225 protein-coding genes, 5 tRNA genes and 4 pseudogenes (1 of these 234 running past the window's edge) are annotated in these 222,813 nt (G+C 63.3%); 145 read left to right on the top strand and 89 right to left on the bottom strand.

The window, feature by feature from the left end; all coding sequences use genetic code 11:
• Together K1X15_RS09870 and K1X15_RS09865 are read left to right on the top strand one after the other, a co-directional pair.
• Positions 1–1,186, top strand: partial view of a PepSY domain-containing protein gene (locus K1X15_RS09870; RefSeq protein WP_220307267.1) — the 3' portion only. It extends 1,007 nt beyond the left edge of the window; only the last 1,186 of its 2,193 coding nucleotides appear in the window; its start codon lies off the left edge, out of view; the stop codon is at positions 1,184–1,186.
• On the top strand, positions 1,176–2,117 hold the full coding sequence (locus tag K1X15_RS09865; RefSeq protein WP_220307266.1) for an FAD:protein FMN transferase: 942 nt from the start codon (positions 1,176–1,178) through the stop codon (positions 2,115–2,117). Before K1X15_RS09870 ends, K1X15_RS09865 begins: the two co-directional genes overlap by 11 nt.
• 71 nt (positions 2,118–2,188) lie before the next feature.
• Here the strand turns inward: K1X15_RS09865 and K1X15_RS09860 are convergent, their stop codons facing one another.
• The 3 genes from K1X15_RS09860 to K1X15_RS09850 all read right to left on the bottom strand — a co-directional run bounded on the left by K1X15_RS09860 (position 2,189) and on the right by K1X15_RS09850 (position 4,229).
• Positions 2,189–2,575: a DUF302 domain-containing protein gene (locus K1X15_RS09860; RefSeq protein ID WP_220307265.1), complete on the bottom strand. Its 387-nt coding sequence runs from the start codon at positions 2,573–2,575 to the stop codon at positions 2,189–2,191.
• A 25-nt stretch (positions 2,576–2,600) separates the two neighbouring features.
• Positions 2,601–3,299 (bottom strand): VIT1/CCC1 transporter family protein, encoded by a 699-nt coding sequence (locus tag K1X15_RS09855; RefSeq protein ID WP_220307264.1) that lies wholly within the window; start codon positions 3,297–3,299, stop codon positions 2,601–2,603.
• A 90-nt stretch (positions 3,300–3,389) separates the two neighbouring features.
• On the bottom strand, positions 3,390–4,229 hold the full coding sequence (locus K1X15_RS09850) for a MurR/RpiR family transcriptional regulator (RefSeq protein WP_220307263.1): 840 nt from the start codon (positions 4,227–4,229) through the stop codon (positions 3,390–3,392).
• A gap of 81 nt (positions 4,230–4,310) precedes the next feature.
• Between K1X15_RS09850 and K1X15_RS09845 the strand changes: the two genes are divergently transcribed.
• The 7 genes from K1X15_RS09845 to K1X15_RS09815 all read left to right on the top strand — a co-directional run bounded on the left by K1X15_RS09845 (position 4,311) and on the right by K1X15_RS09815 (position 12,137).
• Complete coding sequence (locus K1X15_RS09845) at positions 4,311–5,078, top strand: N-formylglutamate amidohydrolase (protein WP_220307262.1); 768 nt, start codon at positions 4,311–4,313, stop codon at positions 5,076–5,078.
• A gap of 33 nt (positions 5,079–5,111) precedes the next feature.
• Positions 5,112–5,624, top strand: coding sequence for a TRAP transporter small permease subunit (locus K1X15_RS09840; RefSeq protein ID WP_220307261.1), 513 nt, complete (start codon positions 5,112–5,114; stop codon positions 5,622–5,624).
• Positions 5,621–6,946, top strand: a complete 1,326-nt coding sequence (locus tag K1X15_RS09835) for a TRAP transporter large permease (protein WP_220307260.1) — start codon at positions 5,621–5,623, stop codon at positions 6,944–6,946. The genes K1X15_RS09840 and K1X15_RS09835 overlap by 4 nt, the downstream gene beginning before the upstream one ends.
• 115 nt (positions 6,947–7,061) lie before the next feature.
• Positions 7,062–8,126 (top strand): TRAP transporter substrate-binding protein, encoded by a 1,065-nt coding sequence (locus tag K1X15_RS09830; protein ID WP_220307259.1) that lies wholly within the window; start codon positions 7,062–7,064, stop codon positions 8,124–8,126.
• A gap of 65 nt (positions 8,127–8,191) precedes the next feature.
• Entirely contained in the window at positions 8,192–9,550 is a 1,359-nt protein-coding gene (locus tag K1X15_RS09825; protein ID WP_220307258.1) for a glutamine synthetase family protein, read from the top strand.
• A gap of 39 nt (positions 9,551–9,589) precedes the next feature.
• Positions 9,590–10,972 carry an aldehyde dehydrogenase family protein gene (locus K1X15_RS09820; protein WP_220307257.1) on the top strand — a complete coding sequence of 461 codons (1,383 nt, stop codon included), beginning with the start codon at positions 9,590–9,592 and terminating at the stop codon, positions 10,970–10,972.
• A 7-nt stretch (positions 10,973–10,979) separates the two neighbouring features.
• A complete protein-coding gene (locus tag K1X15_RS09815) occupies positions 10,980–12,137 on the top strand; it encodes an iron-containing alcohol dehydrogenase (RefSeq protein ID WP_420828369.1) in 1,158 nt (385 codons plus the stop codon).
• A gap of 30 nt (positions 12,138–12,167) precedes the next feature.
• On the opposite strand, the gene K1X15_RS09810 is transcribed toward K1X15_RS09815, so the two are convergent.
• The 8 genes from K1X15_RS09810 to K1X15_RS09775 all read right to left on the bottom strand — a co-directional run bounded on the left by K1X15_RS09810 (position 12,168) and on the right by K1X15_RS09775 (position 21,751).
• A complete protein-coding gene (locus K1X15_RS09810; RefSeq protein ID WP_220307256.1) occupies positions 12,168–13,421 on the bottom strand; it encodes an MFS transporter in 1,254 nt (417 codons plus the stop codon).
• A 74-nt stretch (positions 13,422–13,495) separates the two neighbouring features.
• Positions 13,496–14,257: a cysteine hydrolase family protein gene (locus K1X15_RS09805; RefSeq protein ID WP_220307255.1), complete on the bottom strand. Its 762-nt coding sequence runs from the start codon at positions 14,255–14,257 to the stop codon at positions 13,496–13,498.
• 1 nt (position 14,258) lies between these two features.
• Positions 14,259–15,521: an MFS transporter gene (locus tag K1X15_RS09800; protein WP_220307254.1), complete on the bottom strand. Its 1,263-nt coding sequence runs from the start codon at positions 15,519–15,521 to the stop codon at positions 14,259–14,261.
• The gene (locus K1X15_RS09795) at positions 15,511–17,505 is read right to left on the bottom strand and encodes an ABC transporter ATP-binding protein (RefSeq protein WP_220307253.1); all 1,995 of its coding nucleotides are present in this window, start codon (positions 17,503–17,505) and stop codon (positions 15,511–15,513) included. Before K1X15_RS09795 ends, K1X15_RS09800 begins: the two co-directional genes overlap by 11 nt.
• Before the next feature lie 29 nt (positions 17,506–17,534).
• Complete coding sequence (locus K1X15_RS09790) at positions 17,535–18,425, bottom strand: ABC transporter permease (protein WP_220307252.1); 891 nt, start codon at positions 18,423–18,425, stop codon at positions 17,535–17,537.
• Between the two features lie 14 nt (positions 18,426–18,439).
• On the bottom strand, positions 18,440–19,387 hold the full coding sequence (locus tag K1X15_RS09785) for an ABC transporter permease (protein ID WP_220307251.1): 948 nt from the start codon (positions 19,385–19,387) through the stop codon (positions 18,440–18,442).
• 21 nt (positions 19,388–19,408) lie between these two features.
• Positions 19,409–20,950 (bottom strand): ABC transporter substrate-binding protein, encoded by a 1,542-nt coding sequence (locus K1X15_RS09780; RefSeq protein WP_220307250.1) that lies wholly within the window; start codon positions 20,948–20,950, stop codon positions 19,409–19,411.
• A 96-nt stretch (positions 20,951–21,046) separates the two neighbouring features.
• Positions 21,047–21,751 (bottom strand): isochorismatase family protein, encoded by a 705-nt coding sequence (locus K1X15_RS09775; RefSeq protein ID WP_220307249.1) that lies wholly within the window; start codon positions 21,749–21,751, stop codon positions 21,047–21,049.
• 191 nt (positions 21,752–21,942) lie between these two features.
• On the opposite strand from K1X15_RS09775, the gene K1X15_RS09770 reads away from it, so the two are divergent.
• Positions 21,943–22,863: a LysR substrate-binding domain-containing protein gene (locus tag K1X15_RS09770; RefSeq protein ID WP_220307248.1), complete on the top strand. Its 921-nt coding sequence runs from the start codon at positions 21,943–21,945 to the stop codon at positions 22,861–22,863.
• A gap of 7 nt (positions 22,864–22,870) precedes the next feature.
• Here the strand turns inward: K1X15_RS09770 and K1X15_RS09765 are convergent, their stop codons facing one another.
• Entirely contained in the window at positions 22,871–23,527 is a 657-nt protein-coding gene (locus tag K1X15_RS09765; RefSeq protein WP_220307247.1) for a GntR family transcriptional regulator, read from the bottom strand.
• A 138-nt stretch (positions 23,528–23,665) separates the two neighbouring features.
• Between K1X15_RS09765 and K1X15_RS09760 the strand changes: the two genes are divergently transcribed.
• From K1X15_RS09760 to K1X15_RS09725, 8 genes are read left to right on the top strand one after another with little or no spacing between them, the layout of a single operon-like run.
• Positions 23,666–25,030: an acyclic terpene utilization AtuA family protein gene (locus K1X15_RS09760; RefSeq protein WP_220307246.1), complete on the top strand. Its 1,365-nt coding sequence runs from the start codon at positions 23,666–23,668 to the stop codon at positions 25,028–25,030.
• Positions 25,027–25,407, top strand: coding sequence for an AtuA-related protein (locus K1X15_RS09755; protein ID WP_220307245.1), 381 nt, complete (start codon positions 25,027–25,029; stop codon positions 25,405–25,407). The genes K1X15_RS09760 and K1X15_RS09755 overlap by 4 nt, the downstream gene beginning before the upstream one ends.
• Positions 25,408–25,428: 21 nt before the next feature.
• The gene (locus K1X15_RS09750; RefSeq protein ID WP_220307244.1) at positions 25,429–26,994 is read left to right on the top strand and encodes an ABC transporter substrate-binding protein; all 1,566 of its coding nucleotides are present in this window, start codon (positions 25,429–25,431) and stop codon (positions 26,992–26,994) included.
• A 2-nt stretch (positions 26,995–26,996) separates the two neighbouring features.
• Positions 26,997–27,899, top strand: coding sequence for an ABC transporter permease (locus K1X15_RS09745; RefSeq protein ID WP_220307243.1), 903 nt, complete (start codon positions 26,997–26,999; stop codon positions 27,897–27,899).
• Position 27,900: 1 nt separating this feature from the next.
• Entirely contained in the window at positions 27,901–28,845 is a 945-nt protein-coding gene (locus tag K1X15_RS09740) for an ABC transporter permease (protein ID WP_220307242.1), read from the top strand.
• Positions 28,842–29,861 carry an ABC transporter ATP-binding protein gene (locus K1X15_RS09735; protein WP_240549706.1) on the top strand — a complete coding sequence of 340 codons (1,020 nt, stop codon included), beginning with the start codon at positions 28,842–28,844 and terminating at the stop codon, positions 29,859–29,861. Before K1X15_RS09740 ends, K1X15_RS09735 begins: the two co-directional genes overlap by 4 nt.
• The gene (locus tag K1X15_RS09730; protein WP_220307241.1) at positions 29,858–30,802 is read left to right on the top strand and encodes an ABC transporter ATP-binding protein; all 945 of its coding nucleotides are present in this window, start codon (positions 29,858–29,860) and stop codon (positions 30,800–30,802) included. Before K1X15_RS09735 ends, K1X15_RS09730 begins: the two co-directional genes overlap by 4 nt.
• Entirely contained in the window at positions 30,799–32,235 is a 1,437-nt protein-coding gene (locus tag K1X15_RS09725) for a carboxylesterase/lipase family protein (protein WP_220307240.1), read from the top strand. Before K1X15_RS09730 ends, K1X15_RS09725 begins: the two co-directional genes overlap by 4 nt.
• A gap of 27 nt (positions 32,236–32,262) precedes the next feature.
• Here the strand turns inward: K1X15_RS09725 and K1X15_RS09720 are convergent, their stop codons facing one another.
• The 15 genes from K1X15_RS09720 to ytfQ form a co-directional block, all read right to left on the bottom strand.
• A complete protein-coding gene (locus K1X15_RS09720) occupies positions 32,263–33,495 on the bottom strand; it encodes a GGDEF domain-containing protein (protein ID WP_240549705.1) in 1,233 nt (410 codons plus the stop codon).
• 166 nt (positions 33,496–33,661) lie between these two features.
• Positions 33,662–33,877, bottom strand: a complete 216-nt coding sequence (locus K1X15_RS09715; protein WP_220307239.1) for a hypothetical protein — start codon at positions 33,875–33,877, stop codon at positions 33,662–33,664.
• A gap of 53 nt (positions 33,878–33,930) precedes the next feature.
• Positions 33,931–34,287 carry a hypothetical protein gene (locus K1X15_RS21240; protein WP_240549704.1) on the bottom strand — a complete coding sequence of 119 codons (357 nt, stop codon included), beginning with the start codon at positions 34,285–34,287 and terminating at the stop codon, positions 33,931–33,933.
• A 133-nt stretch (positions 34,288–34,420) separates the two neighbouring features.
• A complete protein-coding gene (locus tag K1X15_RS09705; protein WP_220307238.1) occupies positions 34,421–35,116 on the bottom strand; it encodes a PIG-L deacetylase family protein in 696 nt (231 codons plus the stop codon).
• Positions 35,113–36,393: an amylo-alpha-1,6-glucosidase gene (locus tag K1X15_RS09700; protein WP_220307237.1), complete on the bottom strand. Its 1,281-nt coding sequence runs from the start codon at positions 36,391–36,393 to the stop codon at positions 35,113–35,115. Before K1X15_RS09700 ends, K1X15_RS09705 begins: the two co-directional genes overlap by 4 nt.
• A gap of 28 nt (positions 36,394–36,421) precedes the next feature.
• A complete protein-coding gene (locus K1X15_RS09695; RefSeq protein ID WP_220307236.1) occupies positions 36,422–37,459 on the bottom strand; it encodes an ABC transporter ATP-binding protein in 1,038 nt (345 codons plus the stop codon).
• 10 nt (positions 37,460–37,469) lie between these two features.
• A complete protein-coding gene (locus K1X15_RS09690) occupies positions 37,470–38,315 on the bottom strand; it encodes a carbohydrate ABC transporter permease (protein ID WP_220307235.1) in 846 nt (281 codons plus the stop codon).
• On the bottom strand, positions 38,312–39,157 hold the full coding sequence (locus K1X15_RS09685; RefSeq protein WP_220307234.1) for a carbohydrate ABC transporter permease: 846 nt from the start codon (positions 39,155–39,157) through the stop codon (positions 38,312–38,314). The genes K1X15_RS09690 and K1X15_RS09685 overlap by 4 nt, the downstream gene beginning before the upstream one ends.
• Before the next feature lie 72 nt (positions 39,158–39,229).
• Entirely contained in the window at positions 39,230–40,498 is a 1,269-nt protein-coding gene (locus K1X15_RS09680) for an ABC transporter substrate-binding protein (RefSeq protein ID WP_220307233.1), read from the bottom strand.
• 17 nt (positions 40,499–40,515) lie between these two features.
• A complete protein-coding gene (locus K1X15_RS09675; protein WP_220307232.1) occupies positions 40,516–41,571 on the bottom strand; it encodes a LacI family DNA-binding transcriptional regulator in 1,056 nt (351 codons plus the stop codon).
• A gap of 275 nt (positions 41,572–41,846) precedes the next feature.
• The gene (locus tag K1X15_RS09670) at positions 41,847–42,575 is read right to left on the bottom strand and encodes a FadR/GntR family transcriptional regulator (RefSeq protein WP_220307231.1); all 729 of its coding nucleotides are present in this window, start codon (positions 42,573–42,575) and stop codon (positions 41,847–41,849) included.
• Between the two features lie 65 nt (positions 42,576–42,640).
• A complete protein-coding gene (gene yjfF / locus K1X15_RS09665; RefSeq protein ID WP_220307230.1) occupies positions 42,641–43,609 on the bottom strand; it encodes a galactofuranose ABC transporter, permease protein YjfF in 969 nt (322 codons plus the stop codon).
• On the bottom strand, positions 43,606–44,604 hold the full coding sequence (locus K1X15_RS09660; RefSeq protein ID WP_420828368.1) for an ABC transporter permease: 999 nt from the start codon (positions 44,602–44,604) through the stop codon (positions 43,606–43,608). The genes yjfF and K1X15_RS09660 overlap by 4 nt, the downstream gene beginning before the upstream one ends.
• Entirely contained in the window at positions 44,601–46,118 is a 1,518-nt protein-coding gene (locus K1X15_RS09655) for a sugar ABC transporter ATP-binding protein (protein WP_220307229.1), read from the bottom strand. Before K1X15_RS09655 ends, K1X15_RS09660 begins: the two co-directional genes overlap by 4 nt.
• A 110-nt stretch (positions 46,119–46,228) precedes the next feature.
• Positions 46,229–47,200, bottom strand: coding sequence for a galactofuranose ABC transporter, galactofuranose-binding protein YtfQ (gene ytfQ, locus K1X15_RS09650; RefSeq protein ID WP_276315318.1), 972 nt, complete (start codon positions 47,198–47,200; stop codon positions 46,229–46,231).
• 389 nt (positions 47,201–47,589) lie between these two features.
• On the opposite strand from ytfQ, the gene K1X15_RS09645 reads away from it, so the two are divergent.
• Positions 47,590–47,665, top strand: a tRNA-Trp gene (locus K1X15_RS09645).
• Positions 47,666–48,143: 478 nt separating this feature from the next.
• Here K1X15_RS09645 and K1X15_RS09640 read toward each other — a convergent pair.
• Positions 48,144–48,410 carry a hypothetical protein gene (locus K1X15_RS09640; protein WP_220307228.1) on the bottom strand — a complete coding sequence of 89 codons (267 nt, stop codon included), beginning with the start codon at positions 48,408–48,410 and terminating at the stop codon, positions 48,144–48,146.
• Between the two features lie 258 nt (positions 48,411–48,668).
• Between K1X15_RS09640 and secE the strand changes: the two genes are divergently transcribed.
• The 40 genes from secE (at position 48,669) to K1X15_RS09440 (ending at position 80,855) form a co-directional block, all read left to right on the top strand.
• Complete coding sequence (gene secE / locus K1X15_RS09635) at positions 48,669–48,863, top strand: preprotein translocase subunit SecE (protein WP_220307227.1); 195 nt, start codon at positions 48,669–48,671, stop codon at positions 48,861–48,863.
• Between the two features lie 40 nt (positions 48,864–48,903).
• Complete coding sequence (gene nusG, locus K1X15_RS09630) at positions 48,904–49,434, top strand: transcription termination/antitermination protein NusG (protein WP_220307226.1); 531 nt, start codon at positions 48,904–48,906, stop codon at positions 49,432–49,434.
• A gap of 115 nt (positions 49,435–49,549) precedes the next feature.
• On the top strand, positions 49,550–49,978 hold the full coding sequence (rplK, locus tag K1X15_RS09625; RefSeq protein ID WP_220307225.1) for a 50S ribosomal protein L11: 429 nt from the start codon (positions 49,550–49,552) through the stop codon (positions 49,976–49,978).
• Positions 49,979–49,984: 6 nt separating this feature from the next.
• Positions 49,985–50,677 (top strand): 50S ribosomal protein L1, encoded by a 693-nt coding sequence (gene rplA / locus K1X15_RS09620; protein ID WP_220307224.1) that lies wholly within the window; start codon positions 49,985–49,987, stop codon positions 50,675–50,677.
• 307 nt (positions 50,678–50,984) lie between these two features.
• Positions 50,985–51,503 carry a 50S ribosomal protein L10 gene (gene rplJ, locus K1X15_RS09615; RefSeq protein ID WP_220307223.1) on the top strand — a complete coding sequence of 173 codons (519 nt, stop codon included), beginning with the start codon at positions 50,985–50,987 and terminating at the stop codon, positions 51,501–51,503.
• A gap of 57 nt (positions 51,504–51,560) precedes the next feature.
• The gene (gene rplL, locus K1X15_RS09610; protein ID WP_220307222.1) at positions 51,561–51,938 is read left to right on the top strand and encodes a 50S ribosomal protein L7/L12; all 378 of its coding nucleotides are present in this window, start codon (positions 51,561–51,563) and stop codon (positions 51,936–51,938) included.
• Positions 51,939–52,348: 410 nt separating this feature from the next.
• Positions 52,349–56,488: a DNA-directed RNA polymerase subunit beta gene (gene rpoB, locus K1X15_RS09605; protein ID WP_220307221.1), complete on the top strand. Its 4,140-nt coding sequence runs from the start codon at positions 52,349–52,351 to the stop codon at positions 56,486–56,488.
• A gap of 75 nt (positions 56,489–56,563) precedes the next feature.
• The gene (rpoC, locus tag K1X15_RS09600; protein WP_220307220.1) at positions 56,564–60,748 is read left to right on the top strand and encodes a DNA-directed RNA polymerase subunit beta'; all 4,185 of its coding nucleotides are present in this window, start codon (positions 56,564–56,566) and stop codon (positions 60,746–60,748) included.
• 586 nt (positions 60,749–61,334) lie between these two features.
• On the top strand, positions 61,335–61,706 hold the full coding sequence (gene rpsL / locus K1X15_RS09595; RefSeq protein ID WP_035080811.1) for a 30S ribosomal protein S12: 372 nt from the start codon (positions 61,335–61,337) through the stop codon (positions 61,704–61,706).
• A 14-nt stretch (positions 61,707–61,720) separates the two neighbouring features.
• Complete coding sequence (gene rpsG / locus K1X15_RS09590; protein WP_220307219.1) at positions 61,721–62,191, top strand: 30S ribosomal protein S7; 471 nt, start codon at positions 61,721–61,723, stop codon at positions 62,189–62,191.
• 12 nt (positions 62,192–62,203) lie between these two features.
• Positions 62,204–64,294, top strand: a complete 2,091-nt coding sequence (gene fusA, locus K1X15_RS09585) for an elongation factor G (RefSeq protein ID WP_220307218.1) — start codon at positions 62,204–62,206, stop codon at positions 64,292–64,294.
• Between the two features lie 67 nt (positions 64,295–64,361).
• Complete coding sequence (tuf, locus tag K1X15_RS09580) at positions 64,362–65,552, top strand: elongation factor Tu (RefSeq protein ID WP_220307217.1); 1,191 nt, start codon at positions 64,362–64,364, stop codon at positions 65,550–65,552.
• A gap of 68 nt (positions 65,553–65,620) precedes the next feature.
• Positions 65,621–65,929 carry a 30S ribosomal protein S10 gene (rpsJ, locus tag K1X15_RS09575; protein ID WP_035080820.1) on the top strand — a complete coding sequence of 103 codons (309 nt, stop codon included), beginning with the start codon at positions 65,621–65,623 and terminating at the stop codon, positions 65,927–65,929.
• 83 nt (positions 65,930–66,012) lie between these two features.
• The gene (rplC, locus tag K1X15_RS09570; protein ID WP_220307216.1) at positions 66,013–66,708 is read left to right on the top strand and encodes a 50S ribosomal protein L3; all 696 of its coding nucleotides are present in this window, start codon (positions 66,013–66,015) and stop codon (positions 66,706–66,708) included.
• Entirely contained in the window at positions 66,709–67,329 is a 621-nt protein-coding gene (rplD, locus tag K1X15_RS09565) for a 50S ribosomal protein L4 (RefSeq protein ID WP_220307215.1), read from the top strand.
• Complete coding sequence (locus tag K1X15_RS09560; protein WP_220307214.1) at positions 67,326–67,619, top strand: 50S ribosomal protein L23; 294 nt, start codon at positions 67,326–67,328, stop codon at positions 67,617–67,619. The genes rplD and K1X15_RS09560 overlap by 4 nt, the downstream gene beginning before the upstream one ends.
• Before the next feature lie 18 nt (positions 67,620–67,637).
• Positions 67,638–68,477, top strand: a complete 840-nt coding sequence (gene rplB, locus K1X15_RS09555; protein ID WP_220307213.1) for a 50S ribosomal protein L2 — start codon at positions 67,638–67,640, stop codon at positions 68,475–68,477.
• 3 nt (positions 68,478–68,480) lie between these two features.
• The gene (rpsS, locus tag K1X15_RS09550) at positions 68,481–68,759 is read left to right on the top strand and encodes a 30S ribosomal protein S19 (RefSeq protein ID WP_086469614.1); all 279 of its coding nucleotides are present in this window, start codon (positions 68,481–68,483) and stop codon (positions 68,757–68,759) included.
• Between the two features lie 3 nt (positions 68,760–68,762).
• Positions 68,763–69,143, top strand: a complete 381-nt coding sequence (gene rplV / locus K1X15_RS09545; protein ID WP_220307212.1) for a 50S ribosomal protein L22 — start codon at positions 68,763–68,765, stop codon at positions 69,141–69,143.
• Complete coding sequence (gene rpsC, locus K1X15_RS09540) at positions 69,143–69,880, top strand: 30S ribosomal protein S3 (RefSeq protein WP_220307211.1); 738 nt, start codon at positions 69,143–69,145, stop codon at positions 69,878–69,880. Before rplV ends, rpsC begins: the two co-directional genes overlap by 1 nt.
• A gap of 15 nt (positions 69,881–69,895) precedes the next feature.
• A complete protein-coding gene (rplP, locus tag K1X15_RS09535) occupies positions 69,896–70,309 on the top strand; it encodes a 50S ribosomal protein L16 (RefSeq protein WP_046104453.1) in 414 nt (137 codons plus the stop codon).
• Positions 70,310–70,320: 11 nt separating this feature from the next.
• Positions 70,321–70,515, top strand: coding sequence for a 50S ribosomal protein L29 (rpmC, locus tag K1X15_RS09530; protein WP_220307210.1), 195 nt, complete (start codon positions 70,321–70,323; stop codon positions 70,513–70,515).
• Between the two features lie 12 nt (positions 70,516–70,527).
• A complete protein-coding gene (gene rpsQ, locus K1X15_RS09525) occupies positions 70,528–70,761 on the top strand; it encodes a 30S ribosomal protein S17 (RefSeq protein WP_220307209.1) in 234 nt (77 codons plus the stop codon).
• Between the two features lie 64 nt (positions 70,762–70,825).
• Positions 70,826–71,194: a 50S ribosomal protein L14 gene (gene rplN, locus K1X15_RS09520; protein ID WP_220307208.1), complete on the top strand. Its 369-nt coding sequence runs from the start codon at positions 70,826–70,828 to the stop codon at positions 71,192–71,194.
• A complete protein-coding gene (rplX, locus tag K1X15_RS09515) occupies positions 71,194–71,505 on the top strand; it encodes a 50S ribosomal protein L24 (RefSeq protein WP_198875318.1) in 312 nt (103 codons plus the stop codon). Before rplN ends, rplX begins: the two co-directional genes overlap by 1 nt.
• Positions 71,498–72,055 carry a 50S ribosomal protein L5 gene (gene rplE / locus K1X15_RS09510; RefSeq protein ID WP_220307207.1) on the top strand — a complete coding sequence of 186 codons (558 nt, stop codon included), beginning with the start codon at positions 71,498–71,500 and terminating at the stop codon, positions 72,053–72,055. The genes rplX and rplE overlap by 8 nt, the downstream gene beginning before the upstream one ends.
• A 31-nt stretch (positions 72,056–72,086) precedes the next feature.
• Positions 72,087–72,392, top strand: a complete 306-nt coding sequence (gene rpsN, locus K1X15_RS09505; RefSeq protein ID WP_198875320.1) for a 30S ribosomal protein S14 — start codon at positions 72,087–72,089, stop codon at positions 72,390–72,392.
• A gap of 13 nt (positions 72,393–72,405) precedes the next feature.
• Positions 72,406–72,804, top strand: coding sequence for a 30S ribosomal protein S8 (rpsH, locus tag K1X15_RS09500; protein WP_198875321.1), 399 nt, complete (start codon positions 72,406–72,408; stop codon positions 72,802–72,804).
• A gap of 47 nt (positions 72,805–72,851) precedes the next feature.
• Complete coding sequence (gene rplF, locus K1X15_RS09495; RefSeq protein ID WP_220307206.1) at positions 72,852–73,385, top strand: 50S ribosomal protein L6; 534 nt, start codon at positions 72,852–72,854, stop codon at positions 73,383–73,385.
• Positions 73,386–73,397: 12 nt separating this feature from the next.
• Entirely contained in the window at positions 73,398–73,760 is a 363-nt protein-coding gene (gene rplR, locus K1X15_RS09490) for a 50S ribosomal protein L18 (RefSeq protein WP_220307205.1), read from the top strand.
• A 20-nt stretch (positions 73,761–73,780) separates the two neighbouring features.
• Positions 73,781–74,314 (top strand): 30S ribosomal protein S5, encoded by a 534-nt coding sequence (gene rpsE, locus K1X15_RS09485; protein WP_086469603.1) that lies wholly within the window; start codon positions 73,781–73,783, stop codon positions 74,312–74,314.
• Between the two features lie 21 nt (positions 74,315–74,335).
• Complete coding sequence (gene rpmD / locus K1X15_RS09480) at positions 74,336–74,524, top strand: 50S ribosomal protein L30 (RefSeq protein ID WP_067453366.1); 189 nt, start codon at positions 74,336–74,338, stop codon at positions 74,522–74,524.
• A 15-nt stretch (positions 74,525–74,539) separates the two neighbouring features.
• A complete protein-coding gene (gene rplO / locus K1X15_RS09475; protein WP_220307204.1) occupies positions 74,540–75,040 on the top strand; it encodes a 50S ribosomal protein L15 in 501 nt (166 codons plus the stop codon).
• Between the two features lie 134 nt (positions 75,041–75,174).
• A complete protein-coding gene (gene secY / locus K1X15_RS09470; RefSeq protein ID WP_220307203.1) occupies positions 75,175–76,515 on the top strand; it encodes a preprotein translocase subunit SecY in 1,341 nt (446 codons plus the stop codon).
• Complete coding sequence (locus tag K1X15_RS09465; RefSeq protein WP_220307202.1) at positions 76,512–77,081, top strand: adenylate kinase; 570 nt, start codon at positions 76,512–76,514, stop codon at positions 77,079–77,081. The genes secY and K1X15_RS09465 overlap by 4 nt, the downstream gene beginning before the upstream one ends.
• 173 nt (positions 77,082–77,254) lie before the next feature.
• The gene (gene rpsM / locus K1X15_RS09460) at positions 77,255–77,623 is read left to right on the top strand and encodes a 30S ribosomal protein S13 (RefSeq protein ID WP_191772565.1); all 369 of its coding nucleotides are present in this window, start codon (positions 77,255–77,257) and stop codon (positions 77,621–77,623) included.
• A 154-nt stretch (positions 77,624–77,777) separates the two neighbouring features.
• Complete coding sequence (gene rpsK / locus K1X15_RS09455; RefSeq protein ID WP_046104437.1) at positions 77,778–78,170, top strand: 30S ribosomal protein S11; 393 nt, start codon at positions 77,778–77,780, stop codon at positions 78,168–78,170.
• 102 nt (positions 78,171–78,272) lie between these two features.
• Entirely contained in the window at positions 78,273–79,292 is a 1,020-nt protein-coding gene (locus K1X15_RS09450) for a DNA-directed RNA polymerase subunit alpha (RefSeq protein ID WP_220307201.1), read from the top strand.
• 32 nt (positions 79,293–79,324) lie between these two features.
• Positions 79,325–79,747 (top strand): 50S ribosomal protein L17, encoded by a 423-nt coding sequence (gene rplQ / locus K1X15_RS09445; RefSeq protein ID WP_220307200.1) that lies wholly within the window; start codon positions 79,325–79,327, stop codon positions 79,745–79,747.
• Positions 79,748–79,823: 76 nt separating this feature from the next.
• A complete protein-coding gene (locus K1X15_RS09440; RefSeq protein WP_220307199.1) occupies positions 79,824–80,855 on the top strand; it encodes an NAD-dependent epimerase/dehydratase family protein in 1,032 nt (343 codons plus the stop codon).
• On the opposite strand, the gene K1X15_RS09435 is transcribed toward K1X15_RS09440, so the two are convergent.
• Together K1X15_RS09435 and K1X15_RS09430 are read right to left on the bottom strand one after the other, a co-directional pair.
• Positions 80,842–81,384: a P-loop NTPase family protein gene (locus K1X15_RS09435; RefSeq protein WP_220307198.1), complete on the bottom strand. Its 543-nt coding sequence runs from the start codon at positions 81,382–81,384 to the stop codon at positions 80,842–80,844. The two genes, K1X15_RS09440 and K1X15_RS09435, sit on opposite strands and share 14 nt — an antisense overlap.
• A 147-nt stretch (positions 81,385–81,531) precedes the next feature.
• The gene (locus K1X15_RS09430; protein WP_220307197.1) at positions 81,532–82,713 is read right to left on the bottom strand and encodes a type III PLP-dependent enzyme domain-containing protein; all 1,182 of its coding nucleotides are present in this window, start codon (positions 82,711–82,713) and stop codon (positions 81,532–81,534) included.
• A gap of 201 nt (positions 82,714–82,914) precedes the next feature.
• On the opposite strand from K1X15_RS09430, the gene K1X15_RS09425 reads away from it, so the two are divergent.
• Genes K1X15_RS09425 through K1X15_RS09400 form a run of 6 tightly spaced genes read left to right on the top strand, consistent with a single transcriptional unit; the run spans position 82,915 to position 88,554 of the window.
• Complete coding sequence (locus tag K1X15_RS09425) at positions 82,915–84,384, top strand: Do family serine endopeptidase (RefSeq protein WP_220307196.1); 1,470 nt, start codon at positions 82,915–82,917, stop codon at positions 84,382–84,384.
• Positions 84,385–84,418: 34 nt separating this feature from the next.
• Complete coding sequence (locus K1X15_RS09420) at positions 84,419–85,741, top strand: replication-associated recombination protein A (protein WP_220307195.1); 1,323 nt, start codon at positions 84,419–84,421, stop codon at positions 85,739–85,741.
• Positions 85,742–85,744: 3 nt separating this feature from the next.
• A complete protein-coding gene (crcB, locus tag K1X15_RS09415) occupies positions 85,745–86,128 on the top strand; it encodes a fluoride efflux transporter CrcB (protein ID WP_220307194.1) in 384 nt (127 codons plus the stop codon).
• Positions 86,125–87,114: an RluA family pseudouridine synthase gene (locus K1X15_RS09410; RefSeq protein ID WP_220307193.1), complete on the top strand. Its 990-nt coding sequence runs from the start codon at positions 86,125–86,127 to the stop codon at positions 87,112–87,114. The genes crcB and K1X15_RS09410 overlap by 4 nt, the downstream gene beginning before the upstream one ends.
• Positions 87,111–87,776, top strand: a complete 666-nt coding sequence (locus K1X15_RS09405) for an HAD family hydrolase (RefSeq protein ID WP_220307192.1) — start codon at positions 87,111–87,113, stop codon at positions 87,774–87,776. The genes K1X15_RS09410 and K1X15_RS09405 overlap by 4 nt, the downstream gene beginning before the upstream one ends.
• Before the next feature lies 1 nt (position 87,777).
• The gene (locus K1X15_RS09400) at positions 87,778–88,554 is read left to right on the top strand and encodes an ATP12 family chaperone protein (RefSeq protein WP_220307191.1); all 777 of its coding nucleotides are present in this window, start codon (positions 87,778–87,780) and stop codon (positions 88,552–88,554) included.
• A 119-nt stretch (positions 88,555–88,673) separates the two neighbouring features.
• Here the strand turns inward: K1X15_RS09400 and folK are convergent, their stop codons facing one another.
• The 8 genes from folK to K1X15_RS09360 form a co-directional block, all read right to left on the bottom strand.
• Entirely contained in the window at positions 88,674–89,108 is a 435-nt protein-coding gene (gene folK / locus K1X15_RS09395; protein ID WP_220307190.1) for a 2-amino-4-hydroxy-6-hydroxymethyldihydropteridine diphosphokinase, read from the bottom strand.
• Positions 89,108–89,491 (bottom strand): dihydroneopterin aldolase, encoded by a 384-nt coding sequence (gene folB / locus K1X15_RS09390; RefSeq protein ID WP_220307189.1) that lies wholly within the window; start codon positions 89,489–89,491, stop codon positions 89,108–89,110. Before folB ends, folK begins: the two co-directional genes overlap by 1 nt.
• Positions 89,492–89,564: 73 nt before the next feature.
• A complete protein-coding gene (gene folP / locus K1X15_RS09385; protein ID WP_220307188.1) occupies positions 89,565–90,419 on the bottom strand; it encodes a dihydropteroate synthase in 855 nt (284 codons plus the stop codon).
• A gap of 79 nt (positions 90,420–90,498) precedes the next feature.
• Positions 90,499–91,302 (bottom strand): sulfate ABC transporter permease subunit CysW, encoded by an 804-nt coding sequence (cysW, locus tag K1X15_RS09380; protein WP_220307187.1) that lies wholly within the window; start codon positions 91,300–91,302, stop codon positions 90,499–90,501.
• The gene (cysT, locus tag K1X15_RS09375; protein ID WP_220307186.1) at positions 91,302–92,138 is read right to left on the bottom strand and encodes a sulfate ABC transporter permease subunit CysT; all 837 of its coding nucleotides are present in this window, start codon (positions 92,136–92,138) and stop codon (positions 91,302–91,304) included. Before cysT ends, cysW begins: the two co-directional genes overlap by 1 nt.
• A gap of 122 nt (positions 92,139–92,260) precedes the next feature.
• On the bottom strand, positions 92,261–93,259 hold the full coding sequence (locus K1X15_RS09370) for a sulfate ABC transporter substrate-binding protein (RefSeq protein ID WP_220307185.1): 999 nt from the start codon (positions 93,257–93,259) through the stop codon (positions 92,261–92,263).
• 199 nt (positions 93,260–93,458) lie between these two features.
• Entirely contained in the window at positions 93,459–93,710 is a 252-nt protein-coding gene (locus K1X15_RS09365) for a GlsB/YeaQ/YmgE family stress response membrane protein (RefSeq protein WP_220307184.1), read from the bottom strand.
• 343 nt (positions 93,711–94,053) lie between these two features.
• Positions 94,054–95,823: an SLC13 family permease gene (locus K1X15_RS09360; RefSeq protein WP_220307183.1), complete on the bottom strand. Its 1,770-nt coding sequence runs from the start codon at positions 95,821–95,823 to the stop codon at positions 94,054–94,056.
• 133 nt (positions 95,824–95,956) lie between these two features.
• Here K1X15_RS09360 and K1X15_RS09355 point away from each other — a divergent pair, with 133 nt between their 5' ends.
• On the top strand, positions 95,957–96,871 hold the full coding sequence (locus tag K1X15_RS09355; protein WP_220307182.1) for a phosphotriesterase family protein: 915 nt from the start codon (positions 95,957–95,959) through the stop codon (positions 96,869–96,871).
• 172 nt (positions 96,872–97,043) lie between these two features.
• Here the strand turns inward: K1X15_RS09355 and rimO are convergent, their stop codons facing one another.
• Entirely contained in the window at positions 97,044–98,369 is a 1,326-nt protein-coding gene (rimO, locus tag K1X15_RS09350; protein ID WP_220307181.1) for a 30S ribosomal protein S12 methylthiotransferase RimO, read from the bottom strand.
• Positions 98,370–98,610: 241 nt separating this feature from the next.
• Between rimO and K1X15_RS09345 the strand changes: the two genes are divergently transcribed.
• A complete protein-coding gene (locus K1X15_RS09345; RefSeq protein WP_220307180.1) occupies positions 98,611–98,988 on the top strand; it encodes a DoxX family protein in 378 nt (125 codons plus the stop codon).
• A 101-nt stretch (positions 98,989–99,089) separates the two neighbouring features.
• On the opposite strand, the gene K1X15_RS09340 is transcribed toward K1X15_RS09345, so the two are convergent.
• Together K1X15_RS09340 and lipB are read right to left on the bottom strand one after the other, a co-directional pair.
• Entirely contained in the window at positions 99,090–99,617 is a 528-nt protein-coding gene (locus K1X15_RS09340) for a DUF4282 domain-containing protein (protein ID WP_220307179.1), read from the bottom strand.
• Positions 99,618–99,634: 17 nt separating this feature from the next.
• On the bottom strand, positions 99,635–100,384 hold the full coding sequence (gene lipB, locus K1X15_RS09335; RefSeq protein WP_220307178.1) for a lipoyl(octanoyl) transferase LipB: 750 nt from the start codon (positions 100,382–100,384) through the stop codon (positions 99,635–99,637).
• A 75-nt stretch (positions 100,385–100,459) separates the two neighbouring features.
• On the opposite strand from lipB, the gene K1X15_RS09330 reads away from it, so the two are divergent.
• Together K1X15_RS09330 and K1X15_RS09325 are read left to right on the top strand one after the other, a co-directional pair.
• Positions 100,460–100,693, top strand: coding sequence for a FliM/FliN family flagellar motor switch protein (locus K1X15_RS09330; protein ID WP_220307177.1), 234 nt, complete (start codon positions 100,460–100,462; stop codon positions 100,691–100,693).
• Positions 100,694–100,838: 145 nt separating this feature from the next.
• Positions 100,839–100,923, top strand: a tRNA-Leu gene (locus tag K1X15_RS09325).
• 61 nt (positions 100,924–100,984) lie between these two features.
• Here K1X15_RS09325 and K1X15_RS09320 read toward each other — a convergent pair.
• Positions 100,985–101,320, bottom strand: coding sequence for a DUF4440 domain-containing protein (locus K1X15_RS09320; protein ID WP_220307176.1), 336 nt, complete (start codon positions 101,318–101,320; stop codon positions 100,985–100,987).
• A gap of 54 nt (positions 101,321–101,374) precedes the next feature.
• Positions 101,375–101,911 (bottom strand): GFA family protein, encoded by a 537-nt coding sequence (locus tag K1X15_RS09315; protein ID WP_220307175.1) that lies wholly within the window; start codon positions 101,909–101,911, stop codon positions 101,375–101,377.
• A gap of 361 nt (positions 101,912–102,272) precedes the next feature.
• On the opposite strand from K1X15_RS09315, the gene ugpB reads away from it, so the two are divergent.
• From ugpB to ugpC, 4 genes are all read left to right on the top strand, one after another.
• Positions 102,273–103,592 carry a sn-glycerol-3-phosphate ABC transporter substrate-binding protein UgpB gene (gene ugpB, locus K1X15_RS09310; protein WP_220307174.1) on the top strand — a complete coding sequence of 440 codons (1,320 nt, stop codon included), beginning with the start codon at positions 102,273–102,275 and terminating at the stop codon, positions 103,590–103,592.
• 88 nt (positions 103,593–103,680) lie between these two features.
• Entirely contained in the window at positions 103,681–104,565 is an 885-nt protein-coding gene (gene ugpA / locus K1X15_RS09305) for a sn-glycerol-3-phosphate ABC transporter permease UgpA (RefSeq protein ID WP_220307173.1), read from the top strand.
• A 13-nt stretch (positions 104,566–104,578) separates the two neighbouring features.
• The gene (ugpE, locus tag K1X15_RS09300; protein ID WP_220307172.1) at positions 104,579–105,421 is read left to right on the top strand and encodes a sn-glycerol-3-phosphate ABC transporter permease UgpE; all 843 of its coding nucleotides are present in this window, start codon (positions 104,579–104,581) and stop codon (positions 105,419–105,421) included.
• Positions 105,422–105,426: 5 nt separating this feature from the next.
• Positions 105,427–106,476 carry a sn-glycerol-3-phosphate ABC transporter ATP-binding protein UgpC gene (gene ugpC / locus K1X15_RS09295; protein WP_220307171.1) on the top strand — a complete coding sequence of 350 codons (1,050 nt, stop codon included), beginning with the start codon at positions 105,427–105,429 and terminating at the stop codon, positions 106,474–106,476.
• Here ugpC and K1X15_RS09290 read toward each other — a convergent pair.
• Positions 106,473–106,829, bottom strand: coding sequence for a hypothetical protein (locus K1X15_RS09290; protein ID WP_220307170.1), 357 nt, complete (start codon positions 106,827–106,829; stop codon positions 106,473–106,475). The two genes, ugpC and K1X15_RS09290, sit on opposite strands and share 4 nt — an antisense overlap.
• 114 nt (positions 106,830–106,943) lie before the next feature.
• On the opposite strand from K1X15_RS09290, the gene mgtE reads away from it, so the two are divergent.
• The 3 genes from mgtE to K1X15_RS09275 all read left to right on the top strand — a co-directional run bounded on the left by mgtE (position 106,944) and on the right by K1X15_RS09275 (position 109,814).
• Positions 106,944–108,359: a magnesium transporter gene (gene mgtE, locus K1X15_RS09285; protein ID WP_240549703.1), complete on the top strand. Its 1,416-nt coding sequence runs from the start codon at positions 106,944–106,946 to the stop codon at positions 108,357–108,359.
• A gap of 355 nt (positions 108,360–108,714) precedes the next feature.
• Positions 108,715–109,392, top strand: a complete 678-nt coding sequence (locus K1X15_RS09280) for a glutathione S-transferase family protein (RefSeq protein WP_338033496.1) — start codon at positions 108,715–108,717, stop codon at positions 109,390–109,392.
• Complete coding sequence (locus K1X15_RS09275; protein ID WP_240549702.1) at positions 109,389–109,814, top strand: DUF1489 family protein; 426 nt, start codon at positions 109,389–109,391, stop codon at positions 109,812–109,814. The genes K1X15_RS09280 and K1X15_RS09275 overlap by 4 nt, the downstream gene beginning before the upstream one ends.
• A gap of 577 nt (positions 109,815–110,391) precedes the next feature.
• Here the strand turns inward: K1X15_RS09275 and uvrA are convergent.
• Positions 110,392–113,283: an excinuclease ABC subunit UvrA gene (gene uvrA / locus K1X15_RS09270; protein WP_220307168.1), complete on the bottom strand. Its 2,892-nt coding sequence runs from the start codon at positions 113,281–113,283 to the stop codon at positions 110,392–110,394.
• A gap of 192 nt (positions 113,284–113,475) precedes the next feature.
• Positions 113,476–114,120, bottom strand: a complete 645-nt coding sequence (locus K1X15_RS09265; protein WP_220307167.1) for a LysE family translocator — start codon at positions 114,118–114,120, stop codon at positions 113,476–113,478.
• 278 nt (positions 114,121–114,398) lie between these two features.
• On the opposite strand from K1X15_RS09265, the gene ssb reads away from it, so the two are divergent.
• The gene (ssb, locus tag K1X15_RS09260; RefSeq protein WP_220307166.1) at positions 114,399–114,905 is read left to right on the top strand and encodes a single-stranded DNA-binding protein; all 507 of its coding nucleotides are present in this window, start codon (positions 114,399–114,401) and stop codon (positions 114,903–114,905) included.
• A gap of 59 nt (positions 114,906–114,964) precedes the next feature.
• Here the strand turns inward: ssb and K1X15_RS09255 are convergent, their stop codons facing one another.
• The 5 genes from K1X15_RS09255 to K1X15_RS09235 form a co-directional block, all read right to left on the bottom strand.
• Positions 114,965–115,462, bottom strand: a complete 498-nt coding sequence (locus tag K1X15_RS09255) for a cytochrome b (protein WP_220307165.1) — start codon at positions 115,460–115,462, stop codon at positions 114,965–114,967.
• 105 nt (positions 115,463–115,567) lie between these two features.
• Positions 115,568–116,842, bottom strand: a complete 1,275-nt coding sequence (locus K1X15_RS09250) for a diguanylate cyclase domain-containing protein (protein ID WP_220307164.1) — start codon at positions 116,840–116,842, stop codon at positions 115,568–115,570.
• Between the two features lie 111 nt (positions 116,843–116,953).
• Positions 116,954–117,481 (bottom strand): hypothetical protein, encoded by a 528-nt coding sequence (locus tag K1X15_RS09245; protein WP_220307163.1) that lies wholly within the window; start codon positions 117,479–117,481, stop codon positions 116,954–116,956.
• A gap of 177 nt (positions 117,482–117,658) precedes the next feature.
• A complete protein-coding gene (locus K1X15_RS09240; RefSeq protein ID WP_220307162.1) occupies positions 117,659–120,037 on the bottom strand; it encodes an efflux RND transporter permease subunit in 2,379 nt (792 codons plus the stop codon).
• Between the two features lie 138 nt (positions 120,038–120,175).
• Positions 120,176–121,057, bottom strand: a complete 882-nt coding sequence (locus K1X15_RS09235; RefSeq protein WP_240549701.1) for an NAD(P)H-binding protein — start codon at positions 121,055–121,057, stop codon at positions 120,176–120,178.
• A gap of 158 nt (positions 121,058–121,215) precedes the next feature.
• Between K1X15_RS09235 and K1X15_RS09230 the strand changes: the two genes are divergently transcribed.
• From K1X15_RS09230 to map, 17 genes are all read left to right on the top strand, one after another.
• Positions 121,216–121,629 carry a winged helix-turn-helix transcriptional regulator gene (locus tag K1X15_RS09230; RefSeq protein WP_220307161.1) on the top strand — a complete coding sequence of 138 codons (414 nt, stop codon included), beginning with the start codon at positions 121,216–121,218 and terminating at the stop codon, positions 121,627–121,629.
• 51 nt (positions 121,630–121,680) lie between these two features.
• A complete protein-coding gene (locus K1X15_RS09225) occupies positions 121,681–122,862 on the top strand; it encodes a lipase family protein (protein ID WP_220307160.1) in 1,182 nt (393 codons plus the stop codon).
• A 97-nt stretch (positions 122,863–122,959) separates the two neighbouring features.
• Positions 122,960–123,559 (top strand): ArsR/SmtB family transcription factor, encoded by a 600-nt coding sequence (locus K1X15_RS09220; RefSeq protein ID WP_220307159.1) that lies wholly within the window; start codon positions 122,960–122,962, stop codon positions 123,557–123,559.
• Positions 123,556–124,791, top strand: a complete 1,236-nt coding sequence (locus K1X15_RS09215; protein ID WP_220307158.1) for an MFS transporter — start codon at positions 123,556–123,558, stop codon at positions 124,789–124,791. The genes K1X15_RS09220 and K1X15_RS09215 overlap by 4 nt, the downstream gene beginning before the upstream one ends.
• 88 nt (positions 124,792–124,879) lie before the next feature.
• A complete protein-coding gene (gene gyrA, locus K1X15_RS09210; protein ID WP_220307157.1) occupies positions 124,880–127,663 on the top strand; it encodes a DNA gyrase subunit A in 2,784 nt (927 codons plus the stop codon).
• Between the two features lie 299 nt (positions 127,664–127,962).
• Positions 127,963–128,583, top strand: a complete 621-nt coding sequence (locus K1X15_RS09205) for a LysE family translocator (RefSeq protein WP_220307156.1) — start codon at positions 127,963–127,965, stop codon at positions 128,581–128,583.
• Positions 128,584–129,084: 501 nt separating this feature from the next.
• A complete protein-coding gene (gene coaD, locus K1X15_RS09200) occupies positions 129,085–129,579 on the top strand; it encodes a pantetheine-phosphate adenylyltransferase (RefSeq protein ID WP_220307155.1) in 495 nt (164 codons plus the stop codon).
• Complete coding sequence (locus tag K1X15_RS09195) at positions 129,576–130,160, top strand: peptidylprolyl isomerase (RefSeq protein WP_220307154.1); 585 nt, start codon at positions 129,576–129,578, stop codon at positions 130,158–130,160. The genes coaD and K1X15_RS09195 overlap by 4 nt, the downstream gene beginning before the upstream one ends.
• Before the next feature lie 125 nt (positions 130,161–130,285).
• Complete coding sequence (locus K1X15_RS09190; RefSeq protein WP_220307153.1) at positions 130,286–130,798, top strand: peptidylprolyl isomerase; 513 nt, start codon at positions 130,286–130,288, stop codon at positions 130,796–130,798.
• Between the two features lie 61 nt (positions 130,799–130,859).
• Positions 130,860–131,186 carry a hypothetical protein gene (locus K1X15_RS09185; RefSeq protein WP_220307152.1) on the top strand — a complete coding sequence of 109 codons (327 nt, stop codon included), beginning with the start codon at positions 130,860–130,862 and terminating at the stop codon, positions 131,184–131,186.
• Positions 131,176–131,607 carry a hypothetical protein gene (locus K1X15_RS09180; RefSeq protein WP_220307151.1) on the top strand — a complete coding sequence of 144 codons (432 nt, stop codon included), beginning with the start codon at positions 131,176–131,178 and terminating at the stop codon, positions 131,605–131,607. The genes K1X15_RS09185 and K1X15_RS09180 overlap by 11 nt, the downstream gene beginning before the upstream one ends.
• 64 nt (positions 131,608–131,671) lie before the next feature.
• On the top strand, positions 131,672–132,751 hold the full coding sequence (gene queA, locus K1X15_RS09175) for a tRNA preQ1(34) S-adenosylmethionine ribosyltransferase-isomerase QueA (protein ID WP_220307150.1): 1,080 nt from the start codon (positions 131,672–131,674) through the stop codon (positions 132,749–132,751).
• Entirely contained in the window at positions 132,748–133,374 is a 627-nt protein-coding gene (locus tag K1X15_RS09170) for an exopolysaccharide biosynthesis protein (protein ID WP_220307149.1), read from the top strand. The genes queA and K1X15_RS09170 overlap by 4 nt, the downstream gene beginning before the upstream one ends.
• Before the next feature lie 77 nt (positions 133,375–133,451).
• Positions 133,452–134,315, top strand: coding sequence for a DUF4365 domain-containing protein (locus K1X15_RS09165; protein WP_220307148.1), 864 nt, complete (start codon positions 133,452–133,454; stop codon positions 134,313–134,315).
• 53 nt (positions 134,316–134,368) lie between these two features.
• Positions 134,369–135,496, top strand: coding sequence for a tRNA guanosine(34) transglycosylase Tgt (gene tgt / locus K1X15_RS09160; RefSeq protein ID WP_220307147.1), 1,128 nt, complete (start codon positions 134,369–134,371; stop codon positions 135,494–135,496).
• An 11-nt stretch (positions 135,497–135,507) separates the two neighbouring features.
• Complete coding sequence (gene pgi / locus K1X15_RS09155) at positions 135,508–137,139, top strand: glucose-6-phosphate isomerase (RefSeq protein WP_220307146.1); 1,632 nt, start codon at positions 135,508–135,510, stop codon at positions 137,137–137,139.
• Positions 137,140–137,142: 3 nt separating this feature from the next.
• Positions 137,143–137,898 carry a type I methionyl aminopeptidase gene (map, locus tag K1X15_RS09150; RefSeq protein ID WP_220307145.1) on the top strand — a complete coding sequence of 252 codons (756 nt, stop codon included), beginning with the start codon at positions 137,143–137,145 and terminating at the stop codon, positions 137,896–137,898.
• An 8-nt stretch (positions 137,899–137,906) separates the two neighbouring features.
• Here the strand turns inward: map and K1X15_RS09145 are convergent, their stop codons facing one another.
• The 4 genes from K1X15_RS09145 to K1X15_RS09130 all read right to left on the bottom strand — a co-directional run bounded on the left by K1X15_RS09145 (position 137,907) and on the right by K1X15_RS09130 (position 139,795).
• On the bottom strand, positions 137,907–138,434 hold the full coding sequence (locus K1X15_RS09145) for a hypothetical protein (RefSeq protein WP_220307144.1): 528 nt from the start codon (positions 138,432–138,434) through the stop codon (positions 137,907–137,909).
• 55 nt (positions 138,435–138,489) lie between these two features.
• Complete coding sequence (locus K1X15_RS09140; protein WP_220307143.1) at positions 138,490–138,663, bottom strand: hypothetical protein; 174 nt, start codon at positions 138,661–138,663, stop codon at positions 138,490–138,492.
• Between the two features lie 89 nt (positions 138,664–138,752).
• Positions 138,753–138,827 (bottom strand) — tRNA-Lys (locus K1X15_RS09135).
• A 170-nt stretch (positions 138,828–138,997) separates the two neighbouring features.
• Positions 138,998–139,795, bottom strand: coding sequence for a coiled-coil domain-containing protein (locus tag K1X15_RS09130; RefSeq protein ID WP_220307142.1), 798 nt, complete (start codon positions 139,793–139,795; stop codon positions 138,998–139,000).
• Positions 139,796–139,931: 136 nt separating this feature from the next.
• Between K1X15_RS09130 and glmU the strand changes: the two genes are divergently transcribed.
• Entirely contained in the window at positions 139,932–141,284 is a 1,353-nt protein-coding gene (gene glmU / locus K1X15_RS09125; RefSeq protein WP_220307141.1) for a bifunctional UDP-N-acetylglucosamine diphosphorylase/glucosamine-1-phosphate N-acetyltransferase GlmU, read from the top strand.
• Between the two features lies 1 nt (position 141,285).
• Entirely contained in the window at positions 141,286–143,112 is a 1,827-nt protein-coding gene (glmS, locus tag K1X15_RS09120; protein WP_220307140.1) for a glutamine--fructose-6-phosphate transaminase (isomerizing), read from the top strand.
• Positions 143,113–143,115: 3 nt separating this feature from the next.
• On the opposite strand, the gene recG is transcribed toward glmS, so the two are convergent.
• Positions 143,116–145,224 (bottom strand): ATP-dependent DNA helicase RecG, encoded by a 2,109-nt coding sequence (gene recG, locus K1X15_RS09115; RefSeq protein WP_220307139.1) that lies wholly within the window; start codon positions 145,222–145,224, stop codon positions 143,116–143,118.
• A gap of 147 nt (positions 145,225–145,371) precedes the next feature.
• Here recG and K1X15_RS09110 point away from each other — a divergent pair, with 147 nt between their 5' ends.
• The 4 genes from K1X15_RS09110 (at position 145,372) to K1X15_RS09095 (ending at position 150,260) form a co-directional block, all read left to right on the top strand.
• Positions 145,372–145,530 (top strand): hypothetical protein, encoded by a 159-nt coding sequence (locus K1X15_RS09110; RefSeq protein WP_220307138.1) that lies wholly within the window; start codon positions 145,372–145,374, stop codon positions 145,528–145,530.
• A gap of 80 nt (positions 145,531–145,610) precedes the next feature.
• Positions 145,611–145,901 carry an FAD assembly factor SdhE gene (locus K1X15_RS09105; protein ID WP_220307137.1) on the top strand — a complete coding sequence of 97 codons (291 nt, stop codon included), beginning with the start codon at positions 145,611–145,613 and terminating at the stop codon, positions 145,899–145,901.
• Positions 145,898–149,386 (top strand): transcription-repair coupling factor, encoded by a 3,489-nt coding sequence (gene mfd / locus K1X15_RS09100; RefSeq protein WP_220307136.1) that lies wholly within the window; start codon positions 145,898–145,900, stop codon positions 149,384–149,386. Before K1X15_RS09105 ends, mfd begins: the two co-directional genes overlap by 4 nt.
• A gap of 145 nt (positions 149,387–149,531) precedes the next feature.
• A complete protein-coding gene (locus K1X15_RS09095) occupies positions 149,532–150,260 on the top strand; it encodes an invasion associated locus B family protein (RefSeq protein WP_220307135.1) in 729 nt (242 codons plus the stop codon).
• A gap of 60 nt (positions 150,261–150,320) precedes the next feature.
• On the opposite strand, the gene K1X15_RS09090 is transcribed toward K1X15_RS09095, so the two are convergent.
• Genes K1X15_RS09090 through K1X15_RS09080 form a run of 3 tightly spaced genes read right to left on the bottom strand, consistent with a single transcriptional unit; the run spans position 150,321 to position 152,403 of the window.
• Complete coding sequence (locus K1X15_RS09090; protein WP_220307134.1) at positions 150,321–151,481, bottom strand: FAD-dependent monooxygenase; 1,161 nt, start codon at positions 151,479–151,481, stop codon at positions 150,321–150,323.
• Entirely contained in the window at positions 151,478–151,951 is a 474-nt protein-coding gene (locus tag K1X15_RS09085; RefSeq protein ID WP_220307133.1) for a DUF6691 family protein, read from the bottom strand. The genes K1X15_RS09090 and K1X15_RS09085 overlap by 4 nt, the downstream gene beginning before the upstream one ends.
• Complete coding sequence (locus tag K1X15_RS09080; RefSeq protein ID WP_220307132.1) at positions 151,951–152,403, bottom strand: YeeE/YedE family protein; 453 nt, start codon at positions 152,401–152,403, stop codon at positions 151,951–151,953. The genes K1X15_RS09085 and K1X15_RS09080 overlap by 1 nt, the downstream gene beginning before the upstream one ends.
• 188 nt (positions 152,404–152,591) lie before the next feature.
• Here K1X15_RS09080 and K1X15_RS09075 point away from each other — a divergent pair.
• The 8 genes and pseudogenes from K1X15_RS09075 to K1X15_RS09040 all read left to right on the top strand — a co-directional run.
• Positions 152,592–153,311: pseudogene (locus K1X15_RS09075) on the top strand (TerC family protein); the annotation flags it as partial.
• Positions 153,312–153,526: 215 nt separating this feature from the next.
• Positions 153,527–154,504, top strand: a complete 978-nt coding sequence (locus tag K1X15_RS09070) for a quinone oxidoreductase family protein (protein ID WP_220307130.1) — start codon at positions 153,527–153,529, stop codon at positions 154,502–154,504.
• Between the two features lie 76 nt (positions 154,505–154,580).
• Positions 154,581–154,670 (top strand) — tRNA-Ser (locus K1X15_RS09065).
• A gap of 19 nt (positions 154,671–154,689) precedes the next feature.
• Entirely contained in the window at positions 154,690–154,926 is a 237-nt protein-coding gene (locus K1X15_RS09060; protein ID WP_220307129.1) for a hypothetical protein, read from the top strand.
• A 200-nt stretch (positions 154,927–155,126) separates the two neighbouring features.
• Positions 155,127–155,303, top strand: a complete 177-nt coding sequence (locus K1X15_RS09055) for a hypothetical protein (protein ID WP_170926370.1) — start codon at positions 155,127–155,129, stop codon at positions 155,301–155,303.
• 137 nt (positions 155,304–155,440) lie between these two features.
• Entirely contained in the window at positions 155,441–156,103 is a 663-nt protein-coding gene (locus tag K1X15_RS09050; RefSeq protein WP_220307128.1) for a 5-oxoprolinase subunit B family protein, read from the top strand.
• A 59-nt stretch (positions 156,104–156,162) separates the two neighbouring features.
• A complete protein-coding gene (locus K1X15_RS09045) occupies positions 156,163–157,002 on the top strand; it encodes a 5-oxoprolinase subunit C family protein (RefSeq protein ID WP_220307127.1) in 840 nt (279 codons plus the stop codon).
• Positions 156,999–157,769 carry a LamB/YcsF family protein gene (locus K1X15_RS09040; protein WP_220307126.1) on the top strand — a complete coding sequence of 257 codons (771 nt, stop codon included), beginning with the start codon at positions 156,999–157,001 and terminating at the stop codon, positions 157,767–157,769. Before K1X15_RS09045 ends, K1X15_RS09040 begins: the two co-directional genes overlap by 4 nt.
• A gap of 279 nt (positions 157,770–158,048) precedes the next feature.
• On the opposite strand, the gene K1X15_RS09035 is transcribed toward K1X15_RS09040, so the two are convergent.
• The 5 genes from K1X15_RS09035 to K1X15_RS09015 form a co-directional block, all read right to left on the bottom strand.
• Positions 158,049–158,804, bottom strand: a complete 756-nt coding sequence (locus tag K1X15_RS09035) for an ABC transporter ATP-binding protein (RefSeq protein ID WP_240549754.1) — start codon at positions 158,802–158,804, stop codon at positions 158,049–158,051.
• Positions 158,805–158,818: 14 nt separating this feature from the next.
• Positions 158,819–159,583, bottom strand: a complete 765-nt coding sequence (locus tag K1X15_RS09030; protein WP_220307124.1) for an ABC transporter ATP-binding protein — start codon at positions 159,581–159,583, stop codon at positions 158,819–158,821.
• An 11-nt stretch (positions 159,584–159,594) separates the two neighbouring features.
• Positions 159,595–160,734, bottom strand: a complete 1,140-nt coding sequence (locus K1X15_RS09025; RefSeq protein ID WP_220307123.1) for a branched-chain amino acid ABC transporter permease — start codon at positions 160,732–160,734, stop codon at positions 159,595–159,597.
• A 1-nt stretch (position 160,735) separates the two neighbouring features.
• Positions 160,736–161,767 (bottom strand): branched-chain amino acid ABC transporter permease, encoded by a 1,032-nt coding sequence (locus K1X15_RS09020; RefSeq protein WP_220307122.1) that lies wholly within the window; start codon positions 161,765–161,767, stop codon positions 160,736–160,738.
• A gap of 162 nt (positions 161,768–161,929) precedes the next feature.
• A complete protein-coding gene (locus K1X15_RS09015; protein WP_220307121.1) occupies positions 161,930–163,288 on the bottom strand; it encodes a substrate-binding protein in 1,359 nt (452 codons plus the stop codon).
• A gap of 190 nt (positions 163,289–163,478) precedes the next feature.
• On the opposite strand from K1X15_RS09015, the gene K1X15_RS09010 reads away from it, so the two are divergent.
• From K1X15_RS09010 to K1X15_RS08995, 4 genes are read left to right on the top strand one after another with little or no spacing between them, the layout of a single operon-like run.
• Positions 163,479–165,107 (top strand): helix-turn-helix transcriptional regulator, encoded by a 1,629-nt coding sequence (locus K1X15_RS09010; RefSeq protein WP_220307120.1) that lies wholly within the window; start codon positions 163,479–163,481, stop codon positions 165,105–165,107.
• 58 nt (positions 165,108–165,165) lie between these two features.
• Positions 165,166–165,549, top strand: coding sequence for a response regulator transcription factor (locus K1X15_RS09005; protein ID WP_220307119.1), 384 nt, complete (start codon positions 165,166–165,168; stop codon positions 165,547–165,549).
• Positions 165,533–165,766 carry a hypothetical protein gene (locus K1X15_RS09000; RefSeq protein ID WP_220307118.1) on the top strand — a complete coding sequence of 78 codons (234 nt, stop codon included), beginning with the start codon at positions 165,533–165,535 and terminating at the stop codon, positions 165,764–165,766. The genes K1X15_RS09005 and K1X15_RS09000 overlap by 17 nt, the downstream gene beginning before the upstream one ends.
• On the top strand, positions 165,766–168,480 hold the full coding sequence (locus K1X15_RS08995) for a sensor histidine kinase (RefSeq protein ID WP_220307117.1): 2,715 nt from the start codon (positions 165,766–165,768) through the stop codon (positions 168,478–168,480). Before K1X15_RS09000 ends, K1X15_RS08995 begins: the two co-directional genes overlap by 1 nt.
• A gap of 5 nt (positions 168,481–168,485) precedes the next feature.
• On the opposite strand, the gene K1X15_RS08990 is transcribed toward K1X15_RS08995, so the two are convergent.
• Together K1X15_RS08990 and K1X15_RS08985 are read right to left on the bottom strand one after the other, a co-directional pair.
• On the bottom strand, positions 168,486–169,301 hold the full coding sequence (locus K1X15_RS08990; RefSeq protein WP_220307116.1) for an ion channel: 816 nt from the start codon (positions 169,299–169,301) through the stop codon (positions 168,486–168,488).
• 91 nt (positions 169,302–169,392) lie between these two features.
• Positions 169,393–170,133: a FecR family protein gene (locus K1X15_RS08985; RefSeq protein WP_220307115.1), complete on the bottom strand. Its 741-nt coding sequence runs from the start codon at positions 170,131–170,133 to the stop codon at positions 169,393–169,395.
• Between the two features lie 205 nt (positions 170,134–170,338).
• On the opposite strand from K1X15_RS08985, the gene K1X15_RS08980 reads away from it, so the two are divergent.
• From K1X15_RS08980 to K1X15_RS08970, 3 genes are all read left to right on the top strand, one after another.
• Positions 170,339–171,082: a glycosyltransferase family 2 protein gene (locus K1X15_RS08980; RefSeq protein WP_220307114.1), complete on the top strand. Its 744-nt coding sequence runs from the start codon at positions 170,339–170,341 to the stop codon at positions 171,080–171,082.
• 837 nt (positions 171,083–171,919) lie between these two features.
• A complete protein-coding gene (gene fliK / locus K1X15_RS08975) occupies positions 171,920–173,137 on the top strand; it encodes a flagellar hook-length control protein FliK (RefSeq protein WP_220307113.1) in 1,218 nt (405 codons plus the stop codon).
• On the top strand, positions 173,134–173,406 hold the full coding sequence (locus tag K1X15_RS08970) for an EscU/YscU/HrcU family type III secretion system export apparatus switch protein (protein ID WP_220307112.1): 273 nt from the start codon (positions 173,134–173,136) through the stop codon (positions 173,404–173,406). Before fliK ends, K1X15_RS08970 begins: the two co-directional genes overlap by 4 nt.
• A 17-nt stretch (positions 173,407–173,423) precedes the next feature.
• On the opposite strand, the pseudogene K1X15_RS08965 reads toward K1X15_RS08970, so the two are convergent.
• Positions 173,424–173,888 (bottom strand): annotated as a pseudogene (locus K1X15_RS08965) (cell wall hydrolase); the annotation flags it as partial.
• Between the two features lie 92 nt (positions 173,889–173,980).
• Positions 173,981–174,301: a hypothetical protein gene (locus K1X15_RS08960; RefSeq protein ID WP_220307111.1), complete on the bottom strand. Its 321-nt coding sequence runs from the start codon at positions 174,299–174,301 to the stop codon at positions 173,981–173,983.
• Between the two features lie 102 nt (positions 174,302–174,403).
• On the opposite strand from K1X15_RS08960, the gene K1X15_RS08955 reads away from it, so the two are divergent.
• Positions 174,404–174,727, top strand: coding sequence for a hypothetical protein (locus K1X15_RS08955; RefSeq protein WP_220307110.1), 324 nt, complete (start codon positions 174,404–174,406; stop codon positions 174,725–174,727).
• 1 nt (position 174,728) lies between these two features.
• Here the strand turns inward: K1X15_RS08955 and K1X15_RS08950 are convergent, their stop codons facing one another.
• Complete coding sequence (locus K1X15_RS08950) at positions 174,729–175,322, bottom strand: 5'-methylthioadenosine/S-adenosylhomocysteine nucleosidase (protein WP_220307109.1); 594 nt, start codon at positions 175,320–175,322, stop codon at positions 174,729–174,731.
• Positions 175,323–175,426: 104 nt separating this feature from the next.
• On the opposite strand from K1X15_RS08950, the gene K1X15_RS08945 reads away from it, so the two are divergent.
• Positions 175,427–175,729, top strand: a complete 303-nt coding sequence (locus tag K1X15_RS08945) for a hypothetical protein (RefSeq protein ID WP_220307108.1) — start codon at positions 175,427–175,429, stop codon at positions 175,727–175,729.
• Between the two features lie 33 nt (positions 175,730–175,762).
• Here the strand turns inward: K1X15_RS08945 and K1X15_RS08940 are convergent, their stop codons facing one another.
• A complete protein-coding gene (locus K1X15_RS08940) occupies positions 175,763–175,933 on the bottom strand; it encodes a DUF2934 domain-containing protein (protein ID WP_220307107.1) in 171 nt (56 codons plus the stop codon).
• 244 nt (positions 175,934–176,177) lie between these two features.
• Here K1X15_RS08940 and K1X15_RS08935 point away from each other — a divergent pair, with 244 nt between their 5' ends.
• Together K1X15_RS08935 and K1X15_RS08930 are read left to right on the top strand one after the other, a co-directional pair.
• Entirely contained in the window at positions 176,178–176,492 is a 315-nt protein-coding gene (locus K1X15_RS08935) for a hypothetical protein (protein WP_220307106.1), read from the top strand.
• A gap of 18 nt (positions 176,493–176,510) precedes the next feature.
• A complete protein-coding gene (locus K1X15_RS08930; protein ID WP_240549753.1) occupies positions 176,511–177,527 on the top strand; it encodes an MFS transporter in 1,017 nt (338 codons plus the stop codon).
• Positions 177,528–177,542: 15 nt separating this feature from the next.
• On the opposite strand, the gene K1X15_RS08925 is transcribed toward K1X15_RS08930, so the two are convergent.
• Entirely contained in the window at positions 177,543–178,766 is a 1,224-nt protein-coding gene (locus tag K1X15_RS08925; RefSeq protein WP_220307104.1) for an MFS transporter, read from the bottom strand.
• A gap of 135 nt (positions 178,767–178,901) precedes the next feature.
• On the opposite strand from K1X15_RS08925, the gene K1X15_RS08920 reads away from it, so the two are divergent.
• Positions 178,902–179,621, top strand: a complete 720-nt coding sequence (locus K1X15_RS08920; RefSeq protein ID WP_220307103.1) for a VWA domain-containing protein — start codon at positions 178,902–178,904, stop codon at positions 179,619–179,621.
• 11 nt (positions 179,622–179,632) lie between these two features.
• Positions 179,633–180,319: a DnaJ domain-containing protein gene (locus tag K1X15_RS08915; RefSeq protein WP_220307102.1), complete on the top strand. Its 687-nt coding sequence runs from the start codon at positions 179,633–179,635 to the stop codon at positions 180,317–180,319.
• Between the two features lie 54 nt (positions 180,320–180,373).
• On the opposite strand, the gene K1X15_RS08910 is transcribed toward K1X15_RS08915, so the two are convergent.
• Positions 180,374–180,676, bottom strand: a complete 303-nt coding sequence (locus tag K1X15_RS08910; RefSeq protein WP_220307101.1) for an ArsR/SmtB family transcription factor — start codon at positions 180,674–180,676, stop codon at positions 180,374–180,376.
• 76 nt (positions 180,677–180,752) lie between these two features.
• Here K1X15_RS08910 and K1X15_RS08905 point away from each other — a divergent pair, with 76 nt between their 5' ends.
• The 7 genes from K1X15_RS08905 (at position 180,753) to K1X15_RS08875 (ending at position 185,499) form a co-directional block, all read left to right on the top strand.
• On the top strand, positions 180,753–180,971 hold the full coding sequence (locus tag K1X15_RS08905; protein ID WP_220307100.1) for a YgaP family membrane protein: 219 nt from the start codon (positions 180,753–180,755) through the stop codon (positions 180,969–180,971).
• Positions 180,971–181,399 carry a YeeE/YedE family protein gene (locus tag K1X15_RS08900; RefSeq protein WP_220307099.1) on the top strand — a complete coding sequence of 143 codons (429 nt, stop codon included), beginning with the start codon at positions 180,971–180,973 and terminating at the stop codon, positions 181,397–181,399. Before K1X15_RS08905 ends, K1X15_RS08900 begins: the two co-directional genes overlap by 1 nt.
• Complete coding sequence (locus tag K1X15_RS08895) at positions 181,399–181,839, top strand: DUF6691 family protein (protein ID WP_220307098.1); 441 nt, start codon at positions 181,399–181,401, stop codon at positions 181,837–181,839. Before K1X15_RS08900 ends, K1X15_RS08895 begins: the two co-directional genes overlap by 1 nt.
• A 22-nt stretch (positions 181,840–181,861) precedes the next feature.
• On the top strand, positions 181,862–182,755 hold the full coding sequence (locus tag K1X15_RS08890) for an MBL fold metallo-hydrolase (protein ID WP_220307097.1): 894 nt from the start codon (positions 181,862–181,864) through the stop codon (positions 182,753–182,755).
• A gap of 108 nt (positions 182,756–182,863) precedes the next feature.
• Positions 182,864–183,190, top strand: a complete 327-nt coding sequence (locus tag K1X15_RS08885) for a protein tyrosine phosphatase family protein (RefSeq protein ID WP_220307096.1) — start codon at positions 182,864–182,866, stop codon at positions 183,188–183,190.
• Positions 183,191–183,259: 69 nt separating this feature from the next.
• Complete coding sequence (locus tag K1X15_RS08880) at positions 183,260–185,017, top strand: SulP family inorganic anion transporter (protein WP_220307095.1); 1,758 nt, start codon at positions 183,260–183,262, stop codon at positions 185,015–185,017.
• Between the two features lie 89 nt (positions 185,018–185,106).
• Positions 185,107–185,499 carry a GFA family protein gene (locus tag K1X15_RS08875; protein WP_220307094.1) on the top strand — a complete coding sequence of 131 codons (393 nt, stop codon included), beginning with the start codon at positions 185,107–185,109 and terminating at the stop codon, positions 185,497–185,499.
• Positions 185,500–185,535: 36 nt separating this feature from the next.
• Here K1X15_RS08875 and K1X15_RS08870 read toward each other — a convergent pair whose 3' ends face one another.
• Complete coding sequence (locus K1X15_RS08870) at positions 185,536–186,210, bottom strand: potassium channel family protein (RefSeq protein WP_220307093.1); 675 nt, start codon at positions 186,208–186,210, stop codon at positions 185,536–185,538.
• Positions 186,203–187,534: a TrkH family potassium uptake protein gene (locus tag K1X15_RS08865; RefSeq protein WP_220307092.1), complete on the bottom strand. Its 1,332-nt coding sequence runs from the start codon at positions 187,532–187,534 to the stop codon at positions 186,203–186,205. Before K1X15_RS08865 ends, K1X15_RS08870 begins: the two co-directional genes overlap by 8 nt.
• 203 nt (positions 187,535–187,737) lie before the next feature.
• On the opposite strand from K1X15_RS08865, the gene K1X15_RS08860 reads away from it, so the two are divergent.
• From K1X15_RS08860 to K1X15_RS08835, 6 genes are read left to right on the top strand one after another with little or no spacing between them, the layout of a single operon-like run.
• Positions 187,738–187,851, top strand: a complete 114-nt coding sequence (locus tag K1X15_RS08860; protein WP_220307091.1) for a potassium-transporting ATPase subunit F — start codon at positions 187,738–187,740, stop codon at positions 187,849–187,851.
• 27 nt (positions 187,852–187,878) lie between these two features.
• Positions 187,879–189,588: a potassium-transporting ATPase subunit KdpA gene (kdpA, locus tag K1X15_RS08855; RefSeq protein ID WP_220307090.1), complete on the top strand. Its 1,710-nt coding sequence runs from the start codon at positions 187,879–187,881 to the stop codon at positions 189,586–189,588.
• A 9-nt stretch (positions 189,589–189,597) separates the two neighbouring features.
• Positions 189,598–191,649: a potassium-transporting ATPase subunit KdpB gene (gene kdpB, locus K1X15_RS08850; protein ID WP_220307089.1), complete on the top strand. Its 2,052-nt coding sequence runs from the start codon at positions 189,598–189,600 to the stop codon at positions 191,647–191,649.
• A 13-nt stretch (positions 191,650–191,662) separates the two neighbouring features.
• On the top strand, positions 191,663–192,226 hold the full coding sequence (gene kdpC, locus K1X15_RS08845) for a potassium-transporting ATPase subunit KdpC (RefSeq protein ID WP_220307487.1): 564 nt from the start codon (positions 191,663–191,665) through the stop codon (positions 192,224–192,226).
• Positions 192,227–194,911 carry a sensor histidine kinase gene (locus K1X15_RS08840; protein ID WP_220307088.1) on the top strand — a complete coding sequence of 895 codons (2,685 nt, stop codon included), beginning with the start codon at positions 192,227–192,229 and terminating at the stop codon, positions 194,909–194,911. It begins immediately after the preceding gene.
• Positions 194,908–195,609 carry a response regulator gene (locus tag K1X15_RS08835; protein ID WP_220307087.1) on the top strand — a complete coding sequence of 234 codons (702 nt, stop codon included), beginning with the start codon at positions 194,908–194,910 and terminating at the stop codon, positions 195,607–195,609. The genes K1X15_RS08840 and K1X15_RS08835 overlap by 4 nt, the downstream gene beginning before the upstream one ends.
• Positions 195,610–195,764: 155 nt before the next feature.
• Here K1X15_RS08835 and K1X15_RS08830 read toward each other — a convergent pair whose 3' ends face one another.
• The 5 genes from K1X15_RS08830 to K1X15_RS08810 form a co-directional block, all read right to left on the bottom strand.
• Entirely contained in the window at positions 195,765–196,052 is a 288-nt protein-coding gene (locus tag K1X15_RS08830) for a GIY-YIG nuclease family protein (RefSeq protein ID WP_220307086.1), read from the bottom strand.
• 393 nt (positions 196,053–196,445) lie between these two features.
• A complete protein-coding gene (locus tag K1X15_RS08825) occupies positions 196,446–197,183 on the bottom strand; it encodes a hypothetical protein (RefSeq protein WP_220307085.1) in 738 nt (245 codons plus the stop codon).
• A 55-nt stretch (positions 197,184–197,238) separates the two neighbouring features.
• Complete coding sequence (locus K1X15_RS08820; protein ID WP_220307084.1) at positions 197,239–200,943, bottom strand: vitamin B12-dependent ribonucleotide reductase; 3,705 nt, start codon at positions 200,941–200,943, stop codon at positions 197,239–197,241.
• A gap of 594 nt (positions 200,944–201,537) precedes the next feature.
• A complete protein-coding gene (locus K1X15_RS08815; RefSeq protein WP_220307083.1) occupies positions 201,538–202,722 on the bottom strand; it encodes an MFS transporter in 1,185 nt (394 codons plus the stop codon).
• Positions 202,719–202,883, bottom strand: a complete 165-nt coding sequence (locus K1X15_RS08810) for a hypothetical protein (RefSeq protein WP_220307082.1) — start codon at positions 202,881–202,883, stop codon at positions 202,719–202,721. The genes K1X15_RS08815 and K1X15_RS08810 overlap by 4 nt, the downstream gene beginning before the upstream one ends.
• Before the next feature lie 82 nt (positions 202,884–202,965).
• Between K1X15_RS08810 and K1X15_RS08805 the strand changes: the two genes are divergently transcribed.
• The 5 genes from K1X15_RS08805 to K1X15_RS08785 all read left to right on the top strand — a co-directional run bounded on the left by K1X15_RS08805 (position 202,966) and on the right by K1X15_RS08785 (position 205,902).
• Positions 202,966–203,541 (top strand): TetR/AcrR family transcriptional regulator, encoded by a 576-nt coding sequence (locus tag K1X15_RS08805; protein WP_220307081.1) that lies wholly within the window; start codon positions 202,966–202,968, stop codon positions 203,539–203,541.
• A gap of 152 nt (positions 203,542–203,693) precedes the next feature.
• Positions 203,694–204,080 (top strand): NADH:ubiquinone oxidoreductase subunit NDUFA12, encoded by a 387-nt coding sequence (locus tag K1X15_RS08800; protein ID WP_220307486.1) that lies wholly within the window; start codon positions 203,694–203,696, stop codon positions 204,078–204,080.
• A 13-nt stretch (positions 204,081–204,093) separates the two neighbouring features.
• Entirely contained in the window at positions 204,094–204,516 is a 423-nt protein-coding gene (locus K1X15_RS08795; RefSeq protein ID WP_338033495.1) for a DUF2155 domain-containing protein, read from the top strand.
• Between the two features lie 80 nt (positions 204,517–204,596).
• Positions 204,597–205,382: an SDR family NAD(P)-dependent oxidoreductase gene (locus K1X15_RS08790; RefSeq protein ID WP_220307080.1), complete on the top strand. Its 786-nt coding sequence runs from the start codon at positions 204,597–204,599 to the stop codon at positions 205,380–205,382.
• A gap of 22 nt (positions 205,383–205,404) precedes the next feature.
• Positions 205,405–205,902, top strand: a complete 498-nt coding sequence (locus K1X15_RS08785; protein WP_220307079.1) for a GyrI-like domain-containing protein — start codon at positions 205,405–205,407, stop codon at positions 205,900–205,902.
• On the opposite strand, the gene K1X15_RS08780 is transcribed toward K1X15_RS08785, so the two are convergent.
• From K1X15_RS08780 to K1X15_RS08755, 6 genes are all read right to left on the bottom strand, one after another.
• On the bottom strand, positions 205,899–206,675 hold the full coding sequence (locus K1X15_RS08780; RefSeq protein ID WP_220307078.1) for an APH(3') family aminoglycoside O-phosphotransferase: 777 nt from the start codon (positions 206,673–206,675) through the stop codon (positions 205,899–205,901). The two genes, K1X15_RS08785 and K1X15_RS08780, sit on opposite strands and share 4 nt — an antisense overlap.
• Positions 206,672–207,304, bottom strand: a complete 633-nt coding sequence (gene aat, locus K1X15_RS08775) for a leucyl/phenylalanyl-tRNA--protein transferase (RefSeq protein WP_220307077.1) — start codon at positions 207,302–207,304, stop codon at positions 206,672–206,674. Before aat ends, K1X15_RS08780 begins: the two co-directional genes overlap by 4 nt.
• 39 nt (positions 207,305–207,343) lie before the next feature.
• A complete protein-coding gene (gene accC / locus K1X15_RS08770; RefSeq protein ID WP_220307076.1) occupies positions 207,344–208,690 on the bottom strand; it encodes an acetyl-CoA carboxylase biotin carboxylase subunit in 1,347 nt (448 codons plus the stop codon).
• Between the two features lie 13 nt (positions 208,691–208,703).
• Positions 208,704–209,204 carry an acetyl-CoA carboxylase biotin carboxyl carrier protein gene (gene accB / locus K1X15_RS08765; protein WP_220307075.1) on the bottom strand — a complete coding sequence of 167 codons (501 nt, stop codon included), beginning with the start codon at positions 209,202–209,204 and terminating at the stop codon, positions 208,704–208,706.
• A 33-nt stretch (positions 209,205–209,237) separates the two neighbouring features.
• On the bottom strand, positions 209,238–209,675 hold the full coding sequence (gene aroQ, locus K1X15_RS08760) for a type II 3-dehydroquinate dehydratase (RefSeq protein ID WP_220307074.1): 438 nt from the start codon (positions 209,673–209,675) through the stop codon (positions 209,238–209,240).
• 104 nt (positions 209,676–209,779) lie between these two features.
• Positions 209,780–210,643, bottom strand: coding sequence for a DsbA family protein (locus tag K1X15_RS08755; RefSeq protein ID WP_220307073.1), 864 nt, complete (start codon positions 210,641–210,643; stop codon positions 209,780–209,782).
• A 149-nt stretch (positions 210,644–210,792) separates the two neighbouring features.
• Between K1X15_RS08755 and K1X15_RS08750 the strand changes: the two genes are divergently transcribed.
• Both K1X15_RS08750 and K1X15_RS08745 read left to right on the top strand, forming a co-directional pair.
• Positions 210,793–211,947: a pyridoxal phosphate-dependent aminotransferase gene (locus tag K1X15_RS08750; protein ID WP_240549699.1), complete on the top strand. Its 1,155-nt coding sequence runs from the start codon at positions 210,793–210,795 to the stop codon at positions 211,945–211,947.
• Positions 211,947–212,452, top strand: a pseudogene (locus K1X15_RS08745) (GNAT family N-acetyltransferase). Before K1X15_RS08750 ends, K1X15_RS08745 begins: the two are co-directional and overlap by 1 nt.
• Positions 212,453–212,624: 172 nt before the next feature.
• Here the strand turns inward: K1X15_RS08745 and K1X15_RS08740 are convergent.
• Complete coding sequence (locus K1X15_RS08740) at positions 212,625–215,303, bottom strand: Rne/Rng family ribonuclease (RefSeq protein ID WP_220307071.1); 2,679 nt, start codon at positions 215,301–215,303, stop codon at positions 212,625–212,627.
• Between the two features lie 561 nt (positions 215,304–215,864).
• On the opposite strand from K1X15_RS08740, the gene K1X15_RS08735 reads away from it, so the two are divergent.
• The 3 genes and pseudogenes from K1X15_RS08735 to K1X15_RS08725 all read left to right on the top strand — a co-directional run bounded on the left by K1X15_RS08735 (position 215,865) and on the right by K1X15_RS08725 (position 219,834).
• Positions 215,865–217,094 (top strand): N-acetylmuramoyl-L-alanine amidase, encoded by a 1,230-nt coding sequence (locus K1X15_RS08735; RefSeq protein WP_220307070.1) that lies wholly within the window; start codon positions 215,865–215,867, stop codon positions 217,092–217,094.
• Between the two features lie 84 nt (positions 217,095–217,178).
• Positions 217,179–219,524 (top strand): annotated as a pseudogene (locus tag K1X15_RS08730) (penicillin-binding protein 1A); the annotation flags it as partial.
• Between the two features lie 226 nt (positions 219,525–219,750).
• Positions 219,751–219,834: transfer RNA gene (locus K1X15_RS08725), tRNA-Leu, on the top strand.
• Between the two features lie 27 nt (positions 219,835–219,861).
• On the opposite strand, the gene K1X15_RS08720 is transcribed toward K1X15_RS08725, so the two are convergent.
• Together K1X15_RS08720 and K1X15_RS08715 are read right to left on the bottom strand one after the other, a co-directional pair.
• Complete coding sequence (locus K1X15_RS08720; RefSeq protein ID WP_220307068.1) at positions 219,862–220,170, bottom strand: AzlD domain-containing protein; 309 nt, start codon at positions 220,168–220,170, stop codon at positions 219,862–219,864.
• Positions 220,154–220,882 (bottom strand): AzlC family ABC transporter permease, encoded by a 729-nt coding sequence (locus tag K1X15_RS08715; protein WP_220307067.1) that lies wholly within the window; start codon positions 220,880–220,882, stop codon positions 220,154–220,156. The genes K1X15_RS08720 and K1X15_RS08715 overlap by 17 nt, the downstream gene beginning before the upstream one ends.
• Before the next feature lie 256 nt (positions 220,883–221,138).
• Between K1X15_RS08715 and K1X15_RS08710 the strand changes: the two genes are divergently transcribed.
• Complete coding sequence (locus tag K1X15_RS08710; RefSeq protein ID WP_220307066.1) at positions 221,139–222,500, top strand: MATE family efflux transporter; 1,362 nt, start codon at positions 221,139–221,141, stop codon at positions 222,498–222,500.
• Positions 222,501–222,510: 10 nt separating this feature from the next.
• Here the strand turns inward: K1X15_RS08710 and K1X15_RS08705 are convergent, their stop codons facing one another.
• A complete protein-coding gene (locus K1X15_RS08705; protein ID WP_220307065.1) occupies positions 222,511–222,783 on the bottom strand; it encodes a hypothetical protein in 273 nt (90 codons plus the stop codon).
• Between the last annotated feature and the right edge of the window lie 30 nt (positions 222,784–222,813).

Genomic DNA, 222,813 nt, shown 5'->3' with positions numbered 1-222,813 from the left:
CAACACCACCTGGGGTTTTGCCGCCACGCTGCAGGCCGCGTTGCGCGGCAATGGGCACCTCGTGCATGTTGCCCCGATGAATGCCCTGCGGCCGCACTACCCGCAGGCGCGGACCATCCTGGTGCTCGCGGCCACTTACGGGAACGGCACGGCGCCGGCTTCTGCCCGCCACTTCCTCGACAGGCTGGAGCGGTTCGATGCCCGAGGCGCGCGCTTTGCGGTGCTCGGGTTTGGGGATCGCAAGTTCCGGAATTTCTGCGCCTATGCCGAGCGGGTCGAGGCTGCGGTGCGCGGCGCCGGACATGCCATGCTGGTGCCCTATGCCGGCATCGACCGGCAATCGGCCCAGGCCTTTGCCCAATGGGGGCAAACGCTCGGCACGGCACTGGGCGAGACACTCGAACTGCAGCACCAGCCCCTGCAGCCGCAGACGCGCAAATATACGCTGGTGGACCGCCAGGTCTTCGGCGAGGAAGTGCAGGCGCCAACGGTGGTGCTGCGCTTTGCGGTGCCCGCGCTCAAGGATTGGCGGGATCGCCTTGGGCGTCTTCTCGGGCGGGACCGGTTCGTCTCGGGCGATCTTGTCGGGATCATTCCGCCGGGCGACCCGATCGCGCGCTATTATTCGATCGTCTCGGCCTCGCGGGAGGGCATTCTCGAAATCTGCGTGCGCAAGCAGCAGGGTGGGTTGTGTTCGGATCATCTGCATTCGCTGCGCCCCGGCGAAAGCGTGGATGCCTTCGTGCGCAGCAATCCCGATTTCCATCCCGACGGCGGTCGGCGGCCGCTGGTGCTGATCGGGGCAGGGGCGGGCATTGCGCCCCTGGTTGGGTTCATGCGTAACGCCGCGGGACGGCGCCCGGTGCATGTCTACTTCGGCGCGCGTGATCCGGCGTCGGACTTCCTCTATCGGGGCGAGCTGGAAAGGGCCCTGTCCACCGGTCTCCTCAGGAGCTTGAAGGCGAGTTTCTCGCGCGTCTTGGGCGGCGGCTATGTGCAGGACCGGCTCGCCGAGGACGCCGAAGAGCTGCGCCGGCTGGTGCGGCAGGGTGCGCGGTTCATGGTGTGCGGCAGCATCGCCATGGGCGAAGGGGTCAAGCAGGCGCTCGACCAGGCGCTGGCGCCGATCAGCCTCGATGTGGACCGTTTGCAGGCCATGGGACGATATGCAGAAGATGTCTACTGAACCTTGCAGAAGTGAGCCGGCGGCGCAGCTTGCCCTGAGTGGCCCGACCATGGGAACGCGCTGGTCCGCCCTGGCTCACGCCCAGCATGCGCTGGATCGGCATGTGCTCGAGCACGCCCTGGCCGAGGCCTGCCACCGCGTCGATCAACAGATGTCGACCTGGAAACCGGATTCGAACCTGATGCGGCTCAACCGCATGGCTGTGGGCGCCTGGATGTCCATACCGGACGAACTGGCCTATGTCCTGGCGCTGGGAGAGGGCGTGCGACAGCGCTCGGGCGGACTGTTCGACATGGCGGTTCTGGGCGCCGTGCAGACCGCCGGGTTCGGCCCACCGGCACGGCCGGAGACGCCTGCTGGAGGCGAGCGGTCGACCGGGCCGGCGCTCGAAATCGACATGGGCGGCCTGCGGGCGCGGCGCCTGGAACCGGTCGCGTTGGACCTGTCCGGCATTGCCAAGGGGTTTGCGGTGGACCTGATGGCCAGGACCATGGAGGATTTCGGCGTTCAAGATTATCTCGTCAGCATAGACGGCGAGGTGCAGGCCGGCGGCTTCCGTGGCGACGGCCGGCCCTGGGCGGTGGCCCTCGAGGCGCCGGACGCGGATCGCCGGGATATCGCAGCGCGCCTCGAAATCCACAATGCTTCGCTGGCCACTTCGGGCAGCTATCGGCATCGGCGTCTGGTCGGGGATCGATGGATAAGCCACACCATCGACCCTCGCAGTGGTGTCCCGGTGGAGAGCGACCTGGTTTCGGTGACAGTGCAGATGCCCGATTGCGTTCTCGCAGACGCCTGGGCGACGGCATTGCTGGTCGCGGGGCGGCAGCGCGCCGAGGAGATGTGCAGAGCCGAGGGGCTGAGCGCCGTCCTGATTGCCGAGACCGGCATGGGGCGTGAACTGGTTGGGTGTGGCGCCTTTGCCCGGTGACGGGCTTGACGCGGTCCCCGGGTTCGGGATTGCCAACTGCAGCGTGGCCCGAGAGCCATGCAGGGGCAGGGTCAGAGGCTCTTCACCACGTCGGACAGCATGGCCCGAACTTGGCCGGCAACGGTCTTGAGGGTGTCGTTGTCGATGGCCTGCATCGAAGCGACGGGATCGATGGCACTGACCTCCACCCCGCCATTGTCCAGTTCGCGCACGATCACGTTGCAGGGCAGCATGGCACCGACGCGCGGCTCGATGCGCATGGCTTCGAGGGCCATTTTGGGGTTGCAGGCCCCCAGGATGGTGTAGCGGGGGATTTGTGCGCCCAGCTTGGTCATCATGGTCTTCTGCACGTCGATCTCGGTCAGCACGCCAAAGCCGTGGTCGGCCAGGACCGCACGGGTGCGGGCGATGGCGCCGTCGAAATCGGTCGCGGGCAATATCTTGTCGAAGGTGTACATGGAAAATCCTTTCTGGTTCGAACTGCTAGGCGACGATTCCGAAAACGGTGCCGATCCCGGCGGTGATCGCCATTGCCAGCGCCCCCCAGAACAGCACCCGGAAGGTGGGCCGCCAGGGTTCTGCGCCGCCGGCCTGCGCGCCGATGAAGCCGAGCAGTCCGAGAAAGACGAGTGAAGCGGCGGCCACCACCCAGATGATCAGAGATACCGGCGCCACCAGGACCATCAGGAGCGGCAGCGCAGCGCCGATTGCGAATGTCAGTGCTGAGGTCAAGGCGGCCTGGACGGGCCTTGCCGAGGTGATGTCGGAAATCCCCAACTCGTCCCGTGCATGGGCCCCGAGGGCATCGCGTGCCATCAACTGGGTCGCGACCTGATCGGCAAGGGCCGGATCGAGGCCGCGTTCGACATAGATGGCCGCGAGTTCGGCGTGTTCGAATGCCGGTTGGGAGGCGAGTTCAGCGCGTTCCTTGGCCAGGCTGGCTGCCTCGGTGTCCGCTTGTGAGCTGACCGAGACATATTCGCCGGCGGCCATGGACATTGCACCGGCCACGAGCCCCGCCACCCCGGCCACAAGCGTCTCGGCCTGGCCACCCGAAGCGGCTGCCACGCCAATGATGAGACTGGCCGTGGAAACAATGCCGTCATTGGCGCCGAGGATGGCCGCTCTCAGCCAACCGATGCGCTCCAGCCGGTGATCCTCGGGATGTGTCGATAGTCTCATTGGGTTGCACTCCGTGACGATCGATCAATGCACAGGCTGCGGGGATGCATTTTGAGGCAGATCAAGCCGAGGGTGAGCGGCCGGCATGGGCTAGGAGCTCCGATGCTCCAGCGCCCCCATGCGCTTGCTGGCGCTGGCCCAGCTCAACTCGGTTGTGCGCGCAATCAAGGCCTCGACCAGGGCCAGGATGGCGCCATTGGCGTCCCAGGTGCGACCGGTTTCCGTGCAGCATGGCAGGACGTGCCTGGCGTGGCGGGAGACCGGGCTGACCCATTCATCGGTGATCAACACGATATGGGCGCGCTTGCGGGCCAGTTCGGCGGCGGTATCGAGCAGGCTGTCGTCGTAGCGGCGCACGTCGAACAAGACGGCGAGATCGCCCGGCCGCACGTCGATCAGCTGGTCGGCCCGGGTGGCCAGGCGGCCGTCGAAGCGGCTTAGCCCCGGCCGCACGACGCGCAGATGCGCTTCGAAATAGCCGGCCAGAAAGTCGGTGAACCGACCGCCGGCCAGGAAACATCGGCCCTTGGTCTCGGACAGCTTCTGGCACACCGCCTCGAACTCCCAGTCCGGGATAAGCTGAACCGTCTCATGGGCCCGCTGTGCGGCCTGGTGGAGGTAACCAGCGAGGAAACCACCTTCGTCAGCGGAGGGCAGGAGGGCCGGCCGCTCCAGTGGCGATTTCGAGCGCTCTTCGAGCTCGTCCCGCAGGGCCCGCTGGAAATCAGGATAGGACTTGAAGCCCAGCTGGGCCACGAAGCGCACCACGGTAGCGGCACTGACGCCGGCACCGGTGGCGAACTCGGCCACTGGTGCGAGCCCGAGCAGCGGATAATTCCCGAGCAATCCCCGCGCCGCCTTGCGGCCTGCGCCGGTCAGCTCGCCATGCAGATCGTGGATTCTTGCTGCAACGGTTTTCCCCTCCACCATGAACCTCACGTTTCAGCATTGACAGATTTCGAGTTTGTGGAACTACTGTTACAGAAATTAATCGCTCAGGCGTAGAGGGAAATGAGCGAGACAGGGGAAAAGCCAGTTCTGGTCAGTAACGCGGAGGGCGCGTCGCCCTTCGTGCTGGTCTGCGACCACGCCTCGCGCCGCATCCCGCCCCAATATGGCGATATGGGGCTGAGCGAAGCCGAGCGCGCTAGCCACATTGCGTGGGACCCGGGCGCGCTGCCGGTCAGCCAGCACCTTTCGCGGCTTCTCGATGCGCCGCTGGTGGAGTCGACGGTCTCGCGCCTCGTAATCGACGCCAATCGCGACCTCGACGCGCCAGACCTGATCTGGACACTGTCGGAAGCGACCCGGATTGCGGCGAACGAGAACCTTCCGCAAGGGGAGCGCCAGTTCCGCATAGAGAACTATCATCGCCCGTATCACGATGCGATCGAGCGCGTGCTGGACAGGCGGCGGGAACTGGGCCGCGAAGCCATCCTGGTCTGCATGCACTCCTTCACGCCGGTCTTTCTCGGCAAGGCGCGTCCCTGGCCGATCGGTCTCATCCACGGCAAGGATATGACGTTCACCCGGGCATTGCAGCGCGCCCTGGCCGAGGACGAACGGGGCCTGAACATCGGCTGGAACGAACCCTATGCGGCGCTCAATGGCGTCACCCTGACGCTGGAAAAGCACGGCGATGGGCGGGGTCTGCCGGCCACGATGATCGAAATCCGCAATGACGAAATCCGCTCCGACGACGGCGTCGCGTTGTGGGCCACCCGGTTGGCGCGTTGCCTCGAGGCCGCCCGCCGGGACCTCACGGACACGAGGAGCTGAGATGCTGACCCAGAGCCAGAAAGGACGCCCATAGTGCCCGGACCGATAAGGCTCTTCGTCAGGATCGTCGATCGGATCAATCGCGCCGTGGGGCGGGTGGCGATGCTGCTGTTATTTGCCATGGGCGGGGTGCAGCTGGCCTCGACCTTCTCTCGCCTGTTCTTCGGCGTGCCGATCAACTGGGCGCTGGAAATGACCCAGTTCATGCTGGCGGCCTATTTCCTGCTCGGCGCGGCCTATTCGCTGCAGGAAAACGCTCATGTGCGCATGGACCTGTTCTACAGCCGGCTCAGTGCCCGGCAGAAGGCGATCACCGATGCGATCACCATTGGGTTCGTGATCTTCTACCTGATCGTCATGGTGCGCGGCGGCTGGTCGAGCACGGAATATGCGCTGGTCTATGGCCAGAAGAACTACAGCGCCTGGGCGCCGCTGATGTGGCCGGTGAAGTCACTGATGACGCTGGGCATTATCCTCATGCTGCTGCAGGCGATTTCCAATCTCTGCAAGGACGTGGCGACTGCCATGGGGAGGCCCATGGCATGAGTTCGGAATTCATCACTATCTTCATGTTCGCCACCATGCTGGTCCTGATGCTGACCGGCCAGCGGGTGTTCGGCGTCATCGGCTTTGTCGGCTCGGCGGCAGCGCTCTGGCTCTGGGGCAATGGCGCGGTGGAAATGCCATTCAACGCGGCCATCCAGGTGCTCAACTGGTATCCGCTGATCACCGTGCCGTTCTTTGTGTTCATGGGCTACATGCTGTCCGAGAGCGGCATCGCCTCGAACCTTTATCGCATGTTCCATGTCTGGTTCGGCGGCATGCGCGGTGGGCTCGCCATCGGCACGATCGGGCTGATGGTGCTGATTTCCTGCATGAACGGCCTGTCGGTGGCCGGCATGGCCATTGGCGCGACTGTGGCGCTGCCCGAATTGCTGCGGCGCGGCTATGACAAGGTCATGGTCACGGGGGTCATCCAGGGCGGTTCGGCCCTGGGCATTCTCATCCCGCCCAGCGTCGTGCTGGTGCTCTACGCCATGATCGCGCGCCAGCCCGTGCTGCAACTCTGGCTGGCCGGCATCTTCCCGGGCCTGCTGATGGCGGCCCTTTTTGCCATCTATATCTATGTCCGCTGCCGCATTCAACCCGAGCTGGCGCCGGTGCTGCCGGCCGAAGAGCGCGAGAGCATGTCTACCGCGGAAAAGATCGCCCTGGCTCGCGCCGGCATCCTGCCGCTGGGTGTATTCGGGCTGATGATGGGCCTGTTCCTGACTGGGGTGACCAGCCTAGTGGAAAGCTCCGCTGTCGGTGCGCTGCTGGCGACGCTGGCGGCCCTGTTCTCGCGTCGGCTGAACTGGACCATTCTCGAGGCCTGCACGCGCAACACGCTGATGGTCTCGACCATGTTCCTCTGGATCATCATGGCGGCGCTGTGCTTCTCGTCGGTCTATGACGGGCTGGGGGCGATCCGGGCCATCGAGAACCTGCTGCTCAACACCTGGGACCTCGACCCCTGGATGATCCTCATTGCCATGCTGGCGAGCTTTATCGTGCTGGGGATATTTCTCGACGACACGGCCATGCTGGTGATCGTCGCGCCGCTCTATATTCCGCTGGTGATCGAGTTGGGGTTCAACCCGATCTGGTTCGGCGTGCTCTACACGATCACCTGCCAGATCGCCTATATCACCCCGCCCTTCGGGTACAATCTGTTCCTGATGCGCGCGCTTGCGCCGCCCGAGATCACGCTGAGCGATATCTATCGCTCGATCACCCCCTTCTTCGTGCTGATGGTGATTTCGATGATCATCATCATGGTCTTCCCCGAAATAGCGCTCTGGCTGCCCCGCGTCATGATCGGGCGGTGAGGCGAACAGCGAGCAAAGGAGTCGACGTCGATTTTGCGAGTGGGTTTTCGAACCGGGGCGGATGCGGGTGCAGTTGGCACCGTCCCGGGCACATCAAGGAAAGGGATATCCTGACATGACCGATACGACCAAAATTACCAAACGTGAATTCTTCAAGAAGGCGGGCCTGGCGACCGCCGGCGCCGTTGGCGCCACCACGCTCGCCATGCCGCATGTGCGCGCCCAGGCCCCGATCCGCTGGCGCCTGCAGACCTATGCCGGACCGGCGCTTTCGGAACATGTGGTGGGCAATGCCATCGAGTGGTTCAACACCGCGGCCAATGGCGAGATGGAGATCGAACTCTACACCGCCGACCAGCTGGTGCCGCATGGCGAGCTGTTCCGCGCGGTGCAGCAGGGCACGATCGACGCCGCCCAGAGCGATGACGACTCCGCCGCCGCGCCGGTCGACGTCAAGGTGTTCGGCGCCTATTTCCCGCTGGCATCGCGCTATTCGCTCGACGTTCCGGCGCTCTGGCACTGGCGCGGCCTCAAGGAAATCTGGGAGGAGGCCTATGCCGAAATCCCGGACGTGACCTGGCTCTCCACCGGTGCCTGGGACCCTTGCAATTTCGGCACCACCAAGCCGATCCGCAGCCTGGCCGATCTCAACGGGTTGCGCGTCTATACTTTCCCCACCGCCGGCCAGTTCCTCTCGAAATATGGCGTGGTGCCGGTGTCGCTGCCCTATGAAGACGTCGAGCCGGCCCTGCAGACGGGCGAACTGGATGGCATCTGCTGGAGCGGCACGACGGAGCTGCACACGGTGGGCTGGGCCAATGTGCTCAAATATTACCTGACCAATCCGCTTTCGGGCGCCTGGGCCGGGTCCTATTTCGTCAATACCGCCAAGTGGAACGAGTTGCCGCCGCATCTGCAGCAGCTCTACCGCATGATGATCGACAGCTCGCACTATTATCGCCAGCACTGGTATTGGAATGGCGAAGCCAATTTCCGCATCAATGGCAAGCTCGAGCTGACCACCATTCCCGCAGAGGAATGGAAGCAGGTGGAAACCGACGCCCTGGCGTTCTGGGATGAGATCGCCGGCCAGTCCGAGCGCAGTGCCCGCGTGGTCGAGATCATCAAGAAGTACAATGCCGACATGGAGCTGGCAGGGGCGCCCTACCGGTATTCCTGATCGCTCGCGCCGGTCGCGTGCGCGCGGCCGGCTTTCACCCCACAGCCTGATTTGCGGAGTTCACGATGGCTGCCTATACGCTTGAGCACTTGCGCGAGGATGTCGAAGCGGGCCGCATCGACACGGTGCTGGTGGCTTTCCCTGACATGCAGGGGCGCCTGATCGGCAAGCGCTTCCAGGCCCAGTTCTTTCTCGAAGGCGCCATCGACGAAACCCATGGCTGCGACTATCTCCTGGCCGACGACATCGATATGGAGCCCGTGCCCGGCTACGAGGCAGCCAATTGGGGCAGGGGCTATGGCGATTTCGTCATGAAGCCCGACATGGGCACGCTGATGAAGTGCACCTGGCTCGAGGGCACCGCGCTCGTCATCGCCGATGTGGTCGACCATCACCACGAGCCGGTCCCGCACGCGCCGCGCAATGTGCTGAAACGCCAGCTCGCGCGTCTCGCCGAAATGGGCCTTTCGGCCAATTTCGCCAGCGAGCTGGAATTCTACCTTTTCGACGAGAGTTTCCGGTCCGCCCATGAGAAGGGCTACGCCAATCTGCAGACGGCGGGCTACTATATCGAGGACTATCACATCTTCCAGACCAGCAAGGAGGAGGGGGTGATGCGCGCCCTGCGCAATCACCTCAACGCCTCCGGCATTCCGGTGGAGAATTCGAAGGGTGAATGGGGCCCGGGGCAGGAGGAGATCAATGTCCGCTATGCCGAGGCCCTCAAGATGGCCGACCGGCATGTGGTGATCAAGAATGCCACCAAGGAGATCGCCTTTGCCCAGGGCAAGGCCGTCACCTTCATGTCGAAATGGGCCTATGACCTGGCGGGCTCGTCGAGCCATGTTCATATGTCGCTGGCCCGGGACGGCAAGAACCAATTCTTCGACGAGGCGGACGCGCTGGGCATGTCCGGGCTGATGAAACACTTCATGGCGGGCCTTTTGACCTATGCCGGGGACATCACCTATTTCCTTGCGCCCTATATCAACTCCTACAAGCGCTTCCAGGTCGGCACCTTCGCGCCGACCAAGGCGATCTGGAGCCGGGACAACCGTACGGCGGGCTTCCGTCTCTGTGGCGAGCACAGCAAGGGCATCCGCGTCGAGTGCCGCATCGGCGGCGCAGACCTCAATCCCTACCTGGCCTTCGCGGCGCTGCTGGCGGCCGGGCTCAAGGGCATCGAGGAAAAGCTCGAGCTGGAGCCGGGCTATTCCGGGGACGCCTATTCGGGCCAGTCGCTGCGGGAGGTTCACAAGACGCTGCGCGATGCCATTGGGGCGCTTCGCGGCTCAAAGATGCTGGCCGAGGCGCTGGGGCCCGAAGTGGTTGCCCATTATGTGCACACGGCCGAATGGGAACAGTTCGAGTATGACCGCCGGGTGACCGACTGGGAGCGCAAGCGCGGCTTCGAGCGCTACTAGCTACCCGCGCGACTACCAAATCTATTTGAGGACGAACCGATGACCGAAACGGTCAAGATCATCTCTCCCATCGATGGGAGCGTCTATGCCGAGCGACCGCTGGCTGGCGCTGAAGACATCGCTGCCGCGACCACTCGGGCCCGCGCGGCCCAGCGCGACTGGCGCCATGTGCCGCTCGCCGATCGGGTCGCGGCGGTCGGCCGCATGGTCGATGAATTGCTGGCGATGAACGATGACATCGTGCCCGAACTCGCCTGGCAAATGGGCCGCCCGATCCGTTTCGGTGGCGAAAAGCGCGGCGTCGAGGAACGCAGCCGCCACATGCTGGCCATTGCAGAAGACGCCCTGGCGCCGATGCAGCGGCCGGACAAGGTGGGCTTTACCCGGTACATCACCCATGAGCCCCTCGGACTTGTGGTGGTGGTGGCGCCCTGGAACTATCCATTCCTCACCGCCGTCAATTCGATCATTCCCGGACTGGTGGCCGGTAATGCCCTGCTGCTCAAGCATGCCAGCCAGACCCTGCTTGCCGGCGAGCGTTTCGCCGAGGCGGCTCGCCGTGCCGGCCTCCCGGCCGGTATCTTCCAGAACCTGGTCATGGGGCACGCCGATACCGAAATGCTGATCGGATCGGGCGCCGTCGACCACATCAATTTCACTGGCTCGGTGGAAGGCGGGCGCCGCATCGAGAAGGCGGCCGCCGGCACGTTCGCCACGCTCGGGCTCGAGTTGGGTGGCAAGGATCCGGCCTATGTACGGGCTGACGCCGATCTCGATTATGCCGCCGAGAACCTCGTCGATGGCAGCTTCTTCAATTCCGGGCAGTCTTGCTGTGGCGTCGAGCGCATCTATGTGCACCAGAGCGCCTATGACGGCTTTGTCGAGCGCTTTCTCGACCAGGCCCAGGGCTGGACGCTGGGCGATCCGCTCGACCCGGACACGATTGTCGGCCCCATGGCGCGCGGCGGTTTTGCCGACCATGTCCGGCAGCAGACGGAAGAGGCTGTGCGGGGTGGCGCCACCCGGCATCTCAATGCGCGCCATGCGCGGGATGTGGCCGGCTCGCCCTGGCTGGCGCCGGAGGTGCTGACGGGCGTCAATCACCAGATGAGCGTCATGCGCGAAGAGAGCTTCGGGCCTGTCGTCGGCATCATGAAGGTGGCTGACGATGAAGAGGCCATCACCTTGATGAACGACAGCCCCTATGGCCTCACCGCCTCGATCTGGACCCGGGACATCGATGCGGCCGCGCGGATCGGTGCCGAGATCGAGACGGGCACGGTCTTTGCCAATCGCTGTGACTATCTCGACCCGGCTCTGGTCTGGACCGGGATCAAGGATACCGGCAAGGGCGGAGCGCTGAGCGAAATCGGCTATCACAACCTAACCCAAGCCAAGAGCTACCACCTCAAGACGCTCTAGCGAGACCATGATGACCAAGGCCAACTGGAACTACCCCACCACCGTCCGCTTCGGCGCCGGGCGCATTGCCGAACTGCCCGAGGCCCTGAAGTCAGCGGGAATCAGCAAGCCGCTGCTGGTGACCGATGCCGGCCTCGCCGCGTTGCCGGTGACGCAGAACACGCTGGCGCTGCTGGCCGAGGCCGGCATGGAGGCAGGCCTGTTTGCCGAGGTGAAGCCCAATCCGGTGTCCGCCAATGTCGAGGCGGGGATCACGGTGCTGCGCGAGGGCGGCTATGACGGCGTCATCGCCTTTGGCGGCGGCTCGGGTCTCGACACCGCCAAGGTCATTGCTTTCATGGCCGGGCAGACGCGGCCGATGTGGGATTTCGAGGATATCGGCGATTGGTGGACCCGTGCCGATCCCAAGGGTATCCTGCCGATCATCGCGGTGCCGACCACGGCCGGAACCGGCTCGGAAGTGGGGCGGGCGGGTGTCATCACCGATGAAGCGACGCACACCAAGAAGGTGATTTTTCATCCCTTGATGATGCCCAGGATTGTCATCGCCGATCCCGAACTGACCGTGGGCATGCCGCGCTTCATCACCATTGGTACCGGGATGGATGCGCTGGCGCACTGCCTCGAGGCTTATTGCGCACCCGGCTATCACCCGATGGCCGATGGTATTGGGGTGGAAGGCATTCGCCTGGTTTTTGAGAACCTGCCCAGAGTGGCAGCCAATCCCAGCGACATCGAGGCGCGCGGGCACATGATGAGCGCTGCTGCCATGGGCGCCACCGCCTTCCAGAAGGGCCTTGGCGCCATCCATGCGCTGAGCCATCCGGTGGGGGCGCTGCATGACACGCATCACGGCATGACCAATGCCGTGTTCATGCCCTATGTGCTGGTGGTCAACCGCCCGGCGATCGAGGAGCGCATCAGGCGCCTCGCGGCCTATCTGGGCCTGGCTCCCAGCTTCGAGGCCTTCCTCGATGCGGTCATCAAGCTCCGCGCCGACCTCGGTGTCCCGCATACGCTCAGGGATTTTGGCGTCGACGACAGCAATCGCGAGCGGATTGGGGACATGGCCATCGTCGATCCGACTGCCGGCGGCAATCCGGTCGAGCTGACCTGGGATCGGGCGCTCGACATTTTCGATCGGGCGATGGCGGGGCGGCTCTAGGCTTGGTTGCCGCGGCTACCGGTTCGGGGTCTATGCCTCGAGCTGTCGCAATCGCGGCATCCAGACCCAGAGCAAAAGTGCGAAGCACGCGACCACGGAGGCCATGAGTCCCATGGCCAGCCTGGGACCAACGGCAGCCGAGAATAGCGCCATGGTGGCGGTGCCCATGGGCATCAGCCCGCGGGTCATGAACAGCGAGGACAGCACCCGGCCGCGATAGGCATCGTCGACCGTCAATTGCAGGATGGTGTTGTTCGAGGAATTGTAGGCGATGTGCATGGCCCCGGCCGCAAAGAGCGCGGGGATGGCCCAATAGATATTGGGTGCAGCGGCGAACGCGATCAGCGCGATCGCGAAGCTGCCCATGAAGATGAGCATGGTGGAGCCGCGCCGCGCATCGCGCTGCAGCCGGCTGGCCAGGAGGCCACCGCAGATGGAACCGGTCGCCGCCAGGGCCGTCATGAAGCCGAGCCCACTGGCGCCGGCATCGAAGACCTGCGCCGAGAACACGGCCAGGAACTGGATATAGGGCTGGCAGAAGAAGGTCGGCACAAGCGCCACAGCCACCAGCATGAGCAGCACCGGCTCGCTCCGCATATAGGTGAAGCCACCAACCAAGCTGGCCAGGAGGGATTCGGGTTTGCGCTCCACTTTCCGGTCCGGCAGGTCCAGCATCAGCAGCATGATCATGACAGCGGTGAAGCTCAAAGCATTGGCAATGAAGCAGGCGGTGATGCCGAGGCTGGAAATGAGCGCCGCCGAGGCCAGCGGTCCGACGATCTTGGCCATGTTGATGGTGATCGAATTGATCGACACCGCACTCGCCATCGCCTCTCGTGGCACCAATTGGTAGACGAGCGAGTGTCGTGCCGGCAGGTTGAAGGAAACGATCAGCCCCCGGCAGGTCGCCAGCAGCATGATCAGCCAGATCGATGCGCCGAAAAAGGCCACCGTGCAGGCTAGCCCGATGGCGACCATCATGGCCAAGAACTGCGTGCAGATCAGCATGGTACGCCGATTGACGCGGTCGGCGATAACGCCCCCGAACAGGGCGAACAGCATGATGGGCAGGCCGCGCCCCAGATTGACCAGCCCAAGCATGACCGGGTCGTTGGTGGTGGAGATCACGAGCCAATTGAGGGCGATCTGGTCGAGCCAGTCGCCGACGAATGAAATGGCATTGCCACACCAGAACAAGCGGTAATTGCGATAGCGCAGGGCGGCGAACGTGCCATATCGCGGCGTCTCCGCAGGGATGTCGACAGCGTCGGCGGGGATGGTCATTTCTTCCTTTGGCGGCTGGTCCGAGGGCGGAGAGGCGAGGGCGGGTCACGCCCCCGCGGCGATTGGCCAGACCGCTATTCAGCGGCGGCCCGCGTTTCCATTCCCTGGCCGGATGGCAGGTCGAACAGCCCCTGGGGCAGGGTCTGGAGGTGCTCGATCACTTCGGCGCTGGGCCGAACATTGGCATATTTGGCGTGCATGTCGAACAGGTTGATGGCGTGGCTGGCCTGGGTGCGGTCGAAACACCCGTCCTCCACCACGGTGCAGCGGAAATTGAGGGAGAAGGCATCGAGCACGGTCGCCCGCACACAGCCCGATGTGGTCGTGCCGGTGACGATCAGGCTGTCGCAGCCCAAGAGCTGCAGATAGGACGCCAGCGGCGTTCCAGCGAATCCGGACGGTTTCTGCTTGAGAACGACAATGTCCCGTGGACCCGGTGCGATGTCGTCAACGATGGCATTGCCATCCCGGCCATCGGTGACCAATACCGGCGCGTCGGCGCGGCGCTTGGACTTCCAGCCCCAGGACCCGGTGTCCCAGTTGTCGGCGCGGCGGATGCCGGTGGTGTAGATCACCGGAATGCCCTTGCCCCGGCAGAGCGCGATCAGCTGCTGCAGCACGGGCATGGCTTCCCAGGCGTCCTCGCCACAGGAGGTGCGCCACTTCTTGATGCTTTCCAGGATCGGCGTGGGCTCTTCATCGCAGAATGCATAGTTGACGTCGATGATGATGAGGGCCGGACGCTCGCCCCAGTCGGCCAGGGCGCCGAAGCCGGAAGCGGCCAGCACGGATTTGTCGCGCTCGGTCAGGAATTGGTCCCAGATGCGTTCGGTCATGTCAGTCCTCTTGTGGTGGGGTGGGGATAGGAGGCGTTGGAGCGGTGTGGGCGGCGCCGGCGCGCACCATTCGGCTGGCATAGGCGGAAAAGCCGAACATGGTGGCGACCAGCACGGCGCCGCCGGCGAAGAAGGCCGCGGTGAGACCGATGAAGCTGCCCAGAATGCCGAACAGGGCCGGGCTGACGGTTTGGGAGAAGCGGTTGACGAGGAGGCGCAGGCCCATGAGCTTGCCGCGCTGGTCCTCGCCGACCGCATCCACCATGATCATGATGCTGACGGGCAGGTTGACGCCGGTGGCGGCGCCCAGAAGGAAGATCAGCGCATAGGTCAGGACGATGTTGGGGGCGACGACCGGGGTCAGGACCACGCAGACCGAAGCGATGAAGCCGGCGCCGGCCAGGATGTGTTCCAGTGTGAACCGTCGCATCAGCCAGTTGACGATCAGCCGGCTCATCATGCCCGCCAGGCCCTGCCAGGATAGGATGGTGGCAATCTGGAACGCGGAGTAGCCGTATTGATCCAGGAACAGGGGCAGGAAGCCCATGTAGAGCGCCTGGATATACATGATTACGAATGTCCCCACGAGGCCGAACTGTACGGGCCGGTGGGCTGTGAGGTCGATGCCGCGCCGATAGCTGGCGGTGTAGCCCTTGAGCGAAAGGATGGAGCGGATCTCCCCCTGCTCCGGGGTGGGGTGGGGATAGCGCCGGGCAAACCAGGCAAGGACCAGGATGAACAGGGCGGTGGCAGCCGCCGAAACGATGAAGGTGAACCGATAGCCCTCGGCCGGCGCAGCAAAGACCGAGGAGATCAACCCGCCGATCAATGGGCCCACCATGCCCCCGCCGGACATCCACATGGAATAAGTGGTAATCGATCTGTTACGGGCTGCGCGGTCTCCTGTGGACACCAGAACCTGCAGGGATGAGGCCATAATGATGATGGCGCCACCCATGAACAGCTGGGACAGTCCGAGCATGGGTATGCTGACGGCAAACACGGTGTTCAGAAGCGACACCAGCAGCAGCAGCGAGCCCCATTGCAGCATGCGCATCGGGCCCATGCTGTCGATGAGCTGGCCCGCGGGCATGGCGATGACGATGGGCAGGAGTGCCCTGAGGGTAACGATGAAGCCGATATCGAGGGTGGATGCGCCCAGTTCGGAGGCATAGAGGGTGAAAAAGGGGTTGGCCATGCCGGTAATGGCGAAGAACAGCCCGCCCCCGACAATGCCGAAACGGGTGAATGCGCTAGTCGACATAGTGGCAGGCCGCCTCTCTCGAACCGGAATAGGCCTGCAGCACGGGCTTTTCCGCGCGGCAGAACTCGGTTGCGCGGGGGCAGCGCGAGGCAAAGGCGCAGCCGGGTGGAAGGTCGAGCGGGCTGGGCAATTCGCCCGAGAGAGGCTTCTTTATTCGCGCTTCTTCGGCCACCGGGTCGGGTAGGGGCACCGCGGCGATGAGCGCCTGGGTGTAGGGATGGAGCGGATTGCGGAACACCTCGTCGGCGGGCCCATATTCAACCACTTCGCCCAGATACATGACCGCGATCTTGTCGGAGATGTAGCTGACGGTGAGCAGGTCGTGGGAGATGAACACGAAGCTGACGCGGAGCTGGCGCTTGAGGTCGACCATCAGATTGATGATCTGCGCCCGCACCGAGACGTCCAGGGCCGATGTCGGTTCGTCTGCCACCACGACCGACGGCTTGATGGCCAGCGCCCTGGCTATGGCGACGCGTTGCTTCTGGCCGCCGGAAAGCTGGCTGGGGTAGCGCGCTGCATAGCTTGTATCCAGGCCCACCTGCTCGAGCAACTCGTGGACGCGGGCGGTCCGCTCGGCCCGGCTGCCCCGGCCGGTGACCACAAGGGGCTCGGCGATGATGTCGAACAGGGTCATCTTGGGGTTGAAGGAGGACGAAGGGTCCTGGAAGACCATCTGGGCCATGCCTTCGACATAGATGTCGCCGGAGGTGACCGGATCGAGCCCGAGGAGCAGGCGCGCCACGGTGCTCTTGCCACAGCCCGATTCCCCGACAATCCCGAGCGTCTCGCCCTCGCGGATGTTGAGGGATATGCCGTTGACGGCGCGAACCGTGGGCGGCACGCGCCAGGGCAGCAGGCTTCGCCCGGTGAAGTGCTTGTGCAGGTTGAACACCTCCACCACGACGCGATCGTCGGCGTTGCGGACCAGCGGCGGGATGGCTTCGGTCTGTTGGCGGCGCGCCTCCCCCAATCCTTCAGGCAGGAAGCAGGCAGCGCGATGCCCGGGCCCCCGTGGGCTGAGGCCAGGCGTGTCACTTGCGCAATGCTCATGCGCGGCTGCGCACCGGTCCCGGAAGGCGCAGCCGGTCAGCGGCAGCTTCATATCGGGCGGGAATCCGGGGATCTGGGCCAGCTTGCGACGCTGCGGCTCATCGACCGGCGGGATGGTGTCGAGCAGGCTCTGCGTATAGGGGTGGCAGGGATGCGCGAAAATGTCCCGGACGGGACCGAACTCCACCAGTTTCCCCGCATACATGACGCCGACCTTGTGCGCGAAGCGGGCGACGAGCCCGAGATCGTGGGTGATGAAGATCATTGCTGCGCCGGTCTCGGCGGTCAGGTCCTTGAGCAGTTCGACGATTTGCGCCTGGATGGTCACGTCCAGCGCCGTGGTCGGTTCGTCGGCGATTACCAGCCGGGGCCGGCAGGAGAGGGCCATGGCGATCATGACGCGCTGGCGCATGCCCCCCGACATCTCGAACGGATAGGCATCGATGCGTCGGGTAGGGTCAGGAATGCCCACTCGGTCGAGCCAGCCTATAGCTTCGGCACGGGCTTTCTCGGCATTCATTTCTAGATGCCGCATGATGGGCGGCACCATCTGGTCGGCGATCCGCATCACCGGATCGAGCGAGGACATGGGGTCCTGGAAGATGGTGCCGACTTCGCGGCCGCGCACCTGGTTGAGCTGGCGCTCGCTCATGCGGTTGAGATCACGCCCGTTCAGGTTGATCTCGCCGCCAACCACGCGTCCGGGATAGGCCAGCAGGCGCAGCAGCGACATGGCCATGGCGCTCTTGCCCGAGCCGGACTCTCCCACGATGGCAATGCGCTCGCCCCGGTCGATGTCGAAGGACACGCCGTTGACCGCCTTGACGGTTCCGTCATCGGTGAGGAAGTGGGTATGCAGGTCGCGGACCTGGAGCAGCGCTGCACCGGCGGCACTGGCGTTCTCGGTCTTTATGGCACCCGGATAGTTCATAGCTGTTGCTCCGTCTGGGGACTGGGCGATCACTTGCGCGAACGGGGATCGAGAACCTGGCGGATGCCGTCCGACAGGAAATGCAGACCGATGGCGATCAAGAGGATCACCACGCCGGGCAGGGTGGAAATCCACCAGGCCTGTTCGAGATAGGACTGGCCGTCGCGGATCAGATTACCCAGCGAGGGTTCGGGCGGCATGATGCCAAGACCCAGGAAACTCAGGCCCGCTTCCACCAAGATGGCGTTGGCGGCCGCAATGGAGGCGGCCACGAGCAGCGGCGCGATGGTGTTGGGGACGATGTGGCGGGTCATGAGCCAGAACTGGCTGGCTTTGACGGTCCGCGCGGCGTCGATATAGGCCCTTGTGCGCAGGCTCAGCACGAGCGATCGCTGCAGGCGGATGAAGCGCGGCACGTCCGAAAGCGAAATGGCGAGAACCACCGGCAACATTCCGGTGCCCATGACCGAGACTAGGCCTATAGCCAGCAGCAGCGACGGGAACGCCAGGAAAATATCGGTCGTTGCCATCATGACCCGGTCGACAATGCCGCCAAAGAAGCCAGACAAGGTGCCCATGACAAGGCCGACCACCAGGGCCAGTGCCGCGACCGCGAAGCCGACGAACATCGAAATCTGCACCCCTGCCAGCGTCCGGCTCAGGAGGTCGCGCCCCATGCGGTCGGTGCCGAACAGATGCTCGAAAGAGGGCGGCTGCATCATGGCGCGCAGATTGGTTTCAAGCGGACCGGGCAGCGGCAGCACCGGGCGGAAGATGGTCAGCGCCAGGATGGGAACCAGTATGGCCAGGGCCAGTTGCACGCGGCCATTGGCGAGAAATCGAACCACGCCATTTGCCTGTATCCGGCTGAGGTCAAGCGGTTGGCGGCGAACCGGTAACGAGAGAGTTTCCTGTGTCATGGTCTGGTCTCCGACTAGATCTGCACGCGGGGATCGAAGACGCGATAGACGAGGTCGGTCGCGAAATTGATGATCACGAAGATCAGCGCGTAGAAGAGGATGAGGGTCTGGACCATCTGGTAGTCGCGGCTGTTGATGCCCCCGACCAGGAGGCTGCCGATACCGGGCAGGGTGAAGATGAACTCGACGATCACCGTGCCGTTGAGCAGGTTGCCGAAGCTGAGGCCGATGACGGTCACAATGGGTAGGGCCGCATTCTTGAGGGCGTGGCGGAACAGGACGCGCAGTTCCGACCAGCCCATGGAGCGGGCGGTGCGTACATAGTCCTCGTTCAGTACCTCGAGCACGGAGGTGCGGGTGATCCGCGCCATGGTGGCGATCTGCGCCATCGAAAGGACCAGCACGGGCAAGGCGATGCGGCGCAGCAGCTGTACTGGATCGTCAATGGTGACCGTGCCGCTGGCGGGGAACCAGCCCAGGGCGAGCGAGAAGATCAGCAGGCACACCAGCGAGGTCCAGAAGGACGGCATCAGGTCCAGCACCATGGCAAGGCCGGTGATGGCATTGTCGAGCATCTTGTGGCCCTTGTGGGCGGTATAGGCGGCAAGCGTGCCCAGGGGGATGGCGATGAGGACGGTCAGGGCGATGGTGCCGATGGCGATCGAGACCGTCACGGGCAGGGCATCCAGGATCAGCTGGATGATCGGTAGCTTGGTGGTGACGGTATTGCCGAAGTCCAGCACCGCCAGGCCGCCGAGATAATGTAGGTATTGCAGCAGAAGGGGCTCGTTGAGTCCCATCTGGTTGCGCACCTGGTCGAGCGCTGCGCCCGACAGATTGTCGCCGGCCATGGCCGAGATCGGATCCCCCGGGATCATCCGCATGGTGAAGAAGACGAGGGTGACGACGCCCAGCACGGTAAAGGAAAGCTGGGCTAGGCGTTTGAGGCTATAGGTCAGCATGGCCGGCGCTCGCTTTGCGGTCTATTCTTCGATGTCCACGTCCCAGAAGTTCACCTGCGCCAGATAGTTGATGTTGACGCCGGTGACGTTTTGTTTGCCGGGCCAGAACACGTTACTGGCCGTGGCGGGGATGTAGGGCAGGTCGGTCATGGCGACCTCCTGCACCTTGGCGTAGAGGTCGAGACGCTTGTCGGGATCGGCTTCGGCCCGTGCGGCCTCGAGCGTGTTGGTGAGCTCGGGATTGTCGTAGCGCGCTCCGTTCAGACCACCCGGCGCCATGTTTTCGGGGTGCAGATAGCTGAACAGGATCATGTCCGGGTTGACCGCGGGCAGCAGGCGGCCGGCCATCATGAAGTCCCCGGCATTGCGGCGCTGGTTGAAGGTCGGGGTGTCGACCAGTTCCAGTTCCATGTTGATGCCAACCTGGCTGAGATAGTCGATCTCGAACTGCTGCTGCTCGGTGACGCCCTGGGCCGAGGTGCCGAGGACCTTAAGCGTGAAGCCATCGCCATAGCCGGCTTCGGCCAGAAGGGCCTTGGACTTTTCGGGGTCATATTCATATCTGGGCGCTGCATCGGAATAGACGTCCATCCAGGGCAGCAACAATGAATAGGCCGGGGCCTGCAGGGACGGGGCCAGGGCCGCGGTGATGGACGGGTAGTCGATCGCATAGGCGATGGCCTGCCTTACCCGCACATCGCTCAGGATCGGATCGGTCAGGTTCAATACCTTGAGCGCGACCGCATAGTTGTCGACATGGTTCATCTTGAACCCCTCGGCCTCGAGCGTCTGGAGCTGCTCCTGCTTGCTCTGGCGCATCAACAGGTCGATCTCGCCATTGCGCAGCGCGATGGCCGCGGTGGCATCGTCCTTGATGATCTGGAAGTCGATGGTGTCGATGGGGGCCGGGCCCTTGTAGTAGCCCTCATGCCGCTTGAGCACGATCTGCGAGTTCACGTCGATGGAGTCGAGATAGTAGGGGCCCGTGCCCACGGGCTGCCAGCGCACCTGGTCTCCGGCAGCCTCGATGGCCTCCTTCTTGACGATCTGGCCCTGGTGGTAGTTGGCCACGGTGTGCAGAAAATTGCCGTTTGGTGCGCTGAGCTTGATCACCACGGTGTAGGGATCGGGCGCTTCCATGCTTTCGATGCCGGCCAGTTCGGAGGCATAGGGCGAGGCGGTGGCGGGATCGAGGATGCGGTTGAAGCTGTAGAGCACGTCGGCCGCGGTCACCTCGCCATAGTTCTGCTGCCACTGGACGCCATGGCGGAGATGGAAGGTCCAGGTGATGTTGTCGGTGGTTTCCCAGCTTTCGGCCAGGTCGGGAATGATTTCGCCCGTGACGCCGTCATAGGTCGTCAGACCCGAGAAGATGTTGAAGGCGATGTTCTCGTTTTCGATGCGGAAGATGTTGGACGGGTCGAAACCGGCGGGATCGTCGTAGAAGCGGACCACAAGGGTCTTTTCTTCGGCGTAGGCGGTGGCCGGGGCGAGCAGGCTGGTGCTGGCGAGCATGGTTGCGACAAGCGCGGCACTCAGCAAGGATCTGCGGTTGATCTTCATTAGTGGCTCCCTGTTGCGCGGCCCGATCGGGGGAGGAGGCGCCGCGTCTGGGTGAAAACTGGGGGAGCCTGCGCGGGGCCGCGCAGGCGCGCAGTGTCAGCCGGCTTTACGCATCGGTTCTGCCAGGCCCTCGAAATAGGCCTTGGCCATGTCGAGGGTGACCACGTCGGCATATTTGTGGTGCATGTCGTAAAGGTTGATGTAGTGCGAGGACTCGGTGCGATCGAAGACGCATTCCTTGACGACGCCCATGCGGAAGCGATGGGTTGCACCATCCACCACGGTGGCGCGCACGCAGCCCGATGTGGTTTCGCCACACACGATCACGGTGTCGACGCCCAGGGCCTGGAGCTGGAAGGCCAGCGGCGTGCCCTGGAAGCCGGACGGGGCCGCTTTCTCGATGACAAGCTCGCCAGCGATGGGCTTGACCTCGTCGACGATCTGCTGGCCTTTCTCGATCATTTCCTTGGGCATGGTCGGGGCCGGACGCTTGCGGCGGCCCCAGGACTGAACGCCGGTATGCAGGCCCTTGACGTGGATGACCGGAATGCCGCTCTGGCGCGCCACGGCGAGCAGTTCGGCGGTCTTGTCGACGGCTTCCCAGCCTTCCAGGCCAGTCGAGCCGCGCCAGGTCTTCATGGATTCGAAGATGTCCTCGCGTTTGAGGCCGAGCACTGAATAGTAGATGTCGATGAGCACCAGCGCGGGCTTGTCACCGAAGCCGTTCAGCTCCTTCTTGCCCCACAATTCGGTGTGCTGCTTGTCGCGTTCAGACAGGTAGGGTTCCCAACCATATTCCATTCGTCAAACTCCCATGTTGCGGTTCTGGTCCTGGCAATGAGCTTGATGCTGGATCGGGGCGGAACGGGACGATCAGGGAGGATTGCCGCGTTTGCCTAATTTTGCATCAACCTGTCGTGATGCTAAGAATTTCGGCAGGAATGAGTCAAATTACACTTTCCGCGGCTTTGCATTAGCAATACTAATGCGTCATGCGTATCCCGCCGCTGCACCTGTTGAGGGCGTTTTCCGAGGCTGCCCGCCTGGGCAGTTTCTCGCGTGCGGCTGCGGCGCTGAACGTCACCCAGTCAGCGGTCAGCCAGCAAATCCGGCAGCTTGAACAAGAGGTTGGGACCGATCTGTTCCAGCGCGAAGGGCGACAGATCGCGCTCACCGATTTCGGTCGCGTCTATCTCAAACTGGTCAGCGGTCCGATCGCTGCGCTCGAAGAAGGGCATACGGCGCTGCGCGCGATGACGGGCCGATCCTCCATTGTGCTGCATCTGTCACGATCATTTGGATCGCAATGGCTGGCGCCGCGGCTGGCCGATTTCGGCCGCCGGCACCCGGATATTTCGGTAACCGGAATGTTTCTTAATCCCGGCGACAACCCCACCGGCAATAGCGGCGACGCCTATATCACCTCGACAAGGCGGCCCGACGAACAGGCCGAGTTCGTGCTCGAGCCGATGTTCACCACCACGCTCTGCCCGGTTGCCGCGCCCTCCTTGGGGCCAATCGACGTGACGCGGCTGGACGATTACCCGATCATCCATACATTGCGTCGGCATGATGACTGGCAGACCTGGTGCATGGCGGCCGACGTGCCGGTGGTGTCCCGCGACAAGGGCTGGTCCTTCGAGAGTTCCAGCATGTCCTACAGCGCCGCGCTGCATGGGGTGGGCGTGGTCATGGCCGAGCTCGAGTTCATCGCCGAGGACCTGCAGGCCGGGCGGCTGCGGCAGATTTCGCCGGTGGTGGCGCCGTCCGGGCATCACTTCCACATTGCCTATTCACGCCTCCGCTATGCCCGGCCGGCGCTGCGGAAATTTCGCGAATGGCTCGCCGGGCAGCTGCAGTCGGTGCAGAATGAACCAGAGCCATCGGCTGCGAGCGAAACGGCGTCGGGCTGACCGGTCTTTAGATCGCGCCCTGTATGTAAGTGGCCTTTAGGTAGAATTCCTTCGGCCCCTGGATGTGCTTGCGGATGATGCTGGCAAGCTCGTCCGGGGCGCCGCGGGCGATCGCGTCGATCATGTCGAAATGTTCGCCGATGGCGATCTCGCGCAGTTCCTCGCTCGGGAAGGCGCGCGTGCGGATCGGGTGGGTCGCGAATGTGTAGTGTAGGATGGCATCGGCCAACTGCTGGTTCCCCGCCGCCCGGTACAGCACTTCGTGGAACACGTTATTGAGGGAAAACACTTCCCCATAGCGCTGATCACGCGAGGCCTCGCGGTGGCGCGTGGCGATGTCGGTGAGCTGGGACACGAGCTCGGGCCCCGCGGGCCGGTCGAAATGGGTGGCGGCGCGGGTTTCGAGGCATTCGCGGATCTCGTAGAGCTCCTCGACCTCGGCGATGGAATAGTCGCGCACCTGCACGCCCTTATTGGGCTGGCGGACCACCAGCCCGACTCGCTCCAATTCGTCGAAGGCGCGACGAACGGCGTGCCGGGTTGCACCGGTGCGCTCGATGATCTCGTCCTCCACCAGCCGCTCACGGGGGCGGAGCTGGCCGGCAATGATCTGGCGCTGCAGGTCGCGATAGACTGCGTCCCAGTTTTTCGTCTGATCCGACAACGACTTGGCTGCTCGCATCCGCTCCTCGAATCCCGTCACGTGTTGACCTGCATCCTAGCCAGTTTCCCACAACCACACAATCATCGTTGACATTATCGATAATGCTACCGATGATAATGGCGATCAGGGAGGATCGTCGTGTATCGTATCGGTAGTGGCGCTGGCTTTTCGGGGGATCGTGTCGATGCCCCCCAGTCCGTGGTGGCGAGCATCGCCGCTGCCGGGCAGGGCGGCGCGATCATTTTCGAAACGCTGGGCGAACGGACGCTGGCCCTGGGGCAGATCGCCCGCAAGCATCATCCCGAACGCGGCTACGAGCCGCTGCTCGAAGATCTGCTCGAACCCGTGCTGGCCCAGTGCGTGGCCAATAACATCGTGATCGTCGGGAATTTCGGCCAGGCCAATCCGCCGGCCGCCGCCGCCGTCATCCAGGCCATGGCGACGCGGCTGGGGCTGGGTGCGCTGCGTATTGCCCTGGTGGAAGGGGATGACCTGACCGGCCGCATCGACCTCGCCCAGACGGAGCGCTGGGACGGTGACGGAAGGCTGCCGGACCTGGAGGGCGATGTTATTGCCATCAACGCCTATCTGGGTGCGGCGCCGATCGCCGAGGCCATCCGGGCCGGCGCGCAGGTTGTGGTGACGGGAAGGGTGGCCGATCCGGCCCTGGTGCTGGGACCGCTGGTTGCGCATTTTGGCTGGGCCTGGAACGATCTGGATCGCATGGCATCAGGAACGCTGGCCGGGCATCTGCTGGAATGTGGCTCCCAGGTTTCTGGCGGGTTCTTCGCCGATCCTGGTTTCAAGGATGTGCCGGGCACGGCCGATATCGGCTTCCCGATCGCCGAGGTGGAGGCCGATGGCAGTTTCGTCATCACCAAGGCCGAGGGCACGGGCGGCGTTGTCGACCTGCGCACGGTCAAGGAGCAGTTGCTCTACGAAATCCACGATCCGGCAGCCTATCTGACGCCCGATGTGACGCTTGATATCACTGCGGTCGAGCTGGCCCAGGTCGGTCCCAATCGTGTCCTGGTGTCCGGGGCGCGGGGGCATGCGGCACCGCCGCGCCTCAAGGCGACGGTGAGCTTTTATGGTGACTGGCTGGGCGAGGCCGAGATTTCCTACGCCGGGCCCAATGCGCTGGCGCGGGCGCGGCTGGCAATCACCACAATAAATGAGCGCATCCGCATGCGTCAGCTCGGTGTCCGCCACCGGGCCGATGTCATCGGGGCCGTCAGCGCCTTCGATTCCGACGAGGGCGATCTTCTGGTCGACTATGAGGATGAGGCGCCCGGCGACTATCGCGTGCGCTTTGCCTTCGGCAGCAATTCCCAGCGTGCGGTCGAGCAGGCCGTGCAGGAGGTCAACGCGCTCTATTGCTGTGGCCCGGCCGGGGGTGGGGGCGTGCGCCAGAGCGTGCGCCCGCGCGTCCGCACCATTTCACACATGGTGCCGCGGGACCTGGTCGAGGCGCGCTACCGGTTCGCGGAGCACCATCCATGAGCGCGCGCTTCACCACCACGGCCCTGCACCGGATCGCCCATGGGCGCTCGGGCGACAAGGGCAACCGGCTCAATGTCAATGTCATCGCCTATGACGTGCGCCATTGGCCGGTGCTGCTCGCCGAGGTTACCGCCGAGCGGGTGGCGGCGCTGTTTGCCCATCGCGGCGTCGTGCAGGTCACGCGCTACGAGTTGCCGCGGCTGGGTGCACTCAACTTCGTCATCGAGGACGCGCTTGAAGGCGGGGTCAATTCCAGCCTCGGGCTCGATACCCACGGCAAATGCCTGAGCTATCTGGTGCTCGGAATGGAGATCCGGGTGCCTGTCGAACCAGGCGGGGGCCTACCGCTCGCGCCTCAATTGCAGACGGCCCGCTAAAGGGCAAAGGGAGGAAAGACTATGACATTCTCATCAACCATGCGTGGGGCCCTCATGGCCGGCGCGTCCCTGGCCATCCTGACCGGCCCGGCGCTGGCACAGGATTTCCCGCAGGGCGGAACGCTGCGCGTTGGCATTTCTCAGATGGCGCCGTCGCCGGACCCGGTGGTCACCACCTTTGGCGTCAACTGGGCCACGGCCGGCGTCATATGCGAAGGCCTGTTCGCCCTCGACGAAAGCTGGACTCCGCAGCCCATGCTGGCCGACAGCTTTTCCTATAGCGAGGATGGCAAGACGCTGACCGTCACCCTGCGCGACGGATTGCGCTTCCATTCGGGCGCGGCCCTGACGTCGGCCGATGTCGTCGCCTCGCTCAACCGCTTCCGGGAATCGGCCGGGATCGGGGCCGCCTTCAAGGGTGCGGTGTCATCGATCAGCGCGCCGGACGAGAAGACAGTGGTGTTCGAGATGGCTTCACCATCCCCGATCGTGCCGGGCCTTCTGGCCGGTACCCAGGCCGTCATCATGTCGAGCGCTTCTCTTGAAGGCGCTTCGCCCACCGAGGCCACCCGCGGCCTCGATTGCACCGGCCCCTATACGCTCACCGAATATCAACCGGACCAGGGCGTCACCATGACCCGCTGGGATGATTATGCTGCACGCAGCGAGCCGACATCGGGCGCCTCGGGCATGAAGCATGCCTATGCCGACCAGATTGTGTTCCGCCTGATGCCCGAGGCCTCGGTGCGGCGCGACTCGCTGATTACCGGAGAAATCGACATCGCCAACGAGTTGCCGAGCGACTTCTACGATGCACTGCAGAACGACCCCAACACGGAAGCCGTGGTGGTGCCCAACAACCAGTCGCTGACCGTGGTGTTCAACACCAAGGAAGGCGTCGCGGCCGATGTCAATCTGCGTCGCGCCATCTACTACGCGCTCGAGATGGAGCCGATCATGCTCGCCTCGGTGGGCAATCCGGAGTTCTATACGCTCGACCCCAGTTGGATCCCCGATCCGAACTCATTCTGGTACACCACGGCCGGTGTTCCCGAGGGTTTCGGTACGCCCAATCCCGAAAAGGTGAAGGAGTATCTGGCGGCGTCGGACTATAACGGTGAGCCGATCCGCTGGCTGGTCGCTTCCGAGCAGTACCAGAAGCATTTCCTGACCGCGATCACCGCGTCCCAGCAGCTCGAAGAATACGGCATCAATGTCGAGATCGTGGAATCGCCGATGGCCAACTATATCCAGGCCCGCGCCGACGCCGCCCAGATGGACGCCTTCTCGAGCTTCCTGCCGACCTATGTGGACCCGACCTCGATCGCCTATCTCAACGCCAGCTATCCCGGTTTCTGGGAAGATCCGGAGAAGATGGAGCTGATGAAAGAGATTGCCACGACCATCGACCCCGATGCGCGCAAGGCGATCTTCGAAAAGATCCACGCCCTGGCCTATGATCAGTTCCCGTTCATCAAATATGGCACGGAATCCAACATGTATGGCATCCGCAAGGGCGTCGGTAACCCGGCCCGCATTCCTTCGCGCGCCGGCGATTACTACAACGTCGCGCCGCCGGCGAACTGAGAATGAGCATGACTCAGGCGACATCTCCCGACCGCCTGACTGGTGGTGACGAAGAAACCTTCGTCACCACCAACAAGTCGGTCTGGCAGCGGCTCGTGGCCAATCCCACGGCCATGACCTCGATCATCCTGCTGATCGTCCTGGCCCTGAGCGCGGTGCTTGCCCCGCTCCTGGCGCCGGGCAATCCGCTCAAGGTCAGCCCTGCCGACCGGTTCATTCCCCCGGGAGCCGAACATTTCTTTGGCACCGACAATCTGGGCCGCGACATGTTCAGAATGGTGCTGCATGGAGGCCGGACATCGCTGTTCGTCGGCCTGGTGGTTACCGCCATCTCGATGTCCATCGCGGTCGTCCTGGGCGCCATTTCCGGCTTCTATCGGCAGGTCGACATGGTGCTGATGCGCATTGTCGACGGCTTGATGGCCTTTCCCGGCATCGTTCTGGCGACGGCGGCTGCGGCCATCATGGGGCCCTCCATGTCCACCGTGATTACCTCCTTGTCGATCGTCCTGATCGCTCCCTCGCTGCGGGTGGTGCGCGGGCAGGTGCTGGTGGTGCGCGAGTTGCAGATGATCGAGGCCGCCCGCTCAGTCGGCGTGCCGACGCTGCGGCTGTTCACGCGCTATATTCTTCCCGCCGTCAGTTCGCCCATCCTGGTGCAGGCGTCGTTCATCTTTTCCGCCGCTGTCCTGGGCGAAGCAGGCTTGAGCTTTATCGGGGTCGGCATCGGTCCCAAGGAATTGAGCTGGGGCAATGCGCTGACCGAGGCACGCAATTACATCGCCCAGGCGCCCTGGATCGTGCTCTTTCCGGGCCTGGCGCTGATGCTGACCATTCTTGCGCTCAATCTTCTGGGCGACAGTCTGCGCGACATTCTCGATCCGCGCCTGGCACGGAGGCGCTGACATGCTGCGCTATCTCGGAAAACGCTTCCTTCTCATCCTGCCCACCATCTTCGTGCCGCTGATCCTGGTGTTCCTGCTCCTGCGCCTGTCGCCGGGCGATCCGGCCGGCATGATGCTGGGCGACCAGGCCACGGCCGAGCAGATTGCGGCCCTGCGCAACCAGTTGGGGCTGGACCAGCCGATCTGGATACAATTTCTGCTTTGGCTCAAAGGCATCGTGACGCTCGACCTGGGCAATTCGATCTTCTTCCGTGAACCGGTGATGCAGATCATTCCGCGCTATGCCGGGGTGACGATCCTGTTGGCCGTGGTGGCCCTGGCGCTGGCGGTGCTGATCGGGGTCTCCCTCGGGCTGGTTTCGGCAATGAACCGCAACAAGCCCATCGACCGGGGCGTGGTGACAGCGGCCGTGCTGGGCATATCGCTGCCCGAATTCTGGTTTGCGCTGCTGCTGATCTTCATCTTTGCGGTGACGCTGCGCTGGTTCCCCGTGGCCGGTTACAATCCGCCGACGGCCGGGATCATCGCCTTTGGTGCCACGATCTTCCTGCCGGCCCTGGCGCTGGGTGTACGCCAATCGGCGCTGATGACCCGCATGATGCGCTCGTCCATGCTCGACGTGCTCAATGAGCCCTATATCACGACGGCTCGGGCACAGGGCCTGCCCGAAAGTACGGTGATCGGTCGCTATGCGATGCGCACGGCCGCCATGCCGGTGATCACCGTGGCTGGACTTTCAGCGGGCTATCTGCTGGGGGGCGCCGTGACCATCGAGATCATCTTCGCGCTGCCGGGTCTCGGGCGCATGCTGGTCGAGGCGGTGGGCCGGCGTGACTATCCGCTGGTCGAGGGTGGCGTGCTCACCATTTCGCTGGTGCTCGCGGTGCTCAACCTCGTCATCGACCTGATCTATGCCATTTTGGACCCCAGGATCCGTTACCAATGACCGCGCATATCACACCGATGCCGGCCGAAACCGTGTCGCCCGCGCCGGCCGCCAGGACGGTTCTCGAAGTCGAGAATCTGAGCCTGTCCTTTCGCAATGCCGATGGCCTCCTGCCCATCGTCACCGATGTCTCCTTTGCGATTGCCGAAGGGGAAGCTGTGGCGCTGGTGGGGGAAAGCGGATGCGGGAAATCCATCACCGCCTCGGCGATCATGGGCATTGCCCCGGACAATGCCGAGATCGGCGGGACGATCACGCTCAACGGCAAGGTGATCTCGAATCTCTCGCCCAGGGAGCGCCGCAAGCTCTGTGGCCGGCATATGGGGTTCATCTTCCAGGAGCCGATGACGGCCCTGCACCCCACGCTCTCGATCGGCCGGCAGATGACCGACACGCTCAAGCACAATCTGGGCCTGGGGCATGCCGAAGCGACCAACCGCGCTGCCGAGCTTCTTGACCGGGTGGGCATTCCGCGGGCCCGCGACATTCTCAAGGGCTATGTGCATGAGCTGTCCGGCGGCATGCGACAGCGGGTGATGATCGCGCTGGCGATTTCCTGCGGCCCTTCGCTGATCATTGCCGACGAGCCGACCACGGCGCTCGACGTGACCATCCAGGCCCAGGTGCTCGACCTGCTCGAGGATATGCGGCGCGAGCTGAACCTGGCCATGCTCTTCATTACCCACGATCTCGAAGTGGTGGGCGACTTCTGCGAGAAGGCAGTGGTCATGTATGCCGGCGATGTGGTCGAACGCGGGTTCAGCGCCGATATCGTGCGGGGCCCGGCCCATCCCTATGCGCGCGGCCTGATCGACGCGGTGCCGGCCCATGACGACGGCCGCACGCGGCTCACGCCCATCCTGGGCACTGTGCCACCCGTGGGGCAATGGCCCGAAGGTTGCCGCTTCGCGCCACGCTGCACCCGTGCGGACGCTAAGTGCCGGACAAGACCATCGCTTGAACGGCACGGCCTGACCGAGGCGCGCTGCTGGCATCCACTGGAGGGCAGGCCATGACCGACAATCCCATGCTGTCCGTCACCGGGCTGAGCAAATCTTTCCGCGCCGTCAAGGCGGTGCGCGACGTGAGCTTTTCCATTCCGCGTGGCAAGACCTTTGGCCTGGTGGGGGAGTCGGGCTCGGGCAAATCGACCACCGCCCGGTTGGTGCTGCGCCTGGTCGAGCCGACCGCGGGGTCCATCAGCTTCCGGGGCAGAGATCTCGCGGGATTGTCCGCCAGGGACCTGCGCGCCGAGCGCCGGCACATGCAGATGATCTTCCAGGACCCGTTCGGCTCGCTCAATCCGCGCATGAGCGTGCGCGAAACCCTAGTGGAGCCGCAATTGGTGCATTCCGTGGGTACGCCGGACGAGCAATTGCGCACGGCCGAGCGCCTCCTCGCCGAAGTCAGCCTGCCGCGCGCCGCGCTCGATCGCTATCCGCATGAATTTTCAGGTGGCCAGCGCCAGCGCATCGCCATTGCCCGGGCGCTGGCAACCAATCCCGAAATGATCGTGGCCGACGAACCGGTGAGTGCGCTGGATGTTTCGGTTCAGGCGCAGGTGCTCAATCTGATGCGCGACCTGCAGGACCGGCATGGCACCACCATGCTGTTCATCTCCCATGACCTACGCGTGGTGCAGTTCATGTGCGACGAAATCGGCGTCATGTATCTCGGCGAAATCGTCGAGCAGGGGCCGCGTGACCGCATCTATGGCGCCCCGGCCCATCCCTATACGCAGGCGCTCCTTGCCTCAGCCCCCGGCAAGGGAAGCGGCCAAAGGGCACGGCTCAAGGGTGAAATTCCCAGCGCCCATGCCGTGCCCAGCGGCTGCGCCTTTCGCACGCGCTGCCCGCATGCTTTCGACCGCTGCGCCGCTGAGAAGCCAGCGAGGCGCGACATCGGCGGAGGCCAGAAGGCAGCTTGCCACCTGTTGGACAAGGCCCAAGCGGCATGACCGACGCCAACCCCATCGAAATCCGTAGTCGAGAGGCGACCTATCGTGGCTTGAGGGATGCCAGGGGTGATCGCTTCCTGGGCATCCGTTATGCCGAGGCTCCGGTCGGGCAAAGGCGGTTCAAGCCACCCGAGCCGGTTGAACACCAAGGTCTGGTCGACGCAACGCGCTACGGGTTCGCGCCCCCACAGGCACGGCGCCCGATGCCGGCCTGGGCACCGAAAGGGGAGGGGTTCGAGACCGAAGAGGACTGCCTCAATCTCAACCTCTATACGCCTGCCGCGGACAATGGCCGCCGGCCGGTCATCGTGCATGCCTTTGGCGGCGGCTTCCAGTCCGGCGCGGCCCAGGGTGGCTGGCTCGATGAGCCGGGCTTTGCGCGGCGCGGCGATGTGGTGCTGGTGCGGCCCAATATGCGGGTTGGGGCGCTGGGCTTTCTGCATCTGGCCGATGCCTTCGGAGCTGAATATGCAGCGGCCAATCGCGGCATGCTTGATTTCATCGCGGCGCTGAGATGGGTCCGTGAGAACATCGCCGCCTTCGGCGGTGATCCCGACAATGTCACCCTTGTCGGCATGTCCTCAGGCGCCTTCACCATCTCCGCATTGTTCGGAGTGGACGGCGTGGCAGACCTCTATCGCCGCGTCTGGCTGATGAGCGGGCCGGCCAGCCGCATTATCGACAGGGATACGGCGGCGGCGTTGACCAGGGACTTCCTCGACCAGACCGGGGTGCGGCCCGGCGACAGCGGCGCTCTGGAGATGCTGCCGGTCGAGACCATTCTCAAGGTGCAGGAACAGGTGCTGGCGACCCATCTGGGCGAGCGCAATGCACCGGGTGGTCGCACCTTCGGAATCGTCCTGGATGGGGCGAGCCTGCAGCGACACCCACTGGAGGGCCTGGCGTCCGGTCGCTTCCACGACCATGCGATCGTCACCGGCTGGACGCGCGATGAAGCGCGCATGTGGTACGCCTTTGGTATGATGCCGACAGTCAGGGATCGACAGGCCCTGCTGAGTTCGATTGCCCGCTTCCATCCCATGGATGCCGAGCAGCAACTGGCCGCGCTCGAACAGGAGCTGCCGGGCCTCATTTACACGCGGTACGAAGAGGCCTTCCTCTCTCGCGCCATCTATCGCGACCCGGCCATCCGCACGCTCGAAACGCACCGGACGGCTGGCGGCCGTGGATTTGCCTACGAATTTGCCTGGGTGCCGACGTTCGAGAATGGACGCCTCGGCGCGGCACATGGATTTGACGAGCCCTTCGTGTTCGGCGATCTGGAACGCGTGCCGTTGGCCCAGGGGGACGAAGTCGCCGTGCGGCTCGCGCGTGAGCTTTCCGCTGCGCTGTTGACCTATGCCCGCAGCGGGAATCCGCTCTTGCCGGGTTATGAGCCGGGTGTCGCTGTCGTCAGTTTCGGCGGGATTTGACCTCGGGCCCGGTGGGCATGCCGCAACTCAACTGGCAAAACTGAGGCCTCGGTCCGCCGGAGTGGCACGAGCGACCCGGTTTCGCCCCTGGCTCTTGGCAAGGTAAAGGGCGGCATCGGCGGCCTGCTGCAGATCGGTGGCGTTGCATCCGGGGTGGTCGGCCTCCGACGCGACGCCGATACTGACGGTGGTCATCTTCCCCGCGGACGACCCTGGATTGGCAATGCCTGCCGCTTCCACCCTGCTGCGGATGGCTTCGGCTATCGCACAGGCCTGGTCGGCGGTGACATCCGTCAGCACGATGAGAAACTCCTCACCGCCGAAGCGGGAGACGTGGTCGCGCTGCGGATGCACGGATGCGGCGATGATCTGCGCGACCTGGGCCAGTGCCCGATCGCCTTCGAGATGGCCGAGACGGTCGTTCAGTGCCTTGAAACAGTCCAGGTCGCACATCAGCAGGGCGACGGGCGGACGCCCGGCACGATCCGGGCCAAACAGCTCGGCCAGCACAGCGCCGGTATGCCGCCTGTTTGACAGGCCGGTGAGCGGGTCGGTGCGGGAGAGGCGTTCGAGCTTGGCGTTCGTGCTGGCGAGTTCGGCAACCCGACGGGCGTCTCGCAACTCCAGCAGGAACGTCCTATGGGCAAGGATCGACATGGTCCGTCGCGCTACCACGGTCGAGGTCACGCCGCTGGCGAAGAACAGAAAAGCCGAAAATGCGCTGGCAATGCCGATGTCGGAATGCGCGAGCTGGAAAAGCAGATAGAGCGTCAGTCCCATGCCGGCGATCACGTGGGTCACCCATTGCGGCACGTTGAAGATGATGACCGCCGTCACTGCGACGAACAGCATGATGCTCAGATATCGTTCCTGAAATTCGCCGCCCGCCAGATGACCCATCAGGGCCACCGCCAAAAGGATCACGAACATGCCCGCGACGAGGGCCGCGTCCAGCACGCCATTGGCGCGGCGGCGCGACCAGACAAGAAAGACCAAAGATGCTGCCGGCGGGATCAGCAGAGCGGGGCCGAGCATCGCCAGCGTTGCCTCGCGTGGCAAAAGGAGCAGGCTCGACAGGATGGCCAGCACATCGAGCACAAGGACCCAGACCATCCAGGCGCGAATGATCTTCGAGGTCTGCTTGAAGGAACGGTCGCGAAAAGCCCGCATCAGCGCCGGGCTCAGGCGGATGTCGCGCGTCCTGCCCGAAAGCAGGCGCTCGACGTCGTCTGGAGTGGCCGGATTGCTCTTGGCGGTCACGCGTGAAACTCCCACCCCGCCTTGCGGCGGGCTCGCTCTGATGCTGGTTTTTTTGGACCAGCCTAAGTCTCAGGCGTGAATTAATCCCCAACAGCTTAGTTGGGGTTGCGTGCTCAATGTGACCCAACGGCCGGATGCCTGCCGATCTCAGCTGATGCCCGAGGCGTTACTGCAGTGTCCGTAGCTGGTAGCTGCTGGCCAGGGCACCGCATTGCGGGCACCACGAACGGGACAGCACAACTTCGTCCAGGCGGCCATAGGGCGTCATCAGGTCCATCAGGTTTTCCAGATTGACAGTGTAGTTGTGGCCCAAGGCGCAGGTCGCAAGGACCTGGATCCTGGCATCGATGGCCTGGCGAAGGGTGTAGTTCAATTCCGACATGTGACGCTTGCTGGCTGAATATGCATTGAATACGTGTGCAATGCGGGAATGGATCACTGGCCCGCCCGTTGTGTCGCGAGAGGCTCGGCAAGGCGGGATGCATCGACATGGTGCGGCCGGAAGCGGATATGCTGCATTGCTTGTGCGATGGCCTGATCCGCGGTGGCGGCGCGGATCTCCCACTCCTGGCTGGCCTCGGTCTCGTCTTCGATCCAGACGGCTCTGACGCGCCAGCTGGGCAGGTCCAGCTCGGCCGGCGGCTTGTGGTCGGGTCCGGGCTCCTCCATGGCAATCGGGTCGCTCGCCGGGAATGTGGCTCGCAGGGCAGCGTCGAGCAAGTCTTCGCGGTGGCGCGCCGCGGCGACTTCTTGGGCGTCGGGGGGAGTGTGGGTTCGCCTTGCGGTCATCATCCGTACCTCCTTTGGCGGCGCCGTGAGCGGCTGGCCGACCGCAGTCTGGCATCGGAGGCGGGGTGCGGTTTGCCCGCGGTCAATTCGGCGGCATTTTAGGCACCGGAGGCACCGGCGCAGGACGGCGCCGGGGCTATCGGCCTTTCCGCGGCCTTGCCCGGTTGACCACGGGACGAACTGGTGGGGCGGCGGGCAGCAGGTCGCGGATATCCACGAAGGGGAAGGTGGGTTCGAAGTGGAAGGCTTCGGCCTGCTGGTCCGGGCCGTCATTGGCCTGGCTCGCCCGGAAGGTGTTGAGTTGCCGAGCCGCGGCAACGAAGCGTTCCGGGTCCTGCGAGACATGGGCGCGGATCGCCCGTTCCTTGGCCTCACAATGGGCAGTGATGTCGACATAGTGGGTTGGCGCCGGCCCTACACCACGCAGGGCGTCGCAATGAATGACCGGTGCAGCAAAGGAGGCGGCGATGCGCACGGCCTCGCTCAGGGCCCGATGATCGCCGTGATAGTCATTGGCTGGATGCGTGAAGATCAGATCGGGCTCGTAATCGGCAATGGCGGTCTTGAGCACCGCGACCAGAGCGGCGTCTGGGACCAGCTCGCCGTCCGGCAGGTCGAGGAAGCGCGGAACGACGCCGAGCAGCGCTGCGGCCGCGCGGGCCTCGGCCATGCGGGTGGACCGCAATTGCGCCGGATCGCCGGCGCCACCGCGGGCGCCGTCGGTTGCGATGACATAGTGAAGGCGATCCCCCCTCGCGGCGCAGGCGGCCAGGGTGCCGAACATGAAGATTTCGATGTCGTCGGGATGCGCGCCGATGGCGAGAACATTCATGCGCGCGCCGCGTCCAGGAATTCAAGCACCATGGCAGCCGTCCAGGTGAAGCGTCCGCCGCCACAGGGCTCGGCGGTGATCGGATCATAATATTCGGCAAAGCCGGACTTGGTGATCAGGTCGAGGCTCGAGCGCGTGATGTGCGCGGCCACGCCATGCTCGCCTATGGCTGCCAGGCCGTCAGCGATCATGTAGTTGGTGACCAGCCAGACCGGGCCGCGCCAGTAGCGCTTGGGTTCGAAGCGGGGGTCTGCCGGGTCCTGGGAGGGGATAATGAACGGCACCGCCTCGGACCAGCGCTCTATGGTGCGGGCGATGGCGGCGGCCCGCTGGACCGGAATGGCGGAGAATGCCGGCAGCAGGCCGCCCAGCGATGCGCTTTCGACCAATTGTCCGGTTGTGCGGTCCTTGCAGAGATAAAGGCCGTGCTTGTCGCTCCAGAGCGCATCGAGCGCGGCCACGCCCTTTTCGGCGCGGGCGCGGTTGGCGGCGGCGATGCCGGTCTCTCCCAGGACATCGGCAAGGTCGGCGAGATCGGCACAGGCGCGGATCAGTATGGCGTTGAAACCCGGGTCAATGACCTGGAAGGGCGAGGCATCGTGAAGCCTGGCATTGTCCCAGCCGAGGGAACGGAATTTTTCCACCAGCCAGAGATAGCGATCATACTGGGCCTTGGTCGGGCGATGGGAGGGATCGGCGTGCTCGGTGTCGCGGCGCGTATAGGGCGCGATGCCTTCTGTTGGGACGCGTTCGAAGGCTTCGTCCCAATCCACTGAATTGTCTCGTCCGGCCTCCCATGGGTGAAGAATGGCGACCAGCCCTTCGCCTTCCGGGTCGCGGTTGCGATAGAACCAGTCGTGCCATTTGTCGATCTTGGGCAGGAGTTCGCGTGCCTTGCGCTCCGCAAGGGCGCGGTCGCTTGCGCGCTCGAACAGGCGCCTGACGGCGAAGCCTGCCACGGCCGGCTGGGTGATGCCGGAGGTCGCAGTGGGTCGATTGGTGCCCCAGACGTCGGGACCCGGGAAATAGCCATCCGAATAGACGTGGAAGACGATGTGCGGGACCATGCCATCGGGCCATTGATGGGCGAACAATGTCTCGATCTCGGTCCAGGCACGGGCTTCGTCGAAATGGGCCTGGCCGAGGGCGGTGAGGCACGAGTCCCAGTTCCACTGGAACGGATAGAGCCCCTTGGTGGGGACGGTGTAGCTGCCTTGGTCGTTTTCCTTGAGCACCTCGATGGCAAGGTTGCGCAATGCTGTCTGGTCGGTCGTCATGGGATTGGCTTTCGGGGGAGGCGGCCGCTCAGACGGCCATGGTGGTTTCGGGATCGAACCAGCGGATGCGGTCCGGCTTGGGCCTCAGACGCAGTTCATCACCCGGCGCGACCTTGAGGTCGCTGTCGAGGACGGCGCGGAAGAGTTTTCCGTCCACTTCGGTGGTGACCAGCGTATGGGCACCGAGCGGCTCGATGACCCTGGCGATGGCGCGGAAGCCCTCAGGCGCGATCTCGACATCCTCTGGACGGATTGCGAATTCGAGTGCGCCGCTGGCGGCGGGCCCGGGCAGGTCGATGTCTGCCACGCGCCACTGCCCGCTCGCTACACGTGCCGCGGGCAGGAAATTCATCGGCGGGTTGCCAATGAAGCTGCCCACGAAGCGGGCGGCGGGGTTGCGGTAGACCTCTACCGGGGTTGCCGCCTGCACGATCTTGCCACCATTCATCACCGAGATGCGATCGGCCAGGCTCATGGCCTCGACCTGGTCATGGGTGACGTAGATGGTCGTGGTCTTGCTGTTCGCAAGCACGCCCTTGAGTTCGGCGCGCATTTCGAGGCGCAGAAGCGCGTCGAGGTTGGAAAGCGGTTCATCCATCAGGATCACGTCCGGCTCCATGGCCAGCGCCCGGGCCACGGCTACGCGCTGGCGCTGGCCGCCGGAAAGCTGGCCGGAATAGCGCTTGAGCAATTGCTCGATATGCATCAGCTCGGCGGTGCGGGTGACGCGGCGCTCCACCTCGGCCTGTGGAAGCTTTTTCATGCGCAGCCCGAAGGCGATGTTCTCGAACACCGTCAGGTGCGGAAAGACGGCGTAGTTCTGGAAGACCATGGCGATGCCGCGGTCGCGCGGGGGCAGGTGATCCACTCGGCGGCCGCCAATCCACACCTCGCCTTCGCTCGGGGTTTCGAGCCCGGCGATGATGCGCAACAGCGTGGTCTTGCCGCAGCCCGAGGCGCCGAGCAGCACCATGAATTCCTGGTCGGAAATGGTGAGGTCGATCGAATGCAGGGCGGTGAACGAGCCGAAGCGCTTGGCAACGTTCTTGATGACGATTTCGGCCATGAAAGCCTCCTTACCGGTTGGCGATGCCCCACATCGCAAACAGGTACTTGCGAACGGCGAAGATGAAGATGAGGGCGGGCACGACCAGAGCGGCACCGCCGGCGAACTTGAGATGCAACGGCGAGACGTTGAGGTTCTGGATCAGGAAGGCGGGCAGGGTGCGGTTCTCGATGGTCAGCACCGCGGCCGCAAAGACCTCGTTCCAGGAGATGGTGAAGGCGAATACCGCCGAAGCGGCAATGCCCGGCAGCACGAGCGGCAGGACCACCTTGCGGAAGGCCTGCCAGCGATTGCAACCGAGGGTCCAGGCCGCCTCCTCAAGCTCGATCGGAATACCCGAGAACAGCGAGAAGGTGATGAGCACGGCAAAGGGAATGGCGAGCACGGTGTGCACCAGCGCCAGTCCCAGTGCGGTATCGTCCAGGCCGGTGCGGATGAACATGACGGCCAGCGGCAGCGCCAGGAGCGGCAGCGGGAAGGCGCGTGTCATCACGACCAGCATGCGGAACACTTCCTTGCCCGGGAACACGAAACGCGACAGTGCATAGCCCGCGGGTCCGCCAATGCCGATGGAAAGCACCATGGTCAGCACGGCCACGAGGATGGAATTCCACAAGGCCCGCCCGACGCCTGCAAAGGTGGCGAAGAACTGGAGAGAACCGAAGTCGAAGCCGGGGAGCCCGGTCTTGGGAAAGGCGCTGACCTGCTGTGGCGAGGACAGGGCGTTGACCATGAGCAGGTAGATGGGCACTAGCACCCAGGCGCAGATCAGCAGCACGCAGGCCCAGAACAGGACGCGGCCGGCGGAGCGGGCAGACTGCACCTTGCGCGGTGCATCAGTGGCGGTGACGCTCATATCGTGGCCCCCTTGGGAACGCGCAGCACGCGCAGGAAGAACAGGGTTGCGGCGATGGAAATACCCAGGATGACCAGGGCATAGGCGGCCGCCACGTTCCGATCCTGGAGCGCAAACTGCCAATTATAGGTCTCGCCCATCAGCACGGGCAGGGTGGTGCCGCCGAGCGCGGTGACCACGGCGAAGACCTCGAAGGCGGCCAGCGTGCGCAGGATCAGGGCCGATTGCAGGCTGGGGCGCAGGAGTGGCAGGGTAATCTTCCAGAAGCGTTGCCAGCCACTGGCACCGAAGACCTCGCCTGCCTCGTAATATTCCTTGGGAATGAGACCCATGCCGGAGACGAGGATGACCATGACGATGGCCGTGGCGCGCCAGACTTCGGCCAGTACGATGGCGATGAAGATGACCCAGATGTTCTGGTAGCTGAGAAACAGCACCGGTTGATCGACAATGCCCAGTCCATGGAGCATCGAATTGAGAAAGCCGGATTGCTCGAAAATCGCGAGCCAGACGATCCCTGCAGCGAGGTCGGACAGGCCCAGGGGGATGGAGAAGATGTAGAGGAAGGCGCTGCGACCCCTGTCGAGCTTGGTGACAATGGTCGCCATCGACAGCGCCATGGCCAGCTGGATGGGAACGACAATGGCTGCCAGCAGGAGGGTCCAACCCAGCGCTGCACCAAACTTCCAGTGTGTCGCCATGGTGGTGAGCGGCTGCAGCGACAGGCTGCCATCGCGTGTGATGGCCAGGACGGCAATCTCCACGAAGGGGTAGACGAAGAACACCAGCAGAAACAGGGTTGCCGGCAGCAACAGCAGATAGGGCAGCGCTCTGGCTCGCATGGCTTTGCTCCTGGGGGCGGGCGCGTCACCCGGCACCTTGCGGCGCCGGATGACTTTCGCGGGGAGGAGAGGTTATTCGACCGGGCAGGGCCCTTCGGAGGGGACGTCCGGCAGCCAGCAGGGTGCCTTGGCCTGCTCCATCAGGCTACGCAGGGTATCGGCCTGCTGGTCGAGGACGTCGCGGACCGGCTGGTTGCCCAGCACGATGCGCTCAAAGGTGTCGGTGTAGACCTGGTTGAACTGGCCACCCAGATCGCCCAGACCCACCGGCAGCAGGGCCGGAAGGGCATCGTCCGCGGTGGTCATGGCGGTGATCGCCGGGCCAAGTGCACGGGCGGAGGCCGGCAGGTCGGCGGGCAGCGGCGCGTCGGTCACCGGATAGAAATTGGTGGCCAGCAGCGTCGCCACCTGGGTCTCGGGCTGCATCATGTACTTTACCAGAGCCTTGGAGGCTTCCATGTCCGGCGCGCTGGTGGGCACGGCGACCCCGGCCAGCACAGGCATGAAGGCACGACCCGCCGGGCCTGAGGGGGCCGGGAAGGCAACGAAGTCGTCGGGGCGCTGGTTGAACGCATCCGCCAGGCGGGCGATGTGATCGAAGGCGACCCAGACATCACCGGACAGCAGCGGTTCCTGCATGAAGGCGTAGTTGGTCGAGGCCGGGTTGGTGTACTGCCAGAGTTCCTTGAACTTCTCCCATGCCGTTTCGGCTTCGGCGGAGCGGAAGCGGGTGACGGTGGAGCCGGCGTACGACGGCAGCAGGAAGCCCTGGAAGAAGCGGTGCTTGAGACCCTGCGGGCCGGCCGGGAAGCCGAACTTGGGCGAACCGGTTTCTTCGGCCATGGTCTTGGCCCAGGCGATGAGATCGTCATAGGTCAGCGCGTTGATATCCGCGCCCTCGGGCAGATATTCGAGAGCCTGCTTGTTGGCGGCCATGACGTAGTTGGCCTGCATCCAGGGCAGGTATTTCTGCTCGTCGGTCCCCAGCTTGCCCAGTTCGAGGAAGGCATCGCTCACCGTGACGCCGGAGAGGTCTATGTCGGAGAGGTCCACGAAGCTGTCGGCATAGGTTGCCAGGTCGCCGTGCAGGGCTCCCACCACCCCGATCTGACCAGAACCTGCCTGGATTTCCGCCGACAAGCGCGTCAGGAACGGGCCGGTTTCCGAGGCCTGGAAGTCAACGCCGCCCTCGAAGCCAGAGAGCACCTGCTCGCGCATCTTCTGGGTTTCCTCGACCGGTGCGGCCTGGGTTGACCAGAACAGCACCTGTGCCTGGGCCGCCTGGGCGGTGATGGCCAGCGCCAGTGTCGCACTGGCCAGCGTTGCGATGGATCTTCTCATGTCTACTCTCCCTTTGGTTATGTTGTTTTGCGTCGCTTTGCCTGAGGCACCGGTCCGTGGCTGGCGCGACTGACCAGCTTGGGGCGGATGAGTTTGGTCAAAGGTGCCGTGTTCTTGCCCTCGATCACGCCAACCACCATGGCGCCAAGTTCGCGGCCCACATTGCGCGTTGCGGTCTCAAAGGTCGTCAGACCCGGCGGGGCATAGGCGGCCGCCGTGATGTTGTCGAAGCCGACCACCGAAAGGTCATCGGGGACCGAGAGACCAGCGCGCGCGGCTTCCTCGAGAACGGTGAGCGCCAGTTCGTCGAACAGCCCGAGGATCGCGGTCGGACGGTCGGACGCCAGAACGAGCTGACGGACCGCGCCCTGGGTCCGCTCACGATCGAAACGGGGCGCTGACGCGATGTCGAGCCTGACAGACGGATCGCCCCGGCGGTCCATGGCCATGCGCAGGCCGCGTTCGCGCAAATGACGGAATGTCATCTTCTCGTCGATCGTCACCAACCCGAAGTGGCGGTGGCCGAGGTCGTAGAGAAGATCGAAGGCCTGGCCAAAGGCGAATTCACCATCGGCATCGAGCCAGTTGACGGGTTTGCTCTGGTCCAGAATGCGACCATGGGTGACGAAGGGGACCCTGCGTTCGAGCAGATAGTCGACGCGCTCGTCCGTCTCCCCGATGCGCAGCAGAATGACGCCATCGGCTCGCCCGGATTCAACAACATGGCGCAGGACCGACAATTCCGACTGGCCCGCCGGGGCAGTGGCGAGGAACAGGTCCACCCCATGCTCCACCAGACCTTCGCCCAGTCCCGTCACCAATTCCCCGATATAGGAATCGACGAAATTAGGTCCGCGCACGGGCAGCACCAGGCCGACGAAGCCGCTGCGGCCCGACACCAGCTGGCGCGCAGCGACATTGGGCACATAGCCATATTGGCGGGCGGCCTCTGCCACACGCTGGCGCGTCTTGAGAGCAATCTTGGGATTATGGGCCAGCGCGCGCGACACAGTGGTGATCGACACGTCGAGGTGCTCTGCCAGCTCCTTGAGTGTCTTTCCCTTTGTCGCCAATGCCAAATCCCCCGATTTCGAATTGCAAGCGCTTGCACAAAAAATACAAACGTTTGCAATTTCTGAACTATGGGATGGCGGGAGTCAAGCGCGCAATGCATGGCTGCCATGCGATCGTGCGGGCAGGGGCGTTCTGGTCGGCGGCAGGAGAGAGGCGCGCGCGGGAGGTTCACCTTCGGAGATGCCCGTTCAGGTAGGCGGCCGCGATCAATTAACGACGTGCAAAATGGAGAGGTGGCTTCGCTCTGGTCCCAGGGGGACAGCGTGAGGTTTGCCTAGAGGGTCTGGCTCTGGTCGAGCAGGCGGCAGGCTTCGTAGATCTGCCCGGCCTCCTCGAGCTGCCCCGCCTCGATGGTTGCGGTCAACTGAACGAACAGGGCCGCCGATCTGGCCCGGTAAGCTTCCCCGCTCATCGCCTTGTCCCGGGTGAGGGCAAGCGCCAGGGTCAGTTCCACCACGCCCAGGATGGAGCGCAGCAGCGGATCGCGGCCGCTCTCGGCGATGACGCCATGAACCTCGAGGCAGGCCAGACCGAACTGCTCGACGCTGTCGTCCGCGGTTTCCATCTGGTGGCACCAGTATTTGAGCAGGCGGACATGTTCGGCACTGCGGTGGCGGGTGGCCAGGGCGATCATGGGCGCCTCCAGTGCGGCGCGCACACGGAAGAGGCTTTGATACAACTCCGGATCGGGCTTGGCATGGTAGTGCCAGGCAAGCACCTGGGGATCGAAGAAGTTCCAGCGGCTGCGGGGCGATACGCGGGTGCCGACCTTGGGTCGCGCCTCCACCAGCCCCTTGGCTTCAAGCGTTTTCAGCGCCTCCCGCAGCACCGTGCGAGAGACGCCGTAGCGCTCCATCATCACCGCATCGCTGGCCAGGACCGAACCGATGGAAAACTCACCGGTAACAATGGCATGACCGATTTCGTTAATAACGAAGGTGTGGAAGTTGCGTGCAGCGCGCCGCCCGGAAAGCGAACGGATGAGGCTGCCAGTTTCTATCATGGTCGCGCATTCCCAGCGCTATCGGCGGGGCATATGCGCGCCCGCACCGAACGCAAACCGTACATCTATGACGCTTTCTCTCCCTGGGCCGAGGCTGCGAAAATCAACCTTTGCAGAACGATGAACAGGAACAGCAGGCCACCAATGACGATCTTGGTCCACCAACTCGACAATGTCCCGTCGAAGATAATGTAGGTCTGCACCAGACCCAGCAGCATGACCCCAATGAAGGTGCCCAACACAAAACCATAACCGCCTGTGAGAAGCGTCCCCCCAATCACGACCGCACTGATCGCGTCGAGTTCCACTCCGACCGCGGCCAGGGGATAGCCGGCTGAAGTATAGAGCGAGAAGACGATTCCCGCCAAGGCGGCGAGGACCGAGGAGAGCATGTAGACGCCCACCGTCGTCCGGGCGACGGGAACACCCATGAGCGAAGCCGATACCGCGTTTCCTCCTAGGGCATAAACATAGGAACCGAACCGGGTGCGGTGGGCAAGAAGCGCGCCAAGAATGAAGACTGCAACCATGAGCAGGCCGATGAAGCTCAGTCTGCCGCCACCGGGCAGCCGGATGATAAGATCGGAAATCCAGCCATAGAAGTCGTGGTTGATGGGGACGGAATCCTGGGTGATCACCGAAGCACCGCCGCGGGCCAGGAACATGCCTGCGAGGGTGACGATGAAGGCCGGCACCTGCAGATAGTGGATCGCCAGTCCCATGATGCCGCCGAAGGTGGCGGCGATGGCGAGTGCCAGGGCGAAGGCGGCCAGCGGGTGCCAGCCGGCCCAGCTGATCAACACGGCGATCAGCACGCCGGTAAAGCCGATGACCGCGCCGACCGAGAGATCGATGCCGCCCGAGAGGATGACGAAGGTCATGCCCACAGCGGTAATGCCGAGGAAGGCATTGTCAGTGAGGAAATTGCCCAGGACCCGGGTCGAGAACATGGATGGGAACTGCATGACGGCCAACGCATAGGCGATGGCGAAGATGATGGCCGTGGCCAGAAGCGGACGCAGGCTGCGGCTCATGCGCAGGCCTCCCGGTTCAGAACGCGTGCGGGCACGATCCGGCTCGCCAGCGGCGACTGGATAACGAGAACGAAGAAGATCAGCGCCGCCTTGACGATAAGGTTGAACTCGGGCGGGAAGCCGGAGACGAGAATGCCGGTATTCATGGCCTGGATGATGATGGCGCCGACCACGGCCAGCGGCACCGAAAATCGCCCGCCGAGCAGCGAGGTGCCGCCGATGACCACAGCCAGGATGGCGTCGAGTTCCAGCCACAGGCCTGCATTGTTGGCGTCGGCGCCACGGATGTCACCGGCGACGATAATGCCGGCGACGGCCGCGCAGAGGCCTGAAAGGCCATAGACCAGTAGCAGCAGCATGCGGCTGCGGATGCCCGCCAGGCTCGCTGCCGCCCGGTTGATGCCGACCGCCTCTATGAAGAGGCCAATCGCGGTTCGGCGCACCAGCAAGGTCACGAGGAGCAGGAGAGCCATGGCGATGACGGCGGCCATGGGGAAGCCAAGGAAGGAGCCGGTGCCGATGAAGATCAGCAATGGGTCGGTGAAGGTGACGATGAAGCCCTCGGTGATCAGTTGGGCGATACCGCGACCAGCGACCATCAGCACCAGCGTCGCGACGATGGGCTGGATGTCGAGCACCGCCACAAGAAAGCCATTCCAGAGGCCGCAGGCGAGGCCGACTGCGAGCGCGGCGGCGACTGCGACGGGTGCTGGATATCCGGCCACCACCATTGTCGCTGCCACCGCGCCCGCCATGGCCATCACCGCGCCGACCGAGAGGTCGACACCCTTGGTGGCGATGACACCCACCATGCCGATGGCGAGAATGGCCACCGGCGCGCCGCGATTGATCACGTCGATCAGGCTGCCGAAGAGGCGCCCGTCCTGCCAGGTCACGCGGAAGAAATTGGGGAACAACAGCCAGTTGACCAGCAGCACGCCAACAAGGGCGATCAATTGCGGGTTGGCCAGCCGGAGGAGAATGCGCCGCATCATGCCGAGGGGCCCTCGCGATGGTTGGCGATCGCCTGGACGATCACGCCGGGATTGATATTTTCGCCGCTCAGTTCAGCCACCATTTCGCGGTCCCGCATCACCACGATGCGGGAGGAATAGGCGACGACTTCGTCGAGTTCGGAAGAAATGACCACCAGCGCCAGCCCCTCGTCGCGCAGCCGGTTGATGGTGCGCACAATTTCGGCGTGGGCGCCGACATCGATGCCGCGCGTTGGTTCGTCGAGAATGAGGAAGGCCGGGTCGGTCGCCAGCCAGCGCGAGAGAATGACCTTTTGCTGGTTGCCGCCGGAGAGCAGCTTGATGGGCATGTCGAGCGAGGCGGCGCGGATGTCCATGGCCTCGCCGAAGCGGCCTGCGATTTCCATCTGCTCGTCGCGATTGAGGGCGCTGAACCAGCCCAGCTTGCCCTGAAGAGCAATGATGATGTTCTCGCGCACAGAGAGATCGCCGAATATGCCTTCGGCCTTGCGGTCCTCGGGACAGAAGCCGAAGCCGCGGCTGATGGCATCTGTGGGCCGAGCGATACTGGCCGGTTGTCCGCCGATCTCGAGCGTTCCTTCATCGGCGGCGTCGGCACCGAACATGATGCGCGCCATTTCGGTACGACCGGAGCCAAGCAGCCCAGCGACGCCAATGACCTCGCCCTTGTGAATGGTGAGGTTGAACGGCTGGACGCTGCGCTTGCGGCCGTAATTGGCAAAATCGAGCAGAACCTCGCCCATCGGGCGGGCGTCCTCGACGCCTGTGGCGCCCGAGAAGGTGATGTCCTTGCCCAGCATGAGCCGCACCACGTCGGTGCGCGTCATGTCGTCGAGTGCGCGGGTCTCCACCAGCTTGCCATTGCGCAGGATGGTCACGCGGTCGGCAATGGCGAAGACCTGGTCGAGAAAGTGGGTGATGAAAACCACTGCCAGTCCCTGAGCCCGCAGGTCCCGAATGATGTCGAACAGGCGCTCTACCTCGTTGCGGTCGAGGCTGGCGGTCGGCTCATCGAGAATGAGCACCTTGCCCGATAATTCGACTGCGCGGGCAATGGCAACGATCTGCTGCACAGCTACCGAATGTGCGCCCAATTCGCTCGATGGGTCGATGTCCAGCCCGTAGCGCTTGAGAATGCCGCGGGCGTCGGTTTCCATCTTGCGACGGTTGACCAGGCCAAACCGGGTCGGCTGATGCCCGAGAAAGAGGTTTTCGGCAACCGAGCGGTTGGGCAGCAGGTTGACCTCCTGATAGACGGTGCCGATGCCGTGGGTCTGGGCCTGCTGGGGATTGTCCAGATGCACCGGTTCCCCATCGGCGAGCACCGTGCCGCCATCGGGCTGATAGGCGCCTGTCAGGATCTTGATCAGGGTTGATTTTCCGGCCCCGTTCTCGCCCAGCAGGGCATGCACCTCGCCGGCCCGGAGACCGAAATCGACATTGTCCAGTGCCACGTGATTGCCGAATATCTTGACGATGCCGCGCGCCTCGAGCGCGTAGACGGTTTCGGTCATTGCCCCTCTCCCCCAGGCTTCCCCACCCCTGGTCCCTTACCACGAGTGGGAAGGGGATGAGGGTGGGGTGGGACCACACTAACCGGCCCCACCCCGTTACGCCTATACTCTTAGTAACCGAGGCCCTTGCGGCGCTCGTACTCGCCTTCCGGATCGTCGGCAGACGTGTAGAGCTTGGATTCGGTGATGATGAACTTCTCCGGCATGGTGCCATCGGCCAGATAGGCAGCCAGGACATCGAAGGCCGGGCCGGCCATGTTCGGGGTCAGTTCCACCGTGGCGTTGGCTTCGCCGGCTGCAATGGCAGTGAAGATGTCCGGCACGGCGTCGATCGACACGACCAGAATGTCCTCGCCCGGCTTGAGGCCGGCATCCTTGATGGCCTGGATGGCGCCGACGGCCATATCGTCATTGTGAGCGTACACAGCGCAGATGTCGCCGCCGCCATTTTCGGCCTTGATAAAGCCTTCCATCACTTCCTTGCCCTTGGAGCGGGTGAAATCGCCCGTCTGGCTGCGAATGATGGAAATGTTGTCATGGCCGGCAATGGCTTCTTCGAAGCCCTGCTTGCGGTTGATGGCCGGGGTCGAGCCCACGGTGCCCTGCAGTTCGACGACCTTGCAGTCTTCCGAACCGACAGTATCCACCAGCCACTGGCCGGCCACGCGGCCTTCCTTGACCTGGTCGGAAGCCACCGATGTCAGGTAGAGGTCTTCGGGCGCGTCGACGCCGCGATCGAGCAGGATCACCGGGATCTCGGCGTCCTTGGCCTCTGCCAGCACGTCGTCCCAACCGGTGGCCACCACGGGCGCAACCAGGATGGCGTCAACGCCCTGGGCGATGAAGCCGCGAATAGCCTTGATCTGGTTTTCCTGCTTCTGCTGCGCGTCGGCGAATTTGAGGTCGATGCCGCGTTCCTCGGCCTGCTGCTTGGTCACCGAGGTTTCGGCGGCGCGCCAGCCGGATTCCGAACCGATCTGCGAAAAGCCGACAACCTTGCCGCTGAGATCCTGCGCCATGGCGGCAGTGGACAAGGCGGTAGCGAGGCCTGCCGCGAGGGCAAGCTTGGTAATGATGCTCACAATGAAGTCCTCCCAATGGCCGCCCGGCGTGTTCGCTTCGGGCGGTGAGGAGACGCTATATAAAGTACTATTATATGTAAAGTCTGAAAGTTCGGTCGCGATCAATGTTGTTGGTGGAATGGGAAAGCTCTGCTTTTTCAGAAAGTTAGCGCGGCCACTTGCGGGTTAGATTCCGCACGGCCGCCCGGCCGTCATCCTGAGAGGTCCCCACATCTCTTCGTTTAGTTGACGGCGGGTAGAAGCGGTTCGGTCCCGCTTTGTCCGCAATTGCATGCCAGTTCGCAAAGGGCAGGGCGCACTGGCCGGACCCGCAGAGAGCTCTTTCCGGCTGGTGGCAAATCTGGCTCTTGCATCGGCCGGGCTTTGCCATTAGACACGGCGTCGCCTGAAGGGGTTTAGCTCAGTTGGTAGAGCATCGGTCTCCAAAACCGAGGGTCGTGGGTTCGAGTCCCCCAGCCCCTGCCAGGCCTTTCCACACATCGACAAGATGTACCGCGCGTGCGCTGGAAAAGCGCGCGCCTGCTGAAGCGACCGCATCGACGTCTCGGCGATCGATGCGGCAATCCAAACCGCAGGCGATGAGGTCAAACCCATCTTCGTGAAGGCAGCAAGGCCATTGGCGCAGTCGATTGGATTCTCTGCGTCACGACGCCCGAGGCAAGATTTTCTGGTCGTGGCGGGAGGGAAAAGTCAGCCCCCGGCAGGGGTTTGGGAGTGCATGGGGACCGGGGACTGACGTTGGAGGTCGCAGGAGGCAAATCCTGCTGTGCGTAAACGCGCTCGGGCATCGAAGGTTGCCAGGCGCGCTTCAGACTAGCGTACCGCGCGCCAGAGCGTGCCATTGGCTCCTGAACTTCAGGGCCGGGTCGGCGAACGGGCAATCCGGTTCCGCCATCGCGGACGTGGTGAGCAGGCGCTGGAATGGGTGCCGATGCCGGGGCTGCTATTCCGCTGCGGCGCGCATGTGCTCGCTGTGCCTGGCCTTCAGCCGGTTCAGCTGGTGCGCGGCATGGGCGAGGAGGGCGGTGCGGGCCTCTTCGTGTCGGACCAGTCCGCAATCCGCCTTGACCGGCAGGTTGAGGCCATACTCGGTGACATTGCCCATGAAACGCTCACGAATCCGCACGCGTACCATCCCCGTGAGACGACCCTTGATCGTCGCATGAGGACCAAAATGCAGAAGCTGACAGGCGATGACCTCGAACGACATGGCTCCCTCCACGAGCGCTGCCACATTCCGGGCACAATTCATCCAATGCCAAGGCGCGCGGGCTTGCAAGTGAATTTCCGAAAGTTTTGCACTTATGCTTTACATGAGGGCGTCTCTGGCGGTTGCGCGCGGGCAAATGATTCTCGTATGGGCCCTGTTGCATTCCTTTGGCAAAGCCTCTAGATAGCCCGTCTCTAGCCGTGCGGGATTCCTGCGCGGCCTTTGGTTTTGCACCAAGATACGAAGTAGAAAACGCCCATGGCCCGCACGAACCCAGTCCAGTTTTTCCAGCAGGTTCGCTCGGAAGTCAGCAAGGTCACTTGGCCGGGCCGGAACGAAGTCGTGATTTCCACGATCATGGTTCTGGTGCTGGTCATCCTGGCCAGCCTGTTCTTCCTCGCTGCGGACCAGGTCATTTCCTGGCTCGTGTCCTTGATGCTGTCGATCCGCTGATCCGGATCCGTTTTTAGTTTATTGGGAGCGGCGACCCTTTATGGCCAAGCGCTGGTACATCGTTCAGGCGTATTCGAACTTCGAGCGCAAGGTGGCGGAAGACATCCGGCTCAAGGTTGCGCAGAAGAAGCTCGAGCACCTGTTTGAAGACGTGATCGTGCCGACCGAGAAGGTCGTGGAAATCCGTCGCGGCCGCAAGGTGGACACCGAACGCAAGTTCTTCCCGGGCTATGTGCTGGTGAAGATGGACATGACCGACGAGGCATTCCATCTGATCAAGAATACGCCCAAGGTCACCGGTTTCCTCGGCGCGGACAACAAGCCGATGCCGATCTCGGAGAGCGAGGCCATGTCCATCCTGCAGCAGGTGCAGGAAGGCGTGGACCATCCCAAGCCCTCCGTCAGCTTCGAAGTGGGCGAGAACGTGCGCGTCTCGGACGGTCCGTTTGCCAGCTTCAACGGCGTCGTCGAAGAGGTGGACGAGGAACGCTCCCGCCTCAAGGTCGAGGTTTCGATTTTCGGTCGCCCCACTCCGGTGGAGCTCGAATACGGTCAGGTCGAAAAGGTCTGATCACCCTGCCGGGGAAACCCGGCAAAACCCGTGGAAGGGGATGGCGCTCAGCCGGCGCCAGGAAACCGCACCACGGCTTCAACTGCCCCGTCGGGGCAACAGAGAAGGATGAAAAATGGCTAAGAAGATTACGGGCTATATCAAGCTCCAGGTGCCGGCTGGCTCTGCCACCCCGTCGCCCCCGATCGGTCCGGCGCTGGGTCAGCGCGGCCTCAACATCATGGAATTCTGCAAGGCCTTCAACGCGGCCACGCAGGAACTCGAGAAGGGCTCGCCCATCCCGACCGTGATCACCGCCTATGCGGACAAGAGCTTCACCTTCGAGATGAAGCAGCCGCCGGTGACCTACTTCATCAAGAAGGCGCTCAACCTCAAGTCCGGTTCCAAGACCCCGGGCAAGGAAAGCGCCGGCACCATCACGCAGGCTCAGCTGCGCGATATCGCCGAAAAGAAGATGAAGGATCTCAACGCGGACGACGTTGAAACCGCGATGACCATGATCGCCGGTTCCGCCCGTTCCATGGGCATTCAGGTCGAGGGCTAAGAAAAAATGGCAAAGATCGCAAAGAAGGTCGCCGCGGCCCGTGAAGGCATCGACCGCAACAAGCTGTACGGCCTCGAAGAAGCCGTGAAGCTGGTCAAGGCCCGCGCCTCGGCCAAGTTCGACGAAACCGTCGAGATCGCGATGAACCTGGGCGTTGACCCCCGCCACGCCGACCAGATGGTCCGCGGCGTCGTCAATCTGCCCAATGGCACCGGCAAGACCGTTCGCGTCGCCGTGTTCGCCCGTGGCGCCAAGGCCGATGAGGCCACTGCCGCCGGTGCGGATATCGTTGGCGCCGAAGACCTGCTGGAAACCATCCAGTCGGGCAAGATCGACTTCGATCGCTGCATCGCCACGCCGGACATGATGCCGCTGGTCGGTCGTCTCGGCAAGATCCTGGGCCCGCGCAACCTGATGCCGAACCCCAAGGTCGGCACCGTGACCATGGACGTCAAGGGCGCCGTTGGTGCTGCCAAGGGCGGCGCCGTGGAGTATCGCGTCGAGAAGGCCGGTATCGTCCATGCCGGTATCGGCAAGGTGTCGTTCACCGAAGCTGCGCTGCTGGAAAACATCAAGGCGTTTACCGACGCCGTGGTGAAGTCCAAGCCGGCCGGTGCCAAGGGCACCTATGTTAAGAAGGTCGCCGTTTCCTCGACCATGGGCCCGGGCGTCCATGTCGAGCCGAACACGGCTATCTAATGCAAGAATTCCGGGCGGTTCGCCGCCCGGTTTCATCCCTCCTTCGGGAGAGATGTAAAAGTCCTGTCCGAGACTGCCGGCCGGCCTTGCGCCGTTAATTCCATTCCGGAGCCAGCAATAGACGGGGTGAGACCCAATTCCGGGCCGAATGGCCCAAGGGTTGCGGTTCGAACCTAAGCCAGTTGCCCCTTCGTGGGCACTCGGTTGGCAGGCACTAACCGTTGTTCCCCGGTCCAAAAGGGCAGGGGGCAGCAATTGGCAATGGTCCCTTGGCATATGCCCTGGGGCTTATTTGTGGAGACTAGCTTTGGAAAGAGCGGAAAAGCGTGAAGTCGTCGCCTCGCTCCAGGAAGCCCTTGCGGGTGCTGGATCGATCGTCGTCGCGCACAATACCGGCCTGACCGTCGCTGCGTTCACTGACCTGCGCGTGCAGGTCAAGAAGGCTGGCGGCAAGGTCAAGGTCGCAAAGAACCGCCTTGCCAAGCTCGCTCTGAAGGAAACCGATGTCGCGGACATTTCGGGCCTGTTCACCGGCCCGACCGTCATCGCCTATGCTGAAGACCCCGTCGCTGCGCCCAAGATCGCAGCGGCCTTCGCCGAGAAGAACCAGAAGTTCGTCATTCTCGGTGGTGCCATGGGTCCGACTGCTCTCGACGCCGATGGCGTCAAGGCGCTGGCGACCATGCCGTCGCTCGACGAACTGCGCGCCAAGCTCGCAGGCCTCGTCAAGCAGCCGGCAACGAACATCGCTTCCATCCTCGTGCAGCCGGGTGCGGGCATTGCTCGCGTCCTCAAGGCTCACGCCGAAAAGAGCGAAGCGGCGTAAGGCCGTTCCAAACTACCTCAACATTCGAAACCGAACCCAAACTGGAAAGAGTATAAAATGGCTGATCTCGCCAAACTCGTTGATGACCTCTCGGCCCTGACCGTTCTGGAAGCTTCCGAGCTGTCCAAGATGCTCGAAGAAAAGTGGGGCGTTTCTGCCGCTGCTCCGGTTGCTGTCGCTGCCGCTGCTGGTGGTGGTGCTCCGGCCGCTGCTGCTGAAGAAAAGACTGAATTCGACGTGATCCTGGCCGCCTTCGGCGACAACAAGATCAACGTCATCAAGGAAGTTCGCGGCATCACCGGCCTCGGCCTGGGCGAAGCCAAGGCCCTGGTTGAAGGCGCTCCGAAGGCCGTCAAGGAAGGCGTGTCGAAGGCTGAAGCCGAAGACATCAAGAAGAAGCTGGAAGATGCCGGCGCCAAGGTCGAACTGAAGTAATTTCAGTTCCCTCTTGAAAAATGCGAGATGGCGCTATATGTGCCATCTCGCTTTTCCGTTTTGTACGGAACGATTCGCCAGGGCCGATTGGATGGGTCCAGGCGCCAATTTGCGGAAATATATGACGATTTTGGATGTCGCGGGCAGATTGAAGCCTCTGTTGACCTCGCCGTGGGCTGTCCCTCGTGCGGGGCTTTAGTCGCTGATCACGTGTCTGTGAACCGGCTCATCGGGGTTGTGAGGCGGATTCTTGTGGCGTCCATCCAACCCCGCCGAATTTGACTACCAGGCATATATCCCGAGCGCCGACGGCTGATAGTCGGGTCTTTGGATATCTGCCTCCGAGACAAAGCAATAATGGAGCGGCAGGCCCTGGCGGCCATGTCGCTACAACAGAAACAGGAGCTTTCATGGCTACCACGTTCAACGGCCGCCGCAAGGTTCGCAAGTCCTTCGGCTCCATCCGCGAAGTCACGGAGTTGCCCAACCTGATCGAAGTCCAGAAGGCTTCCTATGATCAGTTCCTTCAGGTCGCCGAGCCCAAGGGCGGTCGTCCGGAGGAAGGGCTGCAGTCCGTCTTCAAGTCGGTGTTCCCGATCACCGACTTTTCCAACACCGCTAGCCTCGAATTCGTGCGCTACGAATTCGAGCAGCCCAAATATGACATCGACGAGTGCCGTGCGCGCGACATGACCTTCGCTGCCCCGCTCAAGGTGACGCTGCGGCTGATCGTGTTCGAAGTGGACGAGGAAACCGGCGCCCGCTCGGTCAAGGACATCAAGGAGCAGGACGTCTATATGGGCGATATGCCCTTCATGACGCCCAACGGCACCTTTGTCGTGAATGGTACCGAACGCGTTATCGTCTCGCAGATGCACCGTTCGCCCGGCGTGTTCTTCGATCACGACAAGGGCAAGACCCATTCCTCGGGCAAGCTGCTGTTTGCCGGCCGCATCATTCCCTATCGCGGCTCCTGGCTCGATATCGAGTTCGATGCCAAGGATATCGTCTATGCGCGTATTGACCGTCGTCGCAAGATCCCGGTCACCTCGCTGCTCAAGGCGCTGGGCATGGATGCCGAGGAAATCCTCGACACCTATTACACCAAGCTGCAGTACGAAAAGACCGAGAAGGGCTGGCGCGTTCCCTACGACGCCGAGAAGTGGAAAGGCGCCAAGCCGACCCACGACCTCATCGACGCCAAGACGGGCGACGTCGTCCATGAAGGTGGCAAGAAGCTCTCGGCCCGCCAGGCCAAGAAGCTCGCCGAGAACGGCCTGACGCACCTGCTGGCGGTCGATGAAGACCTCTATGGCATGTATGTTGCCGAAGACCTGGTGAACCTCCAGACCGGCGAGATTTATGCCGAAGCGGGCGACGAGCTCGACGAGAAGCTGCTGACGGGCCTGGTCGAGAAGGGCTTCGACGAGCTGCCGATCCTGGACATCGATCACATTAGCATCGGTGCCTATATCCGCAACACGCTCGCGATCGACAAGAACGAGAGCCGCGAAGACGCGCTGTTCGACATCTATCGCGTCATGCGTCCGGGCGAGCCGCCGACCGTGGAAACGGCCGAAGCCATGTTCCAGTCGCTGTTCTTCGACAGCGAACGCTACGACCTCAGCGCCGTTGGCCGCGTCAAGATGAACATGCGCCTCGAGCTCGATGCGCCCGACACCATGCGTACTCTGCGCAAGGAAGACATCGTGGAAGTCGTCCGCACCCTCGTGGACCTGCGCGATGGCCGTGGCGAGATCGACGACATCGACAACCTTGGCAACCGCCGCGTCCGTTCGGTCGGCGAACTCATGGAAAACTCCTATCGCCTTGGCCTGCTCCGCATGGAGCGCGCCATCAAGGAGCGCATGAGTTCGGTCGAAATCGACACAGTGATGCCGCAGGACCTGATCAACGCCAAGCCGGCCGCTGCCGCTGTGCGTGAATTCTTCGGTTCCTCGCAGCTCAGCCAGTTCATGGACCAGACCAACCCGCTCTCGGAAGTGGCGCACAAGCGTCGTCTCTCCGCGCTCGGGCCGGGCGGTCTCACCCGCGAACGCGCGGGCTTTGAAGTGCGCGACGTGCACCCGACCCATTATGGCCGTATCTGCCCGATCGAGACGCCGGAAGGCCCCAATATCGGTCTGATCAACAACCTGGCCACCTATGCTCGCGTCAACAAGTACGGCTTCATCGAGACCCCGTACCGCAAGATCGTCGATGGCAAGCTGACCGATGAGGTCGTCTACCTCTCGGCCATGGAAGAGGCCAAGCACTACGTCGCCCAGGCGAACGTGCAGTTTGCCCCGACCCTGGAGCTGCAGGATGACCTGGTCGTGGCCCGCCACGCCGGTGACAACGGCCTGACGCCCAAGGAAAACGTCGACCTGATGGACGTTTCCCCCAAGCAGATGGTGTCGGTTGCCGCTTCGCTGATCCCGTTCCTCGAGAACGACGACGCCAACCGCGCCCTGATGGGCTCGAACATGCAGAAGCAGGCCGTGCCGCTGCTGCGTGCCGAGGCGCCCTTCGTCGGCACCGGCATGGAGCCCGTCGTGGCCCGTGACTCTGGGGCGGCCATCGTGGCCAAGCGCACCGGTATCGTGGACCAGGTGGACGCGACCCGTATCGTCATTCGCGCAACGGAAGAAACCGATGCGTCGAAGTCGGGCGTGGACATCTACAACCTGATGAAGTTCCAGCGTTCGAACCAGTCGACCTGTATCAACCAGCGCCCGCTGGTGGTGGTGGGCGACCACATCAATGCCGGCGACATCATCGCCGACGGTCCCTCGACCGAACTGGGCGATCTCGCCCTGGGCCGCAACGTGCTCGTCGCGTTCATGCCCTGGAATGGCTACAACTTCGAAGACTCTATCCTCCTGAGCGAAAAGATCGCCATGCAGGACGTCTTCACCTCGATCCATATCGAGGAATATGAAGTGATGGCCCGCGACACCAAGCTTGGTCCGGAAGAAATCACCCGCGACATTCCGAACGTTTCGGAAGAAGCGCTGAAGAACCTCGACGAAGCCGGTATCGTCCATATCGGTGCGGAAGTGCAGCCGGGCGACATCCTCGTCGGCAAGATCACCCCCAAGGGTGAATCGCCGATGACCCCGGAAGAAAAGCTCCTCCGCGCCATTTTCGGTGAAAAGGCTTCGGACGTCCGTGACACCTCGCTGCGCGTGCCCCCGGGCGACGCCGGTACGGTCGTGGAAGTGCGCGTCTTCAACCGTCATGGCATCGACAAGGACGAGCGCGCCATGGCCATCGAGCGCGAGGAAATCGAGCGCCTGGCCAAGGACCGCGACGACGAGCAGTCGATCCTCGACCGCAACGTCTATGCCCGTCTCAAGGAAATGCTGTTCGGCAAGGCCGCGACCGCAGGTCCGAAGGGCTATGTCGTGGGCACCAAGCTCAATGACTCGATCTTCGAAGGTCAGCCGCGTTCCAAGTGGTGGCAGTTTGCCGTCGAAGACGACAAGGTCATGACCGAGATGGAAGCCCTCCATGCTCAGTACGAGGAGAGCCGCCGTCTGCTCGAGCAGCGCTTCATCGACAAGGTGGACAAGCTGCAGCGCGGTGACGAACTGCCGCCGGGCGTCATGAAGATGGTCAAGGTCTTTATCGCCACCAAGCGCAAGATCCAGCCCGGCGACAAGATGGCCGGCCGCCACGGCAACAAGGGTGTGGTTTCCCGCATCGTTCCGGTGGAAGACATGCCGTATCTCGAAGACGGTACGTCGGTCGACATCGTGCTCAATCCGCTCGGCGTGCCTTCGCGCATGAATGTGGGCCAGATTCTTGAAACCCATCTGGGTTGGGCCTGTGCCGGCATGGGCAAGAAGATCGACGAGATGGTCCGGGCCTACCATGCCAAGGGCGACCTCAAGCCGCTCCGCACGGAAATCCAGACGCTGTTTGCCAATGACAACACCATCTCCGATCTCGATGATGATGGCGTCATCCGCCTGGGCGAGCACCTCTCCAAGGGCGTTCCGATCGCGACCCCGGTGTTCGACGGTGCCAAGGAAGCCGACATCGTCGAGATGCTGGAGCGGGCAGGGCTGAAGTCCTCCGGTCAGTCGACCGTGTTCGACGGCCGTACCGGCGAGCAGTTCGACCGTCAGGTGACCGTGGGCTACATCTACATGCTCAAGCTCGATCACCTGGTGGACAACAAGATCCACGCGCGCTCGATCGGCCCGTACTCGCTCGTTACCCAGCAGCCGCTGGGCGGCAAGGCGCAGTTCGGCGGTCAGCGCTTCGGCGAGATGGAAGTGTGGGCCCTGGAGGCGTATGGCGCTGCCTACACGCTGCAGGAAATGCTCACCATCAAGTCGGACGACGTGGCGGGTCGTACGAAGGTCTACGAGGCCATCGTACGCGGCGACGACACCTTCGAAGCGGGCATCCCGGAAAGCTTCAACGTGCTGGTCAAGGAAATCCGGTCTCTCGGCCTCAATGTCGAACTCGACATGCGCGAGCAGGATGAAGCCGGCCAGGCCGAAGCGGAGCTCGCACCTCCTCAGGAAGCGGCGGAATAATCCGGCACTTCCTACACCCATTCACTTCCTGAGGGAGCGGGCGATGCCCCTCCCGACGGAAAGAGGAGAGAATTGATGAATCATCATTCCCACGTCATGGACCCGTTCAACCCGGCCGTTCCTGTCCAGACTTTCGATCAGATGAAGATCTCGATCGCGAGCCCCGAGAAGATCCTCAGCTGGTCCTATGGCGAGATCAAGAAGCCAGAGACCATCAACTACCGTACGTTCAAGCCTGAGCGTGACGGCCTGTTCTGCGCGCGCATCTTTGGCCCCGTGAAGGACTATGAGTGCCTGTGCGGCAAGTACAAGCGCATGAAGTTCAAGGGCGTCATCTGCGAAAAGTGCGGTGTGGAAGTCACCCTCAGCCGCGTCCGCCGCGAGCGCATGGGCCATATCGAGCTCGCCGCCCCGGTTGCCCATATCTGGTTCCTCAAGTCCCTGCCGAGCCGCATTGCGCTGCTGCTCGACATGACCCTGAAGGATATCGAACGCATTCTCTACTTCGAGAACTATGTCGTTCTCGATCCGGGCCTGACACCGTTCACGCAGAATGAGCTGCTCACCGAAGAGCAGTATCTGGACGCGCAGGACGAATATGGCGCCGACAGCTTCACGGCCAAGATTGGTGCCGAAGCCATTCGCGAAATCCTGCTCTCGCTCGATCTGGAAAAGATCGCGGCGGACCTGCGCGTGGAAATCGCCGAGGCCACCACCGAGCTCAAGCCCAAGAAGCTGGCCAAGCGTCTGAAGATCGTCGAGCAGTTCATCGTTTCGGGCAACAAGCCCGAATGGATGATCATGACCGTTATTCCGGTCATCCCGCCCGAGCTGCGCCCGCTGGTGCCGCTGGATGGTGGCCGCTTTGCGACCTCGGACCTGAACGATCTCTATCGTCGCGTCATCAACCGCAACAACCGCCTGAAGCGCCTGATCGAGCTGCGTGCGCCGGATATCATCATCCGCAACGAAAAGCGCATGCTGCAGGAAGCCGTGGACGCGCTGTTCGACAACGGTCGTCGCGGCCGCACCATCACCGGTGCCAACAAGCGTCCGCTGAAGTCGCTCTCCGACATGCTCAAGGGCAAGCAGGGTCGCTTCCGTCAGAACCTGCTCGGCAAGCGCGTCGACTATTCCGGCCGCTCGGTGATCACCGTGGGTCCGAACCTCAAGCTGCATCAGTGCGGCCTGCCCAAGAAGATGGCGCTCGAGCTGTTCAAGCCCTTCATCTATTCGCGCCTCGAAGCCAAGGGCTTCAGCTCGACGGTGAAGCAGGCCAAGAAGCTGGTTGAGAAGGAAAAGCCGGAAGTCTGGGATATCTTGGACGAGGTTATCCGCGAGCACCCTGTGCTGCTCAACCGCGCGCCGACGCTGCACCGCCTCGGCATCCAGGCTTTCGAGCCCATGCTGATCGAAGGCAAGGCCATCCGCCTGCATCCGCTCGTCTGCTCGGCCTTCAATGCCGACTTCGACGGCGACCAGATGGCTGTTCACGTGCCCCTGTCGCTCGAAGCTCAGCTTGAAGCGCGCGTGCTGATGATGTCCACCAACAACATCCTGCACCCGGCCAATGGTCAGCCGATCATCGTGCCGTCGCAGGACATTGTTCTGGGTCTCTATTACCTGTCGCTGATGAACGACAACGAGCCGGGTGAAGGCATGGCGTTCGCGTCCTATGCCGAGCTCGAACATGCGCTCGACAACAAGGTCGTGACCTTGCACACCAAGATTAAGGCCCGCGTGCCGGCTTGGGATGCGGACGGCAAGCAGACCACCGAGATCGTGGAAACGACCCCGGGTCGCATGCTGATCGGCCAGATCCTGCCGCTGAGCCCGGCTGTTCCGTTCGCGACGGCCAACCAGCTCATGACCAAGAAGATGATCTCCAAGATGATCGACACCGTCTATCGCGGTTGCGGTCAGAAGGAGACGGTCATCTTCTGTGACCGCGTCATGCAGCTCGGCTTCAAGAACGCCTGCGATGCCGGCATTTCGTTCGGCAAGGACGACATGGTTATCCCTGCGTCCAAGTACACCATCGTGGACGAGACCCGGAAGCTGGTCGAGGAATTCGAGCAGCAGTACAATGACGGCCTGATCACCCAGGGCGAAAAGTACAATAAGGTCGTGGACGCCTGGGCCAAGTGCGGCGACAAGGTCGCCGAAGAGATGATGGACGCGATCCGTACCGTCCAGATCGACGCGGAAACCAAGCGCCAGAAGCCGATCAATTCGGTCTACATGATGTCGCACTCCGGTGCCCGCGGTTCGCCGGCCCAGATGAAGCAGCTTGCCGGCATGCGCGGCCTGATGGCCAAGCCGGACGGCTCGATCATCGAGACGCCGATCACCGCGAACTTCAAGGAAGGCCTCAACGTGCTGGAGTACTTCAACTCCACTCACGGTGCCCGTAAGGGTCTGGCCGATACCGCGCTCAAGACCGCAAACTCGGGTTACCTGACCCGCCGCCTCGTGGACGTGGCGCAGGACGCCATCATCGTTGCCGAGGATTGCGGCACCGAACGCGGCCTGACCATGGAATCGATCGTCGATGCCGGCCAGGTCGTGGCTTCGCTGGGCCAGCGTATCCTGGGCCGTACCACTGCGGACGATGTGTTCCACCCGATTTCGGGCGATCTCATCGCTCCCAAGGGCACGCTGCTCGAGGAAAAGCATGTCGACGTGATCGAAGAGGCCCGCATCCAGTCGGTCCGCATTCGTTCGCCGCTGACCTGCGACATGCGCCAGGGTTGCTGCGCAGCGTGTTACGGCCGTGACCTGGCTCGCGGTACCCCGGTCAATATCGGTGAAGCTGTCGGCGTTATCGCCGCCCAGTCCATCGGTGAACCGGGTACCCAGCTTACCATGCGCACGTTCCACATCGGTGGTACCGCCCAGGTGGTCGACTCCTCGTTCCTCGAGGCCGGTGCCGAAGGCAAGATCGAGGTCCGCAATGCGAACCTCGCCACAGTCGAAGGCGGCAAGCAGGTCGTCATGGCCCGTAATGTGGCCCTCGCGATCGTCGATGCCGATGGCAAGGAACGTGCGACCCACAAGGTGACCTACGGCTCCAAGCTCCTGGTCAAGGAAGGCGACAGTGTGCGCCGTGGCCAGCGCCTGGCCGAATGGGATCCGTACACCCGCCCGATTCTCGCCGAAGTCGAGGGTGAGGTGGTGTTCGAGGACCTGGTGGATGGTGCTTCGGTTGCGGAAAACACCGACGAGGCCACTGGCTTCACCAAACGCGTGGTCATCGACTGGCGCGGCAACCAGCGTGGTGAGGGGCTCAAGCCCGCGCTCGCCATTGCCCGCGGTGGTTCGATCGCCAAGGTGGAACGGGGCGGCGATGCCCGCTACCTGCTCTCGGTCGACGCGGTCATCGCGGTCGAGCCGGGCGAGAAGGTGGCCCCGGGCGACGTGCTCGCGCGTATTCCGCTCGAAAGCGCCAAGACCAAGGACATCACCGGCGGTCTGCCGCGTGTGGCCGAGCTGTTCGAAGCCCGTCGTCCGAAGGATCACGCCATCATCGCCGAGATCGATGGCACCATCCGCTTCGGCCGCGACTACAAGAACAAGCGTCGCGTCATCATCGAGCCGACCGAAGAGGGTGCCGATCCGGTCGAATACCTGATCCCGAAGGGCAAGCCGTTCCATCTCCAGGAAGGCGATACCATCGAGAAGGGCGAATACATCCTGGACGGCAATCCCGCTCCGCACGACATCCTTGCCATCAAGGGCGTCGAGGAACTGGCGCGCTATCTCGTCAACGAGATCCAGGAAGTGTACCGCCTGCAGGGCGTGCTGATTAACGACAAGCACATCGAGGTGATCGTTCGCCAGATGCTGCAGAAGGTCGAGATCGTTGAACCCGGTGACTCGGGCCTGCTCAAGGACGAGCAGCTCGACAAGCTGGACTTCGACGAACTCAATGATCAGCTGGTGGCCGAGGGCAAGAAGCCGGCGACCGCCAACCCGGTTCTGCTCGGTATTACAAAGGCTTCGCTGCAGACCCGTTCCTTCGTGTCGGCTGCTTCGTTCCAGGAAACTACCCGCGTGCTCACCGAGGCTGCGGTCTCGGGCAAGGCCGACCTGCTCGAAGGTCTCAAGGAGAACGTGATCGTGGGTCGCCTCATTCCGGCGGGTACCGGTGCGGGCATCTCGCAGGCCAAGCAGATCGCTGCCAAGCGCGACGACCTGATCTTGGAAGAACGCCGCCGCCAGGCCGAAACCGTGCAGATCGCGGCGCCGGCTGCCGAATAAGGCGGGTCGGATCGACGAATTGGGGAAGGGGCCTTCGGGCCCCTTTTCTGTTCCGGAGGGGGTCCTGGACCCCGTTGATGAACGAATTGTCGACGCTCAATGCAGCGCCCGGCTCGGCGTGACGCGCCAGACAAAAACCTCTCCGAACGGTTTCGGCCTGATCCGTCCAGTCATGCCGGAGGGGGTAGGGCGGGGCCACTTGCCGGAAACGCAAGGCTCTCCCTCGGATTTTTCACGAAAGAATCCTTGACGGGGCGAGTCATCGGCTCTAAACAGCGCCTACCTTAGCGGTCGGTCGTGATTGTCACACCGGGTCCCTGCCACCTAGAGCGGGAATCCAGGGCAATCAAACACACTGTCGGGTAGCTAGACGAAGCAAATCCTTGTGCGCATGACTGCTGCCGAAAGGCGGGTGGTCCGCTGCAACTGAGGCGCTGCCGAATCCTTGCATGGGATCGGGCAAGCGCCGCTTTGGTTTGCTTGTGTAGACCGAACTGTGGCGATCCCGACGTGGAACGCGACAAACGAGTACGAGGGGTCGTTCGCAAGTGAGCGGCACCAAATTTTGGACGATGGAAAGAGCGCAATGCCCACCATTAATCAGCTGATCCGCAAGCCACGCGCCAGCAAGCCAAAGCGGAACAAAGTTCCGGCCATGGAAGCCAATCCGCAGAAGCGCGGCGTTTGCTCCCGTGTGTACACCACGACCCCGAAGAAGCCGAACTCGGCTCTGCGTAAGGTTGCCAAGGTTCGCCTGACCAATCAGCGCGAAGTGATCTCGTACATCCCGGGCGAGGGTCACAATCTGCAGGAGCACTCTGTTGTGCTCATCCGCGGCGGTCGCGTGCGCGATCTGCCGGGCGTTCGCTACCACGTGCTCCGCGGTGTCCTGGACACGCAGAGCGTGAAGGACCGCAAGCAGCGCCGGTCCAAGTATGGCGCGAAGCGTCCGAAGTAAGGAGATATTGAGCGATGTCCCGTCGTCACCGCGCCGAAAAGCGTGAAGTCATCCCTGATCCCAAGTTCGGCGATCTGGTCGTCACCAAGTTCATGAATTCGCTCATGAAGGACGGCAAGAAGTCGGCTGCCGAGTCCATCGTCTATGGCGCTTTCGACATTGTCGAAGCCAAGACCAAGCAGGACCCGATCACCGTTTTCCACGGCGCCCTGGACAATATCCGTCCGGCCGTTGAAGTCCGTTCGCGCCGCGTCGGTGGTGCAACCTACCAGGTTCCGGTCGAGGTCCGTGCGGACCGTCAGCAGGCCCTGGCCATCCGTTGGCTCATCGACAGCGCCCGCAAGCGCGGCGAGAACACCATGCGCGAGCGCCTTTCGGGCGAGCTCATGGATGCCATGAATGGTCGCGGCCAGGCCGTCAAGAAACGCGAAGACACGCACCGTATGGCTGATGCCAACCGTGCCTTCTCGCACTACCGCTGGTAGTAGGAGCGCCCAATGGCACGCGAATACCCGATTAATCTCTATCGTAACTTCGGCATCATGGCGCACATCGATGCTGGCAAGACGACCACGACCGAACGCATCCTCTACTACACCGGCAAGTCCCACAAGATCGGCGAAGTCCATGACGGCGCCGCGACCATGGACTGGATGGAGCAGGAGCAGGAACGCGGCATCACCATCACTTCGGCTGCGACCACCACGTTCTGGAAGTCGCGCGAAGGCGTGATGCACCGCTTCAACATCATCGACACCCCCGGCCACGTGGACTTCACCATCGAAGTCGAACGTTCGCTGCGCGTACTCGACGGCGCGGTTGCCCTGCTGGACGCCAATGCCGGCGTCGAGCCCCAGACCGAAACCGTCTGGCGCCAGGCTGACAAGTACCACGTGCCGCGCCTGATCTTCGTCAACAAGATGGACAAGATCGGTGCCGACTTCTACCGCTGCGTGGAAATGATCGGGACCCGCCTGGGCGCCAAGGGCGTTCCGGTGCAGCTGCCGATCGGTGCCGAGAACGAGTTCAAGGGCGTCGTCGATCTGATCGAGATGAACGCCCTGGTGTGGCGCAACGAAGAACTCGGCGCCCAGTGGGACGTCGTGGAAATCCCGGCCGACCTCAAGGACAAGGCCGAGAAGTACCGTGAAGCCATGATCGAGGCTGCCGTCGAGATGGACGACGCCGCGATGGAAGCCTATCTCGAAGGCGAGATGCCGAACAACGACACCATCCGTCGTCTGCTTCGCAAGGGCGTCTGCGACACCAAGTTCTTCCTGATCTTTGCCGGCTCGGCGTTCAAGAACAAGGGCGTGCAGCCCCTGCTGGACGGCGTGATCGACTTCCTGCCGTCGCCGATCGACGTGCCCGCCATCCAGGGCATCGACGCCCGGACCGAAGAGCATATCGAGCGTCATGCCGACGACAACGAGCCGCTTTCGATGCTGGCCTTCAAGATCGCCAACGACCCGCATATGGGTTCGCTGACCTTCTGCCGCATCTATTCGGGTCACCTCGAAGCCGGTGCGCAGCTGGAAAACACCGTGAAGGGCAAGCGCGAACGCGTTGGCCGCATGTTCCAGATGCACGCAAACAGCCGCGAGCAGATCACGGAAGCCTTTGCCGGCGACATCGTGGCCATCGTGGGCCTGAAGGACACCACCACCGGTGACACCCTCTGCCCGTCGAACTCGCAGGTCATTCTCGAACGCATGATCTTCCCGGATCCGGTTATCGACATCTCGGTCGAGCCGAAGTCCAAGGCCGACCAGGAAAAGATGGGCCTCGCGCTCAACCGCCTGGCTGCCGAAGATCCGTCCTTCCGCGTCAAGACCGACGAGGAATCGGGCCAGACCATCATCTCGGGCATGGGCGAACTGCACCTCGACATCATCGTTGACCGCATGCGCCGGGAGTTCAAGGTGGAGGCCAATATCGGTCAGCCGCAGGTGGCTTACCGTGAGACCATCACCAAGAAGACCGACAAGGACTACACCCACAAGAAGCAGTCCGGCGGTTCGGGCCAGTTCGCCCGCATCAAGTTCACCGTCGAACCGGGCGAAGTGGGCAAGGGTCTCGAGTTCGTCAACGCGATCGTTGGCGGTGCGGTGCCGAAGGAATACATCCCCGGCGTCCAGAAGGGTCTGGAATCGGTCATGGGCGCAGGCCCGCTGATCGGGTTCCCCGTGGTCGACGTGAAGGTCACCCTTACCGACGGCGCCTACCACGACGTGGACTCTTCGGTGCTGGCGTTCGAAATCGCAGCGCGTGCGGGTTTCCGCGAAGCCCTGCGTGAAGCCGGTCCGAAAATTCTCGAACCGATCATGAAGGTTGAAGTTACGACGCCAGATGAGTACATGGGCGACGTCATCGGTGATTTGAATTCCCGTCGTGGGCAGATCCAGGGCACTGAAAGCCGTGGTGTGGTCCAGGTCGTGAATGCATTTGTGCCGCTTGCCAACATGTTCGGCTATGTGAACTCGCTCCGGTCGATGAGCCAGGGTCGGGCCCAATACTCGATGGTGTTCGATCACTACGAGCAGGTCCCGCAGGCAGTCGCCGACGAAGTCCAGGCCAAATACGCCTAAAACAGCGCAAGCTACTAAAAACTCAACTGAATGTCGGCGATTGCGCTGACGAATTTGGAGAAAAGCGATGGCGAAGGAAAAGTTTTCCCGCACCAAGCCGCACTGCAACATCGGCACCATCGGTCACGTTGACCATGGCAAGACCTCGCTGACCGCAGCGATCACCAAGGTTCTGGCCGAGACCGGCGGCGCCACCTTCAAGGCGTATGACCAGATCGACGCCGCTCCGGAAGAGAAGGCCCGCGGTATCACCATCAACACCGCTCACGTCGAGTACGAGACCCAGAACCGTCACTACGCTCACGTCGACTGCCCCGGCCACGCCGACTATGTGAAGAACATGATCACCGGTGCTGCCCAGATGGACGGCGCGATCCTGGTCGTGTCGGCTGCCGACGGCCCGATGCCCCAGACCCGTGAGCACATCCTGCTCGCCCGTCAGGTTGGCGTGCCGGCCCTGGTCGTGTTCCTGAACAAGTGCGACATGGTCGACGATCCGGAACTGCTCGAACTCGTCGAACTCGAAGTTCGCGAACTGCTGAGCTCGTACGAATTCCCCGGCGACGATATCCCGATCATCAAGGGCTCGGCCCTGGTTGCTCTGGAAAACGGCGACCCGAAGCTCGGCCACGACGCCGTCCTCGAGCTGATGCAGGCTGTCGACTCGTACATCCCGCAGCCGGAACGTCCGGTTGACCAGCCCTTCCTGATGCCGATCGAAGACGTGTTCTCGATCTCGGGTCGTGGTACCGTGGTGACCGGTCGCGTCGAACGCGGCATCATCAAGGTCGGTGAAGAAGTCGAAATCGTCGGCATCAAGGCGACCCAGAAGACCACCGTTACCGGTGTTGAAATGTTCCGCAAGCTGCTCGACTCGGGTGAAGCTGGCGACAACATCGGCGCCCTGATCCGTGGTATCGACCGAACCCAGGTGGAACGCGGCCAGGTGCTCTGCAAGCCCGGTTCCGTGACCCCGCACACCGACTTCGTTGCTGAGGCCTATATCCTCACCAAGGAAGAAGGCGGCCGTCACACTCCGTTCTTCGGCAACTACCGTCCGCAGTTCTACTTCCGCACCACCGACGTGACCGGCATCGTGACCCTGCCGGAAGGCACCGAGATGGTTATGCCGGGCGACAACATCAACATGAACGTTCAGCTCATCGTTCCGATCGCCATGGAAGAGAAGCTCCGCTTCGCTATCCGTGAAGGTGGCCGCACTGTCGGCGCCGGCGTCGTCGCGAAGATCCTGAAGTAATTCGTCCTTGAGACTTTCGCGGCGCGCGAGACTGCGCGCCGCGATCCATTTTGTCAGGATTTGAGAAGATGAACGGTCAGAATATTCGCATCCGCCTCAAGGCGTTTGACCACCGCGTGCTCGACACCTCGACCCGCGAGATCGTCAATACCGCCAAGCGTACGGGTGCACAGGTTCGCGGGCCGATCCCGCTGCCGACCCGCATCGACAAGTTCACCGTCAACCGCTCGCCCCATATCGACAAGAAGGCACGCGAGCAGTTCGAGATCCGGACCCACAAGCGCCTGCTGGACATTGTGGACCCGACTCCCCAGACGGTCGATGCACTGATGAAGCTCGATCTCGCCGCCGGCGTCGACGTCGAAATCAAGCTCTAAAGACAAGAGTTTCCGCGCCTGCCGCCAAAAGGGTCCTCTGAAGACATGACCCGGCAGAGCGCCAATAGAGAAGGTAAAAACCGATGCGTTCTGGATTGATCGCACAGAAGCTGGGGATGACCCGCATCTTCACCGAGGACGGCAACCACGTCCCCGTGACGGTGCTGGGTCTGCAGAACTGCCAGGTGGTGGGCCAGCGGACCGTCGAAAAGGACGGCTATGTCGCCCTGCAGCTGGGTGCCGGCCAGGCCAAGCCCAAGAATGTCTCCAAGGCTGAGCGCGGCCAGTATGCCGTTGCCAAGGTCGAGCCGAAGCGCCACGTGGCCGAGTTCCGCGTGGATGCCGACAACCTCATCGAGGTTGGCGCTACGCTCAAGGCCGACCATTTCGCCGAGGGTCAGCTGGTCGACGTGACCGGAACCTCCATCGGTAAGGGTTTTGCCGGCGGCATGAAGCGCTGGAACTTCGGTGGCCTGCGTGCCTCGCACGGTGTGTCCGTGTCGCACCGCTCGATCGGTTCGACCGGTGGCCGTCAGGACCCGGGCAAGACCTTCAAGAACAAGAAGATGCCGGGCCACATGGGCGATCGTCGCATCACCACGCAGAACGTCAAGGTCGTCAAGACCGACGTGGAGCGTGGCCTGATCATGATCCAGGGTTCGGTTCCGGGCTCCAAGGGTGCCTGGATCATGATCAAGGACGCCGTCAAGAAGCCGGCTCCCGCGAACGCAGCCTTCCCGGGCTCGTTCGAGGCCGCAGCTGCGGGAGAAGCGAAGTAAATGGAACTCAAGGTAACCACACTCGACGGCAAGGCCGCCGGTTCGGTCGATCTCAAGGACGACGTGTTCGGTCTCGAGGTTCGCCCCGACATCCTGCACCGCATGGTTCGCTACCAGCAGCTCAAGGCCATGGCCGGCACGCATGACGTGAAGAACCGGTCGGAAGGCGCGCGCACGGGCAAGAAGTTCGTGAAGCAGAAGGGCTCGGGCGGCGCTCGCCATGGCGATCGCAAGGCTCCGCAGTTCCGTGGCGGTGGCCGTGCATTCGGTCCGACCCCGCGCAGCCACGCGATCGATCTTCCCAAGAAGGTCCGTGCCCTGGCGCTCAAGCATGCCCTCTCGTCCAAGGCAAAGGCCGGTTCGCTGGTCGTCGTGGACAGCGTGGCGCAGAAGGAAGCCAAGACGGCCGCCCTGCGCACCACGTTCGGCAAGCTGGAATGGGCCAACGCCCTGATCATCGATGGTGCGAACATCGACCAGAACTTCGCTCTGGCCGCCCGCAACATCCCGAATATCGACGTGCTGCCGATCCAGGGGATCAACGTTGTTTCGATCCTGAAGCGCGACAAGCTCGTCCTGACCAAGGCAGCGCTGGAAGCGCTCGAAGCGAGGTTCGCATGAACAAGCTTGCCGCTTACGACATCGTCCGTAACCCCGTCGTGACTGAAAAGTCGACGATGGCTTCGGAAGCAAACAAGGTCGTTTTCGACGTGGCGATCGATGCCAACAAGACCGAGATCAAGGCCGCCGTCGAGCAGCTGTTCTCGGTCAAGGTCAAGGCAGTGAACACCCTGGTCCGCAAGGGCAAGGTGAAGCGCTTCCGTGGCAAGGTTGGTGTCCGCAATGACGTCAAGAAGGCCATCGTGACCCTGGTCGACGGCCAGTCGATCGATATTTCGACCGGCCTCTAAGGGACGAGAGACAGACAAATGGCTCTAAAGACTTACAACCCCACCTCCGAAGGCCGTCGTACCCTGATCACGACCGACCGTTCGGACCTGTGGAAGGGCGCCCCGGTCAAGGCTTTGACCGAAGGCCTCACCAAGAAGGGTGGCCGCAACAATACCGGCCGCATCACCGCGTTCCATCGTGGTGGCGGTCACAAGCGCAGCTACCGCATGATCGACTTCAAGCGCGTGAAGTTCGACGTGCTCGGGACGGTCGAACGTCTCGAATACGATCCGAACCGCACCGCCTGGATCGCGCTGATCAAGTACGAAGACGGCGAGCTGGCCTATATCGTGGCTCCGCAGCGTCTTGCCGCCGGCGACAAGGTCATCTCGTCGCTGAACGGCGCCGACGTGAAGCCGGGCAATACGATGCCGCTCGAACGCATGCCGGTCGGCACGATCGTGCACAATATCGAGCTCAAGCCCCGCAAGGGCGGCCAGGTGGCCCGTTCGGCCGGTGCCTATGCCCAGTATGTGGGCCGCGACCAGGGTTGGGCCATTCTGCGCCTCAACTCGGGTGAGCAGCGCCGCGTACATGGTTCGTGCCTGGCCACCGTCGGTGCGGTCAGCAACCAGGACCACGCCAACACCTCGCTGGGCAAGGCCGGTCGCAATCGCTGGCTGGGCCGCAAGCCGGTCAACCGCGGCGTGACCATGAACCCGGTCGACCACCCGCATGGTGGTGGTGAAGGCCGTACCTCCGGTGGCCGTCACCCGGTTTCCCCGTGGGGCAAGCCGACCAAGGGCAAGCGTACGCGCAGCAACAAGGCTACGGACAAGTTCATCGTTCGCAGCCGTCACGTGAAGAAGGGCAGGTAAGTCATGACCCGTTCGATTTGGAAGGGGCCGTTCGTCGACGGCTATCTGCTCAAGAAGGCCGAGAAGGCCCAGTCCTCTGGCCGCAACGATGTGGTCAAGATCTGGTCCCGCCGCTCGACCATTCTTCCGCAGTTCGTTGGCATCACCTTTGGTGTCCACAACGGTCAGAAGCATGTTCCGGTGTCCGTCACCGAAGACATGATCGGCCACAAGTTCGGTGAGTTTGCGCCGACCCGTACCTATTACGGTCACGCGGCCGACAAGAAGGCCAAGAGGAAGTAAGAGATGAGCAAGCCAAAGACTGAGCGCGCTCTCAAGGATAACGAGGCCAAGGCTGTGCTGCGCATGCTGCGCATCAGCCCTCAGAAGCTGAACCTCGTCGCGCAGTTGATCCGTGGCAAGAAGGTCGAGCGGGCCCTAGCCGATCTCGAGTTCAGCCACAAGCGCATCTCGGGCCAGGTGAAGAAGGTGCTGGAAAGCGCCATCGCCAATGCCGAAAACAACCACGGCCTGGACACCGACGCCCTCGTCGTTGCCGAAGCCTATGTGGGCAACTCGCTGGTGATGAAGCGCTTCCATGCGCGTGGCCGTGGTCGGTCCGCTCGCGTCGAGAAGCCGTTCTCGCACCTGACGATCGTTGTCCGGCAAGTTGAGGAGGCCGCATAATGGGCCAGAAAATCAATCCGATCGGCTTCCGCCTCGGCATCAACCGGACCTGGGACAGCCGCTGGTTCGCCAACAAGGGCGAATATGGTTCGCTGCTGCAGGAAGACCTGAAGATCCGCACCATGCTGATGGAAGATCTGAAGGCCGCCGCGGTCTCCAAGATCGTCATCGAGCGTCCGCACCGCAAGTGCCGCGTGTCGATCCACACTGCCCGTCCGGGCATCGTGATCGGCAAGAAGGGCGCTGACATCGACAAGATCCGCGCCAAGGTGAAGAAGTTCACCGACAGCGAAGTGCACATCAACATCGTTGAAGTGCGCAAGCCCGAGACCGATGCGACGCTGGTTGCCCAGGGCATTGCCCAGCAGCTGGAACGCCGCGTGGCCTTCCGTCGCGCCATGAAGCGCGCCGTGCAGACCGCAATCCGCATGGGCGCCGGTGGTATCCGCGTCAATGTCGGTGGTCGTCTCGGTGGTGCCGACATCGCCCGTACCGAATGGTACCGCGAAGGCCGCGTGCCGCTGCACACCCTGCGTGCCGATATCGACTACGGTACCGCTGAAGCCGCGACCACTTACGGCATCATCGGCATCAAGGTCTGGATCTTCAAGGGCGAAGTCCTCGAGCATGATCCGTCGGCTCATGAGCGTCGCGCCACCGAAGGTGGTGAAGGTGGCCAGCGTTCCGAGCGCGAACCGCGCCGTGAGCGTGGCGACCGCGATCGCGAACGCGCATAAGAAGGTTAGTTCATTATGCTGCAACCAAAGAGAACTAAGTTCCGCAAGGCCCACAAGGGCCGCATCCATGGCCTGGCCAAGGGTGGTACCGATCTGGCTTTCGGCCAGTATGCTCTCAAGGCCACCGAGCCCGAGCGCGTTACCGCCCGCCAGATCGAGGCTGCCCGCCGTGCGATCACTCGTGAAATGAAGCGCCAGGGCCGCGTCTGGATCCGGATTTTCCCGGATCTGCCGGTTTCCAAGAAGCCTACCGAAGTCCGAATGGGTAAGGGTAAGGGCTCGGTGGAATACTGGGCCGCGCGCGTAAAACCGGGTCGTATCGTTTTTGAGATTGACGGCGTACCCGAAGACGTTGCAAAGGAGGCCCTTCGCCTCGGAGCAATGAAGTTGCCGATCACCACGCGTATCGTCACGCGTATTGCCGACTAAGGAACACGAGCATGAAAGCCAGTGATGTGCGGGCCAAGACCGCAGACGAACTGAAAGATCAGCTCGTCGACCTGAAGAAAGAACAGTTCAACCTGCGTTTCCAGCGCGCTACCCAGCAGTTGGAAAAGCCGGCCCGGGTGAAGGAAGTCCGTCGCGATATCGCGCGGATCAAGACCATCCTCGGCCAAAAGAACGCAGCTAAGTAAGGATTCACACCCATGCCAAAGCGCGTTTTGCAGGGGACTGTCGTCTCCGACGCCAATGACAAGACCATCGTGGTTCGTGTCGAGCGCCGTTTCACTCACCCGCTTCTGAAGAAGACCGTGCGTCGTTCCAAGAAGTACCACGCCCACGACGAGAACAACGTGGCCAAGGTCGGTCAGACCGTGTGGATCGAGGAAACCGCGCCGATCTCCAAGAACAAGCGCTGGACGCTTGTTCAGTCCGCGTAAGAGAAACAATTCAGGTCGGCGCGCCGGATGACGGTGCAGCCGATAAACTAGAAGGCATCCAGTCATGATCCAGATGCAGTCCAATCTCGACGTCGCGGACAATTCCGGCGCTCGTCGTGTCATGTGCATCAAGGTGCTGGGCGGTTCGCATCGCAAATACGCCTCGGTCGGCGACATTATCGTCGTTTCGGTCAAGGACGCTATTCCGCGCGGCCGCGTCAAGAAGGGCCAGGTGATGAAGGCTGTGGTGGTTCGCACCGCAACCGACATCCGCCGTCCCGACGGCACCGTCATCCGTTTCGACAAGAACGCCGCCGTTCTTCTGAACAATCAGAAGGAACCGATCGGCACCCGTATCTTCGGACCGGTTCCGCGCGAGCTCCGCGCCAAGAACCACATGAAGATCATCTCGCTTGCCCCAGAGGTGCTGTAATGGCCTCCAAGATTAAGAAGGGCGACAAGGTCGTCGTCCTGGCCGGCAAGGACAAGGGCAAGACCGGTCAGGTCCTGTCTGTCATCCCGTCCGAAACCAAGGCACTTGTCCAGGGTATCAACCTTGTGAAGCGCCACCAGAAGCAGACCGCTTCGACCGATGCCGGCATCTTCACCAAGGAAGCGCCGATCCACCTGTCGAACCTGGCTGTCGCCGACAAGGATGGCAAGCCCACCCGCGTCGGTTTCCAGATCAAGGACGGCGTGAAGACCCGCGTCGCCAAGACCACCGGAGATCAGATCGATGGCTGAGACCGCTTACATTCCGCGTCTCCGGACCGAGTATGACACCACGATCAAAGCCGCGCTGCGCGAGCAGTTCGCCTACAAGAACGTCATGGAGCTGCCGCGCCTTGACAAGATCGTGCTGAACATGGGCGTCGGCGAAGCCGTCAACGACACCAAGAAGGTGAAGTCGGCTGCTGACGAGCTGCAGAAGATCTCCGGCCAGAAGCCGGTCATCACCCATGCCCGCAAGTCGATCGCTGGCTTCAAGGTCCGCGAGAACATGCCGCTGGGCGTGAAGGTCACGCTGCGCAAGACCCGCATGTACGAGTTCCTGGATCGCCTGGTGAACATCGCACTGCCGCGCGTCCGCGACTTCCGTGGCCTCAACCCGAACGCGTTCGACGGCCGTGGCAACTACGCCATGGGCCTGAAGGAACACATCGTTTTCCCCGAGATCAACTATGATCAGATCGATCAGGTCTGGGGCATGGACATCGTGATCTGCACGACGGCCAAGAGCGACGATGAAGCCCGCGCGCTTCTCAAGGCTTTCAACTTCCCGTTCCGCCAGTAAGCGGCATAGGGAAGGGATAAAGGATCAGGACATGGCAAAGACCAGCTCCATCGAAAAGAACAAGAAGCGCGCCGCTCTGGCCCAGCAGTATGCCGAAAAGCGTGCTGCGCTGAAGGCGACGATCAAGAACCAGGACACTCCCATCGAGGAGCGTTTCAAGGCCAGCCTCAAGCTGGCTGAACTGCCGCGCAACTCGGCCAAGATCCGCATTCGCAACCGTTGCGAAGTGTCGGGCCGCCCGCGTGGTTACTATCGCAAGCTCAAGATGAGCCGTATCGCCCTGCGTCAGCTGGGCAACCTGGGCCAGATCCCGGGTCTGGTGAAGTCGAGCTGGTAAGGAGAAACATCAGATGAGCTTTTCCGATCCCATCGGCGATATGCTGACCCGCATCCGCAACGCCCAGGAGCGTCGCAAGAATTCCGTCACGACTCCGGCCTCGACCCTGCGTGGTCGCGTGCTGGATGTTCTCCAGTCCGAGGGTTTCATCCGCGGCTATTCGGAGACCAAGTTCGAGAACGGTGCCGCCGAATACGAGATTGAACTCAAGTATTCGGACAATGAGGGCGTCATCCGCACGATCGAACGCGTTTCGCGTCCCGGCCGTCGCGTTTACGCATCCGTCAAGAATATCCCGCAGGTTGCCAATGGCCTGGGTGTCTCGATCCTCTCCACCCCCAAGGGTGTGATGGCCGACCACGAAGCCAAGGCCGCCAATGTGGGTGGCGAGGTACTCTGCCGCGTCTTCTAAGCCAATTGGCTTAGGGGATCGGCAAGACGATTACTCAAGGAAGCATTATGTCACGTACTGGCAAGAAACCGGTGGCCCCGGTGAGCGGCGTCACGGTTACGATCAATGGTCGTAACGTCAGCGCCAAGGGCCCGAAGGGCGAGCTGAGCCTCACCCTCATGGATATCGTCAATGTCGAGCAGGGTTCGGACGGCCTCGTCGTTACCCCCGCCAACGACACCCGTGAGGCTCGCGCGGCCTGGGGCACCACCCGCGCCCTGATCCAGAACATGGTCACCGGGGTGAGCGCCGGCTTCGAGAAGAAGCTCGCCATCCAGGGCGTGGGTTACCGCGCTGCCATGCAGGGCAAGGATGTGAAGCTCTCGCTGGGTTTCAGCCACGAAGTGATCTACGAAGCTCCGCAGGGTATCACCCTTGCCGTGCCGGCCCCGACCGAAATCGTGGTCACCGGCATCGACAAGCAGCAGGTTGGTCAGGTTGCGGCCGAGATCCGCGGCTGGCGTCCCCCCGAGCCCTACAAGGGCAAGGGCGTGCGTTACGCCGGCGAGCAGGTCTTCCGCAAAGAAGGCAAGAAGAAGTAAGGAGCGCCACCGATGGCAATTTCTGCAAAAGGTGCGGAACGCCGCAAGGCTCGTGTCCGCAAGGCGCTCAAGGCTCGTGCCTTTGGTCGTCCCCGTCTCAGCGTGTTCCGCTCGGACAAGAACATCTACGCCCAGATCATCGACGACAGCACCGGTCGTACGCTGGCCGCTGCATCGACCCTGGAAAAGGACGTGCTCGGTTCGCTCAAGAACGGTGGCAATGCCGAAGCGGCCGCAGCCGTGGGCAAGTTCATCGCCGAGCGTGGCGTGAAGGCCGGTGTCGGCGAGGTCGTGTTCGATCGTGGCGCCTATATCTATCATGGCCGTGTTAAGGCCCTTGCAGACGCTGCCCGTGAGGGCGGCCTGCAGTTCTAACAACGGCGAGGAAGAGAATTATGAGCAGAGACGTTCAGGAACGCGAAAGCGAGTTCGTCGATCGCCTGGTCCACATCAATCGTGTGGCCAAGGTTGTGAAGGGCGGCCGTCGCTTCGGTTTTGCCGCCCTCGTCGTTGTGGGTGACCAGAAGGGTCGCGTCGGTTTCGGTCACGGCAAGGCCCGTGAAGTTCCCGAGGCTATCCGCAAGGCCACCGAACAGGCCAAGCGCCAGATGATCCGCGTGCCGCTGCGCGATGCCCGTACGCTCCACCACGATGTCACCGGCCGCCACGGCGCCGGCAAGGTCATCCTGCGTGCCGCCGTTCCGGGTACCGGTATCATCGCCGGTGGTCCGATGCGCGCCGTCTTCGAGACGCTGGGCATCAACGACATCGTTGCCAAGTCGCAGGGTACTGCGAACCCCTACAACATGGTTCGCGCCACGTTCGATGCGCTCAAGCGCGTCGACAGCCCCCGTTCGGTGGCTTCCCGTCGCGGCCTCAAGGTTTCCGAACTCCAGGCTCGCCGCGGCGAGACTGCAGTGGAAGCCTGATAGGGCTGATGGAGAAGAACAATGGCTAAAGCTAAGACCATCGTTGTCCAGCAGGTCGGCTCGCCGATCCGCCGTGAAAAGAGCCAGCGCGCGACCCTGATCGGTCTCGGGCTCAACAAGATGAACAAGCAGCGTGAGCTGGTTGATACGCCCGAAGTGCGCGGCATGATCAACAAGATCCCGCACCTCGTCCGCGTTGTCGGCGAGTAAAGGAAGGTCGGATCAATGACTCGTTTGAACGAACTTCGCGATAACCCCGGCGCCAACAAGGTCCGCGTTCGCGTGGGCCGTGGTATCGGCTCGGGCGTCGGCAAGACCGGCGGTCGCGGCGGCAAGGGCCAGACGGCTCGCGCCGGTGTGGCGATCAACGGCTTCGAAGGCGGCCAGATGCCCCTTCACATGCGTATGCCCAAGCGCGGCTTCAACGCCTGGAACCCGAAGGACTTCAATGAAGTCCGCATCGACCGCATCCAGGCCTATATCGATAGCGGCAAGCTCGACGCCAAGGGTGTCGTGGACGCTGCTGCCCTGGTCGCTGCCGGCGTTATCCGTCGTCCCAAGGACGGCGTGCGCCTGATCGGCTCGGAAGGCTTCTCGGCCAAGAAGGTTACCTTCAAGGTCGACTATGCCACCAAGGGCGCTGCTGCTGCCATCGAGGCTGCCGGCGGCAAGCTCGATCTCATCCCGGTCAAGGAGACCTGGAAGAAGACCCCGCACGCCAAGTAATCCACTTGGCAGGGCGCACCCGGTCCGGTGGCTGGGTGCGCTCTTTTGGTTTGTTGCGTCTGGGCGGCACATATCCCATATATGCGTCTCCAGCGCTCCGAGCGCACCTGGCATTGTAGCCATAGGAGCGGTATATGGCGTCCGCAGCCGAACAGCTGGCACGTAATCTCAGTTTCTCGACCTTTTCGAAGGCGAAAGCCCTTCAGCAGCGCATCTGGTTCACTCTCGGAGCGCTGCTTGTTTATCGTCTGGGCACCTTCATTCCGGTTCCGGGCATCGATCCGGACGCTTTCGCGCAGACTTTTCAGCAGTCCGAGCAGGGCATCCTGGGCATGTTCAACATGTTCGCGGGCGGTGCCGTGCAGCGCATGGCGATCTTTGCGCTGAATCTTATTCCCTACATCACCGCCTCCATCGTGGTGCAGGTGATCGCGACCGCGTCGCCGCGCCTGGAAGCCCTCAAGAAGGAGGGCGGGGAAGCGGGCCGTCGCAAGATGAACCAATATACCCGGTACCTGGCCGTGCTGTTCTGCGCGGTGCAGGCCTATGGCATCGCCATGGGCCTGGAAGGCAGCCAGGGCGTGGTGCTCAATCCCGGCTGGTTCTTCCGCATCTCGACCGTGATCACCCTGGTGGGCGGCACGATGTTCCTGATGTGGCTCGGTGAGCAGATCACGGCGCGCGGTGTCGGCAACGGCATTTCGCTGATCATCTTCGCCGGCATCGTGGCCAATCTGCCTTCGACCGTCGCCCAGACGCTTGAACTGGCCCGTACCGGCGCCATTCCGGCCCTGGCGGGCCTGGGCATGCTGGTGCTGGCCCTGGTGGTCATCGCCGTCATCGTGTTCTTCGAGCGGGCCCAGCGGCGGCTTCTGATCCAGTATCCGAAGCGCCAGGTGGGCAACAAGATGTTCCAGGGTGACACGTCGCACCTGCCATTGAAGCTCAACACTTCGGGCGTGATTCCGGTGATCTTCGGTTCGTCGCTGCTGCTGCTGCCGGCAACGATCGCCTCGTTCGCCGCCCAGGGCAATGCGCCGGCTTGGCTTACGACCGTGACCGCGCTCCTGGGGCGTGGGCAGCCGCTCTATCTGGCGCTGTTCGCGTTCTTCATCATCTTCTTTGCCTTCTTCTATACCGCGATCGTGTTCAACCCGAGCGAGACGGCGGACAATCTGAAGCGCTCCGGCGGCTTCATTCCCGGTATCCGTCCCGGCGAGCGCACGGCCCAGCACATCGACTATGTGCTGACCCGCATCACGGTGGTGGGCGCGATCTACCTGACCTTCGTGGCGCTGATCCCCGAAGTGCTGTTCAGCCAGCTGGCGGTGAGCCAGTTCATTGGTGGCACGTCGCTGCTGATCATGGTGACGGTGACGCTGGACACGATCACGCAGATCCAGAGTCATCTGGTGGCCCAGCAATATGAGGGGCTGCTCAAGAAATCCCGTCTTGGAGGAGGCAAGCGTCGATGAGGTTGATCCTGTTGGGCCCGCCGGGGGCGGGGAAGGGGACACAGGCAAAGATTCTGGTGGAGGCCTATGGCATTCCCCAGCTCTCGACCGGCGATATCCTTCGTGCGGCGATTGCCGCCAAGACCCCGCTGGGTCTGGAAGCCAAGGCCATCGTGGACCGCGGTGACCTCGTCTCCGATACGATCGTCAACGGCATCGTCTCGGAACGCCTGGACGCCGAGGACTGCAAGCCGGGCTTCATCCTCGACGGGTTTCCGCGCACCATCGCGCAGGCCGAAGCGCTCGATCAGATGCTGGAAGAAAAGGGCATTGCCCTGGACGCCGTCATCGAGATCAAGGCGGAAGCCGATGAGCTGGTGAAGCGGGTGATCAACCGGGCCAAGGAATCCGGCTCTGCCCGCGCCGACGACAATGAGGAAGTGCTGCGCAAGCGCCTCGGCGTCTATTCCGAGCAGACCGCGCCGCTGGTCGAATATTATTCGAACAGGGGCCTGCTCAAGCCGGTCGACGGCATGGCACCGGTCACCGAGGTGACGGCAGCCATCCAGGCGGCCCTCGGCAAGTAATCAAGAGGCTGGAAGGGCTGTTGACTCGGCCCGGTCTTGTCCTTAAAGAACCGCACCAGTCTCATGGATCATTGGGCTGGTTTCGGTTCTCCCTTAGTTGGGGGTCGAAATCCGGTCCCTTGTTGTTTAAAGGCACCCGCCGCGACGGCGCGTGTGAATGAAGGAGAGCAGACGTGGCTCGTATTGCTGGCGTCAACATCCCGACGAATAAGCGCGTGGTGATCGCGCTGCAGTATATTCACGGGATCGGCGAAAAGTTCGCCAAGGACATTACTGAAAAGGTCGGTATCCCGGCCGAGCGCCGCGTCAACGAGCTGACCGACGCTGAAGTCATCCAGATCCGTGAAGCCATCGACCGCGACTATGTGGTTGAGGGTGATCTTCGCCGCAACGTGGCGATGAACATCAAGCGCCTGATGGACCTGGGCAACTATCGTGGCCTGCGCCACCGTCGTGGCCTGCCGGTCCGCGGTCAGCGCACGCACACCAATGCGCGTACCCGCAAGGGTCCGGCAAAGCCGATCGCCGGCAAGAAGAAGTAATCTGGTCCCGCACCTGCGGGCTCAGCGTTTTGAATTGGGAGTGGCGGGGCAAGCCTTTCGGTGGCTCGACAAGAGTTGGCCGGATGACTTGAACCGCTTCTTCCGTGGTGGAGCTGCTGGCACTACGGCAGCGCCGATACCCTAGAGGATAATAATGGCCAAGACTGAAGTCGCGCGCGTCCGTCGCAAGGAGCGCAAGAACATCACCTCGGGCGTCGCTCACGTGAACGCCTCCTTCAACAACACGATGATCACCATCGCCGACATGCAGGGCAACACGATTTCGTGGTCCTCCTCGGGCGTGATGGGCTTCAAGGGTTCGCGCAAGTCGACTCCTTATGCGGCTCAGGTTGCAGCTGAAGATGCTGCCAAGAAGGCCCAGGAACACGGCATGAAGACCCTCGAGGTCGAAGTGCGTGGCCCCGGTTCGGGCCGTGAATCGGCCCTGCGCGCCCTGCAGGCTGCCGGCTTCAACGTCACCTCGATCCGTGACGTCACGTCGATCCCGCACAATGGCTGCCGCCCGCGCAAGCGGCGCCGCGTCTAGCCAGACGACTAGAGTGCTCCCGGCCGATTGGATGGGTCGGGGGCTCCTATTGTGTTTGCGGCGGAGCGGTCGCAATGGCCGCTAATTTGAAAGGACAATACCGTGACGATCCAGAGGAACTGGCAGGAACTGATCAAGCCGACCAAGCTGGACATTGTTTCGGGCAGCGACAACGCGCGCGTGGCCTCGGTGGTTGCCGAGCCGCTTGAGCGCGGATACGGGCTTACCCTGGGCAATGCCCTTCGTCGCGTGCTTCTGTCGTCGCTTCAGGGCGCGGCAGTAACCGCGATCCAGATTGACGGCATCCTGCACGAATTCTCCTCGCTGCCCGGCGTGCGCGAGGACATCACCGATCTCGTTCTCAACGTCAAGGAAATCGCCCTGAAGATGGGTGGCGAAGGCCCGAAGCGCCTGACCCTCTCGCGTCAGGGCCCCGGTGCCGTCACTGCTGGCGACATCAAGGTTTCCGGTGACATCGAAGTGCTGAACCCCGAGCTGGTCATCTGCCACCTCGACGACGGCGCCGAGATCAATATCGAGTTCACCGTCGATACCGGCAAGGGTTATGTCCCGGCCGAGAAGAACCGTCCCGAGGACGCCCCGATCGGTTACATCCCGGTCGATGCGCTGTTCTCGCCGGTGCGCCGCGTGAGCTACAAGGTCGATGCGACCCGGGCCGGCGAAAGCCTGGACAAGGACAAGCTGACCCTGAGCGTCGAGACCAATGGCGCAATCTCGCCGGAAGATGCCGTGGCCTATGCTGCGCGTATCCTGCAGGACCAGCTGTCGGTCTTCGTCAACTTCGAAGAGCCCACCAAGGAGAAGGCCCAGGACGCTGTTCCGGAACTCGCCTTCAACCCGGCGCTGCTCAAGAAGGTCGACGAACTCGAGCTGTCGGTCCGCTCGGCCAACTGCCTCAAGAACGACAACATCGTCTATATCGGCGACCTGATCCAGAAGACGGAAGCCGAGATGCTGCGGACCCCGAATTTCGGCCGCAAGTCGCTCAACGAAATCAAGGAAGTCCTGGCACAGATGGGGCTTCATCTCGGAATGGACGTCAACAACTGGCCGCCCGAGAATATCGATGACCTCGCCAAGCGCTACGAAGATCATTACTGATCCGGCGCTGACCAGACTTTAGGAGATAACCCATGCGCCACGCTTCCCGAGGCCGCAAGTTCAGCCGGACCGCATCGCACCGCAAGGCGATGTTCGCCAATATGTCGGCCGCGCTGATCAAGCACGAACAGATCGTCACCACGCTTCCCAAGGCCAAGGACCTGCGTCCGATCGTCGAGAAGCTCATCACCCTTGGCAAGCGCGGCGACCTGCATGCCCGCCGCCAGGCCATCGCCCAGATCCGCGATGAAGCCATGGTTGCGAAGCTCTTTGCCGTGCTCGGCCCGCGCTACAAGGAACGCCAGGGCGGTTACCTGCGCATTCTCAAGGCCGGCTTCCGCTATGGCGACAATGCCCCGCTGGCCGTGATCGAGTTCGTCGATCGCGACGTCGATGCCAAGGGTCAGGATTCCGGTCCGGTCTTTACCCAGGACGACGAAGCCGAAGCGGCATAAGTCTTGTCGGCACGACACTGAATTGAGGTGGTCACGGTTTTCCGTGGCCACCTTTTTTGCTTTTGGGGGAGGCAATATGGAACGCGTGCTGGTGACCGGGGCATCGGGTTTCGTGGCCAAGCATGTCATCGGGCAATTGCTCGATGCGGGATATGCGGTGCGCGGGACGGTGCGGGGGCAAAGCAAGGTGCCCGGGATCTGGGCGGCCGTTTCGGCCCTGGCGCCGGGTCGGGAGGCCGGTCTCGAACTGGTCGTGGCGGACCTGCTCGACGATGATGGCTGGGCGGCAGCCATGGAGGGCGTGTCCGCGGTAATGCATGTGGCGGCGGCGATCGTTGCGGTTGAACCCAAGGACCCCGATGTGGTCGTGCGGCCCGCGGTGGAGGGGACCGAGCGGGTGCTGGCCTTTGCCGAGGCGGCGGGGGTCAAGCGGGTGATCATGACGTCATCGATTGCCACTGTGGGCTATGGGCTGGGGCACGAGCGCGGCGTACGCCGCTACACCGAAGCGGACTTCACCGATCTCGACGGCATGCGGCGGAGCTGGGCCTATTGCATCGGCAAGACGCGGGCGGAGCGGGCCGCCTGGGGATATGCCGAACTCCATGACATGGCGCTGACCACGATCCATCCCGGTGCCATCCTTGGCCCGGCGACGGACAAGGACACATCCATCTCACTGGGGCTCGTGACCGGGCTGCTCGACGGATCGACACCGGCCCTGGCCCGTATCGGCTTTGCCATCATTGACGTGCGGGACGTGGCGGCCATGCATGTGGCGGCGCTGCAGAAGCCGGAGAGCATCGGCCATCGCTATCTCTGTACCGGTCCCTACAGGACATTCGAACAGGTTGCCGAGGTGCTGCGGAGCGCCTATCCGGGCTATCCGATCACGCGCCGCGCGGTGCCGGACTGGCTGATCCGCATCATCTCTCTCCTGGGCGGCCCCACCCGGCAGATCGTCAACGATATCGGCAATGAGAAGCATTTCGACGGCAGCAAGGGCGAAGCGCTGCTGGGACGGGATTATCGGACGGTCGAGGACGCCATTCTGAGCGCTGCGGAGAGTGCGATCCGGATGGGCCTGGTCAAGGTCAAGACCGGGTGAGGCCCCAGTTACGGTAGAGCCCGTCCAGTTCTTGTCGGTTGTTTACGAGCAGGTGGGGAAGCCCGGAATTGGCCGCGACTTCCTGGTACTTGCCGATGGAATTGCGCGTATGCCAGAGCCAGTGGATCATCTTCCAATTGAGTTGGTCCTGCCCGCCCTCCAGGCCGCCGGCACGGTGCTTCTGAAACAGAGTTCGCACGAAATAGCGCCGGTATCGGGTCACGAGGCTATCGGTGAGAAGGATAATGCCAGTGGCACGCGCCAGACGCTGCGGCATCACTTTGGAATAGGAGCCGTCGATGACCCATTCTTCGGCCAGAATGGCCTGATCATGGAGCGCGACAAACTCGGCGTCTGATCGCTCCTGCCAGTTGGTATTTGGCTGGTGTCGGAGCTGGTCGAGGTGGATCGCTGGCACACCGAGCCTGCGGGCCAGCGCCACCGTGAGCGTCGATTTGCCAGAATTGGTGAGGCCGAGGACCATGATGCGGCGGCCGAGGGTGACGAGGGGCGATACTTTGTCTGTCATGCCAAGTCAGACCCCCACCCTTGATCCCTCCCCACAAGGGGGAGGGAGACGATGAACACAAGCGTTACCGCCCTTCGCTTCTCTCCCCTTGATGGGGAGGGGTTGAGGGTGGGGCGAGCCACGCGCTCAAAGGACAGCTAGTCAAACCTACTCCGCCGGCTGCATGTCCTTGCCGGTATAGACCTCTTCCACCCAGTACTGGTCGCGGCGGTCGAAGCCGTTGAACGGGGTCAGCGAGGCCTGGGTATAGGCGCCCATGAGGCCGAACTCGATCCAGTCGTCCTCGTCGATATCGGCGGGCAGGGTGAAGACCTGGGGCAGCACGTCATAGCTGTCGCAGGTGGGGCCCCAGAGGGTGAATTCGCTGAACTCGCCATTGTTGTCGTGCAGGCGCGGGCCGCGCCAGACACGCACCGGCGGGGTGAAGTGCATGAACTTGACTTCCATCAGCGCGCCATAGGCACCGTCATTGACATAGACGGCCTGGCCGCCGCGCTGATGCTTCACGCGCAGCAGCAGCGAGGTCGAGGAGGTTACCAATGCGCGGCCCGGCTCGATGATCAGCTCGGGCGCCTTCTTGGGGAAGTGCTCGGCAACGGCGTGGGCGATGGTCTCGAAGTAATAGTCCATCGGCGGGGCCTCGCTGGTCGGGTAGGGGGCCGGGTAGCCGCCGCCGATATTGAGGCGCTTCAGTTCGATGCCGGCTTCCTCGACGATACGCGAGGCGGCAGCGATGTGGCGCTCATAGGCATAGGCATCCTCGCACTGGCTGCCGACATGGAAGCAGAGGCTGGGCGTGTAGCCCATCTTTTCGACGGCGGTGACGATTTCGGCCGCGGCCTGTTCCATGACCCCGAACTTGATGCCGAAATCATAGGATTTAAGCGCCTTGCCGGCCTTGAAGCGGGTGGTCACCTCGACGTCGCGGCTGGGCGAGACGACGGAGGCGAGCTGGTCGAGCTGCTGGGGGTGGTCGATGGTGAACGAACGCACGCCGAACTCGTCATAGGCGCGGGCGATCTCGCGCTTGTTTTTGATCGGGTTGTTGTAGTGCATGACGGCGCCGGGAGCGTAGTCGCGCACCAGTTCCATTTCGGTATTGGAGGCGACGTCGAACGCCTTGAGCCCTTCGGCATGGAGCTGGGCAATGATGTGCGGCGAGGGGTTGCACTTGACCGCATAGGTCAAGAGGCCATCAAAACCCTTCTTGAAGACCTTGATCGCCCTGTGAAACTCCTTTTCGGAGAACAGGAAGGACGGAAAATCCGGTGCCTCGGCCGCAATCAGCGCGGACGTGTTGGCATAGATGGTCTTCGGCTCGTCGGTCATTGGACAACAGGCCTTTCGGGGCTGGAGGGAAGGGCAGAAATGAGCGCTGCATATAGGGCGGTGTGCCCCCTCGCGCAAACGTTTATTTGCGGGGCAAACCAACAATGCTGAAGCGTCATTTTCGTGACAGATTCGGGGCGTTCACCTCGCAGCGCCAAATGCCGGGTTTCTGGCTCGCAATTTGATTCCGAAGGATTGGCCATGTCTCTGCGAACGCTTGTGTTTTCCAGTCTTGCTCTTGTGGCTCTGGCGGCGGGAGGGACGCTGGCACTGGCGCCCTGGAACGGCACCAGGCCGGTGCAGGCGCAGACCGAAACGGTCGCGCCCATAGAGACGGAACGCACAGTTCCGCAGAGCGATGCACAGGTGCGGCTCAGTTTTGCGCCGATCGTCCAGGCGGTTTCCCCGTCGGTGGTCAATGTCTATGCCACGCGCATCGAGCAGCAGGCAGTGTCGCCCTTTGCCAGCGACCCGTTCTTTTCGCGGTTTTTCGGCGACCAGTATTTCCAGACACGGCCGCGCGAGTCCCAGTCGCTGGGATCGGGCGTGATCGTGGACGAGGGCGGCGTGATCCTGACCAATCGCCATGTGATCGAGGGTGCGACCGATGTGCGCATCGCGGTCAATGACGGCCGGGAATTCGCGGTCGACGTGGTGATCGAGGACGAGCAGACGGACCTGGCGGTGTTGCGCGTGCGCGATGGGGGCGGCGCGAGTTTCCCCGCGATCACCTTCGCCAATAGCGACGACCTGCTGGTCGGCGACCTGGTGCTGGCAATCGGCAATCCGTTCGGGGTCGGGCAGACGGTGACCAGCGGCATTGTCTCGGCCCTGGCCCGCACCGGGGTCGAGGCCAGCAATTACGAGTTCTTCATCCAGACCGACGCGGCCATCAATCCGGGCAATTCGGGCGGGGCGCTTGTCGACATGGCGGGGCACCTGGTGGGCATCAATACGGCGATCTATTCGCAGTCGGGCGGATCGGTCGGCATCGGCTTTGCCATTCCGGCCAATATGGCGCGGGTGGTGGCCGAGGCGGGCGTCGCCGGCGGGCAGATCGTGCGGCCGTGGTTCGGGGCCAAGATGCAGGCCGTCAGCGCCGATATCGCCACGAGCCTGGGCATGCAGGCGCCGCATGGGGCGATGATCACCGAGACGGCGCCGGGCGGTCCGGCGGAGCGGGCCGGGTTCCGGTCCGGCGATGTCGTCCTGACCATTGACGGGCAGCGCGTTGATGATCCGAGCGCCTTCAACTTCCGGCTGGCGACGCGAGCAGTGGGCAGCAAGGCCCGTCTCGAGCGGCTGCGCGGCGGGGCGACCGACACGGTCGAGTTTGCCGTGGAGGCGGCGCCGCAGCCGGGGCCGGATGCCGTTGCGACCATTAGCGGCAATTCCCGCTTTGCCGGGGTCACCGTGCGGCAGCTCGATCCGGCGCTGGCCGAGGAAAAAGGGCTGCCCTATGACGCGCAGGGGGTGATGGTCACGGCCATCGAGCCGGGATCACAGGCCGAGGCGATGGGGCTCAAGGTCGATGATGTCATCCTCTCGCTCAATGATACCACGCTGACCAGCGCCGGCGCCTTCCGCGACATTGCCTCGCAACGCGTGCGCACCTGGCAGATCATCCTGCAGCGCGACGGGCGCGTGAGCCGGGCGATCGTTTCTGGGTGATGCGCGACGCCCTGGGGTCTGCTAGGGAAGGGCCATGTCCGACCTCTTCGCCGCCGAACCCAGTGAAACCGACAAGGCCCGGCCCCTGGCCGACCAATTGCGCCCCCGATCCCTCGATGAGGTGATCGGGCAGCAGCACCTGCTCGGCGAGGGCGGGACGCTCAGGCGCATGCTGGCGTCGGGACGGCTGGGGTCGCTGATCCTCTGGGGCCCGCCGGGCACCGGCAAGACGACCGTGGCGCGGCTGCTGGCCGACCAGATCGGCTATCGTTTCGAGCAGATTTCAGCGATCTTTTCGGGGGTCGCGGACCTCAAGAAGGTGTTCGAAAAGGCGCGGTTCGAGCGGCTTTCGGGACACCGTACGCTGCTGTTCGTGGATGAAATCCATCGCTTCAACCGGGCGCAGCAGGATAGCTTCCTGCCGGTGATGGAAGACGGCACGGTGGTGCTGGTGGGGGCGACGACGGAAAACCCGTCCTTCGAGCTCAACGCGGCCCTGTTGTCGCGCAGCCAGGTGCTGCGGTTCGAATCCCTGGGCCTCGATGACCTGGAAAGCCTTTTGCAGCGCGCCGAGAGTCTCTTGGGAGCGTCTCTTCCCCTGACGGATGAGGCGCGGGCGACCCTGCTGGGACTGGCCGATGGCGATGGGCGGGCACTGCTGGGGCTGGTTGAGGAAATCCTGGCCTCGGCGGGCGAGGGGGAAACGCTCGACCCCACCAGCCTTCTGTCGGTGGTGCAGCGGCGGGCGCCGATCTATGACAAGGCGCAGGACGGGCACTACAACCTGATCTCGGCCCTGCACAAGACCATCCGGGGGTCCGATCCGGATGCGGCGCTTTACTATTTCGCGCGCATGCTGGACGCCGGCGAGGACCCGCTCTTCCTGGCGCGGCGGCTGATCCGCATGGCTTCCGAAGATATCGGCCTGGCCGACCCGCAGGCGCTGCAACTGGCGGTGGCGGCGCGGGATGCGTATCAGATGCTGGGTTCGCCCGAGGGCGAGCTGTCGCTGGCGCAGGTGGTTGTCTATCTGGCGCTCGCGCCCAAATCCAACGCGGTCTATACCGCCTACAAGGCTGCCGTGGCCGTGGCCAAGTCGACCGGTTCGCCCATGCCGCCCAAGGTCATCCTCAATGCGCCTACCAAGATGATGAAGGGGCAGGGCTATGGGGATGGCTATATCTACGACCACGATACGCCCGAGGCTTTTTCGGGGCAGGAATATTTCCCCGAGAAGATCGGGCGGCAGGATTTCTACCACCCAGTGGAGCGCGGCTTCGAGCGGGACCTGCGCAAGCGCATGGATTATTTCGGCCGTTTGCGGGCGGCCAAGCAGGCAGAAAACAAAAAGGATTAGGCCATGCAGGCTTTCTTGCTCGTCGGTGCGGGCGGCGCAATCGGGGCGATGTCGCGCTATGGCCTGTCCGTGCTGGTCAGCCGGGTGTGGTCGGCCAATTTCCCGCTGGCGACGCTGCTGGCCAATATCGTCGGATCGTGCCTGATGGGCCTGTTGATCGGCGTATTGGCGCGGACGACACCGGCCATGCAGAACGAGATCAGGCTTTTCGCGGCCGTTGGCTTTTTGGGCGGGTTCACCACCTTTTCTTCCTTCTCGCTCGACACCATCTTCCTGATCGAGCGCGGCGCACTGGCGCAGGCCATGCTCTATATTGGCTTGTCAGTTGTGGTTTGCCTCCTGGGCCTATATCTCGGGCTCCTGATCAGCAGAGGCGGTGCGGCATGAGTGGCGTTCAACATCGAGAAGTCAGTGCAGACGACGACGGCATGCGCCTGGATCGCTGGTTTGCGCGGCACTTCCCGCAGGTCGGGTTTGCGCGGCTGCAAAAGCTGATCCGCAATGGCGAGGTGCGCGTCGACAAGGCCAAGGTGCAGCCCAGCACCCGTGTCGCCGAAGGGCAGGTCGTCCGGATTCCGCCGGTTGATGATCCGGACACGGTTCGCCCGTTCAAGGTCAATGCGGATGATGTCCGCTTCCTCAAGGACCTGATCCTTTACGAGGACGACGACCTCTATGTGTTCAACAAGCCGCATGGCCTGGCGGTGCAGGGCGGCAGCGGCACCACGCGGCATATGGATGGCCTGTTGAAGAACCTGCCCAACAAGCAGGGCGAGGCGCCGCGCCTGGTGCATCGACTGGACCGGGACACGTCGGGGTGCCTGGTCGTTGCCAAGACCGCTGCGGCGGCCAAGCATTTCGGTTCGGTGTTCCGGTCGCGCTCGGCCCGCAAGATCTACTGGGCGATCGTTGCCGGCAACCCGACCCCGCGACAGGGCGAGATCTCCTGCTTCCTGGCCAAGCAGCAGACGACCGACGGCGAGCAGATGGTGGTGGTGCGCAATGGCGCACCGGGCGCCGTGCATTCGTCGAGCTATTATTCGACCACCGACACGGCCAGCCGCCGGTTTGCCTGGGTGACGCTGAAGCCGGTGACCGGGCGCACGCACCAGCTGCGCGTGCACATGGCCCAGCTCGGCACGCCGATCATCGACGATCCGCGCTATTTCAACATCGAGAACTGGCAGCCGGCACCGGGGCTGGGCGAAGGCCTGCATCTGCATGCCCGCCGCATCGTGCTGCCGCTGCGCAATGGCAAGAAGATCGACATTTCCGCGCCGCTGCCACCGCATATGCGCCAGAGTTTCGACGCGCTGGGCTTCGACCCCGACCGCTATGACGCGCAGAAATCCGACCCGGAGGAGGGCGCGTGAAACTCGTCATGTTCGACATGGACGGCACGCTGATCGACACCCAGGCGTTGATTGCCGAACACATGGCGACCACTTTTGCCGAGGCGGGACTGGACGTGCCAAGCCCGGCGCAGGTACGGCGGATCATCGGACTGTCCCTGCCAAAGGCGATGCTGCAATTGCTCGGCTCGGACGATGCCGGGCTGGCGCAGACACTGGCCGAAGCCTATCGCGGGCACTATCGGGCCTCGCTGGTGGCCGCCGAAGGGCGCGAGGGGCTGTTTCCCGGTGCCCGCGAGGCGCTGGACCTGTTGCGGGCGCAGCCCGAGACGGTGATGGGCATTGCCACTGGCAAGGGGTTGAACGGCGTGCTGCGGCTGACGGAGCTGCATGGCATTGCCGGGCATTTCTCGACCCTGCAGACCCCCGACCATAACCCCTCCAAGCCGCATCCGGGCATGATGCTGCGGGCCATGGAAGAGATCGGCGTTGCGAAGCACCAGACCGTCATCATTGGCGACACCACATTCGACATGGAAATGGGCAAGGCGGCCGGCACGCGGGCCATCGGGGTCACTTGGGGCTACCACCACAGCGCGGAACTGCGTGACGCGGGCGCTGATATACTGATCGACAGCTATGCCGAGCTTGCGGCGGCCATCGACAGTCTTCTGGAGAATTGACATGCGGGACCAGCTCGAAGAGGCGCACAGGCATCGGGACGATGGCTATGGCCGGGCGCAGCATCTGAACCAGGTCGAACTGCCCAAGCGGTTCTACGGCCAGGTGGATGTGGCGCGCAGCGAGGACGGCTATACGGTGACGCTTGACGGGCGCGGTCTGCGGACGCCGGGAAAGAAGATCCCCGTTGTGCTGCCGGCGCTCAGCCTGGCGCAGGCCATGGCGGAAGAATGGGCGGCGCAGGTTGAGTTCATCAATCCCGCAACCATGCCGATGACGCGGCTGATCAATTCGGCGGTGGAGAGCGGCGAGGAGATGGTGCCGGCCTTCCGCGCCGAGATCGGCAAGTTCGCCGGCAATGACCTGCTGCTCTATCGTGCCGATTCACCCCAGGAGCTGGTGGCCGAACAGGAACGCGTGTGGGACGGCGCGCTGGTCAAGCTGGCGCGAAAGTTCGACGTGGCCTTCCAGCCAACCATTGGCATCATCCATCAGCCCCAGCCCGCGACGACGCTCGAAAGGCTCGATGCGGCGCTTGAGGGGCAGGGGCTGCTCAGCCTGACGGCAATGGTGTCGATCACCGGCATTACCGGCTCGGGGCTATTGGCCATTGCGCTGCTGCATCAATTGCTGGACGCCGACGAGGTGTGGACCGCCGCGCATGTGGACGAAGACCACCAGATCCGGCTCTGGGGCGAAGACGAGGAAGCCTCGGAACGCCGGGCCAAGCGCCGGGTCGAGTTCGATGTTGCCGTCCGGGTGGTCGACGCCCTGCGCTAGGGCAATTCCCGTTCTGATTGAGTCAGAACGGGTGCCCTATCTCTTTGTTTTGTCACGCTTTCGATTCTCGGGTCGGCGCCCGAGAAGCAAAAGTGGTGTCCACTTTTGCTGAAAGCGCTCTAGCCAGCGCGCCGGACGATCCAGTCCGCAATCTCGGGGGCGATCTCCCGCAGTGGCACAAGCACGAAGTCGCGTTCGTGGGCGAAGCGATGGGGCAGGGTCAGCTTGGCCGTGTCCATCTCGAGGCGCTCATAGGCGACGAGGTCGATATCGATGAGGCGCGGGCCCCAGACCTCATGGCGGACCCGGCCCATGTCGCGCTCGATATCGAGGCAGGCATGCAGCAGGTCGATCGGCAACAGATCGGTTTCGACCGTGGCGGCCATATTGGCGAAATCGGGCTGATCGGTCTTGCCCCAGGCCTTGGTGCGGATGACGGCCGACTGAGCCGTGACGCGAATGCCGGGATAGGCATCAAGGCGGGCGATGGCGTCGGCGAGCTGCGCTGCGGGGTCGCCGATATTGGCGCCGAGCGAAAGCCAGGCACTGGCCATCAGGCCGGCCGCACGCGATGGAGCTCGATGGCCGCCTCGCCACGGACCATGGCGATGGGGGCTTCGGGCTTGCGAATGCGGATGATGATCCAGCCGATATCGTCGAAGGCGTCAAACAGGGCCGTCGCAATATTCTGGGCCAGCGCCTCGATCAGCTTGGTGCGCTTGCCCTCGAAGGTGGCTTTGACCACGTCATAGACGTCGGCATAGGAGACGGTGTGGCCGATCTCGTCGGTATTGCCGGGCGCTGAGAGGTCGACGCCGCATTGCAGATCGACAAAGAAGCGCTGGCCGAGCCTGGCTTCCTCGTTGAAGAGACCGTGATAGCCGTAGAACCCCAGATCGTTGAGAATGATGCGGTCGCCGGTGAAGGGTGTGGTCATTGTGGTTCCATAGCTGGCCATCTGGGCCGATCGGGCATCTCTGGATGGGCCCCGGCCTTCGCCGGGGTGACAGTCAGCGGTTTTCGGGGGGAGCATATAGCGTTGCTTCCGCCACGCGAAGGGCGTCGCGGTTTGGGGCGACGTCGTGGACGCGGAAGATGTGGCCGCCGCGCTCATAGCCCTGGACGGTGGTGGCGATGGTGCCGGCCAGACGCTCGGACGGTTGGTTGTCGAGCAGCTTGCCGATCATGGATTTGCGCGAGGTGCCGACCAGCAGTCCGTTGTCGGGAAAAGCCTGAGTCAGATCAGCCAGTTGCCGGAGAATGCTGTAATTCTGATTCAGGGTTTTGGTGAAGCCGAAGCCGGGGTCGAGGATGAGGTTTTGCCGGTCGATGCCGGCCCTGGTGGCGATGTCGAGCGTCGCCTGGAAGTAGGATTGCATGGCAGGCATTGGATCGGTGTCGGAAGTCCAGTCGCGATCCCAGTGCATGGCGATGACGGGCGCGCCCATGACGGCGGCAATCTCGGCCATTTCCGGCGCGCCCTGCAGGCCATTGACGTCATTGACGATGTCGGCGCCGGCCTCCAGCGCCTGGTGGGCAACCAGCGGCTTCATGGTGTCGATGGAGATGAGGGCGGCGATGCCGGCGGCGCGGATGGCGTCGATGACCGGCATGACGCGGTCGAGTTCCTCCTGCACGCCGACAGGTTCGGCGCCGGGCCGGGTACTTTCCCCGCCAATATCGATGATGTCGGCGCCCTCGGCCAGCATCAGCCGGGCATGGGCGAGGGCCGCATCCACGGCATCATGGCTGCCACCATCGGAAAAGCTGTCAGGCGTGACATTGAGGATGCCCATGACCAGAGCGCGCCGGCCGAGGACCAGCGGGGGGCGATGGCGCAGGGAAATGGTGTGGGTGGCGTGCATGGGAACTCCGGTACACCCGATCTACCCCCACCCGGCCTCCCTCTCAAGTGGGAGGGAGAGAATGCCTGGCGTTCGGTGCTCAGCCGTGCCGGCGCGCTTCCAGGGCGGATTTGAGGATCAGAGTCAGAACGGCGATGAGCGTCAGGGTGGAGGCGGCGGCGAAGGCGCCGGTGACGTTGAAGTCGTTGAAGAGCAGGTTGATCTGCAGGGGCAGGGTGTTGGTCTGGCCGCGAATGGCGCCCGAAACCACCGAGACGGCACCGAATTCGCCCATGACTCGGGCATTGGTCAGCACCGCGCCATAGACCATGGCCCAGGAGATATTGGGCAGGGTGACGTGCCAGAACATCTGCCAGCCATTGGCGCCAAGGGAGAGCGCGGCCTCCTCGTCCTCGGTGCCCTGCTGGCTCATCAGCGGGATGAGTTCGCGGGCCGCGAATGGCGCCGTGACGAAGAGGCTGACCAGGACGATGGCCAGCGGGGTGAACATCACCTGGATTGCATTGGCCTGGAGGAAGGGGCCGAGCAGGCCCTGGCCGCCATAGAGGAACAGATAGACCACGCCGGCGACGATGGGGCTCATGGAGGCGGGCAGTTCGATGATGGACATCAGCAATTGCCGGCCGCGGAAGCGGAAGCGCGTGACCAGCCAGGCCAGGGCCGTGCCGACCACGATGTTGACCGGTACGACGATGAGGGCGGTGATGATGGTGAGCCAGATGGCGTGGAGCGTGTTCGGCTCGACAATGTTGGCGAAATAGACGTCGATACCTTCACGCAGGGCGAAGGAGAAGATCAGCGCCAGCGGGATGACGAGGACGACGATCGCCAGGATGATGGCGAGCGCGATGAGGGCGATTTCGGCAGGGGAGCGGTGCTTCATCACGCGCTCCTCTCGACATAGCGCGTCTGCCAGGCGGCGAGGGCATTGGTGGCGGCAAGGGTGAGGAAGGCGACGACGAGCAGCACGAAGGCGAGGGCGGCGGCGGCCTCGTAATTGTATTCATCGAGCCGGATGAAGATCAACAGCGAGACGATTTCGGTGAGGCCGGGCAGGTTGCCGGCGATGAAGACCACGGCGCCGAACTCGCCCAGCGAGCGGGCGAAGGAGAGCACGCAGCCGCCGATGAAGGCGGGCATGATGGTGGGCCAGATGATGCGGGTGAAGATCTGCCAGCGATTGGCACCGAGGGTTTCGGCTGCCGATTCCAGGCTCTCATCGACTTCCTCAAGCACGGGCTGCACGGCCCGGACGACGAAGGGAATGGAGGTGAAGGCCATGGCAAGGACGATGCCGGCCTGGGTGTAGTTGATCTTGAGGCCATTGGGTTCGAGAAACTGGCCATACCAGCCGGTGTCGGCAAAGAGCGTCACCAGCACCAGGCCGGCAACGGCCGTGGGCAGGGCAAAGGGCAGGTCGACAAGGGCGTCGAGAATGCGGCGGCCGGGGAAGCGGTAGCGTGTCAGGACCCAGGCCAGCAGCAGGCCGACAGTGCCGTTGATGAGCGTGGCGTAGAAGGCCGATGAGAAGGTGATCTGATAGGCGGCGAGGGCGCGGCGCGAGGAGATGATGCGCCAGAATTCGGGCAGGCCCATGCCGGCCAGCTTGAGCAGCATGGCGGCAATGGGCAGGAGGATGACCAGGGTGACGTAAAAGAGCGAGATGCCCATGGTCAGGCCGAAGCCGGGGAGCAGGTGTTTGCTGCGGGATGAGGGCATATCGCGCGCCTTATCTGCGATCTCTGGTCTGACACCCCCACCCTAGCTTTGCTATGGCCTAACGGCCTAGCGGCGCTACCCTCCCCTCAAGGGGGAGGGTGGGACCGGGCGTGAGGTCAGGTTCACTGGTTGACAAAAACCTGGTCGAGCAGGCCGCCTTCGGCGAAGTGCTCTTCGGAAACCTTGGCCCAGCCGCCAAAGGCCTCATCGACATTGACCAGGCGCACCTCGGGGAAACGGTCAGCGAATTCGGCGGCGACGGTCTCGTTGTTGACGCGGTGATTGCGGCCGGCGGCGATGCGCTGGCCGTCGTCAGAATAGAGGAAATCGAGATAGGCCTTGGCGAGGTCGCGGCTGCCGCGGGCGTCAACGACCTTGTCGACGATGGCGACGGGAAACTCGGCCAGGAGGCTCACGGAGGGCACCACGGCCTGATACTTGTCGGCGCCGAGCAGATCGACAGCGCTCAGCACTTCGGCTTCGAAGGTGATGAGCACGTCGCCCAGGCCGCGCTCGGCAAAGGCAGTGGTGGCGCCACGGCCGCCGGTCTCGAAGACGGGCACGTTGAGGAAGACCTTGGTGAGATATTCGGCGACCTTGTCCTGATCGCCACCAAACGCCTCGTTCGCCCAGGCGCGGGCGGCGAGATAGGTGTAGCGCGCATTGCCCGAGGTCTTGGGGTTGGGGAAGATCACCGAGACGTCGTCGCGGGCGAGGTCGCCCCAGTCGGCAATGTTCTTGGGATTGCCGGCGCGGACGAGGAAGGCGGGAAGGGAATAGAAGGGCGAGGCGCTGTTGGCGAATTCGCTCTGCCAGTCGTCAGAGACAAAGCCGCCTTCGACGAGCTTTTCGATATCGGTGACCTGGTTGAAGGTGACCACATCGGCCGGCAGGCCTTCGAGAATGGCGCGGGCCTGGGTCGAGGTGCCGGCGTGGGACTGGTTGACGGCGACGGTCACGCCGTTGGCAGCCTCATAGGCGGGAATGAAGGCGGCGTTCTCTTCGTCGAAGAGTTCGCGGGCAATGTCATAGGAGGCGTTGAGGATATCGGCGGGCTGCGCCAGGGCCGGCGTGGCGCCGATGACGAGGGCTGCAGCGACGGTGAGAAGAAGCTTGTTCATGATCACGCAAAATCCATCAATCTGGTCGAGTAACCGATGGATGCGATGACCTTCAGGTCGCGGTAAAGCGCTAAATGCTTGCTTCGGATGAGTAATTTATTGGCGTCACTCCGGCGGCAAAGACGTTTCGCGGCCGGCGGGTTCTGCGCGAATTCCTTCTTGGGGCGCCGGCCAATGGACCGGCCGGCGCCCCAAATGCCTATTTGGCGACGGCACGGCCAATGGCGATGATGATGCAGGCGCCGATGAAGCCGGCAATCAGATAGCCGATCCAGCCGCCGAAGGAGATGCCGAGAAGCCCGAAGACCAGGCTGGCGATGATCGCCCCGACAATGCCGAGAATGATGTTCATCAGCATGCCGGTGCCCGACTTCATGAACATGCTGGCCAGCCATCCGGCGACACCGCCGATGATGATGGCCGCGAGCCAACCTACCCCGTCAAAACCCATTTTTCCCTCCTCGCAGTTGAGTCTCTCAACACGATCAGGGTGGCACAGTGGACGGAAAAGGCAAGAAGCGTTCGGTTTGGGGGGTGGGACGGTGAGCGCGCGCCAATCGCGCTGGCCATTCGAGCATAGCTCTCATGGCCTTCTCCTCTAGGATCGTCCCACGGGGACGATCCTGCCCTTTGGGCACGCGTCGAAGTCTCGTGGCCTTCCTCACTCAAATCTCTCCACCGGAGAGATTTGTCCGTTAGGCGGAACGTTCAGAGTGCGCCACTCGACCATAGGTCTCGTGGCCTTCTTCGCTCAAATCTCTCCACTGGAGAGATTTGTCCGCTGCGCGGAACACTCAGAAGGGCCAGACAAGCATCAGGGCGGGGACGCCGACCAGCACCACCAGGAAGGAGAGCGGCAGGCCGAGGCGCCAATAGTCGCCGAAGCGATAGCCGCCCGGGGCCATGACCAGCGTGTTGCACTGGTGGCCGATGGGGGTGAGGAAGTCGCAGCCGGCGCCGATGGCAACGGCCATGAGGAAGGCCTCGGGCTGATAGCCGAGGCCAGTGGCGAAGGCGGCGGCGATGGGCGCCATCACCAGCACGGTGGCGGCATTGTTGAGGAAGGGGGTTACGGCCATGGCGGCGACCATGATCAGGGCCAGGGCGCCCCAGCCGGGCAGGGTGACGGCGGTGGCGGTAAGCCAGGCGGCCACCACATCGGTGCCGCCAGTGGCCTGCAGGCTTTCGGACACCGGGATCAGGCAGGCCAGCATGACCAGGATGGGGCCATCGACCTGATTATAGACCTCGCGGAGCGGCAGGGCGCCGGTGAGAATCATGACGGCCGCTGCCGCGAAAAAGGCCGGTGCGACCGGCACCAGGCCCAGTGCGGTGGCTGCCATGGCGGCCAGGAGGATGCCAAGCGGCAGGAGGCCATTGCGAATCTGGCCCAGCCGCAGGCCACGCTCGACCAGGGGCAGGCAGTCCCACTCGCGTAGCAGTTCGGGGATGCGCTTGAGATGCCCCTGCAGCAGGATGACGTCGCCGTTCTGGAAGCGGATTTCGCCGAGGCGCTTGGTGAAACGCTGGTCGCGGCGAGAAATGGCGAGGAGGTTGAGCCCGGTGCGATCGAACAGGGTCAGCTCCTGGGCGCTGGCGCCGATCAGCCCCGAGCTTTCCCCGATAATGGCTTCGATGACCCCGATATTGCCGCTGTCGCGCGAGGCCGCGCCGCGCCGCTCGGCAAAGGACAGGCCGGTCTGGCTGACCATCTTGTCGAGCGCTTCGGGATCGCCCTCGATCAGGAGGATGTCACCGGCGCGCAGGGTCGCGTCGGGCAGGGGGGTGCGGCGACGGCCCGAGGCGCTGACAATGCCGGTGACCATGGCGGCGCCATCGGCGGCCGACTGCAATTCGCCCACCGTCTTGCCGATGGCAGTGCTGTCGGGGAGCACATGGGCTTCGGTGGTGTAGTTCTTGATCTCGATGGCCTTGTCCATGCCGCTCTCCTCGCGGCGGCGCTCGGGGAGCAGCCAGTAGAAAAAGGCAAGGAAGACCACGCCGACCGCGGCCAGGATGGCGCCCACCGGAGTGAAGTCGAACATGGTGAAGGCGGTGCCGGTCAATTCCTGGCGCACACCGGAGACGATGATGTTGGGCGAGGTGCCGATCTGCGTCATCAGCCCGCCCAGGAGCGAGCCGAAGGCCATGGGCATCAGGAACATGGAGGGCGACACGCTGGAACGCCGCGCCATCTGGAAGGCGATCGGCATCATGATGGCCAGGGCGCCGATATTCTTGACGAAGGCCGAGAGCACGGTGACGATGGTCACCAGCACGATGAGCTGCATGCGGGGGCTGGAGAGGCGCGGCAGATAGCGGCGAATAGCCAGCTCCATGATGCCCGAACGCGCCACCGCGGCGCTGACGACCAGCGCACTGCCCACGATGATGACGATGTCATTTGAGAAGCCGGAAAAGGCGCGCTCTGCCGGCACGATCCCCACCAGGAGGGCCGCGAGAAGGGCGCACACGGCGACCAGATCGTAGCGCCAGCGCCCCAGGATGAAGGCGACCATCATGCCCGCAATGATCAGAAATGCGAGCACTTGCGGGGTCGTCATGAGCTGCTCCGTTGCCGTGGACCTTGATAACGCGGCCTGGCCACAATAGTCGCACTTCGCGCGGAATATAGACCAAGCCCGGTTCCACCCGCGAGGGGGCTATGGCAAAAAGTTCTGAAACGGGAGGGTTGCAATGGCACGTCTGATCACCACGCTAGGCGCATTCGAGCGCCATCAACTGGGGCTGATCCTGCCGCATGAGCATGTGTTCGTGGATCTCAGGACCCCCGACCAGCCGGGCTATGCCGAGGCCGACCCGGATGATGTGGTGCGGTTGATGGCCCCGCAGATCGAGGCCATCAAGGCGCAGGGCGTGACGGCGCTGGTGGAATGTTCCACCGGTGGGGTGGGGCTCAGGGTCGATATCGACCTTGCCGTCTCGCGCGCCACAGGCTTTCCGATCGTGGTGCCCACCGGCAATTATCGCGAGCCCTGGATACCCGATTGGGTGGCGCGGGCCAGCGAGGCGGAGCTGGAAAGCTGGATGCTGGGACATCTCACCAGGGGTGTCGATGATACCGGGGTCGTTGCCGCCTGGATCAAGGTCAGTGCCGGCGATGACGGCATCACGCCCCTCGAGACGCGCATCCTGCGCGCGGCGGCCCGCGCTTCAGCGCAGACGGGGGCACTAATCGGCTCGCACACGATCAGGGGCCGGGTGGTCATGGACCAGCTCGACATCATCGAGGCCGAGGGCGGATCGGCAAACCGGTTCCTGTCGATCCATAGCCAGGCCGAGAAGGACTTCGGCCTCAACCGCGCGGTCGCCGAGCGCGGCGCCTGGATCGAGTATGACCATGTCGGCCGGGACCCGGACGAAGAGGTGCTGCCGCTGGTGATGAAGGCGCTGGAAGCGGGGCTCGGGAACCAGCTGCTGCTCAGCCACGACCTTGGCTGGTATGACCCCGCCAAGCCGGGGGGCGGCACGCCGCGGCCCTATACGCATCTGGTAAACTGGCTGCTGCCGGCGCTGGCAGAGGCGGGGGTGAGCGCGGAGATGATCACGCGATTGACGCACGACAACCCGTTCGACGCGTTTGCGCGCTAGGGAATTGGGGCACAACGGTGCTGGGCCGTGGGCCCCACCCCACCCTCAATCCCTCCCCATCAAGGGGAGGGATGCGCCAGACCGGGATGCCAATGCTCATCGTCTCCCTCCCCCTTGTGGGGAGGGACCAAGGGTGGGCGTTCGGGGAGATTCCCCCGCAACTGTCTGAGGCTCAGCCCTTCGCGGGCTCGGCGAAGAGATCGTATTCGTCGTTGTCGGTGACCACGACCGAAACAATGTCGCCGATCTTGATGCCGTCGGCCTTGTCGACAATGACCTGGCCGTCGATCTCGGGCGCGTCCCATTTGGAACGGGCGATGACGCGGTTTTCCTCCGGGCGGACGTCGTCGACGATGACGTCGATGGTGCGGCCGACCTTCTTCTGCAGCTGGTGGAAGGAGACGTTCTGCGCCACTTCCATCAACTGGGCGAAGCGCTCTTCCTTGACTTCGTCCGGCACGACGCCGTCGAGCTCATTGGCGGTGGCGCCGGTAACGGGCTCGTATTTGAAGCAGCCGGCGCGATCGATTTCGGCTTCCTCGATGAAGTCGAGCAGCATTTCGAAATCTTCGTCGGTCTCGCCGGGGAAGCCGACGATGAAGTTGGAACGTACTGTCAAATCCGGGACCTGGCGCTTCCAGTCGAGGATGCGATTGAGGGTCTTTTCCTGGTGCGCCGGGCGGCGCATGGCTTTCAGCACGTTCGGCGACGCGTGCTGGAAGGGAATGTCGAGATAGGGCAGGACGAGGCCTTCGGCCATCAGTTCCATGACCGGATCGACATGGGGATAGGGATAGACATAGTGCAGGCGCACCCAGGCGCCCAGCTCACCCAGTTCCTTGGCGAGGTCATAGAACTTGGCCTTGACCTCGCGGCCGCGATATTTCGACGTCGCATATTTGATGTCGAGGCCGTAGGCGCTGGTGTCCTGGGAGATGACCAGCAGTTCCTTGACGCCGGAGCGGATGAGGCCCTCGGCTTCCGAGAGAATGCCGGCGGCCGGGCGCGAGGCGAGGTCGCCGCGGATCTGGGGGATGATGCAGAAGGAGCAGCGATTATTGCAGCCTTCGGAAATCTTCAAATAGGCGTAGTGGCGCGGGGTGAGCTTCAGGCCGCTTTCGGGGACCAGGTCCACGAATTTGTTGGGCACGGGCGGCAGGTGCTCATGCACGGCCGAGACCACGCTTTCATATTGATGCGGGCCGGTAATGGCGAGGACGCTCGGATGGGTCTCGCGGATCAGTCCTTCCTCGACGCCGAGGCAACCGGTAACAATGACGCGACCATTCTCGTTGAGCGCTTCGCCAATCGCCTCAAGGCTTTCCTGCTTGGCGCTGTCGAGAAAACCACAGGTATTGACGAGCACGACATCGGCGCCGGCATAGTCGCGCGAGAACGAATAGCCCTGGGCGCGCAGGGTGGTCATGATGCGTTCGCTATCGACGAGGGCCTTGGGACAGCCGAGGCTGACGAGACCGATTTTGGGCGCCTGGGTCATGCGCGTCATGTGTCCGGTGCTGGAGAGGATGGCGCGTCATACAGAAACTTGGGCGGTTACGCAATGTGACCGACCGGCAACTGTGGCGCAGCAGCTTTGCATTTATTCGTGAACACATGAACGTGACTGTTTGTTTTGCGCGAACAGCGCGTGCGTTGATTGGCGGGTTTCGGCTTGTGGAACCGCGGGTTAGGTCCTTTCGCCTGTTTGACGCCCTTCGGCGCAGCAAGAAGGAAACTCCATGACCGACCGTCTCTCCGCATACGCGCCGCAGGCCCTGTCCGTGCTGCGCATCATCGCCGCCCTGCTGTTCCTTGCCCATGGCACGCAGAAGCTGATGGGCTTTCCGTCGGCAGAATTCGCGCCGCCCATGTTCTCGATCTTCTGGTTTGCCGGCGTGATCGAAATCGTCACCGGCATCCTGATCGGGATTGGCCTGTTCACCCGCCCCGCCGCGTTCATTGCCTCGGGGACCATGGCCGTGGCCTATTGGATGGTGCACGCGCCGGGCAACTTCTTCCCCACCAACAATGGCGGCGACGCCGCGATCCTGTTCTGCTTTGTCTTCCTGTTCCTGGTCTTTGCCGGCCCGGGCGTGTGGAGCGTCGAGAAGAAGTAGGTTCTTCTGACCGGGCGCGATGCCGCTCCCTCCCTCTCAAAGGGGGGAAGTCGAAGGACCTGATAAGAAAAAGGCCGCTCAGTGGGCGGCCTTTTTGTTGGTCACGTCATGGTCTTGGGTGGTGTGCGTTTGGCGGTGCGGCGGGGCTTGTGGGTTTCGCCCGGCTTGGTGGCCGGTTCGCGGGGCGCCTCGGTGGCCGGCGGTATATGCGGGACCGGTTCGGTGGCCGGGGTGATGTATTCATCCGCCTCGGCGAAGTCACGTTCCTCGCCTTCCTCGGCCAGATCGCGGATGGCGTCGCGCACTTCATCGAGCAGCGAGGCGGAATAGCGCGAGCGCTGCACGGTGTCGCCGGTGTTCTCGTGGCTCTTGAACCAGACCAGCAGAGCCTCGCAGCCGATGCGCAGGCCGACCAGCGAGAGCAGGCCGAAGACGAGGATTTCGAGCAGGCCCCAGAGGCCGTCGCCAAAGCCGGTGCCGAAGCGGAAGAAGAAGTGGCTGATGGCCCAGAGCAGGATGCTGGCCAGGCCCAGTGCATAGAAGATGGGGACCAGTTTCGGCGACAGGATCGAATCGAGGCGGAACAGGGTCTGGCGCGTCAGCAGGCGCTTGAGATCGTCCAGGGTCATTTCAGGCTCCTCGAATCCTAGGTCTGATTGGCAAATTGGTCGGCTGGGGCCGCAATGGCAAGGCTGGTCGGCCCGAAAAGCGCCTCGAAGCGGGCGCGCAGCACCGAATCGACCTCGGGCAGGGTCAGCAGCAGGCCCAGATCCTCGAAGGAGGTGACGCCCTGGTCGGTGATGCCGCAGGGGACGATGCCGTCATAATGGGACAGATCGGGCGACACATTGAGCGAAATGCCGTGGAAGGTGACCCATTTGCGGACCCGCACGCCGATGGCAGCGATCTTGTCCTCGCGGGCAAGGCCTTTGTCGGGGCGGGGTACCCAGACGCCGACGCGGCCCTCGCGGCGCTCGCCGCTAATATTGTGGGCGTCGAGCGTGTCGATGACCCATTGTTCGAGCCCCTGGACGAGGCAGCGGATGTCGCGGCCGCGCTTTGTCAGGTCGAGCATGACATAGGCCACGCGCTGGCCGGGGCCGTGATAGGTGTATTGCCCGCCGCGCCCGGCCGGATAGACCGGAAAGCGCGGGTTGAGCAGGTCTTCGGGGCGCGCCGAGGTGCCAGAGGTATAAAGCGGCGGGTGTTCGAGCAGCCAGACCGCCTCGGGCGCTTCGCCGGCAGCGATGGCGGCGACGCGCGCATCCATCATTGCGAGCGCCGTTTCGTAGTCGAGCGGCGCCTCGAAAATCCGCCACTCCACCGGCTGAGCGTCCGCACGATGCAGTTTCGCGCCGATTTGGCACGCCTCGTTCACGTCTGTTAACACTTCCATAACCAGCCCTGGCCGAATTTGAGGGGGATACGAATCCGTGGCGCATGGCGCCGGACCCGGGACCCATCCTTATCTATGAACACCCTGGACAATATTGAAGTCGATATCACGGTCGAACTGGGCGCGACCACCGTGCCTATCCACCACATGCTGCGCATGGGGCGCGGCGCGGTGATCGAACTGGATGCGACCGAGCACGATCCGCTGCGCATCTATGCCAACAACACGCTGATCGCCAAGGGCGAGGTCAATGTGGAAGAGGGGCATTTGCGGGTCTTCGTCACCGAGAAGGTGCTGCGTTTCGGATAGGGGCACAGAGCCGGTTTGCCGGCCTGATGGTGACATCTCCACAGGGACGGGAAAATTCCCGATTATCCGCTTGTGGTTATCCAAGAGCTTTGCTACACCCCCACTCGCTTCGGGGCCCCGGCACCGAAGCTTCTACCACACTCGTGCGGTCGTGGCGGAATTGGTAGACGCGCAGCGTTGAGGTCGCTGTGCCGCGAGGCGTGGAAGTTCGAGTCTTCTCGACCGCACCAGTCATCTTCGGGATGACAAAACAAGAAGCTGCCGCAAGGCGGCTTTTTTGTTGTCTGGCTGCTAAAGCGGGGTTTGCTGATGTTGCAGCAGCCGCCATCCCTCTCCGGTTTCGAAATAGGTCGAGGTGCAAAGCGCCTCATAGGGCGCAGAATTTGGGCGTTGAGCGCTGGCGCGATAGGCGAGTGACAGGACGCCGGGGGCGGGACGGGCCTCGGCGCGGTCCGACATCGATACGGATTGCCAGCGCGGCGCGTGCCGCAGACTTTCCACGATTTCCGCGTTTCGCATGATGCCCATGGGCGCAAAGACCATTAGGCAATCGTCGGCCATGATACGCTCGAAGGCATCGGCGCCTTCAAGCCACAAGGCCTCTTCGGTCGTCCAGAGACTGTTCATGCCACATTCTCCCGTTTCGGGACGAACACAGGTGGTGGCTGTTCGGTTCCGGGATCAGGCGTTGACCCTGTCACGCACCTCCACCTTAGGCACCCTGAACCCCATGGCGATCCAGGCAGCGAGGAGCTTTGCGTAAAAACCGGCGGTGACCATGCCGCCCGAGGGCAGGGAATCATCGAGGGTGGTGCCTTCGGGAACATCGCCGGTCTGGGTGCGAATCTCCATCTGTGGGCGCTGGGCTTCTGGCCAGAGGCCGGCGAAGAGGCTGAGCCAGTGGCCGCCCTGGAATTCGGTGAAGACCGGCGTGTTGCAGCAGATGGTGACGACGCGGCGCGTGGGAGCCGAATCGTTCAAACGGAATTCGGCGAGATTGGCGGTGCCGTCGGGGAAGCGGACACGATCCTTGCGATAGAGGATGTAAGGCACGCCGCCGCTTGCATCGGTCAGCGGAAAGGCCGGGGGCAGGGCGGAAAGGCGTTGCGCGGCCGTGCGGCACGACGTGCAGTGGCATTCGGCGGTAATCAGCGGCGCGCCCGTTACCTCGATGTGGAACTGGCCGCATTGGCAGGCGAGGGTGGTGGTTTGCACCATGGTCGGCTTTCCCTTTCGTCAGGTGTCGATGCTCTGGTGACGTGCGGGCATTGCTGGTTTCGACACGATGGCGGCGATTGCCGGACCCGGCAAGGCCGGGCGCGCGATGTTCAAACGAACCTTGTCCACAAGCAAAGCGCGCCGTCATCGAACGGTCACCGAACCTTCAAGTGAACGTCAAGCAGGCTCACTAGAGGGAGCGGGCAGGCCGATGCCCCAGCGGGATGGCGGCTTGTGCGCCCAAGGTTTCGGTTTGTTTCGGACGGTTTCGTCTCTCCGTTGCCGGCGCTCACACCAAAACAGGTCTGGCTGGAGCCGGGCGCCCCGTTTCGGGTTCGCGCCGGCCCATTGGGAGACAAAGATGAAGACTTTGAACCGCGTGGGCCTTGCTGCCCTTTCGCTGATGCTTTCCACGTCGGTGGCCTTTGCCGCGACCGAAGTGACCTGGTGGCACGCCATGGGTGGCGAACTGGGCACCAAGCTCGAGGAAATCGTCGCCGGCTACAATGCCAGCCAGTCCGACTATGTCGTGACCCCGGTCTACAAGGGCTCCTATGCCGAGACCATGACCGCCGCCATCGCCGCCTTCCGCGCCGGTGAGCAGCCGGAAATCGTGCAGGTCTTCGAAGTGGGCACCGGCACGATGATGGCCGCCAAGGGCGCTGTCTATCCGGTCTACCAGCTGATGGCCGACATGGGCGCCGAATTCAATCCGGCCGACTACCTGCCGACCGTCGTCGGCTACTACACCGACACCGAGGGCAACATGCTCTCCATGCCGTTCAACTCCTCGACCCCGATCCTCTACTATAACAAGACCGCCTTCGAGAAAGCCGGCCTTCACCCGAACACCCCGCCGGCCACCTGGGAAGACCTGGAAGCCTATTCGCGCAAGATCATGGAATCGGGCGCGGCCAGCTGCGGCTTCACCACCGGCTGGATTTCCTGGGCGCAGTTGGAAAACTTCTCGGCCTGGCACAACCAGCCCATCGGCACGCTCGAAAACGGCTTTGGCGGCCTCGACACCGAGCTGACCGTCAACGGCCCGCTGCAGGTCAAGCACTGGGAAAACCTCAAGAAGTGGCAGGACGAGGGCGTGTTCTCGTATGGCGGCCCGGGTGGCGGCGCTGACGCTCCGGCCACGTTCTATACGGGCGAATGCGCCATGTACATGAACTCCTCGGCCTCGCGCGCCGGCGTGCTGGCCAATGCCAAGGACTTCGAGGTCGGCTTCGGCATGCTGCCGCACTATGCCGATGTGCAGCCGCAGAACTCGATCATCGGCGGCGCCACGCTGTGGGTGCTGCAGGGTGCGGACGAGGCCCAGTACAAGGGTGTCGCCGACTTCTTCACCTACCTGTCCTCGCCCGAAGTGCAGGCGGGCTGGCACCAGTTCTCCGGCTATCTGCCGATCACCCAGGCTGCCTATGAGCTGGGCCAGAGCCAGGGCTATTACGAAGCCAATCCGGGCTCGGACGTGGCCATCAAGCAGATGACCCTCAATCCGCCGACCGAGAACTCCAAGGGCCTGCGTTTCGGCAATTACGTGCAGATCCGCGACGTGATCGACCAGGAATTCCAGGCGCTGCTGTCGGGCGACAAGTCGGCCCAGCAGGCTCTCGATGACCTCGTCAGCCGCGGCAACCAGATGCTGCGCGACTTCCAGGCCGCCAACCAGTAAGGCGCCTCACAAATGATCGGGCAGGGCTGCGATGCGGCCCTGCCCATTTGTCTCATCGGGGACCTAAACGTTCCCGCGGATCGGGTCGATGGATACCAAACGCACAGTCTTTCCCGCCAAGGGGCTGCCCTATTTGCTGGTGGCGCCGCAGCTGATCATCACGCTTCTGTTTTTCATCTGGCCGGCCGGCCAGGCGGTCAAATCGTCCTTTGAACGGGAAGACCCGTTCGGCCTGTCGACCAGCTTCGTGGGCCTGCTGCACTATGCGCGGCTGTTCCAGGAACCGGCCTATCTGGCCTCGATCGGTCGCACGGCAGTGTTCGCCCTTGCGGTAACTGCGGTGTCGATGGGCCTGGCGCTGATCCTGGCCGTGGCGGTGAGCCGGCTGGTCCGTTCGGCGACCGCCTATTCGACCATGCTGCTCTGGCCCTATGCGGTCTCGCCGGTGGTGGCGGGCATATTGTGGTGGTTCCTGTTCAATTCCTCCACCGGCATCCTGCCCTATATGCTGAGCTTTTTCGGCGTCGACTGGGACCACCAGCTCAACGGCACGCATGCGATGATCCTGATCATCGTGGCGGCGAGCTGGAAACAGATTTCCTACAATTTCCTGTTCTTTCTCGCGGGTTTGCAGTCGGTTCCTCAATCGCTCAACGAGGCGGCGGCGATCGACGGGGCAGGGCCGTTCAAGCGCTTCTGGACCATCGTGTTCCCGCTGCTCTCGCCGACCACCTTCTTCCTGATGATCGTCAATCTCAATTACACCATGTTCGACACCTTCGGCGTGATCGATGCCACCACGGCCGGCGGGCCGAACCAGGCCACCAATACGCTAGTCTACAAGGTTTATACCGATGGCTATATCGGGCTCAATCTCGGCTCGAGCTCGGCCCAGTCCGTCATCCTGATGCTGTTCGTCATCGTGCTCACCGTCATCCAGTTCCGCTACGTGGAACGCCGGGTGCAGTATTAGGAGGGCCGGAACAATGGTCGAAAATCGTCCCTGGCTGACTTTCCTCACCCATGCCGTGCTGATCCTCGGCGTGATCATCGTGGTCTTCCCGGTTTATGTGGCGCTCATCGCCTCCACCCATGGCCCCTTCGCCATGGGCTCGGGCCGCATGCCCCTGCTGCCCGGGGACCAGCTCTGGGCCAATGTGGTCGAGGTGGTGACCGAGACCCGCCGCGGCGTGGCCCCGTTCTGGCTGATGGCGTGGAATTCGCTCTGGATGGCGGTGATCATCACGGTGGGCAAGATCGCCATTTCCATCATCTCGGCCTATGCCATCGTCTATTTCCGCTTTCCGGGGCGGGTGCTGGCCTTCTGGCTGATCTTCATCACCCTGATGCTGCCGGTCGAGGTGCGCATCATCCCCACCTTCGCGGTGGTGGCCAATCTGGGGCTGCTCAATTCCTATCTGGGCCTGACCATCCCGCTGATCGCCTCGGCGACTGCGACCTTCCTGTTCAGGCAGTTCTTCATGACCATTCCGGATGAGCTGATGGAAGCCGCCCGCGTCGATGGGGCCGGGCCGATGAAGTTCTTCCGCGATATCCTGCTGCCCCTGAGCCGTACCAATATCGCCGCGCTCTGCGTCATCCTCTTCATCTATGGCTGGATGCAATATCTCTGGCCGCTGCTGGTGACCACCGATCCCAATTATTACACGCTGATGATGGGCGTGAAGCGCATGGCGGCCGTTCAGGATGCCGACCCGCAGTGGAACATCATCATGGCGGCCGTGGTCATGGCCATGCTGCCCCCCATCCTCATCGTCATCTTCATGCAGCGCCTGTTCGTCAAAGGCCTGGTCGAAACGGAGAAATAAGAACAATGGCAAGCATCGACCTGAAACAAGTCCGCAAGGTCTATCCCGGCAATGTCACGGCGATCCACGCGCTCGACCTGTCCATCGAGGATGGGGAGCTGGTGGTGCTGGTGGGGCCGTCGGGCTGCGGCAAGTCCACTTTGCTGCGCATGATCGCCGGGCTCGAGACCATTACCGATGGCACGATTTCCATCGGTTCGGACGTGGTGAACCGCAAGGAGCCGGCGGAGCGAGACATCGCCATGGTGTTTCAGAACTACGCGCTCTACCCGCATATGAGCGTGCGGCAGAACCTGGAATATGGTCTCAAGAATCGCGGCACGCCGCGCGACGAGATCGACCGGCGGGTGACCGAAGCGGCGCGGGTGCTCGAGATCACGCCCTTTCTTGATCGCAAGCCGCGCCAGCTGTCGGGCGGGCAGCGGCAGCGCGTGGCCATGGGCCGTGCCATTGTGCGCCAGCCCAAGGCGTTTTTGTTCGACGAACCGCTTTCCAATCTCGATGCCAAGCTGCGCGGGCAGATGCGCATCGAAATCCGCCGGCTGCAGCGGAGCCTCAAGACCACCAGCGTCTATGTGACCCATGATCAGCTCGAAGCCATGACCCTGGCGGACCGGCTGGTGGTGATGAATGGCGGGCGCATCGAGCAGGTCGGAAGGCCGATCGAGCTCTATGACCGGCCGGCTTCGCTGTTCGTGGCCGGCTTCATCGGCTCGCCGCCGATGAACCTGATCCCGGTGGAAACGCTGGCGAAAGCGGCGGCTTCGGCGCTGCCCGCATTGCCGGCCGGCACCGATATTATCGGCATTCGTCCCGACCAGGTCGTGATGGACGGCGGCGAGGGCATCGCCCTCAGCGGGACTGTGGAGCTGATCGAGCCGGTGGGTGGTGAAAGCCATCTCTATGTGCGGGTCGAGGGCATCGAGCAGGCCCTGGTCGCCGTGCAGCAGGGCCGGGCCAGCGTGGGCGAGGCCGATCAGGTCGCGTTTGTGCTGCCGCTGGCGGCGCTGCACGGCTTCAACCGCGAGAGCGGGCTGCGGGTCGATCTGCGCTAGTCGACGTCCCTTTTGAGCCTGTCCGGCGCCACATATTCCCAGGCGTCGTGCAGGCGCAGGGACAGTTCCTCATCGGCAATGCGGCCCAGATCGATCAGCATGGTGTCGCGCCCCACATGCTGCTCGGTCTCGAAATAGAGATCGGGCGAGATGTCCATCAGCAGCACTTTCTGGTGACGGGGACAGGCCAGGACCAGGGTGACCGGGTCGTGGATGATCGCAAAGGGGGTGTCACCGATTGCCAGCGCCGGGGCACCATCCACGGCAGATTGGGTGACATCGGGCAGTCCGCGCTCGGTCACAAGGCGGACCAGCCGGGCAAAGGCGGGTTTGCGGTCGTTGGTCTCGGTCATTGGCGCGCCCTCCGGCTGGAGAAAAAGCCTCATCGCCACTCTGGCGCACAGGCCGACGATTGGCTACATGCTTGTCTTGCCCCTGAAACCCCCAGGACACGCAAAGGGCTCCCGATGAGCGACGATTTTGATATGCCGCCCGGCCACGACACCGGGAATGACATCGACGTGTTCCGCGATGCGGAAGGCCGGATCAGTGCGCTCTGGCTGGAGCGGTTGCGCGCCTTCATCGATGCGGGCCGGGGCGAAGACGTCGCGCTGGTCATGGAGCCTCTGCATCATTCCGATGTCGGCGATGTGCTCGAGCAGCTCGACGCCGAGGAGCGCCTCGCCCTGGTGCGGGCGCTGGGAGACAAGTTCGACTTCTCGGCCCTGACCGAGGTGGACGAGAGCATCCGTCTCGACATCATGGAAGCGCTGCCCAATGCCGACATTGCGCGCGGCGTGGCGGAACTCGACAATGACGATGCCGTCTTCCTGCTCGAGGATCTCGAACAGGAAGACCGGGACGAGATTCTCCAGGCGCTGCCCACCTTCGAGCGGTTGTCGCTGAAGCGAAGCCTCGATTTTCCCGAGGAATCGGCCGGGCGGCGCATGCAGACCGATTTCATTGCCATTCCGCCCTTCTGGACGGTGGGGCAGGTGATCGACTATCTGCGCTCCGAAAAGGACCTGCCGGACGAATTCTACCAGCTCTATGTGGTCGATGCCGCCTATAAGGTGCTGGGCACGCTGCCACTGGACCGGTTTCTGCGCGCGCCGCGCGCGACCAAGATCGACAGCATCATGAACACCAATCTGGTGCTGGTCAAAGCCGACGAGGACCAGGAGGAAGCGGCGCGCAGCTTCGAGCGCTATGACCTTGTCGAGGTCGGCGTGATCGATGAAAGCGAGCGCCTGGTCGGCGTGCTGACCATCGACGACATCGTGGACGTGATTCACGAGGAAGCGGACGAGGACATCAAGCTGCTCGCCGGCGTGGGCGACGAGGACGTGTCGGACACCACGGTGGACACGGTGCGCAGCCGCGTGCCCTGGCTGGTGGTGAACCTGTTCACGGCGGTCATGGTCAGCTTCGTCATCGGCCTGTTCAACGCCACAATCGAGCAGATGGTGGCGCTGGCCGTGCTGATGCCCATCGTCGCCTCGATGGGCGGCAATGCCGGGGCGCAGACCATGACGGTGACCGTCCGCGCGCTGGCGATGCGCGAACTCGATGGCGGACGTCTCCGGCGGCTCATTCGCCGCGAGATGGTGGTGGGGGTGGTCAATGGCGTCATCTTCGCCATCCTGATCGGGATCGTGACCGCGGTCCGCTATGGCAATGTGCAGCTCGGCATCGTCATCGGGCTCGCCATGGTGATCAACATGATCGTGGCCGGGACCTTCGGAATTCTTATTCCACTGACCCTGGACCGGCTGAAGGCGGACCCGGCGATCGCCTCGGCGGTGTTCGTGACCACTGTCACCGATATCATTGGTTTCTTTGCCTTTTTGGGCATTGCCGGGCTCTGGTTCGGTCTGTTCTGAGGGGGCGCGGCGCAATTTCCACAGCTGTGGAGTGTTGCAGTTTGGTCGCTTGCTTCCCATCTGCCGGACAGCTAACGATTCATTACCGGCGCAAGAGGTGCTTCGTTTCCGCACAAGGAAACAGGCAATGAGGGCCGGTGTGGACGACTGACAAGGAGCGATCTATGCGCAGTCAAACCAAGACCAATGCCTGGCAGACCATGAGCTGGGCGCTGGTATGCCTCGTATCCCTGGGGCTGGTTTTCTCCGTGGTTGCTGGTGTGTAGAAACACACTGGAGTTTTTCACTACAGAAGGTTTAAACGAAGGGCGCCCGGCCACTGGGCGCCCTTCTTTCTTGGAACGAGGCCAGTGTGATGAAGCTTCTGATCGGGAACCGGAACTATTCGACGTGGTCCCTGCGGCCCTGGCTGGTGCTGCGGCATTTCGAGATCCCGTTCGAGGACGAAGTGCTGCAATTGTCGGGTCCGGGCTGGCGGGAAAACCTGGCTGCCCGCTCGCCCACCGGCAAGGTGCCGGTGCTGATCGATGGCGACCTGGTGGTGCCCGAGACCATCGCCATCTTCGAATTTCTGGCGGACAGTTTTCCCGACAGGGCCATCTGGCCGAAGGACCGAGCCGACCGGGCGCTGGCGCGCGCTGCGGCCGCGGAAATGCATGCCGGCTTTGCTGGGCTGCGCAGCCACGCGCCGATGAATTTGCGCGCCACCCATCCGGGCAAGGTGGATCTCGACGCCGTGCGCAAGGATCTGCACCGGGTCGAAACGCTCTGGGGCGGGCTGCTGACGCGTTCGGGCGGGCCCTATCTGTTCGGCGCGTTCTCGGCCGCCGACGCCATGTTCGCGCCGCTGGCAACGCGGCTGCGGACCTATGACCTGCCCGTCTCGGACGTGGCGCAACGCTATGTCGAGGCGATCTACGCCCTTCCGGCCTTCCAGGACTGGCTCGCACAGGCCCTGCAGGAACCCTGGATTGTCGACGATGACGAGATCGACGTGATCCAGGGGCGGGTGGCGCCGGGAACCCTGGCATGATCCATATGGTGAAGCTCTGCGTTGGCGTGGCCAGCGTGGAGGAACTGGAGAGCTATCGCGACGAACGGGCTCACTGGTGGGGCGCGGACTATGGCGAGGACGTGCATGTGCACCGCACGCGCATGATGCCCAAGCGCGGCGCCGAGATGGAGGGCCAGGCCTCGATCTACTGGGTCATGTCCGGCACGATCTGCTGCCGGCAGCCTATCCTGCGGCTGGCGCCCTATACCGATGCCGAGGGCAAGGATTATTGCGACATCATCATGTCGCCCGAGATCGTGCGGACCGTGCCCTATCCCAAGCGGCCCTTCCAGGGCTGGCGCTATCTGCGGCCCGAGGATGCGCCGCCGGACATGGACGCGGGCGGCAATGACAATTCGGCGGAGATCGCGGCCGAGCTGGCGCGGATGGGGCTGATCTAGCTTCGAGGCGTTCCTAAGGACAAATCGCTCCAGTGGAGCGATTTGAGCCGAGAAGGCCATGAGAGCTGTGCTCGAATGGCGGTATCGCCGCCGAGGTCAACCAATACACGGTTCTGCCCTCGGACTTGATCCGAGGGCCATTCGGAACATGCTCAGACGTGGCGAGAGGCCCTCGGGTCGAGCCCGAGGGCGGAATGGTGGGTGGGGCGTTCAGGCGCAGGCCGACACATCGTACACCCCTCATCCGCCCGTCGGGCACCTTCTCCCACAAGGGGAGAAGGGGAGTTCTGTGGGGCAACTAGACCGTGATCACTCCGCCGCCTTCACGAAAAGCGGGTGGCGGTCCATGACTTCCTTGAGGTAGTGCCCGGTATGGGCGGATCGCCCTCGGACTTGATCCGAGGGTCATTCGTAACATGCGCTGACGTGGCTAGGGGCCCTCGGGTCGAGCCCGAGGGCGGAATGGTGGGTGGGGCGTTCAGGCGCAGGCCGACACATCGTACACCCCTCATCCGCCCTTTGGGCACCTTCTCCCACAAGGGGAGAAGGGGAGTTCAGTGGGGCAACCAGACCGTGATCACTCCGCCGCCTTCACGAAATGCGGGCGGCGGTCCATGACTTCCTTGAGGTAGTGCCCGGTATGGGAGCGCTTGTTCTCCGCGACCTCTTCGGGCGTGCCCACCGCCACGATCTCGCCGCCGCCATCGCCGCCTTCGGGGCCGAGATCGATGATCCAGTCGGCGGTCTTGATGACCTCGAGATTATGCTCGATGACCACGACCGTATTGCCGCCCTCGACCAGCTCGTGCAGCACCTCAAGCAGCTTGGCGACGTCGTGGAAGTGCAGGCCCGTCGTCGGCTCGTCGAGCATGTAGAGCGTGCGGCCGGTGGCGCGCTTGGAGAGTTCCTTACTGAGCTTGACGCGCTGGGCCTCGCCGCCCGAGAGCGTCGTCGCCGGCTGGCCGATCTTGACGTAGCCCAGGCCCACGCGCTGCAGCGTCGCGAACTTGTCGCGGATGGTGGGCACGGCCGAGAAGAACTCGACGCCTTCGTCGATGGTCATGTCGAGCACGTCGGAGATCGACTTGCCCTTGAACTGGACCTCCAGCGTCTCGCGATTGTAGCGCTTGCCCTTGCAGACGTCACAGGTGACGTACACGTCGGGCAGGAAGTGCATCTCGATCTTGAGGACGCCATCGCCCTCGCATTTCTCGCAGCGGCCGCCCTTGACGTTGAAGCTGAAGCGGCCCGGGCCATAGCCGCGGGTCTTGGCTTCCGGCAGGCCGGCAAACCATTCGCGCAGCGGCGTGAAGGCGCCGGTATAGGTCGCCGGGTTGGAGCGCGGGGTACGGCCGATCGGCGACTGGTCGATGTCGATGACCTTGTCGAGGAATTCGAGGCCGGTCAGGCTCTCATGCGGGGCAGGGACCACCCGGGCGCCGTTGAGGCGGCGGGCGATGGCCTGGTACATGGTGTCGATCATCAGCGTGGACTTGCCGCCGCCGGACACGCCGGTGATGGCGACGAACATGCCCAGCGGCACGTCGACCGAAACATTCTTGAGATTGTTGCCGGTCGCGCCCTTGATCGAGAGGGACTTGCCCTTTTTGCCCTCGCGCCGCTCGGCGGGGACGGGAATGCCCATGCGGCCGGAAAGATACTTGCCGGTGAGGGAATCGGGGTGGTCGAGAATGTCCTGCGGCGTGCCCTCGGCGACAATGCGGCCACCATTGACGCCGGCGCCGGGGCCAATGTCGAGTACATAGTCGGCGGTGAGGATGGCGTCCTCGTCATGCTCGACGACGATGACGGTATTGCCCAGGTCGCGCAGGCGCTGCAGTGTTTCGAGGAGCCGCGAATTGTCGCGCTGGTGCAGGCCGATGGAGGGCTCGTCGAGCACGTAGAGCACGCCCGTCAGGCCCGAGCCGATCTGGCTGGCGAGACGAATGCGCTGGCTCTCGCCGCCCGACAGAGTGCCGGAATTGCGCGACATGGAGAGATACTCGAGCCCCACATCATTGAGAAATTTCAGGCGCTCGCGGATTTCCTTGAGGATGCGCTCGCCGATCTGGCTCTGGGTGGGCGTCAGCTTGGCCGAGAGGTCGTTGAACCATTGCGACGCATTGCGGATCGACATGTCGGTGACCTGGCCGACATGGAGATTGTCGATCTTGACCGCCAGCGCTTCGGGCTTGAGGCGATAGCCGCCACAGGCCACGCAGGGCTTGGCCGACATGTATTTCTCGATCTCCTCGCGCATGCCGGCGCTTTCGGTTTCCTTGTAGCGGCGCTCAAGGTTGCCGATGACGCCTTCGAACGGCTTGGTGGTCTTGTACTGGCGGAGGCCATCGTCATAGACGAAGTTGATCGGCGTCTTGTCGGTGCCATAGAGCACGGCGTGCTGGACCTCGAAGGGCAGTTCGTTCCAGGCGGTGCCGGTCGAGGCGCCGTAGTGCTTTACCACGGCCGACAGGGTCTGCTGGTAATAGGGTGCGCTGGTCTTGGACCAGGGCAGGATGGCGCCATCGCGCAGCGACAGGGTCGGATCGGGGACGATCTGATCGGGGTCGATCTTCTGTTCGGTCCCGAGGCCATCGCAGACCGGGCAGGCGCCGAATGGATTGTTGAACGAGAACAGGCGCGGCTCGATCTCGGCGATGGTGAAGCCGGAGACCGGGCAGGCGAATTTTTCCGAGAAGGTGATCTGTCGGGCTGTGCCGTCCTCGTTCTTCTCGTCGGCAAATTCGATGAGCGCAATGCCTTCGGCGAGCTTGAGCGCGGTCTCGAAGCTTTCGGCCAGGCGGCCCGAGATTTCGTTCGACACAACAAGACGATCCACGACGACTTCAATGTCGTGCTTGAACTTCTTGTCGAGCGCGGGGGCATCCTCGATCTCGTGATATTCGCCATCGATCTTGACGCGCTGGAAGCCCTTGCGCATCAGGTCCGCCAGTTCCTTCTTGAACTCACCCTTGCGACCCCGGGCGATGGGCGCGAGGAGGTAAAGACGGGTGCCCTCGGGCAGTTCGAGCGTGCGATCGACCATCTGGGAGACGGTCTGGCTCTCGATGGGCAGGCCCGTGGCGGGCGAATAGGGTATGCCGACGCGGGCATAGAGCAGGCGCAGATAGTCGTAGATCTCGGTGACGGTGCCGACCGTGGAACGCGGGTTGCGGCTGGTGGTCTTCTGCTCGATGGAAATGGCCGGAGAGAGGCCCTCGATGTGCTCGACATCGGGCTTCTGCATCATCTCGAGAAACTGGCGCGCATAGGCGGAGAGACTCTCCACATAGCGGCGCTGGCCCTCGGCATAGATGGTATCGAAGGCGAGGGAGGATTTGCCGGAGCCGGACAGCCCCGTCATCACGATCAGGCTGTCGCGGGGCAGCTTGACGTCGATGCCCTTCAGATTGTGCTCGCGGGCACCACGCACGACGATTTCGCGGTTGAGGCTGGGCTTGTCAGTCATGTTCGATCCAATTGCTTGTCGCGCCTTGGGGAGGGGCGGGCGGGCAAAAGCCAGGAGATAGGCAGCACGAAGCGTCCAGGCAAGCTGCCCGGTCGCCTGCTGCGCAGTTTTGCGTCACCTTAGCGTGTCCGGGGCGGCTTGCCAAAACAGCATTCTTGTTTGTGAACATAGATAGAACATCCATGGATTCGGTCAAGCACCTGACGACAATGTCAAGCCGTGCCAGGCCGTGAACAACGCAACAAGGACGAACAGGGCTCCAGCGCCGCGCCCGGTCCAGATGGTCGCAGTCGGGCTGCCGACCAGGGCGTCCCGCGTGCGGCTGGCTCCGAGCGCAATGGCACCATAGACAGCGCCCTGGGTCAGGACGGTGATGACGCCGAGGGCCAGGGCCTGCGACCAGATGGGGCCGTATTCGGGCCGCATGAACTGGGGAAAGACGGCCAGCACGAAGAGATAGGCCTTGGGATTGATCAGGCAGGTGATGGCCCCCTGGCGGAAGGCCACCCAGGAGGACCGCGCGTGCGACCGGGACACGCCGCCCACGGTGATGGTGCTGCGCAGCAGCGTATAGCCGATCCACCCCATATAGAGGGCGCCCGCCAGGATCATGGCCTGGAACAGCAGCACCGGCAGTTGCGAGAGCACGCCGACCGCCAGCGCACCGAATAGCGTGTGCACGGCGCCGCCGAGCATGATCCCGCCCAGGGCGGCCATGCCGAGCCCCTGGCCGCCGGTCAGGGCATTGGCCAGCACATAGAACATGTCCATGCCCGGCACGACGACAATGCCGAAGACCAGAATGGCGTAGAGCCAGAGGGCCTGTGTGTAGTCCATCGCGGGGTTCCTCGTTTCCCCCATCGATTGGAGCAGGGCTGCTGACAGTGCGTGTCAGGATCGCGACAGGCTTGACAAGCGCCTCACAAAATAGAACATAAAGGGAACAACAAGTGCCGAGACCCTGTGCAGAACCGCAATTGCCACGTGTGTGGCGGCGGGAAAGGTCTATGGTGCGGCATCCGGGTTCAGGCCGCGCTCCGGACGGCAGCAACGACCCACGAGAGAAAGCGTCCCGCGACCGGGCAGACCGGGACTGAATTGGAAGGATATGCGCCATGGCTGGCAGCGTGAACAAGGTCATTCTGGTGGGCAATCTGGGCAATGACCCGGAAGTGCGGAACCTGCCGAGCGGCGGCAAGGTGGTCAATCTGTCGGTTGCGACGTCGGAACGCTGGCGCGACCGCAATAGCGGCGAGCAGCGCGAAAAGACCGAGTGGCACCGCGTGGTGATCTTCTCGGAAGGTCTGGCGCGCGTGGCCGAGCAGTATCTGAAGAAGGGGTCGAAGGTCTATCTCGAGGGCCAGCTGCAGACCCGCAAGTGGCAGGACCAGTCCGGCCAGGATAAGTATTCCACCGAGGTGGTGCTGCAGAACTTCAACTCGTCCATGGTGCTGCTCGATGGCCGTGGCGAGGGTGCCGGCGATAGCGGTGGCTATGGCGGCGGTGACAATGGCGGCTTCCGCGGCGTGCGCGACAATTCCGGCGGCGGTGGCGGACGGCGCCCCTCCGCCAATGCCCCGGCCTTCGAGCCGGGCGGCATGGACGACGACATCCCGTTCTGAAAGCAGGAAAGCCCCGGAAAGACCGGGGCTTTTTTCTGGCTCAGTCTCTTTTTTCTGGCTCAGTCTGCGGCCCGGATCATCCGGGTGAGGGTGCCATCGCGGCGGATGAACTGGTTGTAGAGGGCGCCCAGCGCGTGCAGCCCGATAAGCACGATCAGGATCGGCTTGGACAGGGCGTGGATGTCGCCGACATCCGCGAGGCCGTAATAGGCAACCAGGCCGCTGATCGGAACGGTGAGCAGGACAATGTAGAGAAGCCAGTGCACGGCGCTGGCGGCAAATTCCTGGAGAGGATGGGTGGCGCCGGAATGGGCGGGCGCGCCCAGAACCACCCGCATGCCGAGCCGGCCCAGCATGGCGATCATGATGCCGATGCCGAGCCAGTAGTGCAGGGCGCCCAGCGCCGATGTTGCGCTGGAAACCGTCTCGCCCTCCTCGGCGGCCTCGATCACTTCGCTCATGTTTTCAGCAACGAGCAATTGCACGGCCACCAGGATCACGACTGTCCAATGTGTCCAAATCTGCAGCCTGTTATATCCCTGTCGGGTGGATGACATGGCCCTTTTCCTTCATCCTGATGCGCGGCACGTGCGAGGCGCCGGTCCCGAACGGCCGGGACGTATTCAGGATGGCGAACCAACCTTACGGCAAGCTGAAAGCGATCAGGCGGCGGAATATTGACGCCAGGTGTCGCGGCCGGCCGACTTGGCCTGGTAGAGCGCGGTGTCGGCATTGCGGTAGAGGGCGTCGGCGCTCTGGCCGTCGCGCCGGGCCATGCCGACGGAGACGCCGACTCGCCGTGCCTGGCCGGCCAGGTGGAAGGGCTTGCGAAACGCCTCGACGATCCGGATGCACAGGGTGATGTCTTCGGCCTTGGCCTGCCGGTCGATGATGATGGCGAACTCGTCGCCGCCGATGCGGGCGACCAGGGCGCCGGGCGGGCAGCATTCGACCAGGCGCTGACCCGCCTCGACCAGGCAGGCGTCGCCCTGGCTGTGGCCCAGCTCGTCATTGATTGCCTTGAACCGGTCGAGGTCGACCAGCAGCAGGGTGCCCACCGGATTTCGCGTGACAGCGCCATGGATGTCGTCGAGCCGGGCCTGGAACAGGCTGCGGTTGGCGAGCCCGGTCAGGCTGTCGGTCTCGGCCAGGCGCCGCGTGCGTTCGGCGAGCAGCTTCTCCTCGGTGATGTTCTGCTTCATGCCGAAGATCCGGCGAGCGCGGCCGTTCACGCCATCGACGGTTGCCGTAATGCGCATCCAGCGGTGCTTGCCGGTGGCGGTGATGATTTCGACATCGAGGTTGAAATCGCCCAGCCGGGCGATGGCATCGGCCCTCAGGACCTGCATGCGAGCGGCGGATTCCGGGGTGTACATCCTGAGCACCTGGGTCCGGTCGACCAGCGAGCCGCGCGGAAGTTCGAACAGGTCGTAGACGCCGTCGCTCCAGGACAGGGTCTCATCGGGCAGGGTGCAGGACCAGATGCCGATGCGCGCCGTGGCCGAGGCGCGCTCGATCAGTTGCCGGCGGTGGATTTCCGCGCCGCGGCGGCGCTCGATCGCTGCGTGGGCGACCAGTTCGGTGACCCGGGCCAGCAGCAGATTGGCCTCGGCCGCCGGCCGCGGCGCTGAGTCCCAGAGCACCAGCCAATGTGGAGCGTTGCGATAAACGCTGGGGATCGGCACGACGATGAGCATGGAGGCGGCATCGGTCGCGACGCGGCCGGAGAGGCCGAGCATGGCCGGCGTGATCCCTTCGGGCGGTGCCATTCCGTCCATCTCGACCCAATGCAGGCCCTGGGCCACCAGGCCGGCGCCCGCCATGCCGGCACAGTCGCGCAAGCGTCGAAGAAAGGCGCGGCCGGACGCCGCGTCTCCGCCCGCCAGAGGGACGGCGTCATAAGGCAGGTCATCGGGCGCAAAGGGTTGCACAAGCATGCGCGAACCCTAGCAGCGGCTCCTTAAGACATTGTTCTTGCGTCAGAGGGGTCGGCACAAAAAAGACGGCGATATCAGGAGGATACCGCCGCCGAAAACCACATGTGCCGGTCAGCGGGAGAAGGGCACTTCGGCGCGCAAACTGTCACCTGAATCGATATAGACGACCTCAAACACCACCTGGATGGCGTCCCGGTCGAGGTGGATCTGCGCCGTGATGTTGAGATCCTTGCCCTCTTCATCCTGGTCCCGCTCGCGCAGGTTGAAGACCAGGCCCGAGCCACGCTTCTGTCCGACAGCGATTCCGGTGAAGGTGGCGTTGGAGGTCATGGCTGCCTCGAAACGGCGGCTGGCATCCACATAGGCCAGCGTTCCGGCCACCGAGAGATTGGTGCCCGCCAGGGCGCAGCGGCCGCTATAATTGACCTTGTCCTGGTTGCCTTCGCTCAGCGACAGGCGGCAGACCACCGATTCCTCGCTCGCCCCATAGAGCACGCCCCGGCCGCGCCACTCGCCGATATAGGACTTGAGCAACTCGACATCGGCCGGTGCGGCGGCGACGGGCGTAGCACCTGCAATGGCGGAAAACAGGAGACCTGCCAGTGCTGCAGCACGGGTCAGGGGTCCAAGAGTGATCATGGCGCTATGCCTCCAAAAAGCAATACAGGCCCCCCGGCATGTCGTTGCCGGCCAACAATAGCCGTGTTCGGCCGGTCACCCGGCCGGTTCTCGCGAAAGTGATCGCGCCACGCGCTGTCGGGCTGGAATCACCACGGAAACATTAGCTTTTGCCACCGGGGGGCGGCAAGCGGCTCGCTATTTCGCGCCACTCGCGCCCAGCCTTGTATCGGTATCGCCGGTCGGATCATCGGGCGTGGGCACATGGTCGGCGGTCTGCACCCTGATGGAGGTGAGGTTTTCCAGCCAGCGCGACGCCGCCACCAGCAGCGAGGGCAGCATGAACAGGTCCCCCACCAGCGCCAGGGCCAGCGACAGCACGAAGAGGGTGCCGAAGAGGGCCACCTGCGGCAGTTCGGAGAAGGCCACGATAATGGTGCCCGCACACAGGATGACGGTGGTGGCGACGATGGCGCCGCCGATGCGATGCAGCGTGTGGCGCACCGAATCGAGGTGGCTGCGCTGCTCTTCGCGGCGGCCATGCATGTAATGGGACAGCATGTGGATGGTGTCGTTGACCGCGATGCCGAAGGCGATGGTGAGGGCCATGACGGTGGTCAGCTGCAGGCCCGCGCCCGTGGCCCAGAGCCAGGCCTGGGTGCCCAGGATGGGGAACATGTTGGGCACGGCGGAAATCAGCGCCATGCGCAGCGAGCCAAAGGCGAGCCCGATCAGGACGAGGTTGAGCAGGACGCTGGCGGCCAGTGAGATCTGCAGCGAGCGCACGATGTCGTCGGTGGCAAAGGTGGTCAGGACCCTGAAGCCGCCCACTTCAGCATCGGCAATGCCGGCTTCGGCGATCCTGGTTTCGAGCCGCGCCACCATGTCCTTGAGCGCCTGGCTTTCAAGAATGGTGGGCATGAAGCCGGTCACCAGCGCCTGGCTGCCGTCCTCGGTGATGAAGCGCTTGCGCATGAAGGGGCCGACCGCGTCGAACACCTCTTCGCGGCTGAAGCCGGTTTCGGTGTAGTTGGTGAGGCTGGCGGCCGAGATCACCTTGTTCTCGCCCAGTTCGCTCTCGACGATCTCGTGCACCTTGCGGATGGTCTCGAAATCCTCGGCGCCGACATTGGGATCCATCTCCTTGAGCGGGACGCGCACATAGAGCGGCGCCACGCCCCCCACGCCTTCATCAATGCTTTCGGCGGCCGTCAGGGCCCTCGAATCCTTGGCCATGTAGTCCTCGAAGGAAAAGCGTGGCTGGATCAGGAAGAAGGGCACGATCAGGAGGATGGTGAGCAGTATCGAGAGAACGCTGAAGGGACGGCCAAAGCGCATGGCCAGGCCCAGGGCCGCGGGAACCGGGGCATTGAGGGCAAAATTGGGTGCCTTGGGCAGCTTGAAGCCGAGGCGGATCGCCAGCTTGAGCAGCAGCGGCATGACCGTCATCAGGCATACGAACATGATCACGCAACCCGCTGCGCCCGCCAGGGCAAATTCCTGCACGCCCTGGCCGGGCGAGAAATAGAGCGAGGCGAAGGCAACCATGGTGGTCAGCGTGGTCAGGGAGGTGGCGGGGCCGACCAGCTTGAGCGTGGTGTCGACCGCCTTGTTGGGCTCCATGCCGTCCCGCCAATAGGCCAGCCAGTTGAACACGAAGAACATGGATTCTGCGAAGGCCATGACCAGCACCAGCGTGGTGACGATGATGGTGAGGAAGGAGAAGGAGCCAAAGAGCAGCAGCACCGTGCCGATGGACCAGGCAACCGCCACGAAGGGCGTCGCCGCCACCAGGATGGCGCCCCAGAAGGAGCGCAGCGCGAACAGGGCGATGAAGGCGCCCAGGCCAAAGCCATAGACAGTGAACTTGATTTGGTCGTCCACCGCGGCGTTGAGCATTTCCGAGGTCCAGACCGGCGGGCCGGTCAGCTCGATCTGCAGGTCGCTGCCCTGATAATAGGACAGGGTCTCGCGCAGGCTGGCGATCATCGCCTTGGCCCCGTTCTGGTTCACCAGCTCCTGGTTGGGGAACATGATCAGCACCACCCCGGTGAGGTCGGGGGTGATGAGGTTTCGCATCATGGGGTCGTTCTGCTGCAGATCCATCAGCGACATGGCGACTTCATCGGCATTGAGCATGCCCTCGGGCACGGCCGGGACCGAGCCGCCGCTGCCATTGGGCTTGCGCAGGGTAAAGGGCGACATGGTGCCGACGGCGTATTCGTTCAGCTCGAGGTCGAAAGCGAGGCTGCGGACCTCCTCGAGAACGTCCGGATCGACCAGATTAGGGGAATTGACCAGGACATAGATGTCGTTCTCGAAGGTGCCGAAGGTCTTCGAAAGCTTGTCGTAGGCGTCGTAATAATGGCCTGAATGGGCGTAGACCCGCAGCAGGTCCCCATCCACATTGGCGCGCGGTACCTGCCAGAAGCAGATGATGGTGAAGAGCAGGACGGCGACGGAGACAATGCGCGGATAGCGCAGCGTCAGCAGGCCCAGATACTCGAAACCGAAGCCGATTGACCGTCGCGTGGTGAACCAGTCGACAAGTCGCGAAACGACAGAACCCGAAGACACCAGAACCCGACTCCCCCATCCGGCGGCAATTGTGTCGATTTTTGTAGGGGTTTGTCGCGAAGGCGTCCAGCGGCACGAGGGCGTGGCGCGTCTGGGTGGATTGGGCGGGCCCGCGATTTGATGCGGACCCGCTCCGGTTCAGGCCATCAAGGCGGCGCTGTTGTGCTTGAGAAAATCGGCAAGAGCTTGGGGCGCGCGGCCCGAATAGCGTTCGACGACGTCGGTTACCACGCCATGGTGCCCGCTGACGGCGTCGCGCTGGAAGGCGACCAGGGCTTCGGCAAAACCTTCGGGCAGTCCGGCAGCGACCATGCCGCCCTTGAGGTCGGCGGGTGCCAGCGGGATGAGCGCAACCGGCTTGCCGGTCAGCTCGGACACCAGCGTGGCGCGCTCGGTATTGGTGACAGGGGCGGGGCCGGTCACGTCTTCCACGGTCTTCCCTTCGGCCCAAAGCAGTGCCCCGGCGGCGGTGCGGGCCGCGTCGGCGCGGGTGACATAGGCAGTGCCGCGATCGCCGATCAGGCCGAAGAGCTGACCCGAGGCAGCAGCCTGTGGCAGGTCCATAAGGTTGTTTTCGGCATACATGTGATTGCGCAGGATGGTGAAATCGAGCCCCGATGCGGCGATCGCCACTTCGGTCCAGAAGTGCTCGGGATTGAGGCCTGCATCGGCATCGGGCCTGGCTGCCGGGGCGGAGGTATAGACGATGTGCTTGACACCGGCGGCCTTGGCGGCCTCGACGGCGGCGGTCTGCTGGGCAACGCGCCGGCCGATATCGCCGGTCGAGATGATCAGGACACGGTCCACACCGGCAAAGCCCGCTGCCAGGCTCGCGGGATCATCAAAATCGATTCTGCGGGCTTCGACGCCGCGCGCAGTCAGGTCGGCCAGCTTTGCCGGATCGCGCGAGCCGGCAATGACGCGGGTGGCACCACGGGCCAGCAGTTCCTCGACGGCGATGCGGCCGAGATTGCCGGCGGCGCCGGTGACGAGCAGGGGTGAATTGGCAAATTTGGTCACGATGATCTCCAGCGATTGCAGGTCTGACTTTCGATCCGCTCCATTGATATAGGGTCAAATGGAGAGTACGTATCGAAAAGTGAGTGCCTATCTAGGTCAGCCGGAACGGCGTGCAAAGGAGGCACTTTTTCGGTCGAAGATTACCTGGAGGTAAGTGCATGCAGGGCGGTCAGGACGCGGCGGCGATATTCGTGGAGCGCTGGAACGAGGCTGCGAGCTTCAGCCAGACGGGCAATTGTCCGGTGCGCAATGTGCTCGACAAGATCGGGGACAAATGGAGCATGCTGATCGTCATGTATCTGGCGGCGGGACCCAAGCGCTTCAACCAGTTGCATCGGGAGATTCCCGACATTTCCCAGAAGATGCTGACCCAGACGCTGCGGGACCTGCAGCGGGACGGGCTGGTGGCGCGGCAGGTGTTCGACACCAAGCCGCCCTCGGTGGAATATCGGCTCACGGCGCTTGGGCATTCGCTGATCGTGCCCTTTGGACAGCTCATCGCATGGGCCAATGAGAGCATCGACAGCATCCATGCCGCGCGGAAGAGTTTCGACCAGGCCGCCCTGGCCTGATCTGGAAGCGGACAAGGGGCTCTGCTATCGTCACAGCGGGAGGGCACCCCGATGAACCTGCTGCGGCTGCTGCGTGCATTTGTTGTGGTCCTGGTGGTGCTGCTGCTGGCGACCCTGGCAGGCATCTGGGTCTGGGCGCGCCCGGCGGATCCGGACGCCTTCTATCGCTCGGTCGAAGCCACTGCGGTGCCCGGAACGCTGCTGGCCGTCCGGCCCTACACCAAGGATGTGCCTGATGGGGCCAGGGCCTGGCTGATCCTTTATTCAACAACCCGCATCGATGACTCGCCTGCCGTCGCCAGTGCAGTCGTCATGGTCGCTGACAGTGCCAACGGGGCTCTACAACCGGTGGCCTGGGCTCATGGCACGACCGGGATTTTTCCAGGTTGCGCGCCCTCGGTGTTCGCGCCCTTTGCGAATGTGCCGGCTTTGCCAGAACTGCTCGCGGAAGGCTGGGCTTATGTTGCCACGGACTATGTCGGATTGGGGACAGAGGGCAGCCATGCCTATCTGGTCGGCGACGATGCTGCCCGGGCCGTGCTGGATTCCATCCGCGCCGCGACACAGATGCAAGACGTCGAGATCGGTAGCGAAGCGGTGGTCTGGGGCCATTCGCAGGGTGGCAATTCGGCGCTATGGGCCGGTATTCGCGCGCCTGACTACGCCCCGGACATCGACATTCTTGGGACTGCGGCCTTTGCTCCGGCTAGCGATCTCCCCTCGCTTGTCGAAACGGCGCAAGGCGGCATGTTCGGAAAGATCGTCTCGAGCTATCTGATTGCGGCCTATGCCGCTGTCTATGCAGATGTGAGCCACCAAACCTATGTCGGCTGGCCGAGCGCGGGATTGTCGGGCGACATTGCCGGCCGCTGCGTGGGCGGTCTTGAAACTCTGGTTTCGGTCGCCGAAGCAGCGTTATTGCCCGCCGGCGGCATTTTCAGAACCGACCCGCGGCAGGGTGCGCTGGGCGCGCGGCTCAGCCAGAACGTTCCGAAGGGCCCATACGCCATGCCGGTCTTCATCGGGCAGGGGGCGACCGACGATCTGGTGCTGCCGCCGGTGCAGCAGGCTTTCGCGCGGCAGCTGTGCGACACGGGCGTAGCGCTGGATTTTCATGAATATGAAGGCCGTGATCATGTCGGCGTGGTGGCTCCGGATTCTCCGCTCGTTGGCGATCTCATCACCTGGACTCGCGCCCGGTTTGCAGGTGTCGCGCCGACGCCCAATTGCTGATCCCGGATTGGCTGCCTGAACAGAAATCGCAAACATATCTTTGCAAAGAGATGTTTGCGATATAGCGTGGTTGCATCCTTTTCGAGGCGAGGCGGCCATGGGCAATGAACGGACGATCAGCAGGGTGGAGCCCGATGCCATGGCGCTGCGCGCCCTGGCGCATGCGCAGCGTCTGCGCATGCTTGGCCTGCTGCGCATGGAGGGGCCGGCGACGGCGACCAGTCTTGCGGAACGGCTGGGGCTGAACAGTGGGGCGACCAGCTATCATCTGCGCCAGCTGGCCCGCCACGGTTTCATCGAGGAGGACGCGGCGCGCGGAAACGCCCGTGATCGCTGGTGGCGCGCGTCGCACGAATCCACAGTCACCCGGGACGATGTCACCGATGAGGTTGCGCTGGATGCGGTCGCGGCCTTCGGGCAGGCCGCGCTCAATTGGCAGATACACCAGATGCAGCGGGCCATGGACCGCTTCACCCAATTATCGCCCGAATGGCGGGGCGCCTCGACCGCGAGCGACTTCACCATTCCGCTGACAGCGGATGCCGCCAGGGAATTGACCGACAGGCTGATGGCCGTGCTGTGGGAAGCCAAGCAGAACTCGCCTCCGCTGGGCGAGCCCTTGTCCGAGGGCGTCGAACTGGTGTCGTACCTGCTGCACGTCTTCCCGCTGCCTCCAGAAGATGGAGCGGATAAATGAGCCGGAGCGGGCCGCTCGTCGCTCTGGCCGCTGCGACTGTCGCGTCCACCGGCGGGACGCGATTGTCCGCCATCGCCATTCCCTGGCTGGTGCTGACGACAACCGGTAACCCTGTGTTGACCGGTGCGGTCAGCCTGGCCGAGATGCTGCCCTATGTGCTGGCCAAGGCGCTGGGCGGACCGCTGATCGACCGGGTGGGGGCGCGCCGGGTGGCCATGTGGTGCGACGCGTGTTCGGTCGCAGCGATTGCCCTGTTACCCATCTTGTTCTGGGCAGGTCTCCTGTCCATCTGGGTGCTGACGCCGGTTGTGGCGCTGATCGGCGTGTTGAGGGCGCCGTCCGACGCCTCCAAGCAGGCCATGGTGCCGCGCATTGCCGAATTGTCCGCGGTGCCGCTGGAGCGGGTGACCGGGGTCCTGGGGGCGAGCGACAGGCTGGCCGGCACGCTGGGCGCGGCAGGTGCCGGGGTGTTGATCGCGATCATCGGGCCCGTGCCGGCGCTGATCGCCAATGCGGCGGCTTTCTCGTTGTCGGCGCTGATCGTGCGGTTCGGTGTGCCGCTTGCGGCCAACACCGCCACCGCTGAGCCTGCCCCGGAAGCCAGCCAGACCTATGGTGCCGCGTTTGCGGCCGGCTGGGCGGTGTTGCGGGGCGATCCCGTGCTGGTGGGACTGGTGGTGATGATCGCTTTCACGAACCTGTTCGACCAGGCCTATGCGACCCTGTTGCTGCCGGTCTGGGTCCGCTCGTCGGGCCTGGATGTGAGCTGGGTGGGCATATTGCTCGCCGTGTTTTCGGGCGCGGCGATTGCCGGGGCGGCGCTGGCGGCGGCGGTGGCCGAGCGGGTGCCGAGGCTGACGATCTATACAATCGGCTTTGTCTGTGCCGGTCCGGTGCCCTTGATGACGCTGGCGCTGGGAGCGCCCTTGCCGGTCATTCTCCCCGCCTTCGTGCTCAGCGGCTTTGCGGCGGGGTTTCTCAACCCGATCATCGGGGCGTTGCTGTTCGAGCGCATTCCGGCGCCGATGGTGGGCAGGGTGATTGCCCTCGTGGGGGCGCAGGCCTGGGCGCTGATCCCGTTTGGCGGGCTCTATGCGGGCCTCCTGGTGGAGAATGTGGGCGTCGCGGTGGCCCTGGGCGCGACGGCGAGCCTCTATCTGCTGGCGACCCTGGCCCCCGTGGCTTTGCCCAGCTTCCGGCAAATGAACCGCAAGGCGCCCGTACAAGCGTGATCTCCACAGCTCAAAGCCTGCGAAAATTGGCAATCGGCGCCGGAATCGCCTATCTAACGGGGAACTGGAACCAACGTAGAATCACCCCGTGACAGATACGCCCGAAGACGTGAGCGGCGGGAGCTTCCCGCCCTCCGACATCGCCCCGATCTACATCACCGACGAAATGCGCAAAAGCTATCTCGATTACGCCATGAGCGTGATCGTGAGCCGCGCGCTGCCGGATGTGCGGGACGGCCTGAAGCCGGTGCACCGGCGCATCCTGTTCTCGATGAGCGAGAATGGCTACGAATACAACAAGCCGTTCCGCAAGTCGGCCCGCGTCGTCGGCGACGTGATCGGTAAGTACCACCCGCATGGCGACAGTGCCGTCTATATGGCGCTGGTGCGCATGGCCCAAGACTTCTCCATGGGCCAGATGCTGGTGGAAGGGCAGGGCAATTTCGGCTCGGTGGACGGCGATATGCCGGCTGCCATGCGTTACACCGAAGTCAGGATGCAGCGGATCACCAATTCGCTGCTCGACGACCTGGACAAGGACACGGTCGACTTCCGGGACAACTATGACGGCTCGGAGAAGGAGCCGACGGTTCTGCCGGCGCGCTTCCCCAACATGCTGGTCAATGGCGGCGGTGGCATTGCCGTGGGCATGGCCACCAATGTGCCAACGCACAACCTGAGCGAAACCATCAATGCGGCCCTGGCGGTGCTGGACAATCCGTCCGTGACCACTGAGGAACTGCTCGAGCACCTGCCGGGCCCGGATTTTCCCACCGGCGGCATCATTCTTGGCCGTGCCGGCATCCGCCAGGCCTATGAGACGGGCCGCGGCTCGATCATCGTGCGCGGGCGCTCCACCATCGAGGAAGTGCGCAAGGAACGCGAAGCCATCGTCATCACCGAGATCCCGTATCAGGTGAACAAGGCCTCGATGGTCGAAAAGATTGCCGAGCTGGTTCGCGACAAGCGGATCGAGGGTATTGCGGACCTGCGCGACGAATCCAGCCGCGAAGGCATGCGCGTCGTCGTCGAGGTCAAGCGCGATGCGCTGCCCGACGTGGTGCTGAACCAGCTCTACCGCTTCACGCCGCTGCAGTCGTCCTTCGGCTGCAATTTCGTGGCTCTCAATGGCGGCAAGCCGGAGCTGATGAATCTCAAGCAGATTCTGGACGCTTTCATCGCCTTCCGCGAGGAGGTGGTGACCCGGCGCGCCCGGTTCCTCCTCAACAAGGCCCGCGACCGCGCCCATGTGCTGGTGGGCCTGGCCGTGGCCGTTGCCAATATCGACGAAGTTATTGCGCTCATTCGCACCGCGCCCGATCCGGCGACTGCGCGCGAGCAGTTGATGACCCGCCGCTGGCCGGCCGCCGACGTGGCCCCGCTGATCAAGCTGATCGACGATCCGCGCCACCGTATCAATGATGACGGCACGTTCAACCTTTCCGAAGAGCAGGCGCGCGCCATTCTTGAACTGCGCCTTGCTCGCCTTACGGCCCTGGGGCGCGACGAAATCGGCGACGAACTCAACGGCCTGGGCGCCGAGATCGAGGACTATCTCGATATTCTGCGCAGCCGCGAGCGCGTCCGCACCATCATCCGCGAGGAACTCGAAGCCGTCCGCGAGCAGTTCGGTACGCCGCGCCGCACCGAGATCAGCGACCACGCTGCCGATTTCGACGACGAGGACCTGATCGCCCGCGAGGACATGGTCGTCACCGTCAGCCATGCCGGCTATATCAAGCGCGTGCCGCTCTCGACCTATCGGGCGCAGAATCGCGGCGGCAAGGGCCGCTCGGGCATGGCCACCCGCGAGGAAGATTTCGTGGCGCGGCTGTTTGTGGCCAATACGCATACGCCGGTGCTGTTCTTCACCAGCCGCGGCATTGCCTACAAGCTCAAGGTGTGGCGCCTGCCGCTGTCGGCCGCCAATGCCAAGGGCAAGGCGCTGATCAACATCCTGCCGCTCGAGCAGGGCGAACGCGTCACCTCCATCATGCCGCTGCCCGAGGACGAGAGCTCCTGGGGCAATCTCGACATCATGTTCGCCACCACGCGCGGCACGGTGCGCCGCAACTCGCTGGCCGACTTCGTCGAGGTGCGCCAGAACGGCAAGATTGCCATGAAGCTCGACGAGGGCGACGAAATCGTCGGAGTCGAGACCTGCACCATCAATAATGACGTGCTGATGACCACGGCGCTGGGCCAGGCCATCCGCTTCCGCGTGGACGATGTGCGCCTGTTCAAGGGCCGCGATTCCATGGGGGTGCGCGGCATCCAGCTGGCGAGCGGCGACAAGGTCATCTCCATGGCCATCATCAACCACTCGGACGCGACAGCCGAACAGCGGGCTGCCTATCTCAAGCGCAGTCGGGCCATGCGCGGCGAGGTGGAGGGCGAGGACATGGTCGGCGACGAGGCCGATGTCGAGGCTGGCGACCTGAGCCAGGAGCTCTATGCCCAGATGGGCGCCCAGGAACAGTTCATCCTGACCATTTCGGAAAATGGTTATGGCAAGCGGACCTCGAGCCACGAATACCGGATTACCGGCCGTGGCGGTAAGGGCATCGTTGCCATGGCGGTCAACAAGCGCAATGGCAATCTGGTGGCCAGCTTCCCGGTGGAAGAAGAAGACCAGATCATGCTGATCAGCGATGGCGGCCAGACCATTCGCCTGCCGGTTGGCGGCGACAAGCCGATCCGCATTGTCAGCCGTGGTTCACAGGGCGTGATCGTCTTCGACACCGCCGAGGACGAGAAGGTGGTTTCGGTCGAGCGCATCAGCGAGCCGGAAGAGGAAGAGGGTGAACTGCCACCCGAAGCCTCGGCGGGTGACCCGCCGGGCACGCCGCCGGATGAACCGAGCGAAGAATAGGAACGTAAAGGGGCGCTTCGGCGCCCTTTTTGCTTGGGTGCAATGTCGAGCGCTGGCTGGGATAGTGGCTCGCGCCGCTTTCTTTGGCGCAGCACCCCCACCCTAGCTTCGCTAAGGCCTTCGGCCAGCTACGCTACCCTCCCCACAAGGGGGAGGGAGACGTTGGAACATAAAAGCTGCGGTCCTCCCTCCCTCCCCTTGATGGGGAGGGAATGAGGGTGGGGTGACTTCAGGGCTCCCAGTGCCACTTGTCTTTTCCGGCCGACGGTGGCTTGCTCCTCGGAAACAGGAGCCCTCGAATGTTCGATCTCACCACGCTGATACCCTATCTCGGTGCCTGCCTCTTGCTGGCCATCGTGCCGGGGCCGACCGTCACTGTGATCGTGGCCAATTCCCTGTCGCGCGGCACCAGTGCGGGGCTCGCCATCGTCGCGGGGACGCAGGCCGGGTTCCTGGTGATGACGCTGGTGGTGGCTCTGGGCATGCAGGCGCTGGTGGCCTTCATGGGCGCGGCCTTCGACTGGATCAAGCTGGTCGGCGCCGCCTATCTGATCTGGCTGGGCTACAAGATGCTGCGCAGCGATGGCGAATTGGGCACAGTTCGCGCCGAGCGCGGCAAGACCAATCTGCGCATGGCGGTCGAGGGATTTCTCGTGATCCTTTCCAACCCCAAGGCGTTGATCTTTCTCGGCGCCTTCCTGCCGCAGTTCGTAGATGTCAGCCAACCCACTTTTCCGCAGGTGCTGGTGCTGGGTCTGCTGTTCATGCTGGTCGCCGGTTCGACCGACGCGATCTATGCACTTGTCGCAGGCCGTGCGCGGGGCCTTTTGAGCGCGGCGCGGGTGCGCGTGGTGTCCCGGCTCTCTGGCGTCATCCTGATGCTGGGCGGCGTTTGGCTGGCGCTGCAGAAACGGGCCTGACGGCATTTCGTCTGTGGGCGCAGCGAACCAGTTGCCGGCACCAGACCAGCCCGGTCGTAAAGTCCTATCCCCGGGGCCGGAACCACGCTCATAATCCTGCAATCACTCCCGCGCGGGCGGACTGCAGCGACACTTTGCGGGGGAGCCGGGCGCGGTTGGGTCGCTCCAGCACGCGCGTTCACGAGTCGCTATCCCCTGCGACGAGCGTTCAATGGCGGGCATTCTTGTGTCCGAAAAACCGGTGCTTTGGTCCGTCCCGAAGGGCAAATCTCTCCGGTGGAGAGATTTGAGGTGAGAATGCCATAAGCGCTACTCGCGCATGGCCCATGGGGCGGCGACGTCTCTATTTCATTTGTTTTACTGAGGCGCACGCGCCTCGGGACACGTCCACTTTCGAAAACCGGAGGTCGAAGCGGCCGGCCGGTGCTTCAGCGTGCCTGGCCTTGCCTCAATGCGAAGTGCATGACAAAACCTTAGCAACTACAAAGGGAAGGGGCGGAGATGAGCGATCTGGTTGGATTTTACCCCGGGTCATTCGATCCATTGACCAATGGGCATCTCGACGTGATCGAGCGCGCCTGCAAGCTGGTGGACACGCTGGTGGTGGCCGTGGGAATCAGCGCCACCAAGAAGAACCCGCTGTTCAGCCATGAGGATCGCGTCGCCATTCTCGAGCAGGTGCTGCCGGCGATCGGATCGCGCACCAATACCCAGTTCCGCATTGTCGAATTTTCGGGGCTGATGGTGCAATCGGCGCGCGACAATGGCGCCAAGCTGATCATCCGCGGCCTGCGCGACACGACGGACTACAATTATGAAATGCAGATGGTGGGCATGAACGCGCAGATGGCGCCGGACCTGCAGACCGTCTTCCTCCCCTCCAGCCCACCGGTCCGGCATATCTCGGCCACATTGGTGCGGCAGATCGCCGAAATGGGCGGAGACATCTCCGCCTTCGTACCGCAAATCGTGCTCAAGGCTCTCAAGTCCAAATGATCAAGTTCACTCGCCGCAGCTTCGCCGCCCTCACCCTGGGCGCGACCCTTCTTGCCATGCCGGCCTTTGCCCAGACCGGCACGCCGCACCTGATCCTGACGCTTGAGGATGGGGTGGTCGATATCGAGTTGCTGCCCGAAATCGCGCCCAAGCATGTCGAGCGCGTGGTGACGCTGACCGAGGCGGGGGAATATGATGGGGTGGTGTTCCACCGCGTCATCGACGGCTTCATGGCCCAGACCGGGGACGTCGCCAATGGCGATTCTACCGATCCGTCCTACAACCTGCAGATGGCCGGCACCGGCGGTTCGGACCTGCCCGATGTCGAGGCAGAGTTCAACTCGGAAAGCTTCCAGCGTGGCGTGGTCGGTGCGGCGCGCTCGCAGGATCCCAACTCGTTCAATTCGCAGTTCTTCATCACCACCGCCGATGCCAGCTTCCTTGATGGCCAGTACACCGTGTTCGGCAAGGTGGTGTCGGGCATGGAAGCGGTCGACGCGCTCGAAAAAGGCCCGCAGGAAATGAACGGCGCCGTCGCCAATCCGGACAAGATCGTTTCGGCCAAGATCGAATACAAGTAGCCTCAGACTTGCACGGTGCCGCCCTCGGGTCAGGCCCGAGGGCGGAACTGTGGGTGTTCACCATTGCGCCCAGGCACCATAGGCCTTACATCCCGGCCACATTCTGAACTGAAAGAGACCCCTCAATGGCCTATGAAGATCCCGAAAATACCCTCGTCATCGAAACCACCAAGGGCACGGTCGTCATTGCCATGCGGCCCGACGTGGCCCCCGGCCATGTGGACCACATCAAGAAGCTGGCCCGCGAAGGCGCGTACGACGGCGTGGTGTTTCACCGCGTGATCGACGGCTTCATGGCCCAGACCGGCGACGTCAAGTTCGGCAATACCAATTCGCCTGACTTCAATCCGTCGCGCACCGGCACCGGCGGGTCCAAATACCCGAACATCAAGCAGGAATTCAACGCGGAGCCGCACAAGCGCGGCACGGCCTCGATGGCCCGCGCCCAGGACCCGAACAGTGCCAATTCGCAGTTCTTCATCTGCTTTGAAGATGCGCCTTTCCTCAACCGCCAGTATACTGTGTGGGGTCAGGTGATCGAGGGCATGGAGAATGTCGATCAGATCAAGCGCGGCGAGCCGGTCATCAATCCGGACAAGATGGTTTCGGTCAAGGTCGCTGCCGACATCGCTGAATAGGCTAGCGCTGGCGGCACTGGCCGCCAGCCTTTTCGCCGTACCCGCCTCGGCAACGCAGTGGATGTACTGCAGCGATGCCGAGGCCGATACGGAAGTCGGTCTGCTACTGGGCACGGCCGGCGGGTTCGGCGGTATTGGCGCCAATATGCGTCACCGAACCCGGCACTGGACCACCGACCCGCTCTATGGCGACGGCGTGATCTTCACCATCGGCCAGGGCTTTGCCGACGATCAGGGCATGAAGGTCGATTTCTACGACGAGATCGTCAACCTGCCCGTCGCGGAATTGCGGCTGTCGCATGCCCAGGAGGCCGGCGAACATGTCTTTGCCGGCACACTCAGGATCATCGGTCTCGGTGTCTGGGCGGTATCGTGCAGTGAAGGCTAGGGCGCGTTTCCTGCTGATCGGCGCGACCGCGATGCTTGTCGCGGCGTCTCCCGCCCTGGCACTCGACACCGTCACCTGCGCAGATGCGAACGGGGAGATCACCTTCACCTATGTGACCGGTCCGGCGCTGGTGCAGCCGGTGCTGAGCGTCGAGATGCAGCTGACCGGCGACTACGGGCTTTCGACTGACCCCGAGCACCCCGATCACGACGGCGAATATGTCTCGCGCGGCTTCATCGGTGACGACGTGGAAGGGGGCGATGTGTCCTGGAAGGACGGCGACGGCAATGAGCATCTGGCGATGAGTTTTCGCATCGGCCGGGTCTATGAGGCAAGGCAGGCGCTGGTGGGTGGTGTCGTGGCCGTTGCCGCGGGCGGGCTATGGACCGTGACCTGCCGATCGAGCGATCTGGGGCAGTAGGCCGCACAACCGCTTTGAGCCAAACCCCGTTTCCGTGTCAGTCGACCCATGCTAACGAGCCGACATGCGTGTATCCGAATTCGACTTTGACCTGCCCGAAAACCTGATTGCCCTGCACCCGGCCGAGCCGCGCGACAGCGCGCGCCTGCTGGTGGTGCGGCCCGGCAAGCCTTTCGAGGACCGGCACATCCCCGACCTCAAGACCCTGCTGCGCCCCGGCGACGTGCTCGTGGTCAACGACACGCGGGTACTGCCGGCCGAACTCAGGGGCACAAGGGTGCGCGGGGAGGTGCGGGCCAATGTCTCGTTCAACCTGCACAAGCGGGTCGATGCCAGGACCTGGCGCGCCTTTGCACGTCCGGCCAAGAAGCTCCACCTTCTCGACCGGCTGGAACTGGGCAATGGCGAAGCCGAACCCCTGATCGCCCGCGTCGCCGGCAAGGGCGAAACCGGTGAGGTGACGCTGGAGTTCGAACTGGGCGGGGCGCAGCTGGACGAGGCGATCAAGTCGCATGGGGCCATGCCGCTGCCGCCCTATATCGGTGCGAAGCGAGCAGTCGAGGAACGCGACAAAGTCGACTATCAGACCGTCTATGCCGCCGAGGATGGCGCGGTAGCGGCGCCGACCGCTGGCCTGCATTTCACCGAAAAGCTGCTGCAGGAGCTGGCGAATATGGACGTCGCCATGGAACGGGTGACGCTGCATGTGGGGGCAGGGACGTTCCTGCCGATGAAGGCCGACGACACCGAAGATCATGTGATGCATTCCGAATGGGGTGAAATCGACCAGGCGACGGTCGAGCGCATCAATGCGCGCCGGGCTGCCGGGGGACGGGTGATCGCGGTCGGGACGACAAGCCTGCGGCTTCTGGAAACCGCCTCTCGGGCGACAGGCGAACTGAAGCCGTTCATGGGCGATACCGACATCTTCATCACCCCGGGCTTCCGCTTCCGGACGGTGGATGTGCTGATGACCAATTTTCACCTGCCCAAATCGACCCTGTTCATGCTGGTCAGCGCCTTCTCGGGCCTCGAAACGATGAAGGCGGCCTATGCGCATGCCATCGGCAACGGCTATCGCTTCTATTCCTACGGGGATTCCTCCCTGCTGCACCGCGCGCCGCACCCCGAGGACGATGCGTGACGGCGCGCAATGCGCCCATAACCCGTTACACGCGGCGCATCGCATCCCTGCTCAGGCGCGCTGCCGAACAGGACCAGTCGCATATGACGCTGTCGCGTCTGGTGGAACTGCTCGGCCCGCGCGCCCACCGATTGCTGCTGCTGGTGGTCTCGCTGTTCAACATGGTTCCCGGCCCGCCGGGCTATGGCGGCACCATAGCCTGGACGACCTGCGCGATTGCCATTGGGATGCTGATGGCGCGACCGATCCGCCTGCCCGGCCTGATCGGCAACCGGAAACTGCCGCTCAACGTGATGGTCCGGGCCAGCGAGCAGGTGGTCAGGGTAGCCAATATCCTCGCGCGCTTCTCGCGGCCGCGCATGCGCTGGCTGACTGGTGCAGCGGCCAATTTGCCCTATGCAATCCTCGTGATTGTCGTCAGCGTCGTGATGGCGCTGCCGATCCCGTTCATCAATGCCATTCCCAATGTGGGGCTGTGCATCATCGCCTTCTCGATGCTGAACCGGGATGGCATTGGCGTGATCGTCGGGCTCGTTGCGACGGCCATCGGGTTGGGTGTCGCCATTGCCATTTTCGTGGGGGCATTCCACCTGGGCATGGCTGCTGTCGGATCGATGGGGTGACTGGCGTAAAGTTCTTGCTCATCAATTAATCGTGGCAGCATAATTGCCTTCCAGTTGGCCCAGTGAATGGAAAGAAATTGTCTAATCTTCTGCCGACAGCCCTATTAGCCCAAAGGGCTGTCTTGGCCGTATCCAGGGTGTTGAACCTCGCCGGCGCGGTCGCAGAGGTGATCCGGAACGATTTTGGCGAGGATTTAATTGTTCAAAGTCAACTTCGGGGAGTTGCCGACAGTTTCGGAATTCTCGTTCAAGTAAAGGGCACGCGCCTTAGACTCGGGCGCGACGGAATGTATAGCTTTCGCGCCGAAACCGGCCACCTTCTGAGGTGGGCAAGTCATTATCAGCCTGTGTTAGTTTGTGTATTTGATGATGTTACGAGTTCAATATATTCTTTTTGTCCGCGAAGAAAATTTTCGTTGTGGGATTTATCCACTACAAATCATAATAGTATAACTATAAAATTTGATAAATCGCATCTTTTTGATCGCGATACTGCCGCAAAGTTCATATGGGAGTGTCGCGCAGATTACTATCAGCGCAATTTGAATTGGTACGATGAAGCATTGCGAACCGAAAGGGCATTTTCTGGTGCGGGAACGGCTAGGAGGCAGCGACATCTTTCGCGCGAAAAGAGTTTAATCGCCTTTGACCTTCTGAAGTCGATCGACCTCGTGCGTGAGAATGAAATGAACCCTACATTCTTAGATTCGGTTCGGAACTGCAGTAAGAATTTCGCCAAAGATAATGAGAGTCATCCAGATGATAAGCTCTCGATATCGGATGTTTTCCTCCTTTGCGTAATAGCGCACTTTGAGCGACAAGTTGGGTTTGGCATGCCTGTGAGATTGGCGGAATACTGTGCTGAAATCGCTGCTGGAGTATATGCTGCTATGAGGCCCGATCTCTGGGAGGAACTGAAAGGCCGTTTTGATACGGCTTAGATTTGGTTCGCCGACCGTTGTGGGGTTTCCATCAAACGGCTAGAACCCGCGCTATGAAACAGGTCAACTTCTCCCTCATCGCCACGGATGGTGCGGCCCGGTGCGGCCGTATCGATACGCCGCGCGGCGAGATCAATACGCCCGCCTTCATGCCGGTGGGGACAGCCGGCACGGTCAAGGCCATGTATCCCGAGCAGGTGCGCGAGACAGGCGCGGATATTCTGCTGGGCAATACGTACCACCTGATGCTGCGGCCGGGTGCGGAGCGCGTGGCCTCGCTGGGCGGGTTGCACGATTTCATGGACTGGCAGCGGCCGATCCTGACCGATAGCGGCGGGTTCCAGGTCATGTCGCTGGCCAAGCTGCGCAAGCTCACCGAAAAGGGCGTGACCTTCAAGTCGCATATCGATGGTTCGACGCACGAACTGACGCCGGAGCGCTCCATCGAAATCCAGACGCTGCTCGACAGCGACATCATTATGCAGCTCGACGAATGCATCGCCTTGCCGGCCGAGCGCAAGGAGATGGAACGGGCCATGGAGCTCTCGATCCGCTGGGCGGACCGTTCCAAGGCGGCGTTCAACAATCAGCAGAACCGGGCCCTTTTCGGCATCGTGCAGGGCGGCGATGACGCGGAGCTGCGCGGGCGTTCTGCGGCTGGCCTGAAGAGCATCGGCTTTGACGGCTACGCCGTTGGTGGATTGGCCGTGGGCGAGCCGCAGGATGTGATGTTCAGGGTGCTCTCCGAGATCACGCCGGAACTGCCGACCGATCGGCCGCGCTATCTGATGGGCGTGGGCAAGCCGGACGATATCCTGGGTGGCATCGAGCGGGGCGTGGACATGTTCGACTGCGTGCATCCGACCCGCGCCGGCCGCCATGGCCATGCCTATACGCGGTTCGGTGTCATCAACCTGAAGAATGCGCGGCATAAGGACGATCATCGTCCGCTGGACGAGGCTTCGCCCAACCCCAATTGCCGCCGCTGGAGCCGCGCCTATCTCCACCATCTGGTGCGGACGGAAGAGATTTTGGGCGCCATGGTGCTATCGCAGATCAACCTGGCCTATTATCAGGAACTGACCGCGGGGGCGCGGGCGGCCATAGTTGATGGGCGGATGAATGATTTCGCAGCAGAGACGCGGGCGGCCTGGGCCGCCGGCGACCTGCCGGTTTTGTGAGGGAACGACGAATGGCCAAGGACGCAGGCTTCAACGCGCTGGGCAAGCAGCGCAAGCGCATTGCCGAGACCAACATGCGCGAAATGTTTGCCGCAGATCCCAACCGGTTCCAGCGGTTCTCGGCAACCGGCGCCGACATTCTGCTGGACTATTCGAAGAACCGGATCGACGAAGAGGTCATGGCGGCCCTGTTCGAGCTGGCACGCGCGGCCGGCATCGAGGAGCGGCGGACCCAGATGTGCGAGGGCGAGCACATCAACATCACCGAAGATCGCGCGGTCATGCACATGGCGCTGCGCTATCAGGGCGAGATGCCGATCACGGTCGATGGCAAGGACGTAATGCCGGACGTTCGCGGTGTCCTCAAGGCTATTGAGGCCTATACCAACGCAGTACGCAGTGGCGAAATCCGTGGCCATGGCGGCGAACAGTTCACCGATGTGGTCAATATCGGCATTGGCGGTTCGGACCTCGGCCCGGCCATGGTGACGCTGGCGTTGGAGCCCTATACCCGCGCCGATCTGCGCGCACACTATGTCTCCAATGTTGACGGCGCGCATATCCATGACGTGCTCAAGCGTCTCGACCCGAAAAAGACGCTGTTCATCGTTGCGTCGAAGACCTTCACCACCGACGAGACCATGACCAATGCCAATTCGGCGCGGAAGTGGATTGCCGACGCGCTGGGGGAGGAGGCCGTACCGAACCATTTTGCAGCTGTCTCGACCAATCTTGAGGCCTGCGCCAAGTTCGGTATCCGCGAAGATCGGATTTTCGGCTTCTGGGATTGGGTTGGTGGGCGCTATTCGGTTTGGTCGGCCATCGGCCTGCCCATTGCCATGGCAGTCGGCTACGACAATTTCGCAAAATTCCTGGCTGGCGCCGATGCCATGGACCGGCACTTCCTCGAAACGCCACTGGAGCGCAATCTGCCGGTGATCATGGCGTTGATCGGCGTGTGGTATCGCAATGCCTGGGGCTTTTCGACCCATGCCGTGCTGCCCTATGACCAGCGCCTCTCCCGCTTCGCCGCCTATCTGCAGCAGCAGGACATGGAATCGAATGGCAAGTCCGTCACGCTCGACGGCAAGAAGGTGGATTGGCCGACTGGTCCGATTGTCTGGGGCGAACCCGGCACCAATGGTCAGCATGCCTTCTATCAGCTCATTCACCAGGGTACCGACGTCATTCCCTGCGACTTCCTGATCGCCGCGCGGCCGCATGAAAACCTGCCGCCGCATCACGACAAGCTGGTGGCCAATGTGCTGGCGCAGTCCGAGGCGCTGATGCTGGGCAAAACCAAGGACGAGGTCGTGGCCGAGCTCAAGGCTCAGGGCATGGCCAAGGAGCAGATCAAGGCATTGGCGCCGCACAAGGTGTTTCCGGGCAATCGCCCGTCCAATACGCTGTTCTACAAGCAGCTGACGCCGGAAGTGCTGGGCTCGCTGATCGCGCTCTATGAGCACAAGGTGTTCGTGCAGGGCGTGATTTGGAACGTCAATTCCTACGACCAGTGGGGCGTGGAACTGGGCAAGCAACTGGCCAAGGCGCTGCTGCCCAAGGTCAAGGGCGAAGAGAGCGGGGCGGGGCATGATGCCTCCACACAGGGCCTGCTTGGCTATTACCTCGCCAACAAGGCCTGACGCTTGATCATTACGACGGACGAGCAACTCGACAAGCTCAAGGCAATCGGTCGAATCTGTGCCATGGCTCGCGAGGCCATGGCGACGGCCATGCAACCGGGTATGACGACGCTGGAACTGGACGCGATCGGTGCGAAGTTCCTGGCCGAGCATGGCGCGCTCTCGGCACCGGTGGTTACCTATGAGTTTCCCGGAGCGACCTGCATTTCGGTCAATGAGGAGATCGCGCATGGTATTCCGGGCGACCGGGTGCTGCGCGCCGGTGATCTGGTCAATATCGATGTGTCGGCGGTCAAGGATGGGGTGTTTGCCGATTGCGGCGCATCCTACATCCTGGGCAAGGGCGACCGTCGGCTGGAAAATCTCTGCCGTGACGGCAAGAAAGCCATGTGGGCCGGGATCAATGCGGTCAAGGCCGGGGCGCCGCTGGCCGATATCGGCAGTGCCATCGGCAAGGTCGCCAAGAAGGGCGGCTATACGCTGATCCGCAATCTTGCCAGCCATGGCGTGGGGGATAGCCTGCATGACGACCCGGGCGAAATCCCGACCTGGCCGGACCGGTCGGAGCGGCGCAAGATCGGCAATGGCCTGGTATTCACCATCGAGCCATTCCTGTCATTGGGCGGCCAGATGGCAGAGCAGATGTATGAGGATGACGAGTGGACGCTGACGGCAGAGCCGCTGGCGCCCTGCGTCCAATATGAACATACGATCGTGGCCACGCCCCGCGGCGCGGTGGTGGTGACGCTGGCCGGTTGACTCGAAGACTAGAGCCAGACCAGCAGCAGTGGCCCCAGAACGACGAGGCCGATGCCGACGGCGTAGCGCAGATTGCCCAGCCGGCGCAGGGCCGGGACGCTGAGGACTGTGGAGAGAACCAGGAATCCGATCACTCCGATCAGCGCCGGCAGCAATGGATTGAGGTTGAGCGGCGTGTTCTCGGTGAGCTGAAGGAACACCATATGGCCGCCGGCAAAGCCGAGCAGGGCCATAATGACCACGGTGACCGCCTTGGCGGTGATCAGCAGGGCCATGTCGATAGTGTTGCTGGTGAGCAGCAGGCCGAGTCCGGTGGCCGTCACATGGACCGCGGCCAGGGTCGCAAAGACGCCGCTGCCGGCAAGGATCGGCACGAGTTCGGGGGGCGCGTTCAGCGGCACCGAACCGACCATGGGCAAGTTTGCGCCATATTGGGCGAGCAGGAGAATGCCGTAGAGCATGACGAGCGTGCTGGCGGCGAAGACCAGCAGCGTGACCGCCAGGACCTTGAGCAGGTCGGTCGTCTCCTGAGACATGTTGTTCCCCCGGTGAAGCCAGATGAGTGCCGATAGTACGGCACCGCGCTGATTCTCAAACGGGAATGCGGAACGGCCGGCCGGAGAGGCGGGTCTGGGTGGTCGGCAATTGCCGGCGGGCAGCGCGGGCAATGCGGCTGGGCTTGCGGAATTCCTCGGACAGCTCGAAGGCGTCGGCCCGATTATCGAGCTCGGCATAGGGATCGGGGTCTATGCAGGTCTGGGGCATGGTGGGTGATGCACAGTGCGAGGACCAACAGTGTGCCCCGCAGATTGGGACCCTGTCGCGGCAAACAGATGAAACTGAAATGAAAAGAATGGTACGCCGGGAGGGGGTCGAACCCTCGACCATTCGATTAAAAGTCGAATGCTCTACCACTGAGCTACCGGCGCCTAAATCGTGTCGCTTTTCCGAACCGCAAAGCCGTTGCCGTCTTTGCTGGAAACGCTCCAGATAACGCCCTGCGGCGTCGCGGCGGAACATAGCCGGACTTGCCGGGCTGTCAACCGAATTTGACCGCTCGCTCCCGGCTTTGTGGCAGGGGGCTGCGTGGGGGGTGGACCTATGGGGAGACGTCCAGAGGCGTGCCGGTATAGGGCATGGGAATGCAGGCAATGGAAACACGCTCGAAACGCTGGCACAGGGCGCGCGCCTCGGCCAGTTCCTCGATGGGCCCGACCACGATGCGTTTGTCATCTCCATTGGCTTCATCGACCACCAGGGGCGAGAGACCGAACAGCAGCGGGCCGAGCTTGAGGGTCAGGTCGCTCCAGAGCGATGCGGTCTGCTCGAACGGCACCGCCGCGCCGACGGCGATGCCATAGGCATCCTCATTGGGCATGGCCATTGCGTATTGTGTCTGCACGGGTGCGGGGAGGGGCTGGTCCACACCGGTCTGGGCCGGGGCAGCCTCTGGCAGAGCAGACTGACGGACCGCCACCGAACCGCCCTCGGCATCGAAGGTCAGCGTTTCGTTGGCCCCGATCGACGCCGTGAGGCTGGACCGGTCCACCACTGTGCCGTTCGGAAGAGATTCAATCAGGCGCGGCACGGTGACTTCCAGCGCGCCTACGCGCCGGACAACGTCATTGCCGCTTCGCTCCTGCATGGAGAAGCGGCTGACCAGCAACTCGTTCTCGCGCTTGAGGCGGGTCGTTTCCTCGCGCAGGTCGGCGACCTGCTGGCGCAGCGTCTCGATGGAGGCGCCGGCAACACGGGGCTGGTGCAGCCCGCCGATGACACTTTGGGGCAAGAGCACCGATATGTTGGAGCCGAACACGGCAAGACCAGCACAGATCAGCGCCACAATGCCCCAAATGGTGACGTCCGATTGCCGGAACTGTTCGGATGCTTTAGCCAAGCGAGAAACCTCTCAAACGCCCGAATCGCCGGGCGTATCGGGGCTAGAGTGGTCCCTTTGTTATTGGTTCGCCAACTGTTGGCTGCCATAAATTTGTGTAAATGCCGGGAGAAAACCGGCGCCTCGGGAGAACGTGATGGCAGAACTGCTTTCGATCATTCTTGCAGCAGGTGAAGGCACGCGGATGAAGTCCGCGCTGCCAAAAGTGCTGCATCCGGTCGGAGGCCTGCCAATCATCGGTCACGTGACTCGCGCTGCGCGGGAGGCAGGTTCGAGCAAGATCGCCCTGGTGACGGGTCCCAGACATGCAGCGATCCGTGAAGCCGTCTCGGCTCTGGATAGCCAGGTTGCGCATTTCGAGCAGGCTGTGGCACGGGGCACCGGGCATGCCGCCGCCCAGGCGCGTGGGCTTTTCGAGGACCACCAGGGATATATAGCAGTGGTCTATGGCGACCATCCCCTGCTGCGCGGGGTGAACTTCCGCGCCGTGCTGGATCGGCTGGATGCGGGGCTCGATGTGGCAATCCTGGGCTTCGAGCCGAAGGACCCCACCGGCTACGGGCGCTTCATCACCGATGGCGAGCAGCTATTGGCCATCCGCGAGCATAAGGATGCGAGCGAGGCCGAACGCGCCATCGGGCTCTGCAACGCCTGTATCCTGGCGTTCCGTGCTGAGGTGTTCCGCGATCTGATAGACCGCATCGACACAAACAACGCCCAGGGCGAGTACTATCTGACCGACCTTGTGGGCCTCGCCAACGCGGCGGGCAAGAAGGTGGGCTATGGCGTGGCGCCAGAAAACGATGTGATGGGCGTCAATGATCGCAGCCAGTTGGCGCGGGCCGAAAAGCTGTTCCAGGCGGTGCGCCGCGAGGACTTCATGAAGGCGGGCGTGACGTTGCGCGACCCGGACAGCGTGTGGTTTTCCTTCGACACCGAGATCGGGCGGGATGTGACGATCTTTCCCAATGTGGTGTTCGGGCCGGGCGTCACGATTGCCGACAATGTGGAGATCCGCGCCTTTTGCGACATTGAGGACGCCGTGATCGGGGAGGGGGCCAGCATTGGCCCATTCGCCCGCATCCGGGGCGGCGCAGAACTGGGGCCGGACGTACATCTGGGCAATTTCGTCGAGGTCAAGAAGTCACGAATTGGCGCCGGGACAAAGGCGGGGCACCTGAGCTATCTGGGGGACGCGGAGATCGGCTCGAAAACCAATATCGGGGCGGGCACCATCACCTGCAATTATGATGGCGTGAACAAGGACAAGACGATCATCGGCGACAATGTCTTTATCGGGTCCAATGCCTCGCTCGTGGCACCCGTGACGATTGGCGATGGCGCCTATACCGCCTCGGGCAGTGTGATTACCGAAGACGTGCCCGCCGATGCGCTGGCGTTGGGACGCGCACGCCAGCAGAACAAGCCCGGCTACGCGCCCAGGCTCAAGGAACGCGCGCTCGCCAAGAAGGCAGCCAAGGGGAAGTAAGATGTGCGGCATTGTTGGAATTGTCGGTGATGCTCCCGTGGCCGGGCGCCTGGTGGATGCGCTGAAGCGCCTCGAATATCGCGGCTATGACAGCGCGGGCGTCGCCACGCTGGAAAGTGGCGCCATTGCCCGGCGCCGCGCCGAGGGCAAGCTGGGAAACCTTGCCAGCAAGCTGGGCATGGAGCCGCTCGAGGGTCATATCGGCATCGGGCACACGCGATGGGCGACGCATGGCGCGCCGACCGAGACCAATGCTCATCCCCATGCCACCGAGCGCGTGGCCATTGTCCACAATGGCATCATCGAGAATTTCCGCGAGTTGCTGGCCGACCTGGCGCAGGACGGTTACCTGCCGCAGACCCAGACCGACACGGAATCGGTGGCCCTGTGGGTGACGCGCGAACTGGACAATGGCGCCGAGCCTGAGTTGGCCGTGGCGCGGACCCTCAAGAAGCTCAAGGGTGCATTTGCGCTGGCCTTCATGTTCAAGGGCGAGAATGGGCTGCTCATTGCGGCCCGGCATGGCGCACCGCTGGCCGTGGGCTATGGCACGACAGAAATGTATCTCGGGTCCGACGCCATGGCGCTGGCGCCCTTCACGTCCCGCCTGACCTACCTGGAAGACGGCGACTGGGCGGTGATCACTCCCGCAGGGGTAACCATCCGGGATGGCAGGGACGCGATTGTCGAGCGCGAGCAGATGGTGTCGCAGGCCTCGGCGCTTCTGGTCGACAAGGGCAATCACCGCCATTTCATGGCCAAGGAAATCTACGAGCAGCCGGAAACCATCAGCCATACGCTGAGCCATTATGTGGATATGGGAGCTGAAAAGGTGGCGATCCGCGAGGCGCTGCCATTCGACTTCGCTGATCTGTCGCGCCTGACCATGAGTGCCTGCGGTACGGCCTATTATGCCGGCGCGATCGCCAAATACTGGTTTGAGCGCTTTGCGCGGTTGCCAGTCGATATCGATGTGGCCAGCGAGTTCCGTTATCGCGAGCCGCCGCTGGAGAAGGGCGGGCTATCTCTGTTCATCTCACAGTCTGGCGAGACGGCCGACACATTGGCGGCGCTGCGCTACTGCGCCAACCAAGGCCAGCATGTGGCAAGCCTCGTCAACACGCTGGAATCGACCATTGCCCGGGAGTCGGGCGTGGTCTTCCCAATCCTGTGTGGTCCCGAGATCGGCGTCGCTTCAACCAAGGCGCTGACGGCGCAACTGACCGCACTGGCCAGTCTCGCCATTGCGGCGGGTCGGGCGCGCGGCGTGTTGAATGGCGAGCAGGAAGCCGAGCTGGTGCGGGCGCTGGTGGCTCTTCCCTCGGCCGTTTCGGCGGCCCTGGGGGCAGAAGATCAGATCATCGATATCTCCAAGCGCCTGTCGAAGGCCAAGGATGTGCTTTACCTGGGGCGTGGTCCGATGTTCCCGGTGGCGATGGAAGGTGCACTAAAACTCAAGGAAATCAGTTACATCCACGCAGAAGGTTATGCGGCGGGTGAATTGAAGCACGGCCCCATCGCGCTGGTGGATGAAGCCATGCCGGTGATCGTCGTGGCGCCCTCGGACGAACTGGTCGACAAGACGCTTTCCAACATGCAGGAAGTGGCGGCGCGGGGTGGCAAGATCATCCTGATCACCGATGCCGAGGGCGCGAAGACGGTTGGCCATGGCGTGGCCGACATCATCGAAATTCCGCATGTCCACCCGTTCGTCGCGCCGATCCTGGCGACGATTCCAGTGCAGCTGCTGGCCTACCACACGGCTGTGTTCATGGGTACGGACGTGGACCAGCCACGTAACCTGGCCAAGTCGGTGACGGTGGAGTAGGGCTCAACCCGCCCTGATCAGCGGGATCGCGAGGTCCTTTCGGAACAGGTAGAGCAGGGTGCGGGCGGCCTCGCCCTCCGGGCCGGTGAGGCCGGGATTGCGCTCCATCAGGGCCTTTGCATCGTCGTGGGCGAATTCGAGCAGGTGGCGATGCACATCGGGCACGGCCAGGCGATAGCCGGGCATTCCGGACTGGCGCGTCCCCAGAACGTCGCCCTGGCCGCGCAGTTCGAGATCGCGCTCGGCGATCTCGAAACCGTCTTCGGTGGACTTGATGGTGTCGAGCCGCGCCTGAGCGGTTTCTGACAAGGGCTCCTTGTAGAGCAACAGGCAGGCAGAGCGCTGCGAGCCACGCCCCACGCGGCCGCGCAACTGATGCAACTGGGCGAGACCGAAGCGCTCTGCATGTTCGATGATCATGATAGTGGCATTGGGCACGTCGACCCCCACCTCGATGACGGTGGTGGCGACCAGTAGCTTGATCTCGTTGGCCTTGAAGCGGGACATGACTTCCTGCTTGGCGGCGGCCGACATGCGGCCATGGACCAGTGCAACCTGGTCGCCAAAGACCTTTTTCAGTTCGGTAAAGCGGTCTTCGGCGCTGACGACTTCCAGGGTTTCGCTTTCCTCGACCAGTGGGCACACCCAATAGGCCTGAGCCCCTTCGGCCAGCCGAGCCTGCAGACGCGAGACAACGCGGCCATAGTCGTTGATCGAGAGGACCGCGGTATCGATGGGCTGTCGCCCGCGCGGCTTTTCCCGAAGCACGCTGACGGCCATGTCGCCGAAATGGGTGAGGACGAGCGTTCGGGGAATAGGCGTGGCGGTCATGACGAGAAGATCGGTGTGGCGACCCTTGCCGGACAGAGCGAGGCGCTGATGTACGCCGAAGCGATGCTGTTCATCGACAACCGTCAGGCCAAGGTCCTTGAAAGCAATGTCGGATTGGAACAGCGCGTGCGTGCCCACGGCTATGGTGATGGTGCCATCGGCGATGCCGGCCAGTATGGTGCGGCGTTCGGCAGCAGGCATCTTGCCGGTCAGCAGGGCGCAACGGAGGCCTGCCGCCTCGCAGAGGGGCTGGATGGTCCGGAAATGCTGGGAGGCCAGCAGTTCGGTCGGCGCCATCAGGGCTGACTGTGCGCCGCTTTCAGCCATGGCGGCCATGGCCATGAGTGCCACGACAGTCTTGCCCGAGCCGACATCCCCCTGCAGCAGGCGGGACATGCGGTCGGGCGCCGAGAGATCGGCGCGGATTTCGGAAAGGGCCTGCTGCTGCCCGTCGGTCAGGGCGAAGGGCAGGGCGGCAGCCAGGCGCGTGGTGATTTCGCCGGTGAAGGCGCGGGCGACGCCGCGGGCGGAGACCATGCTGGAGCGGACGAGCTGCAGGGTGATCTGGCCGGCCAGATATTCATCATAAGCCAGACGCTGGCGGGCCGGAGACCAGAGTTGAGCCTGGTCCGGGTTTTCCGGCAAGTGAACCATGCGCATCGCGGCTGGAAAGCTCGGCCAGTTGCGCATGACGAGTGTTTCCGGAGCAATCCATTCGGGCAGCGCAGGCACTGCAGCAACCGCCTGCCGAACGAGCTTTGCCAGCGCCTTGGAGCTCAGGCCGTTGGTCAGCGGATAGACAGGCTCAACCAGCGGGAGTGTTGCGAACTTGTCGACCTCGACCACGTAGTCGGGGTGGGTGATCTGCTTCTCGCCATTGAAAAAGCCGATCTGCCCGGAGACAAAACGCTCTTCCCCGACAGGCAGGGCGCGCTCGACCCAGCCCCCTTGGGCGCGGAAGAAGACCAGCTGGATCTCGCCCGTTTCGTCATGGGCGAAGACGCGGTGGGGCACGTGCGGCTTGCCTCGGGGCGGTGGTTGGTGGCGGTCGATATGCAGGCGCAGGGTCACGACCTGGTTGAGATAGGCTTCGGCAATGCCCACCTGGCGGCGCCGATCGACCACGCCCGAGGGCATGTGCATCAGCACGTCGAGAACGATCGCCTCCTGTCCTTCGGGCGCTCCAAAAAAGCGGGTGAGGAGCGCGGCCAGCTTGTCGCCCACACCCTTGATGGCGTGCAGGGAAGCGAAAAGTGGCTCTAGGTCTTGCGGACGCGACACGGTTCAACCTGGCAAGAAATTCAAGGATCGGGCGTTTAGCCCCCTTGGGTGTGGACAATGGGGAACAAGGGAAAATAGCTACAATTTCTTGTTCTAGGACAAGAACAAGTTAAGCCGGAGGTCGACTTATGCGGTTCAGGAGGCATCATGGACCGCGTCTACACCTTTTTGCTGGCAATCGGTATTCCACAAGCCGTCGTAAGCTGGCTGGCGGGACGGCGTCTTCTGGTTGTCGTCTTGCTTGGGGTCCTCGCCTGGGTGCCCGTGATCGCCTTGATCTGGCTTTTCATGACCCTGATTGCCTAGTTCGCGGACCGCTCTCAAGGGCTGACAAAGCCCATCGTTCCGCGTAAGAGACATGTCCAAATCGAGAACAAATTGCAATCATGGGTGTCCAAATGGCGGCCGGTGAAGACATTGCTATTCGGCGCAAGCGCCTGCGGTACCGCGCCTGGCATCGAGGCACCAAGGAGATGGACCTGATTCTGGGGCCGTTCGCCGATGCCAATATCGAGGGCTATGGCGCCCCCGAACTCGACCGGCTCGAAGCGCTGATGAATGAGGAAGACCCGCCCTTGCTCAAATGGGTGATGCGCCAGGAGGAGCCACCGGCGCATGTCGATCGGGTGTTTCTCGACCTGGTGATCGCCGACCATCAGGCCCGGGTCGGAAAATGAACGAAATGTCCGGCGTGAAACCGTCGCTCCGCACAATTTCCAATGTGCCGGACGGCATGCAGCCCATGGTGCTGGCGCAACTGGTCGAGCGACGTCTCAAAGACGCGCCAGACGACGCGGCGAGCCTCGTCTTTGTGGCGCGGGACGGGCGGCGCATGCAGCGCATGGCAGAGGTGCTGGGGGCGATTCTGCCGGGCCACACCATCCTCACGCTGCCAGCCTGGGACTGCCTGCCCTATGACCGGGTTTCGCCAAACACGGTGACCATTGCCGCGCGGATGAACGCGCTGGCGGCGCTGACCAGTGGGGCCAAGGGTGCGGTGGTACTGACTGCGGTCAATGCGCTGATCCAGAAGCTGCCCCCGCGCGACCTGGTCGAGACCATGAGCTTTTCGGCTGCGGTCGGCCGGATGGTGGATAGCGACAAGCTGATCGCCTGGGCTGCAAACAACGGCTATTTGCGGGTGCCGACGGTGCGCGAGAGCGGAGAGTTCGCCGTGCGCGGCGGACTGGTCGACCTTTTCCCGGCCGGCTCGGATGCCCCGCTGCGGTTCGACTTTTTCGGCAGCCAGCTCGAATCGATCCGAACTTTCGATCCGGACAGCCAGCGCACGACCGGCACGCTCAAGCGCATCGACCTGACGCCGATGAGCGAAGTGGTGCTCAATGAAGAAACCATCCGGCGGTTCCGGCAGAATTACACCGCTGCGTTCGGCGGCAATACCGTTGACGATACGCTCTATGCATCCGTGAGCGGCGGCTCCCGATATTCGGGCACGGAGCACTGGCTGCCGTTCTTCTACGATCACATGGACCGGCTGGCGGACTATGTGGGCGATGCGCCATTCGTGTTCGACGACCAGGTGGGCGAGGCCTTTGTCGAACGCGCCGAACAGGTGCGAGATTACTACGAGGCGCGAGAGGCTGCGCGCCTGGCGCCGAAGGTTGCCGGGGCGGGGGCACCCTATAAGCCCATCAGGCCGGAACTGCTTTATGACCTGGACGCCACGCCGACGGCGCTTGCCGGTGCCTCGGTCATCCAGTTCTCGCAATTTCTTTCGCCCACTGCGGACGGTAGCGACGATGCGGGCGGGCATATCGCACCCAGCTTTGCCGCCGAGCGTGCGGCATCGGACGTCAACCTGTTCCAGGCGGTCGTGGACAGATTGCTGGCGGAGCGTCGCAATGGTCGCCGGGCCATCATCGCCTGTTGGAGCGCGGGGACGCGCGATCGCATGGCCCAGGTTCTCAAGGACCATGGCCTCACCAATCCGCGCCTGGCCGAAAACTGGCGCGATGCGGAGACCACGAGTGCCGCGACGACGTCACTGGTCGTGTTGCCACTCGAGACCGGGTTCGAGACCAAGTATCTGCTCGTTCTGTCCGAACAGGACATTCTGGGCGAGCGCATCCTCAGGCCGCAGCGCAAGAAGAAGGCCTCGGACGCCCTGACGGAGGCAGCGAGCCTTTCTGCCGGCGACCTTGTCGTGCATGTCGACCACGGCATTGGCCGGTTCATCGGGCTCAAGGTGATCGAGGCGGGCGGGGCGCCACATGAATGCGTCGAGCTGCAATATGCCGGCGACACCAAGCTCTATCTGCCGGTCGAAAACATCGAACTGCTGACCCGCTATGGCTCGGACGATGCGTCCGTGGCGCTGGACAAGCTGGGCGGTGTCGCCTGGCAGGCCAAGAAGGGTAAGCTCAAGAAGCGCATCCGCGAGATGGCGGAGCAGCTCATCAAGCTGGCGGCACAGCGCCTGCTGACCAAGGCCGATGTGGTGGATATCAATGCCGGCGCTTATGACGAGTTCGCGGCGCGCTTCCCCTATGAAGAAACCGAGGACCAATTGAATGCCATCGAGGCGGTCTTCGACGACATTTCCTCGGGCAAGGTCATGGATCGGCTCGTCTGCGGTGACGTGGGCTTTGGCAAGACCGAAGTGGCGCTGCGAGCGGCCTTCGCCGTGGCGCTCAGCGGCAAGCAGGTGGCGGTTGTCGTGCCGACGACGCTGCTGGCGCGGCAGCACTTCAAGACGTTCTCTGAGCGCTTCCAGGGGCTGCCCGTGCGGGTGCGCCATGCTTCGCGCATGGTACCCGCCAATGAGCTCAAGGCCACCAAGGACGGGCTGGCCGACGGGCAGGTGGACATTGTGGTGGGCACGCATGCCCTGCTGAGCAAATCCATCAAGTTCAAGGATCTGGGGCTGCTGATCATCGACGAGGAGCAGCATTTCGGCGTGGGTCACAAGGAGCGCCTGAAAGAACTTAAGGCCAATGTGCATGTGCTGACGCTGACGGCGACGCCGATCCCGCGCACACTGCAGCTGGCGCTGACTGGGGTGCGGGATCTGTCACTGCTGGCGACGCCGCCGGTGGATCGACTGGCGATCCGAACCTTCATTTCGCCGTTTGACCCGCTCTCGATCCGCGAGGCGCTGTTGCGCGAAAAATATCGTGGCGGACAAAGCTTCTACGTCGTGCCGCGGATCAAGGACCAACCGGACATTGCCGAGTTCTTGCGGCAGCAGGTGCCGGAAGTGTCATTCGTGGTTGCCAATGGCCAGATGCCGCCGGGTGAACTCGACGACATCATGAATGCCTTCTACGACAACAAGTTCGACGTGTTGCTGGCGACGACCATCGTTGAATCCGGCCTCGACATTCCGAACGCCAATACGCTGATCGTGCATCGCGCGGACCAGTTCGGGCTGGCGCAGCTCTATCAGATCCGCGGCCGCATTGGTCGGGCCAAGCAGCGTGCCTATGCGCTGTTCACGGTGCCGCCGGACCGCAAGCTGACCGATACGGCCGAGCGGCGGCTGGGTGTGCTGCAATCACTCGAGAGCCTGGGGGCGGGCTTCCAGCTCGCCAGCCACGATCTCGACATTCGCGGCGCCGGCAATCTGCTGGGCGACGAGCAGTCGGGCCATATCCGCGAAGTGGGCTACGAACTCTACCAGGCCATGCTGGAGGAGGCGGTTGCCAACCTCAAATCGGGCGAGGAAGAGTACGAGGACCGCAACGAGTGGAGCCCGCAGATCTCGCTGGGCATGCCGGTGATGATTCCCGAGCACTATGTGCCTGACCTTCAGTTGCGCATGCAGCTCTATCGCAAGCTGGGCGACCTCACCGATATCCGCGACATCGACGCCGCTGGCGCGGAGCTGATCGATCGGTTCGGACCACTGCCCGAGGAGGTCGAGGCGCTACTCAAGGTGATCCTGGTTAAATCGCTCTGCCGGCAGGCCAATGTCGAGAAGGTCGATGCCGGCCCCAAGGGGGCTGTCATTACCCTGCGGAACAACGAATTCCCCAATCCCGCAGGGCTGGTGCGGATGGTGAGCGATCTTTCCAACCAGGTGCGCATCAAGCCCGATCAGAAACTCGTGTTCGCGCGCAATTGGCCCACGGCCGAACAGCGTCTCAAGGGGGCAGCGGCAATCCTCTCAAAGCTCGCAAAACTGGCAGAAACCGGGGTCTGAGCGTGCCCCGGTTACCACGCCCGCGCATAATGTTTTGGCAAGGGCTATCGGTCATGTTATTGCCCGATTTGCGCCCTTGAAGGGCAGTTCGAATTTCAAGGCGGTGTGGAACCGCCGGGACCGCCAAGGAAGGCAAGGATATTCTATGATCTTCAGGAAACCCCTCGTCGCCGGAATCGCGGTGGCCGCACTCATGCTGTCCCCGCTGTCTGCATTTGCGCAGGACGCGACCTCGACCGATGCGCCCGCTGCTGAAGCGCCGGCGGAGGGCAATGCGACCGAAGAGGTCGCTGCCGCCGTCGATGACCTGGCATCGCAGAACTGGCTTAAGGTTTGCGATCCGCTCCCCGACGGGCAGAAGGCCTGCCTCATGCGCCAGGTCATCCTGGCCAATGGCCAGTTCCTCGGCTCGTTCCTGCTGCGGGACGATCCCGGCCAGGAAAGCCGCCTGCTTGCCGTTGCCGCCGTGCCGCTTGGGGTATTGCTGCCCTTCGGCCTGACCTGGCAGATCGACAATTCCAAGCCCATCCGCGTGCCCTACATGCTGTGCGACCAGCAGTCCTGCTCGACCCAGCTGGTGATCAACGAGCAGTACATCAACTCGCTCAAGGCCGGGAACAAGCTGACGCTGACCGCCAAGAACCGGCAGAACCAGGACCTGGCCATCGAGATCGACCTGGCCGGCTTCACCGCCACCTATGATAGCGATGCCGCACTGACCTTCGAGCAGCTGCAGCAGCAGGAATCGGGACAGAACGCGCTTGAGCAGGTGTTGCAGGACCGTGCCGAGCAACTTCGCCAGGAGCTGTCGGGTGAAGAAGGTGCCGCGCCGGCGCCGGAAAATGCTCCGGCCGAGGAAGCGCCGGCTCAATAGTCGGGCCGAAACGAATTCGAGAAGGGCGCGGGAAACCGCGCCCTTTCTTTTTGTCTCAGGCTAGTCGTGCGCACCCATGCCCAGGGCGAAAGCCTGTCGGCGCAGGGGCGGCAACAGCTTGAGCGCCCAGAGACCCCCGGCCCGCAATGCCTGGCTGGGGATCATGCCGGCGAGCAGCGATCGGAATAGCGTATCCACCATGCCGCCAGTGCGGGCGAGGTCGCCTGATCGGCGTCGAGCATATTCGGCGCTGGCTGCGATGCCCCAGTCGGGGGCGCTCCTGTCGGTGGCCTCTACCGCCGCCAGCAGGTCCGCCACGTCCCGAAGGCCCAGGTTCAGACCCTGTGCGCCGATCGGCGGAAAGGCATGGGCGGATTCCCCAACCAGGGCGACCCCATCCCGGCCGGCGGTGTCGACGGTGAGCGTCGACAGGGGAAAGACAAAGCTGGGCGAGGCCAGCGAAATATTGCCGAACAGCCTTTGAGAGCGCTCCAGCAACGCGGCGCGCAATGCTTCGGGTCCTTCCGCCTGAACCTGGCGGAGCAGGTGTTCTTCATCGATCCAGACCAGGTTGGCCCGGTTGCCGCCGGCGGGGACAAGCGTGAAGGGGCCGTGGGGATAGTGGAACTCGATCGAGGTGCCGCCAACAGAACGATCGAGCTCGAGGTCACATACCAGGGCCGCCTCGTCGAACCGGTGTTCGCGGGGCGTGATGCCGGCCGCTGCGCGGATAAGAGACTTCTTGCCGTCGGCGCCGACCACCAGGGGCGCCCGCAGGCGCGTACCATCTTCGAGGGTGACTGTTCCGAGATCGCCTTCCCGCCGATAATCAGTGACAGCAAGGTTACGCGTGTCGAGGCCGCTATCAGGGGCGGCAGAATGGAACAGCGCAAGCAAGCGTGCATTGGCGAAGTTCCAGCCAAACGCGGGGAGGCCAATCTCGCGGGCGTCGAACAGCGTTTCGGGTGCCCGGATCAGCCGCGGCGTGGCGTCGATGATCCGGATGGCGACCAGCGCCTCTCCGATTTCAGCGGGGTCGCCGATGAGCCCCGTTCTGCGGAGGAATTCGACACTGGGCATCATCAGGGCCGAAGTGCGCCGGTCTGGCGGCGCTGCCGGGGCCAGGTGGATGACGGACAGGCCCGCGCGAGCCAGACTGACGGCCGCCGCCAGTCCGGCCAACCCTCCGCCCGTGACGATGACATCGGCGTCCTGGTTCATGAGGCAGCATCCGCAAGGCGGCGCTGATGGCCAGTGGGAAGGATAGCGCTACCCGCCAGAGAGCCGGCGAACATGGCGGCAAGGAAAATCCACAGGCCATCCGGCTGGAAGGCGATCAGTGAGACAGCGGGACCGGGGCAAATGCCCGACATGCCCCAGCCGATGCCGAATAGCGCAGCACCTCCGACCAGACGCCTGTCAATCTTCCTGTATTCTGGCTCGTGGAACTCCTTGTCGAACAGCGGAGCGGATCGACCGCGGCCAATTCTCACGGCAACGAACATGACCAGAATGGCGGGGACGATGACGAAGGCCAGGCTCGGGTCCCAGCCGCCAGAAGGAATGGCGGTGAAATCGAGAAAGCGCAGCACCTTGAGCGGGTCGACCATCTGCGAAACGTAGAGGCCAGCGCCGAACAGGGCGCCGCTGACTGCGGCCGTGGCGAGGTAGGGCAGGCGAAGCACAGCCATCAGACTATTCCTGTAAGAGTGACCGTCAGAATGGCCACGGAAAAGAAGACGGCAACCGCCACCAGCGAGCGGAATGACAGTCGCGCCAAACCACAAACGCCGTGGCCGGATGTGCAGCCATTGCCGATCTTGGTGCCGAAGCCGGTCAGCAGGCCCGCGGCGATCAGCCAGATGGGCGTGGGAACGGACCACGCCGCGGGTGGCGCTGCAAGCTGGGCAGGTTCCACTCCCCCAACCCCGATCTGCGGGAAGGCAAGCGCGGTCAAGGCAGTGGCCGCCACCAGGGCCACCAGGAACACCAGTCGCCAGACGACCGTCTGCGCCGGCGGCAGCAATTGACCGAAGATACCAGAGATGCCGGCAATGCGACCATTGCCTAGCCATAATACGGCCGAGGCCAGGCCAATCAGAATGCCTCCCAAGGCGGCGGTGAGGGGAGAGAAGGATTCCATGGACTTGAACTCGCAAACAGAACGAAACCTCAGCCTAGCACCGGGCATCGAGGCGATACCAGCGCCGCGGAAAGAAGGTCATTCGCTTTGTTGACGCAGGGGCGGAAAAACTGCATGCGCGCCCTTCACCGCACAGCATAGCCTCTCTAGATTGTCCCAACCCGCCGACTCGTAGAACGGAGCGCTCGATGCTTGAACTGCTGGCTGATCCGAATGTGTGGATTGCCTTTGCCACCCTGACGGTCATGGAGATCGTGCTGGGCATCGACAATATCGTGTTCATTTCCGTGCTGGTGTCGCGGCTGCCGCGGGAGCAGGCCGAGTTCGCCCGCAAGCTCGGCATCGGCCTGGCGCTGGTGTTCCGCATCATCCTGCTCCTGCTGATCAGCGTGATCGTGCAGCTCAAGGAGCCCGTGTTCGAGGCGTTCGGGCATGGCTTCTCATGGAAGGACATCATCCTGATCGCGGGTGGCGGCTTCCTCGTCTACAAGGCGACGCACGAAATGCATGCCGCCATCGAAGAGCCGCATGAGGTGGGGCTGGTCGAGGCGGCCAAAGCGAGCCTGCAAGCCATTCTGGTTCAGATCGTGCTGATCGACATGGTGTTTTCCATCGATTCGATCATCACAGCGGTCGGCATGGTTCCGGCCGACCAGGTGATCGTGATGATCGCAGCGGTACTGGTGGCAGTGGCGGTGATGTTCTTCGCCTCGGGGCCGATCGCCAAGTTCGTGGCCGATCACCCCACGACCAAGATGCTGGCCCTGGCCTTCCTGCTGCTGATCGGCGTGACGCTGGTGGCCGACGGCCTCGGCTTCCACATTCCCAAGGGCTATATCTATTCGGCCATGGCGTTCTCGGTGCTGGTCGAGGCCGTCAACATCTTTGCCAAGAACCGCAAACTGCGGCTGGCTGGGGCCAAGGCGCACAAGGCCGAGTTCACGCCCTTTACCGGAGATACCGGTTCGGTGTCGTCGGAGGCCGCGATTGCGGCGCTGGGGGGCAAATCCGCACCTACTCCCGCGCCGGCGGCAAGCCCGGGCAGATCGCGCCCCAGGTCAGGCCCGGCGAGCCGATCGCAAGCGCGGCCCAAATCTGCCCCACGCAAGCCGAAGGCCCCGAAATGACCCGCGTCGTCGCCGTGCATGCCGTTGGTGGCCCCGAGGCCCTTTCGGTCGAGGATTGGGATGTCGGCGCGCCCGGGCCCGGACAGGCGCGCGTGCGCCAGACTGCCATCGGTCTCAATTTCATCGACACATATCAGCGCTCGGGGCTCTACCCATTGCCGCTGCCATTCGTGGCCGGCAATGAGGCTGCCGGCGTGGTAACTGCGGTGGGCGAGGGCGTGACCGAGGTCAGGGTCGGCGATCGTGTGTGCTACCAGGGGACGCCCGGCGCCTATGCGGAGGAGCGCCTGGCGCCTGTGCAGAAGCTGGTGCCCATTCCCGACGGCATAGATGACCAGACGGCGGCGGCCATCCTGCTCAAGGGGCTGACGGCGTATTATCTGCTTTTCAAGACCTGGCCCGTGCAGAAGGGCGAATCGATCCTGTGGCACGCAGCGGCTGGCGGCACGGGGTTGATTGCAACGCAGTGGGCACGGGCGCTTGGCGCCACGGTCATCGGCACCGCCGGCGGCCCCGAAAAGGTGCAGAAGGCGCTCGATCACGGCTGCCACCATGTTATCGACTACAGTATCGAGGATTTCCCGACACTAGTGAGGGAATTCACCGAGGGCAGGGGCGTCGATGTGGTCTATGACGGGGTCGGCAAGGCAACCTTCGAAGGGTCCCTGGACTGTCTGCGGCCGCGAGGCCTCCTGGCGAGCTTTGGCAACGCCTCCGGCGTGGTGAGCGTGCCGGATCTGGGCATACTCGCGCGCAAAGGTTCGCTCTATGTGACGCGCCCGACAGGTACGCACTATTTTCCGCAGCGGGAACAACTGCTCGAAGGAGCGGAAGCGTTGTTCGGAGCTGTGCTCTCCGGCGACATCAAGGTCGAGATCGGCCGGACCTATGCCTTGGCCGAGGCGGCCGAGGCCCATCGCGCGCTTGAGGGGCGAGAAACGACCGGATCGGTGGTGCTGCTGCCTCAGGGCTGAAAGTTCGGCCTTTGCCGGCCCGCGCTATCGGTGGGGCTGGACACTTTTCCCCGTCGCCGCTAAAGGCAGGGCTAGCGGGCAGGTGGCAGAGCGGTTGATTGCTCCGGTCTTGAAAACCGGCGAAGGTGCAAGCCTTCCGGGGGTTCGAATCCCTCCCTGCCCGCCATTTCAATGAGGCATCCCAGATGAGCCGCAAGGAATTTGACGCTTCGCGCATGCGGCGCATGAAACGGGTGGCCGCGCGCCACGGCCTGACCATACTCACCGCCGAAAAGATCAAGGTGCTGGGACAACCCGGGGGCCACGCGCTGCGCGACGATGAGAGCTTTCGGATCGTCTATGGCGATGTCCCCAAGCCGTTCTCGGCATCGCTGGACGACATCGAATCCTATCTCGATCAATTGGAAGCGGGCGAAGAGTAAGCCCTCCTGCCACATGGGACAAGCGTGGTTCTGGCCCGCGATGAGACATTCCGTTATTTAAACGGTAACAGGAATCGCCGCACACTGTTTCTCGTAGGCTCGTCTGGAGCCAGTCTGGTTCCAGACTATTGTGGTCGCGGGCTTCTGCGGAATCCGTATCCTACGTCCGCATCCCGCTCCGTAGTGGAGGCGCGTTCCTCATGTTCACCCTGATCAACGCCGACGCCGAAGAAGACGACGCCGAAATCACCGATCCCCAGGAAATCGCGGAGCTGTTTGCTGCCATCGCGGCCGTGGCCATCGAGGCCATCGGTGCCGGGCAGGCCCGCACCCTGTTCGAGGCGGTTGTTGAACAGGAGGGTCGCGACCCCAACTGATCCGCCAACCATCGGCTTTCCATTCCTGTAGCGCCGCTCTGGGCGCCCGACCGGTTCCATACCGGCAACTGACGGCTTGACGGAACGCGGTCCGATCTGAAGGACTGCGTTCCTCAGGGAGCCGGATGGGAGCCAGAATGAGCGAGTTGTGGGACGGCCGACTGCCGAGGCCGGTCATCATGCCGCTGGGTGACGGCGCGCTGCTGGTGCGGTTCGGTGATCGCCTTGACGATAGCGCCAATCGGGCCGCGCTATTGCTGTTCGCGCGGTTGCAGGAGGATCCTATCCATGGCGTGCTGGAGGTCGTGCCGAGCCTGGTTTCGGTGCTCCTTCGCTATGATTTCGAGGCAATTTCCCCGACGCGGCTGGGTGGCGAAATCGCCCTTCGCATCGGGCAGGGTGCTCTCGCGGATAGGCCGAAGCTCCAAGTGGTTCATATACGGTTCGATGGGCCGGACCTCAGCGATGTAGCCACTGAACTCGGCCTCTCCATTCCTGAATTCATCCTGGAGCACAATGCGCGCCCGCTACGGGTGCTGACGACTGGCTTTGCGCCGGGCTTCATCTATTGCGGCTTTCATCCCACGAGGCTGATTGTGCCGCGCCGCACCAGCGTCAGGGCGAATGTGCCTGCCGGCAGCGTGCTGTTCGCTGCCGGGCAGACGGCCATTGCCGCCACCGAAATTCCGACCGGTTGGCACGTGATCGGCAGTACCCCGTTCAGGAACTTCCTGCCCGAGAACGATCCGCCGACGCTGGTGCATGCTGGCGACGAAATCCGCTTTGAGGAGGTGCGATGACCCCCCGTATTCGGATCGATCGCGCCGGGCCCATGTGTACAATCCAGGACCAGGGGCGCATGGGTGTCCTGACACATGGCATCAGTGCGTCCGGTGCAATGGACCGGTCAGCACATGCGATCGCCGGTCGATTGGCAGGCGCGGCTGGCGAGGCGGGCATCGAGCTAACCCGTGCCGGCATGGATTTTACCGTGGAGCGCGGCGGCATGCGGCTCGGCTGGGCCGGCGGAGCGTTCACGGTCCGGGTCAATGGTACAGTACTGGACTGGCCTGGTGGCACGGTGGTGAAGGCGGGGGATGTGGTTTCGGTTACCCCGGGGCCATCGGGAAATTATGGCTATGTGCGCTTCGGGCCCGAGCTGGATGTGCCGCAGGTGATGGGAAGCCAGTCCACCAGCACGCGCGCGCGGTTGGGCGGTCTCTCCGGCCGGGCTTTGACGACAGGAGATGTCCTGGAGTTCTCTTATCCAGAGGGAACGCCGGAGGCGGTTGTTCCGGCGGGAAGGGCGGACGGTCCGGTCCGCTTTATCTGGGGCATTCACGCCGAACTTTTCGCGCCGCGGGTGCGCCAGGCTTTCGTTGCCGCGCGCTTTCGGGTGACGCCGATGATGGACCGTATGGGGGTGCGACTGGCCGACGAGGACAAGGTTTTCGCCGGATCGAGCATTCTTTCGTTGGTGTCCGACCCGATCCTGCCGGGGGATATCCAGATACTTGGGGACGGAACTCCCATTGTCCTCATGCGCGATCATCAGCCGACAGGCGGCTATCCGCGCATTGCGACGGTGATATCGGCCGACTTTGATCGATTCGCGCAGCTGCGCTCCGGCGACCCCGTTGCCTTTGTCCCCGTGAGCGTGGACCATGCGCACCAAGTGTTGCGGAGCGGGCACCCATGACCAGTATCGACCTCAATGCTGATCTCGGCGAAGGGATGGGCACGGACGACGACTTGCTGCACATCGTCTCGAGCGCCTCGATCGCCTGCGGGGGCCATGCGGGTGACGCCGCCACGATCCGGCGGATCCTGAGGATATGCAAGGCCAGAGGCGTTCGCGCAGGCGCCCATCCCGGTTATGTCGATCCCAAGCGGTTCGGCCGGTTCCGCCTGGTGATGCCGCTCGACCAGCTTCTGGGGCAGATCAGGGGGCAGCTGTTCCTGGTCCGGCACATTGCCGATGAGGTCGAGGTACCGCTGGCCTATGTGAAACTGCATGGGGCGCTTGCCAATCAGACAGCGGAAGAGCTGGCCTTCGCGGTCGGAATCTTTGCGGCCATCCAGGCGATGGATCCGCATATGGCGGTGCTCGCACTCGACAATAGCCAGCAGGTGCGGGCGGCAAAGGCAGTCGGGTTGCCACTGATACGTGAGGCCTATGCAGACCGAGCCTATACCGGCGAAGGGCTGTTGGTCCCACGATCCGAAGAAGGCGCCGTGATCCACGACCCGGAGGTTGTCATTGAGCGTTGTCTGCGGCTGGCGCATGCCGGCGAAATCGTAGCGATTGATGGAACGGTGTTGAAGTCGGCGGCGCGGTCGATTTGCCTGCATGGCGATACGCCCGGGGCGGTGGACCTGGCGCGTGAAGTGCGCGAAGCGCTGGAGGGAGACGGGATCACGATTGCGCCGAACGCACCAGAGGTAGACGGGGCGGCACCGGTCTGATCCGCGGGCCCCTCGATCTGCCCGCGCATGTCGTGACGCCGATCTGCTGGCCTTGGGGTTGCGACGAGCCTACGACTCTCTCGCCACCATTCGAAAGTACCCTGGGACCTTCAGGGGGGAGAGGGTGAGATCGGCAACATGCCTTGAAACCCAAAGGACCCAGGGTATTTGTAGCGGCCCTTTCAGGCCGAGTTCGTATTTTCCCTTTCCCGGGCCGCTGCGGTGGGGGGCGGCTCCCGCGAGTTGGGCAGCCTTTGCGTCCCAACCGCGGAGGCTAACTCAGATCGCCAGGTATTCGTGCCGCAGCTCTGCGTTGTCGAGCACTTCCTTGGCGGTGCCGGTGAAGGCGACCTCGCCGGTATCGAGGATGACGGCGCGGTCTGCCAGTTTCAGGGCCGCCACGGCATTCTGTTCGACGATGATGGTGGTGATGCCCATCGGCTTGATCGAGTGAAGGATGCGCTCGATTTCATGCACGATCACCGGCGCCAGGCCTTCATAGGGCTCATCAAGCAGAAGCAGCTTCAAATCGCGGGCGAGGGCGCGGGCGATGGCCAACATCTGCTGTTCCCCGCCGGACAGGGTAACGCCCTCCTGGGTGCGGCGCTCGGCGAGGCGCGGGAAGCTTTCGTAGATCTGTTCGAGGCTCCATCCATTGCCGGGCGCCACTTTGGCCAGAGTGATGTTCTCCTCGACGGTCAGTCCCTGGATGATCCGCCTGTCCTCGGGCACCAGCTGGATGCCTGCGCGGGCCGCCTCGAAGCTTTTCATGTCATGCACCGGCTGGTTGTCCAACCAGATTTCGCCCTGTCGCATCTGCGGGTTATCGAGCCGGGCGATGGTGCGCAGGGTGGAGGTCTTGCCGGCGCCGTTGCGGCCCAGCAGGGCCAGGATTTCGCCCTTGCGGATGTCCAGGGACACGCCCTGCACGATGTAGCTTTCGCCGTAATAGGCGTGCATGTCCCGGACCGAGAAGAACGGCCGGGTCGTCTCCAGCTCTGCGGCATGTGCGCCTATGGTGGTTTCAGTCTGCATGGCAACCGAACTCATCAGTGAGTCCCCCCGAGATAGGCTTCCTGGACCTTGGGATTGCCGCGTACGTCATCGGGCGTTCCGTCGGCTATGATGCGGCCCTGCGCGAGCACGGAAATCTTGTCGGCGAGCGAGAACACCACATGCATGTCGTGTTCGATGATGACCTTGGTCATGCCGCGGCTCTTGATCTTTTTCAGCAGGTCGATCGTGGTGTTGGTGTCATGCCGGCTCATGCCGGCGGTCGGCTCGTCCAGCAGCAGCAGGCGCGGATGCTGGATCAGGCACATGGCCAGTTCCATGCGGCGCTTGTCGCCACGGCTGAGGCTGCCGGCGTGCATGTCGCGACGATTGAGCATGCCCACATCCTCAAGCATGTGCTCCGCTTCCTGGCGGATGGTGGTTTCGCTGTCGAGCGAGCGCAGCATGTTGAGCGTGAAGGCCCCGTCGCGCTTTGCGAAGGCCGGGATCATCACGTTGTGCAGGACCGATAGGTCGGCGAAGATTTCCGGCGTCTGGAAGACGCGGGCAATGCCGAGCTGGTTGATTTCGAAAGGCTTGCGACCGGTCAGGATCGCTCCGTCGAACACCACCTGACCGCTGGATGGAGCGAGCTTGCCGATGATGACATTAAGCAAGGTGGATTTGCCGGCGCCATTCGGACCGATAATCGCGTGCGTCTGGCCTTCTTCGACCTGGAGATCGATATCGGCCAAGGCATGCAGGCCCCCGAACCGCTTGTGAACGTCCGCAACGTGCAGGACAACATTGGATGTCGACATTTTGTCTGTCCCTATTCAGCAGGCTGAGGTTGCTTGGACTTGGCGCCCGGCGGGCCGGACGGGCGGGCGACAGCGGCCAGCCGTCTAACCCCTTCCATGATGCCGCCGGGCAGGAAGATGACGATGATCACGAACACCAGGCCGAGGGTGAGGTGCCAGCCATCGCCAACGAACTTGCTTGTGACTTTGACCACCACGTCGGCAAAGCCCTCTGGCAGGAAGCTCCAGAACTGGGCGAGGATATTGTCGTTGAGTGCGGAAAGGATGTTTTCGAAGTACTTGATGATCCAGGCGCCGATCACGGGGCCAACCAGCGTTCCCACGCCACCCAAGATGGTCATGAGTACCACTTCGCCCGATGCCGTCCACTGCATGCGTTCGGCACCGGCCAGCGGGTCGGTAACCGCCAGAAGGGCGCCGGCCAGGCCTGCATACATGCCAGAGATCACGAAGGCGGAGAGGGCATAGGGGCGGGTGTTGAAGCCGGTGAACTGCATGCGCGTCTGGTTCGACTTGATCGACTTGAGCATCATGCCGAAGGGTGAGCCGGCGATACGCTGGGCAAAGAAGAACGAGAGGATGAGGAAGCCGGCACAGAAGTAGAAGCCGGCATAGCCGCTCATCTGCTGACCCAGCAGGGTGGGAACGGGCTGGCCAACGAACGTCTGGCCCAGGGCCGTGTCAAGAACACGTGGGTCGCTCAAGGTAAGCTGCAGGCCGGTCTCCCCATTGGTGATGGGGGTGAGCACCGAATAGGCGAGATTGTAGCTCATCTGGGCGAAAGCGAGCGTGAGGATCGAGAAATAGATGCCTGAGCGGCGCAGCGAAAGAAAACCGATGATCAGGGCAAACAGGCCCGAGATGATCACGGCGAAAATCATTGCGGGGATGGCATCGAGGGTCAGCAGCTTGAACGACCACACCGCAGCATAGGAGCCGACGCCGAAGAAGGCCGCGTGGCCGAAGCTGAGATAGCCGGTCAGCCCGAACAGGATATTGAAGCCCACGGCGAAGATGCCGAAGATCATGAAACGCTGCAGCAGGTCGGGATAGCCAGCGCCGAACGGGGCCAGCCAGATTGGCATGGCCAATACGACAATGGCAAAGCCCAGGAACAGCAGGAGGTCATTGCGGGACATGAAATTGGTCATGTCAGCTCTCCATGACGCCGCGGCGGCCCAAGAGACCACGCGGGCGAACGAGTAGAATGATCACGGCCACCAGATAGATGATGATCTGGTCGATGCCGGGGATGATGTCCTTGATCTGCGTCATGGACGCGAAGGACTGCAGGATGCCCAGAAGGAAGCCCGCGGCGACGGCGCCGGGCAGAGAGCCCATGCCGCCCACGACAACGACCACGAAACTGAGGACAAGGAAGTCCATGCCGAGGTGATAATTGGGTGGCAGCAACGGGGTGTACATGACCCCCGCCATGCCGGCGACGACTGCAGCCAGGCCGAACATAATGGTGAAACGGCGGTCGATGTTGATGCCCAGAAGGCCAACGGTCTCACGATCTGCCATGCCTGCACGGACCACCATGCCGAAGGTGGTGAACTGCAGGAAGGCAAACACGCCACCAATGACGATCGCTGAGAACAGGAAGTAGATCAGGCGCCAGAGCGGATAGGTGATGACATTGGCCTGGAAGCCGATCCACACGCCCAGATCGGCGGCGCCGCGCAGGTCGGTCGGCATTGGCTGCGGGATGGGATTGGGGCCGAAAACGGACTTGATCACTTCCTGGGCGACAATGGCGAGGCCGAAGGTCACGAGGATCTGCTCGGCATGCGGGCGCTTGTAGAAGTGCTTGATGATGCCGCGCTCGAGCCCAATGCCGATCAGCAGCATGATGGGGATGGTGATCAGTATCGATACCGGCACTGAGTAGTTGACCAGGACGGCGCCGAAGTCGCCGAACCAAGCCTGAACGAGCGGCTCGCGCACTTCCAGCGGCGCACCCCAAGGCGAGAGCTGGGTGGGATCGATGGTAACCGTCTCGAGGGTGAGGAACTGGCGGAACATCACCGCACAGAAAGCGCCGAGCATGAACAGGGCGCCGTGGGCGAAATTGACCACGCCGAGCGTGCCAAACACCAGGGTCAGCCCCAGGGCGATCAACGCATAGGCGGCACCCTTGTCGAGCCCGTTGAGAAACTGAAGAAAGATGACTTCGAACATTTGATGCTCCGCTGGGAGCGATGATCGCTGGATCATCGCGCACTTGCCGACTCCTGGCCCAGGAGACCTCGAGAAATGCGATTGCAAAACCGGGAGCGCCCGGCTCACCGGGCGCTGGCTGGCCTGAAAGGGGCGAGGATTGCGCCTCGCCCCTGAAGTGCGTTAGCCGCAGAGCGGTGCCGGCTCTGCCGGGCCCAACTCGCCGCCGAAGATCGCCGGATCGTAGTTGACCGTGTCGCGATCGACTTCCTTGACAACGTTGAGCACGTCGAACTGGCTGGTCGGGTTGTCATTGCCCTGCACCACTAGCACGGACTTCATGCACTGGTGGTCCTCGGCGCGATAGAGAGTGCGGCCATTGCCCATGCCGTCGAACTCGAAGCCTTCCAGCGCCTTGATGACTTCGGGCGGATAGAAGGTGCCGGCACGCTCGACCGCGTCCGCATAGAGCAGGGTCTGGACGTAGCAGGTGTGTGCGGCCTGCGACGGCGGGGAGCCATAGGCGGCGCCGAACGACTTGGTGAAGGCGATCGAACCGGGGTCCTGGAGATTCCAGTGCCAGTTGGACGTACCGTAGATGCCTTTGATGTTCTCGCCGGCACCCTTGGCCATCAATTCGGAGAACAGCGGGACCACGATCTGGAAATCCTTGCCATTCGCCTGGCGGTCACGCATGCCGAACTGCACCGCCTGGGTCAGCGAGTTCACCATGTCGTTGCCGTAGTGGTTGAGGATGAGGACGTCGGCGCCCGAGTTCAGCACTGGTGTGAGGAACTGCGAGAAGTCGCCAGCGCCCAGGGGCGTGCGGACGGCCTCCACGGTCTGCCAACCAAGAGCCTCGGTAGCGTTCTTGATCGACTCCTCCTGGGTCCAGCCCCAGGTGTAGTCGGCGGTCAGGTGGTAGGCGCGCCGATCGGTGCCATAGGCGTCAGCCAGAACCGGGCCGAGGGCCACGCCGGACTGATAGGCATTGAAGAAATGGCGGAAGCCGTAGCGTCGCTTATCCTTGCCGGTGGTGTCATTGGAATGCGTCAGGCCGGCCATGAAGATGACACCCATCTCCTGGCAGAGACCCTGCACGGCGACAGCCTCGCCGGAGGACGAACCGCCGGTGATCATGATGGCGCCATCGCGTTCGATCATGCGGGTGGCCCCAGCGCGGGCCACGTCCGACTTGGTCTGGCTGTCGGAGGTCACATAAGCGACCTTCTTGCCAAGAATGCCGTTGCCCTTGAGGGCGGACGGGGTCAGCACATTGATCAGCCCGCCATCCCCTTCACCATTGAGGTGGGCGATGGCGAGTTCATAGGCCTTCTGTTCGTCTGCGCCTTCTTCGGCATAGGCGCCGGTCAGGGGCAGGTTCAGGCCGAGGGTGACGGTGTCACCCGTGGGGTTGTTGCAGAACTCCTGCGCCCAGGCTCCCCGGGTGAACATCATGGGGGCGACGCCCGAACCGATAATGCCGGCCATGCCGGTCTGCAGAACCCTGCGGCGGGTCAGCCCGCGCTTCAAAAGTGTCATCGATCTCCTCCTTATGGCGCGGGGCCATCGATACATTGCCGATCGCTCACCGCCTGCCCAGTATTCGTCATAATTGAAAATGACAGCAATAGGCCATTGTAATTACTGAAGGAATTTGTAAATAGTTGATCTGTTCTTGTGGTGATGATGTAAATTCGTTGACACGAGGCTGACCGGGAGGAGGGTCGGAATGCGCGCGCCAATCGGGTTCCGCATCAGCAACAGGCGGAAATCGCTGCGGATTTCCCAGGCAGCGCTCGCGCGCCTGGTGGGTATTTCGCCGAGCTATCTAAACCTGATCGAGAACAATAAGCGCGATGTCGGCGGCGCCTTGTTGCAGCGTGTCGCGCTGCATCTGAACATCAACATCGATGACCTGACCGGCCAGGCGGAGCAAAAGCTGCTGCAGGACCTCGAAGAGGCCTATGCCGATCCCATGGTTGAGTCTCTGCCTTTTCAGCCTGACGAGCGTCGGCAACTGGTGGCGCAGTATCCGGCCAGCGCGACGGCTCTTGCGCGATTGCATCGGGCCTATTCGGATGCGGTGGCCAATGCCGATGCATATGCGGATCGTCTGCGATCCGATCCGTTGCTTGGGCAAATGCTGCACCAGGTGCTTTCCGGGGTGACGGCCATTCGCTCGAGCGCGGAAATTCTCGAGGACGTGACGGATCTTGCCGAAGCGGAGCGGGCACGCTTCGTATCCTCGATCGGCCGTGAAACGCGCAATCTGGGAGCGGTCGCGCGGAACCTGATCGGGCACTTCGAGAATGTGAGCGCCAGCCGTCGCAGCATCTCTCCAGCGCGCGAGATCGACGATCTGCTGGTAGAGCAGGCCAATTACTTCCCGGCGCTGGAAGAGGCGGCGTTGCAATTGCGGGGGGATATCGAGGCGGAGGGGCCATTCGGCCTGCGCGCGCTGAGCGATATTTTGGAGCGTCGCTTCGGCATCAAGATCCTGATTGGTGGCAAGCCGCCCGGTGGAGCAGCGGACTATCCCGGCCAGTATCGCTATGTTCCCGAAATTGCGACGATGTGGCTCCAGGGAGCGACGACGTTGGCGACCCGGCAGTTCCAGCTGGCCCGGCTCTATGGTGAAGTGGCCGCCGGCGATGTCATCGAGGCGGAGCTGCAAAAGGCAGCGTTGGCGTCACCCACCGCGGAACGGCTGGCCCGTCGGGCCCTGGGGGCCTACCTGGCCGGGGCCATGGTATTCCCATATTCGAGCTTCCTCGAAGCGGCAGTAGGCGTGCAATACGACATTGACCAGCTGCGGCAGGCCTATAATGCGAGCTATGAACAGGTGGCCCACCGCCTCGTGTCCCTGCGGCGACCTGGGCAAGAAGGGGTTCCATTCGGGTTTCTACGCTCGGACCCCGCTGGTCGGCTGACCAAGCACTTTCCGCTGCCGGGACTTCTCCTGCCATATTCGGGGCATGCATGTCCCCTCTGGGCCATCTACGGTGCATTCCGCACCCCAGACATGCCGCTGCGGCAGGTCGTGCGGTTTTCCGATGGCTCACGCTATTTATTCGTCGCCCGTACGGTGCAACGTCGAGCCGCGGCTTTTAACGAACCACCTGTCATGGCCTCGGTAATGCTGGCCTGCAATGTTCTGCACGCGGACCAGACAGTCTATGCGCAGGGTCTCAACCTGGCCGATACCGACGCCGACGTTCGCGTGGGGCCGACCTGCCGATTGTGTACGCGGTCGGACTGTTCAAGCCGGCAGGAAGAGCCTCTTGCGCCGATGCCGGGTCGGTCGGATTTGCACGCGGCACTCGTTCCCAAGGGATTTGCGCTTGGCGAGCGGGGCTGATTGCGATTTAGTGTCGGCATCCGCGGAGGGGAGACCGCGGATCGATCCGGGGGGAATTTTGGCTGTCGATGTTCTGATCGCCGAAGATGAGCCAAGCATTCTGGAGTCGCTGGACTTCATCCTGCGTCGCGCGGGCTGGAACATCGAATCGGTCACGGATGGTGAGGCGGTGCTCGAAAGGGTGCGGCGGAACCGACCGCGGGTGCTTGTGCTCGATGTGATGTTGCCGAGGCGCAGCGGCTTTGATGTTCTGAAACAGTTGCGGTCCGACGAAGAAACCCGGGACCTGCCGGTACTGATCCTGACAGCGAAGGGCCAGCAACAGGACCGGCGCATTGCCGAGGAACTGGGCGCGGACGGCTTCGTGACCAAGCCCTACTCCAACGCTGAAGTGGTGGGCGCTGTGCGCCAGTTGCTGGGCGAAAATGACGGATCGGCGTAAGCTGACCAGCGGCGTGCTGGTGTTTGCGGTCTTCAGCGCCCTGCTGATCGTGCCGCCCCTGGTCTATATCTTCAACCATCCGGTGCTGCATTTCGGCCTGCCGCAAATCGTGCTTTATCTCTTCGGCGTATGGATCGTCATGGTGGTCGGGACGGCCATCCTGACCCACTACCTTCCGCGTGCCGTTGAGGATGACGGGCACCAGAGGGACGACTGATGCTCTCGGCCGATTTCGTCATCGCCACTGCCATCGCCTATGTCGGCCTGCTGTTTGTGCTGGCCTATTTCGGGGATCGGCATACACGCGCCAATCAATCGTCCTTTCTTCGTTCCCCGGCTGTCTACACCCTCTCCATCTCGGTCTATTGCACCAGCTGGACCTTTTACGGTGCAGTCGGCAACGCCGCACGCGGAGGATTGGAGTTCCTCACGATCTATCTCGGTCCCACCATCGTGTTCGTGGGATGGTGGTTCATCCTGCGCAAGCTGGTGCGCATCGGACGCATGCAGGCCATCACTTCCATCGCCGATCTGCTGTCATCCCGATACGGCAAGTCCAGCAGGCTTGCCGTGCTGGTGACGCTGATCGCGGTGATCGGAATTACGCCCTATATCGCCCTGCAGTTGAAGGCCATTACGGCATCGATTCAAGCTGTGGCCGCCTCGTCAGAAGGCGCCAGGGGCAGCCTGGCCGGCGTCGATGACGGTGCCCTGGCGTTTGGCATTGCCGCCGGCATGGCCCTTTTCACCATTCTTTTCGGCACCCGCAATGTCGATGCCAAGGAGCAGCACCATGGCGTGGTCGCGGCCATTGCCTTTGAAGCGGTGGTGAAGCTGGCGGCACTGCTCGCGGTCGGCATATTCGTAACCTTCGGCCTCGGGGGCGGCTTCGAAGCGGTGTACCGGGGTGCCGAGGCCGCCGGCATAGCCATTTACGAGCAGGATCCGTTCGGACCGCGCTGGGTGGCCATGACGCTGCTGTCGGCGGCGGCGGTCATCTGCCTGCCTCGTCAGTTCCAGATCACGGTGGTCGAGAACTCCAACGAGGACCATTTGCGGACGGCGGGATGGGCCTTTCCGGCCTATTTGCTGCTGATGAGCGTCTTTACTTTGCCCATTGCCCTCTATGGCATGACCGCGATGCCCGAAGGGTCCAATCCGGATATGTTCGTGCTGACGCTGCCCCTCTCCGCGGGGCAATCCGGTATTGCGCTGCTTGCCTTTATCGGGGGTTTTTCATCAGCTACTTCAATGATCATCGTGGCTTCGATCGCGCTGTCGATCATGGTTTCGAACCACATCATCATGCCCATCATCCTGCGCTCGTCCAATGTCGGTCAGGGCGACGGTCAGGGCGTACGACGCCTGCTGTTGCTTAGCCGCCGGGTGTCCATCGCGCTGATCCTGACGCTGGGATTTCTCTACTTCACCTTCACCGAAGACGACGCCCTGGCCCCCATAGGGTTGATTTCATTTGCCGGTGTGGCGCAGTTCCTGCCGGCCGTGCTGGCGGGCCTCTATTGGCGTGAGGCATCGCAGCGGGGCGCCGCCGCGGGTATCGGCGTCGGCTTTGTGGTTTGGGCCTGGACCATGTTCCTGCCCAGTTTCGAGACTGTCAGTCCCTGGGTCTATTCGGTGATGGAGGCCGGGCCTTGGGGGGTCGGATTCCTGCGGCCGCAGAACCTGTTCGGGCTGAACGGCCTCGATCCGCTGGTGCATTCGGTCTTCTGGAGCCTGCTGCTCAACACCGTCTTTCTGGTCGTCGGCTCGCTGCTATCGAACCAGTCTGCCCTTGAGCGCATACAGGCGGCGGCTTTCGTCGATGTTTTCCGCCGGCGTCCTTTCGAGCACAGGGGGCTGGTGCCTGGGTCTGCGACCGCCAATGATCTCTATTTCGTGGCCGAGCGGGTCATGGGGGAAAAGCGTGCTGCTGCGCTGTTCGAGGCGGCGGCTCAGGAGCGCGGTGTGGAGCCCGCACTGCTAGAGCCGACGCCGGAGTTCATTTCCCGACTGGAGCGGGAGCTCGCGGGGTCGATCGGTTCCGCCTCGGCCCATGTCATGCTCTCAAAGGTGGTGGCCGGCGGCGACGTGTCGCTCGAGGAAATGATGCAGATGGCCGACGAGACGCAGCAGGTGATCGAATATTCCCAGGAGCTGGAAAAGACCTCTGCCGAGTTGAGGGTTACTGCACGCAAGCTTGAGGACGCCAACGCGCAGCTTCGGGAACTCGATAGCCAGAAGGATGAGTTCCTGAGCCAGGTCAGTCATGAGGTCCGCACGCCGATGACCTCCATTCGGTCGTTCTCGGAAATTCTCATGGAACCGGGCGATCTCAACGATAGCCAACGGCAGCGGTTCATCACCACCATTCATCAGGAGAGCCTGCGCCTGACCAAGTTGCTCGACGAAATCCTGGACCTCAGCGCCTTGGAGCGAGGCGAACGCAACTGGCAAAACGTGCCGGTCGATGCCGAGGACGCGCTCGACCGCGCAGTGGCCGTCTGCGACGCATTGCTGCGCCAGAAAGGCATGCGGGTGGAATTCGGCGAGCGAGCGCAGACGACCATGGTGGAGGGAGATGGTGACCGGCTCTGCCAGGTTTTCATCAACCTGATCTCGAACGCGGTCAAATACAATGATGCGGACGATCCGGTGGTGCGCGTTACCTCGACCGTCCGCGCGGGGCAATTTGTCGTTGATGTCGCCGACAATGGCCCGGGTATCTCGAAGGCCGATCGCAAGCTTATCTTCGAGAAGTTCTGGCGTGGTGTCGAGGGAGGCGGGGACCAGGGGGGTGCCGGTCTGGGGCTCGCCATCAGCCGGCAGATCATCGCACGCATGAACGGGTCGCTTGAACTGGTGCCCGGACCCCTGCCTGGCGCATGCTTCCGGGTGCGCCTTCCCGTGGTCAAACAGGCCATGGCGGGGTAGGGGCGTCAGCCTTCGCCCTCGTCCGGAATGTTGAGCAGGTGCCCACAGGCCTTGCAGTGCACGGCGTCGGGATCATGCCGCTTGAGGCCGCATTGGGGGCAGGGGAAGGTCACCTTCGCCGGCCGGAAGATAAGCTGCGCCAATCGAACAAACAGCGAGATGCCGATAATCATGACGACAATCGCGGTGAGCTTGCCGAACGTGCCCGGCAGGATGATGTCGCCAAAGCCGGTAGTGGTCATGGTGGTGACGGTGAAGTAGAGCGCATCGACATAGCCAGCAATGCCGGATTCGCGATGCGCGAAGGCGGTATAGACGAAGCCCGTCACCACGAAGATGAACACCAGCAGATTGATGACGGCCTGTATGGTTTCGCGGTACTCACCCAGTCCGCGCTTTTCCAGCGGGCGCCAGACCAGGCTGGTGCGGGTCAGCGTCCACAAGCGCAGGATACGCAGGAAGCCGAGGTTGAAAAGCCAGGTCGGGGCCAGCAGCGTCACCAGGATGAAGATGTCGATGATGACCGGCAGTTGCCGCAGCCAGCGCGCGGGATGGGACGCCGCCAAACCGCGGGCGAGAAGGTCGAGCGCCAACAGCGCTGCGATGGAGTAGTCGATCCAGAGGAAGGTCTCGCTATTGCGCAGAAGGGGTGTCGCAATGAAGAAGGCGATGATCGCCAGGTCCAGCACGAGGATAATCGTCTGGAAGCGCAGGGCCTTGGCGGATTGCCCATGGTAGAGAGTCCGCAGTTTTGAGCGGAGACGGTCGATCGTGCCGCGCTGAGCGGCATCGGGTGCTTCTGGATCCTGGGTGTCAGGCACGCTTGTTCACTTCCCGGCCGGTCCCGCATAGGCAAGCCAAGCCGATTTTCTCAGCCCATTCGAAGCGGGTGACGTCGACCATTGATAGCCGTCAGCAATTGGCAAATGGGTAGGCGCAGACCTGGTCTTCTTTTCCCAGGTTGTCCGAGATGAATTGCTTGGCTTCAGAATCGGGTGGGGCAAGACATGCCTGGGCGCCGGCGATCCTGAACTCCCTTTCGAACGCGGACTGGATATTGGCCAGGGGAAACAGCCTGGCCAGCGAGGTATGGGATGGCGCCGACCAGCCCAGCAAGGCCGTGTCGTTGCCATTGACCTCACCAATGTCGCACCGCTTGGTTAGTTGCACGCAATTGGGCCCGCGACACACGGACAAGGCACCTTGATAGAGCATGGTCACAGTATAGTTGCTGGCGACAGACAGGTCGAACATGGTGCCGCGTACGGCAATCGAAGCGGTCGGGGTGTTGATGGAATAGGCAGATTTGGGGCTGTGACCGGATATGAAGCGGAAGGTCCCGGCAAGGGCATTGATCGCAAACTTGTCCGCGCCGCTACCATTGAGCAGATAGGTCTCGATCTCCAGCGTGCTGCGAGGGCCAACGACCAGTCTTGTCTGGTCGTCGAATAGCAGTTGCACATTTCCCGAGGGGCCGGTGACGATCCTGTCGCCCACCGAAACGTCGGCGCCGACGACAAGGACGCGTTCGGCGGACCCCCGGCGGGACAGCGCATCGGGATTGACGCCCACGGCTGTTCCTTCGCCCTCCGCATGGGCGGGAACGAACGAGATCAGCAAAGCAAAGGCGGAAAGGGCAATTCGTTTGATCATGACCGGAACCCTCCAACACTGCCACTGAACCGGGGATGAATGCTCCGGTGCCCCAGAACCTTAGCAGACAGCCTATGGGCAGGAAACGGGCTGCGGTCAGGAGGGGGCGAGCGCTCCGGTGGCGGCCAAGGTTGCCGCCGGGAGCGCGGCACGCTATGTGCAGCGCAGACAACAACCGGCAAAGTTGCCGGGCAAGGGGAACCCCATGAAGCTTGCCTTCGTCATTCCCGCCTACAACGAAGAGGCGCTGATCGGCAAATGCCTGGAATCGGTGCTGGCGGAGATCAAACGCTCGGGTGCGGACGCAGACGTCATTGTGGTCAACAATGCGTCCACCGACCGCACCGGTGAAATTGCCGCCAGTTTCCCCGGCGTACGCGTTGTCGACGAGCCCAAGAAGGGTTTGGTCAATGCGCGCGACGCGGGATTTGCAGCCAGTGAAGGCTATGAACTGGTCGCCAATATCGACAGCGATACCATAGTGCCCGAGGGCTGGCTGGACGTGGTGATGCGCGAGTTCTCAAAGGACAGCAAGTTGGTCTGCCTGAGCGGACCTTATGTCTATTACGACATGGCCCTCCACAACCGGGTATTGATCGGCCTCTTCTATGGCCTCACCTACCTGATCTATGTCCTCAATCGCTTCGTGCTGCGGGTTGGCTCGGTGGTGCAGGGCGGCAATTTCGTGTTCAAGCGTGCCGCTTGGGCCGCTGTGGGCGGCTATGACCGCAGCATTGAGTTCTTCGGGGAGGACACGGACGTAGCCGTGCGACTGTCCAAGGTCGGCAAAGTCAAGTGGACCTTCGGGCTCAAGATGAAGACTTCCGGGCGTCGGCTTGAAAAGGAAGGTGTTTTCCGCACAGCCGGAACCTATACGCTCAACTTCTTCTGGGTGACCTTCAGGGGCAAGCCCATGACCAAGGACTACACCGACATTCGTCCGCAATAGTCTGGAAACGCCGTCGGCCAGATCAGGCTGGCGCGAAGGGTAGGTTCGGCTACAATCCGGCCGGCCACATGACGTGGCGGAGTCGGCAGGCCGATGAGCATCACGTCCCAGCTTCCGCCCATTGCGCTGGCGCAGGCCAGCGCGACGCTACGCGCCTTGGCACAAGCGGCCGGTCAAACCGTCGAAGCGCGCGTGATCAGCCAGTCCGGTAGTGGGACGACGCAGTTGCAGATCGGGCGCCAGGTATTGACCCTGACGCTGCCTGAGGCGCAGCCGGTCGGGACCACGCTGACATTGTCGGTTCAACAGGCCGAGGGACAACTCCGCCTTGCCGTGGTCGCTACGCGACCGCCTGGTGCCCCGGCCCTTGGCGTGCCGCTCGCGACGACTTCCATGGCTTCCTCGCCTGCAACTTCCGTACAATTGTCTGCAGCGGCGCTGTCGAGCCCGGGCCTGTCAAGGCCCGTATCGTCGCCCGCTGCCGGTACGACCAGTTCACCGGCAGCCACCAGTCAAGGCGCGCCTGCGGGTCCGACTGGTTCAGCCCCAACTGTGGCGCCTCCTGCAACTGCCGGGTTGCGCGTGGCTCCTGGCTATGGCCTGCCGATATCCCCGGCTCCCGGGGCGACGCCGGCCCCGGCGGCACAACGCCCGGGAGACGTGACGCCGGCTCCGGCGGGATCATCAATGCCATCTTCGCCGCCCGCCGGGGTGTCATTCGGGACGGCAAGCCAAGGCCCAAACGCGTTGAATAGCAGCGCCGGCCCAGTTGGTTCGCAGGCGACGACGGGGCCGATGATCTCGACGCCGACTGCGGTGCCCTCCGTTCCAGCGCCAATGTCTGCAGCCACAAGCGTCCCGGCCATTGCGCCTGTCCCGTCCGGGTCACAGGCGACGACCCCTGCGCCGGTTGTCGGGGCCGTGGCGGCGGGCCGTATGGACATTCCCTATGCCGTTGCCGCTCCAGCCTCGGCGTCCCCCCAGGTTTCGAGCGTGACAGGATCGGCGGCGACGGCCTTGCCGCCGGTGGCGCAGATGGTGTCTTCCAGTACCGTCGGGCAGCACGCCCCGCCACCCAATGCGCCAGCCGCGCAGCCGGCGCCCGCTACCGCCGCGCCTGCCGCAACGGCACCTCCGCCCGCGTCCCCGCAGGTGGTACTGGCGCAAATGGTGCAGCAGGCCCTGTCGCGCCAGGACAGCATTGTGGGCCTAACCACAGCCCTGGCAGCAATCGCCGGGAAGGTGGCGTTGCCCGAACCTGTGGCGAAGGCAGCGCAGCAGGTGCTTGCAATGCGGATGCCGCTCGACACGGGACCGCTGAGCGGCGCGTCGATCAAGGCGGCAGTGCAACGGTCGGGCGTGTTCCAGGAAGCGTTGCTTGTCTCTGGCCAGGGGCAGGCGGCGGCCGGCGATGTGAAGAGTGCGCTTCTCGGGCTGCGGCAGAGCCTCGGCACCTGGCTTGGCAACCAGGCACCCATCGCGCAACTCTCGGCCGTTGCACCACCAATACGGGGGCAAGTCCCGCGCGCACGCAGTGGTGATGGTGCACCCCCGGAACTGCCCGATGACCCGGTCGAGATCGGCAAGGTTCTGATCGAGCGTACCGAGGCCGCGCTTTCGCGCCTGCGTCTGCACCAGCATGCTTCGCTCCCCGATCCAGGAGCTGCTCGGCAGGATGGGCAATGGAGTCTCGATTTGCCGGTCATGGTGGCCGGCCAGCAGCATCTGTTGCAGATGCAGATCCATCGCGACCCCGAAAAGGAGGCCGATCGCCCCGAGGATCGCGGCTGGCAGGTGCGCTTTGCCATCAACCTGGCAGAGCGCGGCGAGGTTGGTGCACAGATTTCATTGCGTGCGAGGACAACGGGTGTCCTGCTTTGGGCGGAGGATGCGGAAACCGCCCAGAGCCTGGGCGCCGCTGCCGACAGCCTTCGTGAGGCGATTGCGGGCGTCGGCCTTGTGCCTGGTGCCATCCTGGTGCGTGCGGGTGCGCCAGCACCGCAGGCCCCCCAATCCGCGAGTGGCGCGGGGCATTATGTGGATGCGCAACGATGAACGATGACAAGGTCCGAGACCGCGCCCTTGCAGTGGCGCTGCACTACGAAAAGGGCTCGAAGGAAGCCCCGCGGGTCGTGGCCAAGGGCAGGGGGCTAGTCGCCGAAAAGATCGTGGCTCTGGCCGAGGAGAACGGCGTCGTCATCGAAACCAATCCGGTGCTTGCCGAAGCCTTGAGTGGGGTCGAACTGGACGACACGATCCCCCTCGAACTCTACGACGCCATAGCCGTGGTCATCGGCTATGTGCTGCAGCAGACTCGGCGCTGAACAGGGGGTCAGCGAAGGCTGCGCTTCTCGTAGAACTCGTTGCCGCCCGCTTCGAGCACGTAGTACATGTTGTTGTAGGGGAAACGCAGACCTGCCGTGTGGAAGTGCTGGGCATTCTGCACGCCGGGATGCCTGGCGCCGGCTAATACCTGGTCGGCGACCTGCGCCGCGAGGACGGCGCCGCTGTCGGTCATTGGACGTGTCAGGACGCCCTGCGCGAACTGGTTCTTCTGCCCTACTACACCGCACACCGATTTGGGGTAACGGGCGTCCTGCAGGCGGTTCATGACCACAGTGCCTACGGCCAGCAGGCCTTCGGCGCTGGAGCGATTGGACTCGAAATACATGGCCCGCATCATGCATTCCTTCTCGCTCATCTGGCTCATGGCGAAATTCATGCCGAGGAAGCTGCACCCTCCCAGGCTGGAGGCCACGATGGCGAGGATCGCGACGCGCAGTAGAGTCTTGCTGTTGCGACGCATGGGCATTCTCCAGACTGTGGCGGAAAGGTCGCCTCGTCCGAAAATGCCGGCTCAGCCTTAAGGAAGGACTGAGCAAAACGGTAAACGAATTGCTAGCGCCGCCGTAAAAGACTGGCAAGCAGCAGGCCGGTGCCAATGATAGCTATGAGCGGAAGCGGGTCACGGCGGACCATTTGAGCACTCCGCCGTGCCTGGGCGCCGGCGATCTCTGCCAGATGCGCCGTCTGGCGAATGGCGTCGTGCCCGAAGTCGCCAATGTGATCGCTCCAATCCTCGGCGCTATGACCCACCTGACGCGAAAGGGCTCGGCCGATGCGCCGGACGTCACGCCGCATGGCATCAAGCTGCGCTTCCAGGCTATGAGGATCGTGTCGCGCAAAGCCGAGTTGGCTGAGAACAGAGTCAATGGACATGGGACGCTCCGTGTTTGCCGAACAACGGGTGAACAGGGTGCGCGGTTCCGTGCTCTTGAACTGGCGCACGCCAACGCCATCTAGAACGGATGGAGGGAGTTCATGAGCAAGAGTGCTGACCGGCTGAACAGGCTGTTTGATCGCCTCGAGAGGCGCATTCCGAGCCTTGCGGCCACCTGGCTCGCTCGGGTGCGTCGGCCGGAGGCGCGGCTGGTGCGCATCCCTTTGGGTATCCTGCTGGTGCTCGGTGGCATTTTCAGCTTCCTGCCGGTGCTGGGCATATGGATGCTGCCGCTGGGCCTGTTGCTGCTGGCTCTCGACCTGATCTTCCTGCAGGGCCCAGTCAATACGGCCGTATTGCGTGGTGGTCGATGGTGGACCAATTGGCAGCGCCACCGCCGCAATCGCAAGCGCGACGGGAAGTGAGTCAGTGCGCCCCTGCGTGGTGTGCTTCGATCAAGTCCACGGCCTCGGCCAATCTTTCATCGATTATGTGCAGGTATTGCGTCCAGTCGGCCAACTTGCTGAGTTCGGCCTTGCCGTCTGAAATGCCGCGCAGTGCCAGCAATGGCACGCCGAAAGCTTGGCAGGCCCGGAGGACGGCAAAGGTCTCCATGTCCACCATGTCCTCTCCCACGGTGTCGTAGGCGGCGCCAGAAACGATATTGGCACCGGTGGAGAGCGTGGCCGGGCGAAGGCCGGGCACGAGTGGCGCCAATGGCAGGGTCGGGGGCAGATCGAGCAGCGGCGTGACGCCGCGCGGAAATCCGATGGGCGATGCGTCCATGTCCCGGTAGCAGACCGATACAGCCTGATAGACGCAGCACTGTTCCAATGTCCGTGAACCCGCGGAGCCAAGCGACACCACCAGGCTCGGGAGGTTCTTGGTACGGTCCATGAGGGCGCGCGTTGTGTTGATGGCTGCCTCGACCGGGCCAATGCCGATCATGACCGGGGCAATGCGAGCCCGAAGATGGGGACCGAATTCGGGCTCAGCGGCCATGAGGTAGAGGATCGACATGGGGCGAAACTAACACAGCGCCAGTGGCGGCCAAGGCCCATTTTCGGTTCCGTAACCAAGTCAGCGGTAAGGTGGGTGCGGTCGCGGCAGGATGCCGAGGGCCAATGGAACCGCAAGAAATGCGCTTTGCAGTCATCGGGAATACACGCGAATGGAGCGAGCCTGCGCCCCCGTCCCGGGGTGACCCGCAGGTGGTCGATATCTCGGCAGTTGAAAACGAGGCGCGGCGACGCAAGGGCCTGCTCAGGCTCGACGAATGGCAGTTGCGCCAGTACGTGACCGATCGACCGGTGCCAGAGCATGTGATGCAGATGTGCACGCAGATCGACCTGGCGGCCGCGGCGCTGGCACGTCTTACCCCAATCCCGCGCGACTACGCCGACGACCTCTATTGGCCTTGCATGTAGTGGTTGCGGCCTGGACCGCGCTGCAAGGCCGCCTCAGGCGGCCTTTTTCGCACGCGGAGTGCGCTTGCGTGGAGGCTTGATTGCTTTGGCGGCCTCGGCCGCGATTTCGCTCATGGCCTTGAACCAGTAGACCTGGTCTTGCCCGTGGGGTCGCCCATCGGCTTCCCACAAGGCATAGGCGCGACGCTGGATCTCTTCGTGCATGGTTGCACTCCCTGATGGTGGATGCGTGATCGAGCCTGCGCGCGTATGGTCGACAGTTGGTAAAGCAATGCAAGCTCGACTGGCAGAGGCCATTTGCGCTGTGCGCAGGCCTAGTAGAGCCAATGTCGAAGCTGCGTGAACAAGACCGTCGTATCGGCAGGATGTCAGAAGGCGTCCAATAGTCTTGAGCACCACAATCGAGCGGCCTGGAGTTCACGGCCGGTCCCGAGCACTGGAGACTGTCATGCCCCCGTTTTACAAGATTCTTGCCAACAATCTTATTGCCAACGTCACAAACTTCACGGTCTGGTTTGCCATCACATTCTGGGTGTTCCTCGAGACCCAGTCTGTCTTTGCGACCGGCATGATCGCCGGCGTCTACCTGGTGTTCACCGCCGGCTTCGGCTTCTGGTTTGGCTCCATCGTGGATCACAATGCCAAGAAGCTCGCCATGTTAGGCTCAAGTGTCGTCTCTGGAGGGTTCTACGCGATCAGCCTGTTGCTGGTGCTCTTAGAGCCTGAAGGCGCCTTCACCGATCCTTACGGACCTTACCTCTAGGCCTTCGTGTTGCTGACCATGCTCGGTGTGATCGCTGGAAATATTCGCTCTATCGCCTTGCCGACACTGGTAACGATCCTCATTCCCGAAGACGTGCGGGATAAGGCCAATGGGCTGGTGGGCATGGTGACCGGCATCGGCTTCCTGACCACATCGGTTATTTCAGGTTTTCTTGTCGCCTATACCGGCATGCTCGGCGTGCTGGCATTGGCACTGGCGGCCAGCGCTATTGTGTTCCTGCACCTGTTGACTGTGAAGATCGACGAAGGGCGGGTAGAATCTGGCGACGATAGCCAGGCGACCCCGAAACGCGTGGATATAGCCGGAACTATCCGCGTGATAGCGGCCGTGCCCGGCCTGTTTGCGCTCATCTTCTTTGCCTGCTTCAACAATTTTCTCGGCGGCATCTTCATGGCACTGCTGGATGCCTATGGCCTGTCCCTGGTGGCAGTTGAGGTGTGGGGGCTGACCTTTGGCGTGCTCTCCACCGCCTTCATCCTCAGCGGCATCATCATTTCGAAGACCGGGCTGGGCCGCAACCCGCTTCGGACACTCCTGCTGGTCAATGTCATCACCTGGTCGGTGTGCTGCGTGTTCACCATCCAGTCGTCGTACTGGCTTCTGGCGGCTGGGTGTTTCGTGTGGATGCTCCTTGGGCCCTATGCGGAGGCAGCCGAGCACACGACACTGCAGAAGGTGGTGCCGCTTGAGCGTCAGGGCCGCGTGTTCGGTTTTGCTCAGTCGGTCGAGCAATCGGCGTCGCCGCTGACGGCCTTTCTCATCGGCCCGCTGACACAATTCGTGGTGATCCCGTTCATGACCGATGGGGCGGGTGCCAGTGCGATCGGATCGTGGTTCGGCACCGGCCCCGATCGAGGCATTGCGCTGGTATTCACCGTGGCGGGGTTGCTCGGTCTTGTCGTCACCATACTGGCGTTCAATTTGCGCTTCTATCGTGAGCTGTCCGCCGCCTATGCGGCCGGGAAAGACGATGATGGAGAAGGTGGCGGGGCGGCCGTGGCCAGCCCCGCCTGATCGGTAGCGTGCCGGTTACGCGGGCAAGGCGTTGGGTGGCGCTGACTGTTCGGTCTTGGGTGGAAAAGCCAGGGCCAGCAGGGCCGCCGCCAGACCCACCGCGGCCGAGGCGACATAGAGCCAGTGATAGTTGCCGAAGGTGTCATAAAGGTAGCCGCCGCCAACGGGTCCGAACGCCATGCCGATGGCCGAAGTCATGGTGATCCCGCCAAGCACCGTGCCCATTACCTTGGGTCCGAAATAGTCCCGGGCCAGCACGGAATAGAGGGGCATGACGCCGCCATAGACGAGGCCGAGCACCAGGGCCAGAAGGTAGAAGTGGGTCAGTTCGGTGACATAGATGTAGCTGTAGATGCCGGCGGCCTGCAGCAGCAATCCGCCGATGATGACGCGTTTGACGCCGATGCGGTCGGCCAGCATCCCGAAGAACACACGGCCGAACAGGCCTGCAAATCCTTCCACGCTGTAGATACTCGCCGCCGCCAGAGCCGATGCGCCACATAGCATCGCATAGCTCACGGTATGGAAGATGGGACCGGAATGGGCGCCGCAGCAAAGGAAGAACACGGCGGCCAGCACTATGAATTGGGGCGTGCGAAACAGCGCGGCGATGCGAGTCGGCGGCTTCTCCGCCGGAACGACATCACTCGATGGGCTCGGGGCCTCGAGGAGGGCTTCCGGCGCCCTGCGGATCAGAAAGGCGGCCGGGACGATGAGGCAGGCGGCCGAAATGGCCGTCATCGTCATGGCGTCTCGCCAGCCGAAACTGCCGATCAGGACCGTGGCGAGTGGAGTGATGGTCATGGGCGCGACGCCGCCGCCCAGCGAGACCAGTGAAACCGCCAGGCTGCGATGCTTGTCGAACCAGCCCAGGGTCGTGGCAATGAGCGGCGCGAAAAAAGCACCACCCGAGGCGCCGACGAGCCCGCCATAGGCCAGTTGGAAGACCAGCAGGTCAGTTGCGCGACTGGCGATGAAGAGGCCGAGGCCCAGCATGACGGCTGCGACGATGACGACCGGCCGGGCACCGATGCGGTCGGTCAGCGTGCCCCAGACGAAGCCGGCGATGCCCATGACGATGAAGCCCATGGTCATGGCACCGGATATGCCGGCCCGGGTCCAGCCCGTCTGATCGGCAATAGGTTGAAGATAGACGGGCAGGGCGAACATGGCGCCCATCGCCAGACAGGTGATGACGGCGCCGGCGGCGACGATCACCCAGCCATAATGTCGTTCCATTGGATGGTCCCTCCTTGCAGGTATCCATCACTGCGACGGATGAAGCGTCGGCGTAACGACATGGGCAAGCGAAATTTATCGGTTCCTCGGGCGGCTTGCCTTGCCCGCGGCGCCGGTGCGCCACATATTCATTGCATGAGCGAGAAGAAACCGGCCCGCCAGGGGGATGCCATAGCGCCGCAGGGCGCAGTCCGGGATGAAGTGGCTGCTTTCGTCAAGAAGGTTGGCCAATTGGCCCGGCCCAACGCAAGCGAAGACGGGCGGCTGTTATTTGCCATGGACGCCACCATGAGCCGGCAGCCGACCTGGGACATGGCGGTAAGCCTCCAGGCCGGCATGTTCGAAGCCATTCCCAAGGACGCTGCGCTGCAGGTGCAGCTGATCTATTTCCGCGGACTTGGGGAATGCAGGGCCTCGAAATGGATGCGCGACGCCAGCGCCCTGGCGCGGGTGATGAGCACCATTTCCTGTCAGGGCGGCAATACCCAGATCGGCAAGGTGTTCTCGCACGCCCGGGATGAGCACAGGCGGCGGCGCATCCACGCCGTGGTCTATGTGGGGGATGCGATCGAGGAAAGCGTCGACGCGCTTTGCGCCAAGGCTGGCGAACTCGGGCTGATGGGCTTGCCGCTCTTTGTCTTCCAGGAGGGCAGGGACGCGCGGGTCGAGGCTGCGTTCCGCGAATTTGCGCGTCTCTCCAAGGGAGCCTATGCGCGATTTGACAGCGGTGCACCGCAGCAGCTGGCCGATCTGCTGAAGGCAGTCGCCGCCTATGCCAGTGGTGGGCGCGCGCTGCTCAAGCTGCAGGGCAGCGGCGCCGCGCAGGCCTTGCTGACACAGATCGAGGGACGATGAGCTGGGTTTTTTTGGTCGCCCTGGTGTTGCTGGGCGTGGCTTGGGTCCTTTTCTCCCTGCGCAGGCTGGACAGGCGGTTCCTGATGCGGGGGCTGCGCTGGATCGTAGGCGGCGGCGCGATGCTGGTTGCGATCGCTGCGCTGCTGTTCCGGCGTATCGACATCGCCATGATTGTAGGGGCGGTCGCAGCATCGGTGCTTTTGCGTGGACGCCTGGGGCAGTTCTCCTTCGATAGCTTTGGCAGCGCTCCCAGCGGAAACGTGTCAAAGGTGCGCAGCCGGTATCTGGCAATGGAACTGGATCACGATACCGGTGAATTGAGTGGCCGGGTCGTTGATGGTCAGTTCGCCGGCTGGGATCTCATGGACCTCGGGGAGGCGGAGACCCGATCTCTGCTGACCGAGATCGGGCAGGACACGGAGAGCGTCAACCTGTTCGAGAGCTGGCTTGACACCAACAGGGCAGGCTGGCGGGAGTACTTTACCGAAAGCGAGAGCGCCTCGGGGCAGGGGGCGGCGAACGGCCGCGATCCGGTGGCGGAAGCCTATGCCGTTCTGGGGTTGAAGCCGGGGGCGAGCGATGACGAGATCAGGTCCGCACATCGCGAACTCATGAAGGGCGTGCATCCCGACCATGGCGGATCGGAGTTCCTGGCCGCCAAGATCAACGAAGCGCGGGATTTGTTGCTCGGACGGTGACGCCGAGCCGGCCGCGATCACGTTCTCTGGCGAACGAATGGCAGCTTCGCGCCTCTAGGCGCAATATATTCCATAGAGCGTGGTCAGAACCTGCTTCACCGCGTCCGAGGCCAGTGAATAGTACATCTGCTGACCGTCGCGACGGGCCTTGACGAAACCCAGTGCACGCAGTTTCGCCAGGTGCTGGGACAAGGGCGACTGCCCCAGGCTCACCCGCTCTCCCAGCTCCGAAACGTTCATTTCGTTGTCGAGCAGGTTGCACAGGATCAACAATCGCTTGGCGTTGCTCATCGCATCGAGCAGGCGCGTGGCCTGTTCGGCATTGGCCTCGAGTTTTTCGATTTCCATCTTGATCATATTAGAAAGTGCTTATATACGAATGTACGTATCAGACGCGAAGGCGTTTGAACAGCCCGTAACACAGGAGACTGCCATGCACACCAATGTTGGTTCCCTTGATCGCCTGGTTCGATTCGTATTCGGCCTCGCCCTCCTGGTCCTGCCCTTCATTCCCGGCATCACGGTCTTCACCAACCCGGTGGCCTTCTGGGCCGCGCTGGTTGTCGGACTGGTGCTGGTGGTCACGGCTTTGGTGCGCTTCTGTCCTCTTTATAGCCTTTTTGGCCTGACGACCTGCAAGGTAACCCACTAATGACTGAATTTACCCCGGTGATGTCGCTGCTTGGCGGCACACTGATCGGCCTGTCGGCCGTTCTTCTCATGGCTTTTCATGGCCGGATTGCCGGCATGACCGGCATTCTGAGCGGCCTGATGCCGCCGGTATCCGCGGATTGGGCCTGGCGTGCCGCTTTCGTGGCGGGCGCAATCGTTGCGCCCATGCTGATCCTGGGTGTGTCTGACCACGCCATTGCCTATTCCAGCCCGGTGCCAACGCCCTGGGTCATCATAGGCGGCCTTATTGTCGGCGTCGGCGTCTATTTCAGCTCCGGCTGCACCTCGGGCCACGGCGTGTGCGGTATGGCACGATTGTCGCCTCGATCCATTGCCGCCACGGCAACATTCATGGCGACCTCGGTTGTCACCGTGTTCGTCGTCCGCCACGTGATCGGGGGGCTGTGATGCTGCGTACTATTCTCGCGGGCGTTGTCGGGCTTGTGTTCGGCTCAGGCATTGCTTTTTCCGGCATGGCTAACCCGGCCAAGGTGCTGAACTTCTTCGATGTCGCCGGCACCTGGGACCCCTCGCTCGCACTTGTCATGGCCAGCGCCCTCGCCGTCGCCGCGATTGGCTACCGGATCGTCTTCAAGCGCAGCACGCCCCTGTTCGACGCCCGGTTCCACCTTCCGACGAACCGAAAGCTCGACCTGCCGCTGCTCGCCGGTTCTGCCATTTTTGGCATCGGTTGGGGCATTTCCGGGTTCTGCCCAGGCGGGGCCATCCCAGCCCTGGGCCTGGGCGAAAGCTCGGCCTGGATATTCGTTGGCTCCATGCTGGCCGGTATCGCGGCAGCTCGCACCGTTCGGATCGCGCTCGAGGCGCGGTCAACCCAGACAGCCTGACCTTTTGAGAAAGGAAATCATCATGGCCACTCTGCCTTTCACTCCCGAACTCGGCGTCAAGCCGGAGGTCACCGCGTTCTTCGATGCACCGACCAATACGATCTCGTATGTGGTCAAGGACCCGAACTCGCAGTCCTGCGCGGTCATCGATTCCGTCATGGACATCGATTATGCAGCCGGGCGCATCACCTATGACGGTGCCGACGAGATCATTGCCTATATCGAGCAGAACAATCTCAAGCTCGAATGGCTGATCGAAACCCATGTGCATGCCGACCATCTGTCGGCTGCGCCCTATATCCAGTCCAAGCTGGGGGGCAAGCTGGGGATCGGTGAGAACATCACCATCGTCCAGGACACATTCGGCAAGATCTTCAACGAAGGTACCGAATTTCAGCGCGACGGATCGCAGTTCGATCGTCTGTTCAAGGATGGCGACAGCTACCAGATCGGTGGGCTGACTGCACATGTGATGCATACGCCGGGCCACACACCGGCCTGCATGACCCACGTAATGGGCGATGCTGCCTTTGTCGGCGACACCCTGTTCATGCCCGATGGCGGGTCGGCCCGCGCCGATTTCCCGGGGGGCGATGCGCGCACGCTCTATCGTTCCATCCAGCGGGTGCTGTCGCTGCCGCGCGAAACGCGCCTGTTCATGTGCCACGACTACGGCCCGAACGGTCGCGACATCCAGTGGGAAACCTCCGTGGGCGACGAGATCGACCACAATATCCATGTGGGCCACGGCACCGACGAGGACACCTTCGTCAAGATGCGCGAGGAACGCGACGCGAGCCTTGCCATGCCCAAGCTCATCATCCCGTCCCTGCAGGTCAATATGCGGGCCGGGCAACTCCCGCCCAAGGACAAGGACGGCAAAACCTATCTCAAGGTCCCGATCAACGGGCTGTAATGCCCCATCCTGCAGCCCGTTTCCTCCCCTTGCGGGTTCTCGCAGGGGGAGGGTCCCTCCAAAAGGAAACCCCCAATGTTCTCTTTCTTCAACTCCAGGACCCGCTCCATGAACGTTCGCAAAATCGACGACAATTTCGCAGTCACCGGCCAGATCACGCCTGAGCAGGTCAAGGCCGTCTCCGAGGCCGGCTACAAGTCTATTGTCTGTGCGCGCCCCGACAACGAGGAATTCGGCCAGCCCAGCTTTGACGAGGTTGCCCGCGCAGCCGAGGCAGAAGGCATCCAGATCGTGCACATCCCGGTTTCGGGCGGTCTGGGCGAAGGCCAGATCATCCGCTTCCACGACGCCTGGAAGCAGATGCCCAAGCCCATGCTCGGCTATTGCCGCTCGGGCGCACGCGCCGGCAGCCTGCATGCCACGCTGAGCCGCTGATCTGTCCATTTCGCGCCCTTGTCCCCGCCACGGGGGCAGGGGCCATCCCTTGCCGCAACAAGAAGACCAATGACCCTCAAGACCTACCTGCCCATTCTCGACTGGGGCCGGCGCTACAACCGGCAGACGCTGACCAGCGACCTCATCGCCGCGGTGATCGTGACCATCATGCTGATCCCGCAGTCGCTCGCCTATGCGCTGCTGGCCGGGCTGCCGCCCGAAGTCGGTCTCTACGCGTCCGTTCTGCCGCTGGTAGCCTATGCGATCTTCGGCACCTCGAGCGCGCTGGCTGTCGGGCCGGTGGCCGTGGTCTCGCTGATGACGGCAGCCGCCGTCGGACGCATTGCGGCCGAGGGCACTGCCGATTATGCCAGCGCAGCCATCGTGCTGGCCGCGCTTTCGGGCATTTTCCTCATGGCCATGGGCCTGTTCCGGCTGGGCTTTGTCGCCAATTTCCTCTCGCATCCGGTCATTTCCGGCTTCATCACCGCCTCGGGTCTCATCATTGCCACCAGCCAGCTCGGCGGCATCCTCGGGATCAAGACGGAAGGCCATGCGATGCCGGAGCTGCTCCACTCGATCGTGGCGCATATCGGCGATATCAACTGGTACACGCTGGCGGTAGGCCTGGTGTCGCTCGGGCTGCTGCTGTGGATTCGCTATGACCTCAAGAACTGGCTGGCCCGTTTCGGCGTTCCCAAGGGCGTGGCGGCCATCATCGTGCGGGCAGGGCCGGTGCTGGTTGTGTTCCTGACCATGGCCTGGTCGGCGCTGTTCGACCTCAAGGGCAAGGGCGTGTCGCTGGTCGGCGAGGTGCCGCAGGGCCTGCCGCTGCTCTCACTTCCGAGCTTCAATCTCGACACCATCCAGGCGCTGGCCGTTCCGGCCATCATCATCTCCATTGTCGGCTTCGTGGAATCGATCTCGGTGGCCCAGACCCTGGCAGCGCGGCGGCGTGAGCGCATCAAGCCGGACCAGGAACTGATCGGCTTGGGCGCCTCCAACATGGCGGCGGCCCTAGGCGGCGGCTATCCGGTGACCGGTGGCTTTGCCCGCTCGGTGGTCAATTTCGACGCCGGGGCAGCAACGCCGGCCGCGGGTGCCTTCACTGCCGTGGGCATTGCGGGCGCGACGCTGCTGCTGACGCCATTCCTGGCGGTGCTGCCCAAGGCGACGCTGGCCGCCACGATCGTGGTGGCGGTGCTGACGCTGGTGGATTTTTCAATCCTCAAGCGGGCCTGGACCTATTCCAAGGCCGATTTCGTCGCCGTGGCCTTCACGCTTGTGGGGACGCTGATCTTCGGCGTCGAAACGGGGATTGCGCTGGGCGTCGGTGCGTCCATCCTGATCTTCCTCTACCGCTCGTCGCGGCCTCATGCCGCCATTGTGGGACAGGTGCCCGGCACCGAGCATTTCCGCAATATCAAGCGGCACAAGGTGGACACCGTGCCCGGTGTGCTGTCCATCCGCATCGACGAAAGCCTCTATTTCGCCAATGCGCGCTATCTCGAAGACCTGGTGACCGACCAGGTTACCCGTAACCCGGGGCTGACCGATGTCGTGCTGATGTGCTCGGCGGTCAATGCGATCGACATGTCCGCGCTCGAGAGCCTCGAGGCCATCCGCCATCACCTCGACGACATGGGCGTGCGCCTGCACCTTTCGGAGGTGAAAGGGCCGGTGATGGATCGCCTGGCGGGCACCGAGTTCATCGAGGCGCTCAAGGGGCGGGTGCATCTCAGCCAGCACCAGGCGATGCAGGCCATCAGCGGCAGAAGCGGCGAGGACGAACAGGCTGTCCCCTTGCCATCCACCGTAGCGGGATAGTCTCGGGCGAAGGCGATTGCATTGCTGCCCCGGCCGCCTATGGTTCATGCGCGCCGCCGGGGCGCATGCATGGCCGGGAGATGCGCGCGATGAACACTGTGAGCGGTGGTTGCCTCTGCGGCAATGTTCGACTGGTGGCGCAGGGCGAGCCTTATCGTGTCGGCATCTGCCATTGTCTGGACTGCCGTAAGCATCATGGTGCCCTGTTTTACGCCGCAGCCGTGTTTCCGCTGGATGCGGTGCGGGTCGAAGGGGAGACCCGGCAGTATCAGGGGCGGTACTTCTGCCCCGCCTGCGGGTCGTCGGTGTTTGCGCGGAGCGGCGACGAGATCGAGGTGCATCTTGGTACGCTCGACCTGCCCTCTCAATTCGAGCCGACCTATGAGAACTGGACGCTGCGCCGCGAGGCCTGGCTGCCCGAATTCACCCATATGCGGCACTATGAGCGCGACCGGCAGGGCTCCGGGCGCGCAGAAGAGTAGAGCGTCCCGCAATGGCTCCCGTGGGGCCTTTGGTGACTATTCGAGCGCGGCGAAGCGTTCGACCAGCGGGGTTGCGCCGGAGACGATCAGTAGATCGCCGGGCTGGATCAGGGTCTCGGGCCGGGCATAGGTGAAATCTGTCCTGGGGCGCTTCACGCCCACGACGGTGACACCGTATTTGCTGCGCAGGGCGGATTCGGCCAGGGTCTTGTTGAGGCTCTCCTTGGGGGCGCGGGTCTTGACGATGGCGAAGCCGTCATCGAACTCGATGAAGTCGATCATCTGCCCCGTGACCAGATGCGCCACCCGCTCGCCCATCGCCGCCTCGGGATAGATGACGTGGTGGGCGCCGGTGCGTTCGAGCAGGCGACCGTGCTTGGTGCTGAGCGCCTTGGCCCAGATATCGGGCACCCCGAGTTCGCTGAGGGCCAATACAGTCATCAGGCTGGCTTCGATGTCAGTGCCGATACCAACGACGACCTTTTCGAAATCGGCGACGCCGAGCCGCTTGAGCGTGTCTGAACTGGTTGTGTCGGCCTGAACCACATGGGTCAGCCTATTGGCCCATGACTGGACGATGGCTGCGTCCTCGTCGATGGCGAGCACTTCGTGGCCAAGCCTTACCAGCGAGTCGGCCACGGCACCGCCGAAGCGGCCAAGGCCGATGACAAGAACGCTGCCGGGTGTCGGTGCTGCGGATTTCCTAGCCAACGATGGGGCGCTCCTCAGGATATCTATAGGGCCGCTGGGACCGCTTGAGGGCCAGCCCGGTGGCCACGGTAATGGTGCCGACGCGCCCCACGAACATGAGGGCAATCAGCGTCAACTCGGCCGACGGGGGCAGGCTGCCGGTGATGCCGGTCGACAGGCCCACTGTAGCGAAGGCCGAGATGGTTTCAAACAACACCTGCTCAAGCGGGAAGGCGGTGACCGACAGCAGGTGCAGCGTCGCCAGCGCGATGGCAATGGAGGCCAGTACGATCAGCGTCAGCGCCTGCCGCAGTACATCGGTCGAGAACCGGCGATGAAAGGCGGTGGTGTCGGTCTCGCCGCGGATTTCGGCCCATACCGCAAGGGCCAGGATGAACACGGTGGACACCTTGATGCCGCCGGCCGTGCCGGCGCTGCCGCCACCGATGAACATCAGCATATCAGTCACCACCAGCGTTTCGGTCCGCAGCGCGCCGATATCGACGGAATTGAAGCCGGCGGTACGCGTCATGACCGAATGAAACAGCGCATCGAGCAGGCGTTCGGGCAGCGACACCAGGGTCAAGGTCCCCTCTGCCGCCGATTCATAGGCGAGTACGGTGAGAGTGCCGACCACGATCAGCACGACAGTCCCCAGCAGCGTGATCTTGGTGTGCACCGACCATTTCGAGGGTTGCCAGAGCCGGCGCTTGAGATCGGCAAGGACCGGGAAACCGATACCGCCGACAATGACCGCCAGCATGATGGGACCGAGGAAAAGCCAGTCATTGGCAAAGCCCATGAGGCTGTCCGAATAGGTCGAGAACCCGGCATTGTTGTAGGCGGAGATGGCGTGGAAGAGGCCATTCCAGATCGCCACCGGCAGCGGCTCGCCATAGGCCCAGTGCAGACGCAGGGCCAGGAGTGCCCAGATGAACAGCTCCACGAGCAGGGTCACGACAAAGATGAGGCGCAGGACCCCGGTCACATCCCCCAGGTCCAGTGTGCGCGTCTCGGCCTGGGCGATAATGCGGGTGCGCAGCCCCAGCCGGCGGCTGATCAGCACCCCGAGAAGGGTGCTGCCGGTCATGATGCCGAAGCCGCCGACCTGGATCAGGGCCAGAATCACGGCCTGGCCGAAGGGCGTCCAATAGGTCGGGGTATCCACGACGATGAGGCCGGTGACGCACACGGCGGAGGTCGCGGTGAACAGGGCGGTGATGATGTCGGCGCCACCGAGGCCAACCCTGGCGATCGGGAGCAACAGCAGCGCTGTGCCGATGGCGATGGCCGCCAGAAACGCCAGTGGAACCAGGCGCGCAGGATGCTGCAGGGACGATCTCAAACTCGGCCTTCTTGTTCGTGACGGTCGCGACGAGCGGCCGGGTGCGGCGCGACTTTATGCTTTTCTTATGGCCGGGCCAAACCTTCCGGATGGAATTTTTACGCGAGGCGGGAGCATTGGATGACCTCCACCCATGGAGGCATACATGCTCGACCTGATCTATCTCGCCATCACCGCGGCTGCGTTCCTTGGGCTCTTTGCCTATGCGCGCGGCCTGGCGCGCCTGTGAGGCCGCCATGCTGCTGATCGCCTTTCTCATTGCGCTGGGCCTCGCCGGCTATCTGCTGGCGACGCTCATTGCGCCCGAACGCTTCTGACTTTCTTCTCCCCAAGGAGACCAAAACATGACCTGGCAAGGCTGGCTGCAAATCGGCCTGGTACTCGCCCTCGTTGCCGCGGCAATCAAGCCGCTCGGGCTCTACATGGCCGATGTCTTCGGCGGCGAACGAACCTTTCTTACACCCGTGATCGGCCCTCTCGAGCGCGGCTTCTATCGGCTGGCCGGACTCGATCCCAAAGGGGAGCAGGGCTGGCTGGGCTACGCCGTGGGCGTGTTGCTGTTCAGCTTTTTCGGGGTGGTGCTGCTGTTCGCGATCCTGCGCCTGCAGGGCGGATTGCCGCTCAACCCGCAGGGGTTTGAGGGCCTGGCGCCAGACCTGGCGTTCAACACCGCGGTCAGCTTCGTCACCAATACCAATTGGCAGTCCTATGGCGGCGAGACGACGATGAGCCATCTCAGCCAGACGCTGGGGCTGACGGTGCAGAATTTCGTCTCGGCGGCGAGCGGCATTGCCATTGCGGTGGCCGTCTCCCGGGCCTTCGCCCGCGCCGGCGTCGACCGGATCGGCAATTTCTGGGTCGATCTGACCCGCGCCACACTCTACGTGCTGCTGCCCATCGCCATCGTCGTCGCCCTGGTCTTCGCGGCCCTGGGCCTGCCGCAGACCCTGGATGGGTCGGTGGCCGCCACGACGCTGGAAGGCGCCAGCCAGACCATCGCCCTGGGCCCCATGGCCAGCCAGGAGGCGATCAAGCAACTCGGCACCAATGGCGGCGGGTTCATGAACGTCAATGCGGCCCATCCGTTCGAAAACCCCAATGCCTTTTCGAATTATCTCGCCATCTTCTCGATGCTCTCGATTTCTGCGGCGGTGGTCTACACCTTTGGCCAGATCGCGGGCAGCCGCCGGCAGGCCTGGGCCCTGCTGTCGGCCATGGCGGTGCTGCTGGTCATCGGCATCGGCGCCATCTACTGGGCCGAGACCGCTGGTAATCCGATCCATATCGCGGCAGGCCTCGATCCGGCGCTGGGCAATATGGAAGGCAAGGAAGTCCGCTTCGGCCAGGCCATGACGGCGCTTTATGCGGCCGTGACCACGGGCCTTTCCAATGGCGGGGTGAATGCCATGCATTCCTCGCTCACGCCCCTGGGCGGGCTGGTGCCGCTGTTCCTGATCCAACTGGGCGAGGTGCTGCCCGGCGGCGTGGGTTCGGGCCTCTATGGCATGGTGGTCTTTGCCATCCTCACGGTCTTCGTGGCCGGGCTGATGGTTGGGCGCACGCCGGAATTCCTGGGCAAGAAGATCGAAGCCCGCGAGATGAAGCTGGCCATGCTGGCCGTACTCATCCTGCCCCTGGCCATTCTTGGCTTCTCGGCCATCGCCGCAGTCATCCCCGCGGGCCTTGCCGGCCCGGCCAATGCCGGTCCGCATGGGCTGACGGAAATCCTCTATGCCTATTCCTCGGCGGCCGGCAATAACGGCTCGGCCTTTGCCGGCCTCTCCGCCAATTCGCCCTGGTACAATACCACGCTGGGGCTGGCCATGCTGGCCGGGCGCTTCGCCTATATCGTGCCGGTGCTGGCCATTGCCGGCTCGCTCGCCCGCAAGCCCAAAGTGCCGGCCTCATCGGGGACTTTCCCCACTGACGGGCCGCTGTTTGTCGGCCTCCTCGTCGGCATCATCCTCATCCTCGGCGGCCTGCAATTCTTCCCCGCGCTCGCCCTGGGGCCGATCCTCGAGCATGTGCTCATGCTCGCCGGCCAGACGTTCTAGGAGACAATCATGTCAACGAAAGCTGTAACGCCTTCGGTCTTCGACCCGGCCATCCTGCTGCCGGCCCTGCGCGACGCGCTGATCAAGCTCGATCCGCGCCAGCTCGTGCGCAATCCGGTGATCTTCGTCACCGAAGTGGTGGCGCTGGTGGTCACCCTGCTCTGGGTCCAGGAATTGGCGACCGGCATCGGCGCCCCGGCCTTTTCCGGGCAGATCGCGGCCTGGCTGTGGTTTACGGTGCTCTTTGCCAATTTCGCGGAAGCCGTCGCCGAAGGGCGCGGCAAGGCGCAGGCGGAGAGCCTCAAGCGCGGCAAGTCGGACCTCTTCGCCAAGCGGTTGCTGTTTCCCTCTGATGAAAGCAACACGGGAGCCGAGGTCATTCCGGCAACCGATCTCAAGGTGGGCGATATCGTGCTCGTCGAGGCCGGAGACATCATTCCGGGCGATGGCGAGGTGATCGCCGGCGTTGCCTCGGTCAACGAAAGCGCCATTACCGGGGAATCGGCCCCGGTGATCCGCGAGAGCGGCGGCGACCGTTCGGCCGTGACCGGGGGCACGCAGATCATCTCGGACTGGCTGCGCATCCGCATCACCACCAAGCCGGGCGAAAGCTTCGTCGATCGCATGATCGGGCTGATCGAAGGCGCCAAGCGGCAGAAGACCCCCAATGAGATCGCGCTGTCGATCCTCTTGTCCGGGCTGACGCTGGTGTTCCTGATCGCGGTGGTGACGCTTTATGGCCTGGCGCTCTATTCGGGCACCGACCTGTCCCTGGCCGTGCTGGCGGCGCTGTTGGTGACGTTGATCCCCACGACCATTGGCGGGCTGCTTTCGGCCATTGGCATTGCCGGGATGGACCGGCTGATCCGCTTCAACGTGGTGGCTACGTCGGGCCGCGCGGTGGAGGCGGCGGGGGACGTCGATACCTTGCTGCTCGACAAGACCGGCACCATCACCTTCGGCAATCGCATGGCCAGCGAATTCCTGCCGGTGAACGGGGTCAATGAAGCCGATCTGGCCCGCGCCGTGCTGCTGGCAAGCCTCGCCGACGAAACGGCAGAAGGGCGCTCCATCGTTGCCCTGGCCAAGTCCGACTATGGTCTCTCCGAACCCGAATCCGCCAAGGGCGACACCATCGCCTTTTCGGCCCAGACACGCATTTCCGGCATCGACATCGATGGACGGCAAATCCGCAAGGGTGCGGTGGATGCCATCCTCAGATTCACCGAACTCGACCGGGCGCAGGCGCCGAGCGAATTCAATGCTGCTGTCGACCGGGTGGCGCGGACCGGCGGCACGCCGCTGGCCGTGGCCGACGGGCGCAGGCTGCTGGGCGTCATCCATCTCAAGGATGTGGTCAAGCCCGGCATCAAGGAGCGCTTTGCGGCGCTGAGGGCCATGGGCATCAAGACGGTGATGGTGACGGGCGACAATCCGGTCACCGCCGCCGCCATCGCCTCGGAAGCGGGCGTCGATGATTTCCTCGCCGAGGCCACGCCCGAGCAGAAGCTCGACTATATCAAGCGCGAGCAGGAAGGTGGGCGGCTGATCGCCATGTGCGGCGACGGCACCAATGACGCACCGGCCCTGGCCCAGGCCGATGTCGGGGTCGCCATGCAATCGGGCACCCAGGCGGCGCGCGAGGCGGGCAATATGGTGGACCTCGACTCCAGCCCCACCAAGCTCATCGAGATCGTCGAGATCGGCAAGCAGATCCTGATGACGCGCGGTTCGCTGACCACCTTCTCCATCGCCAATGACGTGGCCAAGTATTTCGCCATTATCCCGGCGCTGTTCATCGCCACCTATCCCGAACTGGGGGCGCTCAATGTGATGGGACTGTCCTCGCCACAGTCTGCCATCCTCTCGGCGGTGATCTTCAACGCGCTGATCATCGTGGTGCTGATCCCGCTGGCGCTCAAGGGCGTGGCCTATCGGCCAGTCGGTGCTGCCGCGCTGCTGCGCCGAAACCTGCTGATCTATGGGCTGGGCGGGCTGATTGCCCCGTTCCTGGGCATCAAGCTGGTCGATCTCGCCATCAGCGCCCTCAACCTCGTCTAGGAGAAGAGCAATGTTGATTGCACAAATCCGTCCTGCCCTGGTGCTGCTCGTGCTCTTGAGCCTTGTCACGGGCCTGGCCTATCCGCTCGCCATCACCGGCATCGCCCAGGCCGCCTTTCCGGTCCAGGCCAATGGGAGCCTGGTCCATCGCGACGGCGCCATTGTCGGCTCGGATCTCATCGGGCAGGCTTTCGCCGGTGACGGCTATTTCCATTCGCGTCCTTCGGCGGTCGGCTATGATGCGGCCGGCTCAGGCGGGACAAATCTGGGTGCGACGTCGGCTGTGCTGGCCGAGGACGTCGCGGCGCGGGTGTCCGCCCTTTCCGATGGAGATGAAGCCGTGCCTGCCGATGCGGCTACGGCATCGGGATCGGGTCTCGACCCGCATATCTCGCCGGCCTTTGCCCAGTTTCAGGTCCCGCGCATCGCCGCCGAACGCGGCATTGACGAACCGGAACTGACAGCGCTGGTGACGCGCCATACACAGCTGCCATTGCTCGGAATTTTCGGCGAGCCAGTGGTCAACGTGCTAGAACTCAACCTGGCGCTGGACGATCTGGAAACCGGTGGAAACTGAATGAGCGACACCCGGGACAAGGGGCGCCCCGATCCCGGGGCCTTGCTCAAGCTTGCCGCAGGCGAAGGCCGCGGCAAGCTGACGATCTTCCTCGGTGCAGCGCCGGGCGTGGGCAAGACCTATGCCATGCTTTCGCGGGCCCAGCAGCGCCGGGCCGCCGGCGCCGACATCGTGGTGGGCCTGGCCGAGACGCATGGGCGGGGTGAAACTGCCCGCCTGCTCGACGGGCTGGAGGTGCTGCCGCGGCGCAAGGGCGAGCATTCGGGCAAGACCTATGACGAGTTCGACCTGGATGCGGCCCTCAGACGCCGGCCAGCCATCATCATTGTCGATGAACTCGCCCATTCCAACGATGCCGGTGCGCGCCACCCCAAGCGCTACCAGGATATTGCCGAGCTGATCGACAATGGCATTGATGTGTGGACGGCGCTCAATGTCCAGCATCTGGAAAGCCAGGCGGATCTGGTGGCCCGCATTGCCGGCGTGCCGGTGCGCGAGACCGTGCCCGATGTCGTGCTGCAGCGGGCCGACGACGTCGTGCTGGTGGATCTGCCGCCGGCCGAACTGATCCAGCGCCTCAAGGAAGGCAAGGTCTATCTGCCCGAGAGCGCGACGCGGGCGGCCGAGAAATTCTTTCGCCCCGAAAACCTGACGGCCCTGCGCGAGCTGGCCCTGCGGCGCACGGCCAATCGGGTGGACGACCAGATGGCCGATATCTGGCGCCAGCAGGCGCTGGAGGGACCCTGGGTCACCGGCGAGCGGCTGCTGGTATGCGTTGGCCCCGACCAACTGTCCGAAAAGGTGGTGCGTACGGCAAGCCGCATGGCGCTGGGCCTCAATGCCCGCTGGATCGTGGTGGCCCTGTCGCGCAGCGCCGACCCGATCCTTGATGCCGACAGGTCGGCGCGCCTCGAAGCAACACTGGTGCTGGCCGAGCAATTGGGCGGTGAGGTCCGTCGGGTGATTGCCGACGACTTTGTCGCCGAGATCGTGCGCATCGCCCGGCGGGAAAACATCACCCAGGTCGTGATCGGGCGTCCTCACGCCAGCTTTCCCATGCGCATCTTCAAGCGATCCCTGCCGGACAGGCTGATCGGCGTTCTGGATGGGGTCGGGGTCCACCTGGTGTCGGAAAGCGCCGGGGCGGCGAGCAAAAAATTGCGGTTCCGCAGGCGCAGCCTGCCCGAATGGGTCGCCAGCCTTGGCATTCCGGCCGCGACGGCCGGGGCCATCACCGTCCTTGGCCTGGGCCTCTCGCAGGTGGTGGTGCTGCAGAACCTGTCTATCCTCTACCTCCTGGCCGTGCTGGTTTCGGCGATCCTGGCGGGGCGTTTTGCGGCCCTGCTGGCGGCCGGGCTGTCCTTCCTGGCCTATAATTTCTTCTTTATCGAGCCGGTGCGCACCTTCACCATCGCCAAGCCGCACGAGGTGCTGGCGCTGCTGATCTTCGTGGCGGTGGCCGTGGTGACCGGCACGCTGGCGGCGCGGCTGCGCGAGCAGATCGAGCGGGCCCGCCAGGCGGTGCGCAGCACCCAGGCACTCTATGATTTCTCGCGCAAGCTTTCGGCCGCCTATGGCGTCGACGGCGCCCTGACCGCCACCACGGCACAGATCAATGCCATGCTGGGCCTGCCGGCCGTCGCGCTGGCCACGGAGGAGGGGGGCGAGCTCGAAATGCGGGTCGCCTGGCCGCCGGACCAGACGCTGGACGAAACGGCGATGACGGCGGCGCGATGGGCGCATGACAAGCGGGAGCCGGCCGGGTACATGACCGGCACCTTGCCCAATGTTCCCTATCTCTTCGTGCCCATCCGCTCGGACCAGCGCATGGCCGGGGTGGCCGGCATGCGGCTGGCGCCCAGCCATGGCCCCTTGTCGCCCGACGAAGAGCGGCAGGTTTCCGCGGTGCTGGAACAGGCGGTGATTGCCATCGACCGGGCGCGCCTGGTGCGTGAAAGCGCCAGGACCGCGGTGGCGCAGGAGGGCGAGAAACTGCAGGCGGCCCTGCTGTCCTCCCTCTCGCATGACCTGCGCACGCCGCTGGCCTCGATCACCGGGGCGGTCACCACGCTGCGCCAGCTTGGCGAGCGCATGGATGCCAATACGCGCATGGACCTGCTGGTGACCGTGGAGGAGGAAACGGGGCGGTTGACCCGGTTTGTGGGCAATCTCTTCGACATGACCCGCATCGAATCCGGGCTGCTCAAGCCACGCCGCGAACCGGTGGACCTGCCGGCGCTGGTCGGCGGTGTCGCCGAGCGTATGGCCCGGCTGGAGCCGCGCCTCAGGATCGAAGCCAGCACGGCCGATTCCATGCCGCCGGCGCTTGCCGATGCGGGCCTGCTGGAGCAGGTGTTGTTCAACATATTCGACAATGCGCGCAAATATGCCGGTACGGAGCAGCCGCTCAGCGTCTATATCCGTCGCGATGGCGGGGAAGCGGTGATCAGCGTGACTGACCAGGGCAGGGGCATTCCGGCGGAGGAGCTGGAGGTGATCTTCGAAAAGTTCCACCGCCGCGCCAAGGGCGATGGGCGACCGGCCGGCACCGGATTGGGTCTCTCCATAGCGCGGGGGTTCGTCGCCGCGATGGGGGGGACGATCAAGGCGGAGAGCCCGGCCATGCGCAAGCGCGGCACCCGTTTCGTCATTCGCCTGCCGCTGGCCGAGGAGAAGGGATCGTGACGCGCACCCGGATTTTGGTGGTCGACGACGAGCCGCAGATCCAGCGGTTCCTCAAGCCGGCCCTATTGGCCGTCGATTATGAGGTGGTGCAGGCGGCCAGCGTCGCCGAGGCCAAGCGGGCCATTGCCACGCAGGCGCCCGATGCGGTGGTGCTCGATCTCGGCCTGCCCGATGGCGACGGCAAGGAGGTCATTGCCGCGGTGCGGGTGTTTTCGAGCGTGCCCATCATCGTGCTCTCGGCCCGTGACCGCGAGAGCGAGAAGATCGAGGCGCTCGATCTGGGGGCCGACGACTATGTCGAAAAACCCTTCGGCATCGGCGAGCTCTTGGCGCGCATCCGTACCGCGCTGCGGCACAGGGAGCCCGACGAGAAGGCGCCGACGATCATCGATCTGGGTGCCCTGGTGATCGACGATGCCGCCCGAAAGGTGGTGCTGCAGGGCACAGTGCTGCACCTGACGCCCAAGGAATACGACCTGCTGCTGCTGCTGGCGCGCATGGCGGGGCGGGTGCTGACGCATCGGCAAATCCTCAGCCAGATCTGGGGACCCGCCCATGCCGATGACGTGCAATATCTGCGCGTCCTGGTGGCCCAGCTACGGAACAAGGTCGATATCGCGCCGGGACAGCCCAGCCTGATCCGCAACGAACCCGGCGTCGGCTATCGGCTCCAGGCGGTTGGGGACGAGATGGAGTGAGGGGGGGGGGCGGGTGGGTGTTGGGGGTGGGGGCGTATGTTCTCCGGCAATGGCCGGCCTCGTCCTTCGAGGCCGCTACGCGGCACCTCAGGGTGAGGCCTCATGATGGGTCAGCAGTCGCCATCCTCTCCAAAGCCCTCGAGGTGAGGTGCGCTTTACTGCTTCTTCCGGCTGGCCAGGTCCGGCAGGGCCGCATAGTCGTAGCGGATCAGGGCTTCCTTCTTGCGGCGCGTCCAGCCCTTGATCTGCCGCTCGCGGTCGATGGCGTCGAGCATTCGCTCGAAGGTTTCGGTGAAGACGAGTTCGACGGGACGCCGGCTTTTCGTGTAGCCATCGCCGATGCCCTGGTTATGCTCCCAGACGCGCGCCTCGGCCGGCTTTTTGGTGAGGCCGGTATAGTAGGAGCCGTCAGCGCAGCGGAGCATGTAGACCGTGACCTGCATGTGTCCCCTCCGAGAGAGAGTGTGTGAGGATTTTTGTGTGAGGACAAGGGAGCGGTGACGTGTGCCGCCCCCTTCGGCAGGCTCAGGGCGGTTCGAGGCTGCGCTTCGCTACGCACCTCACCATGAGGCTCTGGAGGGGGCGGTGTTTGCGTTGGCCATAGAGGGGAATGGCTATCGGACCATGGCGCTGCACGACCGGAAGCCCTCATCCTGAGGAAGCGCGTAGCGCTGTCTCGAAGGGCGAGGGCGGTCTTGCTGTGTAAATGGGAAGTCACCCGCGGTGGCATCGGGGCTCTCGCCTCGTGGTTCGAGGCTGCGCTTCGCTACGCACCTCACCATGAGGCTCTGGGACGGCAAGTTGCAATTTGAGCTGACTAGGAGTGCTTTGACGTCTTAGAAGCCTAGCAACTTTGCTAAAGCGGCTCCCGCTTTCTTAGCTACTTCCCCAAGAGCAGTTCCAACGAATTTTTCTGCCAGCCAAATGATAGGCTTTTGCAGAAGAAGAAAAACCTGCATCCGGGAAGCTTTACCTTCCTTCAGATGCCCTACGCCTCCCTGGAGGGTGTCTACAACTGCTCCAGACTGCCCCGGGAACTGATCTGAAAAGATGTTGCTGATTCGGATTTCGACGACCAGCTTTTCAACTGCATCGATGGCTTCCTTGTACTCCGCGGAGTTTTCATCAAACACAACTTCCGCCCAGTCGTCCGGTTCGCTGGCACTTTCTCCCACAGCCAAAATTTCGTCATCACCGGTAGTGTCGACTGAGTAGTTGGCGAGCAGCGCGGCCTCGCCCTCCCTAGCAATGTGGCGCATGAGAGAGTTCTCGGTGCCCAGAGCATCTTCGACGGCTTCAATACCTTCTGGCGAAATCGCGTAGGTGTATCCTTCGGTTCGGTTTCCCGATCTCTGGATATATTTTGGCGAACTGAATCCGTTGCCGCGAAAGCGTTCCAGTGCGGTCCTTGTTAGGTTCCTACTAGGATTGGCGAAATAGGATCTACAGATATAGTCCAGTGTTATTTGATCTTCTTGATCATTTACATAGTCTAGGTAGATTCTGTAAAGAATATATATGGATAGGGCATTTAGCCCTATCGCAGGTTTCGCGGTTCTCTCTTGTTCGACCATGCTGGTCTCCCTCAAGAGCTACGCGGCAAGAGCGTCTTCATGTACTCAGACTGCCTCAGCTACACCCCGTCGTCGTCCCGCACGTATCGCACTTCAGGCAGGTGCCGTTGCGGACCATGGTGAAGTTGTTGCACTCGGTGCACTGGTCGCCGGTATAGCCCTTCATCTGCGCTTCGGCGCGGAGGAGGCCCGTGTCCTTTGAGGGCGGCGGGTTGGGGATCGGGTTGAGCTCGGCGGTGTTGAGGGCCGTCGGGGCCGGGTCGATCTTGAGGGCCGTGGCGGATTTGAGCGCCGTCACGGTGGAGGTCTGCATGGAGCCGACCGGGTTATAGGCCTCGGCCTGTGCCTTGGGCACCAGCATGAGCGAGGAGTTCTGCACCTTGCCGCGGGTCATGCCGCGGGAGACAAAGCGCTCGGCGGGCACCGGGGCGGGCGCGGGCGCAGTGCTGCGCGCGCCTTGCTCCTCGGCAACGCCCTTGCCGAGCGAAGTCGGGCTATCCGGATTGACGTGTGCCAGATCATTCCGGTCGAGATAGGAAACGGCCAGCTCGCGGAACACATAGTCGAGGATCGAGGTGGCGTTCTTGATGCGGTCATTGCCCATGACCATGCCGGCGGGCTCGAAGCGGGTGAAGGTGAAGGCCTCCACATATTCGTCCAGCGGCACGCCATATTGCAGGCCCAGCGAGATGGCGATGGCGAAATTGTTCATCATGGCGCGGAAGGCGGCGCCTTCCTTGTGCATGTCGATGAAGATTTCCCCGAGGCGCCCATCGTCATATTCGCCGGTGCGGACATAGACCTTGTGGCCACCGACAACGGCCTTCTGGGTATAGCCCTTGCGGCGGTCGGGCATCTTCTCGCGTTCGCGATAGACCTTCTCGACGATCTTTTCGACGATGACCTCGGTGCGCGCGGCGGCGGGCAGGGCGGCCAGGGCCTCGACGGCATCCTCCTCGTCCTCGTCGTCAGCGGCGGCGAGCACGGAGGAATTGAGCGGCTGCGAAAGCTTGGAGCCGTCGCGATAGAGCGCATTGGCCTTCAGGGCCAGGCGCCAGGACAGCATATAGGCGTTCTTGGCGTCCTCGACGGTGGCGTCGTTGGGCATGTTGATGGTTTTCGAGATGGCGCCCGAAATGAAGGGCTGGGCCGCGGCCATCATCAGGATATGCGATTCAACCGAGAGGTAGCGCTTGCCGATCTTGCCGCAGGGGGTGGCGCAATCGAAGACGGGCAGGTGCTCGTCCTTGAGGAAGGGCGCGCCTTCGAGCGTCATGGCACCGCAGACGTGGATATTGGCGGCCTCGATGTCCTTCTTGGAGAAGCCGAGGAAGGGCAGGAGTTCGAAGGAGAAATCGTTGAGCTGCTCGTCGGTCACGCCGAGCGACTTGAGGAAGTCGGCGCCCAGCGTCCACTGGTTGAAGACGAACTTGATGTCGAAGGCCGACTTCATCGCGGCGTTGAGCGCCTCGATCTTGTCATCGGTAAAACCCTTGGCCTTGAGGGTGGTCGGGTTGATGGCCGGGGCCTGGTTCATATTGCCATGGCCGACCGCATAGGCCTCCATTTCGGCAATCTGGTCTTCCGAATAGCCCAGGGTGCGCAGGGCCGGGGGCACGGCGCGGTTGATGATCTTGAAGTAGCCGCCACCGGCCAGCTTCTTGAACTTGACCAGGGCAAAATCGGGCTCGATGCCGGTGGTGTCGCAATCCATGACCAGGCCGATCGTGCCGGTCGGCGCGATAACGGAAACCTGGGCGTTACGGTAGCCGTGCTTCTCGCCCAGGGCGAGCGCATTGTCCCAGGCCAGTTTGGCGCGTTCGGACAGGTTGGTGTCCTTCACATTGGCATGGTCGAGCGGGACCGGGTTGATGGAGAGCTCTTCATAGCCCTCGGCATTGCCATGGGCGGCATTGCGATGGTTGCGGATGACGCGCAGCATGTGCTTGGCGTTGCGCTTGTAATCCTTGAAGGGGCCGAGCTCCTTGGCCATTTCGGCCGAGGTGGCGTAGCTGACGCCGGTCATGATGGCGGTGATGGCGCCGGCAATGGCGCGGCCCTCGGCCGAGTCATAGGGAATGCCCGAGGTCATCAGGAGCCCGCCGATATTGGCGTAGCCGATGCCCAGCGTGCGGTATTCGAATGAGCGTTCGGCAATGGCGCGCGACGGGAACTGGGCCATCATCACCGAGATTTCGAGCACGATGGTCCAGAGGCGGACGGTGTGCTCATAGGCAGCGGTGTCGAAGGAGCCATCCTTGTTGCGATAGGGCAGGAGGTTGACCGAGCAGAGGTTACAGGCCGTGTCGTCGAGGAACATATATTCCGAGCACGGATTGGACGCGACGATCGGGCCGGCGGCGGGGGAGGTGTGCCACTCGTTGATGGTGGTGTGGTACTGGATGCCCGGATCGGCCGAGGCCCAGGCGGCGTAACCGATCTGTTCCCAGAGGTCCTTGGCCTTGAGCGTCTTGGTGACATTGCCCTTGATGCGGCCGATCAGGTTCCAGTCGCCATCGTTCTCGACGGCATTGAGGAAGTCGTCGGTGACGCGGACGGAATTGTTCGAGTTCTGGCCCGAAACGGTCAGATAGGCCTCAGAGTCCCAATCGGTGTCGTAGATGGGGAATTCGAGGTCGGTATAGCCCTGGCGGGCGAACTGGATGACGCGGAAAATGTAGTTCTCCGGCACCAGCGCCTTCTTGGCGGCGCGGACTTCGCGCTTGAGGGCCGGGTTCTTGGCCACGTCGAAGCAATCATCGCCCGAACCGCCTTCGCAGTTCACGGCGGCCTTCATGATGGCCTTCAAATGCTTGGAGACGACCTTGGAGCCGGTGACGAGGGCTGCAACCTTCTGCTCCTCCTTCACCTTCCAGTTGATGTACTGCTCGATATCGGGATGGTCGATGTCGATCACCACCATCTTGGCGGCGCGACGGGTGGTGCCGCCCGACTTGATGGCGCCCGCAGCGCGGTCGCCGATCTTCAAAAAGCTCATCAGGCCCGAGGACTTGCCGCCGCCCGAGAGCTTTTCACCTTCGCCACGGAGTTTCGAGAAATTGGTGCCGGTGCCCGAGCCGTATTTGAACAGGCGCGCTTCGCGGACCCAGAGATCCATGATGCCGTTCTCGTTGACGAGGTCATCATCGACGGACTGGATGAAGCAGGCATGGGGCTGGGGATGCTCGTAGGCCGACTTGGACTGGACGAGCTTGTGGGTGAAGGGGTCGACGTAGAAATGGCCCTGGCCGGGACCATCAATGCCATAGGCCCAGTGCAGGCCCGTATTGAACCACTGGGGAGAGTTCGGGGCGACCCGCTGGGTGGCGAGCATGAAGGCGAGTTCGTCGAAGAAGGCGCGCGCGTCTTCCTCGCTGTCGAAATAACCGCCCTTCCAGCCCCAATAGGTCCAGGTGCCGGCCAGGCGGTCAAAGACCTGGCGGCTGTCCATTTCCGAACCATAGCGTTCGGCTTCGGGAAGCTTGGCGAGCGCGGCTTCATCGGGAACGGAGCGCCACAGCCAGGAGGGAACGGAATTCTCCTCGACCTTCTTGAGGACCTTGGCGACGCCGGCCTTGCGGAAATATTTCTGCGCAATGATGTCGGTGGCCACCTGCGACCAGGTCGCGGGCACGGCAATATTGTCCAGCTTGAAGACCACCGAGCCATCGGGGTTCCGGATTTCGCTGGTGGCCGAGCGGAACTCGATCGAGCCGTAACGGTCCGCGTTGGCAGTGGTAAACCGGCGTTCAATGCGCATAGTCGTCGTATTCCCCAAATCGGGCAGGCACATAGGCCCGCCAGCCGCACCGCGGCTTCGTCCGTTTCTGTTTGACGCTTTCACCAACCGAGGTCCGCGGGAGGCGCGGCCCTCGAAGAATTTGCCCCGTGCCCCGTTCCTGCGCAGGTCTGTCGCCAGCGCTTGGTTCGGGGACTTGCCCGATGCCCTCAAGACGGCACCGGACCGTCGATGAGAGTTAGTCGATTCAGGGGGCGCGTCAACGCCAGAAATTACAAGACCTAGTGTCGGCATCCGGTGCCGGAACAAGGGATAGTATGGGTAATATGTGGATTACGGGGACAAATGGCAAGGAAAACAGAGCGCTTGCCGCGCAATGTGAAGGCCATATGGAGGGCGTTCGCGGACCCCATGAAGGGCACTAGATTCTGCCGCTAAGGCTGCGGGATTCCTCGCTGTTCGGTGCCGCGGTCCTGCTGTTTACCGGTCGTTATCCATGTGCGTAAGACGCAGAATCGGTCTGGGCGAAAGTGTGTCAAGCGCAGAATTTTGGGCGATTCCATGACATCTGGGGATGGGGGTGTATTTCGCCGATCAGTGGGCAGCACTCTACATCTAGTCGGTTGCGCGCCGACCCTGCCGCTGCCCATAGATGACCCAGAGCGCCAGCGGCGCCATGACCAGGCCTGCCCAACCATAGGCGGGCAGGATGCCGACGCGGTCGGCCAGAGCGCCGAAGGCAAGAGTGCCAACAATGCCAGAGACATTCTCGGCCATCACCAGGGCCGAGGTGGTCGTGGCCCGGCTCTTGCCCTCCATGACGCGCTGAAAGCGGGCTTCCGCAAGCACGTTGAGCGGCGCCATCACCACATAGGCCGCGCAGAGCATCAGGACGAACCATGGCGTGGTGCCGATCGAGGCGGCGATGAGCAGGGCACCGCCCAGCAGCGGCAATAGCCAGGCCAGCCAGGGGCGTCCGCCCAGGCGATGCGCGAACAGGCTGGCACCGGCATAGAGGAATTCCACGGCGGCCGCGGCAATGCCCCAGGCCCAGACGGGGAGGCCCACGGCCAGGAAATAGAGCTGGTCGAACTCTTCGATGAGCTGGAAGACCACCAGGCCCACCGCGATATAGGTGGTGACGAAGCGCAGATCGGCCTGATGGCGAAACTCATTGAGCGCATCGACGAAATGCGAGAGGTAGCCCGCCGGTGCCTGTTCGGGTTCTTCGGGCGCCTTGAGCTTGCGAACGTCCTCTAGCCAGAAGGCAAGCGCTGAGGCCAGCAACAAGGGGGGTATGGAGAGCCAGAGACCCCAATCGAAGCTGAGCCAGGCAACCAGGCCACCCAGCAGCGCGCCGAAGCCGATGCCCAGTTCCTCTGCCGCATTGTCGCGGCCAAGAACCTTGTCGTAGTCGCCGGTGCGGCCGTCATGGGCCATGCGCTCATAGAGCAGCGCCTCGCGCGACCCGGATTGCAGGGCCTGTGCCAGGCTCCAGAACAGGAAGCCGGCGGCATAGAGCCAGAAATTGCCCGCGGCCACGATCCAGAACAGGAAGGTCAAAGCCTTGAACAGCGGCGCGGCCACGAGCAGCCAGCGCCGGTCGAAATGGTCGGACAGGGCGCCCGAAGGCATTTCGAGCACGATGGCCGTGGCCGACCAGAAGGCAAGCAACAGGCCGATCTGGGTGATCGACAGGCCCTCGAGCTCAAACAGGGCCGTGTAGAAGGCATAAGCGAGGATGAAGTCGAACAGGAAGGCATAGGCGTAGTAGAGCCCGAGGAACCGACGGAGGCTCACTTGAGGGTCCTCAACAAGGCCTCACCCACGCCACGCAGCCGCGGACGCCCTTTGGGCAGGGACAGGCGTGGATTGCCGCTGAGGACGCGGATGTCGGTCTGACCGAGCCGATCGGGGCCGATGGCAATGGCCGCAGATTCGGAGGGAACGGGAGATGCCATTGCATTCTTTCGATTTCAGAACGATAAGTGAATAACCTTGCGGGACAGCGAGGTCAACAGGTAACAGAACGAGCGGTTTGAAATGGCGCGGCCACGTGGATATGAGCGCGAAGAGGTCATCGACAAGGCAATGGCGCTGTTCTGGCGGCTGGGATATGAGGGCGCCCATCTTGCGGCGCTGGTCGAACATACCGGCCTCAACCGCTTCAGCCTCTACAAGGAATTCGGGGGCAAGGCCGGGCTCTACGAGGCGGCGCTGGAGCGGTTTGTCGGCATTCTCGTTGCGCAGTATCGGGAAATGCTGACGCGCCAGCCTATGGGACTGGAAAATATCGAGGCGAACCTCAAGGGTCTCGAATATGGCAGCGAATACTATGGCTGCTTCATGCTCAATACGCTGACACAGAAGGATACGGTGCCGGAAGGTGCGCATCAGAAGGCGGTGGAAGCGGCCGCGGAAATCGAGGCGCTCTACCACGCCAATCTCGTCAGCGCCGCCGCGCGTGGGCAAGTGGATGCCAAGGCGAACCTGGCCGGCCTGGGCAAGATGCTGCAGACCATGGACCAGGGATTGCACATCCAGGGACTGGCTGGCACCAGCGACGTGCAGAAGGATCGCGTGATCAAAACGATGATGCAGTTGTTGCGGGCCGGATGACCCTTTGCGCCGCTGATGGGGGCTGGCCGCGCAGGTGCGTGCCCGCACCGCTCAAATCCGCGATCTCACTCTAGGCTCACCCGCTCGACCATGCTAAACCGACCGCAAAATCGACGCCAAATATGCGGAATCGAAAATTGGCCCAGTCCGGTATCAAGCAATTCCTGAGTGAAATCTTCGCCTGGTGGGGCGGCAACACCTGGGGCACGCGCCTCTGGATCCGCCGCTTTGGCGACTATGTCGGGTCCGATGAATTCGGCAACCGCTACTATCAGGACCGCAAGGCCAATCGCCGCTACGTGACCTATGCCAATGGCTTTGCCGATGCGTCGTCGATCCCGCCCGGTTGGCATGGCTGGATGCATCACCGTTCGGATGTGGCGCCTGCCAATGCCAAATACGAGCCGCGGGCCTGGGAAAAGCCGCACCAGCCCAACCTCACGGGCACTGCAGCCGCCTACCGTCCGGATGGAAGCCTTCTCAACAAGGGTGAACGCCCGCGCGTCACCGGCGACTACCAGGCCTGGTCGCCCGAGTAAGGGCAGGCCGGGTTTGCAGATCAATCCGACAGCCCTGTTGCGGCCGCTGCTGACAGCGGCCGTTTTGTGTCTGGCACCGGTCATGCCCGCGCAGGCGCAGCCAGTGGCCAACCCCGTGGCGACCTTTGCGGGCCTGGACAAGATTACCGGGCGCATCACGCGCTTCGACGTCTATGTCGACGAGACCGTGCTCTTCGGCGCACTCGAGATTACACCCCGCGCCTGCTACGACCGTCCCAGCAGCGACACGCTGCAACGCACATCGGCCTTTCTCGAAGTGGATCAGCTCAGCCTGGACGGTACGTCCGAGCGCATCTTCACGGGCTGGATGTTTGCCGACAGTCCCGCCCTCAATGCCGTCGACCACGCCGTCTATGACGTCTGGCTGATCGAGTGCAAGACCTCGACCAACGTCCCGCCGCCCTCCGAGCGCTGATTTTTCTTCCCACCCGTGTTCAACTCGCTGACCGTCCCTCGTCGTGAAGGGAAGGCGCATGGGCGCGCCGGGAGGTCAGGATGTTGCTCAAGGACAAGGTTGCCGTGGTCTATGGAGGGAGCGGGGCGGTCGGCGCCGCCGTGGCATCGGCATTTGCGCGCGAGGGCGCGGTGGTGCATCTGGTGGCACGGCATATCGAGCCGCTCGAAGCGGTGGCACGCAACATCCGCCAAGCGGGCGGCAGGGCCTTTGCCGGGCGCGCCGACGCGCTCAATCCCGACGCGGTCGCGACCCATCTCGAACACGTGGTGGCCCAGAGCGGTCCGGTGAAGATCGCGTTCAGCGCCATCGACTGGGGCGATTCCCAGGGGCAGGCCATCAGCGAGATGAGTTTTCAGCGGTTCATCCTGCCAGTCGAGCGCGGTCTGAAGTCGTGGTTCAACATTGGCGGACTGATGGCGCGGCATATGGGCGAGAATGGCGGCGGGGTCATTCTGGGTTTCACCGCCAATGCGGCGCGGGAGGCCTATACGGAAATGGGTGGGTTCGGCATTGCCTGCGCGGCCGTGGAGCATTTCCTGCGCCATCTTGCAGTGGAAAACGGGCCAAAGGGTGTGCGCTGCTGCTGGGTGCGCTCGCCCGGCTCGCCCGATGCACCGGGCGTGCGCGAGGCCTGGCTCATCCATGCTCGCGAGCGCGGCATTTCGTTTGAAGAGATGCACAGGGAAGTCGCCAAGGACACGCCGCTGCGACGGATTTCCTCGCTGAGCCAATGCGCGGATGCCGCAGTGCTGCTGCCAAGCGATCTGGCTTCGAGCATGACGGCGACGCTGGTCAATGCCACCGGCGGCGCACAGGTTGATTGAGAGAGCGGAAGGAGACAGCAAGATGATGACTTTGCCAGAGATCACGGAACGTCCTGCACAAAGCTATGTCTATGTGCCTTTCACCGTGACCATGCATCAGATGCAGAAGCCGGCAAACGAAGGTTTCCCGCTGATTTTCGACTATCTCGCGCGCCATGGCCTGACCGCCACGGGGCCGGCCTTCTACAATTACCGTCGCATCAATATGGCCGAAACGCTCGACGTCGAGGCAGGGATCGCGGTGGAGCGTCCGGGCCCTGAAGACGGTGCGGTCAAAGTCGGCACGCTGCCCGGTGGGCGATTCATGGGGGTCACCTGGCACGGACATCCGGACGCGCTCATTACCGTCACCGGCGTCCTGATTGGCTGGTCGAACTTGACCCAGCAGCCGTTCGATCAAAGGAGCGAGGGCGAGGACGACCATTTTGCCTGCCGCTTGGAGCTTTACGAAAGCGATCCGGCCGAGGTGCCGGATATGAACAAATGGGTGACGACGCTGGCCTTCAAGCTCAAGGACTAGAAGAGTTCATCCAGCGTGCAATAGTAGCGATACTTTGCCTCGTCCCATTCGGCGCCATAGGCGGCGAGGAAGGGAGCGACGTGATCCTTGCCGATATTGTAGGCGATGCTGCGGCAGGCGAGGGCCAGGTCCTGCCAGACGTCGGCAAGACCCATGCGGCCGCAATCGACCATGCCGGAGAAGCGGCCATCGAGCGCCAGGATGTTGGGCGTGGAGGCATCGCCATGGGTCACGATCTGCTGACCAGTTGCAGGCCGGTTGGCGTGGAGCCAGTCGAGCACTTGCGGCGCGGACCAGCGGAGGCGATCGGTGTCGAAGTCACTTTCGTCGACGAGACCGGCGGCAATGCGGGCCGCCCCCTCGGTCAGGCGGGCATCAACATTGTGGTCGAAGGGGCAATTGGTGGTGTCGAGCGCATGGATGCGCTTGAGCCCCTGTGCGTAGGCGCGGACAAAAGTCTCCGGCTCGCCAACGGAGTGGGTCAGGTCCTTTCCCGGCACGGCGCTCATCAATAGCCAGAGCCGATCCGACGATTGCTCGGCGTCGATGACGCGTGGCGCCTTGAAGCCCATGCGGGTGAGCCAATTGAGACGCTCGATCTCTCCGGGCAGTTCGGACAGCGGGTGGAGGGGTGCGGATTTGAGGAAGACCGCATTGCCATCACCGAGCGCGATGCGCCAGATCGCGGCGCCGGACTTGCCAATGGTGATCGGGGTCCAGGCGAGGTCGCGAAGGGGCGAAAGGCTTTCGGGAAGCGTGTCAGGCTCGATCATTGCCGGTCCCAGGCGTGCCAGTCGCCGGCGGCGGCGGTGGCATGGGCCAGCCGCTCCTCATATTCGGCGCGGGTGATTTCGATACCACCCAGCGAGGCCAGGTGATCGGTGAGGAACTGGGTGTCGAGCAGTTCGAAGCCGCCAGCATTGAGGCGGTCGACCAGATGGGCCATGGCCATCTTGGAGGCGTCGGTGCGGCGGTGGAACATGGACTCGCCGAAGAAGGCGGCGCCGATGGCGAGGCCATAGAGACCGCCTATGAGCTCATCCCCGTCCCAGACTTCCACGGTGTGAGCGATGCCGCGATTGAACAGCTCGCCATAGACCGAGCGGATGGTGGCGTTGATCCAGGTCGTGTCGCGATCCTCGCCGACGGTCGCGCAGCCGTCGATAATGCCATCCCAATCTTTATCGACGCGGATGGTCCAGCCCGATTTGCGCATCGCCTTGTGCAGGCTCTTGCTGGCGTGGAAGCCATCGAGCGGCAGGATACCGCGCATGTCGGGGCTGACCCAGAAAATGTCGGTGTCGGCCGCATCCTCGGCCATGGGAAAGATGCCGGCGCGATAGGCGCGCACGATCAGCTCGGGGGTGATCTCGACGGTGAAGGGATCGGTGTGGCGGGCCATGATGCAAAGATAAGGGGCGCCGAAGCGCCCCTCAATAGATCAGGCCTTGTTGTTGGCCAGGAATTTTTCCAGCCAGTGGATGTCGTAATTGCCGGCCAGAACGTCCGGCTCCTTGAGGAGGCGCTGGAACAGGGGCAGGGTGGTCTTGACGCCATCGATGACGAATTCGTCCACGGCGCGGCTGAGGCGCTTGAGGCACTCTTCGCGGGTGCGGCCATAGACGATCAGCTTGCCGATCAGCGAGTCATAGTAGGGCGGGATGCGATAGCCCTGATAGACCGCCGAATCGACGCGGATGCCGACGCCGCCGGCCGGGTGGTAGAAGGTGATGGTGCCGGGCGAGGGCGCAAAGGTCTGCGGGTCCTCGGCATTGATGCGTACTTCGATGGCATGGCCATAGAACTGCACCTGGTCCTGCGTCATCGAGAGCTTTTCGCCCGAAGCGACCTTGATCTGCTCATAGACGATGTCGACGCCGGTGATGCGCTCGGTAACCGGATGCTCCACCTGGAGACGGGTGTTCATCTCGATGAAATAGAACTCGCCGTTCTCATAGAGAAACTCGATGGTGCCGGCGCCGGAATATTTCAGCTTGCGCATGGCGGCGGCGCAGATCTCGCCGATCTCGTCGCGCTCGGACGGAGAAATGGTCGGGCCGCCGGCCTCTTCCCAGACCTTCTGGTGGCGGCGCTGCAACGAACAGTCGCGCACGCCCAGATGCACGGCATTGCCCTGGCCGTCGCCGAGCACCTGCACCTCGATATGGCGCGGCTTGCCGAGGTATTTTTCCATATAGACCGAGTCATTGCCAAAAGCGGCCTTTGCCTCGGTGCGGGCGGTTGACCAGGCCTCGAGCAGGTCCTTTTCGGTCTTGGCGACCTTCATGCCGCGACCGCCGCCGCCGGCGGTGGCCTTGATCAGCACCGGATAGCCAATTTCCTTGGCGGTCTTCTTGGCGTCCGCCTCGGTTTCGACGGCGCCGGCGGAGCCGGGGACCACGGGAATGCCGAGCTCGACCGCCGTCTTCTTGGCGGTGATCTTGTCGCCCATGATCTCGATATGGTGCGCCGAGGGACCGATGAAGGTCACATTGTGCTCGGTCAGGATCTTGGCGAAGCGGGCGTTCTCCGAGAGGAAGCCATAGCCGGGATGGACGGCGTCGGCGCCGGTGATCTCGCAGGCCGCCATGATGGAGGGGATGTTGAGATAGCTGTCGCGCGCGGCATTGGGGCCGATACAGACGCTTTCATCGGCCAGGCGCACATGCATGGCATTGGCGTCGGCCGTCGAGTGCACGGCGACGGTCTGGATGCCCATTTCCTTGCAGGCGCGCAGGATGCGCAATGCGATTTCGCCGCGATTGGCGATGAGGACTTTCTGGAACATTCAAGAAGCCCCCTTACTCGATGACAACGAGCGGCTCGCCATATTCGACCGGCTGGGCATCTTCCACGAGAATGCGGGTGACGGTGCCCGAACGGTGCGCCGGGATCTGGTTCATGGTCTTCATCGCCTCGATGATCAGAACGGTCTGACCCTCGGAGACCTTGGTGCCCACATCGACAAAGGCCGGCTTGCCCGGCTCGGGCGAGCGATAGGCGGTGCCCACCATGGGGGACGTCAGCGTGCCCGGATTGGACGCCAGGTCCTCGGCCTTGGCTGGTGCGGCAGCGGGGACCGACCCAGAAGGGGCGCTCGGGGCGGCAGCGGGGGCGGGCGCAGCGGGCGCCGCCATGTAGTGCATGGGGGCCGGCGCATAGGCCGGCGCCTCGGCGGGGTAGGAGCGCGTGACGCGGACCCGCAAATCTTCCTGCTCGATCTCGATCTCGGCAAGGTTTTCCTTGTTGAGCAGTTCGGCAATGGCGCGGATCAGGTCCTGATCCACTGATGACTTGGTCATTCTGTCGGTCTCCCGGCTTCTCGCGTCGAAGCGTTATTTGAGTTTTTCGGCCAAGGCCATGAGGGCCAGTTTATATCCAAGCGAGCCAAAGCCGCAAATGACACCGAAAGCGACCGAGGACACATAGGAATGGTGTCGGAACGCTTCGCGCTGATGGATATTGGTGAGGTGGACTTCGGCAACCGGCAGGCTCACGGCCCTCAGGGCATCGTGAATGGCAACCGAAGTATGGGAATAGGCGGCCGGGTTGATGAGGATGCCGTCCGCAGTCTTGCGGGCATCCTGAATCCAGGTCACCAGTTCGCCTTCGTGGTTGGACTGGCGGAAATCGAGGCTCAGGTCCAACTCGGCCGCAGCCGCCTTGCACAGGGCCTCGATGTCCTTGAGCGTTTCGGCGCCATAGGTGCCCGGCTCGCGGGTGCCGAGCAGGTTAAGGTTCGGGCCGTTTAAGACGAGAACGCGTTTGGTCATGATCCAAGCCTTGTGCACCGGCCTTTTTGGCCGGCGCAAGGGCGGTTACACGAAATGCACCGAAAAGGCTAGATCGGCCACCGCTGTCCTGGCGCGTCAGCCGGTCAGCTGCACTGCGTCCGGCCGCAGGCGCGCATGTCGGCAATGCGGGCACGCAGTTCGTCCGCACCTATGGCACCGGGAATGATCTCGTTACCGATGATATAGGTGGGGGTGCCGGTGATGCCGAGCGCCTGGGCGATTTCGTAGGAGCCCTGAATGGTCTTGGCAACGCTTGGATCGCCCATCTTCAGTTCCAGCTCGACCGGCGAGAGGCCCAGGTCCTGTGCCGCGGCCAGGGCCACGGACTTGTCGACCTTGCCGCGACTGGTGAACAGCGCGGAGTGGAAATCCCAATAGCTCGCATCGCTCTGACCGACCAGCACGGCGACACGTGCCGCATCGATGGATTCGTTGGAGAGAATGGGGAATTCCTTGAGGATGACCTTGAGGTTCGGGTCTTCCTCCAGCAGGGCGGCAAGATCGGGCAGGGCAGCGCGGCAATAGCCGCAATTGTAGTCGAAGAATTCGACCAGGGTGACGTCGCCCTCCGGATTGCCGAGCACGATCTGGTCGGGGGCGTTGAAAATCTTGTTGTGGAACTCCGCCAGCGCCGTTTCGGACCGTTCGGCCTCCTCAGCCCGCAGCGTGTCCTCGAGGGCCGTTGAGACGCGTTGCAGCACCTTGGGGTCGCTGAGCAGGAATTGCTCGATCATCGGGTTGAGCACGGCCGGGTCGATGCTGGCCACCTCCGGCTCGGCGGGTGCAGTCGCAGCAGCCAGGGCAGATTGTTCCTCCAGCACCTGCTCGACAATGGCGCGGACGGCCACGGCGTCGGTTTCGGGGGCGGGTTGATTGAGGAGGGAATATCCCAGGGCACCAGCGAGAATTCCGGCAATGGCGGCCAGTGCGATGGACAGGTTCTTCATAGGTGGCTCCAGGCGAGTCTTGCGGTCTTCTGTAGCAGACCGTGGGCAGAGTAGCACCCGTATCAGGTGGCTCGGTTCAAGGGCGCTTCAATTGTTGTTGAGAAGCCGGACGCTTCGGGCTACCCCGAATGCAAGGATACGGAGCGCCCATGTTGACCCCTTCGCCCGACGGCCTGATGCCGTTCTTTGCCATGGACATTCTCAAGCGCGCCAAGGCGCTTGAAGCGCAGGGCCGGAGCGTGTGCCACCTGGAAGTCGGGGAACCGGGCGCGCCGCCGGCGCCGCGGGTCATTGAAGCGGTGGCGCGCGCCCTGCCGGAGCCGCAGGGCTATACCAATGCCAAGGGCCTGACGGGCCTCAGGGAGGGCCTGGCCACCTATTATGAACGGCAGCATGGAGCCAGTGTCGACTCGGAGCTGATCCTGGCCACGATGGGTTCGTCGGCCGGGTTCATCCTGGCCTTTCATACCGCGTTCAGGCCGGGCGCGCGCATTGCCATTACAAGGCCCGGCTATCCGGCCTATGTGAATACGCTGCTGGGCCTGGGGTTCGGGGTGGCGGAAATTCCGGTGAGCGCGGCCAATGGCTGGCGGTTGACCGGAGAGCAGATCGCGGCCGCCTATGCGCAGCAGCCGTTCGAGGGGCTATTGTTCGCCAGTCCGGCCAATCCGACGGGCGCGGCGGTCGACCGGGCGCAACTGGCCGATATCATCGGCACCTGCGCGCGGTTGGGGGTGACGTTCATCTCGGACGAAATCTATCATGGGCTGGACTATGCGGGCCCCTCGGTCAGCGCGCTGGAACTGACCCGCGATGCCATCGTCATCAACAGCTTCTCGAAATATTACTGCATGACCGGCTGGCGCATCGGCTGGATGGTGCTGCCCGAAGCCCTGATCCGGCGAGCCGAAATCCTGCAGCAGAACCTGTTCATTTCGGCGCCGACGCTGAGCCAGATCGGCGCGACGGTGGCGCTTGAAGAGCGGGACTATGCCGAAGAACAGAAGGCCGCCTATGCCCAGAACCGGCTGTTGCTGGGGCAGGGGCTGCGAGAGCTGGGATTCGACATGCCCGGCGATGGCGATGGCGCCTTCTATGCCTATGCGGGGATCAGCCGGTTTTCCAATGATGCGATGGACTTCTGCCTGAACATGCTGGACCGGGCGGGCGTGGCCGCGACGCCGGGGATCGACTTCGACCGGACCAATGGCAATGGCTTCGTGCGCTTCGGCTATGCCGGGACGCAGAGCAGCATCGAGATGGCGCTCGAACGGATGCGGAAATTCCTGGCGGCGGGCGGGTGATGGGCGCCATACCGACCCTCTACACCGACCGGCTGGTGCTGCGGGCGCCGGCAATGGCCGACTATCCCGCCTATGCGGCATTCATGGCCTCGGACCGGTCCCGGATGATGGGTGGCCCCCACAAAGGTTGGGCGGCCTGGGGCATGTTTTCCAGCGACGTGGCGATGTGGGAGCTCTATGGCCACGGCGCGCTGATGATCGACCTCAAGGAGAGCGGGCATGCGTCGGCCAGGTCGGGATCAATCACGGGCCGATGTTTCCCGAAAAGGAACTCGGCTGGATGCTCTATGAGGGCTTTGAGGGCAGGGGTTATGCCACCGAAGCCGGCGCGGCGCTGCGCGACTGGGCCTTTGGGAGCCTGGGTTTGGAGACGCTGGTCAGCTATTTCGACCCTGATAATCACAAGTCGATGGCCGTCTCGTCGCGGCTAGGCGGCGTGCGCGACGACACGGCAGCGGTCCAGGATGAGGGCGACGTGGTGTTCCGGTATTTCCCGGACCGGTGAAGCGGCACCCACGACGTCCGCAGCATCGACCAACGAAAAGGGCGGCCCGGAGGCCGCCCTTGATGCTTCTAGAGCAATTCCCGTTCTGATTGAATCAGAACGGGAGCTCTATCTGTTTGTTTTGTCACGCTTTCGAACCGCAAAAGTGGTGTCCACTTTTGCTGAAAGCGCTCTAGCCGAGGCCGAGGCGGCGCTGCCACCAGCCGACCTTCTTCTTCTTGTCCGGCTCGCCTTCGGGCTGTTCGGCCTCCTCGGCAGCAGGCGCGGAGGCGCTGGAGGTCACCACCACGCCTTCGGGCGGTAGTTCCTTCTTGACGCGGCGCGAGCGGGCCGGCTTCTCCTCGGCAGCGGGCTCAGCGGCAGGTTCTTCCGCCTTGGCGGCCTTGGTTGCCCTCGTAGCCCTGGTCTTGGCCGGCGCGGCCTCGGAGACCGCTGCCTCTGGCGCAGATTCTGCGGCCTCGGCCTTGGGCTTGCGCGCACGCGGCTTGCGCTTCGGTTTTTCCTCGGCAGCCGGTTCAGCGGGCGTTTCGTCGGTGGTGATCGCTTCAACCGGCGCGGATTCGGCAGGCGCCGATTCCTCGGTTTCGGTAACCTTCTTGCGACGGGTGCGCTTGGGCTTTTCAGCCGGCTTTTCCTCGGCTGCAGACGCTTCTGCCGTTTCCGGCCCGGCGTTCATTTCGACATGCTCGATCACGGCGTCTTCCGGCGCCGAGACCGCGGCCTCCGCGGCTTCGGACCCGGTCTCGCCATTCTGATCGCGGCGATTGCGGCGGCCACCGCGGCGACCACGACGACGGCGGCGGCGGTTTTCGCCATCGCCATCACCCTCGACGGCCTGGCGGGCCGCAGCATCCTCGCTGCCATCCTCGTCTTCGCCTTCGGCGTCGGAATCCGCTTCGGCATCGGCACCAGTTTCGGACGCCTGCTGCGCGGGCTGATCGCCATTGCGACCACCGCGACGACGACGACGACGGCGGCGGCGGCCACTGCCTTCCCCTTCGCCCTGGTCGGCGGAACGGGCTTCGGTCTCCTCGGCCTCTTCGACCTCGGCTTCGACCTCGTCCTCGTCAGCATCCTCGATCACGGCACTGTCGACCCGCACATGGGCGGCGGCACGCTGATCGGCATAGGCCGAGACCCGGGCCTCGCCCTTTTCGATGGCGAACTGGTGACCGGTCATCTTGCCATCGGCAGTGATGGTGATGGAGAGGTTGTTGCGCATCTCAAGCTGCGACAGGGTCTCGCGCTTGTAGTTGAGGATGTAGAGCGCCACTTCCACGGGCACCCGGACATTGATGGACTGGCCCTGCTTGCGCAGGACGTGATCCTCGATGTGGCGCATGATCATCAGCGCCAGGCTTTCGGTGGACCGCACGAGACCGGTGCCATCGCAGATCGGGCACTTGTGGGTGGAGCTTTCCACCACGCCGAAGCGGATGCGCTGGCGGCTCATTTCCATGAGGCCGAAATGGGATATCCGGCCAACCTGGATGCGGGCGCGATCGTCCTTGAGGCAATCCTTGAGCTTGCGCTCGACGGCTCGGTTCGACCGGTTCTCCATCATGTCGATGAAGTCGATGACGATGAGGCCGGCCAGATCGCGCAGGCGGAGCTGGCGGGCCACTTCCTCGGCCGCTTCCAGATTGGTCTGGAGGGCGGTGTCTTCGATATTGTGCTCCTTGGTGGAGCGGCCCGAGTTCACGTCGATGGAAACGAGCGCCTCGGTCGGGTTGATGACGATATAGCCGCCCGAGGGCAGGGTGACTGTGGGCGAGAACATCTGGTCGAGCTGGTTCTCGACGCCGAACTTGGAGAAAAGGGGCTGCTCTTCGCCGTAAGGCTTCACGTTCTTGGCGTGGGACGGCATGATCATCTTCATGAAGTCCTTGGCCTCGCGATAGGCGTTGTCGCCCGCCACGAGAACTTCATCGATGTCCTTGTTGTAAAGGTCGCGGATGGTGCGCTTGATGAGCGAACCTTCCTCATAGACGAGGCACGGCGCCGAGCTCTCCAGCGTCAGCGTGCGCACGCTTTCCCACAGGCGCATCAGATATTCGAAGTCGCGCTTGACCTCGGCCTTGGTGCGCGAGGCACCGGCCGTGCGCAGGATGACGCCCATGCCCTGCGGCACTTCCAGGTCGGCGGTGATTTCCTTCAAACGCTTGCGGTCGGCCGCATTGGTGATCTTGCGCGAAATGCCACCGCCACGGGCGGTATTGGGCATCAGCACGGAATAGCGTCCGGCCAGCGAAAGATAGGTGGTGAGCGCGGCGCCCTTATTGCCGCGTTCTTCCTTGACGACCTGCACCAGCATGACCTGGCGGCGCTTAATCACTTCCTGGATCTTGTACTGGTGGCGGCGCTGCTGGCTGGACCGGCGGCGCTCGGGCACTTCCTCGAGCGCATCGGCACCACCGATGGATTCCACCGGCTCGCTATTGGCGGGGGCTTGCTCGATATGGCCGGCGTCGCCCGGTTCCTGCGGGTCGGCTTCCGCGTCAGGCTCGCTCACGCCCTCGGGCAGCGAAACCGTGTCGTCGGTGTCGTCGTGGTGCTCGTCCTCGTGCTCCTCGTCGCGCAAGAGGGCTTCGCGATCGGCCACGGGGATCTGGTAGTAATCGGGATGGATTTCCGAAAAGGCGAGGAAGCCGTGGCGGTTGCCGCCATATTCGACAAAGGCCGCCTGCAGGCTCGGCTCAACCCGCGTGACTTTCGCGAGGTAGATATTGCCCCGCAACTGGCGGCGGGTCGCCGATTCGAAGTCGAATTCCTCGAGCCGGTTACCGGCGGTAACGACAATCCGTGTTTCTTCCGGGTGGATGGCATCCACCAGCATTCTCTTGGTCGCCATAATGAGCTCCGCGCGCCCGCGCGCCGACAAGAGGGCGCCGGATAGCCGGCATCCTGGTCGTGGCGCATTGCGGGGCGAATAGGTTTGATGTTGGGAGGCGCGAACCTCTCACGTTCAGCGCCATGGTCTGTGCGGTCACGGCCGGCTTTGAGGGCGAAGCAAAGCGGCAATCGGATATTTCGATCGCGTCGCGCTTTGTTCGCCAGCGGGCCATATGACCTCTTCCTATTGGGTGTCAGGCGCTGGGCCTGGCACCGTCCGGCCCGGTTGGGCCGAAATTCGTCAATGCAGGGCGTTGAAACCGCAACGTCCGCTCCGGGCCATAGGGGGCATAGTCGATACCCCGAAAACGGCCGCGAAACACACGCACCTGCATTACAAGCGTGTAGGAAAGTTGCGCCGGAATGGCAACAGGAAAGTCAAATCCGGTGCCGCACGCCGGTTTTACCGCCTCGTTCCTTGGCCCTGAACGCAAATCATCGCATAAGGCCACATCTGCCGAAGAATCGCCGTATCGCGGCGCCATCTAGCGGCTCGAATTCGTGGGAGCCGGTCGACGTCTTGACCAGACAGTTTGTGATACGCCTTTTGCTGGGCCTGGTGACGCTGCTGGCCAGCCTGCAGGCCGTTGCGGCGCAGGATGCGGCTGTGCTGCCGCCCTTGCCCAATGTCATCGATGCCCGGATTACCGCCACGCCTGAACGGGCGCGGCTGGTGGTCGACCTGGCGGCGCGCACCGAATTCTCCTTTGTGTCCCTCGACGATCCGCAACGGCTTGCCATCGATGTTCGCGCCGGCACGTTTTCGGTACCTGAGCCGGACGGCGTGCCGAGCGAGGAAGGCCTGGTGTCGGCCTATGCCATCGAGCAGGCCGCCGCGGACCGGGTGCGCACCACGCTGACCCTGGCCGGCCCCGCACAGGTGCAGCAGGCCTATGTGCTGGACGCTTTCGAAGACCAGCCGGCGCGGTTGGTGGTCGACATCATCCCGGCGACGGCGGAGGAATTCGCGGCCAATGTCGAGCGCGACAAGGCGGCGTCCGAGACGGTGGTGCCAGCGGAGTCGACCCCCGCAGGCGGATCGGAACTGCCCATTGCCAGCCGACCGCTGGTGGTGATCGACCCCGGCCATGGCGGCATCGACAGTGGCGCCGAGGCGGTTGGCGGGATCAAGGAGAAGGATATCGTGCTGGCGTTCTCACTGCGCCTGCAGGAATTGCTGGTCGAATCGGGGCGGTTCGACGTGGCGCTGACCCGTGAAGACGATTCCTATCTGCGACTGGAAGAGCGGGTGGAGTTGGCCCGCTCGAACAAGGCGGACCTGTTCATTTCGCTGCACGCAGACAGTTTCCAGCAGCCCGAAATCCGGGGCGCCTCGGTCTATACCCGCGACGAGAACGCCACCGACGTATTGGACAAGGTGCTGGCAGACAACGAAAACGCTACCGATGTCATTGCCGGCTTCGCCATGCCGCAAACCATGGCGCCGGAAGTCGTGGATATATTGCTCGACCTGATGCGGCGCGAAATGCGGGTGCAGTCCTATATGGCTGCACAGTCAATCGTGCATCAGCTTGAACCGAGCGTGGCGCTGCGGCGTTTCCCCGTGCGGCAGGCGGATTTCTTCGTGCTGCAGGCGCCGGATGTGCCGTCGGTGCTGATCGAACTGGGGTTCCTTTCCAATGCCAGCGACATGGCCAACCTGATGCAGTCGGACTGGCAGGACCGGACGGCCGAAGCCATAGCACGCGGGATTTCCACCTATTTTGACAGTCTTGAGGAAGAGCAATGATGGATAGGGCGCCGATCACAATCGCGGACCGGTTCTGTTATGATCTGCTCGTGACTGCGCTCCAGGCACGGAGACCCTGACCGCATGTTCCGTCTGCTTGGCTGGTTGTTCGGATTTGGCATGTTCCTCGCGTTGGGGGGCGTGGCGGCCGCGGCCATCTATGTGGCAACGGTAACCGCGCAACTACCCGACTATACCGTCCTCAAGGACTACCAGCCGCCTGTGACGACGCGCGTGCACGCGGCCGACGGCACGCTGCTGGCCGAATATGCGCGGGAGCGGCGGCTGTTCCAGCCGATCGAGACGGTACCGCCCCTGGTTATCCAGGCGTTCCTCTCGGCCGAAGACAAGGATTTCTACAGCCATAGCGGGATTGCCGTGGACGGCGTCATCCGGGCCGTGCGCGACAATCTGGTGGCGCGACTGGACGGCAATAATTCCATCCAGGGCGGTGGCTCCTCGATCACCCAGCAGGTGGCCAAGAACTTCCTGCTCACCTCGGAGCAGACCTGGGACCGCAAGATCCAGGAGGCCGTGCTGGCGCTCCGGATCGAGTCCACCTTCTCAAAGAACAAGATTCTCGAGCTCTATCTCAACGAGATCTTCCTTGGCCTCAATTCCTATGGCGTTGCCGCGGCGGCGCTGAACTATTTCGACAAGGCGCTCTACCAGCTGACCCTGCCCGAGGCCGCCTATATCGCGGCACTGCCCAAGGGCCCCAACAATTACCATCCCTTCCGGCGCACAGAAGCGGCCATCGAGCGCCGGAACTGGGTGATCGACCGCATGGTCGAGAATGGCTACGTGACCTATGAGGACGCTGAGGCCGCCAAGAAGGAGCCGCTCAACGTCATTCCGCGTGCCGCCGGCAGCCAGCTCTACTCGGCCGAATATTTCACCGAGGAGGTGCGCCGCGAACTGGCCAAGCTCTATGGCGAAGACCAGCTCTATGGCGGCGGGCTTTCGGTGCGCACGACGCTCGAGCCGCGCCTGCAGGAATATGCCCGGCGTGCGCTCATGGATGGATTGATCGACTATGACCATCGACGCGGCTTCCGCGGGCCGGTGGCGAGTGTCGAGCTCGGCGAGGACTGGGGCGCAGCAGTCTCGGAGATCGTGCCGCTGAGCGATGTGCCCGAATGGCAATTGGCCGTCGTCCTCGAAGTTGGGGGCAACCAGGCGCGCATCGGCCTCCGCCCGGAGGACGATGTCGATGGGCGCATTGCCGAAGAGCGTGTGGAGGGCACACTGTCGGGTCCCGAGATCAAGTGGGTGTCAAAGCCCGTGCAGGACCTGCTCAAGGTGGGTGACGTGGTCTATGTGTCCCCGGTGGCCGGCAAGCAGGGCGTCTATACGCTCGAGCAGGTGCCCGAGATCGAAGGGGCGCTGGTGGCCATGGACCCGCGCACCGGGCGCGTGCTGGCCATGGTCGGGGGCTTTTCCTTTGCCGAAAGCGAGTTCAACCGGGCGACGCAGGCGCTGCGCCAGCCGGGCTCGGCCTTCAAGCCGATCGTCTATGCCGCGGCGCTCGACAATGGCTATACGCCGGCCTCGGTGGTGCTGGATGCACCGGTCGAAGTGCGCATGGCCGACGGCTCGGTGTGGCGGCCGGAAAACTATGCCCAGGAATTCTACGGTCCCCAGACCCTGCGGCGCGGCATCGAGCGCAGCCGAAACGTGATGACGGTGCGGCTGGCCCGCGATATCGGCATGCCGCTGATTGCCGATTATGCGCAATTGTTCGGCATATACGACAATATGCAGCCGGTGCTGGCCATGGCGCTGGGCGCCGGCGAGACCACTGCGATGCGGATGACGGCCGCCTATGCCACGATCGCCAATGGCGGCCGCAAGATCGTGCCGACGCTGATCGATCGCATCCAGGACCGCTATGGCTCCACGGTGTTCCGGCACGACCAGCGCGTCTGTGACGGGTGCGAGGCGGAGGACTGGCACGGGCAGGGGGAGCCGCGCATCATCGACAACCGGCCGCAGGTTCTCGACCCGATGACGGCCTATCAGATCACCTCGATGATGGAAGGCGTGGTGCAGCGCGGCACGGCCACCGCGGCCCGGGCGCTCAACCGGCCGGTGGCAGGCAAGACCGGCACGACCAATGACTACAAGGATGCCTGGTTCGTGGGCTTTACCCCAGAACTGGCGGTGGGCATCTATGTCGGCTACGACCAGCCGCGGTCCATGGGCTCGTCTTCGACGGGCGGTGGCATGGCGGTGCCGATCTTCACCAGCTTCATGGCCAAGGCCCTGCAGGGCAAGCCGGCGACGCCGTTCAACGTCCCGGCGGGGATGACCACGGCCTGGATCAATCCCTCGACCGGCGTCAAGGCCTTCGAGGGTGAAGAAGCAATCGCCGAGGCCTTCAAGCCCGGCACCGGCCCGAACCTGATGACTTCGGTAATCGGGCTCGATGTGCAGGCGTTCGACGCCATTCAGCGCGAGCAGATGATGCAGCAGAACTATGGCAGCGGCTTTACCGGGTTCAACTCCAGACCCTCGACGCGCCCCAGCGGCAACGGCACCTTCCTCGATCCGAGCCTTGGGTCATTCGAAAGCCTGACGGACTGAAACGTCGCGTTGTGGAGACTGTCGGGAGTTGTTGCACTGGCGCGGCTTCTCGGCTAGGAACCCAGCCCGTGCCCCTCTGGCGGAATGGTAGACGCAGAGGACTCAAAATCCTCCGCCGCGAGGCGTGCCGGTTCGAGTCCGGCGGGGGGCACCACTTTCCGCAAGATTTGCCGATGCGACCCTATGCGCCCAACCACAGGCGCATGAGGTAGACAGTCAGCACGCCGCCGGCCATGGCCGCGAATAGGTTGCGCGAGAACACGAAGATCGTGCCGGTCGCGAGGGCGGCGACGACTTCGGCCACACTTCCAGTCACCAGGGCCGGTGCAACCAGCGCGGCCAGGACCGCGCCGGGAATGTGGCGCAGCCAGGCGGCAGCAAAGCCCTCGCGCGGCAGGCGATCTGCCAGCAGCAGGCCGCTGGCCTTGATGGCAATGGTGACCAGCGCCATCCCGAGGATGGCGAGAACGGCCTCAGGCGAGGTGAACATGCCGGCGCACCTCCATAAGGGCACCCGCAAGACTGCCCGCCACTCCGCCCACCAGGATGTGCCAGCTACCCTCGACATATTGGGCCGTGAAAATGGCGGCCAGAGCCGCGACCAGCCAGGGAACGATGTCCCCGCGGCCCTTCCACATGCCCAGCATCAGGGCAAGGAAGGTGGCGGTAAAGGCGAAATCGAGACCCCAGCGCGCCGGATCATCGATGGCGGAACCGAGGCCGTAGCCGATGAGGTTGGTGCTCATCCAGGAGAGCCAGGCCAGGACGCCACCGCCCATGAGAAAGGCGACGCTGCCGCCGCCCCGGGCCATGGCGGCCACCGTCATGGCCCAGTTCTCGTCGGTCACCAGATACATGCCGAGCGCGCCGCGTCCGAGCTTTCCAGCCGGGTAGAGCGGGCGCAGCGTGGCAGTGAGCAGCAGATAACGCAGATTGACGATCAGGGCCGCGAGCACCAGCGGGCCGATGGGCAGGGTAGAGGGCGTCGCCGTCCAGAGGTCGAGCGCTACGAACTGGGCCGAGCCGGCAAAGACCAGGCCGCTCATCATCATGACTTCAATGAGGCTGAGGCCGGCACTGCGCGCCAGCATGCCCCAGACCATGCCGTAGGCGGCCACCGAAATGGCAACGGGCACGCAGGCGCGCGCGCCGGCGAAGAACTGGTCGGTTGCGGAATCGGAGAGGGCGGAGACCTGCGACATGGTTCGTCTCTAGCACGACTGGCGGCGCGAGCGTGATGACAAGAGTTGATGGCCGGCATCGACGCGATTAATGGCCCAAGGCGCACGATTGACCGTATCGGGGGAGAGGCGTAGAGAGGCCGCCGTCACTGCCCAGCCTCGGTCTTCTTCCTGCCAGCACTGGTTTTTTCGGCGCCGCTCTGGCTGAATTCCGCCAGCGCCGGCTGCAACCGGGGCAAAGCGGTGACGTCAGCACCGAACATTCCGGAGCCCGTCGATGCAGTTCCAGTCCACCCGCCCCCTCTGGCAGCGGTTCGCCCTGTTCCTGGTGCCGTTGATGGCCTCCAATATCCTGCAGGCGCTGTCGGGCACGGTCAACTCGATCTATGTGGGGCAGATGATCGGGGTCGAGGCGCTGGCGGCGACGGCGACCTTCTTCCCGATCATGTTCTTCCTGATGAGCTTCCTGATCGGGCTTTCCGCCGGGTCGACGGTGCTGATTGGCCAGGCCTGGGGCGCCCGCAATGTCGAGAAGGTCAAGCAGGTGGCGGGGACGACCCTTGCGGCCGCGATTGTGCTCGGGCTCGTGGTGGCGATCGTGGGCGGCATCTGGACCGAGCAGATCATGACCGTGCTCGGCGCGCCGGAGAACATCCGGCAGCTCGCGGTCGGCTATGCGCGAATCGTGCTGATCGGCATGCCGGGTTTCTTCCTCTTTCTTGTCGTGACCTCGGTGTTGCGCGGCGTCGGCGATACGATCACGCCGCTGTTTTCCCTCATGCTGTCGCTGGCGGTAGGGCTGGTGGTAACCCCGGCCCTGATCCAGGGCTGGATCGGATTGCCGCAACTGGGCGTCAACGCCGCGGCCGTCGCCATGATCGCCGGTTTCACCACGGTGCTGGTGTTCCTGTTCGTCTATATGCGGGTGCGCAACATGCCGCTGGCGCCCGATCATGTCCTGCTGCGCGCCATGCTGCGTCCGGACATCAAGCTGCTGGGCCTGATCCTGAAGCTGGGCATTCCCGCCGGGCTGCAGATGGTGATCTCGTCAATCGCCGGCATCGTGGTGGTCGGCCTCGTCAACCGTTTCGGTTCGGATGCGACGGCGGCCTATGGCGCGCTGGGGCAGGTGATGAGCTACGTGCAGTTCCCGGCCATGTCGATCGGGATCGCGGCCTCGATCTTTGCTGCCCAGGCCATTGGCGCGCGGCAGGTGGACCAGATCGGGGCGATCACGCGCACTGCGCTGACGCTGAACCTGATCATTACCGGTGGCCTCATCATCCTGGCCTATCTTTTCAGCCAGCACGTTGTGGCGCTGTTCATCACCGATCCGGCAGTGGTCGACCTCACCGAGACGCTGCTGCATGTGATGCTGTGGAGCATTCTGTGCTTCGGCTGGAGCGTGGTGTTTTCCGGGATCATGCGGGCGAGCGGCACGGTTTATGCGCCCATGGCGCTGTCGCTGGCGTGCATTCTGTGCATCGAACTGCCCGGCGCCATCTGGCTGAGCCAGACCAGCCTGGGGCTGGTCGGCATATGGGTCGCCTATGCGGCGAGCTTCACCATGATGCTGGTGCTGCAGTCGGGCTGGTACATGCTGGTATGGCGGCGCAAGGAGATCGTGGCGCTCGTCTAGAGCGCCACTGTCAGTCCTGACCGAGGTTGAGGCGCAGGGCGCGCTTGCCACCGGGAGCGAAGACGTCGATCTCGACGCTGACCGGATCGAGTGCCATGCGGCGGGTGCGGGCCGACAGGGCCATGACCACGCCGAGCAAATCGCCCACCGAGCGCTTCTGGCGCGGCAGCATGCGCTCGGTCATGCCTGAGAGCGCCTTGTTGCGGACCTTCATGTCCGGCGCGGCGAGCGGCGAACGGCCCACGAAATTGGCCAGTTCGATGAGAGCGTTACGATCACTCATTGGGCTACTCCATACACAAGCACCAATTGC

It is taken from the genome of Devosia salina, assembly GCF_019504385.1.
Taxonomy (GTDB): domain Bacteria; phylum Pseudomonadota; class Alphaproteobacteria; order Rhizobiales; family Devosiaceae; genus Devosia; species Devosia salina.
The sequence above is the reverse complement of the archived record's forward strand: the minus strand, read 5'-3'. Positions and strand labels throughout refer to the sequence as shown.

Excerpts from the sequence above, each read along its gene's own strand:
- K1X15_RS09865 (WP_220307266.1), top strand. The coding sequence starts at position 1,176 with ATGTCTACTGAACCTTGCAGAAGTGAGCCGGCGGCGCAGCTTGCCCTG.
- K1X15_RS09860 (WP_220307265.1), bottom strand. The coding sequence starts at position 2,575 with ATGTACACCTTCGACAAGATATTGCCCGCGACCGATTTCGACGGCGCC.
- K1X15_RS09855 (WP_220307264.1), bottom strand. The coding sequence starts at position 3,299 with ATGAGACTATCGACACATCCCGAGGATCACCGGCTGGAGCGCATCGGT.
- K1X15_RS09850 (WP_220307263.1), bottom strand. The coding sequence starts at position 4,229 with ATGGTGGAGGGGAAAACCGTTGCAGCAAGAATCCACGATCTGCATGGC.
- K1X15_RS09845 (WP_220307262.1), top strand. The coding sequence starts at position 4,311 with ATGAGCGAGACAGGGGAAAAGCCAGTTCTGGTCAGTAACGCGGAGGGC.
- K1X15_RS09835 (WP_220307260.1), top strand. The coding sequence starts at position 5,621 with ATGAGTTCGGAATTCATCACTATCTTCATGTTCGCCACCATGCTGGTC.
- K1X15_RS09830 (WP_220307259.1), top strand. The coding sequence starts at position 7,062 with ATGACCGATACGACCAAAATTACCAAACGTGAATTCTTCAAGAAGGCG.
- K1X15_RS09825 (WP_220307258.1), top strand. The coding sequence starts at position 8,192 with ATGGCTGCCTATACGCTTGAGCACTTGCGCGAGGATGTCGAAGCGGGC.
- K1X15_RS09820 (WP_220307257.1), top strand. The coding sequence starts at position 9,590 with ATGACCGAAACGGTCAAGATCATCTCTCCCATCGATGGGAGCGTCTAT.
- K1X15_RS09815 (WP_420828369.1), top strand. The coding sequence starts at position 10,980 with ATGATGACCAAGGCCAACTGGAACTACCCCACCACCGTCCGCTTCGGC.
- K1X15_RS09810 (WP_220307256.1), bottom strand. The coding sequence starts at position 13,421 with ATGACCATCCCCGCCGACGCTGTCGACATCCCTGCGGAGACGCCGCGA.
- K1X15_RS09805 (WP_220307255.1), bottom strand. The coding sequence starts at position 14,257 with ATGACCGAACGCATCTGGGACCAATTCCTGACCGAGCGCGACAAATCC.
- K1X15_RS09800 (WP_220307254.1), bottom strand. The coding sequence starts at position 15,521 with ATGTCGACTAGCGCATTCACCCGTTTCGGCATTGTCGGGGGCGGGCTG.
- K1X15_RS09795 (WP_220307253.1), bottom strand. The coding sequence starts at position 17,505 with ATGAACTATCCGGGTGCCATAAAGACCGAGAACGCCAGTGCCGCCGGT.
- K1X15_RS09790 (WP_220307252.1), bottom strand. The coding sequence starts at position 18,425 with ATGACACAGGAAACTCTCTCGTTACCGGTTCGCCGCCAACCGCTTGAC.
- K1X15_RS09785 (WP_220307251.1), bottom strand. The coding sequence starts at position 19,387 with ATGCTGACCTATAGCCTCAAACGCCTAGCCCAGCTTTCCTTTACCGTG.
- K1X15_RS09780 (WP_220307250.1), bottom strand. The coding sequence starts at position 20,950 with ATGAAGATCAACCGCAGATCCTTGCTGAGTGCCGCGCTTGTCGCAACC.
- K1X15_RS09775 (WP_220307249.1), bottom strand. The coding sequence starts at position 21,751 with ATGGAATATGGTTGGGAACCCTACCTGTCTGAACGCGACAAGCAGCAC.
- K1X15_RS09770 (WP_220307248.1), top strand. The coding sequence starts at position 21,943 with ATGCGTATCCCGCCGCTGCACCTGTTGAGGGCGTTTTCCGAGGCTGCC.
- K1X15_RS09755 (WP_220307245.1), top strand. The coding sequence starts at position 25,027 with ATGAGCGCGCGCTTCACCACCACGGCCCTGCACCGGATCGCCCATGGG.
- K1X15_RS09750 (WP_220307244.1), top strand. The coding sequence starts at position 25,429 with ATGACATTCTCATCAACCATGCGTGGGGCCCTCATGGCCGGCGCGTCC.
- K1X15_RS09745 (WP_220307243.1), top strand. The coding sequence starts at position 26,997 with ATGAGCATGACTCAGGCGACATCTCCCGACCGCCTGACTGGTGGTGAC.
- K1X15_RS09740 (WP_220307242.1), top strand. The coding sequence starts at position 27,901 with ATGCTGCGCTATCTCGGAAAACGCTTCCTTCTCATCCTGCCCACCATC.
- K1X15_RS09735 (WP_240549706.1), top strand. The coding sequence starts at position 28,842 with ATGACCGCGCATATCACACCGATGCCGGCCGAAACCGTGTCGCCCGCG.
- K1X15_RS09730 (WP_220307241.1), top strand. The coding sequence starts at position 29,858 with ATGACCGACAATCCCATGCTGTCCGTCACCGGGCTGAGCAAATCTTTC.
- K1X15_RS09725 (WP_220307240.1), top strand. The coding sequence starts at position 30,799 with ATGACCGACGCCAACCCCATCGAAATCCGTAGTCGAGAGGCGACCTAT.
- K1X15_RS09715 (WP_220307239.1), bottom strand. The coding sequence starts at position 33,877 with ATGTCGGAATTGAACTACACCCTTCGCCAGGCCATCGATGCCAGGATC.
- K1X15_RS21240 (WP_240549704.1), bottom strand. The coding sequence starts at position 34,287 with ATGATGACCGCAAGGCGAACCCACACTCCCCCCGACGCCCAAGAAGTC.
- K1X15_RS09705 (WP_220307238.1), bottom strand. The coding sequence starts at position 35,116 with ATGAATGTTCTCGCCATCGGCGCGCATCCCGACGACATCGAAATCTTC.
- K1X15_RS09700 (WP_220307237.1), bottom strand. The coding sequence starts at position 36,393 with ATGACGACCGACCAGACAGCATTGCGCAACCTTGCCATCGAGGTGCTC.
- K1X15_RS09695 (WP_220307236.1), bottom strand. The coding sequence starts at position 37,459 with ATGGCCGAAATCGTCATCAAGAACGTTGCCAAGCGCTTCGGCTCGTTC.
- K1X15_RS09690 (WP_220307235.1), bottom strand. The coding sequence starts at position 38,315 with ATGAGCGTCACCGCCACTGATGCACCGCGCAAGGTGCAGTCTGCCCGC.
- K1X15_RS09685 (WP_220307234.1), bottom strand. The coding sequence starts at position 39,157 with ATGCGAGCCAGAGCGCTGCCCTATCTGCTGTTGCTGCCGGCAACCCTG.
- K1X15_RS09680 (WP_220307233.1), bottom strand. The coding sequence starts at position 40,498 with ATGAGAAGATCCATCGCAACGCTGGCCAGTGCGACACTGGCGCTGGCC.
- K1X15_RS09670 (WP_220307231.1), bottom strand. The coding sequence starts at position 42,575 with ATGATAGAAACTGGCAGCCTCATCCGTTCGCTTTCCGGGCGGCGCGCT.
- yjfF (WP_220307230.1), bottom strand. The coding sequence starts at position 43,609 with ATGAGCCGCAGCCTGCGTCCGCTTCTGGCCACGGCCATCATCTTCGCC.
- K1X15_RS09660 (WP_420828368.1), bottom strand. The coding sequence starts at position 44,604 with ATGATGCGGCGCATTCTCCTCCGGCTGGCCAACCCGCAATTGATCGCC.
- K1X15_RS09655 (WP_220307229.1), bottom strand. The coding sequence starts at position 46,118 with ATGACCGAAACCGTCTACGCGCTCGAGGCGCGCGGCATCGTCAAGATA.
- K1X15_RS09640 (WP_220307228.1), bottom strand. The coding sequence starts at position 48,410 with ATGTCGTTCGAGGTCATCGCCTGTCAGCTTCTGCATTTTGGTCCTCAT.
- secE (WP_220307227.1), top strand. The coding sequence starts at position 48,669 with ATGGCCCGCACGAACCCAGTCCAGTTTTTCCAGCAGGTTCGCTCGGAA.
- nusG (WP_220307226.1), top strand. The coding sequence starts at position 48,904 with ATGGCCAAGCGCTGGTACATCGTTCAGGCGTATTCGAACTTCGAGCGC.
- rplK (WP_220307225.1), top strand. The coding sequence starts at position 49,550 with ATGGCTAAGAAGATTACGGGCTATATCAAGCTCCAGGTGCCGGCTGGC.
- rplA (WP_220307224.1), top strand. The coding sequence starts at position 49,985 with ATGGCAAAGATCGCAAAGAAGGTCGCCGCGGCCCGTGAAGGCATCGAC.
- rplL (WP_220307222.1), top strand. The coding sequence starts at position 51,561 with ATGGCTGATCTCGCCAAACTCGTTGATGACCTCTCGGCCCTGACCGTT.
- rpoB (WP_220307221.1), top strand. The coding sequence starts at position 52,349 with ATGGCTACCACGTTCAACGGCCGCCGCAAGGTTCGCAAGTCCTTCGGC.
- rpoC (WP_220307220.1), top strand. The coding sequence starts at position 56,564 with ATGAATCATCATTCCCACGTCATGGACCCGTTCAACCCGGCCGTTCCT.
- rpsL (WP_035080811.1), top strand. The coding sequence starts at position 61,335 with ATGCCCACCATTAATCAGCTGATCCGCAAGCCACGCGCCAGCAAGCCA.
- rpsG (WP_220307219.1), top strand. The coding sequence starts at position 61,721 with ATGTCCCGTCGTCACCGCGCCGAAAAGCGTGAAGTCATCCCTGATCCC.
- fusA (WP_220307218.1), top strand. The coding sequence starts at position 62,204 with ATGGCACGCGAATACCCGATTAATCTCTATCGTAACTTCGGCATCATG.
- tuf (WP_220307217.1), top strand. The coding sequence starts at position 64,362 with ATGGCGAAGGAAAAGTTTTCCCGCACCAAGCCGCACTGCAACATCGGC.
- rpsJ (WP_035080820.1), top strand. The coding sequence starts at position 65,621 with ATGAACGGTCAGAATATTCGCATCCGCCTCAAGGCGTTTGACCACCGC.
- rplC (WP_220307216.1), top strand. The coding sequence starts at position 66,013 with ATGCGTTCTGGATTGATCGCACAGAAGCTGGGGATGACCCGCATCTTC.
- rplD (WP_220307215.1), top strand. The coding sequence starts at position 66,709 with ATGGAACTCAAGGTAACCACACTCGACGGCAAGGCCGCCGGTTCGGTC.
- K1X15_RS09560 (WP_220307214.1), top strand. The coding sequence starts at position 67,326 with ATGAACAAGCTTGCCGCTTACGACATCGTCCGTAACCCCGTCGTGACT.
- rplB (WP_220307213.1), top strand. The coding sequence starts at position 67,638 with ATGGCTCTAAAGACTTACAACCCCACCTCCGAAGGCCGTCGTACCCTG.
- rpsS (WP_086469614.1), top strand. The coding sequence starts at position 68,481 with ATGACCCGTTCGATTTGGAAGGGGCCGTTCGTCGACGGCTATCTGCTC.
- rplV (WP_220307212.1), top strand. The coding sequence starts at position 68,763 with ATGAGCAAGCCAAAGACTGAGCGCGCTCTCAAGGATAACGAGGCCAAG.
- rpsC (WP_220307211.1), top strand. The coding sequence starts at position 69,143 with ATGGGCCAGAAAATCAATCCGATCGGCTTCCGCCTCGGCATCAACCGG.
- rplP (WP_046104453.1), top strand. The coding sequence starts at position 69,896 with ATGCTGCAACCAAAGAGAACTAAGTTCCGCAAGGCCCACAAGGGCCGC.
- rpmC (WP_220307210.1), top strand. The coding sequence starts at position 70,321 with ATGAAAGCCAGTGATGTGCGGGCCAAGACCGCAGACGAACTGAAAGAT.
- rpsQ (WP_220307209.1), top strand. The coding sequence starts at position 70,528 with ATGCCAAAGCGCGTTTTGCAGGGGACTGTCGTCTCCGACGCCAATGAC.
- rplN (WP_220307208.1), top strand. The coding sequence starts at position 70,826 with ATGATCCAGATGCAGTCCAATCTCGACGTCGCGGACAATTCCGGCGCT.
- rplX (WP_198875318.1), top strand. The coding sequence starts at position 71,194 with ATGGCCTCCAAGATTAAGAAGGGCGACAAGGTCGTCGTCCTGGCCGGC.
- rplE (WP_220307207.1), top strand. The coding sequence starts at position 71,498 with ATGGCTGAGACCGCTTACATTCCGCGTCTCCGGACCGAGTATGACACC.
- rpsN (WP_198875320.1), top strand. The coding sequence starts at position 72,087 with ATGGCAAAGACCAGCTCCATCGAAAAGAACAAGAAGCGCGCCGCTCTG.
- rpsH (WP_198875321.1), top strand. The coding sequence starts at position 72,406 with ATGAGCTTTTCCGATCCCATCGGCGATATGCTGACCCGCATCCGCAAC.
- rplF (WP_220307206.1), top strand. The coding sequence starts at position 72,852 with ATGTCACGTACTGGCAAGAAACCGGTGGCCCCGGTGAGCGGCGTCACG.
- rplR (WP_220307205.1), top strand. The coding sequence starts at position 73,398 with ATGGCAATTTCTGCAAAAGGTGCGGAACGCCGCAAGGCTCGTGTCCGC.
- rpsE (WP_086469603.1), top strand. The coding sequence starts at position 73,781 with ATGAGCAGAGACGTTCAGGAACGCGAAAGCGAGTTCGTCGATCGCCTG.
- rpmD (WP_067453366.1), top strand. The coding sequence starts at position 74,336 with ATGGCTAAAGCTAAGACCATCGTTGTCCAGCAGGTCGGCTCGCCGATC.
- rplO (WP_220307204.1), top strand. The coding sequence starts at position 74,540 with ATGACTCGTTTGAACGAACTTCGCGATAACCCCGGCGCCAACAAGGTC.
- secY (WP_220307203.1), top strand. The coding sequence starts at position 75,175 with ATGGCGTCCGCAGCCGAACAGCTGGCACGTAATCTCAGTTTCTCGACC.
- K1X15_RS09465 (WP_220307202.1), top strand. The coding sequence starts at position 76,512 with ATGAGGTTGATCCTGTTGGGCCCGCCGGGGGCGGGGAAGGGGACACAG.
- rpsK (WP_046104437.1), top strand. The coding sequence starts at position 77,778 with ATGGCCAAGACTGAAGTCGCGCGCGTCCGTCGCAAGGAGCGCAAGAAC.
- rplQ (WP_220307200.1), top strand. The coding sequence starts at position 79,325 with ATGCGCCACGCTTCCCGAGGCCGCAAGTTCAGCCGGACCGCATCGCAC.
- K1X15_RS09440 (WP_220307199.1), top strand. The coding sequence starts at position 79,824 with ATGGAACGCGTGCTGGTGACCGGGGCATCGGGTTTCGTGGCCAAGCAT.
- K1X15_RS09435 (WP_220307198.1), bottom strand. The coding sequence starts at position 81,384 with ATGACAGACAAAGTATCGCCCCTCGTCACCCTCGGCCGCCGCATCATG.
- K1X15_RS09430 (WP_220307197.1), bottom strand. The coding sequence starts at position 82,713 with ATGACCGACGAGCCGAAGACCATCTATGCCAACACGTCCGCGCTGATT.
- K1X15_RS09425 (WP_220307196.1), top strand. The coding sequence starts at position 82,915 with ATGTCTCTGCGAACGCTTGTGTTTTCCAGTCTTGCTCTTGTGGCTCTG.
- K1X15_RS09420 (WP_220307195.1), top strand. The coding sequence starts at position 84,419 with ATGTCCGACCTCTTCGCCGCCGAACCCAGTGAAACCGACAAGGCCCGG.
- crcB (WP_220307194.1), top strand. The coding sequence starts at position 85,745 with ATGCAGGCTTTCTTGCTCGTCGGTGCGGGCGGCGCAATCGGGGCGATG.
- K1X15_RS09410 (WP_220307193.1), top strand. The coding sequence starts at position 86,125 with ATGAGTGGCGTTCAACATCGAGAAGTCAGTGCAGACGACGACGGCATG.
- K1X15_RS09400 (WP_220307191.1), top strand. The coding sequence starts at position 87,778 with ATGCGGGACCAGCTCGAAGAGGCGCACAGGCATCGGGACGATGGCTAT.
- folK (WP_220307190.1), bottom strand. The coding sequence starts at position 89,108 with ATGGCCAGTGCCTGGCTTTCGCTCGGCGCCAATATCGGCGACCCCGCA.
- folB (WP_220307189.1), bottom strand. The coding sequence starts at position 89,491 with ATGACCACACCCTTCACCGGCGACCGCATCATTCTCAACGATCTGGGG.
- folP (WP_220307188.1), bottom strand. The coding sequence starts at position 90,419 with ATGCACGCCACCCACACCATTTCCCTGCGCCATCGCCCCCCGCTGGTC.
- cysW (WP_220307187.1), bottom strand. The coding sequence starts at position 91,302 with ATGAAGCACCGCTCCCCTGCCGAAATCGCCCTCATCGCGCTCGCCATC.
- cysT (WP_220307186.1), bottom strand. The coding sequence starts at position 92,138 with ATGCCCTCATCCCGCAGCAAACACCTGCTCCCCGGCTTCGGCCTGACC.
- K1X15_RS09370 (WP_220307185.1), bottom strand. The coding sequence starts at position 93,259 with ATGAACAAGCTTCTTCTCACCGTCGCTGCAGCCCTCGTCATCGGCGCC.
- K1X15_RS09365 (WP_220307184.1), bottom strand. The coding sequence starts at position 93,710 with ATGGGTTTTGACGGGGTAGGTTGGCTCGCGGCCATCATCATCGGCGGT.
- K1X15_RS09360 (WP_220307183.1), bottom strand. The coding sequence starts at position 95,823 with ATGACGACCCCGCAAGTGCTCGCATTTCTGATCATTGCGGGCATGATG.
- K1X15_RS09355 (WP_220307182.1), top strand. The coding sequence starts at position 95,957 with ATGGCACGTCTGATCACCACGCTAGGCGCATTCGAGCGCCATCAACTG.
- rimO (WP_220307181.1), bottom strand. The coding sequence starts at position 98,369 with ATGACCCAGGCGCCCAAAATCGGTCTCGTCAGCCTCGGCTGTCCCAAG.
- K1X15_RS09345 (WP_220307180.1), top strand. The coding sequence starts at position 98,611 with ATGACCGACCGTCTCTCCGCATACGCGCCGCAGGCCCTGTCCGTGCTG.
- K1X15_RS09340 (WP_220307179.1), bottom strand. The coding sequence starts at position 99,617 with ATGACCCTGGACGATCTCAAGCGCCTGCTGACGCGCCAGACCCTGTTC.
- lipB (WP_220307178.1), bottom strand. The coding sequence starts at position 100,384 with ATGGAAGTGTTAACAGACGTGAACGAGGCGTGCCAAATCGGCGCGAAA.
- K1X15_RS09330 (WP_220307177.1), top strand. The coding sequence starts at position 100,460 with ATGAACACCCTGGACAATATTGAAGTCGATATCACGGTCGAACTGGGC.
- K1X15_RS09320 (WP_220307176.1), bottom strand. The coding sequence starts at position 101,320 with ATGAACAGTCTCTGGACGACCGAAGAGGCCTTGTGGCTTGAAGGCGCC.
- K1X15_RS09315 (WP_220307175.1), bottom strand. The coding sequence starts at position 101,911 with ATGGTGCAAACCACCACCCTCGCCTGCCAATGCGGCCAGTTCCACATC.
- ugpB (WP_220307174.1), top strand. The coding sequence starts at position 102,273 with ATGAAGACTTTGAACCGCGTGGGCCTTGCTGCCCTTTCGCTGATGCTT.
- ugpA (WP_220307173.1), top strand. The coding sequence starts at position 103,681 with ATGGATACCAAACGCACAGTCTTTCCCGCCAAGGGGCTGCCCTATTTG.
- ugpE (WP_220307172.1), top strand. The coding sequence starts at position 104,579 with ATGGTCGAAAATCGTCCCTGGCTGACTTTCCTCACCCATGCCGTGCTG.
- ugpC (WP_220307171.1), top strand. The coding sequence starts at position 105,427 with ATGGCAAGCATCGACCTGAAACAAGTCCGCAAGGTCTATCCCGGCAAT.
- K1X15_RS09290 (WP_220307170.1), bottom strand. The coding sequence starts at position 106,829 with ATGACCGAGACCAACGACCGCAAACCCGCCTTTGCCCGGCTGGTCCGC.
- mgtE (WP_240549703.1), top strand. The coding sequence starts at position 106,944 with ATGAGCGACGATTTTGATATGCCGCCCGGCCACGACACCGGGAATGAC.
- K1X15_RS09280 (WP_338033496.1), top strand. The coding sequence starts at position 108,715 with ATGAAGCTTCTGATCGGGAACCGGAACTATTCGACGTGGTCCCTGCGG.
- K1X15_RS09275 (WP_240549702.1), top strand. The coding sequence starts at position 109,389 with ATGATCCATATGGTGAAGCTCTGCGTTGGCGTGGCCAGCGTGGAGGAA.
- uvrA (WP_220307168.1), bottom strand. The coding sequence starts at position 113,283 with ATGACTGACAAGCCCAGCCTCAACCGCGAAATCGTCGTGCGTGGTGCC.
- K1X15_RS09265 (WP_220307167.1), bottom strand. The coding sequence starts at position 114,120 with ATGGACTACACACAGGCCCTCTGGCTCTACGCCATTCTGGTCTTCGGC.
- ssb (WP_220307166.1), top strand. The coding sequence starts at position 114,399 with ATGGCTGGCAGCGTGAACAAGGTCATTCTGGTGGGCAATCTGGGCAAT.
- K1X15_RS09255 (WP_220307165.1), bottom strand. The coding sequence starts at position 115,462 with ATGTCATCCACCCGACAGGGATATAACAGGCTGCAGATTTGGACACAT.
- K1X15_RS09250 (WP_220307164.1), bottom strand. The coding sequence starts at position 116,842 with ATGCTTGTGCAACCCTTTGCGCCCGATGACCTGCCTTATGACGCCGTC.
- K1X15_RS09245 (WP_220307163.1), bottom strand. The coding sequence starts at position 117,481 with ATGATCACTCTTGGACCCCTGACCCGTGCTGCAGCACTGGCAGGTCTC.
- K1X15_RS09230 (WP_220307161.1), top strand. The coding sequence starts at position 121,216 with ATGCAGGGCGGTCAGGACGCGGCGGCGATATTCGTGGAGCGCTGGAAC.
- K1X15_RS09225 (WP_220307160.1), top strand. The coding sequence starts at position 121,681 with ATGAACCTGCTGCGGCTGCTGCGTGCATTTGTTGTGGTCCTGGTGGTG.
- K1X15_RS09220 (WP_220307159.1), top strand. The coding sequence starts at position 122,960 with ATGGGCAATGAACGGACGATCAGCAGGGTGGAGCCCGATGCCATGGCG.
- K1X15_RS09215 (WP_220307158.1), top strand. The coding sequence starts at position 123,556 with ATGAGCCGGAGCGGGCCGCTCGTCGCTCTGGCCGCTGCGACTGTCGCG.
- K1X15_RS09205 (WP_220307156.1), top strand. The coding sequence starts at position 127,963 with ATGTTCGATCTCACCACGCTGATACCCTATCTCGGTGCCTGCCTCTTG.
- coaD (WP_220307155.1), top strand. The coding sequence starts at position 129,085 with ATGAGCGATCTGGTTGGATTTTACCCCGGGTCATTCGATCCATTGACC.
- K1X15_RS09195 (WP_220307154.1), top strand. The coding sequence starts at position 129,576 with ATGATCAAGTTCACTCGCCGCAGCTTCGCCGCCCTCACCCTGGGCGCG.
- K1X15_RS09190 (WP_220307153.1), top strand. The coding sequence starts at position 130,286 with ATGGCCTATGAAGATCCCGAAAATACCCTCGTCATCGAAACCACCAAG.
- K1X15_RS09185 (WP_220307152.1), top strand. The coding sequence starts at position 130,860 with ATGTACTGCAGCGATGCCGAGGCCGATACGGAAGTCGGTCTGCTACTG.
- queA (WP_220307150.1), top strand. The coding sequence starts at position 131,672 with ATGCGTGTATCCGAATTCGACTTTGACCTGCCCGAAAACCTGATTGCC.
- tgt (WP_220307147.1), top strand. The coding sequence starts at position 134,369 with ATGAAACAGGTCAACTTCTCCCTCATCGCCACGGATGGTGCGGCCCGG.
- pgi (WP_220307146.1), top strand. The coding sequence starts at position 135,508 with ATGGCCAAGGACGCAGGCTTCAACGCGCTGGGCAAGCAGCGCAAGCGC.
- K1X15_RS09145 (WP_220307144.1), bottom strand. The coding sequence starts at position 138,434 with ATGTCTCAGGAGACGACCGACCTGCTCAAGGTCCTGGCGGTCACGCTG.
- K1X15_RS09140 (WP_220307143.1), bottom strand. The coding sequence starts at position 138,663 with ATGCCCCAGACCTGCATAGACCCCGATCCCTATGCCGAGCTCGATAAT.
- glmU (WP_220307141.1), top strand. The coding sequence starts at position 139,932 with ATGGCAGAACTGCTTTCGATCATTCTTGCAGCAGGTGAAGGCACGCGG.
- glmS (WP_220307140.1), top strand. The coding sequence starts at position 141,286 with ATGTGCGGCATTGTTGGAATTGTCGGTGATGCTCCCGTGGCCGGGCGC.
- K1X15_RS09110 (WP_220307138.1), top strand. The coding sequence starts at position 145,372 with ATGGACCGCGTCTACACCTTTTTGCTGGCAATCGGTATTCCACAAGCC.
- K1X15_RS09105 (WP_220307137.1), top strand. The coding sequence starts at position 145,611 with ATGGGTGTCCAAATGGCGGCCGGTGAAGACATTGCTATTCGGCGCAAG.
- mfd (WP_220307136.1), top strand. The coding sequence starts at position 145,898 with ATGAACGAAATGTCCGGCGTGAAACCGTCGCTCCGCACAATTTCCAAT.
- K1X15_RS09095 (WP_220307135.1), top strand. The coding sequence starts at position 149,532 with ATGATCTTCAGGAAACCCCTCGTCGCCGGAATCGCGGTGGCCGCACTC.
- K1X15_RS09090 (WP_220307134.1), bottom strand. The coding sequence starts at position 151,481 with ATGAACCAGGACGCCGATGTCATCGTCACGGGCGGAGGGTTGGCCGGA.
- K1X15_RS09085 (WP_220307133.1), bottom strand. The coding sequence starts at position 151,951 with ATGGCTGTGCTTCGCCTGCCCTACCTCGCCACGGCCGCAGTCAGCGGC.
- K1X15_RS09080 (WP_220307132.1), bottom strand. The coding sequence starts at position 152,403 with ATGGAATCCTTCTCTCCCCTCACCGCCGCCTTGGGAGGCATTCTGATT.
- K1X15_RS09070 (WP_220307130.1), top strand. The coding sequence starts at position 153,527 with ATGACCCGCGTCGTCGCCGTGCATGCCGTTGGTGGCCCCGAGGCCCTT.
- K1X15_RS09060 (WP_220307129.1), top strand. The coding sequence starts at position 154,690 with ATGAGCCGCAAGGAATTTGACGCTTCGCGCATGCGGCGCATGAAACGG.
- K1X15_RS09055 (WP_170926370.1), top strand. The coding sequence starts at position 155,127 with ATGTTCACCCTGATCAACGCCGACGCCGAAGAAGACGACGCCGAAATC.
- K1X15_RS09050 (WP_220307128.1), top strand. The coding sequence starts at position 155,441 with ATGAGCGAGTTGTGGGACGGCCGACTGCCGAGGCCGGTCATCATGCCG.
- K1X15_RS09045 (WP_220307127.1), top strand. The coding sequence starts at position 156,163 with ATGGGTGTCCTGACACATGGCATCAGTGCGTCCGGTGCAATGGACCGG.
- K1X15_RS09040 (WP_220307126.1), top strand. The coding sequence starts at position 156,999 with ATGACCAGTATCGACCTCAATGCTGATCTCGGCGAAGGGATGGGCACG.
- K1X15_RS09035 (WP_240549754.1), bottom strand. The coding sequence starts at position 158,804 with ATGCAGACTGAAACCACCATAGGCGCACATGCCGCAGAGCTGGAGACG.
- K1X15_RS09030 (WP_220307124.1), bottom strand. The coding sequence starts at position 159,583 with ATGTCGACATCCAATGTTGTCCTGCACGTTGCGGACGTTCACAAGCGG.
- K1X15_RS09025 (WP_220307123.1), bottom strand. The coding sequence starts at position 160,734 with ATGACCAATTTCATGTCCCGCAATGACCTCCTGCTGTTCCTGGGCTTT.
- K1X15_RS09020 (WP_220307122.1), bottom strand. The coding sequence starts at position 161,767 with ATGTTCGAAGTCATCTTTCTTCAGTTTCTCAACGGGCTCGACAAGGGT.
- K1X15_RS09015 (WP_220307121.1), bottom strand. The coding sequence starts at position 163,288 with ATGACACTTTTGAAGCGCGGGCTGACCCGCCGCAGGGTTCTGCAGACC.
- K1X15_RS09010 (WP_220307120.1), top strand. The coding sequence starts at position 163,479 with ATGCGCGCGCCAATCGGGTTCCGCATCAGCAACAGGCGGAAATCGCTG.
- K1X15_RS09000 (WP_220307118.1), top strand. The coding sequence starts at position 165,533 with ATGACGGATCGGCGTAAGCTGACCAGCGGCGTGCTGGTGTTTGCGGTC.
- K1X15_RS08995 (WP_220307117.1), top strand. The coding sequence starts at position 165,766 with ATGCTCTCGGCCGATTTCGTCATCGCCACTGCCATCGCCTATGTCGGC.
- K1X15_RS08985 (WP_220307115.1), bottom strand. The coding sequence starts at position 170,133 with ATGATCAAACGAATTGCCCTTTCCGCCTTTGCTTTGCTGATCTCGTTC.
- K1X15_RS08980 (WP_220307114.1), top strand. The coding sequence starts at position 170,339 with ATGAAGCTTGCCTTCGTCATTCCCGCCTACAACGAAGAGGCGCTGATC.
- fliK (WP_220307113.1), top strand. The coding sequence starts at position 171,920 with ATGTCTGCAGCCACAAGCGTCCCGGCCATTGCGCCTGTCCCGTCCGGG.
- K1X15_RS08970 (WP_220307112.1), top strand. The coding sequence starts at position 173,134 with ATGAACGATGACAAGGTCCGAGACCGCGCCCTTGCAGTGGCGCTGCAC.
- K1X15_RS08960 (WP_220307111.1), bottom strand. The coding sequence starts at position 174,301 with ATGTCCATTGACTCTGTTCTCAGCCAACTCGGCTTTGCGCGACACGAT.
- K1X15_RS08955 (WP_220307110.1), top strand. The coding sequence starts at position 174,404 with ATGAGCAAGAGTGCTGACCGGCTGAACAGGCTGTTTGATCGCCTCGAG.
- K1X15_RS08950 (WP_220307109.1), bottom strand. The coding sequence starts at position 175,322 with ATGTCGATCCTCTACCTCATGGCCGCTGAGCCCGAATTCGGTCCCCAT.
- K1X15_RS08945 (WP_220307108.1), top strand. The coding sequence starts at position 175,427 with ATGGAACCGCAAGAAATGCGCTTTGCAGTCATCGGGAATACACGCGAA.
- K1X15_RS08940 (WP_220307107.1), bottom strand. The coding sequence starts at position 175,933 with ATGCACGAAGAGATCCAGCGTCGCGCCTATGCCTTGTGGGAAGCCGAT.
- K1X15_RS08935 (WP_220307106.1), top strand. The coding sequence starts at position 176,178 with ATGCCCCCGTTTTACAAGATTCTTGCCAACAATCTTATTGCCAACGTC.
- K1X15_RS08930 (WP_240549753.1), top strand. The coding sequence starts at position 176,511 with ATGCTCGGTGTGATCGCTGGAAATATTCGCTCTATCGCCTTGCCGACA.
- K1X15_RS08925 (WP_220307104.1), bottom strand. The coding sequence starts at position 178,766 with ATGGAACGACATTATGGCTGGGTGATCGTCGCCGCCGGCGCCGTCATC.
- K1X15_RS08920 (WP_220307103.1), top strand. The coding sequence starts at position 178,902 with ATGAGCGAGAAGAAACCGGCCCGCCAGGGGGATGCCATAGCGCCGCAG.
- K1X15_RS08910 (WP_220307101.1), bottom strand. The coding sequence starts at position 180,676 with ATGATCAAGATGGAAATCGAAAAACTCGAGGCCAATGCCGAACAGGCC.
- K1X15_RS08905 (WP_220307100.1), top strand. The coding sequence starts at position 180,753 with ATGCACACCAATGTTGGTTCCCTTGATCGCCTGGTTCGATTCGTATTC.
- K1X15_RS08900 (WP_220307099.1), top strand. The coding sequence starts at position 180,971 with ATGACTGAATTTACCCCGGTGATGTCGCTGCTTGGCGGCACACTGATC.
- K1X15_RS08895 (WP_220307098.1), top strand. The coding sequence starts at position 181,399 with ATGCTGCGTACTATTCTCGCGGGCGTTGTCGGGCTTGTGTTCGGCTCA.
- K1X15_RS08890 (WP_220307097.1), top strand. The coding sequence starts at position 181,862 with ATGGCCACTCTGCCTTTCACTCCCGAACTCGGCGTCAAGCCGGAGGTC.
- K1X15_RS08885 (WP_220307096.1), top strand. The coding sequence starts at position 182,864 with ATGAACGTTCGCAAAATCGACGACAATTTCGCAGTCACCGGCCAGATC.
- K1X15_RS08880 (WP_220307095.1), top strand. The coding sequence starts at position 183,260 with ATGACCCTCAAGACCTACCTGCCCATTCTCGACTGGGGCCGGCGCTAC.
- K1X15_RS08875 (WP_220307094.1), top strand. The coding sequence starts at position 185,107 with ATGAACACTGTGAGCGGTGGTTGCCTCTGCGGCAATGTTCGACTGGTG.
- K1X15_RS08860 (WP_220307091.1), top strand. The coding sequence starts at position 187,738 with ATGCGCGCGGCCTGGCGCGCCTGTGAGGCCGCCATGCTGCTGATCGCC.
- kdpA (WP_220307090.1), top strand. The coding sequence starts at position 187,879 with ATGACCTGGCAAGGCTGGCTGCAAATCGGCCTGGTACTCGCCCTCGTT.
- kdpB (WP_220307089.1), top strand. The coding sequence starts at position 189,598 with ATGTCAACGAAAGCTGTAACGCCTTCGGTCTTCGACCCGGCCATCCTG.
- K1X15_RS08840 (WP_220307088.1), top strand. The coding sequence starts at position 192,227 with ATGAGCGACACCCGGGACAAGGGGCGCCCCGATCCCGGGGCCTTGCTC.
- K1X15_RS08830 (WP_220307086.1), bottom strand. The coding sequence starts at position 196,052 with ATGCAGGTCACGGTCTACATGCTCCGCTGCGCTGACGGCTCCTACTAT.
- K1X15_RS08825 (WP_220307085.1), bottom strand. The coding sequence starts at position 197,183 with ATGGTCGAACAAGAGAGAACCGCGAAACCTGCGATAGGGCTAAATGCC.
- K1X15_RS08820 (WP_220307084.1), bottom strand. The coding sequence starts at position 200,943 with ATGCGCATTGAACGCCGGTTTACCACTGCCAACGCGGACCGTTACGGC.
- K1X15_RS08810 (WP_220307082.1), bottom strand. The coding sequence starts at position 202,883 with ATGGCATCTCCCGTTCCCTCCGAATCTGCGGCCATTGCCATCGGCCCC.
- K1X15_RS08805 (WP_220307081.1), top strand. The coding sequence starts at position 202,966 with ATGGCGCGGCCACGTGGATATGAGCGCGAAGAGGTCATCGACAAGGCA.
- K1X15_RS08790 (WP_220307080.1), top strand. The coding sequence starts at position 204,597 with ATGTTGCTCAAGGACAAGGTTGCCGTGGTCTATGGAGGGAGCGGGGCG.
- K1X15_RS08785 (WP_220307079.1), top strand. The coding sequence starts at position 205,405 with ATGATGACTTTGCCAGAGATCACGGAACGTCCTGCACAAAGCTATGTC.
- K1X15_RS08780 (WP_220307078.1), bottom strand. The coding sequence starts at position 206,675 with ATGATCGAGCCTGACACGCTTCCCGAAAGCCTTTCGCCCCTTCGCGAC.
- aat (WP_220307077.1), bottom strand. The coding sequence starts at position 207,304 with ATGGCCCGCCACACCGATCCCTTCACCGTCGAGATCACCCCCGAGCTG.
- accC (WP_220307076.1), bottom strand. The coding sequence starts at position 208,690 with ATGTTCCAGAAAGTCCTCATCGCCAATCGCGGCGAAATCGCATTGCGC.
- accB (WP_220307075.1), bottom strand. The coding sequence starts at position 209,204 with ATGACCAAGTCATCAGTGGATCAGGACCTGATCCGCGCCATTGCCGAA.
- aroQ (WP_220307074.1), bottom strand. The coding sequence starts at position 209,675 with ATGACCAAACGCGTTCTCGTCTTAAACGGCCCGAACCTTAACCTGCTC.
- K1X15_RS08755 (WP_220307073.1), bottom strand. The coding sequence starts at position 210,643 with ATGAAGAACCTGTCCATCGCACTGGCCGCCATTGCCGGAATTCTCGCT.
- K1X15_RS08750 (WP_240549699.1), top strand. The coding sequence starts at position 210,793 with ATGTTGACCCCTTCGCCCGACGGCCTGATGCCGTTCTTTGCCATGGAC.
- K1X15_RS08740 (WP_220307071.1), bottom strand. The coding sequence starts at position 215,303 with ATGGCGACCAAGAGAATGCTGGTGGATGCCATCCACCCGGAAGAAACA.
- K1X15_RS08720 (WP_220307068.1), bottom strand. The coding sequence starts at position 220,170 with ATGTTCACCTCGCCTGAGGCCGTTCTCGCCATCCTCGGGATGGCGCTG.
- K1X15_RS08715 (WP_220307067.1), bottom strand. The coding sequence starts at position 220,882 with ATGTCGCAGGTCTCCGCCCTCTCCGATTCCGCAACCGACCAGTTCTTC.
- K1X15_RS08710 (WP_220307066.1), top strand. The coding sequence starts at position 221,139 with ATGCAGTTCCAGTCCACCCGCCCCCTCTGGCAGCGGTTCGCCCTGTTC.
- K1X15_RS08705 (WP_220307065.1), bottom strand. The coding sequence starts at position 222,783 with ATGAGTGATCGTAACGCTCTCATCGAACTGGCCAATTTCGTGGGCCGT.